Origin of the sequence: Pigmentiphaga sp. (genome assembly GCF_033795525.1) — a bacterium.
GTDB lineage: Bacteria > Pseudomonadota > Gammaproteobacteria > Burkholderiales > Burkholderiaceae_B > Pigmentiphaga.
In genome coordinates this window covers 283,320-511,100 of sequence record NZ_JARYGM010000002.1, presented here as the reverse complement: position 1 = coordinate 511,100, position 227,781 = coordinate 283,320, and the positions used below count along the sequence as shown (strand labels likewise).

Sequence of the window (227,781 nt, the reverse complement as noted above, 5' to 3'; positions counted from 1 at the left end):
ACGCGGGGACCGTCAATGTGGCGATGGATTCGGTCAGACAAGGCTTTGTCGGCGTGCAGACCGATACCGGCCACCCCGCATCCGTGGGCGGCGCTTTCGGCATGCTGTCCCCGGGCGTGCCCAACACGCAGCTGCAGGAGGATTTCGCCCATCGCAGCGAACATCTCATGGCCGTGGTGGGCAAACAGCTGGTCAAGGCCTACTATGGGCAGGACCCGGTCCGGTCCTATTGGTACGGGTGTTCGACCGGCGGCCGGCAAGGCCTGATGATGGCGCAGCGTTATCCGGACGATTACGACGCGATCCTGGCCGGTGCGCCGGCCATCCACTGGGATCGCTTCCAGGCCTACCAGATCTGGCCGCAAGTGGTCATGCAGAACGACCTGGGCGCGCCCATTCCCATGGCCAAACTCGACTTGGCGACCTCGCGGGCGGTGCAGATGTGCGACGCCGACGACGGCGTGACCGACGGCGTCATCGACGACCCCCGCCGTTGCGGGTATGACCCCGCACTGGACAATGCCATTACCCATGCCGCGTGCACCGCCGAGTCGTGCCTGACGCCGCTCGAGGCCGTCGCTATCAAGAAGATCTGGGACGGCGCACGCAACATTGAAGGCGAGCTGCTATGGCCGGGCCTTGAACGGGGCACGCAGCTCGGGTCGCTGGCCGGCGCAACGCCATTCTCCATCGCCGTGCAGCAGCCGCGCTTCTGGGTCTATCTGGATCCTGACTGGGATTGGAAAACACTTACCTACGCCAACTATGGCCAGTTCTTCACCGACACCGTGAATACGGTGGGCCCGGTCATCGCCACCGATAACCCGGACCTGACCGCATTCAAGAATCGAGGCGGCAAGCTGATCATGTACCACGGCTGGTCGGATCCGCTAATCATGCCGCAGGGCACGATCCGCTATTACGAGAACGTCCGCAAGACCATGGGCACAGCAGCGGACGACTTCGCTGTCTTGTACATGGCGCCGGGGATGGGACATTGCCGTGGCGGGGCAGGACCCAACCACTTCGGCCAATCGTCCAGCGGGGTGGTGCCCAAGGATGCTACCCATGACGCCTTCCGGGCATTGATGGACTGGTCGGAGAAGGGGCAGCGGCCTACGTCGCTCATCGCGACCAAGTTCGTCGACGACACGCCTGCCCAGGGGGTGGCGCGTACGCGACCCTTGTGCCCGTATCCTCAGGTGGCCCGGTATACGGGAACCGGCAGCACGGATGATGCGGCCAACTTCGCTTGCGTATCGGAGGACTGAGGACCGCCGGGCGGGGGGCGGGGTTTAAGATAGAGCCCGTTCCCCGCTTCCCGAGGTGAGATCGCCGTATGGTGGACCCGCGTAACAAGCCTGCCTATGATTTCCGCACGCTTCTGACTCATCGAATCCTGGTCCTGTCCAACACCTTCGGCAAGGGGGCGATGCGCCTTTACGCCCAGCAGTACGGCATCCAATTGGCAGAATGGCGCTTGCTCGCCGCGCTGATGACCGAATCGGCGCCTGACAGCGTCAACGATCTGGCAACGGCCCTCGGCACGGACAAGGGCTGGATCAGCCGGACAGCGGCCGCGCTGGTGAAAAAAGGGTTGGCCGCAACGGTGCCTGAACGATCAGATGGCCGCCGCTTCCGCATCGTCGTGACGCCGGCGGGCCGGCGGATCTACGATCGCATCCTTCCGGCGGCGATAGAGCGCCAGCGCCGGCTGGTGTCGGTGCTGACCGAAGACGAGCTCGCATCGCTGAACGTCATGATCGACAAACTGCAACGGCAAGCCGACGCGCTCATCGCCGACACACGCACCGACGAAGCGACCCGCGGGCCGGCGCCTGCCGGCAAGCGTAGGGCAAGCGCCAAGGCCGCGGGCCGGCGGTAGCGAACCACGGCGGGGTGGCCGCGTCTTCTTCAGATCTCGACCATCTCGAATTCGCCTTTGCCCACGCCGCAGTCGGGACATAGCCAGTCGCCGGGGACTTCGTCCCAGCGGGTGCCAGGAGCCAGCCCATGTTCGGGGTCACCGGCCGCTTCGTCGTAGATCCAGCCGCATACCAGGCACATCCAGGTACGGAAGGGCGCCTGCGCCAGGCCAGCGATAGGGTCGGACACGGAGTGGGAGGTCATCGTCGGTTCAATCCAGCTTGAGGTCGAGCTGCCGAATGAGCTTGCCCCATTTGGCGTAGTTGGCGGTTATGGTGGCCGCCAGCCGGGCTGGAGTCCCACCTACCGGCGTCAGCCCGGCTGCCTGCAGCTGCGAGGCGATCGCAGGTTCGCGCAGGATGCGGTTGACCTCGTCATTGAGCTTGCGCACGATGTCCGGCGGCGTGCCCGCGGGAGCCACGATGTTCCACGCCGTCGTACCGTCGAATCCGGGATAGGTCTCCGCAAATGGAGCGATGTCCGGGTCGGAAGGATTGCGCCTGGGGCCTCCCAGTGCGATGGGGACCAGTTTTTTGCCGCGCAGGAAGGGCTGGGTCTGGGCCAGGCCGGTATATCCGATGGGGACCTGTCCGGCAACCAGGTCGGTCAGTATCTGGCCGCTGCCCTTGTAAGGCACGTGAACCATCTCGACATCGGCCAGGCGCTTGAACCACTCCATGGACAGGTGATGGACCGACCCGACTCCGGCCGAGGCATAGCTGTACTTATTCGGGTTGCGCTTGAGCAGGTCGACCAGTTCGGGCAGGGTCCGGGCGGGAACCGCGGGATTGACCGACAGGACGAACTCGATCTGCGCGATGGAAACCACGGGGGTGAAGTCGCGGCGGATGTCAAAGGGCAGTTCTTTCTGCAGCTGCGGCGTAATGGTCAGGACGGAGTCGTCCGCAAGCAGCAGGGAATAGCCATCCGCGGCGGAGCGCGCGACGTTACTCGCACCAATGACGCCGGCGGCTCCAGGCTTATTGTCGATGATCACTTGCTGGCCCCAGGCGGCGGTCAGCTGTTCGCCTATAAGGCGCCCCACCACGTCGCCGGACCCGCCTGACACGAACGGCACCACCAGCCGGATCGGCTTGCTCGGATAGGGCTGGCCGTGGGCGACGAAACAGGCCAGGGCCGTGACCGCTCCAGCCGCGAAAGCAGATACCTTCATGATGTCTCCTCGCCGCCTCCTGGCAGCTCGATTCGCGTCTGGCGCGCGATAGCGGGTGCACTTCAGAAATAAACGAACATCGGATCGTGCGTGGCGTCGCAATTGGCAACCATCACCTTCTTCCAGGCGATCTTGAAACCATCCCCGGCGCGCCGCAGGCAGTGCGTTACGTGCCCGGCGAAGACTCTTTCGATCGGCTGCGGAAGCGTAGGGCGGTGCTCGAACATGAAGAAGGTCGAGTGGGCCGTGACCGTGTCGTCGCCGCCGTCGCCGTCGATTACGGTATTCGAGACCTGGCGCACCGCCCGCGACGGCGGCAGCTGCGCATAGATCTTGGGATGGCGAAGGCGCGCGATGCGGTCGGCCATGATTTCGCGGTCGTCGAAAAACAGCGACACTTCGTGCCACGGATCCTGCTGGCCCGGCCTGGCCGGAGCCCAGTAGTAGCCATCCTCGGCGAACAGGTCCATCCATTCTTCAAACCGGCGCTCGTCCAGCATGCGGGCTTCGCGGGTCAGGAAGTCCTCCACGTCGCGGCAAAGCTCGGCGTCCAGGGCCATCATGTTCATTCCCCTCCCATGTAGCGCAGATAACCCGACCGGTACTGGTTGCGCATGATTACTTCGCTGGTGCCCCCGCCGCGCAAGCTCTCGTCATCCTGCATGTGGCGGTTGAACCAGACCCATTCCTGCCCTTCGCTGGCCAGGCCGGCCTGCACGCGTCTGAACATCTCCACGTCGTCGGACTGGATCAGCGATGCCGCCGAGTGCGTGATGTTCAGGTAGCGGATCAGTTGGCGATTGATTTCGTCCGGCGCGCCCTTGAGCTTAATCGGGTAGACGCGGATCTCGGTCCGGTCGGGCGCGATGGGCCTGATGGTGCGGACGTGGCTCGAGGCCAGCTGCATGACGACGCTGGGATAGATGATGACGTTATGGAAGAAGTCCGTCATGATGCGGTCGACCTCTTCCTCGCTATGCCGTGCCCGCAAGGCCGCCCGGTGGGCCTCGTACAGGGGGCCGCCGCGGTTCTCGTGGTTGAAAGGCAGGGGACCGCAATACGACAGCCCCCAGTCCAGCCCCTGCGCGAGCACCGAATCCCATTTCGAGTTCTGTTCGCTGGTATCCAGGTGGACCCCGGTATCGTCGCCGTAGCGCCGGCGGAACTGCCGTTGCGAGTCGTTGGTGGTGCAGGCGTGGGAGAAGGGCGGGTGGTAGTTGTCGTTGAGGTTCTCGACCTGGGCCTTCCAGTTGCCGCGTACCAGGTATTTGTGCACGCCGCCCGACACGTCGACTTCACCGGCAGGTGCCCGGTCGACGACGTGGTCTATGCAGTGCGTAGCTTGTCCCAGAAAGGGCACCAGGTCCGGCAGGGGATCGTCCAGCGGCGCCAGGCTGGCGAAGATGAATCCCCGGTACGAGCCTACCCGCGGCACGCGCGCCAGGCCGAAGGCCGCGTGGTCCTGCATGTCGTACCGGCCGGCGTAGGCATCGCGCATGGGCGCTAGCAGCAGTTCGCCGTTGGTGCGGAACGTCCATCCGTGATAGCCGCAACGCAGGGTGTTGCCGGTATTGCCGCGCTCGTCGGTAATGACCATCACGCCGCGGTGAGGGCAGCGATTGTGCAGGACGTGGATGCCGCCTTTGTGGCGGATCACGATGACCGGTTGTGTGCCCATCCAGGCCGTGACGTAGTCGCCATCGTTCGGCACCTGGCTCTCGTGGGCCAGGTAGAGCCATGCGCGACCGAAGATACGTTGCATTTCCGCATCGAAAATGGCTTGATCGGTGTAGAGCCGCCGGCTGACCCGATCGCGCTGGACTAGCGTGGATAGATCGGGGGCGGCGGTCGAGTCAGCGGTACTGTGCATGGCGGTCCCCTGAGAGGAGAGAGTTTGTTGCGATAGCAACTCTGTCATCGCCAATTTAGTTGTGATAGCAACTCAAGTCAAGAGCGGCGTCGGCACCGCATTGGCTCGGTGCCGCTACCCGCCACTGGAAAAGGTCTCGCCCAGACGGCGCTGGGCAAGCTGAAAGTGCAGAATCCCGAAGTGCTGGTCGACAAGCTGGGGCAGCGCCTGGCTTACGAGCGCAGCGGCGTGCGCCTATATCAGGCGTTCATCGACAAGGTGGCAGTCGCCGGGCATCCGAACTAGACGCAACTATTGGCGGACCTGCAGCACATCTGCAACGAGGAGCTGGCGCATTTCGGCCTGCTCGTCGAGATGGCGAAATCGACAGGCGCAGAACGACAACATGGCGAGCCGGTTCCAACAGGCGCTGGAAAACGAGAAACAGCACGAGGCAATGATTCGCCGATGGCTCCGCGAGACAGTGCTGGCGGAAGCGACCTGGTCGAAGCCATCGGACCTGCGTCAGTCGAGCGTGACCCCCGCGTCGGCAATGACTTTTTTCCAGCGGACCCGTTCCGATTCGATGAAGGCATTGGTCTCGGCCGGCGTGGCCGCTACCGCTTCAGCCCCCTGCGCCAGGAATTTCTGCTTGATGTCTTCCTTCTTCAGCATCGCCGTCAAGGCGTCGTTGATTTTCTGCACGATGGGCGCGGGCGTTCCCGGAGGCGCCATGAGGGCGAACCATGCGCTGCTATCGAAACCCGGGAAGCCGGCTTCCTTGGAGCTGGGGACATCGGGCGCGATCGCGCTTCGCTGTGAGCTCGCCACGGCGAGGATGCGTAGTTTGCCGGTCTCGCGCAGCCGCAGGGCCGCGGAGATGTTGCCGAAGAACACGTCGATGCGCCCGGCCATCAGGTCGGTAAGGGCCGGGCCCTCGCCCTTGTAGGGCACGTGGACCAAAGAGGTGCCCGATAGCGTCGCGAACAATTGGCCCGTCAGGTGCGACGTAGAGCCGTTGCCTTGCGAACCGTACGACAACTTTCCGGGATTGGCCTTGGCATGGGAGATCAGTTCCTGCACCGACTTGGCCGGTACGCGCGTGCTGACCGTGATGGCATTGGGACTAGTCGCCAACATGCCCACGGCGGTGAATTCAGCGGGCCGGAACGCGATGTCCTTGTACAGGTATTCATTGATCGACAAGGGGCCAGGCGGCGTGGCCAGCAGCGTATAGCCGTCGGCCTCGGCAGTGAACACCTCGTGGGCACCGATGTTGCCGCCCGCGCCCGGGCGGTTTTCGACCACCACGGGTTGATTCCACGTATCGCTCAATTGCTGGCCGACGATGCGGGCCAGCGTATCGATCGTGCCGCCGGCGGGGAAATCGACGACGATGCGGACCGGTCGGGACGGATAGGTGTCGGCCGCGCCGGCAGCGGCCGCAGGGACCGAATATGCAAGAACACATGCGGCGATCAGCGAATATTGCAAGGTCTTCATGAATGTCTCCTCTAGTGGCCGTTCTGTGACAGCTGCGGGGAAGGCCGGTCGGCCTGGTCAAAATGGATATAGGGGGGGCGTCTCTTGAATGGTGACCCACTGCCATTGCGTGAACTCGTCCCAGTTGGCCGGGCCGCCGATGCGGCTGCCGTTGCCCGAGGTGCCCACTCCCCCGAACGGCACGCGCGGATCGCCCGCCACCGTCTGGTCGTTGATGTGCAGCAGGCCCGTGCGCAGCCGCCGGCCGAGCGCCATGGCGCGGTCTACCGCACTCGACACGATGGCGGCCGACAGCCCATATTCCGTCTGGTTGGCCAGCGCGACGGCTTCATCGTCGGTCGCAAACGATGTCACCAGCGCGACGGGGCCGAATACTTCCTCGTCGAACGCGGGCATGCCGGGCCGGACACCGTCCAGTACGGTGGCGGGGTAGTAGGGCGGGCGCGCATCGCCGCCGGCATGCAGCCGGGCGCCGGCAGCCACTGTGTCGCGCACCAGTTGGTCGACCCGCTGCAGCTGGCGGTCGTTGATCATGGGGCCGAGCTGGACGTCCGGCTCGGTAGGGTTGCCCATGCGCACATTCCTGGCCTTGTCCGCCAACAGCGCTACCAGATGGTCGGCGATGCGCTCGTGCGCCAGGATCCGGCCCGTAGCCATGCAAATCTGGCCCTGGTGCATCCAGGCACCAAAGGCCGCGCAGCCGGCGGCCCGCTCCAGGTCGGCATCGTCCAGCACGATGAGGGAGTTTTTACCGCCAAGCTCAAGCGACACCTTCTTCAGATGGGCGCCACATAGCGCGCCGACCCGCTTGCCGGCCCCGGTGGAACCGGTAAAGGCCACCATGGCCACCGCCGGATGGGTGCACAGGGCCTCGCCCACGTCCGCGCCCCCGGGCAGGACGTGCAACAAACCGGCCGGCAGGCCGGCTTCTTCGAACAAGCGGGCGATGTATAGGCCGCCGCTGACCGCCGTCTGGGGGTCAGGTTTCAAAACGACGGCGTTGCCCACGGCCAGCGCCGGCGCTACTGCCCGCATGGCCAGCGTGAGCGGGAAATTGAACGGGGAAATGACGCCCACGATGCCATGCGGCATGCGGCGCCCATAGCTGAGCTTGCCCGGGACCGACGGGAAAACCAGGCCTTGCGGTTCCCCCAGCATTGCGGCGGCCTGCAGCAAGGTCAGCCGCGCCGACCGCAGTTCCATGTTGGCCTTCGCCCGTATGGCGCCGGTCTCGCGCATGATCCAATCCGCGGCCTCGTCGTGGTGCTGCTCGACCAGCGCGGCGGCGCGGTGGAATACGCCCGCGCGTTCTTCAGGCGGCAACGCCGTCCACGCCTGTTGCGCCTCGATCGCCTTCGGCGCCGAGAACGACAGCGATGCCGGCGTGGCGAGGGTCAGCGTCGTCAGCGCTTGGCCGCCGGCTTTGTCCAGGACGGTATAAGCCGGCCCGTCATGAGGCGTCCATTCGCCCTGGAACAGCCGTCCTTCCCAAAAGCGCTGTGCAAGGAAAGCCTCCGCTTTGCCGTTCATGCCAGCACCTGTTCGGAGATAGGGTCGAGCACGACCTCTACGACGGCACTGCGTCCATGGCGGACGGTCTCCAAGGCGTCGCGCAGCGTCGACTGCAGGTGTTCAGCGTCGTCGATGCGGAATGCCGCGGCGCCGCTCGCGGCCTCGGCAATATCCGCGAGCCGGGCACCCGCCGCGACCGTGATCCAGTAGCGGTCATTGCGCTGGGCGGTGGATTGCGCGTGGACCAGGTTGGTGGACACCTTGGGCGAATTCCAACCGCGGTTGTTGTAGATGATGGTCAGGACGGGGGCGCCATAGGTCTGCGCCACCCAGTACGTGCTGCTCGGAACGCCAAAGAGATAGCTGCCGTCACCGGTAAGCGCAATGACCTCGGCTTGCGGATCCGCCAGCTTGACGCCCACCGCCGCGTTGATGCCCCAGCCCAGGCCGCTGCCGCCATTGACGTAGAAGCTGCCGGGCCGGCTCATGCGCAGTGTAGAAAGAATGGTTTCGGTGCCCGAGGGTTCTTCGCAGACAACGACGGTGCGTTCGTTGACCAGTTCGCGCACAGCCAGCGTCAGCTGCTTGACGGTAATTCCCCCTTGCTTGACCGATAGCGGTGGCAGCGGGGCGGCCGCGACCCGCTCCCTGGCGGCCAGGATCCATTGTTGACGATCGGCAGGGACCGGTTGCTTCCGTTGCCGGCCAGCATCCAGCAACTGCTGCAGGACATAGTCGCTGTCCGCCCGGTAGCTGCGCTCGGCGGGGAAGTGCCAGAAGCCCATGTCTTCCTTGACCGGGTCGGCATCGATATGAAACAGCCGCGCGCCGGTGGACGGCCCGGTCCGCGATACGATCCAAGGCACGTCCACGTCCAGCATCAGGATCAGGTCGGCTTCCGCCACCAGCGCATTGCGGCGGTAGCCGGCATGGTGGGGATGGTCGCCCGGGAAGTTGACGTATTGCGGTGCGATTTCCGCCACCGGTAATCCCAGCAGCTCGGACAGCTCGACCAGCCGGCCGACCGCGGCCGTATTGCGGCCAAGATACGTGGTCAGCACCAGCGGCCGCTTGGCCTGGGCCAGGGCATCGTAAAGCTCCGCGACTTCCTCATGGCGCAGGCCGCCGAGCCGGGCAGGGGACCACTGCGCCGGCACCACCTCGGCATGGCCGCCTGCCGGCCCTTCCCACACTTCGCGCGCGCCGGTCAGATAGACCGGCCCCTCGGGCACCGAGCTGGACAACTGCAGCGCGCGCATCAGCACCGCATCGACCATCTCCGGCGCGCGCAGCTCGTAGGTCCACTTCATGTATTGCGCCGCGATCTCGTGCTGGCGCGGCGCGTCCTGGGTGTAGTGGATGAATTCCGTGCGGGCGCCGGGGCGGTCGCCGTTGACCGTCACGGGCGACAGGCCCGCCACGATGATGGCCGGCACCCGTCCGCGTGAGGCATTGTGCAAGCTGCATCCCAGGTTCTGCGTACCGACATCGACATGGACCAGCACCATCTGCGGCCGGCGCGTCACCATTGCGTAACCGTGCGCCGCGGTGAGGGCGGTCATTTCGTGCGGACAGATGATGATCCTCGGCATGGTGCTGCCGCTGTCATCGATGGCGGCGAACGCCTCGATGAACGCAGTGTGGTCGCTGCCCAGATTAGTGAAGATGTAGTGCACGCCCATGCGGCCGGCTAGCTCGAGCAAGCGGCGGGCGGCAGTGAGAGTGACTGCCTGGGAAGTCATTGTGACGTTGTCTCCGAATCATATGGCGGCGGCGCATTGGACCGCTCGATGCGGAATCCATAGTAGGCTTACGTCGGCCATTTTTTAAATTTATTTGTTGTATTCATTGAATTTTCCCTATGAATACCTATCGATCCGACCTGAACCTGTTCTCGGTTTTCCAGGCGATTCTAGAAACACGAAGCGTGACGCTGGCAGCCGACCGATTCGGGATTACCCAGCCCGCCATGAGCAATGCCTTGACCCGGTTGCGCCAACTGCTGGGCGACCCATTGTTCGTCAACAGCACCAGCGGCATGCAGCCTACGCCGTATGCGCTGGAAATCGCCGAAACCGTCGTAAACTCGCTGGCCGGGCTGCAGCAGGCGCTCGATCACCGCAAGAGCTTCGACCCGGCGCTGACCGAGCAGACCTTCCGGTTCCACATTCCGGATATGGGGCAGGTCAACATCCTGCCCATGCTGCTGGAGCGTGTACAGCGAGTGGCGCCCCGGGTGCGCATCCAGACCGAGACCCTGCCGCAGGAAGACGTCCGTACCGCACTGGAAAACGGGCGTATTCATTTCGCGGCCGGTCACTTGCCACGGCTCCACGGACGCCGCCTGCGCACCCAGCATCTGTTCGATGAACGCTACGTGGTCCTGATGCGCGCCGGCCATCCGCTGGCCGTGGGGACGCTCACCCAGAAAGCGTTGCTGCAAGCCTCCCATGCGGTGGTGACCTCAGTTGGAGGCGGGCACCAGATCATCGAGGAAGTGCTGCAAAAGCGGCGGGCGCGCATTGTGACTCACTTGCCCAACATCATGGCGCTGGCCATGGCAGTGGCCCGCACGGACCTGGTGGCTATCGTCCCGCGGCGCGTGGCGACCGAGTTGGCCAAGGGCGGGACGCTACACGTGGCGCGGCTGCCCATCGCCATGCCTTGCTTCGACGTGGCGATCTACTGGCACGAGCGCTCGCATACCAGCCCGGCCTGCATCTGGATGCGGGAACAGTTGATGGAGTTGTTCATGGGGCGGGCCGAGTGAGGGTCGGGGGTGCATTGAACCTGGACCGGGAAAGCGCGTGTCGCGCCAGGTGTCTATGTGACTTTACATAATATACATTATGCGTATATTCCAGCCAGCAGCGCCGTAGCGTCGCCTCCCGTTCTTGCCGCCGTTAATTCGGCCCCGGCGTCACCATGCGCCGGCCACCGGCCTATTTGCCGTCTGTATCGGCCGTTCTGTCGCGTGCGCCGGGGTCCGGCGATGCTTTGAGCCCCAGGTAGACCGCCAGCAGGATCGCCAGCCCGCCCCATAGATGCGCCCAGGATAAGGCTTCGTCCAGCAGCACGGCTCCCCAGAGCACGCCGAACGGCGGCATGATGAAAGTCACCGTCAGCACGCGCTGCGGGCCGATGCGGGCCAGGAGCCGGAAATACAGCAGATAGGCCAGGCCCGTGCACAACAGGCCCAACGCCAGGATGGGCACCGCCAGGCTGCCGACCGCCAGTCCGCTGGCCGGCTGCGCCAGGCCGGTGCCGGCCGCGAGCGGCACCAGCAGCACCACGGCGCCGGCTTGGCTGGCCAGGGCCAGCAGCAGGTTGTCCAGCTCGCCCCGCTGGTAGATCCAGCGCCGCGTAAGAAACGCCGCAAGGCCATAGCATGCCGCCGCAACCAGGCAGGCGGCGCAGCCCAGCAGCACCTGCAGGTTCACCGCCACTGGCCCGGCACCGGTGAGGATGGCCACCCCGGCGATGCCGCATACCGCACCGGCAATCTTGTAGACGGTTAGCCGCTCATGGAAGAAGGCCGCGCCGAGGATGACGCCCATGAGCGGCGTGGTGGCGTTCAGGATGACGGAATATCCGGCGGGCAAGTACTGTGCGGCAAAACTGTACATGGCGAACGGGATGCCGGAATTGACGACGCCGATGCCGAGCGCCGCGGCCAGCTTGCCTTCGAACCGCCACGGCAGGCGCCGCGCCAGGATGACGCAGGCCAGGAAGCCCCCGGCCAGTACGACGCGTGCCGCGGCCGTGGGCATGGGGCCGATGGCCGGAGCCAGTTCGCGCGTGAACACGAACCCCAGGCTCCATAGCCCGGCCAGGACCAGCAGTATGAAGAGGTCGGACGCGCGCAAGTAAGCGGACTCCGCTGAACAAGATGCATGGGTAGGCCGGAAACAGCCCCCCTGCTTCCGGCGGCGCATTGTCGCACAAGCGGCCCCGCGCCGGCCGGGGCGCTTACGCGGGCGCTCATATCCGCAGGCCGCTGATACGGCGCACTCTGCGCGTGATAGCTTCCTCGAGAATGCCGGGCTGAGCCTCGATCAGCGTAAACCAGGTGCGCGCGCGCGTGACGCCGGTGTAGACGAGCTCCCGCGTCAGCAAGGGACTGGCCTTGGCCGGTAATGCCAGTGCCGTATGGGCGAACTCCGAGCCCTGTGATTTGTGCACCGTCATGGCATATACGGTCTCGACAGCGCTGAGCCGGCTGGGTAACGCAAAGCGCACACCCGGCGCGCCGTCGCTGCGCAGGAAGGCTACGCGTAGCGCGGTGCCCGACGGCATGCCGCCGCCGGCCTGGGGTACGCGCAGCGCGATACCTATGTCGCCATTCATCAGTCCCAGCCCGTAATCGTTGCGGGTGACCAGCACCGGCCGCCCTTCGTACCAGCCGTGGTCCTGCTCGATGAGGCCGCGCGAGCACAGCGCGCGGGCAATCCGTGCGTTGAGCGCCTCCACGCCCTGCTCTCCCTTGCGCACCGCGCACAGCAGGCGGAACTGGTCGAAAGCGGCGAGGACCTCGGCGGCCCAGGATTCCCAGACCGGATCGTCGGCCGGCGTGCCGGCGGGCGGACGCTGCTGGTGCATGCGCTCCAGGTAGTAGGCGTAGCCGCGAGGCCGGCCCCGGTCGCTTTCTGCGTGCCCGTCCAATAGCAGGCGGTCCAGGGCATCGGGCTTCAGGCCACAGACGTCATAGACACCTGGATCGCGCGATGCGGCTTCGTCGGCAATGACTTGCCGGACCTCGCGGGGATCGCCGCTGTTGACGGCACGCGCGAGCTTGCCTATGCCGCTGCCCGCGCCGAAGCGCCGCGAATGACGCAGCATGACAGTCTGCTGCGCCATGGCGTGCGAGGCGGCGTCGCCCGGCAACAGCCCTGCCCCGGCCAGGCTTTCGCCGCTCGCCTCCTCGAGCCATCGCAGCGTTTCCCGGGTATACCGCCCTGCTTCCGCGTCCCGGCAGAGATCTCCCAATACGGCGCCTGCTTCGACCGAGGCGAGCTGGTCTTTGTCGCCCAGCAGGACCAGTCGCGCATGGGCCGGCAGTGCCGCCATCAGATGGGCCATCATCTCGACATCCACCATGGAGGCTTCGTCCACGACCAGCATGTCGACCGGCAACGGATTGCCCGCGTGATGCCGGAAATGCCGGCTGTCCTGCCTGCTGCCAAGCAGGCGGTGCAAGGTCGAGACGTCGGTCGGGATAGTCGCGCGTACCGGTTCGGGTACGGGCAATCGGCCGACCTGTTCGGCAATCGACGCCGACAGGCGGGCTGCGGCCTTGCCGGTAGACGCGGCCAGCAGGACGCGCAGCGGCCGTCCTTGCTCGTGCGCCGCCATTTGCAGCAAGGCCAGTAGCCGCACGACCGTCGTCGTCTTGCCTGTGCCCGGCCCGCCGGTGATGATGCTGATATTGCCGCGCGCAGCCAGGGCGCACGCCAGTTTCTGCCAGTCCGGCCTTGGCGCGTCGGGCTGCGGTGGGCCGAACAGGCGCGCCAGCGCGTCGGACAGCGCCGGCGGGCTGACGGGAGGCTGAGCCAGGCGCTGCCGCAAGGCCTGGGCGATGCGTTGCTCGAAGTCCCAATAACGGCGGAGGTATAAACGGCCGCCGTCGAGCACCAGCGGCTGGCCGTTGTCCGATCCCGCGGCATCGGCCGGGCTGGCGACCAATGGGCTTTCCGCCAGGGCGCTGCGCCAATGCGCCACATCCAGGCCGGAGAGCAAGTCCGAAGGCAGGACCATGGCAGGTGAGGCGTCACCTTCGGGCGGCAATGACAGCGCTTCGTCGGACCGCTCCAGGGTCAGGGCAAGATCCAGGCACACATGTCCATGGCCCAACTGATGGCTGGCCAGCGCCGCCGCCAGCACGACCAGCGGAGCAGCCTCCGGATCACACTCGCAAAGAAAGCCCACGAAAGCCCTGTCCAGGCGGCGCAGCCAGCCCCGTTCCACCCAATTGTCCAGCACGCCCAGCAGCGCTCGCGTGTCGTGCAGGTGGCCAGGCGGTTGCGCCGGTGCGTCGAACGGCAATTCATAGTTGAGCGGACCTTGGCTCACGGCACGACCTCCGCGCCCTCGCTTGCGCCGGCGAACAACCGGTCTAGTCCTTCGATCAGCACCCGCGGCGGACTATCGAAATAGACGCCGTGCGACGGCGCACGGGTGGCGCGCAGGAAAAGGTAGAGTGCACCGCCCATGTGGCGATCATAGTCATAGTCGGCCATCCGCGCGGCCAATTGCCTATGTAGCGCGAGCAGGTACAGGACGTATTGCAGGTCATAGCGCTTGGCCAGGATTTCGGCTTGCATGGCCTCGGCGGTGTAGGCGCCGTCCGCCGGCCCCAGCCAGTTGGATTTGTAGTCGGCGACGTAATAGCGGCCTTCGTGCTCGAAGGCCAGGTCCATGAAACCCTTGAACATGCCATTGAGCATGGCGGGCTCGAGTGCCGGCCGGGGCATGCCGGGAAGCACGTGGCGCCGCACGAGCGCGTCGATGCGGCCGACGTCGACGTGACGGCTTTCGAACCAGAACTCCATCTCCACCTGGTAGGCCCGCAGGCCGGCGAGCGTGACGGCACTGCGTCCGCCATGCAAGGGCAGACGCTGACCAAGCAGATTCGAGAGCCACCGGGTCAAGGGGGTGATCCAGGTTTCCCAGCCACGCCGGTTGCAGCGGCGCGCCACGGCGTCGGCGATGCGGTCGGGCTCGGCGGCCACCGCGCCGAAACCCTCGGCACCGGCCCATTCGCACAGCCCGTGCAGGAAGGTTCCCGGCCCAGGGCCGCGCGGAAACCGGTGCAGGCCCGCCCCGCCGGCCGGCAAAGCTGCATGCGCGGCGTCGAGGTCGGCGACATCGTCGTCGAACAGTTTTTGCGCCTCTGGCGTTTCGGGGCTCAAGTCGCCGTGCAAGGCGGGACTGCCTGCTTCATCGTCGAAGGCGGCCTGGCTGGCGATGCGCAGCGCACTATAGGATGCGATCCACCATGGCTCTCCTGCCCTGCGCGTGGGAATGCGGTAGACCGGCTGCTCCCTGGCAGGCGCGACGAGCGCCAGGGCACGGTCGCTCGCCGCAGGCGCCGCACTGACGCGCAGGCGGCCCATGCCGGGATCGAGCGACTGGACCAGTCCGGCCAGCTCGGCGGTGCCCGGCAGCGGCTGCCCGCCTCCAATCAGGTAACCCAGCGCGCTGCGATGCCAGCACGACTCGCTGGTGCGCCCTCGCCGAAGGTCGGCGATGCCCAGCCAGCAAGCGTGCCGGGCGCGAGTCAAGGCGACATACAGCAGGCGCAGATCCTCGGCCAGGCGCTCGCGGTCGGCAAGTTCCTCTTCCTCGGCGCCGGGCGCGATACTGACGACCAACCTGCCTTGCGCATCGTGATAACGCAGCGGCGGGCGATCCTTGTCGGCCGGGCGGAACGAGCAGGCGAATGGCAGGAATACCAGGGGATATTCGAGCCCTTTGGATTTGTGGACCGTCACCACCTTGAGCAATTGGGCATCGCTTTCCAGGCGTAGGACCTGGGCGTCGGTGGCCTGTCCATCCTGGTCGAGGTGCTCGGCCAAATGACGGATCAGCGCTTGTTCGCCGTCCAATTCGGCAGAGGCCTGTTGAAGCAGCTCGGCCAGGTGCAGCAGGTTGGTCAGGACCCGTTCGCCGTCGGCACGCCCAGCCAGCGCAGCAGGCAGGCCGAAGTCGTCCATGAAGCGCCGCAGCATGGGCAGCACGCCTTGCCGCCGCCAGATGTCGCGGTAGGCCCGGAACTTCAAGACCCATGCTTCCCAAAGGCGCTCGTCGCGATTGAGCTGGTCGAGCTCGTCCAGCGGCCGGGCCAAGGTTGCGCTGGCCAGCGCCGCACGCAGCTTGCGATCGTCATCCGGCTCGGCGCAGGCCTTGAGCCACCGCAGCAGGTCGCCCGCCTCCGCCGCATCGAAGACGGAGTCCTTGTCCGAGAGATAGACGCTGCGCACGCCGCGCTGCGCCAGTGCGGCCCGTATGGCCTGGGCTTCGCCCATGTCGCGGACCAGCACGGCGATATCGGCCGCAACCAGCCCTCGCAGTGTGCCCTCGTGAAGAAAGCCCGCGCGCCCCTGCGCTCCGGCCTCGAGCAAGCGCACGATTTCCGACGCGCAGGCCGCCGACAAGGCCGAACGGTACGCGCCCGCGCTGATGGGATCGCTCTGGGGCGCCAGCCACAATGTCAGCGGCGCGGCCGCTACACCGTCCACCACGAGTGCTTCGGGGCGGCCATGGGCCCGAACCGGCACGAACGGAAGCGGGTTCTCGCTGCCACGGCGGAACAGGAACGCGCCCGCCCCACCCTCCCGGTTCTCGGCGGCCTCGAACAAGGTATTGACCGCGGTAACGACGCCTTCGGTAGACCGGTAGTTGGTCCCCAGGCTGTAGTGCCGCCCGGCGGTAGCGGCGCGGGCGCGCAAATAGGTATGGATGTCGGCGCCGCGAAAGGCGTAGATGGCCTGCTTGGGATCGCCGATCATCAGCAGTGCGCAATCGTCCCGGTTCTCGGCGATGCGGTAGACACGATCGAAAATGCGGTACTGGACCGGGTCGGTATCCTGGAATTCATCGATCAGTGCCACGGGAAACTGGCTGCGGATGACCTGCGCCAGCCGCTCGCCGTTTTCTCCCTGCAGCGCGGCGTCCAGCCGGACCAGCATGTCGTCGAATCCCATTTCGGCGCGGCGGTGCTTTTCTTCGTCGAAGCGCGCCCGTACCCAGCGCGCTGCGTGGGCCAGCATGCGGGACTCGGCCGACGGCAATTGCGCCAGTTGCGCCGGCAGTTCGGCCATGGCGTGCAACGCGGGGTGGTCGATGGTGTGGCCGCCTGTGCAGATCTCGGCCATGCCTGCGGGCGTAAGGCGCAGGAAGCCGGACCCGAGATCCAGGGGTTCCAGCGCGGGATCGTTCGCCCAGGCGGACAGCTTGTCGAACCACGGCTGGTACCACCGTGCCTGGAACTTGCGTCCGTTGACCCGCTTGGCGGCACAAGCCGCGTCGCACAAGGTCCGCAGCTCACCCGCCCACACGGCCCATGGCGCCTTCAGACCAGCCAGCGCCTCGCGCCTTTGGGCCAGCACGGACTCCAGGATTTCCTGCAGGGACTCGCCGGCGTCGTCGTGATTGGCATGTGCCAGCAACGGCGTGATCCGGCGGCGCAAGTGGTCGGGCGTCACCCAGTGTTCCAGCACCCAGCCCAAGGCCGGCTCGCGCAAGGCATAGCAGTGCTGGCGCCAGTAATCGCGCACGACCTCGGCCAGCAGGTCGGTGTGGTCGGTTTCCAGGGTCTGGGTAAACAGGCTGCCGCTGTCGAATGCGTGTTCGCGCAGCATGCGCTGGCACCAGCCGTGTATGGTGGAGACCGCCGCTTCGTCCATCCACTGGGCCGCCACGTCCAGCTTGCTGGCGCAGGCAGGCCAGGTGTCGGGAGCGTAGCCCGAGCGCAGCGTCTCGATCAGTGCGTCGGGCGCCGCGATTTCTTCCCGGAAGAAGCGTGCTGCCTGGGCCAGGCGCGTACGGATGCGGTCCCGTAGTTCCTGGGTCGCGGCGTCGGTGAAGGTCACCACGAGGATTTCGGGGGGCAGCAATTCCCTCGAAAATCCGGCCGCTTCGCCGCCATGCCCGAGCACCAGCCTGACGAACAGGGCCGAGATGGTAAAGGTCTTGCCGGTTCCGGCACTGGCCTCGATCAGCCGGCTGCCGTGCAAAGGCAGCGTCAGGGCGAGGTCCTGCCCATCTCGCGCGCTCATCGGACACCTCCCCTGGCCGGTGTCGCGGGCGCGGCCGCGGCCCGCACGGCTTCCAGCAGCGGCCGATACAGGGTCTCGGCCCATGCGCCGAAGGCCCCCTCGGACCATAGCGTTTCGAAATCGGGATACTGGCGGGCAAGATACGGGCTGCGGCTGCCCTCGCCTGGCGCGACGGCGCTGTCCTCGTAGGTCTTGCGCGCTTGTTGGCGGGCGGCATCTTCGTCCGGCAGCGCGGCCAGCCAGGCGAACGCAGTACGTACCGCCACCGGCGCCGGCATGCGCATGCCGGCGTCCCAGGCCTCGATCAGCTCGACCAGCCTGTCCCGCGCCAGGTCGGCGGGCACGGGCGGCAGGTCAAGGTTGCCGTCGGCCGCGACCAGGACGGTGCGCAGCTCCCAACCCATCGCGTTGCCCGCCAGATGTGCGATCCAGGGGCGGACGAGCCGCTGCCACCTGGGCGTGCGGCTGGCGGCGCCGAGTTCGTTGGGCACCGCCTCCAGCAACAAGTGGCCTGCGCCGCCACGCCGCAGCCCCGACAGCCACCCCTGCAACCGGATGTCTCCATGGCGCAGATCTATTTCCATAGGCACGGTCACCGCTTCCGGCCAGTCGGCGCGCAGCGCGCGATGGCGCGCCAGCAGCTCCGGCAATGGCGCAAGCAAGGTATCGCGCAGCCGTTCGCCGAACCCCGCCAGCGGCAGGTGCCCGCCGCGGACCAGCGCCTGTGCGGCCTCGTCCAGGCGGGCCTGCGCCTGATGTTCGTCTTCGGCATCCAGGGCCGCAAGCAGCAGCTGTTCGCTCAATTGGTAATGCGTCAATCCGTCCAGGGCAAACGGCTCTTCGTCGCCCGCCGCCGGTTCGGATTCATCGAAATACACCTTGAGCCGCTGGTTGAAGAACGCCCGCAGCGGGTCGCGGACAAAACTCTGCAGCTGGGCGAGATCGAGCGTGGATGCGGGCGCCGGCAGCGGCGGCAGCATCGCGTCATGGGCCGGCGCCCTATCGTCCGGCCGATGCATGACCGCCCATTCCCTGGCATAAGTGAAGTAGGCGCCATCGCGGGATGCGAAGTAGCGCGCGCTGAAGGGCTGCAAGGGGTGGACGGTCGTGAGCGCATCCAGCAGCGATCTCGTGCCGTACTCGGTACCCTCCAGGCGCCAGCCGGCGGCGATGTGGTCGCGCAATTGCGCGACCAGGACCGAAGGCGGACGTTCGCCGTTGTCGCGCACGCTGCGCCCTACCCAGCTCACGTATAAGGTATCGCGCGCCGACAGCAGCGCTTCGAGCAAGAGATAGCGGTCGTCCTCGCGGCGCGAGCGGTCGCCGGGCCGGTAGTCCGTCCGCATCAAGTCAAAATCGGGCGGAGGCTGGATGCGGGGGTAGTCGCCGTCGTTCATGCCGAGCAGGCACACCACCTTGAAGGGAATGGCCCGCATGGGCATGAGCGTGCAGAAATTGACCGAGCCAGCCAGGAAGCGCTGGTTGAGCCGGCTGCGGTCCAGGCCCGCGAGCCATGCCTCGCGCACCACGACCAGCGGCAAGGCCTCCTGGAGACCCGCGGCCTCGCAGATGTCCAGCCAATCGTCCAGCAGTTGCGAGAGACTGCCGAGCGCGGCTTCTTCCCGTTCGCTGGCCGGTTCGAAGAAGGCCGCCATGAGGCGGCGCAGGCGTTCGCCCCAGACCCGCGGCGCCGCAGGCACGGCCAGATCGTTGCGCGTCTGCTCGAGCGCCTGCACCAGTGCATCGAGCGACCCGACGAGGGCCGCCTCCAGCCCGCCGACCTCGCCGTAGGGTTCGATCTCACCGTAGGGCGCGCCGGCCCCGACGGCATAGCCGAGCAACATGCGGCGCAGGCCGAAACGCCAGGTGTTCTGTTCCATGCCCGCGGGCAATCCGAGGCTGGCGCGCTGGCGCCCGTCCACGCCCCAGCGCACGCCCGCGCCTTCTATCCAGCGATGCAGTTGAGGCAGGTCGGCCTCGCGCAAGCCAAAGCGCTGGCGCACGGCCGGCACATCGAGCAGGTCGAGGATCTCGCTTACCGCAAAGCGGCTTTCCGGCAGCCGCAGCAGGTGTTCAACGGCAATCAGCAGCGGTTCGCGGCCGCGCTGGCCTTGGTCCGCCAGCGTAAAGGGGATATGCCGTGTGTCCTGCGTGTCGAGCTGGCCGAAGACGGCCCGGATGTGCGGCGCATAGGTATCGATGTCGGGCACCATGACGATGACATCGCGCGGGCGCAGCGCGGGATCGGCGTCGAACAGGGCCAGCAGCTGGTCGTGCAGGATCTCGACTTCGCGCTGTGGACTGTGGGCGACGTGGAAACATACGGACCGGTCCTGCGCCGGATCGACGGGATGCCAACGCGCCCGGGTTTCAGCAAGCGAGCGAAGGTTCAGGATGTCGTCCTGGATCTGCGCCAGCAGATGTTCGGCGGGCGGCTCGCTGAACAGGTCGATGCGCCGGTCGCTGATGGACGCGAAGTGCTCCTGGTAGCGCTCGGGGATGTCGTAGGTATCGAGCAGGTTGATGTAGTCGCGCCCTTGCTTGCCCCAGGCGGCCAGCAGCGGATTGCCGAATTCGTGCTGCAACCCCGGGGCCTGGGCCGCGGGCATGCCCTGCTTGCGCGGGTGGCGCCGGTATTGGTGACGCAGCAGGTCCTGGTCGGCGACGATATCGGCCCAGTGATGCTGGCACGGATTATGGACGCACAGCAGTACCTGGCAGAACTTGGACAGCGCGGCCAGCGCCTCGAGAGCTTGCGCGGGCATGGACGAAATGCCGAACACGATGACCCGGCGCGGCAGGCCGGCTGGTGCCTGCTGCGCCTGTGCCAACCGGGAGAGGAATCGCCGATGCACCCGGGCGCGGCTCTGGATGCCTGCGTCGTCGCCCACGTCCGCCAGCACTGCGCGCCATAGGGCGGCCTGCCAGCGGTCGTCCGGGCCCAGTGGAACCACACCGCGGCGGGAGGTTCGCAGGACGTCCCGTCCGTGTTCCCAGTCGTCGAGCCAATCCGCGCGGTAGACCTGGTATTGGTCGAACAGGTCGGCCAGCCTTTCGGCCAATTGGTGGCGCTTGCGCATGCTGCGATCGTCTGCCAGGAAGCGTCGCAACGGTAGAAAGACTTCGTCATCCAGCACGGCAGGCAGCAACCGCAGCAGCCGCCAGGTCAGCCCGTCCCGGTCGAGCGTAGCAGTCTCGGGCAGCTGGTCCCGGCCCAGCACGCTACGATAGGCGCGCCAGAGGAAGCGGGCCGGCAGCTGCACATCGACTGCGGCGGCAATGCCGCAGCCTGGCGCCGCCTCGGGATCGCCGCGCGGGTCTTCGGCCAGCGCAAACTTCAGCCACTGCGCGATGCCGTTGCTCTGCACCAGGATGGTCTCGCTTTCGAGCGGCGCGAGCGGATAGCGCTTCATCCACGATACGGCAAGGCCGCGCAGGTCTTCCAGGCGATTGCCGTGGACGACCATGAAACCGGGCGACAACGGGGAGGACGGAGGCATCTGCGGCGCGCGGAAAAACTCGCAAGGACGATGCCGCCATTCTACAAGGGCAGGCCAGCGTCCCGGGCTGGCTCCCAGGACACAGGCAGCCTGGTTACCGGTAGCCCACCCGGTCCAGGATTTTCTGAGCGGTGACCTGGTTGCGGCCGATCGCGCCTATGGAGACCTTTTCCGCCTTGAACCGGCCGAGGGACTCCAGCGCGGCATTGCCGGTCTTGACCGAAGGAACCGCGGGCCATTCATTGTTGCCGGCCGCGAAGTAGGTTTGGGCCTGGTCGCCGGCCAGGTATTCCAGGAACTTGATCGCGGCTTCCTTGTTCGGGGCATGGCGGGCGACTGCGCCGCCGGCCACGTTCATGTGCACGCCCTCCCCCGCCTGATTGGGCCACAGGAAGCCGACCTTGGCGATGGCGTCCTTGTCTTCCGGCTTGTCGGAGCGGGCCATGCGCACATAGTAATAGTTGTTGGTCAGCGCAACGCCGCATTCGCCGGACGCGACTCCTTTGATCTGGTCGGTATCGCCTCCCTGCGGGTTGCGCGCCATGTTGGCCACCATGCCTTTGGCCCATTGCTCGGCGGCGGCCTCGCCGTTGCGCTCAATCAGCGATCCCAGCAGCGAAAGCATGTACGGATGCGAGCCGGAGCGCGTGCATACCTTGCCCTTGTTCTTCGGTTCGGCGAGTTCCTCGTAGGTGTCGACATCGGCCGGATTGACGCTCGCCTTGTTGTAGACGATGACCCGGGCACGCGTGGAAAAGCCGAACCACTGCGGATCTTGCCCCGGTTCGCCACCTTGCAGGTTGGCCGGAATCCGCTCGGCCAGTATCTTCGACTTCACCGGCTGGAACAGCCCGTCCGCTTCCGCCCGCCATAGCCGCGCGGCATCGACCATCAGGATCACGTCGGCCGGGCTCTTGGCGCCCTCGCTCTTGAGGCGCTCAACCAGGGCCGCATCGCCCGCCTCGATACGGTTGATTTTGATGCCGGTCTGTTCGGTAAAGCCTTTATAGAGAACTTCGTCGGTCTGGTAGTGGCGTGCCGAATAGATGTTCAATTCCTGCGCATGAACACTGGCCGCGGTGGCCAGTAGCGCGGCGGTCAGCAAGGAAGACTTGAGCATGGACGAATGCCTCGATAAAAGACGTGAAGGAGCGGGAGCTGGGAATTATTATCATTCCCACTTCGGACGTCAAATCGTTCAGCTACTTGTAAGAACTGCCTTTTCGAGAAATCGCCCGAGCCAGCACGATCACCGGCAGCAGGCCCGCCAGGACAATGGTCAAAGCCGGCAAGGCCGCCTCGCCCAAGCGCTCGTCTGCGGCCAACTGGTCGGTAATGACCGCCAGCGTGTCGAAGTTGAATGGCCGCAGTACCAGGGTGGCCGGCAATTCTTTCATTACGTCCACGAAGACCAGCAATGCCGCGGTCAGCAGGCTGCGCCGCAACAAGGGCTGATGCACCCGGACCAGCAATTCGCACGTCCCCGCGCCCAGGCTCCGCGCGCTGGCGTCCAGGGCCGGGGGAATCTTGGCCAGCCCCGCCTCGGCAGCCTGGAACGCGACCGCCAGGAAACGAACCAGGTAAGCGTAGACGAGCAGCGCCAAGGTGTCGGTCAGCATCATTCCGCCGGACCAGCCCAGCCCCGTCAGCCCGCGGTCGAGCGCGCCCACGACAATCAGGAGGCCCACTGCCAACACGGCGCCGGGAACCGCGTATCCCATGCCGGCCACGCTATTGGCGGCATGCACCAGTCTGCCGGGGCTCAACCGGGCCGCATAGGCCAGGCCCAGGGCTAGCGCCACCGCCAGCACGGAGGTGGTGGCGGCGAGCTGCAGCGTGTTACCCAGCCATGCGGCGTAGCGTGCCCAGTCGATGATGTGGAGATCTTGCGCCGCCAGGCGCAGCATGATTGCCACGGGGAGCAGGAAGCCGAGCGTGATGGGCACGAGACAGACGACATGTGCCCAGGCCGCGCCCTGCCCGGCCAGGCGTCTCGGCGCCTGCACATGGCGTGCGGCCGTCGAATAGAAGCGCATGCGGGCGCGGCTGCGTCGCTCCAGCCAGACCAGCACGAAGACGAAAGCCAGCAGGGCCGAGGCCAGTTGCGCCGCGGCGATACGGTCGCCCATCGATAACCACGCACGATAGATGCCGGTCGTGAAGGTCTGCACGCCGAAGTACGAGACCGCCCCATAGTCCGCCAGCGTCTCCATCAAGACCAGCGTGATGCCGGCAGCCGCAGCGGGCCGCGCCAAGGGCAGCACCACGGTGAAAAAGACCCGGGCCGGCCCGCAACCCAAAGTGCGTGCGGCCTCGGACAAGCGCGGACTGCGCTCCAGGAAGGCGGTACGGGTCAGCAGGTAGACGTAGGGATAGAACGCGAAAATGAACACCCAGGCCGCCCCATACCAGGAACGGATGGCAGGGAACCACGGCAGCCGGGGCTGTCCGGTCAGTTCGCGCAGCCAGGTCTGCACGGGCCCCGAGAACTGGAAGAAATCGGTGTAAGCGTAGGCCATGACGTAGGTCGGCATGGCCAGGGGCAGGATGAGCGCCCATTCATACACGCGGCGGCCGGGGAAATCGTAGGCCGCGACTACCCAGGCCGTCGCGATGCCGACGACGGCGGCACCCGCCCCGACCGCGGCCATGAGTAAGAGCGAGGTCAGCGCATAGCCCGGCAATACGGTGGCCAGCAAGTGGGCGAGAATATCCCGCGCGCCCGCATCGGCCGCGAGGACGGATAACAACAAGCCCAGGACGGGAATTGCGATGAACGCCGCTATGGCGGTGGCCGGCCAGGACAGGGCGGTGCGTCGATGCATCGGGTACCAGGGAGAAAGACGGACGACGCAGGCGCGAAAGTCCGCTCGCGTTGGCGGCAAGCAAGAATACGAATTATATTCATCCGTTCTTCTGGTTAGCTCATGCCATGCCGCATCCTCATCTCCAGCTCGATCATGTCCGTCTAGGCTACCGCACGCCGGCTGGCACCCATGTGGTCGTCGACGACTTGTCGCTGGCGCTGCACGAGGGCCGCATCGGCTGCCTGCTGGGACCGTCGGGCTGCGGGAAAAGCACCGTATTGCGCGCCATCAGCGGGTTCGAACCTTTGCTGGGGGGCAGCATTTCCCTGCACGGCCAGGTCGTCGCCACATCCCGCCGGAGCCTGGCGCCCGAGAAGCGGCGCGTGGGGGTGATGTTCCAGGATTACGCCCTGTTTCCGCATTTATCGGTCGCCGACAATATAGGATTCGGCCTGCGGCGGGAGCCTGCGGATGCGCGCAAGAAACGGGTGGCGGACCTGCTTTCGCTGGTGGGGCTGTCCGCGCTTGGGCGCAAGTACCCGCACGAGCTGTCTGGCGGCCAGCAACAGCGTGTCGCGCTGGCCCGGGCGCTCGCCCCGCGCCCGGAACTGCTGCTGCTCGACGAGCCCTTCTCCAGCCTGGACGTGGACTTGCGCGAACGCCTGGCTGGCGAAGTCCGAGGCATTCTGAAGGCGGCCGGCGCGACCGCCATCCTGGTCACTCACGACCAAGCCGAAGCTTTCGCCATGGCGGACGAAATCGGCGTCATGGAGCACGGCCGGATCATCCAGTGGGACAGTGCCTACAATCTTTACCACTACCCCGCCACGGAGTTCGTCGCCCGCTTTATCGGTGCCGGCGTGCTGGTGCCGGGCCGGCGCGTCCCCGGCAATGGCAGCCGCATCCATCTCGAGTTCGGTGAGGCCGAGATCGCAGGCGCGATGCCGCCCGAGGGCAAGGATACGAGTCTCAAGGTCCTGCTGCGGCCGGAAGACCTCTATCCGGACGCCGAGAGTCCCATCAAGGCACGCCTCGTACACAAGGCCTTTCGCGGGCCCGATTATCTCTACACCTTGCGCCTGCCGTCGGGCAGCGAAGTGCTGGCCCATATGCCGCGCGAGGACGGGCACCGGGTGGGCGACCCGATCGGGATACGCCTGCGCAGCCCCAAGCTGGTGGCCTTCCCCGCTTCCCGGCCGGAAGGCGCCGCCCCGCCGGCCTGACCCCTCAGCGGCCGAGGCGCCGCTGGCGGTCGTGGTTCAGCCGTTCGACCAGGTCGTCGGCCAACTGCGTATTGCCGGCCTCCCGTCCGACGTCGGCGGCGTTCTTGCCCTCGGCGTTGCGGACATAGCCATCGGCCCCTTCATCGAGCAGCAGCTTGACGGTCGAGGCGTGGTTATAGCGCACGGCCATCATAAGGGGCGTCATCTTGCCGGGCGACTCGGCATCGATATAGGCATGGTGCTCCAGCAGCAAGCGCACCGCCTCGTCGTGTCCCCGCGATGCTGCGTAATGCAGCGCCGTCCATCCCGGCTGGTTCACCTCTGCCCCGCGTGCGATCAGGGCCTCCATGCGTTCGGTCTGGCCCAATATGGCCAGATACATGAGCGGCGACTCCTGGAGCCGGTTCTTGCGGTTGATGTCGGTCCGCTTGTCCGCCAGCAGCGCGTCATAGACGCCCCAGGACTCTTCCTTGATGGCCTCGAGCAGCGGCGTATTGCTGAGCTCGTTGGTCATGTTTGGCTCCATGTCCCGCGCCAGCATCGACTTGACCGCGGAGGCCCGGTCATTGCGGATGGCGATCCAGAAGTCCTCGGTTGCCCCGGCGTGAGCCGTCGATACCGCCAGCGCGCACCACCACAGCGCCAGCAGCTGCCATCCCGACCGAACCAACGTACGCATGAGAAATTACCTTAAGTTATTTATTTAACTGATTGATTTATGTGAAAAAATAGATCTTAAAACAAATAAATTAAAGCTATTTCTAGGTTTAACTTACTGCTTTACGTCTTTGAAAAGACGGAAGAAATTTGAGGTCGAAGCCTGCGAGACTTCATCTACCGGAATTCCGCGCAGTTCGGCGATCTTCTCGGCCACGTGCACGACCTTGGATGGGTCGTTCAGCTTGCCGCGGTGAGGAACCGGCGCCAGATACGGGGAATCGGTCTCGATCAATACCCTGTCCAGCGGAATGGTCCGTGCCACCTCCTGGAGATCCCGGGCATTCTTGAAAGTCACGATCCCGGAAAACGAAATGTAGAAGTTCATTGCGATGGCCGCGTCGGCGACTTCCTGCGATTCCGTAAAGCAGTGCATGACGCCACCGGTTTCTGCCGCCCTTTCTTCTTCCATGATGCGCAAGGTGTCTGCCGCCGCCGCGCGGGTATGGATGATCAGCGGCTTGCCGGTTTCCCTGGCGGCACGGATATGGCGGCGAAAGCGCTCGCGCTGCCATTCCAGGTCACCGGTAAGCCGGTAGTAGTCCAGCCCGGTCTCGCCTATGGCCACGACCTTGGGGTCGGCGGCCAGCCCGACCAATTGCTCGACCGAAGGATCGGGAGTGTCTTCGTAGTCAGGATGGACGCCAACGGACGCCCACAGATGTTCGTGACCGCGTACGAGCTCCATCAACCGGGGCCAGTCGGGCAGGTTCACGCTGACGCAGAGGGCGTGCGTCACATGGTTGGCGCGCATCCGCTCGAGCACCTCGGGCAGTTGCGAAGCGAGTTCCGGAAAATCGAGATGGCAGTGCGAATCGACGAACATGGAAGACTAGGGATAACGAGCAGAATCTATAGTACCAGCCGGGTGCCGGCGCCCCCGGCCCCAAAGCGAGCCGGCGCGCCCGCCTAGGCGGCGGCTCGCCTACTGCGGCCGAGGCAGGCGGCGCACGCCTGCGCGAGGACGTCCTGGGCGAACAGGCGGGCGTTCAGCGGATGATCCGCGATCATGCGCTGGCGGCTGAGCCAGCGCGACAGTTCCGCTACGCGTGCGGGTTCTGCGCGCTCGCCGATCTTGGTGCTGTGCGCCGCCAGTTCGGGGTAATAACGCGCTGCCAGCCCCACCTGGGCCAGCGCCACGTCGGTCACGAGGCGCTGCAAGGCGTCGATCCATTCGGCGGCGGGAATCTTGTCGAGCGCATCGACGATCTGCCCCACGTCGGCCGGCTTGCCCTGCGCCAGCGCTGCAGCCCAGGTGTCGAGCCATGGCGAACGCGGCGGCAAGCCCGCCTCGGCTCGTCGCCAGGCGGCCACGGGCGCGCCGCCGGCCGCAGCTAGATGCGCGGCAGCATTCTCCATGCCCTGAGCCTCGAGCCAGGCAAGCGCCTGGTCCGGGTCGGGGGCGCCCAGCGGCAGGCGCCGGCAACGGGATACCAGCGTGGGCAGGAGCCGGTCCGGCGCATCGGCCACCAATAAAAACACCGTATGCGGTGGCGGCTCTTCCAGGATTTTCAGTAAGCCATTCGCCGAGATCGTATTGAGCGATTCGGCGGGATACAGCACGACCACGCGTAGCCCGCCGCGGTGCGTGCCGGTATTCGCCCAGGACTCCACCGCGCGTATCTGTTCGATGCGGATCTCCCGCGATGGAGCGCGTTTGCCGGCCTTCTTGCCCTCGGCCTCGCCGCCGTCTTCTTCAGTCTCGGCATCCTCCGCCTGCCCTTCCGCCACGGCGACCGCCTCGGGCCGGATGCGTCGAAAGTCGGGATGATTGCCCGAGGCGTACCAGGTGCACGCCGGGCAGGCACCGCAGGCCATGCCGTCTTGCGGTGCTTCGCACAGCAAACTCGCCGCGGCGGCCCGGGCAAACTCCACTTTGCCTATACCGGCCACTCCATGGATGAGCCAGGCATGGGCGAACCGGCGTCGCTGGGCTTCGCCCAGCCACGTGCGCGCCAGCGCTTCCTGCCAGGGAAAAAAGCGGGGCAGGCTCATGAATGCCTGGCCGCGATAACGCAAGCCTGCAGTTCGGCCAGCAGTTCTGCGCGCACGACGTCGATCGGCCGGGTCGAGTCGACGATGCGAAAGCGTGCGGCATCCGCCGCAGCGCGGGCGTGATAAGCGGCGCGCGTGCGCTCGAAGAACGCGTCGTCTTCGCGTTCGAACCGGTCCAGCGTGCGGCCGCGGCCCAGGCGCTCCCGGGAAACGGCTAGCGGAACGTCGAACAACCAGGTCATGTCCGGTTGCAAATCGCCGTGCACCCATTGTTCGAGCACCGCGATGCGCTCGGCGGGCAGGCCCCGTCCGCCGCCCTGGTAGGCATAGGTGGCATCGGTGAACCGGTCGCAGACGACCCATTTGCCTTGGGCAAGCGCCGGCTCGATCACGGTGTGGACATGTTCGCATCGCCCGGCGAACATCAGCAGCGTTTCGGTGTCCAGCCGCATCGATTCGTTCAGCACCAGATCGCGCAGCTTTTCGGCAAGCGGCGTGCCGCCGGGCTCCCGCGTTTGCACCACTTCCAGTCCGAAACTGCGCAATTGCGAGACGAACCAGTCCAGGTGCGTGCTCTTGCCGGCGCCGTCCACGCCCTCGAGCGTGATGAACCTACCGCGGCGGGATGACGACATGCTCATGGCTGTACTGCTTCGGCTTGGGTGGAGGATTCGGCTTGGGGGGAAGGTTGGGCCGGAGACGGCGGATTAGCCTTTCCCCGTCCAAGCTGATAGCGCGCCACGTAGCGATTGTGGCGCTCCAGCGTTTCCGAAAACGCACTGGTACCATCGCCGCGCGAAACGAAATACAGGTATTTGTGTTTTTCTGGCTGGACTGCGGCCAACAACGATGCACGGCCGGGATTGGCAATAGGCGTGGGCGGCAGGCCGCGGCGCGTGTAAGTGTTCCATGGCGTATCGGCACGCAGGTCGCGGCGCCGCAGATTGCCGTCGAACACTTCGCCCAGTCCGTAAATCACGGCAGGGTCCGTCTGCAGCGGCATGCCCACCCTAAGCCGGTTCACGAACACGCCGGCGATGCGGCGGCGATCGGCTTCCATGCCGGTTTCCTTTTCGACGATGGAGGCGAGGATTAGTGCCTCGTAGGGGGATCCCAATGGCAGCTCGGCATCGCGCTGCTCCCAGATTTCGGCCAGCTCCCGCTGCTGCGCGCGGTAAGCGCGCCGCAGGATGTCGATATCGCTGGACCCCACGGCAAACAGGTAAGTATCGGGAAAGAACAGCCCTTCAGGGTGGCTGGTGGAGGCGCCGATCATCGCCGCTACGGTCGCGTCGTCGACCCCTTCCAGGGTTTGCCGGACGTCCGGGTGGCGGCGCAGCGCCGCGCGTATCTGCCGGAAGTTCCAGCCTTCGATGATGGTGATCTCGCGCTGCGTCACGTCGCCGCGAGACAGGCGCTTCAACAAGGTCCACAGCGACTCGCCGCGTGCGACTTCATAGCCGCCGGCCTTGATGCGCCGGTCGACGCCGGTCAGGCGGGCATATGCCACCAGCGCGTCCGGCGGCACCGCGATACCTGCTTCGCGCATCTGATGCGCGATGCCTCTCATGGTCGTGCCTTCGTCGATGACGAAGTCCACTTTGTCGGCTGGCAGAGAAAGCGGCATGCGCAGCCACGCCACGCCTGCGCCGACGGCGGCCAGCGACAATAGCAGCAGCGTCATGACCAGGAAGATCAGCGCGCGTTTGAGGGAAAAATGTGGTTTGGGCATGGGCTGCCTATAATACTTCGATCGACCTCATCGACCATTTCAAGATGTCAATCCAAGAGATTGTATCCCCCGGCATCGCGTCCGGCACCGCGTCCGCGCGCCTTGTGCGGCTCGATCATTTGACCGTGATCGAAATCCGGGGAGCCGACGCGATCGAGTTCCTGCATGGCCAACTGACCCAGGACGTCAAGCAGTTGGGCGACGCTGATGCCAAGCCTGCCGGCTACTGCACGGCCAAGGGGCGGCTGCTTGCCAGCGCCATCATCTGGCGTGGCGAACCCGATCCCGCCGACCCGGCTCCGCGCGTGCTGGCCATGATCGACGCAAGCATCGCCGAAACGCTGCAGAAACGTCTCTCCATGTTCGTGCTGCGCGCCAAGGTCAAGGTTTCCCGCACGGCATTGCAAGTGGCGGGTATATGGAGCGGCACCGATTCGGCGGCGCTCCAGGCCGCGGCGGGCGGCTTGCTGCCGGCGGCGCCCTGGACGCGGGCCGAGCTGCCCAGTGGCACGTGGATCGCCGCCCCCACTGCCGGAGCCGGGCAGGCCCGGTGGTGGTGGGTGGGCCCGGCCGATAGCCTGCAACGGCTTTGCGTGTCCATCGAAGCGGACGCCGGCATCGAGCAGGCGTGGCGTGCCGCCGACATCGCCGCCGGGCTGCCGTGGATCGTCGCCGTGACGCAAGACATGTTCGTGCCTCAGATGGTCAACTTCGAGCTGATCGGCGGGGTCAGTTTTACCAAGGGCTGCTATCCCGGCCAGGAAGTGGTGGCGCGTAGCCACTACTTGGGCAAGCTCAAGCGCCGCATGTTCGGCGGACGCATCGCAACCGCCGAAGATCCCCTCGCGCTTACCGGCGCGGACGTATTCCAGGACGGCGATGAACAGCCGTGCGGACGCATCGTCAATGCCGCCCGCGATGGCGACGCCGTTGCCATTCTTTACGAAAGCACGCTCACCGCCGCCGGCGGCCCCGCGGCATTGCGCGCGGGCTCGGCGGCCGGACCGGTCATTACCGGGCAGGCGCTCCCCTACTCCGTGCCCGACGACGCGAAGTCGGCATGAACTCGTCCATTTGCCGGGACTCAGATGACCAACCTCTACGTGTACTACAAGCTGTCCGACGCTGATCGGAAACACGCGCTGGCGCCGGCGCACCACGTCGTAGCAGCCGGCCGTGCCTGGAGCAAGCGGACCGCCCTGCTGGCCCGGCCGTCTTCAGACGGCGGCGTAGCGACCTGGATGGAGGTGTACGAGGACGTGGCCGACACGCAGCAACTGGAGGCTGCCCTGGCGGCCGCCGTGGACGAAAGCGGTCTCGCCCGTTTCCTGACCGGGAAGCGGCGAAGCGAACTGTTCGTCGAACTGCCCATGGACGCAGCACGACTGGACGACTGAAGCCATGTGCTTGATCGCCTTTGCCTGGGACCCGCGCGGACCCACGACGCTGTTGATCGTTGCCAATCGCGACGAGTTCTACGCGCGGCCAACCGCCCCGGCGGACTGGTGGCACGATCATCCGGATATATGGGCCGGCCGCGATCTCACTGCCGGCGGCACCTGGATGGGCATTAGCCGCCAGGGTCGCTTCGCGGCAATCACGAACTACCGCGAAGCCGGTCGGCACGATCCGACCGCTCCTTCTCGCGGCCGCCTCGTATCCGATTTCCTCGCCGGCGACAGCTCACCGGCGAGCTACCTGCGCAACCTGGCGCGGCACGCCGAATCCTTCAACGGTTTCAATCTGATCGTGGGCGAGCTTTTCGGGCGCGCGCCGTCGCTCTGGTACCTGGCGCACCGGCGCGGCTGCCCGCCCGTCTCTCCGGAAGCCTTGGCTGCCGGCGTCTATGGCCTGTCGAACGCAGTGCTCGACACTCCCTGGCCCAAGGTCGTGCGTACCACCGCTGCGCTGGCCACCCTCAAGGCCGCCGAAGCGCGCACGCCGGCCTACCTGCAGATGCTCAGCGACACCACGACGGCGGAAGACGCGCAATTGCCCAGTACCGGCATCGCCCTGGAGCGCGAACGCGCGCTGTCCGCCGCCTTCATCATTACGCCGGACTACGGCACCCGGGCGCAGACCGTGTTGCATGTCACTCGCGATGGCCGGGTCGAAGCGGCAGAGCGCAGCTTCGACAACGCCGAGCAGGCGCGCCGGCTGGTGCCGGCTGCCTTGCGTCAGGTCGCCTTCGAAGTCCCGAATACCGAGCGCAGGTAATCCACCGTATCGCGATGGGCCTGCCGTGCCACGCGCAAGGCGCCGCCCATGTTGTAGAAACTGTGGATGGCGCCCTCGTACACCTTTAGATCCACGCGAACCCGGGCATCCTCCAGTTTGCGTCCGTAGGCCAGTCCCTCGTCCACCAACGGGTCGCATTCGGCCAGTTGAAGGAAGACTGGCGCCAGCCCCGCGAACTCCGGCGCGTCCAGCGGCGCAAAACGCCAGTCCATGCGATCGGCGTCGTCCCGCAAATAATGGTTGAAGAACCACTGGATGGTCTTGGCATCGAGCAAATAGCCTTCGGCGTACGCCCGATGCGACTGGGTATCCTGCCAAGCGCTGGTTCCCGGGTAGAGCAGCACTTGCGCCGCCAGGGGTAGGCGGTCGTCCCGGGCGCGCAATGCGGCTTGGGCCGTCAGCGTGCCGCCGGCGCTATCGCCCATGCCGGCCACGCGCTGCGGGTCGATGCCGATCGTGGTGTGTTCGTCGAACGCCCAGCGCCAGGCAGCATAGACGTCCTCGGCTGCGGTGGGAAAGCGGTATTCCGGCGCCAGGCGATAGTCCAGCGACAGGACCTTGCAGCAGGCACCGTTGGCCAGCATGCGGCAAATGGCGTCGTAGCTTTCCACGCTGCCTATCGTGAATCCGCCGCCGTGCGCGAAGATTACCAGCGGAGCGGGCTCGCGGGCCTGCATGCCGGTGTAGAGCCGGGCCCCGATGTGCGCATCGCCGACCGGGATGGACAGGTCGCGCACCTGCGCGACCGGAGCCGGCGCGATTTCGAGGACCTTGCTCGCTTTTTCGTGGAACGCTCGCGCGTCCTGCGGCGTGTACTGCCAGTACGGCGGGCGATTGGCGCGCTTGACCCGTGCAACCAGGTCCGCGACCTGGGGATCCAACGGGCGGGGATGCTGCAGATCAGCCATCGCCGCCCTGGTCGCCGCGCTTCCTGATGTACTTGAACGTGCCGCTGGCGCGGGCGACCAGGCCACCGCCCGGGTCGCGTACCTCGGCCTCGCAGAAGGCCATGGTGCTGGACCGGTGGTAGCACTTGCCATAGGCGATCAAGCGGCCTGCCTCCCCTGGACGCACGAAGCTGGTGGTCATGTCGACCGTGGCACCGCCCCGCATTTCAGGGTGCAGCGACCGCGCGGCCGTAGCCATCGCGGCGTCCAGCATGGTCATCAAGACGCCGCCATGGCACACCTGCCAGCTGTTGCAATGCTCGGGCAGCACATCCAGGCTCACCTCGGAACGGCCCCCCTCGGCCTTGACCAGCGTGGCGCCGAGCCAGGCCAGGAACGGGATGGGTACATCGGTCACCCGTTGCGGATTTTCCACCGGCATCTCGCTCTACCTCGCCGCGGGCAGCTCGTAATCGAAGCACACGCGCTCGGTACGCACCGCTGCCATGAAGGGCTTGGCCGCGACATGGCGCGGGTGGGCCTGGTAGGCATCCAGCGCCTCGCGGCTGGCAAACAGGGAGTTCAGCACCACGTCATGGGTGGCCTCCTGCCCTTCGGCCGCAAGGCCGATCTCGAACTCCAGGATGCCCGGGACGCAATCTCGGCAGTCCTCGAGCATCTGTCTGACCTTCTCCATATTGGTCTTTCGGTCGGCGCCTTCAGCTTCGTCCTTGAGTTTCCACATCACGATATGGCGGATCATGGCAGATTCTTTCCTCTTCCTTGGAATGGGATGCGCATTAGCGGCGGGCCAGGCGATGGCCGAGGATGGCCGCCACGATCAAGCCGCCGATGACGGTGACGTGCTCGAACACCACCAGCATTTCGTGCTTGGCGGTCTCGCCCTGAAGCTGCCAGAAGGGATGGGCAATGGGTATGGTCAGCACGGTGAACACGGCCAGCGCGCCGGCCCCCAGCCAGGCAGCGCGGTTGAAAATGATCAGCAGCGAGCCACCGATCTGGACCACGATGGTCAGCACATTGAACAGCCACGCCGGTTCGAGCCCGAAATGGCTCATCTCCGCCATCCCGCCCTGGAAATCGATCAGCTTGGACAGGCCGCTGCCCCAGAACACGAAAGTCAGGACGATACGTGCCAACAGCAGCAGCGCGCGGGAATCAAGCAAGGATTGTATCGGTGCGGGTGTCATGGTGGCCGTCCATCACGAAGGGGGAATGTGCCGGCACAGGCACGCTACGCGGCCCGGCCGGCGCCAGGGTTCCCGGCAACGGGCCCCTTGGCGCGCCATCATACTTGAAACATTCCGGCGCCAGGCAGCCCCCATGCCTGGAAGACCCACTTAAAAGGCGTACTTTCCCACCCACCAGGCGCCCGCGGCTACCAAAGCCGAGGCGGGGATGGTCAGGATCCACGCCCAGACGATGTTGCCGGCCAAGCCCCACCGCACGGCGTTGAATTTGCGGCTCGAGCCGACGCCGACGATGGCGCCCGTAATCGTATGGGTGGTCGAGACCGGAATGCCGAGCGTGGTGGCCAGGAACAGAGTCAGTGCCCCGCCCGTCTCGGCGCAGAAGCCGCCGACCGGCTTGAGCTTGGTAATGCGCTGCCCCATCGTCTTGACGATGCGCCAGCCGCCGAACATGGTGCCCAGCGCGATCGCTGCATAGCAGCTGATGATGACCCAGGTCGGAACGTGGTCCTTGGCGCCGGGAACGTTGGCCGCGATAAGCAGCAGCCAGATGATCCCGATGGTTTTCTGCGCGTCGTTGCCGCCGTGTCCCAGGCTGTACAGGCCGGCCGACACCAATTGCAGCCGTCGGAACCAGCTATCCACCTTGAGCGGGCGCGTGCGACGCATCAGCCATGACACAAGAAGCATCAACAGCCCGCCCAGCAAGAATCCCAGCATGGGCGACACCACGATGAAAGCAACGATATACAAGATTTCGCTGGCCATCAGGGCCGCGGGTCCGGCACTGGCCAAGGCGGCACCCACGATGCCCCCGATGAGGGCATGCGAGGAAGAAGAAGGAATGCCGAAATACCAGGTGATGACATTCCAGGCGATCGCCCCGATCAGCGCGCCGAAGATCACGTAATGATCGACCACGGCCGGATCGACGATGCCCTTGCCGACGGTAGCCGCCACCTTGAGGTGGAAGACAAAGATCGCGATGAAATTAAAAAACGCGGCAAAGGCGACCGCGTGGTGAGGCTTGAGCACGCCCGTGGAAACCACGGTGGCAATGGAATTGGCCGCATCGTGGAACCCATTCATGAAGTCGAAGATGAGCGCCAGAACGACCAGGAAGGCAAGCGTGGCAAAACTGATTTGAAGCGTATCCATGTAGCGGTCCGACTATGCGTTTTCCAGGACGATGCCTTCGATCAGATTGGCGACGTCTTCGCACTTGTCGGTGATTTCTTCCAGCAGCTCGTAGATTGCTTTCATCTTGATCAGCTGCCGCGTATCGGCCTCGTCGCGGAACAGGCGCCCCATCCCGCGGCGCATGACACGGTCGGCATCCGACTCGAGGCGATCGATTTCCTCGCAGATTTTCATGATGCTCGCCGTATCGCCCAGGTCGTGGAGCAGGCTCACCACCATGTGGAGCCGGTCGCAGCACTGGACCGTGATGTCCGCCAGCGCCCGGGTATCGGGCGTGACCGAACGGATGTCGTACAAGTTGATGCACTGGGCGGCGTCCTCCATCAGGTCGAGGATGTCGTCCATGGTTGTGATCAGCTGGTGGATCTGGTCGCGGTCCAGCGGCGTGATGAAGGTCTTGTGCAGCAGGTCGACCGTATCATGGGTGATCTTGTCGGCCTTCTTTTCCAGCGTCTCGATGTTCTTGACCCGTTCCTCGGCCTGGCTCAGGTCGGCCATCAAGGCCGCCAGCTCTCGGCTGCCCTGGCGCGACAGATCCGCGTGGGCCGTAAACATATCGAAAAAGCGGCCCTCTTTGGGCATTAAGCGTCCAAACATCACGTCCCCTCGATACGCCACATGACAAATATATGACGCGTTAAAAACCGCGCGAAGTGTAGCAGAGTATAGACCCCCCCTACGCGCTGACGCGCGCCCCCCAGGGGGCGACACTGGCGGACCGGCAAAGCCGGATCCGCGGTGCCCTGGGTCTCGTAGCACCATCTTGGTTTGTCGCACGGGTGCTGCCGCGCGCTGCCAGCGGCAGCAACGGTGCTCCAAACCAAGAAAGTTGAATTAGACCCAGGATGCGGTGGATCCGGCTTTGCCGGTCCACCCGCATCGCCCCCTGGGGGGCGCGCGTCAGCGCGTAGGGGGGGGCTCAATACTCCGAATCGACGAAGGCGTTGCCCGAGAAGTTCTGGAACTTGGTATAGGCGCCCTGCCAGGTCAGCCTCACGGTACCAATCGGACCATTACGCTGCTTGCCGATGATGATTTCCGCGGTGCCTTTGTCGGGCGTATCCGGGTTGTAGACCTCGTCCCGGTAGATGAACAGGATGACGTCGGCATCTTGTTCGATGGCCCCCGATTCACGCAGATCGCTCATCACGGGACGCTTGTTGGGGCGCTGCTCGAGGCCACGGTTGAGCTGCGACAGCGCAATCAAGGGGCAATTGAGCTCCTTGGCCAGGCCCTTCATGGAGCGGCTGATCTCGGACAATTCGGTGGCCCGGTTTTCGTTGCCGCCGCCGTTGCCCGACATCAGCTGCAAGTAGTCGATGATGATGAGGCCGAGCTGGCCACACTGCCGGGCCAGCCGGCGCGCACGCGAACGCAGCTCCATGGGGCTGAGCGCGGGTGTCTCGTCGATGTAGAGCTGCGTATCCTGCATTTTCTGGATCGCATGGGTCAGCTTGGGCCAGTCCTCGTCCAGCAGCTTGCCGGTACGCAGCCGCTGCTGATCCAGGCGCCCGACCGAGCCGAGGACACGCATGGCGAGCTGGGCGGCGCCCATTTCCATGGAGAACACGGCCACGGGCAGTCCTTCTTCCACCGCCACATGCTCGCCGATATTGACCGAGAACGCGGTCTTACCCATGGAGGGGCGGCCAGCCACCACGATCAAGTCGCCAGGCTGCATGCCCGACGTCATTTTGTCCAGGTCTGTGAAGCCGGTCGGAACGCCCGTGATGTCCGAACTGGAGTCGCGGTGGTAGAGCTCATCGATCCGCTCGACTACTTGCGTCAGCAGCGGTTGGAGCTCCTGGAAGCCCGCCGTGCCGCGCGCGCCCTCCTCGGCGATCTGGAAAATCTTGGCCTCGGCCTCGTCCAGCAGTTGGCGCGTATCCTTGCCCTGGGGATTGAAGGCGGCGGCCGAGATCTCGTCGGACACGGTAACCAGCCTTCGTAGTACGGCCCGGTCGCGCACGATCTCGGCATAGCGCCGGATGTTGGCCGCGGAGGGAGTGTTCTGCGCGAGCGAGTTGAGATAGGCGAGTCCGCCGACCTCTTCGGCCTTGCCCGATAACTGCAGGGCCTCGTAAGTGGTGACGACGTCCGCCGGGCGGGCAAGACCGATCAGCTTGGCCATGTGCTGCCAGATCACCCGGTGGTCGTAGCGGTAGAAATCGTCTTCCTTGAGGATATCGGCGATGCGATCCCAGGCGGCGTTATCCAGCAGCAAGCCGCCCAGTACCGACTGCTCGGCTTCGACCGAGTGAGGCGGGACGCGCAGCGACTCGAGTTGGGGATCGACGGGCGAATTCATAAAACGGAAAACCTGGTTGAAGCGCCATCGGCGACAGTACCGACGGACGACAGTTTAGCCCCTTTGGCCGCGCGCCAGTTTCCGCGAGGCGAGCCCGGACCGGACCGCTGCCCGGCGGCAGCCCCTGGCCCAGAAAAGCAAAACCCCTCATTCGGGAAAAATGAGGGGTTCTGTTCGCGGCAACCGCGCCCGGGGAAGGACTGGCCTTCCGGGCGGGATGCGCACCGGCCCGACGGGCCGGGCGCAACGGTCCCTGCCGTGTTGCTTCAGGCCGTTTCGCCGACCACGACGACCGTGATATTGGCGACGACGTCGGTATGCAGTGCGACTTCCAGCGGGAACTCGCCTATGGTCTTGAGCGGACCGTTGGGCAGGCGGACCATGGCCTTTTCGACGGAGTCGAAACCGGCCGCCTTGAGCGCGGTGGCGATGTCGAAGTTCGTGACCGAGCCGAACAGGCGGCCGTCCACACCCGCTTTCTGGGTGATGGACACCGAATAGCCTTCCAGGCGCTGGGCCACGGCTTGCGCGGCGGCCAGCTTCTCGGCCTGGATCTTCTCGAGTTCGGCGCGGCGGGCCTCGAACTCTTGCAGCGCGGCCTGGGTGGCACGCTTGGCCATTTTCTGCGGAATCAGGAAGTTACGGGCATAGCCGTTCTTCACGCGGACGACGTCGCCCAGGTTGCCGAGATTGACGACTTTTTCGAGCAGGATGATTTGCATGATGGACTCCCGGCAATCAGTTGTGGTTGTCGGTATAGGCCAAGAGCGCCAGGAAACGGGCGCGCTTGATCGCCGTATCGAGCTGGCGCTGGTAATGCGCCTTGGTGCCGGTCAGGCGGGCAGGAATGATCTTGCCGTTTTCCTGGATGAAGTCACGGAGGACCTCGATGTCTTTGTAGTCGATCTGCTCAACGCCAGCTGCCGTGAAGCGGCAGAACTTGCGCCGCTTGAACAGCGGATTCTGTTGACCGAACTTTTTCTTTTCCTTGCGTTTGCCGAATGCGGCCATGATGTACCTCTTGGGTATTCAATCCGTTTCACACCTGAGTGCTGCCCTGCCCGCTTTCACCATCCCCCTCGCGGGTCAGGACGGCGGCTTGCTGCACATGCAGCCTCAGTCTGCTTGAACCTTTCCGGGTCGGTGCCAGGAAGCCCTCGATCCGCATCGACCGGCCCAGCGCACTGCGCTCGAGCCTGCCAGCCAGATCACCTACGACCACCGCATTGACGAGCATTTCCACCCGGCGGGGCCTGCCGCCTTCGATGGGCTCCGATTCATGGGCAAGCGTCAGTTCCAGGACCGGAATCCCGGCCGGGGTATACCTGAGCGGCTTGCACTCGACCACCTGAGCGGTCAACTGAACCTTGTTCAACGCCGTATCGTCCTGGGCATCGCGCGAAACCCGTATATGCGGGCGGCGGCGATGCGGGCGGTCGGCAACGACCTGTCCACCAACTCGGTCGGGGCTTACGCCTCGGCCGTCGTGGTTTCGGTGGACACCTTGCGGGCCTCCTCGCGCTCGACGATCTTCATCATCGGCGACGAGGCGGTCTCGGCCTTCTTCATCTTGACGACGAGATGGCGCAGCACGGCGTCGTTATAGCGGAAAGCATGCTCGAGTTCGTCCAGCGTGGCTTGGCCGCACTCGATGTTCATGCATACGTAGTGAGCCTTGACGAGCTTCTGGATCGGGTACGCCAGCTGGCGGCGACCCCAGTCTTCGAGGCGGTGGATGGTGCCGCCCTGGCTGGTGATCAGCGACTTGTAACGGTCGACCATGGCCGGAACCTGCTCGCTCTGGTCCGGGTGAACGATGAAAACGATTTCGTAATGACGCATCGATGCTCCTTATGGATGGTCCCCGGCCCAGCAAGGGGCTGGGCCGATGGCGCAAGTCCGCTCAAGCGTCTAGAGTCGGACAAGGGATTAATTGGCAGAACGCCAAGGACAGACAGGCAACCGGAGTCGGGTGGCCCCACGGCATATTTCACACCGGCGGCAAAGCCCATCCGAACTACCTTCCACGAACTGCCTTCCACGCCTGCCAAAAATCAAGCCAACTATTATCGCCTGCCACAGCACAAAAAGCAACCGTCAGCCGCACACCTCAGTGGGTATCGAACACGGACTGCAACAGCTGCGGCTCGCCGCAGCCGGCTCCGAGCGCCAGCATGGTCAGCACCCTGGCCTTCCATGGCGAAAGCGTGCCGGCACCCACCATGCCCTGCCCCGCCGGGATGCATCCGCTGCCGGTGCGGGTGGTCCGCACGACGGCCAGGCCTGCCGCGCGCAGGCGATCCAGCGCCGCCAGGGCTTCCTTGCTGGCCGAGCCATTGCCGGTTCCGGCCCATATAAGACCCCGCGCACCGCAGGCGCCGACGGCATCGATCAATGCCGCCGAAGCGCCAGCATAGCCCACGAGCACTTCTACCGGCGGCAGGGGGGTGTCGCAACTGAAGCGGGTGGCATGGGTATGCATGCGATCGGGCCGGGCGAGCCAGCTCACGCAGCCGTCCTGCACCAGCCCCAGCGGCCCTCCGTTGGGCGCGGCAAAGGCATCGGGGCGGTTGGCGTTGACCTTGGTTGCGTCCCGCGCGCCGAAGATTCCGTGATTGAAGGCAATCAGCACGCCGCGGTCGGCCGCTTCCGCCGCGGCTGCGACCGTGACGGCGTTGAACAGGTTAAGGGGCCCGTCGGGCGACAGGGCGGTGGCCGGACGCATGGCGCCGACCAGGACCACCGGCTTGCGGGTCTTGAGCACTAGGTGCAGGTAGTACGCCGTCTCCTCCAGGGTGTCCGTGCCATGGGTCACCACCAAGCCGTCGACCGCTTCGCTGTCGAGCAGTTCCTGCAGACGGACTGCCAACGCGCGCCAGAACGCGGGCGTGGCGTTCTTGCTGTCGAGCGCGGCGAATTGCTCGGTTTCGACCTGGGCAAGCTCGTTCAGCCCGGGAACGGCCGCGCACAGGTCCTTCACGTCTAGCGCGCCCGAGGCATAGACCTGCGTGGACTGCGGCCGCGAACCTGCGCCGGCGATGGTTCCTCCGGTAGCGACGATGCGGATGCGCGGCATGGACATGACGAGGACTTCGGTGCTAGGCGACACGCGGATGATACCTGCGCGCCGGGCTTGGCGTGCGCGCGACAGTCCTGCGCATTTTCTTGCCTTTCCCATGGATACTGTATAAAAATACAGTTACTGGATAAAACCACAGACGTCCCGGACTCTCCTTCTGCGAGCTGGGCCGGTGGCACATACGGAGCCCAGACATGTCCAAGCTGACCGCGCGCCAACAACAAATACTCGACCTCATCCGCGAGGCCATCGTCCGGACCGGTTTCCCGCCGACCCGGGCCGAAATCGCCCAGGAGCTCGGGTTCCGCTCTCCCAACGCCGCCGAAGAGCACCTGAAGGCGCTTGCACGCAAGGGCGTACTGGAACTGTCCGCCGGCACCTCTCGCGGCATCCGCCTCAAGGAACCCGCCGCCGAGGCGCCGGCCCCGTTACAGCTTACTCACCCGGCGCTGGCCCAGCTGGTCTTGCCGCTGGTCGGCCGCGTCGCCGCCGGCAGCCCCATTCTTGCCACCGAACACATCGATAAGGAAATAGGCGTCGACCAGGCACTGTTCTCACAACGGCCGGACTATCTCCTCACGGTCCGCGGCAACAGCATGCGTGACGCCGGCATCCTGGACGGCGACCTGCTCGCGGTCAAGAAAGCCGCCCAGGCGCGGGACGGCCAAATCGTCGTGGCCCGCCTGGGCGACGACGTCACGGTCAAGCGCCTGCGCTATACCGACACAGGCCTGAGCCTGCTGCCCGCCAATCCCGATTTCGAACCGATCGACGTCGGCCGCGAACGCGACGACTTTGCGCTCGAAGGCATCGCGGTCGGCCTGATACGGGCTGGCCTGCTTCACTGAGGAACACCCGGTGCCGCACCGGCCGGTGATCCGGTCCGATGCCCTCCCGCCCCTATCCTGCCCCGCGGCTTCCTGTGAAGACCCGGGGGACTCTGACGGACGAACATCATGAAACCTTGCACACCCAGCCTCTCCAGCGGGTTTCCCGCTCTCGACGCCGAATTGCCCCAGGCCGGATGGCCCGTCGGGGCGCTGACGGAAATCCTGGTTCCACGAGTCGGACACGGCGAGCTCAATGTGCTGGGACCGCTATTGCAGCGCCTGACGCGTGCCGGCCGTACCGTCGTGCTGCTAGTGCCGCCGTACCTGTCCTATGCGCCGGCCCTGATCCAGCACGGCGTGGCCCTTGAATGCGTCAAGGTCGTCCGTACGTCGCGCCCCCTGGACGATGGCTTGGGGCAGATCGAACCCGCACTGCAGGAGGGCCGGTTCGGCGCGCTGGTCGCCCTGCTGCCGCCCGACCGGGACGCTCAATCGGAAAACATGGCCCGCCGGTTGCAAATGGCTGCGCGGCTTGCGGGATGTCCCGCTTTCCTTTTCCATACCTGCAGCACGCCGGATACGACGTCGGCGTCGCAGTTGCGCCTGCTTGCAGACATGACGCAGCCCGGCCGCATCCGGCTCCAGCGGATCGCCCCGCCGGCCGAATCCGGGCGCGGCACCGTGGTCATCGATACGGGTCCGAAGGAAACCGTCCGCAGCGCCTTCCGACGCGTACCCGCACCGTCGCGCGCAAGTGCGCCGGCCGACGCGTCCGCCACATCCGGTCCCGGGTGCGGCCATCCGGGCCACGGCGGCGGCCAACCGGAAGAGCGTCCCGGCCATTCCCGTTCCGACCCGCAAACGCCCCGCTCCAAGCCTGTTCCAGGCAAACGCAGTGCCTGGCCGTTCAAGCAACGGCGTACCGGTGGCGAGCACGGCGGGTACTCGGCCGCCCTGGCGATGCTGTTTTCGCGCGGCTGGAACGCCTAGCAAGCCAAATTGTGCGGGGGCCGCTGACCGCCTTGCTCGTCAGCTTCGCTGCCTGACCGTTTCGTACAGGCAGATGGCGGAAGCCACGCTGACGTTCAGGCTTTCCACGGAACCGTGCATGGGAATGCGCACCAGCTGATCGCAGGTTTCGCGTGTCAGGCGCCGCATACCTTCGCCTTCGGCCCCCATGACCCAGGCGATGGGCTGGCGCGCATCCACCTGGTGTATGGTTTCGGTGGCTTCGTCGTCCGTGCCCACCACCCAAACGCCACGCTCCTTGAGTCCGCGAAGCGTACGCGCCAGATTGGTCACGGTCAGGTAGGGAACGGTGTCGGCCGCCCCGCATGCTACGCGTTGCACGGTGGTATTCAACCCCACGGCCCGGTCCCGCGGCGCGATGACGGCCTGGACGCCGGCTCCATCCGCAGTCCGCAAACACGCGCCCAGATTGTGGGGATCGGTTACGCCATCCAGAACGAGCAGGAAGGCGGGCGCCTTGGCATCGTCCAGCACTTCGTCGACGTCCATGGCCAGCTCCAGGGCCGCCGCGAGGGCTACGACGCCCTGGTGGCGTTGCCCTTTCGCCAAGCCGTCGAGCCGCTGCTGGGCGACCGGGTGCACTTTGCAGCCGGCTGCCTGGGCTTGTTCCACCAAGGTCAGCATCCGCCGATCACGGCGGGCTTCCTCCACGTAAACGTCCTTGATCGAACCGGGCGCATGGCGCAGCCGCGCCGCAACCGCATGAAACCCCACCAATACCTGGCTCGCTGCCATTTGCCTACCCTGAAAAAAGACGGCGCTGCCCAAGCAGCGCCGCATGCATCAATTAGAACAGAGATCGCCAAGCCGACGCAAAGCGCAAGCTCGTCGCGCCGCCGCAGCCCCTGCCGATATCCCGGCAGGATGCCCAAGAATGGCCGCGCCCGACGCTTCCGTGCTCAGCGGCGTTTACGTCCGTGCTTGGAGGCCGCCCGCTTGCCGGTGCGGGGGCTGGCGGTTTTTTCCGCCGCTGCATGCTTTTTCGATGCCGTGCCCTTGGGAAGTTTGGACATATCCGTCAGCAGCACGCCTTTGGCCTTCTGGGGCTTGCGCTCGGGCGCCGGCTCGCTATCACGCTTGAGTGCCTTGCGCAGGCCTTCGTAGCTGACCCCCTTGACCAGCTTGAACTCGATGCGCCGCGCCTCGAGGTCGACGCGGGCCACCTGGACCTGGACCTTGTCGGTCAGGCGATAGCGCATACCGGTGCGCTCCCCGCGCAGCTCGTGCAGGCCGTCGTTGAACTGGAAATACTCCGCACCCAGCTCCGAAACGTGCACCAGCCCTTCCACATAGAGCTCGTCCAGCGTGACGAACACGCCGAAGGGCGCGACCCCGGTCACCGTGCCGCTGAAGACGTCCCCTACCCGCTCGCGCATGTACCAGCACTTGAGCCAGGCCTCCACGTCGCGCGAGGCATCGTCGGCGCGGCGCTCGTTGGAGGAGCAGTAGAGCCCCAGCTTTTCCCACAGTGAATGTTCCTGCTCCTTGGCATTGCCCGGTACGATGGGCATGCCCTCCAGCGCATTGGGCACATAGCGCTTGCTTTGCAGCAAGGCCTTGATCACGCGGTGCGTCAGCAGGTCCGGATAGCGCCGGATGGGCGACGTGAAATGGGTGTAGGCGGGATAGGCCAGTCCGAAATGGCCGACGTTGTCGGGGCTGTACATGGCTTGCTGCATGGAGCGCAGGGTCATGGTCTGCAGCAGCGGTGCGTCGGTCCGGTTCTTCGCGCTCTCGAGCAAGGCGGAGTAGTCCGCCGCAGTGGGTTTGTCGCCACCGCCTAGGGAGAGCCCCAGGGTTTTCAGGAAATCGCGCAGCGCCTGAAGCTTCTCGGGCGTCGGTCCCTCGTGGATGCGATAAAGGCCGGGATGCTTGCTGCGCTCCATGAAGTCGGCAGCGCACGTGTTGGCGGCCAGCATGCACTCCTCGATCAGCTTGTGGGCATCGTTGCGCACGTAGGGCACGATGCTTTCGATCCGTCCCAGTTCATTGCAGACGATCTTGGTCTCGATCGTGTCGAAATCGATGGCCCCCCGCTTCTGCCGCGCCTGCGCCAGCAGCTTGTACAACTCGTAGAGGTCCTGGATCTGCGGCAAGACGTGTGCGTGCTTGCGCGCCGCCGGTCCGGCCGGCTGTTGCAGGGCCGCCCAGACTTCCGTGTAGGTCGTGCGCGCGTGCGAGTGCATGACCGCGTTGTAGAACTGGTAGGCCTGGACCGTTCCCGCCTTGGCGCCCGAGGCCGGGATCACCATGTCGCATACCAGGACCAGCCGGTCCACGTTGGGATTCAGCGAGCACAGGCCATTGGATAGCTTCTCCGGCAGCATGGGGATGACCTTGCGCGGGAAGTAGACGCTGGTGCTGCGCTCCAGCGCGTCGGCGTCCAGCGCGTCGCCGGGCGTCACATAATGCGCCACGTCGGCAATGCCCACGATAAGACGCCATCCCGGGCGCTTGCGGGTGCCCGTGCCCAGCTCGACCCGCTCGCAGTAGACGGCATCGTCGAAATCGCGCGCGTCCTCGCCGTCTATGGTGATCAACGGCACGTCCCGAAGATCGAAGCGTCCGCGCAAGTCGTTCTTGACGACTTCCCCGGGCAGCCGTTCGGCCTGGGCCAACGCCTTGGGCGAGAACTCGTGAGGCACGTCGAACTTGCGGACGGCGATCTCGATTTCCATGCCAGGATCGTCGATCTCTCCCAGTATCTCGACGACCCGGCCCAGCGGCTGGGTGTGCCGCGTGGGCTGCTCGATGATCTCGACCGTGACAACCTGCCCGTGTTGTGCCTGGGCTGTTTCCCCCGGCGGCACCAGGATGTCGTGCTTGATCCGCTGATCCTCCGGGACCACCAGGAACAGGCCGCGCTCGTTCAGGAAGCGGCCCACCAGCTTGTTGGTGCGCCGCTCGAGCACCTCGACGATGGCGCCCTCCTGCTTGCCGCGGTAATCGGCGCCGGACAGGCGCACCAGGACACGGTCGCCATGGAGAACCTTGAGCATTTCCTTGGGCGGCAGGAAGATATCCGTCTGCCCATCGTCACGGATGAGGAAGCCAAAGCCGTCGCGATGCCCCTGCACGCGGCCGGCGATGAAATCGAGCTTGGTCGACAGCAGCAACGCGCCCTTGCGGTTCTGCATGAGCTGGCCGTCGCGCTCCATGGCCGCCAGGCGCCGCTCGAAACCCACACTGTCCGGATCCACGCCCAAGCGCCGCGCCAGCTCGGCAGGAGCGATAGGCGCATTGGCTTCCCGCAACACGCCGAGGATCTGCTCGCGGCTGGGTACGTCCGGATCGAAATCCGTGGGCGGGGAAGATTGATTGTTATGGGATCGAGTTGTCAAAGCTAAAGGTTCTCTTTATAATGCGCAGCTTCAGTTGCCACTGCCTGATTTTACCGGTGTGGTTGATGCAAGCGAGCGGTTAATGCCGGAAGCTTGAGTTTACCGCAGCATGTGTTAGGCAATTGCAACTAGTATGCCCAGATGGCGGAATTGGTAGACGCACTAGTTTCAGGTACTAGCGCTTAACGGCGTGGAGGTTCGAGTCCTCTTCTGGGCACCATCCGATGTAGCAAAGCAGCGCTGGTCAGGATGGGCAGCCCGTTCATCGGGGTTTTACGCAGCAGTGCCCAGGTGGCGGAATTGGTAGACGCACTAGTTTCAGGTACTAGCGCTTAACGGCGTGGAGGTTCGAGTCCTCTCCTGGGCACCAAGGTTTTCATGGCTTCTCTCGGAAGCCTGCTGATGAGCTCGCAGAAATGCGGGCTTTTTTCGTTTTTGCCCCCTTTCCCCTCCCTCCCACACCGCGGCCCCGGCACGGCCAACGCCGGCAGCAGAGCCATACGCGTGACGCTGGCCGCATAATACGCGCCCCCTCCCCGTACGCGCCCCCTCCCCGCGACGCCCTTCAGCGCGGACGAAGATTGTCCAACACGACTTCGGTAATGTGAGCCAGCCATGCGTCCCGACGCTCGCTTTCCATCAAGTCGACCCCCAGCCAGCGCGAGCAGGTGTGGTGATTCGAAACATAAAAAAAGCCCAAGGCCATGACCGTCATCAGCACTGTCTCCGCATCGATGTCCTTGCGGAAAACCTGCGCCCGCTGCCCAGTCGCGAGCAAGTGGCTGATGGTTTCTATCAGCGGCATGGACACGCGCTTGATCTTGGCGGATTTCTTGACGTACTTGGCCCGAAGCAGGTTCTCGGTCATCAGCAGGCGCACTAGGTCCGGGTTCTTGTTGTAGTGGTGCCAGGAATGGGCAATGAGCTGCTTCATGCCTTCCACAGGATCGCTTTCGGTCTGCACGAAACTGCGCTGCTCTTCCACCATCTCGGCGTACAAATGCTCGAGCACAGCCTGGTAGAGACGTTCCTTGCTGCCGAAATAGTAATAGAGCATCCGGTCCACGGTCTTGGCGCGCTTGCTGATTTTGTCGATACGCGCGCCGGAATAGCTATGCTCGGCGAACTCCGCGATCGCAGCGGCCAGGATGCGGGCTTGCAGCTCTTCCGGACTGCGCCGGCCTTTCGCCGGACGGGTCGGGGCCCCGTTCGCGGCCGTCCTGGCCGGGGCTTTTTTTCTGGCGGGGCGGGCGGGCGCGTCCTGCTCGATCTGCTGCTCCACTGCGGTGCTCTCTTTCATTCGTCGGACCTTGAGATTCTAGTGTACGAACCATGGAGCGCTGCGGCAGGCGGCTTGCCGCGGGGCGGCCATACCTGCTGGTTTCCCGCTGGCAGTGCAGCGACGCACCACGGGCGTCGGGCGGCCGGCCTGCGCGCGCACTGGATTCGTGCATCGGTATTTTCCCCCTCCCAGTTTAATGTAGAAAATCCTCCATAAGTGGAGTATCTTCTTTTCGATCGCGCATATGGTCCGGAATTTGCCTGTCGACGACAGGATGGCTCCGGCCCCACGCCGGACGTTCTTCCATTCGGGCTTGCCCGGCCCGACCAAGCGAACAGGAGTGAAGAAGTGGCTCGATATGCACGCAACACCTGGTACCCCATCGCATGGTCGCGCGACATCGGTCGCGCACTGACGCGCCGCACGGTCATCGAAGAAGACGTCGTTCTATACCGGACGGAAGCCGGCGATGTGGCCGCGCTGGAAGATGCCTGTCCCCACAAGCTTGCCCCACTGTCCATCGGCCGCATCGTTGGCGACCAAGTGGAGTGCGGCTATCACGGGCTGCAGTTCGACTGCGCCGGCCAGTGCACCAAGGTGCCGGGCATGGCGCAGCCTCCGGGCAACATCCGGGTACGCAGCTTTCCGACGGCCGAAAGCATGGGCATGGTCTGGATATGGATGGGGCCGCCGGAGCTGGCCGATAGCTCCAAGGTGTTCGACCTGCCCGAATACCACGACCCGGCGTTCAGCCTGGTCGAAGGCGACGCCCTGCTGGTCAAGGCCAACTATCTCAGCCTGGCCGACAACCTTTGCGACCCGTCTCATGTGGGTTACGTGCACCGCTCGACCCTGGCGAACGAGCATCACGAATCGGTTCCCGTCATGAACGAACGCCAGCGCGACAAGGTCGTGACCTGGCGCTGGGTGCTGGACTCTCCCCTGATTCCTATCTTCCAGGGGCTCAAGGACTTCGGCGGCAACGTGGACCGATGGCATTACTACCACTACTACGCCCCCAGCATCGCCGTCATCGATTTCGGATCGGCCAGGACCGGTACCGGCGCGCCCGAAGGCAACCGCAGCGATTGCATCCAGATGTATGCCTGCCATTTCATTACGCCGGTGGACGAACGTACTTGCGTGCAACATTGGCTGTGCTTGAAAAACATCCCCTCCGATCCGGAAATCGACGCCCGATTGCTGGCTGGCCTGCGCACGGCCTTCGACGAGGACAAGGCCGTGCTGGAAGCCATCCAGCGCAACGAGGATCGCCAGCGCGACTGGCGACCGGTCAAGCTTGCCATCGACGTTTCCTCCGTCAAGATGCGCAAGATGGTCGATGAAATGATTGCCGCGGAAAACGCCGCGTAGGACCGCCACGGCCTGCGGGCCATCCTCAACCTCGATGCACTCAGGAGCCTTACATATGAATCGGATTTTCGGGATAGGCGCGCTTGCGGCCATCGTTCTGGCTGCGGCCGGCGGCACCGCGCATGCCGCGGACGACGTCATTCGTATCGGCGAAATCAACAGCTACAAGCTGCTGCCGGCCAACATGGTTCCCTACAAGAAAGGCTGGGAGCTGGCGCAGGAAGAAATCAACGCAGCCGGCGGCCTGCTCGGCAAGAAGGTGGAAACCGTATTCCGCGACGACAACGGCAACACCGGCGATGCCGTGCGCATGGCAGAAGAGCTGCTCTCGCGCGAGAAAGTCGACATCCTGTCCGGCGTGACCTTGTCGCACGTCGGGCTGGCGATCGCCGACTTCGCCAAGCAGAAGAAAGTGTTCTTCCTCGCTTCGGGCCCGTTCACCGACCGCGTGGTGTGGGAGAGCGGCAATCGCTACACCTACCGCCTGCGCTACGGCACCTATTCGATGACTACCGCGCTGGTCAACGAAGCCGCGAAAATGAACAAGAAGCGCTGGGCCCTCGTCTATCCCAACTACGAGTACGGCCAGTACGCGGCCAAGACCTTCAAGGAAATCCTCAAGAAGGCGCAGCCCGACGTGGAGTTCGTAGCTGAACAGGCCCCGCCCTTCGGCAAGATCGACGCGGGCTCGGTGGTACAGGCGCTCGAGCAATCGAAACCCGATGCCATCTTCAACGTCCTGTTCGGTCCGGATCTGACCAAGTTCGCCCGCGAAGGACAAACCCGCGGCCTGTTCAAGAACCGCGAGGTAGTCAGCCTGCTGACCGGCGAACCGGAATACCTCGATCCGCTCAAGAGCGATGCGCCGGACAACTGGCTGGTGACCGGCTATCCCTATGAGCTGATCAAGACCCCGGAACACCAGAAATTCATCGACGCCTACCGCAAGAAATACAACGACTATCCGCGCATGAATTCGGTCATCGCCTACGCGACGATGAAGGCCATCGCGGCGGGCGTCACCAAGGCGGGCTCCACGGATACCGAAAAGCTGATCGAGGCGTTCAAGGGACTGGAATTCGACACGCCCCAGGGCCGCTCGGTATTCCGTCCGCTGGATAACCAGTCCACCTTCGGCGTCTATGTCGGCCGCACCGGGGTCAAGAACGGCAAGGGCTATATGAAAACCGGCGACTATGTCGACGGCGCCTCGGTCATGCCCGCCGACGACGTGGTGCGCAAACTGCGTCCCGCAACCGATAACTGATCTTCCCTGCTACAGGGCTGCCGGCGAGCTCCCGGCAGCTCCCTTCTCCGGCCCCTTCATTGCGGCGTTCGTCCGGTCCTGCCGGAAGGACATGGCCGTCGGCGCCTGAGGCAAAACCGCCGGCCACGCGGCGCGCTACATGCTGAGGTAGGCGCGCCGCACTTCTTCGTTGCCCGCCAGCTCTTCCATCGACCCGACGAAGCGGATTTCTCCGCGTTCCAGCACATAGGCCCGGTCCGACACCAGTTCGGCAAAGTGCATGTTCTGCTCCGACAGCAGGATGCTGACTCCGTGCTCTTTCAGCTCCTGGATCATGTTCACCATTTGCTCGACGATGACAGGCGCAACGCCCTCGGAGGGTTCGTCCAGCAGCACGACATACGGATTGCCCATGAGCGTGCGGGCCACCGCCAGCATCTGCTGCTCGCCGCCGCTCATCCTGCCACCTGGCCGGTCCGGCATCTCGCCCAGGTTGGGAAAGAGCTGGAACAGGCGTTCCGGCGTCCACGCCGGCGCCGCGGCGCCACCTGGCCAGGTACGAGGCGCCTGCCGTCCGACCTCCAGATTCTCCATGACGGTCAGCTCGGTGAAGATACGCCGCTCTTCGGGGACATAGCCCAGCCCCAGCGATGCTGCCTCGTGCGGAGCCGTTCTCGAGAGGTCCTGGCCCATGAACGACACCTGCCCCCGGCGCTTGGCGATCAATCCCATGATGGCCTTGAGCGTGGTGGACTTGCCTGCGCCGTTGCGTCCCATCAGTGCCACGACCTCGCCCCGGCGCACCTCCAGGCTTACGTTGAACAGGATCTGCGCGGCGCCATACCAGGCAGCCAGTCCGTTGACTTCCAGCAGCGAATCGCTCGTCGTGTCGACCATGGATGGGGGGACCTGTAGGGAGGAAGGATTGGGAACGGCGTACAAAGCCATCAGGCGGCCTCCTTCTTGGCGGCTTTTTCGAACGTCTTGCCCGTGCCGAAGTACACCTCCTGGACCTTGGGGTCATCCCGGATCTGCGCCGGTGCGCCCTCGGCGATCAAGCGTCCGCGCGCGAGGACGATGACCCGGTCCGAATGCGCGAAGACGACGTCCATGCTGTGCTCCGTAAACAGGACCGCCATGCCCCGCTCGACGACCAGGCGCTTGGTCAGCGCCATCAACTCGTTGCGCTCCCCTGGTGCCATGCCCGCGGTGGGTTCGTCCATCAGCAGCAGCTTGGGGCGATTGGCCATCGCAATGGCCAGTTCCACCCGCTTGACATCGCCATAGGCAAGGACGCTGCAAGGACGGTCGGCCTGCGCTGCCATGCCGACCTGATCCAGCAGCGCGAGCGCGTCATCGCGCCGATAGGCGCCGGCGCGACGCCACATCGAGAACAGCTTCCGATCTGCCGACAGAAGCGCCATCTGCACGTTCTCGACGACGGTGAGCGAGGAGAAGGTCTCCGCGATCTGGAAGGTGCGCCCTACGCCCAGGCGCCAGATTTCCCGGGGCTTCAAGCCGATCAACTCATGGCCGTCGAACTTGATCGATCCGGTATTGGCGCGCAGTTGGCCGTTGACCATATTGAAGGTGGTCGATTTGCCCGCGCCGTTGGGCCCGATGAGCGCGAGCAGTTCCCCGGGGGCGATCTCGAAATCGATGCCGTCCACCGCTTTGACGCCGCCGAAGGATTTGCCCAACCCGCTTACTTTCAACAAGCTCATTTCGCCACCTCTTCCCCTCGGCGCTGCATGATCTGCTTGGCGAAACCCGCGATCCCCTGCGGAAACAGCAGTACCAGCAGCAAGATGATGAAGCCCAGCATCGCCCGCCAATAGTCGGTATTGCGGGCGACTGTGTCATGCAGCCAGGTGAAGGTCACCGCCCCCACGATCGGCCCGGTGAGCGTCTGCAGGCCGCCCAGCAATACCATGACGAGACCGTCGATGGACTTCACCACGTTCAGCGTTTCCGGGGAAATGCTCCCCTTGGAGAATGCGAACAAGGCGCCCGCCACACCCGCGAACAGGCCCGCAACCACGAATGCCGCCCACTGCATGCGCTTGACATCGATGCCAATGGCGTCTGCGCGGAGGGGCGAATCCCGCCCGGCGCGCAAGGCATAGCCGAAAGGCGCAAACAAGGTACGCCTCAGCAGCAGGATGCCCGCCGCCACCAGCGCGAGGGTCAGGTAGTAATAGGCCCGCTTGTCCTGCAGCCATTCGGCCGGCCAAATGCCGGTCAACCCGTTACTGCCGCCCGTCAGTTCGTCCGACTGGTAGCAGACCGCCCAGACGATCTGCGCGAACGCCAGCGTCAGCATGGCGAGGTAGACGCCGGACAGGCGTACGCTGAACCAGCCGAATACGAATGCTCCCGCCACCGCCGCCAGCGGCCCGAGTATCAGCGCCACTTCCATGGGAGCATCCAATGTGCGCACCAGCAGCGCGGCGCCGTAGGCCCCCAGGCCGAAATAAGCCGCATGGCCGAACGAATGCATGCCACCCGGCCCCATGATGAAGTGCAGGCTGACGGCAAACAAGGCCGCCACCAGCAGATCGATCAACAGCACCGTCGTATACGAGTTGGCATCGAGCAGCAGCGGCAATACGCACAGCGCAGCCAGGAACGCCCACCCTGCCCCCTGGCCCCAGGGGCCTGCCAGCCGCAGCGGCGGCTCGACCGCTGCCGAGTTCCGGCTGGCTGCCTGCGGACGGCCGAACAGGCCCCAAGGCCTCAGAACGAGCACCACCGCCATGACCAGGAATTCGACGACCAGCGTCAGCTTCGAGAAGTTCAGGTCCATGCCGAACAGGTGAACACTCCCTATCCAGATGCACAGCGCCTTGATTTCCGCGATCAATAGCGCGGCGGCATAGGCCCCGGGGATGGATCCCATGCCGCCCACCACGACCACGACGAAAGCCGCGCCTATGGTCTGCATGTCCATTTCCAGATTGGCCGGCTCCCGCGGCAACTGCAATGCTCCGCCCAATCCTGCCAGCAAGGCGCCCAGTGCGAACACGGCGGTGAACAGCCAAGCCTGGTTGACGCCGAGCGCGCCCACCATTTCGCGGTCCTGGGTGGCTGCGCGCACCAAGGTGCCCCAGCGGGTCCGGTTCAGCAGCAGCCACATGGCGAGCAAGACAAACGGCCCGACGACGATCAGGAACAGGTCGTAGGTCGGGAACTGGCTGCCCAGGATCTCGACCGCACCTTCCAGGCCCGGTGCCCTGGGGCCCAGCAATTCCTCGGGCCCCCAGTACCACAGGACGACATCGCGTATCACCAGCACCAGTGCGAACGTCGCCAGCAGCTGGAACAGCTCCGGGGCGCGGTACACGCGGCGCAGCAGCAGTATTTCGACCAGCGCGCCCAGCACGCCTATCAGCAGTGCGGCCAGGATGAGGGCAGGCCAGAACCCCAGCCCGGTCCCGAAATGATCGACCAGGGAATAGGCCACATAGATGCCCACCATGTAGAACGAGCCGTGGGCAAAGTTGACGATGCGCGTTACGCCGAAGATCAGCGACAGCCCGGCTGCCACCAGGAATAGCGATGAAGCGTTGGCCAGGCCGTTGAGCGCCTGGACCAGGAACCCGGATACATTCATGCAGCGCCCCTTCTTGACTGAAGGCGGGGTTGAACGAAAAGGCGGCCCCCGCCACGGCAGGACCGCCTCCTGGACGGACGCTTAACGCAGGCCGTCCTTGCCTTGGATTTCCGAGACCTTCAGCCCGCCCACGCGCGGCAGCGGACGGCCGCTGTCGGTCACGGCCACCGCAACCACGATCTCGCCGGCGCGCGGGGCATCCGGCACGCGCGCTTCGATGGCGTCGAAATGACTGCGCACATAGGCGGCATCCTTGTGGCCCAGCGGCACGTCTATTGCCGCACCCAACCCGCCCAGCTTCTTGGCGGACGGCACCAGCGCGGCACCCTGCCCCACCGCTTCACGCAGCGGAGCCCCCAGTTTGGGATGCAGGATGGCGGCGGCGTGCTCCAGCTCGCCAGCCGACCCCACGATGGCAGCCTTGCCATAGCTCTGCGCCTGGCCAGGCTCGATACCCAGCGCCTGCACGCACCTGCGGCCCAAAAGGCCGCCCAGTTCTTCGCCGATGGCCACCAGTTCGTCCAGATTCTCGGCATAACGGCCGGCATAGGGGTTCTCGATCACAGCCATCGCGACCGCCTTGCGCGCCGGAGTGGACAGGCCTTGTCCCATCTCGATACGGGTTTCGTCCACCTGCACGATCAATTTCCTGATCTTGGCCGACATATGGGTTGCTCCTTGCCTTTGATTGTCGATGATGGCGGGATCAGCGCTGGCCGTCCCATTTCGATATGCCGGCGGCCGTCAGCCCACCGACGCGCGCATGCACCCGAGGTCCGGTGCTCATCGCCAGGATCACTACCAGTTCGTCGGCACGCGGTGCGCCGGGCACGCGTACTTCCATCGCGTCGAAATGGCTGCGCACATAGGCGGCATTGATATGGATCAGCGGTACATCCAGCGCGGTTCCCGGCGCGCCGACTTTCTTGGCGGACGGCACGATGGCCAGCGCGTTGCCGTGCTGTCCCGTCTGCGTGTCGGCCCGGCGATCGCCTTTCCAACCCAGCAGCTCCCGCATCGCATAGCCGCCTGGCACGTGCCAGAGCGCTCCGTGCTCGAGTTCGCCGGCCTCCCCGACTACCGCCCCCTTGCCATACCCCTGGATATGCTCGGCCCCAACCTCCATGGCTGCCAAGAGCTTGTGCGCCATGTCCACGCCTACCGGCTCGAGCGCTTCCATGGCGGGCAGGATGTCTGGTTCGTAGCGCCCCGCGTACGGGTTGGTCAGCACGGCCCCTATGGCTCCCCGCCGAAGAGGTTGGTCCGGCGCCGGCCCGAATTCGTGAAAGATGTCTTCGACCTGCGTAAAGACTCGTCGGATTTCTATCATGCCTGCCTCTGGTGAATAAAGCGCCCCCGGTTCGTGCGGTATCTCTCCTCACTGCCGGAGCATGCCTTTCCGCGGTGCCAGCAAGGCCCCCGGTACGAATTAAGCAAATACTGAACCACCCTCCAGCGATTGCGGCCGTGCCGGCCCCAGCCGGCTTCCGGCCACCCTGGCCTGCCCCTGGCACACCAGCGCGGCGCCGAATATCAGGCCTTGCCGCTCGAGCTCGCCGGCCCGGGCCACGCCTGCTTCCAAGGCCTCCGCAACGACGGCATGGGGCAACGGCGGCACGTCGACCGTGACCAGCCTGTCCCCCAGGTCGGTATCGTCCTTGAGGGCATTGGCCGGCCTGCGAACGATAGCGCGATTCCCGGTATCCACGGCATTGGCGATTACCGTCGCCGCCGCGTCCGCCGCCGCGGCATCGCGGGCAAGGACCGTCACGCTATCGGCTATCCCCAGCGAGAAGCTGCGCCCACGCCAGCCGCTGGTAGCCACGCCTCTCACCGGCGCATCGTCGCCGATCCGGACACCGCCGTCCAGTATCGCCGGTGCCGCGCCCGGCAGGCGCCGCGGGTCGCTGCACAAGCCGATGCGGGTGGAGGATCCGGGAGTCAGATGGAGGGCAATGTCCCCCCCGTTGTTGACCCATGCCCGGACGATGCCGGGGCGCTGGTAGCAGCAGATGATTTCGTCGGAGACGGCTCCCGCCACGGCGGCCATGGCGGTGAGCCCATACGCGGACAGCGGCGCGCACGCCCGCCACATGCGCCGGGCCACCGGGCCTTGGACGGCGGTGCCCGCGCCCACCAGCTTGCGCAGCTCGGGCAGCTCGCTGACCAGCTCGGGCAACACGCTGCCGAACCGCTCCCAAGCCTGCGTGTGCGCTTGTGCAACCGCGTCGGGCTGCCCCTCTGCTAGCAGGATCAGGTCGATAGGGCCGTGCGAGAAATGCCACCGGCCTCCTGGCAGCCGAGCACGCTGGGCTTGCATGCGCGGCCTCAGCCGAGCATGGGGGGCCGGCCGAGCGGCCAGGGATTGCCCTCGCCTCCCCGCGCCCAGCGCCGCCCCGTAGGCGCGCCATCGCGGTGCCACGCCCCCGAACGCAAGACCTCCTCCAGCGATCGCACGTAATCCATGTGCCCGCCCAGCGCCTGGTAGTCGTCCAGCCGCATGCTGAACTCGATGGGCGCGACGATGGCGGGCGTGGGAACTGTGCCGAAGCTATGGTCCGGCATCCGCAACACGTCGGCCATGACCGTGATGCCGCCACCAGGCCATACATAGGCAGGCGCGCCTCCCATCGTGACGTTCACCAGCATGTTCTTGATGGAGCGGGTCAACAGCACGGGATTCTCCGTCACGCCGGCGCGCAGGCTGCCGCCGGCTCCGGCCAGGAACATGACCGAGGTGATGGAGGGTTCGCAGTTCTCGCCAATGCGAGCCACCACCGCCGCGACCTCGGGCGGCATGGGCGCCTCGCGCGGCACCAGCGCCTCGTCCAGCACGTACCACGCCGCGTGCTCGCCCGTGGTGGAGGTCATGAGCAGGCGCAGGCCGGGCCAGGCCACCTTGTCGTCCCAGCCTTCTATGATGGACAGCGGGTCGCTGATATCGGTGCCGCCCCAGCCGGTACCCGGGTTGGCCACTTGGAAATACCGCCCCGGCGTGGACTTGCGTCCTTTGATCCGGATGCCGGAATCGCGTGTCGCCAGACACCGGCCGGCCTGGTGCTCGGTCAGCACGCCGGTGATGTGGTCGTCCACGACCACCACTTCATCGACCTTGCCGTACAGCTGCTTGGCGAAGATGCCGATGGCCGCCGACCCGCAGCCCACCCGCATGCGGTGTTCTTCCACGCCGTTCACCACGGGAGGCCGGCCCGCCTGGACGACAATGCGGGCGCCGCCGTCGATCTCGAGCTCGACCGCCTGCTTGTTGCCGAGCGTCTGCATGACGTCCAGCGTGACACGGCCCTCTTTCTTGCTCCCGCCCGTCAAGTGATGGACGCCGCCCAGCGACAACATTTGCGAGCCGTACTCGATGGTCGTGACGTGCCCGACCACCTCGCCCTTGCACCGTACGCTGGCCTGCTCGGGCCCCAGATAGCGATCCGTGTCTATCTTCACCTTCAGGCTGCAGTAGCTGAAGATGCCCTCGGTCACCACCGTCACCATGTCCACGCCCTCGACTTGCGAGGAAACGATGAATGGCGCGGGCTTGTAATCCGGATAGGTGGTGGACGAGCCGATGCCGGTGACGAAGACCTCGTCTGCACGGACCAGGTCGCCATCCCAGTCGAGCGGCGCCGGCGCGCCGCCGTCGTCTCCGTTGGGCGCAAACGGCACCAGCGCGGCGTCGTCGCTATCAAGTTTGCGGCGCAGCAACACCACGGGGTCCACGCGCACGAGGACTCCGTCCACATTCGCATAGCGGTCACAGGCGCCGGACCGTCCCTCGGTGATCTGGCACAGCACCGGACAGGCATTGCACTCGATCTTGCTTGCGCTCATGCGTTCGTTGCGCGGCTTGGCCCGCTCGAGAAACGTCGCTTCGGAGCTGCCTTGAGGGGGGCTTGCGGTTTCGATCGGCTCGGACATTTTGCTCAAACCCTTCAGATGCGACACAGGCCTTGCCGTGCCAAAGATTTTTTATGTAGCATTCACTACATTAAATGTTGTAAACACTACATTGAGCACAATCTAGCGCAATTGGTTGGGCTTCGCAATGTGTTTTTCCCAGCCCCCATCCGGGGCGAAAAGGAGATTTGGATGACGCATGTCGTGAGCGATGCCTGCATCCGGTGCAAGTACACCGACTGTGTCGATGTCTGCCCGGTGGACTGTTTCAGGGAAGGCGCCAATTTCCTGGTCATCGATCCGGACGAGTGCATCGACTGCGCCGTCTGTATCCCGGAGTGCCCGGCGGGCGCGATCTATGCGGAAGAGGACCTGCCCGAGGACCAGAAGATATTCGTCCAGATTAACGCCGACCTCGCGCGTGAATGGAAGAGCATTACCCGGCGCTCCGGCCCGCTGCCCGACGCCGATTCCTGGAAAGACAAGACCGGCAAACTGGCCTATCTCGAACGCTAACCTCCCCGGAGCCGAACATGGCCGCATTTCATGAAGAAACCGTTTTGAGCGTCCACCATTGGACCGACCGCCTGTTTACGTTCAAGACCACGCGCGATCAGTCGCTGCGCTTCAGCAATGGACATTTCACGATGATAGGGCTCAAGGTAGACGGCAAGCCGCTGCTGCGTGCCTACAGCATCGTCAGCGCCAACTACGAGGAACACCTGGAGTTCCTGAGCATCAAGGTGCCCGACGGCCCGCTCACTTCCCGGCTGCAGCATATCCAGGTCGGCGACTCCATTCTCGTCGGCCGCAAGCCTACCGGCACTCTGCTCACCGACTACCTGCTGCCCGGGCGCCGGCTCTACCTGCTGGCCACGGGCACGGGCCTGGCCCCGTTCATGAGCATCGTGCGCGATCCGGAGTCCTACGAGAAATTCGAACAAATCGTTCTGGTGCACGGCGTCAGGCAGGTCGACGAGCTCGCCTACCACGACCTGCTCGTCGAGCACCTTCCCAACCACGAATTCCTGGGCGAGCTGGTCACCAGCAAACTGCGCTACTACCCCACTGTCACGCGGGAGTCGTATCGCAACATGGGCCGCATTACCGAACTGATCGCCACGGGCAAGCTGTTCACCGACCTCGGCACGCCGCCGCTCGATCCCGCACAGGATCGCGTTATGCTGTGCGGCAGCCCCTCCATGCTGCGCGACCTCAAGACCATGCTGGAGGCGCGCGGCTTCAACGAAGGCAACACTTCTACGCCGGGCGACTTCGTCATCGAACGAGCCTTCGCCGAGCAATAGCACTCTCCCCCATCCCTACACAGACAGAGGCAGCGACATGGCAGAAGCGGCATCCACCTCCTCATCCGGCAAGGTCGTCATCAAGAACATCGGCCTTCTTCTTTCCGGCGACATCGATCATCCCATCCTCGACGCCGACACCATCGTCGTGCGCGACGGCATCATCGAAGCCGTCGGCAAGGAGGCCGACTGCGACACCGCGGAGCCCGACTTGTTGATCGACGCCCGGCGCACCTGCGTCGCGCCCGGCTTGATCGACAGCCACGTCCACCCGGTTTTCGGCGACTGGACGCCGCGCCAGGGCCAGCTCGGCTGGATCGATTCGAACATGCATGGCGGCGTGACCACGATGGTGTCGGCAGGAGAAGTCCACCTGCCCGGCCGGCCCAAGGACATCGTCGGGCTCAAGGCGCTGGCCATCACCGCCCAGCGCGCCTTCGACAATTTCCGGCCGGGCGGTGTCAAGGTGCTTGCGGGCGCCCCGGTCATCGAGCAAGGCATGGTCGAGCAGGATTTCAAGGACCTGGCCGATGCCGGCGTCAAGCTGCTGGGCGAAATCGGCCTGGGTTCGGTCAAGGCCGGCGCCGAAGCCGGCCAGATGGTTGCATGGGCTCGCAAGTACGGCATACAGAGCACGATCCATACGGGCGGCCCTTCGATTCCCGGCTCGGGCCTCATCGATAAAGACGTCGTACTTGAGGCCGACGCCGACGTCATCGGCCACATCAACGGCGGCCACACCTCGCTGCCCGAGAGCCACGTCTGTGAATTGTGCGAACGCTCCTCACGAGCCATCGAAATCGTCCACAATGGCAACGAGAAAGTCGCGATCGCCGCCGCCCAGGCCGCGTTGCAGCTCAAATGCCCCCACCGGGTGATCCTCGGCACAGACAGTCCCGCGGGGTCGGGCGTCCAGCCCCTGGGCATGCTGCGTCTGATCGCACTCCTCTCCAGTCTGGGCAACCTGCCCGCTGAACTGGTGTTCTGTTTTGCCACCGGCAACACGGCCCGCATCCGCAACCTGAACTGTGGCCTGGTCGAGCCGGGCCGCGCGGCGGACTTCGTCTTCATGGACAAAGCGCAGCACACTGCGGGCCGCACCTTGCTCGAAAGCGTGCAGGCCGGCGACATTCCGGGCGTAGGCATGGTAATGATCGACGGCATCGTTCGCTGTGGCCGCAGCCGCAACACGCCCCCCGCCACCGAAGTACCAGTGGTCATTTCGCACTGAAGCCCCGGGCGCGCGCCCACGCCAACAAAAAGCCCGGCCGGGATGCTATCCCGGCCGGGCTCTTGCTTGAAACCTCGGCGGCACTTAGTCGCTCTTGCCCTTCCTCACCCATGCCTCGAGCTGATACGGCCGGATGCTGTCGTAATCCTCGAACGGCTGGTGTATCCACGGATTGGTAGGCAGCTTCTGCACGTAGTAGTCCGGCACCACCTTCGAATGTCCCTTGAACCACAGCACCGCCGTCCGCATTTCGGTGATGGTCGCGAACTGGTTCAGCAGGTGCTGGTGCACCCTATCGAACGTCACGCCGGTATCGACCATGTCGTCCACCAGCAGCACGTTGCCTTCCAGCGTTCCGCGCGTGATCGTGATGAACTGGGCGATATCCAGGCGCCCCTGCTCGGTACCGGCGGCCTCGCGGTAGCTGCTGGTGGCCAGGATGCCCAGCGGCACGTCGAAGATGCGCGAAAGCACGTCGCCCACGCGCATGCCGCCCCGGGCCAGGCATACGATCTGGTCGAACTTCCAGCCCGACTGATAGACCTGAAGGGCCAGTTGCTCGATGAGTTGATGGTAGCGTTCCCAGCTGATCCAGAGGTCTTTGTCGGTGTCTTGCTGCATGATGATCGGGCGATTGCAAAAAGCCCCGGGTCTACCGGGGCGCCAAGTTGGTCAGGCCTTGAAGGGATGCCTCAGCACGATGGTTTCGGTGCGGTCGGGACCGGTGGAGACCAGGTCGATAGGCACGCCGCAGACCTCGGCCATCCGCTCCAGGTACCGGCGGGCGTTGACCGGGAGTTTATCGTATTCGGTGACGCCCACGGTGGATTCGCTCCAGCCCGGCATTTCTTCCAGCACCGGCTCGCTGTTCGCGACCGCCGCCGCCCCGTAGGGCAGCACGTCGCGGAATTCGCCGTTGACCCGGTAGCCGACCCCCAGCTTGATGGTTTCCAGGCCGTCGAGCACGTCCAGCTTGGTGATGCAGAGCCCGGAGATGCCGTTCAGGCGGATCGACCGCTTCAGGGCCGCTCCATCGAACCAACCACAGCGGCGCGGCCGCCCGGTGACCGAGCCGAACTCCTTGCCGACCGAGGCCAGGCGCGCGCCGATGTCGTCGGCGAGCTCGGTCGGGAACGGACCGGAGCCGACGCGGGTCGCGTAGGCCTTGGTGATGCCCAGTACATATTCGAGCTTCTGCGGCCCCACGCCCGAACCCGCCGAGGCGGCGCCCGCCACGCAGTTGCTGCTCGTGACGTACGGATAGGTGCCGTGGTCGACATCGAGCAGCGCGCCCTGCGCGCCTTCGAACAGCAGTTTCTGGCCCGCGGCGGAAGCCTCGAACAGCGCGTTGGCGACATCCGCCACCATGGGCTTGAGCACCGGGGCCAGGGTCATGGCCTGGTCACGCACCTCGGCGGCGTCGATGGCCTGCGCGCCCAGGTAATTGGTCAGCACGAAGTTGTGGTAGTCGAGCGCTTCTTCCAGCTTGGCGTCGAACGCAGCCGGATCGTAGAGGTCCTGCACCCGGATCGCACGCCGCGCCACTTTGTCTTCGTAGGCAGGCCCGATGCCGCGCCCGGTGGTGCCGATTTTGCCGGCCCCCTTGCGCGCCTCGCGCGCCTGGTCCACGGCCACGTGGTACGGGAGGATCAGCGGGCAGGCCTCGGACACCCGCAGGCGGGCCCGCACCTCGACGCCGGCGGCTTCGAGTTCTTCGATTTCGCGCAGCAGCGCCTCGGGCGAGAGCACCACGCCGTTGCCGATGTAGCAGGTCATGCCGGCGTGCATGATGCCTGAAGGGATCAGGCGCAGGATGGTCTTCTTGCCAGCGATCCAGAGCGTGTGGCCGGCATTGTGCCCGCCCTGGAAACGCACTACGCCCTGGGCTGACTCCGCCAGCCAGTCGACGATCTTGCCTTTGCCTTCGTCACCCCATTGGGTGCCGATAACCACGACGTTGTTAGCCATGTTGCTTCTGCTTCTCTAAATTCCGCCCGCGACGGGCGTCAGATTGCTGTGGATGAGGATGGCCGGGCGGCCGCAGCGGCCCCGGCCAGCGGTTCGACCTGCCAGACGCCGTTGCGCAGCACCAGCTCGCGATCGCAGATGAATTCCTGTTGATCGTGCTCGTGCCCCGGCAGGATCTGGACCACGATCTGGCCCGCGGCGCGCAGCGCGCGCACCGCTTCCACCAGGTCCGGCTCGAGCCCCCAGGGAGCGCGCACCGCGGAGCTTGCCTTGGCGGGTTCGAGCAGCCCCGCCAGTTCGCGCAGGTCGAGGCTGAAGCCCGTGGCGGGGCGGGCCCGTCCGAAAACCCGGCCGATGTCGTCGTAGCGGCCGCCGCGCACGACCGCGTTGGGCCAGCCGTCGCAATAGACCGCAAACACCACGCCGGTGTGGTAATGGAAGCTGCGGACGTCGGCCAGGTCGACGCCGATATCGACGTCGGGCAGCGTATTGGCGAGTGACGCCAGCATGTCCAGCGCCTGCCGGATGGCCGGCAGCGCAGGCAGCACCTGGCGCGCCTGCTCGAGTACGTCGAGTTCTCCGTACAGGGTGGGCAGGACCTGCAGCGCCTCGGCGGTGGCGGGTGCCAGCGCCGGCGCGAGCGCGGCCAGGCCCGGCACGTCCTTGTCGCGCAACAAGCCGAAGATTTCGCCGGCCCGCGCGGCAGCCGCCGGGTCCGTCTCCAGCAGCGCCCGCACGACGCCCAGGTGACTGAGGTCGATACGGCAATCGGCCACCCCGGCGCGCCGTACGCTTTCCAGCGCCAGCTGCAGCACTTCGAGGTCGGCTTCGGGTCCGGCATGGCCGTACAGCTCGGCGCCGATCTGCAGCGGCTCGCGGGTGGCCCACAGGCCGCGCGGCAGGGTATGCAGCACGCTGCCGCAATAGCAGAGCCGGGTCGTGCCGGCCCGGTTGAGCAGGTGGGCGTCGATGCGCGTGACTTGCGGCGTCATGTCGGCACGGATACCCAGCGATCGACCGGACATCTGGTCGACCAGCTTGAAGGTATGCAGGTCCAGGTCCCCGCCGCTGGCCGAAAGCAGCGAATCGAGGTACTCGACCAACGGCGGCATGACCAGTTCATAGCCGTAGGTACGGTACAGGTCCAGCAACAAGCGGCGCAATTCTTCTATGCGCCGGGCCTCGGCCGGCAGGATGTCTGCCAGGCTTTCGGGCAACAGCCATTTGCCCATGCAGGGTTCTCGCAATGATTCAATGAAAACGACGGACGAAAAAAAAGCGGCTGCGGGTGCACACGGTGCAAGCCCTTCAACCGCTTCTTCCAAGCTTGGGTAGCCCGCCAAAGCACCAATTTGGTGCACAAGCAATATTGGACGTACCTCTTGGCTTACACGTTATTGTCTACTCGAATCCCCTCAAAAGCAAGTTGGCGTCGTGCCCGCCCCACGCATTGATCACGATCCTCTATGAACTGATCCAAATGTTTTGCTTACGCGCTCCCGGACGGTGCATTTAAATCTCGCGGCAACAAGGGAATGACGGACCTCTGCTGCCCGCTGCGGCATGACGGGGGCCGCCGCCCTTTTCCCATTAAAACAACACCGACCGGAGACTGCCATGGCCCCGCCCTCACCCCCCCTGCCCGACCTGGACGCCTTTCGCCTCAGGCGCTTTCTGGAATCCCTGGACGAACAGACGCTGCTGCACCAGCCGGAAGCGCCGCTGCGGGACATCGCCGCCCTGCTCGAAGGCAGCTCCCGGGCGGTATGGATCGACCGTCCGGGCGGTGGCGATACCTCATTGTGCGGCAATGTTGCCGGCAGCCGCGAGCGGTTGGCGCTGGCCTTCGCCACCTCGACGGCCGAGCTGCCTTCCGAAGTGACCCGACGGCTGCGCAACAAGCCCGAATTCGTCGAGGTGCCTCGCGGCGAAGCGCCGGTGCAGCAGGTCGTCCAGCAAGGAGACGACTGCGACCTGACGCAGCTGCCTGTCCACCTGCAGCACGGCCTGGACGGTGCGCCCTACATTTCCGCGTCCATCGACTTCGTGCGGGATCCCGATACGGGCTGGACCAACGTAGGGGTGCGCCGCCTCATGCTCCGGGGTCGCCGGACGGCCGGCATCGACCTGGTCGCGCCGTCGGACTTGCGAGCCATCTATCTCAAGCAGTCCAGCCGCGGCGAGCGCGTGCCCATCGCCTTCGCCGTGGGTTCGCATCCGGCCGACCACGTGGCCGCGACGATGCGCATTCCCGGCGACGAGCTCGGCCTGCTGTCCAGCCTGCGCGGTGCGCCGCTGCCGGTCGTCAAATGCCTGACGAACGACCTGCTGGTGCCGGCGGACGCCGAGTTCATCATCGAGGGCTACCTGGATGCGGCCGGCCACGTCGAGCCGGAAGGTCCCTATGGCGAGTTCCTGGGCTACTACGGGGTCGTGAAGAAGAACCCGCTGTTCCACGTCACCGCCATTACCCGCCGCCGCGACGCGGTGTTCCAGACCGCCACGATCAGCGGTCCCAACATGGCCTGGACCGATACGGCGCAACTGAACGCCCTGCGCACCGAAGTCATGGTGTGGCGCGCGCTGGAAACCGCGGTGCGCGAGGTCAAGGGGGTCTTTGCCGCGCCCGCCAATGGCGGCATGTTCAACATACGCATCGCCCTGCAACAACGCGTGCCCGGCGAGGCGCGCAATGCCATCGCGGCAGTATTCGGCTCGCTATCCAACGTCAAGCACGTATTCGTGGTCGATCCCGATATCGACATCTTTTCGGACAGCCAGATGGATTGGGCGCTCGGAACACGCTTCCAGGCCGACCGCGACCTGGTGGTGCAGACCGGCATGCGCGCCATGCCGCTGGACCCCTCGCTGCAAGGCAGCCGCCAGGGCGCCAAGGCCGGTTTCGACCTCACCCTGCCCCTGCTTGCCCCCGGCGAGGTCCGGCCGCTGGAATACCGCGTCCCGCGTGCGCCCCGCTTCGAGGGACGGCGTTTCGCCACGCTCGAGGCGGCGCTGGAAGACGGCCCCAAGTACTTCGAAGAGCTGATGGCCGCGACAGACAGCGGCGACGGCCGCGAAATCGTCCGCTGGCTGGAAGATATCGCGGCGGTCCGCCCCGTGGCGCGCGACGACGAGGGCCGCTACCACTTCCGTTGATCCACCCTGCCCCTCCATGAACGACCACAAAGAGATGGCGGCGCGACCGTCCATCCACAGAGGAGACATGCCATGGAAAAAAGATTGTCCAGGAATACCGCTGCGCTGAACGTCCGACGTCGCGCCGCGTTGGGCGCGGCCCTGGCCGCTGCGTCGCTGCCGGTATGGCAAGCGGCCGCCGCACAGGAGTCGGCCGCCAGCTACCCCAGCAAGCCGATCAAGATCATTTCCCCGCACGCTGCCGGCGGACTTGGCGACACCTTCGCCCGCTATCTGGGCCAGCAGCTGTCCAGTGCCTTCGGACAACCGGTGATCGTCGAGAACCGCCCCGGAGCAAGCCAAACGATCGCCGCCGACGCGGTGGCCAAGGCCCCGCCGGACGGCTACACGCTGCTGATCGCCACGCAAAGCGCAATGGTGTTCAACCCGGTGCTGCGCAAGAGCCTGCCCTACGACTCCCTGAAAGACTTCACGCCGATCTCGATGCTGTTCGATACGCCCACCTACCTGGTGGTGAACAAGGCGCTACCCATGCGCACAGTGTCCGACCTGATCGCGGCCGCCAAGGCCTCGCCGGGCAAATATACCTACGCTTCGCTGGGACCCGGCAGCTCGCACCACTTGCTGGCCGAGATGTTCAAGAAGCAGGCCGGCGTGGACATCCTGCACGTTCCCTACAAAGGCAGCTCGAACGCCAGCACGGACCTGATCGCCGGCCAGGTGGACATGATGTTCGAAGGCGGAGCGTCGTCGTTGCCGCACGTCCGCGCCGGCAAACTGACCGCGCTGGCCTCCACGGGCGAGAAGCGCACCGAAATCATGCCGGACCTGCCCACCGTCAGCGAAACCCTTCCCGGTTTCAGCGCCAACGTCTGGTTCGCGCTCTCGGGCCCGGCGGGCATGCCGGCTCCCATCGTAGAAAAACTCAACCGCGAAGTCGTACGCATCCTCAAAGAGCGTGCCACCCACGACAAGTTCGTCGATATCGGCGTCGAGTTGCTGCCCAGCACCCCGCAGGAAATGGCCGAACGGATACGTACTGAAATTCCGCAATGGCGCTCGGTGGTCATGGCCGCCGGCATACAGGCCGAATAACCTCGGCGGGAATGAAAAAAGCGGCCTCGGGCCGCTTTTCACAGGCAGGGCCGGTATTTCCACCGGCCCTGCCCTTTTGTACGAGGTCAGCGCGCAGGCGCTGCCGTACCTTCCGCCGACTTCATGAAGCGGAAGAACTCCGAGCTGGGATCGACCACCAGCACATCCGCCTTGGAGCCGAAGGTGGCGCGATAGGCTTCGAGGCTCTTGTAGAAGCGATAGAACTCGCGGTCCTGTCCGAAGGCCTGGGCATAGATGGCCGACGCCTTGGCGTCGCCTTCGCCCTTGATCTGCTCGGCCTTGCGATAGGCCTCGGCCAGGATGATCTCGCGCTGGCGGTCTGCATCGGCACGAATCTTCTCGCCCTCGGCGGCACCGATGGACCGCTGCTCGTTGGCCACGCGCTTGCGCTCGGCTTCCATGCGCCGGTAGACCGACTCCGAAATCTCGGGTACGAAATCGACCCGCTTGAGCCGCACGTCGACAATCTCCACACCCAGCAGCTTGGCCGCGGCTTCGGTATTGGCCCGGATCTCCTGCATGATCTTGTCGCGCTCTTTCGAGGTCACGTCGTTGACGGTACGGCGGTTGATCGAGGCATTCAGCGCGTCCCGGATCAAGGCCAGCAGCCGTTCCTGCGCCGCGCGCTCGTTGCCCCCGAAGGTGACGTAATAGATGCGCGGATTGGAAATGCGCCACTTGACGAAGGAGTCGATCAGCAGATTCTTTTTCTCGGACGTCTGCACGCGCTCGCTGTCGGCCGAGTCGATGGTCAGGATCCGCTTGTCGAACTGCTGGACGTTCTGGAAGGGCGGCGGCAGCTTGAAATAGAGACCGGGTTCGTCGATGACTTCCTTGATTTCGCCCAGGGCGAACACGACGGCGTAATTGCGCTCGTTGACGACGAAAACGCATGAAGACAGCACGGCCAGCCCCACGAGCAGACCGATCACGGCGGGAATCAAACGATCCATGATGGCGTTCCTTGGTTAGCGGGCGTTGCGGTCGCGCGAGCGCAGGGCATCGCGTCCGGATTCAGGCAGCACGCTTCCGGTCAAAGGCTGCGGCAAGCTGCTGGACGTGCCGCCGGACGACGAATTGTTGGCGGAAGCACGGGCGTTGGCAGCGGCCTCCTGCGATACCTGCTGCATCAGCTTGTCCAGCGGCAGGTACAGCAAGTTGCTGCCGTTGCGGGTATCGACAAGCACCTTGGACGTATTGGCGAATACCTCCTGCATGGTATCGAGGTAGAGGCGGTCGCGGGTCACCTGGGGCGCCTTGCGATATTCGGCCAGGATTTGCGAGAAACGCGCCGCGTTGCCCTCGGCGTTCTCGACGATGCGCTGGCGATAGCCCTCGGCCTCTTGCAGCAGACGCGAGGCCGCGCCGGCCGCGCGCGGCACCACATCGTTCGCATAGGCCTGGCCTTCGTTGATCTGCCGCTCTCGATCCTGTCCTGCCTTGACTGCGTCGTCGAAGGCGGCCTGGACCTGCTCGGGAGGCTGGGCGTTCTGGATGGCCACGGTGCTGATCAAGACGCCGGTACCGTACAAATCCATGATCTGCTGCATCAGCTTGGCAACTTCGGTGGCCACTTCCGTGCGTCCCTCGTACAGCACGAAGTCCATCTTCTTCTTGCCGACGATTTCGCGCATGGCGGTCTCGGCAGCCTGCTTGACCGCTTCATCGGGACCACGGTTGTTGAAGAGGTAGTCGCGCGCGCCGGTTTCCTTCAGGCGGTACTGGACGACGAACTGCATGTCGACGATGTTCTCGTCATCGGTCAACATGAGGGATTCCTGCAGCACCTTGCTGCGGGAGGTATTGCGGAACCCCACTTCGATGGTGCGCAGTTGCGAGAGATTGACGATCTCGTGGCTCTGGATGGGGTACGGAAGCCGCCATTGGAAGCCCGCGCGGGTCGTTTCCTTGTACTTGCCGAACTGGGTAACGACCGCGACCTGCCCTTCCTGGACGATGAAAAACCCGGACGCAAGCCATAGCAGCGCCACCACCACGACCACCACCACGAGCCCGATTCCGGTACCCCGGGAGGAAGGCGAAAAGCGGCCGCCGCCGTTGCCGTTTCCGCTCGGGGGGCCGGAGGGCCTGCGTCCGAACAGCCCCCCCAGCTTGCGATTGAAATCGCGCCATAGCTCGTCGAGATCGGGCGGACCGCCGCTGTTGTTGTCGCGCCCATCATTGGGCCGCCGGGGAGGCTCGTTACCGGAGCCGCCGCCGCTTCCGCGGCCCCAGTTGGAGTCGTTCAGATTGAATATTCGAGTTATCGAAGGCAGACGCATCGTTGTAGTAAGCGAAGCGGACGGGGCTTGCCCGGCCGCCTAGGATCGGGCGTCAGCCGCAGGGCTGACGGACGAAGACAGCGTACGAAAGCGCGGGTCGCTACTATTATTACCTAGGACCACCGAATCTGCTTGGCTGGCCTCGACAATCGCACCCCGCAATGCGTCCAGGCCAGAGCGTTCGATCGCGCTTACGAACACCCGCGAGATCGTACCATGCTCGTCGCGCTCGACTCCCGCCTCGTGGCTGCTCTGATCGATCTTGTTATAGACCAGGATGCGCGGAATATCGGCAGCCCCGATTTCCTCGAGCACCTTGTCCACCTGCTCAATCTGCTCGTCGCGCTGCGGGCTGGCCGCGTCGACCACGTGCAGGAGCAAATCGGCATGGACCGTTTCTTCCAGCGTGGCGCGGAACGCCGCAATCAGGGTGTGCGGCAGTTCGCGGATGAAACCCACCGTGTCGGAGACCACGACCGACCCCGCGCCGTCGATCCAGATGCGTCGGGTCGTGGTATCGAGCGTCGCGAAGAGCTGGTCGGCGGCATAGACGTCCGCCCGCGTCAGGGCGTTGAAAAGGGTCGACTTGCCTGCGTTGGTATAGCCCACCAGCGAAACCGAGAAGGCGCCGCCGCGGGCGCGCGAGCGCCGCTGGGTCTGCCGCTGGCGTTCGAGCTTGTCCAGCCGCTCGCGCAGGGTGCGGACTTTCCCGCCTATCATACGGCGGTCCATTTCCAACTGCGATTCGCCCGGGCCCCGCATGCCGATGCCGCCACGCTGCCGTTCCAAGTGGGTCCACATGCGGGTCAGGCGGGTCGCCAGGTGCTGCAGCTGCGCGAGCTCGACCTGCAGCTTGCCCTCGTGGCTCTGGGCGCGAAGCGCGAAGATATCGAGGATCAGTGCGACCCGGTCCACCACCCGTATTTTCAGCGCGCGTTCGAGGTTGCGCTGCTGGGCAGGGCTGAGGTTGTGGTTGAAAAGGATGATTTCGGCCTGGCCCGATGCAGCGGCCAAGGCGATTTCTTCCACCTTGCCCGAGCCCACGAAGAGCGCGGCGTCGGGCCGCGCTCGCCGGGCAACGATGGTGTCGACGATCTCCGCGCCGGCCCCTCGGGCCAGCATGATGAATTCGTCGGTCTGTGCCTGGAACTCCGCCTCGCCGAAATCGACGCTGACAACCAGCGCGCGCATCAGCGGCCCGGCGTTCCCGCTGGGGATCGGTGGATTAGTCTGCAGGGGCTTCAACCTGGAAGTTGACCGGGCGCGATGGCACGACGGTCGAGATAGCGTGTTTGTAGACCATTTGCGTCACGGTATTGCGCAGCAGGACGACGTATTGATCGAAGGATTCGATCTGGCCTTGCAGCTTGATGCCGTTGACGAGATAAATGGAAACGGGAACGTGTTCTTTACGTAGCACGTTAAGAAACGGGTCTTGTAGCAATTGCCCTTTATTGCTCATTAGTGGGCTCCTGGATGTGTTTTTCTTGGCGGATGCCAACTCTGTTACTGTACCGGGTTTTCCCCAGGGAAACTAGCGATTCTCAAAACTGAGAAACGCCCTCCCCTCGCATATGGGGACGCTGCCGCATTCCCACAAGAGCACTTTCCGGAAGATACTCGGTTACCCCGCCTTGTCGAGATAAGGATTTCTCGAGTTTCGGAACTCGATTCTCAATGGAGTTCCCTGCAGCGAGAAAGTTTCCCGGAACCGCGTTTCGAGGAATCTGCGATACGAATCCGGGATTTCGTCCAGCGCACTGCCGTGAATCACGATGAGTGGAGGATTCTGGCCCCCCTGGTGAGCATAGCGCAGCTTCGGCCGGAAAATGCCCTTGCGCGGCGGCTGCTGTTGCTCGACGGCCGCCTGCAGCGCCCGGGTCAGCTTGGGCGTGGACAGCTTGGCGAACGCGGCGGCATGCGCCGCCTCGATGGATTGGAGCAGCGGACCGATGCCCGCGTTGCGCAGGGCCGAAACCGTGTGCATCTTGGCAAAGGACAGGAACCGCAGTTTGCGGTCGAACTCGCGCTTGATTTCATCCCGCCGGTCGCCGTCGGCACTATCCCATTTGTTGATGGCCACCACCAGCGCCCGCCCGGTTTCCAGCACGAAACCCGCGATATGGGCGTCCTGCTCCGATATTTCGGCGCTGGCGTCCAGCATCAGCAGTACCACGTTGCTGGCCTCGATGGCCTGCAGCGTCTTGATGACCGAGAATTTCTCGATGGCCTCGAAGACCTTCCCTCGCTTGCGCAGCCCGGCCGTATCGATCAAGGTGTAGCGGCGGCCGCCACGTTCGAATTCGATTTCGATGGCGTCGCGGGTGGTGCCCGGCTGGTCGAAGGCGATGACGCGGTCCTCGCCCAGCAGGGTATTGACCAGCGTCGACTTGCCCACGTTCGGGCGGCCGACGATGGCAAGCTTGATCCGGTGGTCGACCGGTTCGGCGGTAGACGGTTCTGTGCCCTCCGCCTCCATGCCCTCCTCGCCGTCCGGCTCGGGCGCTTCCTCGACCAACCCTTTCAGGGCCGTCTCGATCAGGTCCACCACGCCGTCGCCATGGGCGGCGGAGATCGCGTGCGGCTCGCCGAGCCCCAATTCGTAGAACTCGGCCGCCGCCGTTGCGCGCGACATCCCCTCGACCTTGTTGACGGCCAGCAGCACCTTGCGGCCCGAGCGGCGCAGGCGCTCCGCGATCTCGCGGTCGTGCCCCGTCAGCCCGACCCGGCCATCGGTCAGGAAGACCACCGCATCGGCCTCGTCTACCGCCTGAACGGTCTGCTTGGCCATTTCGGCCATGATGCCGTTCTTGGCAACCGGCTCGAATCCCCCGGTATCGACGACGATGAAGGGATGATCGCCCACCCTGCCCTCGCCGTAATGGCGATCGCGCGTGAGCCCGGGGAAATCGGCCACGAGCGCGTCGCGCGAGCGGGTCAGCCGGTTGAACAACGTGGACTTGCCCACGTTGGGTCGTCCCACCAGGACGACCACCGGTTTGAAAACTGCGGGTTTCATCGTCGAAAAAACCTTATTGGCCTACATGGATCAGGGCGAGATTGCCCTTGGACGTCTGCACTACTACGCCGCGGTCCGTCGGCACCGGCGGCGCCACGATGGCGCTACCGTCGGTGGCGATGCGGGCCAGCAGGCTGCCGTCCTCGCGCTGCAGGAAGTGGACATAGCCTTCGAAGTCGCCGACGGCGATGGCGCGCCCCACCGACGACGGGGCGGTCACGCCGCGGTTCTGCAAGGCATCCTGCTTCCAGACATTGGCGCCGCCATCGAGCGCGAAGCCATAAATGACGCTACGGTCGCTGGCCGCATAGGCGAAGCGCACGTCCGCTGCAAGACCGGTCACGCTGGAGAACTCGCGCGACCAGGTCGAGTTGCCCGACCCCACATCGAAGCAGTTGATGCGCCCTTGGTATGTCACCGCACACAGCTGGCGCCCGGATATGACGGGCGTTCCGACGACGTCGGCCACACGCTCGAGCTCGCTGGTACCGCTCGGATTGGCGACGGTGCCTTCCCAGCGCACCGCCCCATTATTGGCGGCGATGGCAATCAGCTTACCGCCTGGCAACCCCGTGAAGACAAAGCCGCCGGACAGCAGCATTTCGCCCGGGGCGCGCAGCGCCAGGGCCGGCCCCGGACGCTGGACGCTCCAGCGCCTGCGGCCGGTGTCGGCGTCGTAGGCCTGGATGCGGTAGTCGCCGCTGCGCACGACCACGAGACCGTCACCCACCAGAGGCGGAATGGTGATTTCGCTGGTAGCCTGCGCGCGCCACTTGACCGCCCCCGTATCGTCGAAGGCGATCACTTCCCCGCGCGGGGTGGCCACCGCCGTGATCCGGCCGTCGCTGCCGACACCGGCAGACAGATCGGTCTTGGCCGAGGTACGCCATACCTCGGCGCCGGTATCCAGCGAATACTTGCCGACCGAGCCGTTGCTGGTGGCGGCGTAAATGGCATCGCCCACGACCACGGGAATGAATCCCACTTCCGACTTGTTGCCCACCGAGACGCGCCAGGCGCTGCTCACGGGGAGCGTGGGCGTGAAGTTGGCGAGCGGGGCCGGCGGATAGCGCGGCTTTTCGCTCGAGAACAGCGAGCATCCCCCCAGCGCGAGAGCGACTGCGACCGCCGCGGCACGGCGCAGGCGCCGCCAGCCGAGGCTCGCACCGGAATGGCGGTTATACAGCTCCATCAGGCTCCTCCGAGTGCATCGAGTTTCAGTTGGATCGACGAGCGCAAGTCGGTGGCGGGATCGAGCTTGGCGAGCGCCTCTTCGTAGGACTTGCGCGCCTCGTCGCGCTTGCCTTGGCCGGCCAGCACATCGCCGCGGCGGTCGGCGTACAACGCGGCAAAAGCCGCGGGGGGCTGGGAGGCAAGAACGCCCAGCGCCTCGTCGTAGTTCTTTTCGTCCAGCAGCAGCCCGGCCAGGCGCAGCCGCGCCACGGCCGCGAGGGCCTCGTCGCCCCCACGGTCCACGACCCACTGCAGCTGGGCCCGTGCAGACTTGGCATCGCCGGCCTTCCGATAAGCCTGCGCAGCCAGCAGCGCCGCGCGCGGGGCATAGCCGCTACGCGCGTACTTCTCGAGGATCGTGCCCGACGCGTCCTTGACGCGCGACATGTCCCCTTCCTGGACGGCCTTTTCCAAGGCCTCGAAGTGCACCATGGCGTTGGCCGCCTGGTTGCGCTGATACCACTGCCAGCCGTTCCAGGCCGCTGCGGCGAGGAGAACGATGGCGGCAACCCCCAAGATGACATTGCCATACTTGGCCCACCATGCCTTGAGGGATTCCAGTTGTTCCTGTTCGTCGATGTCGTAGGCCATGCACGCCCCGGTTGATTATGGTGATAGCAAGAATGCGCCGCGGGCCCGCGGCGGCCCACGCAGGGATTCAAGAGCGCAAGATTAACGGATTCGGCGCCGCCGCGTATTCCGTCCGCCCGCCGGCCGCCTAGTCGGACCCGCCGTCGGTCAGTTCGTTCAGGATGAAGGCCGGCAGCTCGGCCATGGCCACCCGCTGCTGGCCCGCCCCTTCGGTCCGCAGCGCCTTGACGCTGGCCGCCCCGTCGGCGAGCTCATCCTCGCCTATGATGACCGCGAACTCGGCCCCGCTGCCGTCGGCCCGCTTCATCTGCGACTTGAAGCCGCCGCTGCCGCAATGCAGGATCACGTCCAGTCCCGCGTCACGCAGGTTTTCCGCCAGGCGCATCGCGGCGCGGGCGGCCGGTTCGCCCTGGTGCAGCACGTATACGTCGCACTCGGCTTGCGGTTGCGGCGGCTCGACCTGGGACCACAGGTCCAGTAGCCGCTCCACCCCGATGGCAAAGCCCACCGCGGGCGCCGGCTTGCCGCCCAGCAGCGAGATCAGGCCGTCGTAACGGCCGCCGCCGCAGACCGTCCCCTGCGCGCCGAGACGATCGGTAACCCATTCGAAAACGGTCAGGTTGTAGTAGTCCAGCCCTCGCACCAGGCGCGGGTTCACGCGGTAGGCGATGCCGGCATCGTCGAGGCGGCTGCGCACGCCGTTGAAGTGAGCCAGCGAAGCCTCGCCCAGGTAGTCCAGCAGCCGGGGCGCACGATCGGCCATTTCCTGCAGCGCCGGATTCTTGGTATCGAGCACGCGCAGCGGATTGCTGTAGAGCCGGCGCCGGCCGTCTTCGTCGAGCTGGTCCTTGAACCCCTCGAGATAGCTGATCAGTGCCTGCCGATGGGCCAGGCGCTCTTCGGCGGAGCCGAGCGAATTGATCTCGAGCCGGATGTCCGAGAGGCCCAGGATCTTCCAGAGCCGGGCCAGCATGAGTATGAGTTCGACGTCGATATCGGGACCCGGGAACCCCAGCGCTTCGACGTCGATCTGGTGGAACTGCCGATAGCGCCCCCGCTGGGGCCGTTCGTGGCGGAACACCGGCCCGATCGCGAACACCCGCTGGGGGCGATCGTAGATCAGATTGTGCTCGATGGTCGCGCGTACCATGCCGGCGGTGAACTCCGGCCGCATGGTCAGGGAATCGCCGTTCAGCGAATCCGTGAAGCTGTACATTTCTTTCTCGACGATGTCCGTTACTTCGCCGATGCCCCGCGTAAACAGCCGGGTGTGCTCGAGCACCGGCGTGCGCAGGTTCCGGTAGCCGTAGCTGCGCAGCCACTCGCGCACCAGCGACTCCAGCCGCTCCCATTGTCCCGAATCGGCAGGCAGGATGTCGTTCATGCCGCGGATCGCGGACACCTTCTGGAAATTCTCACTCATCTCGTCGTCAATCAAAGGAAGCCGGAGCAGACCCGGGGCGTTCCGGTCCTCCCGCATCGCCGCCGGACGGACGCGCCTGCCCACCCGCGGCGGCGCCGAACCGCTTTTCCACGTAGTCTTCCACCAGCGCCTGGAACTCCGCGGCGATACGTTCGCCCTTGAGCGTCACGGAGCGCTGGCCGTCAATGAACACCGGAGCGACCGGCTGCTCGCCGGTGCCGGGCAGGCTGATGCCGATGTCAGCGAACTTGCTTTCCCCGGGCCCGTTGACCACACAGCCCATGACGGCCACGTGCAGGTTCTCGGCGCCGGGATACTTGAGGCGCCAGACCGGCATCTGCGCACGCAAATAACTCTGGATGTCGGCCGCCAGCTCCTGGAACACCGTACTGCTGGTGCGGCCGCAGCCCGGGCATGCCACCACCATGGGCGCGAAGGCGCGCAGCCCGAGGCTTTGCAGGATTTCCTGAGCGACCACGACTTCCTTGGTACGGTCGCCGTTGGGTTCGGGCGTCAGCGATACGCGGATGGTGTCGCCGATGCCCTCTTGCAGCAGAATGCTCATTGCTGCAGTGGACGCCACGATTCCCTTGCTGCCCATGCCCGCCTCGGTCAGGCCCAGGTGCAGCGGGTAGTCGCAGCGGCGGGCGAGGTCGCGATACACCGCGATCAGGTCCTGCGCATTGCTGACCTTGCAGGAAAGAATGATGTGGTCGCCGGGCAGCCCGAGTTCCTCGGCACGGCGAGCGTTGTCCACCGCCGAGACCACCAGGGCATCGCGCATGACGGCTTGCGCATCCCACGGCCGCTCGCGGCGGCCGTTCTCGTCCATCATGCGCGCAAGGAGGTCCTGGTCCAGGCTGCCCCAGTTCACGCCTATGCGCACCGGTTTGTCGTAGCGGCAGGCAACCTCGATCATTTGCGCGAAATTGTCGTCCCGCTTCTTGCCCGCCCCCATGTTGCCCGGATTGATCCGGTACTTGGACAGCGCCTGCGCGCACTCGGGATACTGGGTCAGAAGCTTGTGGCCGTTGTAGTGGAAATCGCCCACCAACGGGACATCCACCCCCATGCGGTCGAGCTGCTCGCGGATCGCGGGCACTTCGCGTGCCGCCTCCGCGGTGTTCACGGTGATCCGCACGACCTCGGACCCGGCAAGGGCGAGGTCCCTGACCTGGATCGCCGTCGCGATGGCGTCGGCGGTATCGGTATTGGTCATGGACTGGACCAGCACCGGGGCATCGCCCCCCACGGCAACCGACTTGCCGGCCCAGCCGATGCGGACCTGACGCGAGGGCCGCCGTGGAGCGGGCCCGGCGGGGAACGGGGCGCCTGTGCGGGCGGAGTCGGGGTCGGACTGCGTAGGATTCATGGTACGGTGAGCTTATTGCAGGGTGAGCCGGGCGACGTTGTCCCGGCGATACGGCGCCAGATCGACCGCAGCGCCGCGCCAGCTCAAGTCTACGCCGTTGACGTTACCGATCACGACGCGGTATGGGGCTCCGGAGGCATCCAGCTCGTAGGGCTCGTTGGCCGGGATGATGCGCGACACCGCCACGCTGCCGTCGGCACGGCGGATCTCGACCCAGCTCGGCTCGCGCAAGGCCAGGGTAAGGCCGGGCTGCGGTGCGGGGGCCTCCGCGGCGGCGGGCTCGGAGGCCGGCCGGGCCGGCGCGGGTTCCGGCACCGCGGGCGCGGCTGGCGGCGCGACGGGCTCCGGAGGTATCGCCGCTTCGGGTCCGGTCGGCGGCGCCAGCGGGGTCTGCACCTGGATTGCAGTCCTGGCGCCAGCGGCATCCACTTCCACGGCCGCTTGCTCGCCGAACGACAGCTTGCCTTGCTGGTCGAGCGCATATCCGAGCAGGGCCAGCGCCAGCACAGCCATGATGCCCCCGATCAACCAGGGCGCCAGGCGCTTGCGCCCGCTCGAGGCAGGCCAGCCCCGCGCCGAGGACTGCGCCAGCGGCATGGACAGCGACGAGGCCTGGTCCAGGGATACCGGATCGGCCATCTGCACCTGCGGCGAAAGCGCCTGCAGCAACGGCGCCGGATCGGCCTCGAGCAGGCGCGCATAGTTGCGCACGAACCCGCGCAGCGGCATGCCCTGCGGCAATTCGTTCCAGCGCTCGCTCTCGAGCGCGCGGATCTGGCGCACTGCATACTTCAAGCGGTCCGAGACATACTCCTGAGACCAGCCTCGCTCTTCGCGCAGCCGCGCCAGCTCGCGTCCCACCGACGACGAAGACGGCGAGCCGGACGCGGGCGCGCTGCCTTCCCGCCGTCCGGACGAGCCGGTTTCGTTGTATTCAGACATCGACGACTCCTTATCCGGCCCTGCCGCCCCAGCGGCCGGCCCGGTACCGCAATTGCATCATTCGCGCACCTGGACGATGCGTCCGAACCGGGTTTCGTCCGCGAGGCGCTGCTTGAGCCGGGTACGATCCTTGACCTCGCCCGCCAGCTGTCCGCAGGCCGCGTCGATATCGTCCCCGCGCGTCTTGCGTACGGTGGTGACAATGCCCGCGTCCATTAGCCGCTGCGCAAACAACCTCACCCTGGCGGCGGGCGAACGCTTGAGCCCGGACTGCGGGAAGGGGTTGAACGGAATCAGGTTGAACTTGCACGAGACCTGACGCGCAATGTCCATGAGCTGTTTTGCATGCTCGTCGCCGTCGTTGATGCCGTCGAGCATGACGTATTCGAACGTGATGAAGTCGCGCGGCGCAAACTCCAGGTAGCGTTGGCACGCCGCGATGAGCTCGCGCAGCGGGTATTTGCGGTTCAGCGGCACCAGGTCGTCGCGCAGCGCATCGTTGGGCGCGTGCAGAGAGACGGCCAGCGCCACCGGGCAGTCGCGCGCGAGCCGGTCCATCATCGGCACCACCCCGGAAGTCGAGACCGTGACCCGCCGGCGCGACAAGCCGTAGGCGTTGTCGTCCAGCATGAGGCGCAGCGCGCTAACCGTATGGTCGTAGTTGAGCAAAGGTTCCCCCATGCCCATCATGACGACGTTGCTGATGACTCGGTCGTCGCCGGCACCGAGCGCCACCGGGGCGCCATTGGCGATGCGCGCGCCCTGACGGTCGGCCTCTACCGTGCGCCGGGCCAGCCACAACTGCCCGATGATCTCGTCCACCGTCAGGTTGCGGTTGAAACCTTGGTGGCCGGTGGAGCAGAACCGGCACGCCACGGTGCAGCCCGCCTGGGTCGAGATGCACAGCGTCCCGCGATCGTCCTCGGGAATGAAGACCGTTTCGATGGCATTGCCGTTGCCGACATCGAGCAGCCATTTGCGGGTCCCGTCTGCCGACCGGTGCGCGGCCACCACGTCGGGAACCCGGACCTCGCAATACCGCGCGAGCTTCTCGCGGAAGGACTTCGCGAGGTCGGTCATCTGCTCGAAGTCGTCCACGCCACGCTGGTGCAGCCAGCGCTGCAACTGCTTGGCGCGGAACGGCTTGTCCCCCCATTTTTCCACCAGCGAGGCGAGCTGCGCCCCATCCAGCCCCAGCACGTTGATGCGGGCGGACGCGGAATCCGGCGCGGCGGCCGGGTGGGCATCTGCGATCGGCGAGACGTGGTTCATCTCGACCTCCTGGGAAAAACGGACATCCCGCCTCAGCGGCTGTGGATGTTCAATTCGGGGAAGAAGAAGGCGATCTCCACCTTCGCGGTATCCGGGCCGTCCGAGCCATGCACCGCATTGGCATCGATGCTGTCGGCGAAATCGGCGCGGATGGTGCCTTTCTCGGCCTTCTTGGGGTCGGTGGCGCCCATCAGGTCGCGGTTCTTCTGGATGGCGCCCTCGCCTTCCAGGACCTGCACGAACACCGGGCCGGAAACCATGAAGTCGACCAAGTCCTTGAAGAACGGGCGCTCGGCGTGCACGGCGTAGAAGCGCTCCGCGTCGCTGCGCGACAGCTGCAGCATGCGCGCGGCGATGACCTTCAGGCCGGCGGCCTCGAACCGCGACACGATCTGGCCTATGACGTTCTTGGAAACCGCATCCGGTTTGATGATCGAAAGGGTGCGCTCGGTTGCCATCGAAAACTCCAATAAAAACAAATACTTTGAGGGGAACTTAAACGTTAAATTGTATCACGCCTGCGTGATTCCACGGGTGCCGCAAAGGCCTCTGAAACTCACCATGAGCCCCTACTGGAAGGCGGTGGAACCCTGGGGCATACTGACGGTCTGATTCACCGGCCCGCTCGCGGGGCTGACCGAGCAAAAGACCATAAAGGAGTCGCTCAACCATGAACGATCTACGCACCGCTCCCTTCAACCGAACCGGGACTGCGCCCGGAGAGGTCGTGCGCAATCGCGTATTGCGCAACACATACTGGCTGCTGGCCTTGTCCCTAATCCCGACCGTGCTGGGCGCAGCCATAGGCGTGAACACCGGTCTGGCCGAGCTTATGGGCCGCAGCCCCGGAATCACGACCGTCGTCTTCCTGGCCGGCGCTTTCGGCCTGATGTTCGCCGTGGAGAAAAACAAGCACAGCAGCGTGGGCGTCGCCCTGCTTCTGGCCTTCACCTTCTTCATGGGCCTGATGCTCTCGCGCATGATCGGCTTCGTGCTGGGCATGGGCAATGGGGCTACGCTGATCATGACGGCGTTCGGCGGCACCGCGGCGGTGTTCGGTACCATGGCTGTGCTGTCCACCACCATCAAGCGCGACTTGTCCGCCATGGCCAAATGGCTGTTCGTCGGTGCGGTGGTGATCCTGGTGGCTGCCGTGGCAAACATCTTCCTGCAGGTGCCGGCCCTGATGCTCACCATCTCGGTGCTGGCCATCGCCATTTTCTCGGCGTTCATGCTGGTCGACCTGCAGCGAGTCGTCAACGGCGGCGAGACCAACTACGTCTCGGCAACGCTGGCGATCTACCTTGACATCTACAACGTGTTCGCCAACCTGCTGATGCTGCTCGGCATCTTCGGCGGCGACCGCGAGTAGGTCCTTCCCGGGCGCTTCGCGCGCCCAGCGCCGGGGGCTCCAGCCGACTACGCGGCGATCCCCCGGGTTCTGGCCCGCCTCGAGCGGGCCTTTCAGTCGCCGGGCCCCTGCTTGGCCGGCACCGGTGCACCCGGTTCGAACACGGCGATGGATTCCACGTGGGCGGTGTGCGGGAACATGTTGACGACGCCCGCGCTGCGCAACACGAACCCGCCTTCATGGACCAGGATGGCAGCATCCCGGGCCAGCGTGGACGGATTGCAAGACACGTAGACGATGCGCTTGGGACGGTCCGCACCCGGCGCGGACAGCGCCTTGGCCACCGCCAACGCGCCTTCTCGCGGCGGATCGATCAGCATGCGGTCGAAATGCCCAAGGCTGCGCAACCAGCCTTCGTCGATCTCGAACAGATTCAGGGTAGAGAACGCGGTATGCGCCGCCAGGCCGTGCCGACGAGCCGCTTCCAGCGCGCGGTCGGTCAGCGCCTGGCTGCCTTCCACTCCCACCACTTCCCGGCAGCGGGTGGCCAACGCGAGCGTGAAATTGCCCAGGCCGCAGAACAGGTCGGCGATACGGTCGCCAGGCCGGGGATCAAGCAGCGTAATCGCCCGTGATACCAGCACCCGGTTGATGGCGTGGTTGACCTGCGTGAAATCGGTCGGCTTGAACGGCATGCGCAGGCCGAACTCCGGCAAGCGGTAAGCCAGCCCATCGGCATCGACCGCCTCCAGGGGGTGGACGCTATCCGGCCCCTTGGGCTGCAGCCACCAGTGGATATCGTGCCGCGCTGCGAATTGCCGCAGGACGGACAGGTCTTCCTCGGTCAGCGGGATCAGGTGGCGCAGTACGAGCACCACGTGATCGTCCCCGACGGCCACCTCGATCTGCGGGATCCGGTCGCGCGCCGGCATGGCGGCCACCATCTCGCGGAGCGGAACCAGCAGCGCAGCCACATGCGGATGCAGCACATGGCACTCGCGCATGTCGGCCACATAGCTGCTTTTGCGCTCGCGAAAACCCACCAGCACCCCGCCCTTTTTGACGACCACCCGCACCGACAGGCGCGCGCGATAGCGATAGCCCCAGGAAGGCCCATAGATCGGCGGCAAAACCCGCTGCGGGACCAACTTGCCGATATGCCACAAGGTATCTTCCAGCACGCGCTGCTTGATCGCGACCTGGGCGGCCGGATCGACGTGCTGCATGGCGCATCCGCCGCATACGCCGAAATGCGCGCAACGGGGCGCGACCCGCTGCGGCGAAGCCAAGATGACCTCCTGTGTTTCGGCCAGCTCGTACGAAGGCTTGCGCTTGATGACCTTGAGCTTGACCCGTTCGCCGGGCAGTGCGCCTTCGACGAAAACCACTTTGCCGTCGCGGCGTGCAATGCCGCGGCCTTCCAGGTCCACCGACTCGATGGCTACGGAACCATCCGCGAATTCGCCGGCCGGGGGCGCCTGCTGCGGCTGATCCCGCAGCGTAAGATCTGCTTCTTGCGTCATGTTTGGAATGTCACTTCAGTATTCGTCGCCAATCGCCCGGTGCAGCCGCGGAGAGCGGCACGAAGCGGGTACCGGGGGCGGCTTGGACAGGACGGGTCGGTGGGCGTGAGACGTGGCGCTCGTGCGAGACCCGGGTCGTGCAGGCGGCCCGGGAGGCGGGACTACTTCCAGGCAGCCAGGTATTCCTTCCAGTGCGGCTGGTCCAGCGACGCCAGCGTGGTCCGCACCAGGTCGACCTCGGCATCGTACTGGCTGCGCGACAGCATGCCTCGCATCAAGCGGAAACGGCAATAAACCAGCCAGGTATTGACCACATCGGTCTCGCAATAGGCGCGGACCTCTTCCTGCCTGCCGGAACTCCAGGCGTTCCAGACCTGGCTGCCGTCCATCCCCAGCTTGCCGGGGAAGCCGCACAGCTTGGCCAACTCGTCCAGCGGCGCGTTGGCACGGCCATTATATTTGGCCAGCAGATCCATCAGATCACAGTGCCGGTTGTGGTATCGGCTGATGTAGTTGCTGTACCGGAAATCGCGATCGTCTTCGCCCATGTCCCAATAGCGCGCCGCCTGGATGCCATGGATCAGCCCGCGATAGTGCAGCACCGGCAGGTCGAACCCCGAACCGTTCCAGCTGATCAATTGGGGTGTATAGCGGTCGATGGTCTTGAAGAAACCGCTGATCAGCGTGGATTCGGGATCATCGGCCTTGCCTATGCATTTGACCCGGAAACCTTCGTCGTCGCGGAACACGCAGCCCACGACCGCCACTTTCTGCAGGTGCAGCGGCAGGAAATCGTGGCCCACCGCTTCGCGCCGCGCGGCGGTCGCCCGCTCCACCACCTCGGTATCGGGCACCTCGTCGCCCCAGCCGTTGAGGGCCCGCAGACCCTCGACGTCGGGAATGGTTTCGAGATCGAAAACGAGCATCGGGGTCATGGCAGGACTCAGCGTGGCGGCAGGTACTGGCCCGGGTCGACGGGACGCCCCTGGCGCCGGATCTCGAAGTGCAGCCGGGGCGACTCGGCATCGGTATTCCCGAGCTCGGCGATCTTCTGCCCGCGGCGCACGGCCTGCCCTTCCTTGACCAGCATGGCGCGGTTGTGCGCATAGGCCGACAAGAAGGTGTTGTTGTGCTTGATGATGATCAACTGCCCGTAGCCACGCAAGCCGCTGCCGCTATAGACCACCTTGCCGTCCGCTGCAGCCAGCACCGGGTCGCCCAGGTTCCCGGCGATGTCCAGACCCTTGTTGCGCGTCTCGTGGAAGTTCTCGATGATTTTACCGCTGGCAGGCCACCCCCACTCGACCCGCTCGCCGGCGGGCTCGGTGCGCGAAGGAGCCGGCGCAGGAGTGGCGGGCGGTGTGCCGGGCGCTGGCGTGGCAGGTACCGGGGGAGGAGTAGTCGGTGCCGGGCTGTCCAGCGGACGCGTGGGCGCCTGCGAAGGAGCCGGCACGGGCGTGACCTGCGCCACACCGGGATCGGGCTGTTTGACCGTGGAGCCTGGCCGGACCACGCGCAGCACCTGCCCCGGGCGCAACTGGTTGGGGTCGTCCAGATTGTTCCACTGCGCGATGTCGCGCCAATCCTGCCCATGATCGAGGGCGATGCGAACCAGCGTGTCACCGCGCTTGACGACATAGGTATCGGCGTCGACCAGGCGCGAAGATTCGCGGCCCGCCGTATCGGCGGGTCCGCCCGAGGACTTGGCGGGGGTCGTGCGATCGACCACGGGCACAGTCCGGGGCGCGGATCCGCAGGCCGCCAGCAGCAACGCGCAGCCCGTCCAGGCCCACACGTGCTTCGCGGCCCGCCCAAGCGGCTCCGGCGCCGGGCGCCGGGGTCGATTGGATTCGTCTCGGCTCGGCTTGCGCCAATTCAGCATCCCAGATCTCCTATTCATTACAACAACACTCCGGACTGCAACGGCACGAATCGCACCGGTTCCAGTTCGGTCCGCACCCAGCTCTGAGCGCCGGTGCGTTCTATCATGACCAGTCGTTGCCTGGCGCCCCCTTCGGGCGCCACCAACCTGCCTCCGACCGCCAGTTGCTGCAGCAACGCGTCGGGAATTTTCAAGCCCGCCGCCGCCACCACGATGGCGTCGAACGGGGCGGCACTCGGCACGCCTTGCATGCCGTCGCCGAAAACGAGCCGGACATTGGCCAGCTTGAATGGCCGCAGGCGATTGCGGGCCAGTTCGTGCAGCGCCTTGATCCTCTCGATGGAATACACCTCTCGGGCCACGCCTGCAAGGACCGCCGCCTGGTAGCCGCAGCCGGTCCCGACTTCCAGCGCCTTGCCCAATTCGCGCCCATTGCGGGCCGCGGCAATCATGCGGGCCACGATCCAGGGCTGCGAGATGGTTTGGCCGTGGCCGATGGGCAAGGCCGCATCCTCGTAAGCACGGCTGGCCAGCGCCTCGTCGACGAACCGGTGCCGGGGGATCGCTTGCACGGCGGCCAGCACGCGTTCATCGGCAATTCCCTGGGTCCGAAGGCGCGCCACCAGGGCACTGCGCATGCGCTCGGAATTGAGCCCGTGGTTCGGTTCGGGCGCGGCCGGCCGCGCCGGGCCCGCGACGGGCACCCGTACCCGGGCCGGTGCAATCCGCGTATTGCTGTTCGTCGGCTTGGCCTCGCCGGGCCGCACGGGCAGGCTGGACGCCGTCTTGGCCACGGGGAGCCGACCAGTACTGACGCGAGTATTGCTGTTGGCCGGCGTGACCGTGTGGGCCGCCGCGGGCGTCAGGGGTTTGCGCCTGTCCATTCCGATGGGATCCATTCGCGCATGGGCTCGATCTGCGCCGTATGGGTCAAATCGAACCGCAGTGGAGTAACCGAGACCGCGCCGTCGGCGCAGGCATGAAAATCCGTTCCGGGCGCCGCATCCGCCGCCTTGCCGGCCGGGCCGATCCAATAGACCGTCTCGCCGTAGGGCGTGGACGAACGTACCACCGGTTCGGAAGGATGCCGGCGGCCCAGGCGGGTGACGCGGGGCGCCTTCAGCTCCGATAGCGGCAAGTTCGGGATGTTGACGTTCAGCAGCGCGGGCCCCGGCAACGGGCGGGCGATGAAGCGCTCGACGAAGCTGCGCGCAGCCACCGCCGCCGCGTCCAGGTGCTCCCACCCCTTCGATACCTGCGAAAAGGCAATCGACGGAATACCGAACAGATAACCTTCCGTGGCCGCCGCCACCGTGCCGGAATAGAGGGTGTCCTCGCCCATGTTCTGGCCATCGTTGATGCCGGACACCACGAGGTCCGGCCGCCGGTCCAGCAAGCCGGTGAGCGCGACGTGCACACAGTCGGACGGGGTGCCGTTGACGTACAGGAAACCGTTGGGCGCTTTGCGCACGGACAAGGGCCGGTCCAGCGTCAGCGAATTGGACGAACCGCTGCGATTGGTCTCGGGCGCCACGACGATCAGCTCGGCCAGCGGCCGCAAGGCCTCGACCAGGGCTGCCAGGCCGGGGGCGAAATAGCCGTCGTCATTGGAAATCAGAATCAACATCTAGCGCCCCGACCTCTCTTGCAATGCCTTCTCCAGTTAGCGACCCAACGCCCATGTTTCCAACGCACGCCGCGCCATAACGAAAAAAAGCCCGCGCGGCGACCCTGCGGGCTTGTGTCGTCCGGAACGAGCCGGGCAGCCTCCTGGTTGCTGGCGGCTCCGGACGCGCGTCCATTTCCGGCCCACCGAATGCAGAGCGATTGTACATGAGCCCCCTTCCCCGCCGTAGAGGAAGCTTACGATTTCATCATGGCACGCGCAGCCGTCGTCATCCCGGCGCCGGCGCCTGTTTGTGATAAGCGGCGACCAAGGCGTCGAGAAACTGCCGTACTGCGGGGACCAGTCCCCGCCGCGACGGGAATACTGCCTGGACGATCCCTTCGGGCGGCGAGTATTGCGGCAATGTGACGCGAAGCTGCCCGCCTTCGACGTCGGCAGCCACCAAATACCACGGCAGGCACGCCAAGCCCAGCCCCTGCAGCGTGGCCGCCCGCAATGTGGTGAGATCATCGACGGACAAACGGGGCACGTGCCCGACCGACACTTCCCGGCCGTCCGGTCCGGCAAAGCGCCAGATGTGCTTTTCGGCTGCCTGCACCATGCTGAGCGTAGGCAGGCGCGCCAGGTCGCCCACATCTTGAGGTTCGCCGTACTTGCGGAAGAAATCGGGCGTGGCCACGAGCACCATGCGCGCGGTGGCCAGCGGCCGCACCACCAGTTCCGAGTCCTCGAAAGGCGGCTGGCGTACCCGCAGTGCCAGGTCGAATCCCTCTTCCACCACGTCCACCCTGTGGGAGGTCGCGTCGATCTGCACGCGCACCAGCGGGTATTGGTCAAGATAGTCGGCGACGATGGCCGCGATGTCACTGTGGAGCAATCCCACGGGGCAACTGAAGCGAATCAGCCCCTGCGGCTGCGACGTGGTCCTGTCCACGGCCTCGCGCGCCGCCGCGGCCTCCGCCACCAGCGCGGCGCAGTGCTGGTAGTAGGTCTGACCGATCTCGGTCACGGAGATCTTCCGGGTCGTGCGGTTCAGGAGCCGCACTCCCAGCCCCTCTTCCAGCATGGCGATACGGCGGCTGATGCGCGACACGGGTATCCCCAGGGCCTGGGATGCCGCGGTGTAGCCGCCATGCTCCACCACTTTGGCGAACAAGTACATGTCGTTGAGGTCTTGCATGAGAGCGTGGCCTTTATTGCAAAAATAGGAAAGTAATTCCTGAAAAAGCCAGTTTAAAAAGGATTATTGACGATATATCTTGTCGTTGTGACGGAAAGCATCCGCATTAACCCTTGAATCTTCCAACCCTAGGAACGCCATGAAAGTCCTGCAGATCGATTCCAGCTCCACCGGGGCGGCCTCCGTTTCCCGCGAACTGACGGCTGCCGTCGTGAACGCCCTGCGCCAGGTCGACCCGGCGCTGGAAGTCCGCTATCGCGATCTCGTCGCCCAGCCGCCCGCGCACCTGGACGGCGCGCTGCTGCAGTCGCTGCGTCCTCAACCGGGCGCCGAGCTGTCCGGCGATGCAGAATTCGTCAAGCAAGCGGCCTATACCGATGAGTTATTGAACGAATTCCTGGCCGCGGACGTCATCGTGGTCGGCGCGCCGATGTACAACTTTTCCGTCCCCTCGCAGCTGAAGGCCTGGATCGATCGCGTGGCGCAGGCAGGCAAGACTTTCCGCTACACCGCCAATGGACCCGAGGGCCTGGCCGGGGGCAAGAAGGTCGTGATCGTATCGTCCCGCGGCGGCAAGTACGCCGGCACCTCGATCGAAACCCTCCTGGATCACCAGGAATCGTATCTGCGTGCCCTGTTCGGCTTCTTCGGAATTACCGATATCAGCGTGCTGCGCGCCGAAGGCGTGGCCTTGGGCGCCGAGGCGCGGGCCGAGGCCGTTGCCGAGGCGCTTGCGCAGACCGGCCTGCTGGTCGAGGAACTCGCTGCCGCGTGAAGCGCTCGCCGGTTCACAGGCCGGCGCCAGCCCGATGGGCCGCGCCGGCCTTTGCTTTTCAGTTGCCGCCCGTGGCATAGAGCAACAGCAGCAGCCCCAGGACGACCAGGCCCATGCCCCACCGCTCGCGCGCGGTGGCGCGTTGCGCGAACAAGCGCCTGGAGGCGAGCTGGGCGAACAATACTTCGACCAACCCCAGGGTCCGCACATTCGCCGCCGATGTCAATGCGAAACCGATGTACCAGCACTGCGACGCAAACGCGCCCATGAAGCCTGCCGGCAGCGACGAGCGCCACGCCGCCAGCACGCCGCGCAGGACATCGCGCCGGAACAAGGCCTGCCATGCGACCAGGGCCGCCGTCTGCATCGCCAGGCCCGTCGTGAGCGCCATGCCTGCGCGCAACGCGAACGACCCGCTGTCCAGCGACAGTATCGCGCCCCGGAACAGTACTGCCGACAAGGCAAAGAACGCGCCCGAGGCAATGCCGAGCAAAGCCGGCCGCCAGGCGCCTCCCGCTGCGGCATCGGGCTTCGACGACATCGCTACGACCCCTGCCGTGGCCACGACCACGGCACAACCCGCCAGGACGCCCAGCGGTTCTCCCAGGACCAGCACGGCGAAGATCGCAACCTGTACCGGCTCCGTCTTGACGTAGACCGTACTGAGCGCGAAGTTGCGCAACTGCATGGTGGCGAGCATCAATACCGTGGCAAGGATCTGGGCCGCGGCGGCAGCGGCACATAGCAGCAAGAAGTGGGGATCGGGAGCCGGCAAGGTCTCTGCGCCGACCCACAGGATCAGCAACAGGAAGGCCAACGCAAACGGCAGGCCGTACAAGAAGCGCACCTGGGCGGCGCCCAAGGTTCCGAGGCTGCCGGTCAGCCTGTGCTGCATGGCATTGCGTGCGGTCTGCGCCGCCGCTGCAATCAAGGTAGCGGGAATCCAAAGGAGCGAGATATCCACGGGCACGGCCTGTCGTCGATCAGCCCGGGATCATACCGTGCCCCTACCCTGGCGCCTCGCTCGCGCGATCCCGCCGGCTGCGTGCAAGACTTGGCCAAAACGCCTACAGTCCAGGCAACGTAATTCAGGATCTCCCATGGTTTCGGTTCCCGCCAAGACGCTCGCTCCACGCTCTGCCTGGCTCATTGCAGGCATCCTGCTGATCGCCGCCAATTTGCGGGCGCCGGTGACCGGCGTCGCACCGGTGCTGGACATGATACGCGCGGAGCTGGACCTGACAGCCGCCGCAGCCGGCCTCCTGACCACGCTGCCGCTGCTGGCGTTCGCCGCTGGCTCTCCCATTGCAGCCATGGTCGCCCAGCGCCATGGATTGGAACGTACGCTCATGGCCGCCCTGCTTACGCTGACGGCGGGACTGTGCCTGCGATCGACTGGGGTGGTCTGGGCGCTGTTTGCCGGCACGCTGCTGATAGGCGGCGCGATCGCCTTCGGCAACGTCCTGTTGCCGAGCCTGCTCAAACGGGATTTCCCGCACCGCATCGCCAGCCTGACCTCGGCGTATGCGCTGACCATGGGCGTTGCGTCCGGCGCGGCCTCTGCGGTGGCAGTTCCTCTGAGCCAATGGCAGGCCGGCCCCGGATGGCCGCTGGCCTTGATCGCGCCCATGGTGGTCGCGGCCCCGAGTGTGCTGGTATGGCTCGTGCCATTGCATACAGGCGCCTCGGCCGCGCCATCTCCCGCGTCCCCCGGCGCCCTCGCCAAACCGGTATGGAAGTCGGCGGTTTCATGGCAAATCACGCTATTCCTGGGTTTCAATTCGCTCGTCTACTACATCGTGTCGAGCTGGCTGCCTTCCATGCTGAACGATGCCGGGTACTCGCGTGCTGCCACCGGGTCCCTCCACGGCCTGCTGCAAGTGGCCTCGGCCTGCGTGGGCCTGTTATTGATGCCGCTCTTGCGCCGCGTGCATGACCAGCGGTGGCTGGCTTTCGGCGTGTCGGCATTGTCGGTTGCGGGGCTTTCCGGTTTGCTGCTGGCGCCGGCATGGGCCACAGTCTGGACGGTGCTGTATGGCTTCGGCGGCGGCGCCTCCATCATCCTGGGCCTGGCGTTCGTCAGCCTTCGCGTGGTCACGCCTTACCAAGCCGCCGCACTGTCCGGCATGGCACAGGCCATCGGCTACCTGTTGGCGGCGGCCGGGCCGACGCTTATCGGCGCCATCCACGACTGGACGGGGGGCTGGACCATCGCACTGCTCATCTGCATAGTCTGCGCTTGCGCGCAGGCGGTGTTCGGGCTGTACGCCGGCCGCGACCGGCAAGTGGCGTAGCAAGCCGCCTCAACGCCAGCGCGCCGGCCGACGCGCCTTCATGCGCCTTCAGGCGCGGCACGCAGCGTCACGCCCGTCGTTGCGGAGGCACCAGGCGGCAGGTGCAGCAGGTCGTCCCATACCCTGGCGGTTTCAATGCAGAGCATGTCCCGCCACGCGTCGGGCCGAAACTGGGAGAGGCGAAGCGACTTCTCGACCCACGGATTCCACACGACGGCCGACCGGGAATCGAAAGCCTGCACATGAATCGTGCGGCGCCAGCCCGGATCACGGATGGAAACCGGCGTGTCGATGCCGGTATAGATGCGGTCGGTCTCGCCCTGTATCGCCAGCGTACCCGGCTGGCGATGGGCGGACCAGTCGCGCAGGGTATCGATGTAGGACGTACCTTCGAGGCCGTCTATAACGACCTTGCGCACGTCGCTGACCGCAAAGTAGGTATGGAGCGCCTGGCTCACTACGATAGGGTCCGCGCCGAGGTTGGACGTCGAGAGCGTCACGGTCAACGCCTCGTCCAGCCGGACCTCCAGCATCACGGAGGCCGGATGTGGCCAGCCTGCCCAGCCTGTCGGCAGTTCCAGGCGCAATTGCAAGGAGGCCTGAACGCCTGCGGCTTGGGCCTCTACCAACTGCCAGTCATGCGTGCGGGCAAAGCCGTGGGCAGGCGCCTCGGCTCCCGCGGCAAGCATGGCACGTACCTCGGCCGGGTTGCGGTCGAACTGTCCGAACCAGGGCCAGCAAACGGGCATCCCGCCACGCAACGGCTGGCCCGCCCGGAACTCGGCAGCGTCGCTCAGCCAGACCACCGGCGGCTGGCCGCTGGGCGTATAACGGAGCAGTTGCGCCCCCTGCCGCGCGACCAACGCTTCGCCGTGGGGCGAACGCAGCAGCCAGCAAGGCAGCTCGCCTATGGTCGTCGCTTCGACAGCGGCAGGCACCTGGTCGCCCATGATCTTCAGTCCTCGTGCTTTTCGTGCGTGGCGGCGGCGCCGAGCTTCCAGTACCCGGCCGCCTTGATCCATTCCTTGGGCTGTTGCCAGTTCTCGACCATCACTTGGCGTACTTGCTTGGCCACGGTCGATTCGGCCGCGACCCAAGCATACCAGTCGCCTGCGGGCTTGCCCAAGGCAGCCACCGCGCCCGCCAGCAACCGGGGGTCGCCGGGTTTGCCGCCGTTGCGGTGCACCCACTGAACCTGGATATCGGCGCCGGTCGAGAAGCTTTGCTGTTCCCCTACGTCCGCCACTTCCGCCACCACGATGGCGCGCTCGCCCGCCGGCAATTCCTCCAGGCGCCGCGCGATGGCGGGCAACGCGGTCTCGTCGCCGACCAGCAGATAACCGTCGAAGCGTCCTTCGACAACGAACGACCCTCGAGGGCCACCCACGCCCAGGTATTGTCCGGGCGCAGCCTGCTGGGCCCATTCCGCGGCAGGCCCGTCGCCGTGCAGGGCAAACTCGATGTCGAGTTCGCCCGCGCCGGCATCGTATCGGCGCGGGGTATAGTCGCGCGCCACCGGCCGCGGCAGGCCTTCCGGAAACACCATGCCGTTGGGCCCGGGCATGGGAACGGACGGCCGCTCCTGCCCAGGCGCGGGAAAGAAGAGCTTGACGTGATCGTCGTGGGCCGCGCTGACGAACCCAGCGAGCTCGTCCCCGCCGAGCGTCACCCGCAGCAGGTGTGGCGTGACGTGCCGGACGGCACGTACCTGCAGCAGGCGGAATTTGAGTTCGTGACGGATGCGGCGAACCGCGCGTTGGTTTTGTTCCATGAGAGTATTTCCAGAATCGTTTGCAGGGACCCGCTACTTGCCGAGGATTTCGGCTGTCGCGCGGCGCAGGATCGCGGCGATGCGCACAGCTTCGTCCGCATCACAGGCGCCGACCTGGTGCAGGGCCTGCTTGAGCGCATAGCGAGCCAGCATGAGGTCCTCGGGGGTACCGGGCGCGATGCTGCCGAGCCCTTCCTCGTCTTCGAACACACGCCGCACCTGGGCCATGCGCGCCCCGACGCGCGCCAGGTCGGCCAAGATACGGCGAGCCTCCTCGCGATGGCGTTCCAGGTGTACCCTGCCCTCATCCGTCAGGCTGTAGCGCTTTTTCGTCCCTTCGACGGCAACGTCGGCATGGCCGACGTCCTCCAGATAGGCGAGCGCGGGATAGACCATCCCGGAACTCGGGTTGTAGAACCCGGACGAACGTTCCGACAACTGCTTGATCAGTTCGTAGCCATGCCGCGGTTGCTCTTCGAGCAACGCGAGCAGGATGAGTTGCAAGTCTTCGGCGGCGAGTTTGCGCGCCATGCGCATACCCATGCCGCGCCCGCCGAGCGGGTCGTGCCGGTGCATAACTACCTTTGGCCATAAGCCGGTTAGTATCGTAAAACATATTTTAAGTCATATCTTACGATATGTCAGCCCAGACGCGCCTACACCGTCCGCGGCTGCGGCGCGCCGATACCTGCGGGGGAACAGCCGGCGCCTACGCTCGAGTTATCCACCGGAGCTGTGGATAAGGCTGGGGATAGACGGGGGATACATTCAGCAAAGGGCCGACACATCTGGCCCGCAGGTGCATCGGTCAAAAAGCCGGCAGCGTCTAGGCCGTCGGTAGGAGCAGGAGGGGGATGATGGGAGCGTGACGGGCGCAGCGCCGCCCGCCACGGCACGGCTAGTGCAGCTGTTCGTACTGCACGCGCTGGACGTCGGGGTGCTTGCCCAGGCCTTGCGCGATGGCGTTGAGGGCAGACCCCAAATGGGCCGGGCATTGCAGTGTGATCGACATGCGATGAACGGCGTCGTGGGTGGGCGCGGTGGCTACGCGCATTTGGGAAATGCGCAGGTCCCGGGCCGATAGTTCGGCGTGCAGGTGCTGGCGCAACCGGTCCAGCCGCGGGTTCGCGCTGAATATGGTCAGGCGATAGGACCGCAGTTGCTTGCGCGAGGCGCGGGCGGCCTTGCCACCCCAGGCGCCCAGGATATTGGGAAAACGCATGATGTGACCTCCTGGCAGACAGGAAGACGACCATGCCCGTTCGACGTACGCCGAAACCCTACGCGTGGCAGAGCGAAAAAGAAGGGGGAATCCCGAAGGAAACCGTGTCCTGGCTTGCTTGCAGGACGCGGCAGACAAATCTGCGGACCTGCTAAGCGGCGTTTGCCGAACCGGCGTTACTACTGCCGTCGTTATCCACGACTTGCCTCTAAATGGTTGGGATCTGATAAGTGTAGCCCGCAGGCGTGCTCCGGGCAACCTCCGGTTCCACGCGGGCGGGTACGCCCCGGGCATCGAGCACCATCACCCCACCCTGCAGCGCCTGCTGTCGCGACAAACCAACATTCATTCAAAATCGACAGCGCGGCGGACGGCCGCCGCCTAGACTATGCGAACCTCGGCGCTGCCTGCGGACGGTCGCCGATGGTGTATCCGGCCCAGCGGTCGGCGGCGTTGTAGAACCTGCGGGAATTCCGACCTTGAAATCTCTTGTTTTCGCCCGCTTGGCCGGCCTCGTCGGCCTGTGCGCGACGTTTTCCGTCTCGGCCACGTCCTCGCCTCCGCCCATCATCGTCCTCAATTCGCTCGATGCTTCCGTCAGCATCCTCGACCCTGTCAACTATGGGGAAATACGCCGCATTCCGACGGGCAAGGAACCGCACCATCTCTACCTGACCCCTGATGAAAAATCGCTGCTGGTAGCCAATGCCGCGAGCGATTCCCTGACCTTCCTGGACCCGGCCACCGGCGAGGTACAACGCACCCTCACCGGCATCGTCGACCCCTACCACCTCCGCTTCTCGCCCGACATGAAATGGTTCGTCACGGCGGCGAACCGGCTGGACCACATCGACATCTACCAATGGGACGGCCTTGCCGGCACGACCGAGCCCAAGCCGGTCCGGCGCATTCCAGCGGGCCGCACTCCCAGCCATCTGGCCATAGACAGCAAAAGCCGCAACCTTTACGTATCGCTGCAGGACAGCGATCAGTTGATCGCCATCGACCTGCCGACCCAGACGCCGGTGTGGACCATTCCCGTGGGCAAAACACCCGCCGACGTCTACCTTACCCGCGACGACCGGTACCTCCTGGTTGCGCTGACCGGCGATGCCTACGTCGAGGTCTACGACCTCGGCACATCCCCCGCCCAGTTGGTCAAGCGCCTGGCCACCGGGGCAGGCGCACACGCCTTCCGGGCCCAAGGCGATGGGCGCCATGTATTCGTCAGCAACCGCGTGGCCAATACCATCAGCCGCATCGACCTGCAGGCCATGACCGTGGTCGACACCTATCCCGCCCCGGGCGGCCCGGACTGCATGGAACTGCTGGCCGACGGCACAACCATTCTGGTCACGTCTCGCTGGTCGAAAAAACTGACGGTCATCGACACCACCAGAAAAGCCGTGATCAAGCAGGCCAAGGTCGGCCGGTCGCCGCACGGCGTCTGGACACTCGCCCATGCGCCGCGGCAGTAGGCTCGCCGGCGCGCTGCCGGCACTCCTCGTGCTGGGGATACTGGCCCGGGGGGCCGGGGCCGCCGATTGCCCACGCCCGGTGTATCTCACCTTCGATACGGGCCACATGGGCGTCGCACCACTCGTGGCCGAAGTGCTGGAACGCGAGCAAGTCAGGGCGAGCTTCTTCCTGGCCAACGAAAAGACACTGGACGGGGGCTCCAGCCTGGACCAGCAGTGGGCCCCATGGTGGCGCGACATGGCTGCGCGCGGCCATGTGTTCGGTTCGCACACTTATGATCACGTCTACTGGCAGCGCGACCTCCCCGGCGAGCGCTTTCGCGTCAAACCGTCGTTCGGTCCACGGGCCGGACAAACGTTCGGGATGAAGGCGGATGAATATTGCCGGGAACTGGACCGCAGCGCCGCACGATTTAAGGAAATGACCGGCCGCGACATGCTGCCGCTGTTCCGTGCGCCTGGGGGACGAACCTCGCCGGCACTGCTGAAGGTAGCGGAACAGCGCTGTGGATACCGCCATGTAGGCTGGGCAAGCGCCGGGTTCCTCGGGGACGAGTTGCCCAGCGACAAATATCCGAACCGCCGCTTGCTGGAACGTGCCTTGCGCGACATCCGGCCGGGCGATATCTTGATGGCCCATCTCGGTATCTGGTCGCGCCAGGACCCGTGGGCGCCGGCTGTGCTGGCGCCGCTCATTGCCGGCCTGAAGCAGCGAGGCTTTTGCTTTGCCACCCTGGCGGAACACCCGGGCTACCAGGCGTGGCTGGATAGGCAGCATCATCATGGAAATCGTTAGCGACGTCTTCGCCGGTGCCCAGCAATGGCTGTTCGAGACGCTGGTGCAACCCGTGCTCTTTCATCTCGGACTGGGCAACATCCTGGAGGACGCCTACGACGCTACCATGTGGCTGCTGCTGGGCTTGGCGCAACTGGGCATCATGCTGGCGGTGTTCGCACCTTTGCAGCGCTGGCGTCCGGTCGAGACTATCGTGGATAAGGCGGCCGTACGGCTCGACATGTTCTATACCGCCCTCCACGCGCTGGGCGTGTTCCGCCTGCTCCTGTTTTTCACGACCCAGCCGCTGGTCGACTACCTGTTCGGGCAGCTGCACGTCCTGGGTTTTGCGCCCTACCACGTAGACGAGATATGGCCAGGAGTGACCGATCGTCCCTGGATCAGCCTGCTTCTCTACCTGCTGATCTTCGATTTCGTCGATTATGCGTTCCACCGCGCCGAACACCGCTTCCATTGGCTGTGGGCCCTGCACGCGGTCCATCACAGCCAGCGGCAGATGACGATGTGGTCGGACAACCGCAACCATCTATTGAGCGACCTGCTGCGGGATTTGACCGTCGTGCTCGTCTCGCACCTCATTGGCGTGCCGCCCGCCCAGTTCGTCACGGTGGTGGTGATTACCCGGCTGGTGGAAAGCCTGTCTCATGCCAACATCAGGGCAGGCTTCGGGCGCATGGGTCAATACCTGGTGGTGGGACCGCGCTTCCATCGCCATCATCATGCCATAGCGCCATCGCGGATTCCCCGCGCGCCAGAGGCCAACTACAACTTCGGCGTCCTGTTTCCTATCTGGGATATCGTATTCCGGACCGCCCGGTTCGATGGCGACTACGGCCCCACCGGCATCAGCGACCAGTTGCCCGAGCGCGGCGGGCGCGACTACGGAAAGAGCTTTCTCGCCCAGCAGTGGCTGGGCCTGAAGCGCCTCGTCGGGCGCGGCTGAACGCCGGCCCTTCTTGGGAACCAGCGGTCAGAACGAGTCGGTCGAGGTGAACAGGCCTACCCGCAAGCCCTCCGCGGTGTAGATCTGACGACCGTCCACGCTCATGGCGCCGTCGGCTATGCCCAGCACCAGCGTACGGTTGATGGTGCGCTTGATGTCGATCTGGTAGGTGACTTTCTTGGCCGTCGGCAGTACCTGCCCCACGAACTTGACCTCGCCGGCGCCCAGCGCCCTTCCTCGGCCGGGATTGCCCTGCCAGCCCAGGAAAAAGCCCACCAGTTGCCACATGGCGTCCAGGCCCAGGCAACCGGGCATTACCGGATCGCCTTCGAAGTGGCAGTCGAAAAACCAGAGGTCGGGCCGGATGTCGAGTTCCGCAATGATCTGGCCCTTGCCGTATTTGCCGCCCTGTTCCGAAATATGCGTGATGCGGTCGAGCATCAGCATGTTGGGAGCAGGCAGCTGCGCATTACCCTTCCCGAACAATTCGCCGCGCGCGCAGCGCAGCAGGTCTTCGCGGGAGAAGGCATTCTTTTCAAGCATGTATGATCCTCGGTGAAGCCAAGGATTATAGCCGACCCCCTACCCGCGGCGCGGCGCATGCTCGCGCCGCCTCATCAGGGCGCGCGCTCGCGGAAGGTCTTGACATTGCCTTGCGCATCCACCTCTTCCAACCTGACCTTGAACCCCCACAACCGGGCCAAGTGCTTCATGACCTGGTCGGCATCCTCGGATTGCAGGGGCCGCCCGCGCGTCGTCACGTGCCGCAGTACCAGCGAACGGTCGGAATCGCGGTTATAGCGCACCACCTGGATATCGGGGACCTGCATATCGCGGTTGTGCTGGTCGGCCAGCAGGCGCCGCACGCGGCGGTAGCCGTCGTCGTCGTGGATGGCCTCGACCTCGAGCTTGGGATTCGCTTCGTGATCGGCAATGGCGAAAAGACGGAACTCGCGTATCAAGCGCGGCGACAGGAACTGCGCGATGAAGGACTCGTCCTTGAAGTTGCGCATCGCGAAGTCCAGCGTCTTCAGCCAATCGCCGCCGGCGATGTCCGGGAACCAGGCACGGTCCTCCGGAGTGGGGTTCTCGCATATCCGCCGGATGTCTTGCATCATGGCGAACCCCAGGGCGTAAGGGTTGATGCCGCTGTAGCCCCGCTGATCGAAGCCCCGCTGCGCCACCACGTTGGTGTGGCTCTGCAGGAACTCGATCATGAAGCCGTCTGTGACCAGCCCTTTTTCATGCAGACGATTCAATAAGGTGTAGTGCCAGAACGTGGCCCACCCCTCGTTCATGACCTTGGTCTGCATCTGGGGATAGAAGTATTGGGCCAGCTTGCGGACGATGCGCACCAGTTCCTTCTGCCACGGCTCCAAGGTGGGCGAGTATTTCTCTATGAAATAGAGGATGTTCTCTTCCGGCTCGGGCGGAAACACGTTGGGCTTGTCTCCGCGCGCCGTCTGCTCGCGCGCCGGCAACGTGCGCCAGAGATCGTTGTACTGCTGGCGCGCATATTCCTCACGCTCTATCTGGCGCTGCACTTCTTCCTTGTAGGAAATCGGATGGGGACGCCGATAGCGGTCCACGCCGTGCAGCATCAGCGCATGGCACGAATCGAGGGTGGCCTCGACGGGGCCGATGCCGTATTTCTCCTCGCACGACATGACGTAATTGCGCGCGAACACCAGATAGTCCAGCACGCCATCCGCCTCGGTCCACTGCCTAAACAGGTAGTTGCCCTTGAAGAAGGAATTATGGCCGTAGCAGGCGTGGGCGATCACCAAGGCCTGCATGGCCATGGAATTTTCTTCCATCAGGTAGGCAATGCAGGGGTTGGAGTTGATGACGATTTCGTAGGCCAGCCCCTGCACCCCTCGGCGGTAGGCCTGCTCGTTGCGGATGAACTCCTTGCCGTACGACCAGTGGTGATAGCCTATCGGCAGTCCGACCGAGGCATAGGCATCCAGCATCTGCTCGGAGGTGATGATCTCGATCTGGCTGGGATAAGTCTCGAGCCCGAACTCGCGCGCGACTTCGCCGATGGCTTCGTCATAACGCTGGATCAGCTCGAACGTCCATTCCGACGTCGTGGAGATGGGCTGCACGCCCGCGGGCGACGCTTGGCGCTCGCGATCGAGGACAACAGTCATGCGGCCTCCTTCTTGAACAAATCGTGCAACACGGCAAAAATCTCGCGACGCTCGCGTATGCGGCGCATCGCGAAGTGCGGTGCCGTCTCGCGCTCGTACTCCGCCCAGAGACTGCTCTTGCGCATTTCGTCCACGTCGGGAATCTCGATGTAGGCGAAGTAGCGCGTCAGGGGCAGCAAGTGCTCGGACAGGAAGCGGGCACTCTTGGCGGCATCGGCGCCGAAGGAGTCCCCGTCCGTGGCTTGGGCGGCGTAGACGTTCCACGTCGAGGGGGAGTAGCGCTCGGTCACGATCTCGTACATCAGTTCCAGGGCCGACAGCACGACCGTGCCGCCGCTCTTGGGATCATGGAAGAACGTATGCTCGTCCACTTCCTCGGCATTGTCGGTATGGCGGACGAATACCAGGTCCACGCGCTCGTACTTGCGGGACAGGAACAGGTACAGCAACGTGAAAAAGCGCTTGGCGAGGTCCTTCTTGTTCTCGTCCATGGATCCCGAGACGTCCATCAGGCAGAACATCACCGCCCTTGCCACGGGAGACGGCTCGACGATACGGTGGCGATAACGCAAGTCCACCGTATCGAGGAAGGGTACCCGCGCAATCCTGGCGCGATGGCCCTCGATTTCCTCGCGCAACGCCTCCAGCTCTTTCTCGGACGCGCCGGCCCGCTCCGACGCTTCGAGCCGTTGCAAGGCCTCCTCGAGCTCCGCCCGCGCGCCCCCGCTCAGGGCAATCCGCCGTGACAGCGACGTCTTGAGCGTGCGGCCTACGCTCAAGGTGCTGGGCGACCCTGTCGTCGTGTACCCGGCGCGCCGCCATTTCTGCTGGCTGATCTCCCCGAGTTGCGTGCGGACCAGATGCGGCAGTTCCATGTCCTCGAAAAAGAGGTTCAGGAACTCGTCCCGGGATAGGCTGAACGTGAACTGGTCCACCGAATCGCCCTCGCCCGGCTCCGAGGGGTCGCCTTCGTCGGCGCCCCGCGGCCGGTCGATCTTATCGCCCTTGGCGAACTCCCGGTTTCCCGGATGGACGATCTCCCGATCGCCGCCCCTCCCGTAACGGAAAGTCGGCTCGGAGATGTCCTTGGCGGGAAGGTTGATCTCTCCGCCCTGGTCCATCTCTTCGATGGATCGTTCCTGGACCAGTTCGCGCACCGCTTTGCGGATCTGGTCCTTGTACCGCCGGATGAAGCGCTCCCGGTTGACAGCGCTCTTGTTACGGCCGTTGAGCCGCCGATCGATGAGTGAATTCATGTTCACCTAGCTCACGAAGACTTCCTTACTCGCAAGTACCACTCGCAGAGCAGACGGACTTGCTTTTCGGTATAGCCTTTTTCGACCATTCGTTCGACAAAGCTCTCGTGCTTGCGCTTGTCCTCGGCCGACGCCTTGGCGTTGAACGAAATGACCGGGAGCAGATCCTCGGTATTGGAGAACATCTTCTTCTCGATCACCTCGCGCAGCTTCTCGTAGCTGGTCCATGCGGGGTTGCGTCCATTGTTGTTGGCGCGCGCACGCAGCACGAAGTTCACGATCTCGTTGCGGAAATCCTTGGGATTGGCAATGCCGGCAGGCTTTTCGATCTTTTCCAGCTCGGCATTGAGGGCTGCCCGGTCGAAGCTCTCTCCTGTCTCAGGGTCGCGGAATTCCTCGTCCTGTATCCAGCAGTCGGCAAACGTGACGTAGCGGTCGAAGATGTTCTGGCCGTATTCGGAATACGACTCCAGGTAGGCCGTCTGGATCTCCTTGCCGATGAACTCTGCATAACGCGGCGCCAGGTAACCCTTTATGTGCTCGAGATAGCGGCGGCGGATCTCGTCCGGGTAATCTTCCCGGGCGATGCGCTGTTCAAGCACGTACATCAGGTGCACGGGGTTGGCCGCCACTTCCGTCTGGTCATAGTTGAAGACGCTGGACAGGATCTTGTAGGCGAAGCGCGTCGACACTCCGGTCATGCCTTCATCGGTGCCGGCGTAGTCCTTGTACTCCTGAAGGACCTTCGCCTTGGGATCGACATCCTTGAGGCTCTCGCCGTCATATACGCGCAACTTGGAGTAGATGCTCGAGTTCTCCGGCTCCTTCAACCGCGTCAACACCGAGAACTGCGCCATCATCTCCAGCGTCCCGGGTGCGCAAGGCGCGTGCGACAGCGAGCTGTTCTGCAATAGCTTGCGGTAGATCTTGACCTCTTCCGAAACCTGCAGGCAGTAAGGCACCTTGACGATGTAGATACGGTCGAGGAACGCCTCGTTGTGCTTGTTGTTGCGGAAAGTCTGCCATTCGGACTCGTTGGAATGCGCAAGGATGATCCCGTTGAAGGGGATCGCCGAAAACCCTTCGGTACCCTTGAAGTTGCCTTCCTGGGTCGCCGTCAGCAAGGGGTGCAGCATCTTGATGGGCGCCTTGAACATTTCAACGAATTCGAGCAAGCCCTGGTTGGCCAGGCACAGTCCGCCCGAGTAGCTGTACGCATCGGGGTCATCCTGCGAGTACCGATCGAGCTTGCGGATATCGACTTTGCCCACCAGCGACGAAATGTCCTGGTTGTTTTCGTCTCCGGGCTCGGTCTTGGCGATCGCCAGCTGCCGCAGCACGGATGGCTGCAGGCGGACGACGCGGAACTGCGAGATATCGCCATCGAACTCCTTCAGGCGCTTGATGGCCCATGGCGACATGATCCCCGTCAGGTAGCGGCGCGGGATGCCGTATTCCTTTTCAAGCTGATTGCCGAAGCGGTCCGGATGGAACAGGCCCAACGGCGACTCGTTGATCGGCGAGCCTTTCAGGGCATAGATGGGATGGGTTTCCATCAGCGCCTTCAAGCGTTCGGCGATGGAGGACTTCCCGCCCCCGACCGGGCCGAGCAGATACAGGATCTGCTTGCGCTCTTCGAGGCCCTGCGCGGCATGCTTGAAGAATGCGACGATCTGGTCGATCACGTCCTCCATGCCGAAGAATTCCCTGAAGGCAGGGTAACGGCGGATGAGACGGTTGGAAAACAGCCGGGACAACCGGGGATCGTTGCGCGTATCCACCAGTTCCGGCTCGCCGATGGCCGCGAGCATCCGCTCAGCGGCAGTGGCGTAGGTCATGGGCTCCCGACGGGCGAGGTCCAGGTACTCCTCTAGAGAAAGCTCGGTTTCCTGCGTCTTAGCGTATTGAGACTTGAACCCTTCAACAATATTCAGCACGGACAACCTCCAACAGCGAGTGAATGACAACTACACGACTCTGTTGTTGTAGCGCCGGATCGAGCCCGGCCTCCGGTTCTTCCTGCCGGATGGATTTCCCACTGCCCAGACGGACCAGGATCAGCAACTACCGATCCCGCCGCATCACGCTCTGCCTGCTCCAGGCCTCCTTGGGTAACCTCATTTCAAACATCATACGGCGCATCGGCAGCTCCAGCCCGTTTTCTGTTGCGCTCGCACGATAATTTTTTCGGTGCCTATTCCCGGGTATACACTCGTATGGCTCGGGACCGGCATACGGAGTTCCGCAAAATTCGGGACCGCGGGTAACACACCCTTGCGGGGCCACGCTGTCGCGTCCGCACGCAAAATAAACCGCCCCGCGCTTTCCAGCCCTACAAAAAATTTGCTATACTTTTCGTCTTTCGGGGCGTAGCGCAGCCTGGTAGCGCACTTGCATGGGGTGCAAGGGGTCGCGAGTTCGAATCCCGCCGCCCCGACCATACATAAGTTCTTGATTTGTATAGTCGGAACCGAAAAAAGCCCGGTGGCCACAAGCCGCCGGGCTTTTTGTTTTTCGGGGCTCGCACCACGGTGTAAACCCCAGCTGGGAAAGTCCCTTATACGACGTTCAATGGCAGCGCGGTTTTATAGCGGACCTGCTTCAGCGCAAAACTTGAACGTATTTTCTCCACATGCGAGATGGGCGACAGGTGCTCGAGAATGAAGCTTTCCAGTGCCTGCATATCGGGAACGGCCACCCGTATCAGATAATCCGCGTCGCCTGTCATCAGGTAGCATTCCATCACCTCTTCCCGGGCGCAGATGGCATCCTCGAACTCCTGCAGGGCCTGCCGGTTCTGCTGTTTCAGGCTGATGGAGATAAAGACGTTCAGATGCAGCCCCAGTTGCTGGGGATCCAGCAGCGCAACGTACTGCCGGATCAAGCCTGCACCCTCCAACGCCTTGACCCGTGCCAGACAGGGTGATGGCGAAAGATGAACCCGGCGCGCCAGTTCCACGTTGGAAATGCCGGCATCGGCTTGCAGCTCCGCGAGAATGCGGCGGTCTATGTCATCCAGGCGCATTATTTCTTCCCTCATCCATATTTCAGCATTTTATTCCGTATATAACCGCTATCACCGAATCAATCGGCCACAACTGCCGGAAACGGAAGCGTAGAATTTTTCGCACTGGAGAACAGCGGACGCGAGGCCGACATGGACGACATATCGCGGCACCTGGTGCTGGAAGACCCGGCATTGCACGATCCCGACCCCGAGGAAACGGCAGAGTGGCGTGAGGCCCTGCTCTCGCTGCAGGCAGCTGCAGGCCCCCACCGGGCCCGGCAAATCCTGGACATGCTCGCCCGCACCGCGCGCGAAGCACGTCTCGAATGGCGCCCCCCGTTGGACACGCCTTACATCAACACCGTGCCGACCGACGCCCAGCCTGCGTATCCGGGCGACCTGCCCATGGAAGAACGGCTGGCATCGCTGATGCGCTGGAACGCCCTGGCAATGGTGCTGCGCGCCAACCAGGCCCACGGCGAACTGGGCGGGCACATCGCCAGCTATGCCAGCGCCGCCGACTTGTTCGAGGTGGGGTTCAACCACTTTTTTCGCGGCGGACCGGCCGCCGAAGCGGACCTGGTTTTCTACCAGCCCCATTCGGCGCCAGGCATCTACGCACGCGCCTTCCTCGAGGGGCGGCTGAACGAAGCCGGTCTCTGCCACTACCGCAGGGAGATCACCGCTCGCCGGCGCGGGCTTCAAGGATTGTCCAGCTACCCTCATCCCTGGCTGATGCCGGACTTCTGGCAATTCCCCACGGGGTCGATGGGCATTGGCCCGATCAGCTCCATCTACCAGGCTCGTTTCATGCGCTACCTGGAGCACCGCGGATTGCAGGGCACCGGCGCGCGGCGCGTATGGGGCATCTTCGGCGACGGGGAGATGGACGAGCCCGAAAGCATGTCGGCCCTGACACTGGCCGCCCGCGAGAAGCTCGACAATCTGACCTGGATCGTCAATTGCAATCTGCAGCGGCTGGACGGGCCCGTACGCGGCAATGGCCGCATTGTCGACGAGCTGGAAGCCCTGTTCGCCGGCGCTGGCTGGAACGTCATCAAGGTGCTATGGGGATCGGACTGGGACGGACTGTTCGCCCGCGACACGCATTCGGCACTGGAGCGGGCGTTCGCGCATACGGTGGATGGCCAGCTCCAGACCTTCGCCGCCAAGGATGGCCGCTTCAACCGAGAACACTTCTTCGGGCAGAATCCTCAGCTTGCCGCGCTGGCGAAAGACCTGACCGACGAGCAGATCGACGGGCTCAAGCGGGGCGGCCACGACTTGGTCAAGATCCACGCTGCCTACCACGCGGCCGTGCGGCACACCGGCCAGCCCACCGTGATTCTGGCCCAGACCAAGAAAGGCTACGGCATGGGCGAAGCGGGACAGGGCAAGATGACCACGCACCAGCAGAAAAAGCTGGACCGCGATGCCCTCCTCGCCTTCCGCGATCGATTCCACCTCCCGCTCACCGATACGCAGGCCGAATCGTTGGCGTTCTACCATCCGGGGGAAGGCAGTGCCGAAATCCGCTATCTGCGGGCAAGGCGCCAGGCACTGGGAGGCTACGTCCCCGCACGTTCGTCGCGGTCCGGCTCGATCGCCGTTCCGCCGCTGGAGAGCTACGCCGGGTTCGCCATGCAGGCCGACGGCAAGGAAATGTCGACGACCCTGGCCTTCGTGCGGCTGCTGGGCAATCTGCTCAAACGGGATCAACTGGGGCCTCGCATCGTGCCCATCGTCGCGGATGAGGCCCGCACCTTCGGCATGGCTAACCTGTTCAGGCAGGTAGGCATCTATTCGAGCGTCGGGCAGCGTTACGAACCTGAAGATATCGGGTCGGTACTGAGCTACCGGGAGGCCCGCGACGGACAGATCCTGGAGGAAGGCATCAGCGAAGCAGGGGCCATCAGTTCCTGGGTGGCCGCGGCCACCAGCTACACGGTGCATGGCACCGCCATGCTGCCCTTCTACATCTACTATTCGATGTTTGGCTTCCAACGCATCGGCGACCTTATCTGGGCGGCAGCCGATCAGCGTGCGCGCGGTTTTTTGCTCGGCGCCACCGCCGGGCGGACGACGCTGGGGGGCGAAGGGCTGCAGCACCAAGACGGCAGCAGCCTGGTCAGCGCAGCCACCATTCCCAACTGCCGCGCCTATGACCCCGCCTTCGCCGCCGAAGCCGCCGTGCTGATCGATGACGGCATGCGCGCCATGCTCGAACGCGAGGAAGACGTCTTCTACTACCTTACGCTCGCCAACGAGAGCTATGCCCAGCCGACGCTGCCCGCCGACGCGCACCAAGGCATCGTCAAGGGCCTGTATCGCTACGGCGTACGGGGGAACAACGAACCCGCCGTCCGGCTGCTGGGATCGGGAGCCATCCTGCGCGAGGTAATCGCCGCCGCGGAATCCCTGGCCGGCGATTGGAACATAGGCAGCGAAATCTGGAGCGCCACCAGCTATAGCGAGCTGTCACGGGAAGCGCAAGAGACCGAGCGCTGGAACCGTCTGCATCCGCAACACCCGCCACGCCGCAGCTATGTCGAAAGCTGCCTGGCGGGGACCGCGCCCGTCGTGGCCGCGAGCGATTACGTGCGCGCCTGGCCGGCCCTCATTGCGCCGTATTGTGGGGCCCGTTTCGCGGCGCTGGGCACAGACGGCTTCGGCCGTAGCGATACCCGTGCGGCGTTGCGCGACTTCTTCGAAGTAGACCGCCGGCACCTCGTGCTGGCCGCTCTCGATGCGCTGGCGCGGGAAGGACGCATCGATCCCGGCATATGCGCACAGGCTATCGCCCGCTACGACATACGGGCAGATGCCGACGCGCCGTGGCGTTCATAAGACCACGCCGAGGCTCGGACAGGATCAGCCCAGGCGCGCCAGGCTCGACTCGTGGGCCGCCTTCAGCATGCCTGCGATCTCGGCCAGCTCGGCGCGGATCGCTTGCAGCTCGGGCTCCTCGATGGAAACCGTGGGGATCTGAGGCGTTTCCTCGACCTGGCCTCGGGACTCGTCCAGGCGGTTGCGTGCGCCGCTGATGGTGAAGCCTTGCTCGTACAGCAATTCGCGTATGCGGCGAATCAGCAGCACCTCGTGGTGCTGGTAATAGCGGCGATTGCCCCGTCGCTTGATGGGCTTGAGCTGCGTGAACTCCTGTTCCCAGTAGCGCAGCACGTGCGGTTTGACGCCACAGAGTTCGCTGACTTCGCCTATCGTGAAGTAGCGCTTGGCGGGAATGGGGGGAAGAACGACCGGGGGCTCGATGCGCGCCATAAAACCTCTCAAGACGGATTCTGTTCGCGCAGCGCGACCTGTTCGACCATGCTCTTGAGCTTCTGGCTCGCATGGAAAGTGACGACGCGGCGGGCGGCGATGGGGATTTCCTCGCCCGTCTTGGGATTGCGTCCGGGGCGCTGCGGCTTGTTGCGCACCTGGAAGTTGCCGAAGCCCGAGAGCTTGACCATGTCGCCGCGCTCCAGCGCGTCGCGGATCTCTTCGAAAAAGGTCTCCACCATGTCCTTCGCCTCGCGCTTGTTGAGGCCGACCCGCTCGAAAAGCAGGTCTGCCAACTCGGCTTTGGTCAGGGTACGGGGGTCGAGCCCGCCCTGGTGCGACGCCTCGGGGTCGTCCTCGAGGTGGGCGTAGCTGTCGGAAACGAGAGAATGCATAGACACGGGGCGAAACTCGGTGTTAGACCCTCAGCCTGGCGCCGTGCCGGGCTTCCAGCTCGACACGGATGCGAGACAGGCATGACTCGACTCGGGCGTCGTCCAGGGTTACCGAAGTATCCTGTAGCCAGAACCGGAAGGCAAGGCTTTTTTCCTTTTCTAACAAGGACTTATCCCGCCAAACGTCGAAAATGCGTACATCTTTGACGACCGCCAGCTCGGGCTCGTCAGCCACCAGGTGGTTGATCGTATCAAGCAGTTGCTGAGCCAACGCCGCCTCAGGAACCAGCAAGGCCAGGTCGCGGACGACCACCGGCTGGCGCGAGATTTCGCGCAACAGGGGCAGCGGACGCACCGCGGCGCGCCCTGCGTCGAGCTCGAACACCACCGGCGCATGCGGCAACTCGGCGCGTTGCACCCAACGCGGATGCAGCTCCCCTATCCAGCCGACCGGCTCGCCATCGATCACGATGCGGGCGCTGCGGCCGGGATGAAGCGCCGGATGTTGCTCGGGCACGAAGCGCGGCGCTTGCTGCGACGTCCCTGCCAGCAGCGCTTCCAGGTCGGCCTTCACGTCATAAAAATCGACCTGGCGGGTTGGCGTCCCCCATTGCTCTTCCACCGCGGGGCCGTAGGCCAGCGCCGCCAGCCGCATGGGTTGGCTCACCCCACCCACGGTCAAAGGGCCGTCCTTGACGGACGGATCGCGGCGGAACACCCTGCCCAGCTCGAACACGCGCACCCGCGTGGTCTTGCGGTTGACGTTGTACTGCGTATTGGCCACCAGGCCGCCGATCAGGGTACTGCGCATGACCGAAAGCTGGCTTGCTATGGGATTGAGCAGACGGATGGGATCGTCGTTACCGGCGTAATCGCGCTCCCAGTCGGCTTCGACAAAGCTGAAGTTGATGACCTCCTGGTAGTCGAGATCGGCCATCAGGTGACGCAGCACGTGGAAAGGCCGACGCTCTTCGGGCGTGGTGCGCACGACCGCACGCGCCATGGGCGGCACGTCGGGCAAGCGCTCGAAGCCATGGATACGCGCGACTTCCTCGATCAGGTCCTCTTCGATTTCGAGGTCGAAGCGAAACGACGGCGGCGTCACCACGAATACGCCCGGCTCCCGCGTATGAGGCAGCCCCAGGCGAGTGAAGATGTCAGCGATCTCGTTTTCAGGCACTTGCACGCCGAGCACCTTGTGGCAACGCGCCACGCGCATGCGCACCGGCGCGCGCTCGGGCAGTTGCACGACCTGGTCGTCCACCGGGCCGGCCTGCCCGCCGCATACCTGGACGATCAAGCTCGTAAGGTATTCGAGATCGGCGGGAATGTTGGCGTAATCGACGCCGCGCTCGAAACGGTAGCTGGCGTCCGTGCTGAAGTTGTAGCGGCGTGCACGACCGGCGATGCTCCCGGGCCACCAGAAGGCCGCCTCGACGTAGACGTCCCGGGTTTCGGTGGACACGGAGGTGGACTCTCCGCCCATGATTCCGGCCAGGCACTCCGGGCCATGATCATCCGCGATGACCCCGACCTCGCCGTCGACGTCCACGGTCTGGCCGTTCAGCAACAGGATTTTCTCGCCGGGCTCGCCCCATCTGACGTGCAAGCCACCCTGCACCTTCGCCAGGTCGAACACATGGCTGGGCCGGCCCAGTTCCAGCATGACGTAGTTGGAGATGTCGACCAGCGCGGAAATCGGGCGCTGGCCTGCGCGCTCGAGCCGGCGCCGGATCCAGTCGGGTGTCGGGGCGGCCGCATTCACGCCGCGTATCACCCGGCCCACGTAGCGCCCGCAGAGATCAGGCGCATGTAAGGTGACCGGCACGCGATCGTCGATGGAAACCGGCACCGGCTCCAAGCTGGGCCGGGTCAGCGGCGCGCCGGTCAGGGCCGATACTTCTCGGGCGACCCCCAGGACCGACAAGCAATCGGCCTTGTTCGGCGTCAACTTCAGAGTGAAGACGGTATCGTCCAGCTGCAGCCAGTCGCGCGCGGTCATACCGACCGTGGCGTCCGGGCCCAGGTCGAGCAGGCCGGCATGGTCCTGCGACAGTCCCAGCTCCCGCGCCGAACACAGCATGCCGGCGGACTCGACACCGCGCATCTTGGCCACGCCGATCTTGATGTCCCCCGGCAGCCGCGCGCCCACGGTGGCCAGCGGCACCTTCATGCCAGCCGCGACATTGGGCGCACCGCATACGATTTGCAGCGGCTCTCCCTGCCCCGCATCGACCCGGCACACGCGCAGCTTGTCCGCGTTCGGATGGGGTTCGACGGATAACACCTGCGCTACGACGACGCCGCTGAAGGCAGGCGCCACCGGCGCCGTTTCCTCGACCTCTAGGCCAGCCATGGTCAGCTGATGCGCCAGTTCTTCGGTCGAGATGGCGGGATTGGTCAACGACCGCAACCAGGATTCAGGAAATTGCATGACTAGCCCATCAATTGAATTGCTTCAGGAAGCGCAGGTCGCCTTCGAAGAACAGGCGCAGGTCGTTGACGCCGTAGCGCAGCATGGTCAGGCGCTCGAGGCCCGAACCGAAGGCAAAGCCGATGTAGCGCTCGGGGTCGAGCCCGAAGTTGCGTACGACCGTGGGGTGCACCTGGCCGGAGCCCGAGATTTCCAGCCAGCGGCCCTTGTTGGGTCCGGAGGTGAACATCATGTCGATTTCGGCGGACGGCTCGGTGAACGGGAAGAACGACGGCCGGAAGCGCAGTACCAGATCGTCGGTTTCGAAAAAGGCCCGCAGGAAATCGGTATAGACGCCCTTGAGGTCGGCAAACGAGATGTTCTCGTCTATCCAGAGCCCCTCGACCTGGTGGAACATAGGCGAATGCGTGGCATCGCTGTCCACCCGATACGTCCGGCCCGGCGCGATGACCTTGATGGGCGGTTGGTGGCTGCGCGCATAGCGCACCTGCATCGGGCTGGTATGCGTGCGCAATAGCAGCGGCAAACCTTGATCGTCCTTCATGTCCACGTAGAACGTATCCTGCATGGAGCGGGCCGGATGGTTCTCGGGATTGTTCAACGCCGTGAAATTGGTCCAGTCGTTCTCGATCTCGGGGCCATCGGCGACGTCGAAACCGATGGACCGGAAGATCTGCTCGATGCGTTCCCAGGTGCGGATGACGGGGTGGATGCCTCCCTTGCCCCGCCCGCGTCCGGGCAGCGTCACGTCTATGGTTTCCTCGGCCAGCCGCGCCGCCAGCTTGGCGTCTGCCAGCGCCTGGCGCCGTTCGTTGAGCAGCGACTCGATCTGGCCCTTGGCCTCGTTGATGCGCGCGCCCTCGCTACGCTTCTGCTCCGGCGTCAGGCTGGCAAGGCCCTTGAGCAGCGCGGTCAGCGCGCCCTGCTTACCCAGGAACCGGGCTTTTTCATTCTCCAGCGCATTGGGGTCGGCCGCGGCCGCAAAGGCCTCCCCGGCTTGGCGTATCAGGTCGTCCAGATTCTGGGACATGGCGGATTCGTATCGGTGTAAGGAAAAAGACGGCGCCACAAACACGAACGGGGCTTCGAAAGAAGCCCCGTTCGGGTGTTGCACTCATGGCGTACGCCAGCGCAGGAACGCAGCCGGCATGCCGGCATGCGCGTTCCACGCGCGGCACCGCGAGTTCAGGCGGCCAGGGCGTTCTTGACTTGCTGCACGATCGCGGCAAAACCTGCCTTATCGCGCACAGCCAGGTCGGCCAGCACCTTGCGGTCGAGATCGATCGCTGCCTTCTTCAGGCCGGCGAGGAACACGCTGTACGAAACGCCATGCTCGCGTACGGCGGCATTGATACGCGTGATCCACAGCGCGCGGAAAGTACGCTTCTTGGCACGGCGATCGCGATAGGCGTATTGGCCGGCACGCATGACCGCCTGCTTGGCGACGCGGAAAACATTGCCGCGGCGGCCACGGTAGCCCTTGGCGGCGCTAATGACTTTCTTGTGACGGGCCCGGGCGGTAACCCCACGTTTGACTCTAGGCATTCGAAAACTCCAATATCAGCGGTTGGGTTCAGGCAAACGGCATCATTGCCCGCACGGATTTCACATCGGCCTCGTGGACCGCGGTGGAACCGCGCAACTGACGCTTGTTCTTGGTGGTTTTCTTCGTGAGGATGTGGCGCTTGAACGCCTGGCCCCGCTTGATGGAACCGCTACCGCGGACCTTAAAGCGCTTGGCGGCGCTTTTCTTGGTCTTCATCTTAGGCATGACTGCTTCCTGTTACGTTTACATGCTCACGGGTGCCGGCGGCACTTGCCGGACTTGCAGACCCGCATTCACTTGTTTTACCTGCCCCGCCCATTCTGAAACGCACCACCGGACTACGGTGGATTTGCAAGCGCCCTCTGGAACGGGTTACCCGGCGCCAGGAATTTTTGCGCCAGGATTCACCCAAGGCCGCGCGCCGTCATGGCCCGCGGCCTTGGAAAACCAACGATTATACCGCGTTATTCGCCTGCGCCCTTGCCCGGCGGAGGAGCCTTCTTCTTGGGGGCCAGTACCATGACCATCTGCCGGCCTTCGAGCTTGGGCATGGCCTCGACGGCGCTGATCTCGACCAAGTCGTCGCGCACACGTTCCAGCACTCGCATGCCGAGCTCCTGGTGAGCCATTTCGCGGCCCCGGAAGCGCAACGTCACCTTGGCCTTGTCGCCCTCTTCCAGGAACCGGCGCAGGTTGCGCAGCTTGACCTGGTAATCGCCCTCGTCAGTACCCGGCCGGAACTTGACTTCCTTGACCTGGATGATTTTCTGCTTGAGCTTGGCTTCGTGCTGCCGCTTTTGTTCCTGGTACTTGAACTTGCCGTAATCCATCAGGCGGCAGACCGGAGGCTGCGCGTTGGGGGCAATTTCTACCAGGTCAACATCATTCTGTTCGGAAAGCCTAACTGCTTCGGCCAGCTTGACGATGCCAAGCTGTTCGCCGTCGACCCCAATCAGGCGCACCTCAGGCGCGGAAATTTCACCATTGATGCGATTCGGCTTGTCTGTAGCGATGTCTGAAACTCCTGAATATTAATTAAACGGCCGCGCACGGCGGGCTGCCCCGCCGCCAGCACGGACCGTGCCCGGGACCGGAGAGGCCGGCCATGCGTCTATGAATTGGCAGCAGCTTCCGGATTGCGGCGTTCGGCCACGTCAGCGGCGAGCCGCGACGAGTATGCATCGAGCGGGAGTACCCCCAGATCGACGCCGCCGCGGGCGCGTACGGCCACCGATGCAGCTTGCCGTTCTTTCTCACCTACGACGAGGATATAGGGAACTTTTTGCAAGCTGTGCTCACGGATTTTATAGGTGATCTTTTCACCGCGCAAATCCGCATCGACTCTAAATCCTTGTTTTTTCAGGGTTTGCGCGACACTTTCGGCATATTCCGCGGTTGCCTCCGATATATTGCACACGACGGCCTGCACCGGCGCCAGCCACGGCGGCATCGCGCCGCCGAAATGCTCGATCAGCATCCCGATGAACCGCTCCATGGAGCCCAGAATGGCCCGGTGCAGCATGACCGGTGTCACCCGCTGGTCGTTCTGGTCCACGTATTCAGCCCCCAGGCGGCCGGGCATAGAAAAGTCGACCTGGATCGTCCCGCACTGCCAATGGCGGCCGATTGCGTCCTTGAGCGTGTATTCGATCTTGGGGCCGTAGAACGCCCCGTCCCCCGGGCTGATCTCGAATTCGCAGCCGGAACGGCGCAGGCTTTCGATCAACGCATGTTCGGCCTTGTCCCAGACCTCGTCCGAGCCGATCCGGCTTTCGGGCCGCGTGGCGATCTTGTAGAGGATCTCGGTAAAGCCGAAATCCCGATAGACGCGCTGCAGTTGTGACGTAAAGGCCACGCACTCGTCCAGGATCTGGTCTTCGGTACAAAAAATGTGGCCGTCATCCTGCGTAAAGCCGCGCACCCGCATCATGCCGTGCAGCGAGCCGGAGGGCTCGTTGCGATGGCACTGCCCGAATTCGCCGTAACGCAGCGGCAGGTCGCGGTACGAATGCAGGTTGGCCTTGAAGATCTGGACGTGGCCCGGGCAATTCATGGGCTTGAGCGCGTAGTAGCGGTTTTCCGACTCCGTCGTGAACATGTTGTCACGGTAATTGTCCCAGTGGCCCGTTTTTTCCCAGAGCGAGCGGTCGAGGATCTGCGGCGCCTTGACCTCCTGGTAGCCGCTGTCGCGGTAGACGCTCCGCACGTACTGCTCCACCTGCTGCCAGATGGTCCAGCCCTTGGGATGCCAGAACACCAGGCCCGGCGCCTCGTCCTGGAAGTGGAACAGGTCGAGGTCGCGCCCCAGCCGGCGGTGATCGCGCTTTTCGGCCTCTTCCAGCATCTTCAGGTAGGCGTCCTGGTCTTCCTTCTTTGCCCACGCGGTGCCATAGATGCGCTGGAGCATTTCGTTCTTGCTGTCGCCGCGCCAGTAGGCGCCGGCCACCTTCATCAGCTTGAATACCTTGAGCTTGCCCGTGGAAGGCACGTGCGGGCCGCGGCACAGGTCGACGAAATCGCCCTCGCGGTACAGCGTGATCTTCTGGTCGGCGGGAATCGAGGCGATGATCTCGGCCTTGTACTTCTCGCCTATCGAGTTGAAGAAATCCACGGCGTCGTCGCGCTTCCACTCTTCGCGGGTGACGATTTCGTCCTTCTTGGACAGCTCCATCATCTTGTTCTCGATGGCGGCCAGGTCTTCGGGCGTGAAGGGACGCGAATACGAGAAATCGTAGTAGAAGCCGTTCTCGATGACCGGGCCGATGGTGACCTGCGCTTCCGGATACAGCGACTTGACGGCATAGGCCAGCAGGTGGGCCGTCGAATGGCGGATCAGGTCCAGGCCTTCCGGATCTTTGCCGGTGACGATGGACAGTTGGGCATCGCGCTCTATGGCGTAGCTGGTGTCGACCAGGGTGGGTTCGCTGCCTTCATAAGTGACGCGGCCGGCCAGGGCGGCCTTGGCCAGCCCGGCGCCTATCGACGCGGCGACATCGGCCACCGTGACGGGGCCCGGGAATTCACGCTGGGAACCATCGGGCAGCGTTACCTTGATCATTGAAGCGACCTCGAATATTGCGTCAAAAAAAAAGCGGCTTTGCGCCGCGTCGTTTACTTCTGCAGGACCGGGCGCCATGCCCGGCGGGAGGGGACGATACACGCCCCGGGAAAGTCAACGCGGCTGACCGGCGATGTTTCCCGAGGTAGTTCGTTCGAGCATGGAAAAAACGCTCATGCTGCCCTTGCCCCGTGTCCTGCGCAAAATGTGTCCTGCGTAAATATGTACGGTTGGTGTACCAACGTTGCTTAGGATTTTAGCACAGCGCCCCCCTGCGGCCCAGCTTGGAACAAGCCGCGCGGCCGCAGGAAGAACCCGTTCAAGCGCTGCTCCAGCGCGTGTGCGATCCAACCGGCCGTACGCCCCATGCCCCAGACCGCGCTTGCGCTGCCCGGCGGCAGGTCCCACGCAGCGCAAACGGCGACCAAGCCGAACTCTATCCGGGGGGGCATGCCCACCCGCGCCTGGATTTCGTCGAGAAAACGCAGCAGCAACTCCGAACGCCGCGTCTGCCGTGGACGCTCGCGAGCCATCCGTATCAATTGGGCCGCACGCGGGTCCCCCTGGGGATAGGATTCGATGCCGAACGGCAGGGACCGTGCACGGTCGCTCACCACGCGGGACACCCATGCGTCGAGCTGGGCGGAGGAACGAATGCCGGCAAGCGTATCGTCGATGCGGTCGCATCCGCCCGCCAGCCCGGTGCCCGATAGCGCCGCCAGCGCCGCGCCCACGCAAGCATGCAGTTCGGCGCCGACCGAAGCGGCAATCCGCGCACTGAAAGTGGGCGGCGAGAGTTCGTGGTCGGCGCTCAGGATCAGCATCGCATCGAGGGCTTGCAACAACTCCGCGGAGACCTCCTGTCCCAAGGCCTCGGCGATGTGATGGGCCACAGGTTTGGCGCCGGCGGGCGGTCGATACTTGCGCTGCGGCGACAGGAAACCGCAGCAACCGGCAAAGGCCAGCACGAGCTGGCGGGCGTCCGGGATCTGGGTGCCGCTGCGGACCTCCTCGTCCACCGACCCCCCGCCCAGCGCCAGCGCGGCAGCTTGGAACGTCCGGATCATGCGAGGCGATGCACCCGGCTCAGGGGCCATGCCGCGCAAGGCCAGCCTCAGGCGCGCCGGCGTGACCCCTGCGTGCCAGACACTCGCCCCATGCGGCAGCACCCCGGTCCACAGCAGTTCGGCGACGTTCTCGAAAATGCCTGGGTAATCGACCAGTTCGCTGGCCAGGTGGCCACGGTAGCGCGGGCCTGCCGGCGTGATTTCCGTAATGCCGGTATCGATTACCGGCTGCCCCCACCTCAGCGCCGTCGCCGCGACGGCGCCGTGCCCGAGCCGCGCCTGGCTGCGGGTGCGCAGCCCCTCGACCTCATCCCTGAGGTAGAGCCGAGTCTTGCGCCCTGGCTGAGCCACCGGATGCAACAGCCCGCGGCTGACATAGGTGTAAAGGGTGGCGGCCTTGACCTGCAGGATGCGACAGGCCTCCCGGGAATCGATGAAGCCGCCGGCTGACCAGGCGTCGACCACGGCAGAGCGAGCATTCATAGAGAGGCCCGAGCCCCGGCATGGGAAAAATGGCAATACATCGATTATGCGATCGAGATTGATTCGATGTAAATCGATCCATAAACTTTTACCCACATACAAGCGGAACCGGAAGCGTCCGGCCGCTTCGATACATGGAGACAAGCACATGACTCAGCACACAGCCGGCATACGCCGCGCCATGGCCGCGCTCGCCCTGACCGGGGCTGCCACGCTCGCGCCGCCCGCCATGGCGCAGGCCGGCGCCTACCCTTCCCGACCCGTCACCATCGTCGTGCCCTTCCAAGCCGGGGGCGGCGCCGACACCGTCGCCCGCATGCTCGCCACCAACATCGGCCGGCACTTGAACGGGCAGACGGTGATCGTCGACAACCGCGCCGGCGCATCCGGCAACATCGGCGCGAACTACGTTTCGCGCGCCCCGGCCGACGGCTACACCTTGCTGCTGACCAACAGCACCATGACCATCAACGCCGCCTTGAATTTCACTCAGGGCTACGACGTCAAGAAAGACCTGCAACCGCTCGCATTGCTGGTGTCCTCGCCGGTGGCGGTGGGCGTGAACAGCGGCTTGCCTGCCAAGAGCATCGCCGAACTCGTCGCCTATACGCGTACCCACTCGGGCAAGACCAACTATTCGTCCTGCGGCAATGGCTCGCCCCAGCACTTTGCCGGCGAGGCCTTCAACCAGTCCGCCAAGGTCGACATGGTGCACGTGCCCTATAACGGCTGCGCCCCCGCCATCAGCGACGCGCTGGGCAACCAGGTACCCATCCTGTTCAGCACCGTTCCCAATATGGCGCCGCACGCCAAGACAGGGAAGTTGCGCATGCTGGCCGTCGCCTCGTCCAAGCGCCTCTCGTTCATGCCGGACGTGCCGGCAATGGCCGAAACGCCCGAGTTCAAGGATATCGACATCACCGTCTGGTTTGGCCTGTTCGCGCCGGCCGCCACGCCCCCTCAAGTGCGCCAGCGCATCGAACAGGCGGTGCTCGCGACCCTGGAGGATCCGAAGCTGAGGCAGGACTTCCAGGCGCGCTACTACGAAGTGGATGCGCTGGGTGCCGACGGCATGGCTCAGCAGGTACAGAAAGACCTCGGCATGTACGCGCAGCTGGCCAAGCAGGCAGGCATCAAGCTCGAGTAAGGCCGGCCCCCGCTACCCGCCTTCCCTTCCCTCTTTCAGGAACAAAGCATGTCTACTACGACCTCATCCGGCGCCCATGTGCTGGACACGTTGATCGACGACCTGGTCGTCGCCAATCGGGTGCTGGCGAAGTACAACGTCCTCGACGGTTTCGGCCACGTCAGCGTCCGCCACCCCGATCGGCCGGAGCACTTTCTGCTGTCCCGCTCGCTGGCTCCCGAACTGGTCACCGCGGCGGACATCATGGAGTTCGACGCCGACTCCAATCCCGTCGGCGGCGATACCCGCACGCCCTACCTCGAACGCTACATCCACGGCGAGATCTATCGTGCCCGGCCCGACGTGCAGGCCGTGGTCCATAGCCATTCGCCATCCGTGATCCCGTTCGCCAGTTCATCGGTCCGGCTGCGGCCCATCTATCACATGGCGGGTTTCCTGTCGGGTGGCGCACCGGTGTTCGACATCCGGTGCTGCTTCGGGGCGACGGACCTGCTGGTACGTTGCCGCGAGCACGGCGTCGAGCTGGCCAGGACATTGGGGCAGCAGAACGTCTCGCTGATGCGTGGGCACGGCTTCGTGACCGTCGGAAGCGACATCCGGATCGCGGTCTACCGCGCGATGTACACGGAAACCAACGCCGCGCTGCAGCAGAAGGCCATAGGCCTGGGAGGCGAGGTGACCTACCTGGACGAGGCTGAAGCGGAAATGGCCGACACCATGATGGCGGGAGTCATGTTCCGGCCTTGGGAACTGTGGAAAAAGAAGGCCATGGAACCATAATCGACCGGGGCACTGCCCGGGCGGCGGCCCGCATGCCGCGAGGACGCCGCCCGGCCCGGTGATTCCGCCCCGCTATACCGTTTGCGGGAACGGCAGCGTGCGGATCCGCTTGCCCGTGAGGCGGGCCACCGCATTGGCTACGGCCGGCGCCACCGGAGGCAGGCCGACTTCGCCCATGCCGCCGGGCGGGTTGTCGGTGGGCAGCACCTTGACCTGCACGACGGGCGCCTGGTTCGCGCGCAACAACGGATAGGTATCCAGGTTGTGCTGCTGTACCTGGCCGGCCTTGTACACCAGCCGCTCGCCCAGCGCGGCCGACAGGCCGAACAGCGCCGCCCCCTCGACCTGGACTTTGATGTTGGCCGGACTGATGGCATGGCCGCAATCGACGGCGGCCCAGACCCGGTGAACCACCGGACGGCCCTCGCGCATGGATACGTCGACCACCATGGCGATGAACGTGTTCCAGGCATCCGAGAAGGCCAGGCCGTACGCATGTCCCGGCTCACGCTGGCCTTCCCAACCGGCCATGGCCGCTGCCTCGCGCAGCACGGCTTGGGCGCGGGGCGCATCGGCGGTCAGGTCGAGCCGATACTGCAGCGGATCCTTGCCCGTCGCGGCCGCGATCTCGTCAATGAGGGTCTCGATGGAGAACTTGGTATAGCCGGCCCCTACCGCGCGCCAGAAGCTTACGTCCACGCCCCGCTGTTCCAGGCCGTGCTCCACCAGCTGATCGGGTATCCGGTAGACGCCGTCGGCGCCCTCCATGACGGGCGCATCCCGGCCGCCGGACTTGCGGTAGGCCTCGGGCGAAATCCTGGCGTAGATGCCTTCGGAAACCAAGCGGTGGCGCCAGCCGACGATACGGCCTTGCTCATCGAGTCCGGCCACCAGGTGCTGCGCCGTCATGGGCCGAGGCCTCGCGCGCTGGAAATCGTCCTCGCGTGTCCAGATGACCTGGATCGGCACCCCGGGCATGGCCTTGGCGATAAGCGCGGCGTCGAGACTGTAGTCGGCCTCGGCGCGCCGGCCGTACCCACCTCCCAGCAGCGTGATGTGGACCTTGATGTTCTCGGGCTTGTATCCCGCCCCCGCTGCCACGGTGCCTATCACTCCGGACGGCGTTTGCGACGGCACCCAGATCTCGATCGAATCGCCCTCGGCGCGAGCCGTGCAATTCATCGGCTCCATGGTGACGTGGGCAACGTGATCGGTCGTGTAGGTGGCACGGAAAACCCGCGCCGCGCCGGCCAGCTTTTGCGCCGCATCGCCGTGCTTGTGCCAGACGGCCCCGGCCTCTTCCAGCCGCTCGGCCCGCGCAACGAACTCCTTCAGGGCGGCCTCGCTATCGTAGGACCGCGCCTTGGCCTGCTCGGTCCACTTCACCTCGAGCAAATCCCGGGCCTTGCGGGCGGTCGCGAAGGAGTCGGCGACCACCGCGACCGCAGACGGCAGGCGCAAGACCTTCTTGACCCCCGGGACGGCCAAAGCCGCGCCGTCCTTGACTTCCTGCGGCTTCTCGTCTTGCACCGGCGGATGGAGGACCGATGCCCACAACATGCCCGGCAGCCGTACGTCCAGGCCGAAAGTCGCCGTTCCCTCGGATTTGCCCGGCACCTCGACCCGCGGAAGGTCCTTGCCGATGATGGTGAAGGACGACATAGGCTTGAGCATGCTCTTGTCGACCTTGGGCAGTTCGGCCGGCACCTTCGCGCCTTCGGCGAGCTCGCCGTAGGTCATGCGCCGTCCGCTGGGTCCATGGACCAGCGTGCTGCGCTCGGCACGGATCTCGGCGGCCGGCACGCCCCATTTCTGCGCGGCCGCCTGCACCAGCACCAGCTTGGCCTGCAGGCCGGACAGGCGCAGCATCTCGTAATAACCTTTGACCGTGCGCGACGAACCGGTCACCATCGCGCCGCCGAACCCCGGGTTGCCGAATCGCTTCGGATCGGCCGGCGCCTGTTCGACACGGACACGGTCCCAATCCAATTCCATTTCCTCGGCCACGATCATGGGAATGGCGGTCATGGTGCCCTGCCCCATTTCCGCCGCGGGCGAATAAATGACGGCGGTGTTGTCCGGCAAGAGGCTGACCCATGCCACGGGACTGAACCCGGTGGCGGGCACGGCCGCGGCCGCCTCCGGCAGCAAGCCATTGAGGCCCCGCTGCACCGGGCCCCAGCCGCCCAGCATGACACCTACGGCCGCCGCTCCGGTCCCTGCCATGAAAGCGCGCCGCGAAAGCTTGTTCGTTTCCATGCGTGGTCTCCTAGGTCGCGGATTTCTGGACACTGACCACCGCTTCGGCGATCTGGTTGTACGTCCCGCACCGGCACAAGTTGCCTGCCATGCCGTCGAGCACCTGTTCGCGGGACAACGGACCGTCCGCTTCCTTCAAAATGCCGGCGGCCGTCATCAACTGGCCGGACTGGCAATAGCCGCATTGCGGCACTTGGTGCGCGATCCAGGCCTTGCGCAGGGCTTTGCCGGCGTCCGTCTCCATCAGGCCTTCCACGGTCGTGACGGCGGCTCCTTTGACCGCCTCGGCCGGCAGCACACAGGAGCGCGTCGGCTGCCCGTTCAAGTGGACGGTACACGCCCCGCACTGCGCCATGCCGCATCCGAACTTCGTGCCGGTGAGCTGGAAATTTTCGCGCAGGACCCACAACAGGGGCTTGTCGCCGGCAACGTCGGCCGACACCTGCTTGCCATTGAGCGTGAATTCGATCACGGGCTTCTCCTTGAACTTGGAATCGCGGCCATCCTGTGGCCTTGGCTGGCGACGGCCGAACGGTCCGGCCGTGCTGCCTGCGCCATGCTAGCGGATAGGTGGCGCAAATGCCACGGGTTTTGAACACGTTCATCCATTTGCAGGCAACCGCGGATGAACCCGCACCCTGCCGTCTACGCTCGTGCGGTGCTTGAGGTCGGCCGCCGCACTCTCGATCTGGCGCACCAGCGCCGCCGCTTCCGGGGCGAGCGGCCGCACCGCCGAGTAATACACCTCGGTCCACAGCACGATCCGCGGCCGGAAAGGACGCAGGACGATGTCCGGGAAAATGCCCTTGGCCAGCAGCAAGGGATTGATCAGGGCGATACCCACCGCTTCCCGCACCAGCGCGCACGCCGCCAGCGAATTCCTCGCCAGCACCGGTGCGCGTACGGGCACGCCGGCTTCATTGAGCGTCGCCTCTACGAGAATCGTGGTCGGAGAGTCGTCCGGCAAGGCGATCAGCGTTTCCCCGTGCAGGTCGTCCGGCCGGACCACCGAGCGCCCCGCAAGCCGGTGGCCGGGGGGAAGCGCCGCCACCAGCAAATCTTCCGAGACGGTGCGGCGCTCGCATAGATCCAGGTTGCTGGCCGACTGCGGCAGCGGCTGGTTGGTCACGCCCAGGTCTACCTCCTGGTGCGCGACCAATTCGAGCGTATCGTGCGGCGTCTCGACCCGCAGATCCACTTCCACGTCCGGAAAGTCCTGGCGCAGCCGCTTGATGGCTTGCGGCACGATGGCGATCAGCGGCGGCGCATGCGCAGCGATGGTGACCCGGCTGCGCTTGCCTCTTCCCAGCTCATACGCCATGCCGAGCGCGAAATCCAGCTGCTGGGCGGCACGCTGGGCGTGCGGAAGCCATTGCCTGGCGGCTGCGGTGGGCCGGAGCCGACCTGCCGAGCGGTCGAACAGCGCCACCCCGGTTTCCTGCTCCAGCAGGCGCAGAAGCTTGCTGACCGCCGCCTCCGACACCCCTAGCTTGAGCGCGGCTTCGGCCAGGCTGCGGCTTTTCATGACGGCTGCGAAAACCCGCAAGTGGCGGCTGGTCAGGACCCGAGGCATAGGATGGCCTTAACTGGAAGTTAAGTGAATTTAGGCAAAGCGCGCCGCCTGCGCAACCTACACTGGCCACTCGCCGTCATCCCGCCCGTCATTGTCCAGGAGCCTCCATGCTATCCAGAATGCTCGGGGCAGTCGCCCTGTCCGTCCCCTTCCTCGCTGGCGCCCAATCGCCGTCGTTTCCCCAGCAGCCGGTAAGCATTGTCGTCACCACCGCCCCTGGCGGCTCGGTGGACGCCATTGCCCGGGCCATCGCGGCAGACCTCGGCAAGGCCTTCGGCAAACCGGTGGTGGTGGAAAACCGGCCGGGCGCCAACGGCAACATCGCTGCCATGCATGTCAAGAACGCGGCTCCCGATGGCCATACGCTGCTGATGCTGAGTTCCAGTACCTTTACGCTCAACCCGTTCGTTCTGGACCGCGTACCGTTCGACCCGCAAAAAGACTTCGCTCCCGTCGCCATGACTGCCGGACTCAACATGGTGCTGGTGGCCGGCCCCACCGTGAAAGCGGCCAGCCTCGACGAACTGCTGTCCACCATGAAAGCTCGCCCCGGACAACTGAACTATGGCTCGTCGGGCAACGGTTCGCTGCCCCAGGTGGCGGCGGAACTGCTGGCGAAGCGCACCGGCACCCGCGCCACCCATGTTCCCTACAAGGGAATCGCGCCGGCGTTGAACGATCTTCTGGCTGGCCAGATCGACTTCATGTTCGACTCCGGCACCGCCATGCCCCACATCAACGCCGGCAAGCTGCGCGCCCTGGCCGTGATCGGTCCTAATCGCCTGTCCATATTTCCCGACGTCCCCACGTTCAAGGAAGCCGGCGTGGAGGGCATGGAAGTGGCGGCCGGCTGGCACGGCATCTTCGCCCCGGCCGGCACCGATCCGGCCATCGTCGAACGGCTCAATGCCGAGATCAACCGCAGCCTGGCGTCCGCCGCAATGCGGGACCGCATGGCCAGCATGGGCTTTGAAAGCGTGGCGCTGCCGGCCGCGGCCCTGGGCCGTGCCCTGCGCGAGGACCTGCAACGCCTGGGGCCCGTCGTCAAGCAGGCCGGCATCACCGCGTACTGAACGGGTCCGGCCACGGCATGATGGGTACATCCGACCGCGTTCCGCTGGTGCTCATTCCAGGCCTGCTCTGCAATGAAAGGCTTTGGGAGCCGCAGCAGGCGGCGCTGCACGACCGGGCACACATCTGGATCCCCGACATCTCCGGCCTGCGATCGCTTTCCGAGGCGGTTGACCGGATACTGGCCGAGGCGCCCTTTGAACGATTCTCGCTGGCGGGCCTGTCCATGGGCGGCTACATGGCCGCGCTGGCCACCTTGCGCGCCCCTGTCCGCGTCCAGCGGCTGGCGCTGCTGAATACGCGGGCCCAGGCTGTCGAGACCGAAGCCGGGCGCCGGCGCCGCGCCGCGCAGATCGAGTTGGCGCGGCGTGACTTCCCGGCGGTGATCGAACAACTGCTATGCGCCCTGCTTCGGCCTGCCGCCATGGCCGACGCGAGCCTGGTGAGCGCAGTCAGGGACATGTCGCTTGCCATGGGCGCCGACGTGTTCATACGACAGCAGGCAGCCAACATGACCCGTCCGGCGATCGCCGGGATGCTGGGTCGCATCGCCTGCCCGACCTGGATCATCGCCGGCGACCAGGACGCCATCGCCCCGCTGGACAGCCAGCACGCGCTGGCCGCTGCCATCCCGTCTGCCCGGCTGCGCGTGCTCCCGGACTGTGGACACTTGTCCACCCTCGAACACCCCGCAGCCGTCAACCAATTGTTAAGCCAGTGGCTGAGCGGCTGAGCGGCTGAGCCGCGGCGCCATACGCACAGACAACACGAAGGAGGAAACATGACATTGCAACCTACCGCCCCCGCTCCCGCATCCGCCGGCGAGTCCATCGAACAGATAGGACGGCGCCATGTGGCACGTTTTCGAGACCGCCGGCCCGACTGGGAAGCCTTCGAGGATGCCAAACTGGAGGGGTTCCGGCGAGCCCAGCACCGCTTCATCGGCGCGGGCGGCTCCAGCAAGCATGGCGACCCGACCGTCATCCCACCGTTGGGCTTCACGCTCAGCGTCATGTTCGTGCCGCCCGGCCAGGGCAATGCCGCCCACACGCACGAAGTGGAAGAAGTCTTTTTCGTGCTCCAAGGCTTCCTGGACGTGTTCCTAGAGGATGCGGCCGGCAACCGCTTCGAAACGCGCCTGGGTCCTTGGGAATGTATCTCGTGCCCGCCCGGCGTCATGCATGGCTACTTGAACGCCAGCCTGGAACCGGTCTATTTCCAGGTCATGCTGGGCAAGTCCCGGCCCGCCGCCCTGCACTACCAGGACGAAGCCTTGCGGGCAGCGGTAGCCGCCCGGCCCGCTTAAGGCTTCTGGCCGGGTGCCCATGATCGGGTATCCGGCATCGCATGCCGGGCGCCGCATGCAAAAAGGCCCGGCACGAAAACTCGTACCGGGCCTCTGGAATCTGGTAGGCGCGATTGGATTCGAACCAACGACCCCCACCATGTCAAGGTGGTGCTCTAACCAACTGAGCTACGCGCCTGCTGTCTTGCAGCAAAGAAGCAAAATTCTAACGGGAATTTCGTTAGTGTGTCAAATGGCCGGCACGCCACCAGTTGGCGCTCCGCACGGTCAATCTCCGGCATACAAGTCCTCGACCAGGAAGGTGTCGGGCTTTCTGGCCAGCAGCGCGACGACGGTAGCTGCGATACCCTCCTTGCGCCCCAGGAATCCCAGTGCTTCGTTGGTCTTGGCCTTGATGTTGACGCATGCGGGCGGCACGCCCGTATCGGCGGCGATATTGGCCACCATGGCAGCGGCGTGCGGGCCGATCTTGGGCGCCTGCGCATGGACCGTGGCATCGATGTTGACCAGCATCCAGCCTGCCTCGTCCACCCGCTGCCTGGCCGTACGCAGCAACAGGCGGCTGTCGGCCCCCGCATAGGCAGGATCGGTGTCGGGAAAATGGCGGCCGATATCGCCCAGCCCCGCTGCGCCCAGCATGGCATCGGTGACGGCGTGCAGCAGCACATCGGCGTCGGAATGGCCAAGCAGGCCATGGGTATGCTCGATCCTGACCCCGCCGATAATAAGAGGCCGGCCTTCGGCCAGCGCGTGAACGTCATAGCCTTGCCCGATGCGATAGGGATAGGCGGCCGGGTCGATGTGCTTGTCTTGGTTCATGCGTCGTCCAATAATTTTTCCATCAGTGCGAAGTCCTGGGGCCAGGTTACTTTGAAGTTCGACAGCGTGCCTGCCACCAGCCGCGGCGCCAGGCCCAGGGCCTCCACCGCGCTGGCTTCGTCGGTAATCGGCAGGCCCCGCACCTGTGCATGCGCCAGCGCCTTGCGCAACAAGCCCGCCCGGAACATCTGCGGAGTCTGTGCCTGCCAAAGCCCCTCCCGCGATACCGTCCGCTCAACCCTTGGCGGCGCGTCTTCCAGCTGGGCCTTGATCGTATCGGCAACGGGTACCGCGACCAGTCCCCCTACTTCGTCGCCCAGGCAAGCATCGACGAGGGCACGCAGGACGGTCTCGGACAGTCCGGGGCGTGCGGCGTCGTGCACCAGGATCCAATCCTCGGACTGCGCCTCGCAGCGCGCCAGTGCGTTGGTCACCGTCTCGGCGCGCGTGGCGCCTCCGCACGGCACGCAAACGACCCGTGGCAGCCCATCGAGCGCCGCCCCGGCCCATGCATCGCCGGCACTGACCGCCACGACCACGCGGGTGATGCGCTCATCGCGCAGCAGCGCGCGCACGGCGTGCCGCAGCATAGGCTGGCCGGACAGCAGGCGATATTGCTTGGGCAGCGCTCCATCTTCCGGGGCAGCGGCGCGGGTTCCCGTGCCCGCGGCGGGCACGATGGCGATCAAGGAGGTACTCGGTCTCATGGCTTCTATAATACGGAATTGCCGTCACGCCCGGGCCGGCCCGCAGGCGACGATCTTCCCGCGAAACCGATGTCCCTCCCAGCCAGTACAGAGTCCACGTCCTCCTCCCCTGCCCGTACGCCATCCGCCTGTGTCCCGTCGGCGCTGACGCAATCCGTGCTGGCCGCTCTCAAACCCGGCGAACGCTACGCGCAGCCGCGGCCACCCGGTGCCGGCGATGCGTGGCTGCTCGCAGACCTGGCCCGGCAGGCAGGCAAGCCGCTGGTCGTGCTGGCCGCCGATCCCGTCGATGCCTTGCGGCTGGCCGAGGAAATCCGTCTGTTCGCGCCGCAACTGCGCGTGCATCAGTTTCCCGACTGGGAAACCTTGCCCTACGACGCCTTCTCGCCCCACGAAGATCTGATTTCCGAGCGGCTAAAGGCCTTGCACGCCTTGTTGCAGCAGAGCGTGGACGTCCTGACCGTGCCGGTCACCACCGCCCTCTACCGCCTGGCCCCGCCATCGTTCCTGGCGGCCTATACGTTCTCTTTCAAGCAAGGCGACAGGCTGGACGAGGCCGCATTGCGGTCCCAGTTGACCCTGGCCAATTACGCGCACGTCACGCAAGTCACCGCGCCCGGCGAGTTCTGCATACGCGGCAGCCTCATCGACCTGTTTCCTATGGGCTCGGCTCTGCCTTACCGGCTGGACCTGTTCGACGACACCATCGAGTCCATACGCAGCTTCGATATCGATACCCAGCGCAGCCTGTATCCAGTCAAGGAAATACAGCTGCTGCCGGGCCGCGAGTTTCCCATGGACGAGGCCGCCCGCAACGAATTCCGCGCGCGCTTCCGGGAGGTATTCGAAGGCGACCCTTCACGGGCCATGCCCTACAAGGACATCGGCAATGGCATCGCGTTTCCCGGCGTCGAGTACTACCTGCCGCTGTTCTTCGACGAGACTGCCACGCTGTTCGACTACCTGGGCGACCAGACCATCGCGGTCACGCTGGGTGACGCGGACGACGCGATCCGCCGCTTCCTGCAGGACACGGCCAGCCGCTACGAGTTTCTCAAGAGCGACCGGGAACGTCCCATCCTGCCGCCGGCCCGCATTTTCCTCGATGCCGACGGGTTGTTCGGCCACCTCAAGCGCTTCGCGCGCCTGGCGCTGACGGGTGGCCAAGCGCACCCGGCGTTCACCTCGCCGCCCGACGTGGCGGTCCAGCGCAAGGCCGATGACCCCGTGGCGCGGCTGCGCGCCGTGGCCGGACGCCGGGACCTGCGGGTGCTGCTGTGCGCGGAATCGGCCGGACGCCGGGAAACCATCGCCCAGATGCTGGCGGAGTTCGGGCTCAACCCCGATCCGGTCGACGCCATCCAGGACTTCCTCGCGGCTCCGCATTCCTTCGCCATCGGCATTGCGCCGCTTTCTTCGGGCTTCGGCCTCGTCGATGCGCAGCTGCTGTTCCTGACCGAAAGCGACCTGTTCGCGGGCCATGCGGTGCGCCGCGGCAAGCGCGGCCAGGAACGCGCCAGCAACGTCGAGTCCATGGTGCGGGACCTTTCCGAGTTGCGGGTGGGCGATCCTGTCGTCCACGTCCAGCACGGTATCGGGCGCTACCAGGGCCTGGTCAGCATGGACATCGGCGAAGGCGAGATGGAATTCCTGCACCTGGAATATGCCGGCGGCAGCACCCTCTACGTGCCGGTTTCGCAGCTGCACGTCATTTCCCGCTACAGCGGGGCCGATCCCGAAACCGCTCCGCTGCACCAGCTCGGGTCCGGGCAATGGGAGAAGGCCCGCCGCAAGGCGGCCGCGCAGGCACGCGACGCCGCTGCCGAGCTGCTGAACCTCTACGCGCGCCGGGCGATGCGGCAAGGGCATTCGTTCAAGCTGCCCATGTCCGACTACGAAGCCTTCGCGGAGTCCTTCGGGTTCGAGGAAACGCCGGACCAGGCAGCGGCCATCCAGGCCGTGATCCAGGACATGACCTCCGGCAAGCCGATGGACCGGCTGGTGTGCGGCGACGTGGGCTTCGGCAAGACCGAGGTCGCCTTGCGCGCCGCCTTCATTGCAGTGGCCAACGGCAAGCAGGTCGCACTGCTCTGTCCCACCACGCTGTTGGCCGAACAGCATGCGCAGAACTTTGCCGACCGCTTCGCCGACTGGCCCGTCAAGGTGGTCGAACTGTCGCGCTTCAAATCGACCAAGGACGTCAACGCCTCGATCGAGCAGATCAACGACGGCCGCGTCGACATCGTCATCGGCACGCACAAGCTGCTGTCCGACAAGGTCCGGTTCAAGAACCTGGGCCTGGTCATCATCGACGAGGAGCACCGCTTCGGCGTACGGCAGAAAGAAGCCCTGAAGGCCCTGCGGGCGGAAGTCGACGTCCTGACGCTGACCGCGACGCCCATCCCGCGCACGCTGGGCATGTCGCTCGAAGGCATACGGGATTTCTCCGTCATCGCGACCGCGCCGCAAAAACGGCTTGCGATCAAGACTTTCGTGCGGCGCGAAGACGGCAGCACGATACGCGAGGCGCTGCTGCGCGAGCTCAAGCGCGGCGGCCAGGTGTACTTCCTGCACAACGAGGTCGAGACCATCCACAACCGCCGCGCCAAGCTCGAAGAACTGGTGCCCGAGGCCCGCATCGCGGTGGCCCACGGCCAGATGCCCGAGCGCGAGCTGGAACAGGTGATGAAGGGCTTCTACCAGCAGAAGTACAACGTCCTCTTGTGCACCACCATCATCGAAACCGGCATCGACGTGCCCACCGCCAACACCATCGTGCTGCATCGCGCGGACCGCTTCGGCCTGGCCCAGCTGCACCAGTTGCGCGGCCGTGTCGGCCGCTCCCACCACCAGGCCTATGCCTACCTGCTGACGCCGGGGGAAGACGCCATTACCAGCAACGCCAAGAAGCGGCTGGAAGCGATCCAGGCCATGGAAGAGCTGGGCTCGGGTTTCTACCTCGCGATGCACGACCTGGAAATCCGGGGCGTGGGCGAAGTCCTGGGAGAATCCCAATCGGGCAACATCCAGGAAGTCGGCTTCCAGATGTACACCGACATGCTGAACGAGGCCGTCAAGGCTTTGAAGAACGGGCGTGAACCGGACTTGACCGCCCCGCTCTCGGCCACCACGGAGATCAACCTGCATGTGCCTGCCCTGCTGCCCCAGGATTACTGCGGCGACGTCCACGCGCGGCTGGCCATCTACAAGCGGCTCGCCAACTGCGAAGATGCGGCGGACATCGACACGATCCAGGAAGAGCTGATCGACCGTTTCGGCAAGCTGCCCGAAGCCGCGCGCGCGCTGATCGAGATCCATCGCCTGCGGCTGGCCGCCAAGGCCGTGGGGGTCATCAAGATCGACGCCAGCGAAAGCGCCGCCGTCCTGCAGTTCGAACCCAATCCGCCCATCGACCCGATGCGCGTCATCAGCCTGGTCCAGAAGAACCGCCACATGCGGCTTTCCGGACAGGACAAGCTGCGCATCGAGATCAAGGGCACCGACCTGAAAGCCCGCGTCGATGCCGTACGCACGGTGCTGCGCTCGCTCGTCTGACCCCCTTCCTCCATCTCCTGCTCATGACCCATCTCGTTATCCAGGCTCCCGACCTTGCCCACGATGCCGTCGAACACCTTGCCCGCCTGGTGCATGCCGACAAGACGGTCGAACTGGTTCCCGGCGCCGTGCGTCTGATCAATGCGGACCATGCGGCCCCCGTGCGGACCCAGGTCGCGGCCTACTGCCAGGAAGCGCGGCTGGACTGGGCCTATGTAACGCCCGGGGCGCGCCTGGCGGACTGGAAGGTCCTGGCGATGGACATGGACTCCACCCTGATCAACATCGAGTGCATCGACGAAATCGCCGACATGGCCGGACTCAAGCCCCAGGTGGCGGCGATTACCGAAGCAGCGATGCGCGGCGAGATCGCCGATTTCAGCGAGAGCCTCGTGCGCCGGGTCGCATTGCTCAAGGGACTGCCCCTGGATGCCCTGGAGCAGGTGTACGTGGAACGGCTAGGGCTCAACCCCGGCGCCGAGCGGCTCGTGGCCACCGCGCATGAGCTGGGCCTCAAGACCCTGCTCGTGTCTGGCGGTTTCACCTGGTTCACCAGCCGGCTGCAGCAGCGCCTGCAATTGACGGAGGCCCATGCCAACACGCTGGAAGTGGAAAACGGGCGGCTCACGGGCAAGGTCGTCGGCACGATTCTGGACGCCGACGGCAAGGCCAACCACTTGCGGGCGTTCGCACAGCGCCACGGCGCCCCGCTGGCCCGCGCAATCGCCATGGGCGACGGCGCGAACGACCTGAAGATGCTGGGCCTGGCCGGCCTGAGCGTGGCCTACCACGCCAAGCCTGTCGTGCGCGAGCAGACCACCTACGCGCTCAATGTCTGTGGGCTGGATGGCGTGCTGAACTGGTTCGAGGATACCCTGGGCTGATCCGCGCGCGCTTCTGTTGTAGTGTTACGCACAGCCCACTATGAGGACACCTTCGCCATGCCAGCACGTCCCGCCAAGGTATCCGCGGAAGCGCCCCGCATCCGCGACGCCGAGCGCACGCGCCAGATCATCCTCGAGGCCGCGACCGACGAGTTCGCGGCACTGGGCCTGGGCGGCGCCCGCATGGATCGCATCGCCGAGCGCGCCCGGGTCGACAAGCGGCTGATCTACTACTACTTCAACAACAAGGACGACCTCTTCCTGGCCGTTCTCGAACGGGCCTATGCCGCGATCCGCCAAGCCGAGCAGGAACTGCATCTGGAAGCGCTGAGTCCCCCGGATGCCGTGCGCAAGCTGGTCGAGTTCACCTGGCACTACTACCTGGAAAACCCGGAGTTCCTGTGTCTGCTCAATAGCGAGAACCTGCACCAGGCCGCCCACCTGAAACGCTCCTCCCAGGTGCGCGAAATGCACTCCCCATTCGTGCAATGGCTGGCCGATATCCTGCGGCGCGGGCAGCAGCAAGGTCTGTTCCGCGATGGCGTCGATCCGGTCCAGCTGTATATCTCGATTGCCAGCGTGGCCTATTTCTATCTTTCGAACAAGTTCACGCTGTCGGAGATCTTCGGCCGGAACCTGATGGCGGCCCAGGCACTGGAAGAACGCCTGGAGCACATGGTCGACGTCATCCTGGGTTATCTGCGCCCCTGAGTGCCCTAGCGCTTGATCAGCGGCGTTCCGGTGGCCGTGTAGACCTGCGCGCTGACGTCCTCGGCGCCCTCGGTCAGTCCCCGTCCCGGCCGGGCAAGGAATGCGTCCACGTCGGGCCCGGCCGCCTGTTCCGCGCTGGCGAAGTCCAGGATCTCCAGATAACGGGCCGGATCGCGGGTCTGCTGGAACAAGCGATACTGGGTGCACCCGTCCAGGGCTGCGGCGGCGGCCCCTGCTTCCTGGGCGGCCGTTCCGCCCAGCGGCCGGGCGGAACGGAAAGCCCGCAACAGAACCGCGCCCGGGGCCTCCATATCGCGATGCACCACTGCCGCGATCCGGGCGAAATTCTGCCGTATGCGATCCTTGCCGAAGAACGTCCAGATCCGCCCCGACCAGGGGGTGGGATGCGTCACGACGTGCTGGAATCCGGGACTGTCCTCCACTCGCTCGTCTCGCGTCTCGTATAGGGCCAGAAACTTGGGGAAGGCAGTATCTGAGCAATAACGGCGGCCGCTGACGAACCCCTCCAGCCCCACGACCTGGGGAATATGCTCCAGCTCGTACCAGGCATGGAACTCCTCCTCGCGGTGCGGCGGCACGTGCAGCCAGACCGCGATCAATCCTGTTGCTTGCATGCTTACTCCACTTTGATATGGGCGTTGGCGATGACGCGCTGCCAGCGGTCCAGCTCGACATCGATCAGGCGGGCGAAGGCCTCGGGCCCGTCATCGGATGGATCCGCCCCGGCGGCAGCCAGCTGCGCTTGGACTTCCGGCTGCGCCAGGGCCTTGCGCAACTCGCCGTTCAAGCGGTCTATGACGGGGCGTGGCGTGCCGGCGGGTGCAATCAGCCCATACCAGGCCACGACCTCGGCACCCGCCAGGCCCGCCTGCGCAACGGTGGGGACACCGGGCAGCGCCGCCGATGGCTGCGGTCCTGCGATGGCAAGGGCTCGCAGTTGCCCGGACTTGATGAACGAAAGAACGGGCGGCACGCCGCTGAAGAGGATCTGCACGCGCTGCGCCAGCAGATCGGTCAATGCATCCTGGTTACCCTTGTAAGGTACGTGCACCACCTGGATGTTCGCCAGCGATTTGAACAGCTCGCCCGCAAGATGATTGGTGCTGCCTATGCCGGACGAGGCGAAATTGAGCTTGCCGGGATGCGCCCGTGCATACTCGACCAGCTCCTGCAGGCTGCGCGCGGGAACCGAGGGATGCACCAGCAGGACGTTGGGGCTGCTGGCGATTACCCCCACCGGAGCCAGGTCCCGCTTCGTGTCGAACGGCATCCTGGCCCCGTACAGCGCTGGATTGACCGTCATCGGCCCCGTCGTGCCTATGCCTATCGTGTAGCCGTCCTTGGGGGCCTTGGCGACCATGTCGACGCCGATGTTGCCGCCCGCCCCGCCCTTGTTTTCCACCACCACGGGCTGGCCCAGCTGTTTCGAGAGCGGCACGGCCAACGCGCGGGCGAGGATGTCGACCGTGCTGCCGGCGGCAAACGGCGCGATCAGCCGTATCGGACGCGACGGATAGTCCTCGGCGTGCGCAGGACCGAACGCGCACGCCAGCAAGCATGCAAGCGCGATGGGTTTCATGGTGTCTCCTCGTTGTTGGAAGAATAGTGGTCTCGCGAGACTGGTCAGCCGTCGGCGTCGCCATACAGAGGCAAACCCGGCACCGGCAGCGTTGCCGCCAATACGGCGCCTTGCTCGGCCTCGGTGATGAAGAGAACGCTGCGTCCGGGCCCGCCGTAGGCGACATTGGTGGTACGGCGGCCGGCGCAGGAGCGGATCCTGAATAGCGGTTCGCCGTACGGGCTGAACAGCCAGACCGTGCCTAGCCCTGCATGGACCACGGCGAGGTTGCCCGCCTGGTCCACCGCCAAGCCATCGGGTCCGGTGGGGCTGCCGGACAACTGGATGAAGCGGCCGACCTTGCCGGCGCGTCCTTCGGCATCCAGCGGTACGCTATAGATGGCGTTATCCCGCGTAATGGCCACGTACAGCAACCGTTCTCCCGGCGCGAAAGCGAGACCGTTCGGTCCGGCCAATCCGTCCACCAGCGTCTCCACCGATGCGCCGCCACGCCGCAGCCGGCAAAGGCGGCCTGTCGGGCGGTTCAAGGCGCTATCGCCCTGGTCGGTGAAGTAGAGATCGCCATTGGCAGCGAACAGCAAGTCGTTGATGCCTTGCAACATCCGGCGCTCGCTGGGTTCGAGCAAGGCTTCCGGCGCCCCGCCCGAAGCCGGCGCCACCATGATGCCGTGCCGCCGGTCGGCAATGAACAACCTGCCGTCGCGGTGAACCTTCAAGCCGTTGGGCTCCCCCTCGTAGCGGCAGGCCGGGACGAAGCGTCCCGCAGGATCGACCCGGAAAATCCGGCCATGGGCCAGGTCGGTGCAGAACAGGCTGCCATCCTGGCCAAAGGCAGGGCCCTCGAGGAACGAATGCAGCGGCCCCGCCCCTCGCGCGGCGATCCAGGGCGACGATTCGCCGGCAAGATGCAAGGCTGCGGGGAGCCTCGCGAAAATGCGAGTGGAGATCTCGGGAGGAGCGCCGTACATGGAGTGCCCGTACAAAAAGAACAGCTACCTATAATGACAGCCGACCTCCACGCCCGGGTAACGCTTTTTTGAGATGAGGCCATCTGGGTTCGCGATACCCGAGCCCCCACCAGCCATGGACTTGCGACGCCTGCGCTACTTCGTGACGATTCTGGAAACCGGCAGCTTTTCCCAGGCAGCCGAGAAACTGCACGTCGTGCAAAGCGCGCTGAGCGCGCAGATACAGAAACTCGAGGAATCGCTGGGAACCCGGCTGTTCGTGCGCGACGCGCATGGCGTGCGCCCGACGGCATCCGGACGCAAACTCCACGGCCACGCCCGCCGCATCCTCGACATGGTCGCGGCCGCCGAACGCGACATCAAGCAGGATGCCGCGCATGGCGGGGCGATCGTCCGCATCGGCATACCGAGCAGCATCAGCCGCATGATGGCGGTTCCGCTGCTTCAAGCCGTCGAAACCGTCCATGCGGACATCACGCTGCAGGTCGTCGAAGCGATGACAGACGAGCTGGAGGTCCTGTTGAGCCAGCGCAAGCTGGAGATGGCCATCCTGTTCGCCGTGGGCGACACCGCCAGCGACTACGCTACCGACTTCCTGCGCGACGAACCGCTATACCTGGTTTCGCCCCCCGGCCAGCGGCATGCCGCGCCCCGGCCGGTCCCCTTTGCCGATCTGGCCGGCTTCGATCTCGTCCTGCCGACCTTGCGGCATCGGGTGCGGCAAATGCTGTCGCGCGAAGCCGCCCGGCGCGGCCTGTCGCTCAGGATCAAGCACGAACTGGACTCCATGGCGCAGACCGTACAGTTGATCGCGTCCGGTAACGGCCATTCGGTCATGATCGTCTCATCCTTCATAGACGAGTGGATGGCCGGCCGCGTGCACGCCGCTCCGCTGTCCGACCTGTACACGACAGCCCGGGTCGTCCTGGCAACGGCCCACGGTGCCGCCTCTGCGCCGGTAGACGCGATCCGCGAGTTGATCGTTGCCACCGTGGCGCGGCTCGCGCGGCACGGCACGTGGCCCGACCGGCCCGCGGCCTTGCTGCCGTCGACCGCGCGCCTGGTCAGCGGCCAGTGACCCTGGCCAGTACTTGCCCCGCATCCCGGCCGTCCCCGCCGCGCCAAGCCACGATGTGGTCGGGCCGGATCAGGGCAAGGCGCGCCTCGTACAAGTCGCGCAAGCGATCTTCGTCGTGGCGGACGACGCCCAGGCTCACGCCGCATGCACGCGCCGCCTGGACGAAGGACTGGACCGCATCGTCCGGCGCCCCCAGGTCCAGCAGGGTCCACTCCGGGTGAAAGCTGTCGTACAGCGATCGCCCGTCCGCCAGCCACACATGGGGCGGGCGTCCTCCCGGGCAGGCCGTCGGCTGGTAGGCGTTCGGCATGTCGGCCGGCGGCAGGCTGCCATCGCCCACGATCACCGGAGAGGCGTCGTACCGCCCGCCGAACGTGACGCCCGGGATATTGAATTCCAGGCGCACATGACGATCCAGCTCCACCGCCGCCTCCCGGCGTGCCGCATCTCCGGCAGGGCCATCCTCGTCCAGCTGCGGACGGGCGACGAACAGGCCTATCGAATCGGCGAACTGCCTGGCGTAGCCGGTATTGCGCCGGGCCAGCGGCTGGCGCTCGGCCTCGTAACTGTCGAGCAAGGCCTCCGGTGCCTGGCCTCCTACCACGGCGGCCAGCTTCCATCCCAGATTCACCGCGTCTTCGACGGCGGTGTTATAGCCCAGGCCGCCCGTAGGCGTGAAAAGATGCGCGGCGTCTCCACCCAGGAATACCCGGCCGCGCTGCAGCCGCTCGGCCACCAGGGCATGGCCCGCGGTCCAGAGGCCGACCGACAATACCTCGATGGGAATGTCCTTGCCCAGGGCTTGGGCAAAAATGCGGCGCGCGTCGCTTTCGGTCCAACGCTCGGCATCCTCGTCGTCATGCACCGCAGCGTGGAAGGCGAACTCGCCCTTGCCATCCACCGACGCCATGAACGCCCGGCGGCGGGCGTTGACCGAGACGTACATCCATGCGCGGTCGTGCGGAACGGCCTCGTAGAATCCGGGGGCCCGCAGATAGACGGCGAACATACGCCCGCCCATGAAGTCCCGCCGCACGCCCGTCTGCCCCTCGTAGCCTATGTGCAACCGGGTGCGGACGAGGCTGCGCGGGCCGTCGGCGCCGACCAGGTAACGGGCACGCACCTGCAAGGCCTCGCCGCCCGACACCGGCGCCACCCGCGCGTCTACATGGGTACCCTGGTCCTCGAACTCCAGCAGTTTCCAGCCAAAGCGCACGTCGTTCGTTGGCCATGCCTCGGCATGGCGGCGCAAGCAGGCCTCGACATACTTCTGCGACACGCGGTGCGGCAGTTCGGCAGCACTCCACGAACCGCTCATGCCGCGTATGTCTTCCACCGCCCGCGCAGCGCCGGGCAAGCGCAGGCGCGCCAGCTCGTAGCCGGTGTAGCGGGTGAAGTAGGCGATATCGGTCGGGTAGTCGGCCGGCAGGCCCAGGGCGCGGATTTCCTTGGCGAACCCCAGGCGACGGAAGTGCTCCATCGTGCGCGCCTGGGTCGCATTGGCTTGGGGATTGAATGCCGTGCCCGGCTTCATGTCGACCAGCACACAGCGTACGCGTCGCGGTCCGAGCTCATTGGCCAGCATCAGCCCGCACGGGCCCCCGCCGACGATCAATACGTCGGTATCAAGAATCGGCACGGTATGGTCTCCTCCCCCGCACATGGCATACTGGCAATAATTCAGCAGCCTTATATTCAGGTTACCTAAATAAATGTCGCGAAACAAGCCGCGCGGCCGCAGCGGACGAATGCCCGATTACAGCTGGCGGCAAGCCAACGCCGGCCGCATACTGAGCAACGCGCTGCGGCGCTTCGAGGACCGGGTGCTGGAACTGCTTGCCCAGGCCGGCTACCCGGAAACCCGGCTCACGCACGTCAACCTGACCCGCCACCTCGATCTGGAGGGAACCCGCATGAGCGAGCTGGCCCGGCGTGCGTCGATGACCAACGCCGCCATGACGGAGCTGATCGACCAGTGCGTGCAACTGGGCCTGGTCCAGCGGCAAGCCGATCCGGCCGACCGGCGCGCCCGAGTCGTGTCGTTCACCGACCATGGCCGCGCGTGGCTGGACGCCTTCGGCGTGGCAGTCAGGCAGGCCGAGGAGGAGCTGGTCGCCATCCTCGGGCCCACGCACGCCACGCCGCTGTTGGAAGGACTGGGACGCTACGGCGCGCCGGTCGAGTCCATCGCGGCCTGACGCCGTCCTCGCCCGGTCCGGGCCTCGTTTTGCGCAATTTTTGCGCGCTACCGCAATTTACTCACTCCCCCGCTCTGCCGCAGCGCTATGTTCGGCTCCAGCACACAACGCACCTGGAGGTCCGATGCCCTCATCCATCCCGCTCGAAAAAGATAAGGCCGTCCTGCTGGTCATCGACATGCAGAACGACTTCGTCCGCGAAAACGCACCCATGGAAGTTCCTTCCGCCCGGCAGCGGATCCCCGCCATGGCGGCCCTGGTCGCGCAGGCCCGCAAGGCCCGCGTGCCCGTGATCTACACGCGGCACGTACTGTACGACGAATTCGACGTCTCGCCGCTGGAAACCAAGCAGATCCCGCGCTTGCGGACAGCCGGCATGCGCGCGGGTACGCCGGGGGTCGACATCATCGACGAACTGGCGCCCTTGCCCGGAGAAATCGTCATTTCCAAACATCGCTACGACGCCTTCTACAACACCCGGCTCGATACCGTGATTCGCACCATACGCGGCCCCCATGTGGCCGACAGCGTGATCATTACCGGCACGGTCACCAGCGTCTGTTGCGAGTCCACCGCGCGCAGCGCTTTCATGCGCGATTTGCGGGTCTTCTTCGTCGACGATGCGACAGGCGGATTCGACGACGCTTCGCACCAAGCCACGCTGGCTACCATCGACCGGGTATTCGGCAAGGTCGTGTCGACTCGCCAGGTGCTCGATGTATTGGGAGGAGCCTGAACATGGACAAGGCCGTGGCTCACGACACCTCGTACGAATGGAAGGCCGTCACAATTCTTGCGCTGGGTTTCGGGCTGATGGGGCTCGACCGCTGGCTGCTTGCGCCGATGTTTCCCTTCATGATGAAAGACCTGGACCTGTCCTACCAGGACCTCGGCTTGCTCATCGGCACGCTCGGACTTGCCTGGGGCGTGTTTTCTATCGCCATGGGGCGCGTGTCGGACGGCATAGGCCGGCGCAAGGTACTGATTCCCGCCGCCATCGCGTTCTCTTGCCTGTCAGGACTGTCCGGCCTGGCCACAGGATTGATCAGCTTGCTCATCATCCGCGCCGTCATGGGCGTCGCCGAGGGGTCGTTCTGCCCCACCAGCGTGGCCGCGGCCGGCGAAGCCTCTCATCCCAAGCGTCGCGGCTTGAACCAGGGCTTGCAGCAGAGCGCGTTTCCGCTATTCGGCCTGGGCCTCGCGCCCATCATCGCGACCCAGCTCATGGACGTCCTGCCGTCATGGCATTACGTCTTCTTCCTCTCGGCCGTTCCGGGCTTGATCCTGGCCTGGTTCATGTACAAGGTCATCCGCGAACCGCGTGCCGGCGCGCTGGCCGGGTTGCCCGCCGCGCCAGCGGCATCCTTGTCGTGGCGGGAGCTGCTGCGCCGGCGCAATCTCTTGCTGGCGGTCGGCTCCATGCTGTGCGCCATGACTGGCATCTTCGTCGTTGGCGCCATGGTGCCCAACTACCTCACCGACTATCTGAAGCTCACCCCACAGCAGATGGGGCTGGTGGTGTCCGCGATCGGCGTCGGCGGCTTCTTTGGCGAGTTCGGCGTGCCCGGCATCTCCGATTTCATCGGCAGGAAGGCCGCCGCGTTCATCTCGTTCATCGGCGCGGCGCTCGCACTCTACGGCTTTGCCCAAGTCGGGGCGAGCCCCTGGGCGTTGTTCGGCGTACTGCTGGTGGTGTCCTTTTTCTGCTTCGGCCTGCTTGCGCTGATGACCGGGCCGGTCGCTACCGAAGCAGCCCCTGCCGGCATGGTGGCTTCCGCCATCGGAATGGTCAGCGGACTGGGAGAGATCTTCGGCGGCGGCGTCGCGCCCGTCGTGGCCGGCTACATCGCCCAGCACTATGGCATCCAGTACACCCTCTACCTGGCCTTGGGCGGCGTGGCGGTCGGCGTCGTTATTTCTTTCTTCCTGAAGGAGACCGCGCCCCGCAAGGTGGGCTACCGCCCCCATGCTCAGCCGTCGTAGCGGCCCAGCCGCGCGCGATAGGCGGACGCCGAGCTGCCCAGCGCCTTCTTCAGGGCGCGGCCCATCGCGCCTCCCGACGCGAAACCACAGGCGCTGGCGATGTACGACACCGAATGGTCCGTCGTCGCCAGCAGGTGCCGGGCGCGCTCGACGCGCATGGCCGTCAGGTAGCGGTACGGCGAGACGCCAAGCGCGGACTTGAAACAGCGCAGGAAGTGATAGCGGCTCAAGCCGCACAAGGCTGCCAGTTCCGCCAGCGAGATATCCTCAGCCAGCCGCTCGTCCATATAACGTGTGACGTTCCGGAGCGCCCGCGCACTCAGCTTCGACGCGGACGGCGGCGCCGCGTCGATGCGCCATTTCTTGCTCAGTTCGTTTAGCACCAGCGCGCCGAACGTGTCGGACAGCAGCCGGGACGCGTGCCCCGCGCCCAGATCCTGCGCGAAGGACCCGAGTGCCGCGTAGATCAAGGGACTGACGAAGCCCCGTTGCGCCAAGGACCACAAGCCATCGACCGGATGCGCAACCTCCAGTTCGTCGAACACCTCCACCGCCGCCCGCTGATCGAACGTGACCAGGGACACCCGGGCCGGACCGTCCTTGACCCAGCGAAACGCGGTTCCAGGGGGAATCAGATGCAGCGGGTTGACGAAATTGACGAAGTGGTCGCGATAGCCCCAACCGAGGTCGAACAGCGCGGACTTGAGGTGGTATTCGTGCGAGACGAGCAGCACGATCTGCGGCAGCGGCGGGCAGTGCAGTTCATGTGCCTCGAAGCTGCAATGGATGAGGCCTCCATCCAGCCGTCCACCGAAGTCGAACGATTGGTGCAAGGTATACGCACCGGTATCTACCAACACTTGGCGCAGTTCCTGGGACGCGGGCTGGCGTTGCTTGAGGTCCACGGCACCTCCTGGCGGGAAAAGCAGGATAGCCTCATATACTACCGTCCAGCCGCCGATTTATCCCCAGCTGCTGTGAACAACCCTGGGGAAAGCCTGCGGACAAATACGGCAGCACCAGCAACCACGCGGCTTTCCTGGCGGTGGCGCAAAAATGGGCACCGCCAGGAAACGTCAAGCGTTGGACAGTGTGGCCATCAGGTTGCGCTTGACGATCTTGCCGGCCGAGTTGCGTTCGAAATCGCTCACGAAATGGAAGTACTTGGGCACTTTGTATGGAGCCAGCCGCTCCTTGCACCAGGCAGTGAGCGCCGCCGCATCGCCCGGCTTCCGGCTCAGCACGAAAGCCGCGACCTCCTCGTCGAATTCCTTGGACGGCACGCCCACCACGGCCGCCTCCAGCACATCGGGATGGGTCATGAGTATGGACTCGATCTCGAGCGGATAAATGTTCACCCCTCCGCGGATGATCATGTCCTTGGCCCGGCCGCAGAGAAACAGATATCCCTCCTCATTCACGTAGCCGAGGTCGCCGGGATAGAAGAAGCCGGCGCGAAACGCTTCCTTGCTCGCTTCGTCGTCGCGGTAGAAACCTTCGGCGACGGTAGCCCCGTGATAACGGATGCGGCCCACTTCTCCCGGCGGCAACGGCCTGTCTTGCTCGTCCACGATCTGCAGATCCACGCCGAACACCGGCCGCCCCACCGAGGCCGGATAGGCGGCCTGCTCTTGCGCCGACAGGACCGTCACGCCCCCGCCTTCGGTGGAGCTGTAGTATTCGATGAAGTTAGGACAGACCTCGGACCGGATCCGGCCCCGTTCTTCGGCCGTCAACGGCGATCCCGACGCGATCAGGGTGCGAAGCCGGCGAAATGGCGCCATGCCGGCAGGCTCGGCTTGCAATATCCGGCGCAGCAGCGTCGGCACCAGGAAGGTAATGGTCGCACCGGTACGGGTGATCTCGCTTGCCAGCTCTTCGACCTTGTACGGCGGCGCGCACAGCACGACGGTGGCGCCAACGTACAGGGACGACACCGAAAACGCCCGCCCTCCTCCGAAATACAGGGGCGTGGCATTGATGTAGACCTCGCGGCTGCCGAACCCCAGATCAGCATAGTGCGTGAAAAACCGGTGCATGAACTGCGCATGCGACAACAGCGGGCCCTTGGGCCGTCCCGTCGTGCCGGATGACAGCGACAGGCAGAAGCCCCGGTCCCCCCGCGGGAACTCCTCCCGTACCGCTACCGTGCGGGCCTGCTCCAGCCAGGCGGCATCGGCGGCGACGCAAAGCGCGCCGGCGAATACATCGCCAGGTTCGACGATGATTCGCCGGGCGCCGAAATGCGCCGCCACGCGCTGCTTCTCTTCAGCCTGCCAGCGGCAATCGACCGGCAACACCACCGCGCCGGCCCGTGCCACCGCATACAGCATGAGCAGGTGTTCCGGGGTGTCCTTGAGCGCCACGCCGACGACCTCGCCCGGCTGCACGCCCAGGTCCATCAGCAGAGAGGCCCGTTGCCGCACCAGCAGGTCGAGTTGCCGGTAGGTAATGACGGTATCGCGATGGATGATTGCCGGTTTGGTCGGCCGCTGCCGGGCATGCAGCGCCAGTTGATCGGCAATGTTGGGGCCGTGCCTCGCCATGTTATCGCCTCCGCTCATTGGGCCAGCCCGTAGACTCGCAGCACGTTGCCGCGCAGCAACTTCTCCTTGGCGCCGGGACGCAGCCCCAGCGCCTCGATTTCGTCGCGCGCACGCTGGAAGTCCAGGATGGGGAAGTCGGTACCGAAAATGACCTTGTCCTGCCCATAGCTGTTGATGTATTTGACGAAGGATTCCGGCCAGTACTTGGGGCTGTGGGCATCGGTACCGATATAGACGTTGGGATGCTTCCACGCCATAGCGATCATTTCATCGGTCCAGGGAATGCCGACGTGGATGCCGATGACTTTCAGCTCGGGAAAATCGCAGGCCACCGCATCCAGGCAGATCGGCCGCCCTACGCTGCGCAGCCGATGCGAAGGATCGTAGATCATCGATTGGCCGACCTGCAGTTGCACGGGCACATCGAGCTCGACGCACTTGGCGTAGAACGGATACCACTTGGCATGGTCCGGAGCCAGCTCGAACCAGTGCGGATAAAAATGCGCGCCGATGAAACCGTATTCGCGCACGGCTTTCTCCAGCGCCCGGACCCCGTTCATTCCTTCGGTGGGATCCAGTCCGGCCAGACCGTAGAACCGGTCGGGATAGCGGTTGACCGCCTCGGCTACGGCCTCATAGGGCACGTGATAGCTGGCGCGATGCTGGTAGGGTCCCACCTTGGCGGCGATCAGGAAGGCTTTCTGCACGCCGGCTGCGTCCATGCGGCGCAGCATTTCCTCGTGCGACAGCCCTTGCATGATGCCGGTATCGACGTTCATCTTGCCACTGTAGAACGCGTCGCGCGGCGGGCGCTGCGCCAGCAGCTCGGGCGTCCATATGTTGACCACGGCGTCGATGGCCGGGATATCGTAGCGTTTGTCGTTCATCGCTCTCTCGATAAAAACGCGCGCTCCGCCGCATTGGCGACGCGCATGCTAGGGCGTGAGATGGGCGTTGGCCACTGCCCGTTTCCAGGCCGCGAGGTCCTGCTCGACCTTCTTGCCGAACTCCTCAGGTCCCGTGGCATGGGGGTCGAGGCCGCTGGCAAGCAGGCGGTCCTTGATGTCGGGCAGCGCCATGGTTTCCTTCAACGCGGCGGACAAGGTCTCTACGATCTCTTTGGGCGTGCCGGCCGGAGCCATCAATCCATACCAGACGTTGAAGTCGAAACCAGGCACGGTTTCAGCGACCGCGGGCACATCGGGCAAGACCGATGAACGGGACTCCGTGCTCACCGCGATGGCCTTGAGCTTGCCGGCGCGGATCAGCTCCAGGGCGCCGCCCAGATTGACGAAGGCCGACTGGATCTGGCCCGACATGATGTCGACCTGGATCTGCGACGATCCACGGTAAGGCGCGTGGACCATCTCGATATTGGCCATCTTGGCCAGCGTGGCACCCGCCACGTGCGTGCTGCTGCCGATGCCCACCGAGCCGTAAGTGATCTTGCCGGGATTCTTCTTGGCGTAATCGATGAACTGCTGCATGGTATTGGCCGGGAATGACGGCGCCACGACCAGGACCGTCGAACCTGAGACGATCTGCCCGATGGGCTGGAAGTCCTTGATGGAGTCGTAGTTCGGCTTGTCGGGCAGCCACGGGCTGATGGCGATAGGGCCGACGTTGGCGAACAGCAGCGTATAGCCGTCGTTACGGGCTCGCGCCACATAGCTGGTTCCTATGCTGCCATTGGCGCCGCTGCGATTCTCCAGCACGAACGGCTGCCCGAAGCGCTGGGAGAATTTCTCGAGCAGCGGCCGGATGATGGCATCGGACGGACCGCCCGGCGCCCAGGTATTGACCACCATCACCGGGCGCGACGGATAGTCTGCCGCGCGGGCAGGTCCCGCGCATGCCGCCAGGGCGGCACACAACATTGGCAGTACTCCACGAACTTTGATGCCGGATTTCATTTCGGGTACCTCATCGTCAACAGGCCGTGATAATGACAATCCACGCGGGCGGCCCCGGCCCCGCATCAGTCTGGTCGCAGGATCAGATTGCCGTATTCATCGGTGGCGGCGGTGAACCCCGGCTCGAGCCATACGGTCGTGTCCGGCTGTTCGAACACTGCCGGCCCACGGATGGTCGAGCCGACCGGCAGCTCCAGCCGCGCATAGCGAGGCACATCCATCCAGCGTCCGTCGACATATACGGCCTGGACGCCGACGGGGACCGCAGCCCCGCCGGCGGACGGCGCCAGCAGCCTGAGGTCGAACTTGGGACGCACGCCCACCAGGGCATAGCGCAAGTTCATGATCCGGATGGGAATGCCGGGCAGGAGCCGCCCGAACTCTGCACGGTAAGCGGTCTCGAAGGCCGCCTTCACGGCATCGGCATCGAGGCGTGCGCGCGCAACCGGGACCATGACGGTATGCGTCTGTCCCTGGTAGAGCATGTCGAGGAACAGCTCCTCGCGTATCGAGGCGATGGCCACGCCCGAAGAAGCCAGATGCGCTTCGCAACGACGGTGAAAATCCTCCGCGATGTCCTGCAGGCGGCCGAAATCCGCTTCCTGCAGCGGCTGGTTGACGGTACGGACGGCATCATGCCGCAAGTCGGCCATGACGCAGCCCAACGCCGAGGTAACGCCGGGATAGCGGGGCACGATGCCGGTCGCGACACCGGTCTCGCGCATCATGGCGCACACGTGCAGGCCGCCGCCCCCGCCGAAAGGCATATAGGCAAAGGCACGCGGGTCGTGTCCCTTCTCGATGGAGACCAGGCGCAGGGCCCCGGCCATCTTGGCGTTGGCCACGGTCAGGATGGCTTCCGCCGCTGCCAGGACGTCCAGTCCCAACGGCTCAGCGACATGGGTGCGGATCGCTGTCCGCGCCAGGGCCACGTCGAGGCTGCCCAGCAACCCTCCCCCCAGCGGCCGCTGCGCCGCGATGCGCCCCAGCAGCACGTTGGCATCGGTCACGGTGGGATAGGAGTTGCCGCGGCCATAGCAAGCCGGTCCCGGACGGCTGCCCGCCGACTCGGGGCCGACTTGCAGCATCCCGCTGGCGTCCACCGACGCAATCGAGCCGCCGCCGGCGCCTATGGTCTCGATCTGTATCATCGGCGCGCGCACGACCATACCGAAGGCAATGCTGGTCTGTTCCGCAAGCGCAACCCGGCCGCCCGCCACCAGCGATACGTCGAACGAGGTCCCGCCTATGTCGCCGGTGATCACGTCGGAGTAGCCGGCGGCCTGGGCAATTGCGGCGCAGGCGATCACGCCGGCGGCGGGCCCCGACAACGCGGTGCGCACAGGCAGCTCGCAAGCTGTCTGGCGCGACATCACGCCGCCATTGCTCTGCACGATCATCAACTGGCCGTCGAAGCCGCGTTCCCGCAAGTCCCCTTCCAGCCGGTGCAAGTAGCCGCCTACGACAGGCTGCAGCGCCGCGTTGAGACTGGCCGTGGAAACACGCTCGAACTCGCGTATCTCGGGCAGGACTTCGACCGATGCCGTCACGCAGGCGTTGGGCCAGGCTTGCCGGACCCGCGCCACCGCGGCGGCTTCGTTGGCGGGATTGGCATAGCTGTTGATGAAAAAGACGCACACGGCCTCGCACCCTTCGTCCAGCAGCGCCCGGACACACGCGTCGACCTGATCGAGCGCCACTTCCGTATGCAGCGTGCCGTCCGCCAGGACGCGTTCGTCGACTTCCTTGCGCAAATTGCGCGGGATGGGCGGCAGGTACTCGCCGCGCAGCCCCCAGGTTTGCGGCCGGTCTCGGCGCCGCATCTCGAGCACGTCCGCGAAGCCGCGCGTGGTGATCAGCCCCGTCCTGGCGGCCTTGCGTTCGAGCAGCGCATTGGTGCCCACGGTGGTGCCATGGATGATGGTGCCGATGCGATCAGCGCTGCCGGCCTCCCCGCTCCCGGCGCGGCCGATGCCGTTCATGAAACCGACCGCCTCTTCGCCCCGGGTGGAAGGCACCTTGACGATGGACACGGCGTGATCCGCCTCGTCCAGGATGAACAAGTCGGTGAACGTGCCGCCCACGTCCACGCCGACAACCCGCTTGCCTGCGCTCACCGTCCCTCCTCCGTGACATACCCCATGGCCAGGTCGTGGGCGCGCGCTTCGGCGCGCCGCCGGGACGGATCGCCGTAGCCGCCGCCCCCGGGGGTTTCCAACCGGACTTTGTCGCCGCGCGAGAGCGTAATGCCCAGCATCTTCGAGACCATGGGCGGCGTATGCCAACGGCCGTCCACGCAATAGCTGAAACGGTTCAAGGCGCCTTCGCCGCCGCCGGCAATACCCTTGGGCGGCGACTTGCCTCGTTCGCCGAAGATGAAAGCTTGCGCGTTCTGCTCGAGCAGTTCGATTTCGTAGACGGCACCCAGGCCGCCGCGATGGGTGCCGGGTCCGCCCGAATCCGGCCGCAACGCCCATTGCGTGAAGCGGACCGGATAGGCCGCCTCGAGGATTTCCAGCGGCGGGATGGTGGCCGTGGAAATCGGCGCGTTGCCGTGGCTCAACCCGTCGCCGCCGGCATGGCCGCCGTGACCGCCGCCGAAGAAGCTGAACATGACCCAGCGCTGTCCGCGGCGCCGGTCGTCGCTGCGCAGCCCTGCGATAGAGAGCGCATTGATGGTGCCGTAGGCCTGGGCCACCGCACGCGAAGGATCGGCCAGCGCGGTCGCACTGAACACGACGTCGATCATCCGCAGGATGGTCTCGGTATAACCGCCAACGGGGCGCGGCCGCTGCGCAGTGATGAGCAGTCCATCCGGCATCACGAACTCCACCGCATCGAGCACGCCGGCGTTGGCCGGCACATCGGGGAACAAGTGCTTGAGCGCGACATAGCAGGCAGCCACCGCCGTCGCGCGCGATATGTTGACCGCCCCGGCGCACTGGCCCGAGGTACGCGAAAAATCCAGTACCAGCCGCTCCCCGTCCACCGTCATGTCAAGCGCTATGCGCAGCATCTCGTCGCGGATGCCATCGTTGTCCAGGAAGTCCTCGAACGAATACCGGCCATCGGGCAGCGACGCGATATGCGCCCGCATCAGCTTACGGGCCCGTTCGCGCAACGCTTGCATGGCGCCCAGGACGCGCTCTTCGCCGTATGCGTCGAACAGCTCGTGCAAGCGGCGCTCGCCCAGTTCCAGCGCGGCCAGCTGGCCGTTCAGGTCGCCCCACAAGCTATCGGGCATACGGGTATTGGCACGCAGAATGGCCAGCACGTCGGCATTCAGCTCCCCCTCACGCACCATGCGGACCGGCGGTATCTGCACGGCCTCCTGCCAGCACTCGGTCGCGGCCGGGTTGTAGTTGCCGGGCACGTTGCCGCCCACGTCGTGCCAGTGCGCCGCCGAAGCGAGGAAGCACACTGGACGGCCATCACGGAAGAACGGCTTGACGAGCTTGAAATCGTTGGCGTGCGTACCGCCTTCATAAGGATCGTTGAAGAGCCATACGTCGCCCTCCTGCATGCCACCCAGTGGCTGAGCCGCAGCCATCGCAGCCCGCACGGCGAAGGCCATTGCGCCGACGAACACCGGCAGTCCCGATTTTCCCTGCACGAGAGTGTCGCCGGTCACGCCGTCGTAGAGCCCATGGCAGGCATCGTGGGCTTCGGCGATGATAGGATTGAACGCGCTGCGGTAAAGCGTGGCGTCCATCTCATCGGCGATCTGTTCCAAGCGTCCTTTCAAAACGGCCAGGGTGACTGGATCGAGCTTGGCTTCAGACATGCGCTGCCTCATGCATTCAGGATTCCCCACAAACTGTATGGATGATCTATTGTTCTGTCAATAGAACAATTAGATGGGCTGGTCATCGAGCTCGCCATGCATCGGCATGCAGCCTAGTTGCTCAGTCCCGGTACCGCTCGTACTTCACGCCATAGCGCTTCGGCCTCGGCGGCTTCCAGCGCAGCTTGCGCCAGGCCGAGGAATTTGCGTTTGACCCCTTCCCTGCCCAAGGGAGGCACATTGGTTCCCAATGGCGAGTAAGGTCCATGTTCCGATGGCGTGCCATACTCCATCATGCACAAGCCGGTGCGGCGTTGCCCGCCGGACAGCGTAAGCTCGACCCTGGCGGGGAGGAAACGGGGGTACAGCGCGCTATAGCCCTCATCGACATGAAGATGGATCTTGTCGTAGAGCGCGCAAACCGCCGGGTCGATGGCCGGGGCGCGGACATTGGACAAGTCGTAGCGTCCGTGGCGAAGCGCGCTGGCCACGGCCCAGACCACGCTCATCAGCCGGTCGTACAGCTCATGCCGCGCGTTGGGCGCCTTGCCGAAGCGCAACGCCACCGGATAGGTATGAAGGTCGACGCGGACGATATCCTCGGCGGCCAACGGTCCCTCGCGCCAAATGGCTTCGATGGCGTCGATGGCCGGCTGGGCGTGGCGGCATGCCGGTATGGCCTTGAAGTAGACGCCGTCGAGCATCTCCCCTCGCCAAGTCTCGGGTGCGCAATCGAAACCGCGGCTATGCAGCACTGCCAGCACTCCGGGATCGTCGCCATCGTCGAAAATGCGGTCGCCGGCGCACAGCCCCGCCTGCGCCATGCGCACGGCTTCGAGCGCACAGCGGGCGGCCAAGCCTCCATGCAAGGGCACGGCCGAACCGTGTCCGGTCAGCCCGCGCAAGGCGGCCGCGGGAAACGAGAACGCCGCGTTGCTCAACGCCCGGACCAGCGTCGCTTCGTCCAACTCGAGCAAGCGGCCCAGCGCCGCCGCGGCGCCGATGGCGCCGGTGCAGGAAGTCGGTGCCAGCCCGGCCAGGGTCAAGGCAGGGTGCGCGCTGGCTGCCAGCCGATTGGCCACTTCATAGCCGACGGCGATCGCCGTGTGGACGGCTTCCATCGACTGTCCTTCGCGCATGCACCAGACCGCGGGAATGATGCTGTTGCTGGGATGGTTGCCGCCGTTGCCGAAACCATCGTGCAGCTGCAGCAGCGAGCCCAGTGCGCCCATCGCAATGGCCGCCGATTCCGCGCTCAGTCCGGCCGGGGCTCCCGGGATCCTTACCGGGCCGGGCTGAGCCAGCACGAAGGCCGTCGAGGCCTCGGGCAGCACCGACCCTGCCAGCACGCAGCCTAGAAAGTCGGCCAGGATCAGCGACACTTTTTCCTGCCTGGCTGGCGAGAGATCGTCCCGCCGCAAGCCTAGGGCGAAGGACGCAAGACGCCTCGCAATGGAAGGATGGGATCCGTGGTCTGCCGGCATCGCGCTTTCCTTACTTCAAAAGCGCCCGCGCAATCAGCATGCGCTGGATTTCGGAAGCGCCCTCGCCTATGCGATAGTGGCGCACATCGCGATAAAAGCGTTCGACCGGCACGCCGCGGATCAACCCCGAACCGCCAAGAATCTGCACCGCACGATCGGCGACCCGACCGACCATTTCGGAACAGAAAAGCTTGACCATGCTCGGGGCCGTACCGGCGTCTTCGCCGGCGTCGATACGCCGCATGGTGTCGTAGGCCAGGGACCTGGCCAATGCCAGCTCGGTGGCCGAATCGGCCAGCATCCATTGGATAGCCTGGCGCTGCGCCAGCGGCTGGCCGAACGTCACGCGCGTCTTCGCGTATTCGATGGCCTCCTCCAGCAGGCGGTCGGCAGTCCCTATGCATGCTGCCGAGACCCCCATGCGGCCGCTGGCCAGCGACTCCATCGCGATCCCGAACCCGCCGCCGACCTGTCCCAGCACGGCCTCGTCGGGAACCCGGCAACCCTCGAACCGGATCTCGGCCAATTCAATGGGATCCGAGCCGATGGTTTTGTCGATGCGGTCGATATGCATGCCGGGCGTTCCGCGGTCGACCAGGAAGGCCGTGATGCCGCCGCGCGCGCGCTTGGACGGGTCGGTCACGGCGAGCACCATGAGGACCTGTGCGCGATGGGCCGCGCTGATGAACTGCTTCACGCCCTGGATCATCCAGCCGCCCGCCACCTTCTGCGCCGTGGTTCGCAGGGCGGCCGCATCGGATCCGGCGTCCGGCTCGGTCAGCGCGAAGCTGGCCAGCCATTCGCCCTTGGCCAGCTTGGCCACGTATTTTTCCCGCTGCGCCGGAGTGCCATGCCGGGCGATGGCAATCGGGGTCAGGCCGCTGGTGCAATCCAGCATGACGGTGAAGATCCGGTGCGAGCGCGCCACCTCTTCCATGACCAGGCAATACGTCGACAGGTCGAAGCCTCCGCCGCCCTGTTCGGCCGGCAGCCGCATGCCCAGGTAGCCCTGCCCCCGCATCTGGTCCAACGCGGCTGGCGGTACGACGCCTTCGCGATCGATCTGGCGGGCGAGCGGCTCCAGGCGTTCCGTGACAAAGCGGCGGATGGCCGGCCGCATTTCGGCCAATTCGGGCGTGCAGTCTTGCTTCATGGGCTTTATCAATTCATTATATGAATATACAATTCGTTTTATGAATTTATTCTGCGCGTCGCCCGCGCGCGGTGTCAAGGGCGTTCCATGAAAGAAGAAGATCCACTGTTCGTCACGGCCTTGGCGCGCGGCCTGCAAGTGCTGCGCTGCTTTACCCCTGGCCGTCCGGAACTGGGCACGACCGAGATCGCCAAGCTCACCGGCCTGCCGCAGCCGACGGCCTGGCGGCTGTGCAAGACACTGGTTAGGCTCGGCTACCTGGTTCCCACCGCCAACGACAAGCTGCGTATCGGCGCCGCGGCCTTGTTGCTCGGCTATTCCGTCGTGGCGCAAACCGACATCAACCAGTACGCGGCGCCGCTGATGAAAGCAGTAGCGGATGAACTGGGAACCACGGTGCTGCTGGGCGAACGCCACGAGTCGAAAATGGTGGTCATCCAACGCAGCGAACCCGCGACCGCGCGGCGGGTGATGCTGCATATCGGGTCCACCGTTGGCCTGACCGATTCCTCGCTTGGCCTGGCCTACCTGGCGGCCCTCGACGCCGGGGAGCGCCAACAGGTCATCGGCACGCTGCAAACCCGCGGCGAATGGGACCCGGCACGCGACCCGGGCCGGCTGGAAGCCGCCCTGGCCGACTATGCGAGCCACGGCGCGGTCTTCATGCGCTATCCGCAAGAAAACTTCAACGCCATCGGGGTACCGGTGCAGCCGGCCGATCGCAACCGCACGCTGGTACTGACCTGCGGGGCCTCCAGCGCGCTGTTCACCGACGACTACCTGGTATCCACCGTCGCTCCGGCGCTGAACCGGCTGGCGGCCGATATCGCGCCCCTGCTGATGGCCCGCAAGTAGCGCGGCCGCCCCTCCCCGTCCATCCGCCGGTTTCCGGATTCGGACATCCGGCCGACCTGCTTTGCCGAATTCGGATTGTCCCGGCTCCGGCGCGCCCTCCACAATGTCACCAAGTGTCACCAACCGGCCCGGGACACCTGGTCCTGGCGCGCCATCTCCAATCCATACAGGGAGCCACTATGCGCAAATCACCGCTCGCCCTTTCCATTGCCGCGCTCGCTTTCGGCTTTGCCGGCATGGCGCATGCCGCCGACCCGATCAAGGTCGGCATCGCTCTCGACCTGTCGGGGCCCTTCGCAACAGCCGGGGCGGAAGCGCGCGATGGTTTCGATCTTGCCATCGAAAAGCTGGGCGGCAAACTGGGCGGGCAGCCGGCCCAGTTCCTCAAGAACGACTTCGCCGGCAGCCCGGACCAGGTCATCCAGCTGGTCAAGCGCTACGTCGACCGCGACAAGATCGACTTTTTCACCGGCCCCATCGCCTCCAACTCCGCCCTGGCGGCCGGCCCTGTGCTGTTCGCCGCCAAGGTGCCCTTCCTGTCCAGCAACCCCGGGCCGAGCCAATATGCCGGCAAGCAATGCAATCCGTACTTCTTCGGCCTGTACCAGAACGACACCTACGATGAGACGGCCGGCATCCTGGCAAACACCAAGGGCTACAAGAAAGTCGTGATCATTGCGCCCAACTATCCTGCGGGCAAAGACCACCTGGGCGGCTTCAAGCGCTTCTACAAAGGCGAGATCCAGAACGAGGTCTACACCAAGGTCGGGCAGATCGACTATGCCGCCGAAATCGCCCAGATCCGGTCCTCCAATCCCGACGCGGTCTACATCTTCCTTCCCGGCGGCATGGGGATCAATTTCATCAAGCAGTATGTGGCGGGCGGGCTGAAAGACACGCCGCTGCTGATCTCGGGCTCAGGCGCCGATGAAGACGTGATTCGCGCCGTAGGCGAAAGCATGCTTGGTACGACCAACACCGCCCATTGGGCCCATGACCTGAAAGTGCCGGCCAACGTCGAGTTCGTTGCCGCGTACAAGAAGAAATATGGGCACTTCCCGTCGGTCTATGCGGCCCAGGCCTATGACACCATCATGGCCATGGACGCCGCCGTGCGCGACGTCGGCGGCAACCTCAAGGACAAGGCGGCGCTGCTCAAGGCGCTCAAGGCCGCCAACTTCGAGACGCTGCGTGGACGCGTCAACTACGGTCCCAACAACTTCCCGGTGCAGGCGTTCTACCAGCGCACCATCGTCAAGCTGCCGGACGGAACCATCACCAACAAGCTCGACGGCATGGTGGTGGAAAAGCACCAGGATGCCCACGTGCAGGACTGCAAGATGGCGTCCTGATAGCGAACGGGCCAGGCAGCCCCGCCGCCCGGCCCACCGACTCAGCTATGGCCCGCAGCGCCGGTACGCCGCTGCGGCCGAACGGCTCAGTCCAGCCGTTCTATGACTTCCGCCGATTCGTAGACATCGCCAAAGTTCTGGATGAAGGTCTCCAGTGCGGCCCGGTGCTCTTCATCGGACAGCGCGGCGAGGCAATCCGGCACCATGACCGGAAAGAAGTCGAGCATCATGGCGTCGCGGCCGGTCGACTCGCAGCAGATATTGGTCTTGGTCCCGGCAATCAGCAGCGTCGTGATACCGGCGCTCCGCAGCACCCGCTCCAGCCCGGAAGACCCATGCGCCAGCGCACTGTACCGGTTCTTGCTCACGTGCACGTCGCCCTCCTCGACCTGCAGCTCGTGCCAGAGCGACTCGCGCGGCGGACGCGGCGCGTTCGCATCGATCGTGCGGGCGCGCACATCGGCCGCGACGAAATGGTCGTAGAACGATGACCAGTCCGACCCGTCGCCCACCTTCTGGTTGGCATGCGTGACCCAGATGACCAGGCCTCCCTTGGCGCGCACGGCGGCCGCCAGCCGATTGATGTTGCCGACGATGGAACGGGACTCCGGCACCTCGGCAGGGCTGCCCGGCGCCACGAAGGTGGGCTGCATGTCGATGACCACGAAGGCGGTCTTGCGGGCCGGCAGCCGGTCGTGCAGATGATAGCGGCCGCGGCGGGCGACGACCCGGTCGACGATGTGCTGCCGGATGGAAAAGGGATGCATGTTTCAAACTCCGAGGTAACGGGCCCACAGGCCGCGGTCGCCGTCGAGCTCCGCGGACGAGCCCTGCCAGACGACCTGGCCGCGTTCGAGAATAAAGTGATGGTCGGCCAATTCAATCAGCTTTTCGACGTACTTGTCCACGACCAGAATGGTCTGGCCAGCCGCCTTGAGCAGGTTCAGGCACCGCCAGATCTCGTCGCGGATCACCGGCGCCAGGCCCTCGGTCGCTTCGTCCAGGATGAGCAGGCGGGGGTTGGTCGATAGCGCCCGCCCGATCGCAAGCATTTGCTGCTCGCCGCCGGACAGTTGGTTGCCCATGTTCTGCGCACGCTCGGCCAGGCGTGGAAAGAGTTCGTAGATCCGGTTCAGCGTCCAAGCATCGGACTGGCCGTTGCGATTGTCGGCAAAGGCGACCAGGTGCTCGCGCACGGTCAGATTGGGAAAACACTGGCGGCCTTCGGGCACGATGGCCATGCCCATCCGGGCAATGGCGTCGGCGCGCAGCTTGGCCGTGGATTGGCCGGCAAAGCGGATGTCGCCGTTGCGCAGGCCCAGTGCCCCGATCAGCGTCTTGATCGTGGTGCTCTTGCCCATGCCGTTGCGGCCCATCAGGGTGACGATCTGGCCGGGTTCGATGTCGAGGTCTATGCCGAACAGGACCTGGCTGGCGCCGTAGCCGGCCTGCAGGCCGCGCGCGGAAAGCAGCGGTTCGCGCTTCATGCGTGCACCTCCGTACCGAGATAAACGCTTTGCACCTCGGCATTGCCCTTGATGTCGGCGGCGGTGCCGGACGTGAGCACCCGGCCATAGACCAGCACGGAAATGCGATCGGCAAGTTGGAAAACAGCGTTCATGTCGTGTTCGATAAGCAGGATGGCCATGTCCGTGCGCAGCAGCTGGATGAGCTCGACCATGCGGGCCGAATCTTCTGGCCCCATGCCGGCCATGGGTTCGTCCAGCAGCAGCAGCTTGGGATCGGCCGCCAGGGCCAGTGCCACGTCGAGCTTGCGCTGGGCACCGTGCGGCAGTGCGCCGGCGATGCGGTCGTATTCCTTATCCAGCCCCACTCTTACGGCCAGCTCATGGGCGCGGTCCTGCAGCGCCGCTTCGGCATTGCGCGGCGCCATGAAGCGGAAACTGGAACCGCTATGGGCCTGCGCGGCCAGCAGCAGATTGTCGCGCACGGTGGCGCCGGGGAAAATGCTGGTGACCTGGAAGCAGCGCGACAAGCCCTTGCGTACGCGCTGATAGGACGGCAGCGGCGTCAAGTCCACGCCGTCCAGCTCCACGGTCCCCTCGTCAGGCGGAAGCAGTCCCGAAATCAGGTTCACCAGTGTCGACTTGCCGGCGCCGTTGGGACCGATCAAGGCATGCACCTCCCCGGCCTCCACTTCGATGCTGACGTGGTCGGTAGCGGTCAGGCCGCCAAAACGCTTGACCAGGCGGCGGGCGGCGAACAGGCTCATGCCTCCTCCTTGCGACGGCCATCGAAAATCGTAGCCAGGCCGCGCGGCTTCCAGAACACGGCCAGGATCAGCAACAGGCCCAGCGGCCAGTGCCAGAAATCGGTGTAGTTGCGCAGGGTTTCTTCCAGGATCAGCCATACGGCCGTGCCTACGACCGCTCCCCAGCGATGGCCGACACCGCCCAGCACCAGGATGACCATGACGGTCGCCGATTGCGTCCAGTGGATCATCGAGGGGCTCACGAAACTGTTGTGGGTGGCCAGGAGCGCGCCCGAGAGGCCCGCCACCGCGCCCGCGATGACGAAGGCAGCCAGGCGGATCCTGTAGACCGGATAGCCCATGGCCAGCATGCGGGTTTCATTGTCCCGGCACCCGATCAGCGCCTTGCCGAAGCGGGAATGGGAGATGCGTGCCAGTACCGCCAGCACCGCCACGGTCAATGCCAGCACCACCCAGTACAAGGTCGCTTCATCGTTGCTGTCCAGGCCCAGCCCCAGCTCCGGACGCATGGGAATCGAGTAGCCGTCATCGCCGCCATAGGCGCTGAGCGACACCGTGACGTAGTAGATCATTTGCGCAAATGCCAGCGTGATCATGATGAAGTACGTCCCGCGCGTGCGCAGCGAAATTGCGCCGACGATCAGCGAGGCAATCGCCGCGCCCAGCGTTGCAACTCCCCACAGGACCCAGGCCGACTCGACCCCGGCGTCGGTCAGCACCACCAGCGTGTAGGCACCCACGCCGACGAAACCGGCCTGCCCCAATGCGACCAGGCCGCCATATCCCAGTACGAAGTTGAGCGACGCGACCGACAGGACGATGATGAAGAGACGGCGCATGAAGCTGACGTAGTACTCCGAGCCAAGCACCGGGCTCAGGAAGGGAAAGGCGGCGAGCGCCGCCAGCAGCACCCATGGCGCCCACCGTCCCAGCGGGCTGCCGGCGCTCGCGGCACCGGGTAGCGCCGCGGGTTTCACGATAGCTTGCAGATTCATGGATTCAGCCTCGGGCCGGGAACAGCCCGGCCGGTTTGAATACCAGCACCGATGCCATCAAGGCATAGATGGCAATGCTGGTCAGGGTCGCGCCCAGGTCCGTGGCCACGGCCGCGGGCAGCATCGCCTTGAGCGCGGTCGGAAGGTAGGCCTTGCCGTAGGTTTCCACCATGCCGACCATCAGGCTGGCAATGAAGACCCCACGGATGGAACCGACGCCGCCGATAACGATGACGACCATGGCCGGGATCATGATGCTCTCGCCCATGCCGACCTCCACGGCGGCGATGGGCCCCATCAACGCCCCTGCCAGCGCCGCCAATGCGGCGCCAAGCAGGAAAATCCACGTGAAGACCCGGCTGACATTGATGCCCATGAATTCGGCCATGCGCCGGTTGGAGGCACCGGCCCGCACCAGCATCCCGACGCGGGTGTGATTGACCAGCACATAAAGGCCCGCCGCCACCGCAAGGCCGGCCAGCAGCAGCACCAGGCGATAGGACGGGTACGGGAGACCGTCGATCAGCTCGATCGGCGCCGCCAGGGCCGCCGGCGTCGGCGCCATGAGCGGCGCCACGCCCCAGATCGCGCGCACCGCGTCGTCGGCGATCAGGATGACACCGAACGTGGCAATGACGTGCGTCAGATGGTCCTTGCCGTACAGTTTCTTGAACAGCACGATTTCCAGCAGGCAGGCGAACAACAGCGTAGCGACGATCCCTGCCAGCACGGCGGCGAGAAACGAGCCGCTGTGCGTATGGACGGTGGCGGCGACGTAGCCGCCCACCATGTACATGGACCCGTGCGCAAGGTTCAGGGTATCCATGATGCCGAAGACCAACGTCAGCCCGGCTGCGATCAGGAACAGCATGAGACCGTAGCCCATGCCGTTCATGGTTTGTTCAATGAAATAAATCATGGGAAGGAACTCCATCGCCGGGAGGCATGCCCCCGGACGCCATCAGATGGCCTTGCATTGACCATGGAACGAGTCCTGGTACTTTTCGAGCAGGACGCCCTCCGTCTTGTTCGTGAGCTTGCCGCTCTCGTCGCGAACGACCTGCCGGGTATAGAAGTTCATGATGGGGTGGTTGTTGCCGTTGTACGAGAAGTCGCCCCGTACCGACTCGAACTTGGCCGTGCGCAAGGCCTTGGCCACCGCCGCACGGTCGCCCAGCTTGCCGTTCAAGGCCCGCACCGCAGCGTCGATGTTCATCACCACATCGTAGGCATGAGCCGCGTACAGCGTGGGACTGCGGCCGTAGGCCTTGCGAAACTCTTGCACGAATTTCTTATTGGCCGGATTGTCCAGGTCATAAGCGTACGGGGCGGAGTTGTAGAGCCCCAGCATGGGTTCGCCCACCGCGGCAATCATGTCTTCGTCGGCCGATACGCCAGCCGTGACCATCTTGATGTCGCCGGCCAGGCCCGCAGCGACGAACTGCTTGATGAAGTTGATCCCCATCGCTCCCGGAAGCAGGAAATACACACCTTGGGGCTTGGCCGCGCGCAATTGCGCAATTTCGGCCGAATAGTCGATCTGCCCGACCTTGGTGTAGATTTCGGCCACGATCTCGCCCTCGTAGCGGCGCTTGAAACCCGTCAAGGCATCCTTGCCGGCCGGGTAGTTCGGCGCGATCGCCACGACTTTCTTGAAACCCCGCTGGTTGGCCAGCACGCCGCCGGGTTCGTGCATCATCTGGTTCTCGTACGAGGTGCCGAGATAGAACGGCGAGCACTTCTCCCCTGCCAGCAGGCTGGGGCCGGCATTATTCGACAGGTAAGGCACCTTGGCGGCGATCAGCGTCGGCGCGACGGCCAGTGCCACATTCGAACCGATGGGGCCGGTGAAGAAGTCGATCTTGTCGCGTTGTATCCACCGATTGGCGAGCTGGCGCGCCTGGTCAGGGTTGCCGGCCATGTCGGTCTGCCGGAACTCGGCAGGAAAACCGCCCAACTTGTTGCCCAGCATCTTGATAGCCAGGTTGAACGCGTCCCTGGCCTCGGCTCCGTTGGCGGCGAACGGGCCCGACATATCGAGGGCCATGCCGACCTTGATGGGGTCGGCCGCATGCGCACCTCCCCACAGGCTCAAACATAGGGCGGCACAAGGCGCAACGGTAAAAGACCGGAATGACACAGCATTACTCCATAGTGAATCTTTGATCAAACCTTGCTGTCCGCCTTGGACAGGAAAGCGTCGGCGTAGTAGTTATCCGCCGGCAGCCGGCACGCCTGCACGAAATCGGCGCGCGCTGCCTCGACCATCTGGGGCGCGCCGCATGCGTAGACCTCGTGGCCCGACAGATCGGGAAAGTCTTCCATCACCGCGCGGTGCACGAATCCCGTGCGCCCCGGCCAGCCGTCCTCTGGCGCCAGGTCGGACAACACCGGCACGTAGGTCAGCCACGGATATTGCTCGGCCCAGCGGCGACACAGCGTATCCATGTACAGGTCGGACCGCCGCCGTCCGCCCCAGTAGAGATGCATCGCACGCGGCCGGGACAGGGCCGCATTGGCGGCCACCATGGCCTTGATAGGTGCAAAACCCGTGCCACTGGCCAGCAGGATGGCCGGCATGCCGGATTCGCTCAGGGTGAAGCTGCCCGCCGGCCCTTCTATGCGCAGCGTGTCGCCGCTGGCCAGCCCGCCGAAAACGCGATCCGTGAACAGCCCGCCGGGCATATGGCGGATATGCAGTTCCAGCCCTGCCTCCCCGGGCAGCGATGCCATCGAATAGCTGCGCCGTTCGCCGTTTTCCAGCAGCACGTCCAGGTATTGGCCGGGGCGGTAGTCCAGCAACGGCTCGGTGGCCAGCGAAATCACCGCCACATCGGCCGCCGGCCGCCCGATGGCGGTGATGCGGGCCGACGCCTGCGTGACCGCCGGCCGCTCCTCGGCCCGCGCGCCGCCGGTGGACACCTGCACCCTTCCGGCCACCACGCGCACCGGAAACGTGCGCACCGGTTCGGTCAACGGCGCGCAGCGCACCGCGCCGCTGCGGATATCGAACAGGCCTTGATGAAGAGGACACTCCACGCAGCCGTCCTCGACATAACCGTCGGACAGCAGCGCGTTGCCATGCGTGCACAAATCGCGCAGGGCGAATAACTCGTCCCCCAAGCGGAACATCGCGATGGCGACGCCGCCTGCCTGCACCGGCGTGCCGGCATCTTCGGGAAACTGGTCGGGCGCGCCGACGTCGTGCCAATCGCTCATGGTCATCGGCACTCAGATAGGCGTCGCCAGCAGCGTCTGTACCCGCAAGGTGTCGTACACCACCTTCTTGCTGCGATAGCGCCACTGGCCTTCGTGCTTGACCACCTCGTCGATGTACATGCCGGCCTGGTAGACCACCGTATCCCCTGCCGTGCCGGTGGATACGACCACGTAGCTCGAATGCGTCGTCACGACATCGTCTTCGATGCCCTTGATCACCAGCCCGGAGGTGGCGTGCCGGTAGGTGTGCGCCTCGTAGATGTTGGCATTGCGCAGCGACACCACGCGGTCCCGCATCATGCGCGCATTGCGGCAATAGATGACCGGCACCGGCAGGCCCTGGTCGTAGTTTTCCTTGGGAATGATCTCGTAGTGCCCTTCTTCGAGGAAGAAGGCGGGCCACGTCTCGAGCTCGTTGGCGTCGAGGGCGGCGACATACCGGTGCTGGAGCTCCAGCAATTCCATCCAAAGTTGCAGGTTGTTTTCCATGATCAGTAGCCCATGAGCTTTTGATAGCCGGTCCAGAAACGCCGGATCAGGTTTTCGGTAATGACGGTGTCGGTCTGGTCGGGCGCCGACCGGGCCATCGCGATGTATGAGTGCTTGTCGCCATCGCGTACCGTTCCCTGCTGCACCAGCTCGGTGGCCTCGGTGTCCTCCATCGAGATGTAGCCCGCCGGTCCCACCAGGTTGGCCTGCAGGATGCGCAGCGCATGCAGCTCGGGGGTATCGTCCTCGTAGCCGAAGAAATGGAAGATCAGTTCGAAATGGTCCGGCCCCTTGGGCAGCAGCTGCCGTGCCACCAGGGTGTTATGGATCTGCTGGATGACCAGTTGGGGGAAGATCGGCTGGATCTGGTTGGTCGTCATCTCGTCGTATTCCTGGATCTGGCCGAGCAGTTCCGGATCCTCGAGGGCGAAGCCGCCGTCCATGGATCGGATGTTCTGGGCCGCATACGCCGCCGCCGTGTCCGATCCGTCTTCAGGCTTGGTGACGGTGATGATGCTGTGCAGGCCGTGCTTGCTGTCCGGGATCGAGCGAGCCTTCATTCCCACCCGGAAAATGTTGAAGGTGGTATGGAACAAGTGCAGCAGGCTGGCGTGGTAGGGATCCTTGACGTTCTCCAGATACAGCTTCCAGTTCGAGTTCGAGTACTGGCGGGTACATCCCAGGAACACGATGGGCTTGTGGAAGATGCGGTCGATCCACGGGCGCATTTCATCGCCCAGGTATTCCGGCAGCGGCGGCGTCTCGTCGCTGAAAGTCGCGAACATCAGGCCCCGGTAGCTGTCGACTCGCAGCTTGCGCAGCCCATGTTCGGCGGGCTTGAAGTCGGGCGGCATGCCCACCATGCCCTTCTGGCCGCGGCGGAACGGCACGCCCAGCAGGTCGCCGTTGGCCGCGAAACTCCATTGGTGATAGACACAGGCATGCGAGTCGGCATTGCCTTTCTTTTCGCGCACGACCATCGCGCCGCGGTGGGCGCACTGGTTCACCCAACAGGCCAGCCCCTCGGCCGTGCGCGTCACCACCACCGGTGTATCACCGACAAAGGTGCTCTTGAAGTCGTTGACGTTGGGAATCTCGCATTCGAGCCCCAGGAAATTCCACGTGGGGCCGCGGTAGATACGCTCCTGCTCGCGTTCGTAGACTTCCTGCGAGCTGAAGACACTATAGGGGACCTGCGAACCGTCGGCTTGGGGAAAGACGACGCGGCGCTCGGCCTTCGCTTCGGAATAATGGGCAAGTGTGGTCATGATGGTCTCTCTGACTCGATCCTGAAATCAAGTCTATAGAGACCGGAAAAGCGTGGCTATCCGCTATGTGCAAGACCGGTTCGCAACCTTATCCGATTCCCGCAATCGTGCCGGCGGACGGCCGCTGCACCGCCGCGGAGACCGACGCAGCGGTCTGATTGGGCAGCTCTCCGAAGCGCTCGCGATAGTAGGCGGCGAAGCGGCCGAGATGCCCAAAGCCGTGCTCCAGGGCCGCGCTCGTCACGTTCACGCCCGGCTTGCTGAGCAACTGGGCGCGGACCGCATCGAGGCGCCGGTTGCGCAGCAGTTCCATCGGCGTACAACCCCGGTAGCGGCGGCACAGCAGATTGAGGGTGCGCACGCTGACGCCGATCGCGTGGGCCAGGTCGAATGTCGAGACGGGAGCGCACAGCTTGGTGTGGATATAGGCATCGAGTGCCTCCATCCGCCTGACCGATTCCGACGACGACAACGTCTCCGGTTCGGGATGCCGCGTCTGCGACGGCGCGCCCCCCTGCGGACAGGACAACAGGAACAGCGCGACGTTGCGCTCGAAATGCTGCAGCCAGGCCTGCTCGACCTCGTTGCCCGGCGCGCGGTCGGCGCTGGTCAGCAGCGACTGCACCAGCAGGTCCCATTGGGCCACGGCAGCCTCCGGCAACAGGAAGACCGGATCCAGGCCGGCCGCGCCGCCCTGTCCATGCCGCACTTCCTCCAGCAAGGCCTTGGGCACCTTGATGATCAACTGCTCGGCGCCCTTCTGCCACCGCATGCGTATGCTCTTCCTTGGTGCGATCAAGGCGCTGCGTCCCGGCCCGACGCACACTTTCCGCCCATCGGCCTCGACTTCCATCACGCCGCGCAAGGACATATGGACCAAGGAAAAGTCCTGGAACACGGCGGGCATAACCTCCACTTCGGCGCCGTAGCGCAAGGCCATGATTTGCAGGTCGTTGACGCCAGCCTTGAACAAGGCCGTATCGGCCGGCCCCCGGCTCCAGCGCAGGTCGTGGTCGGACAGCGCGCTGGCGACCTGGTGATGCGACTCTACCTGCGTATCCGAGCGGAAAACGCAGCGGCGATACAGGCTGGAAAGGTCCAAAGGACGGCTAGACGTCGAAGCGTTCATGGCAATCTCGCGCCGGCCCGCGAGTGCCGGCACCACGGAAAACATCACCGTGAAATGCAAGAAACGTACCAGACGCCAGGTGCCGTCCGCCGGAGATCAGGCCACGGAGCCCCACAAGTCGTGGGCGTCGGACTGTGCGATACGAACGGAGATGATGTCGCCCACCTTGTACCGTTTCCAGGGTTTGTCGACCGGAGCGACGAACACCTTGCCGTCGATGTCGGGCGCATCGGCCATGGAGCGTGCCACGCCGCCTTCCGGCGTCACCTCGTCCACCAGGCACTTGAGCACCTTGCCCACGCGACGGGCCAGGCGCTTGCGGGATATCTCCTCCTGGACTTGCATGAACCGCGCCTGGCGTTCCTGCCGGACTTCATCGGGGACGGCATCGGGCAACGCGTTGGCCGCGGCTCCCTCGACCGGCGAATACGCAAAACATCCCACGCGATCGAGCTGGGCTTCACGCAGGAAATCCAGCAGTTCGTCGAACTCGGCCTCGGTCTCGCCGGGGAAACCGGCAATGAAGGTGCTGCGTATGGTGAGGTCGGGACAGATGGCGCGCCAGGCCCGGATCCGGTCGAGATTCCGCTCGGACGATGCGGGCCGCTTCATGAGTTTGAGGATGCGCGGGCTGGCGTGCTGGAACGGCACGTCGAGGTACGGCAGTACGCGGCCGCCGTTCTCGTGCACCTCGTTCATCAACGGCAACACTTCGTCCACGTGCGGATAGGGGTAGACGTAGTGCAGCCTGACCCAGGCCCCCAGCTTGGCAAGTTCGCCCACCAGTTCCTTCATGCGCGTACGCACGGCCCGCCCGTCGACAAACCCGGTCCGGTATTTCACGTCCACGCCGTACGCGCTGGTGTCCTGGGAGATGACGAGGATCTCTTTGACGCCGGCCTTGACCAGGTTTTCCGCTTCCCGCATGACCTCGTGGATGGGGCGCGAGACCAGGTCGCCGCGCATCGACGGGATGATGCAGAAGCTGCAGCGGTGGTTGCAACCTTCGGAAATCTTCAGGTAGGCGTAGTGCTTGGGCGTGAGCCGCACGCCCTGGGGCGGCACGAGATCGCTGAAGGGGTCGTGCGGCTTGGGCAGGTGCTGGTGCACGGCCTGCATGACTTCTTGCGTGGCGTGCGGACCCGTTACCGCCAGCACCTTGGGATGGATCTTCTCGACCACGCCGGCACCGTCGGCTTCTTTCTTGGCGCCCAGGCAGCCGGTGACGATCACCTTGCCGTTGGCCTGCAAGGCCTCGCCTATGGTGTCGAGGCTTTCCTTGACCGCATCGTCGATGAAGCCGCAGGTATTGACGATGACCAGGTCCGCGTCCTCGTAGGTCTTGGAAGTCTCGTAGCCTTCTGCCCGCAGCTGGGTCAGGATTTGCTCGGAGTCGGACGCGGCCTTGGGACATCCCAGGCTCGCAAAGGCGATACGCGGTACGGCGCTCATGGATGGCCTCCGGCACGCGCGCGGGACGGACGACAGGAAGGTCTGGCGCGCGCCGGGAGCGGCGCGGCGATCGGAAAACGGGGCAGCTTGGAAGACATCGGACGCTTCGCGGGGAAACCCGCAGCCGGAATTAGCAGAATCCGCAGATTTTACCGGGTTACGGAGCCGCCGCCGCGGCGCCCTCCCCGGGCTGCTTCATTTGCGTTCGTCGTCCTTGGCGGTGGGGGCGAACGGGAAGGACGTGAACATCGATCGGGCCTGGTTCTGCATCTGGTCTTGCATCTGCACGAACAGATTCTTGCTCTGCTCGATGTAGTTGCTCATCATGCTCTGGATCATGGGCGTCTGCACGTTCATGAACTGCGCCCACACCTCGGGGCCGAACTGTCCGCCGTAGAGGCTCTTGGACTGCTCGCCGAGCTTGTTCTGGATCTCCATGAAGGCCTGGATGTTCTTTTCCAGGTACGACCCCATGATGCCCTGCATGGCATGGCCATAGAACCGGATGATCTGCGCCAGCATATTGGAGGTGAACATGGGAGCGCCGGCCGTTTCTTCTTCGAGGATGATTTGCAGCAGGATGCTGCGCGTCAGGTCCTCGCCGGATTTCGCATCCACCACCTCGAACGCCTCGTTGTCCAGCACCAGCTGCTTGACGTCGGCCAAGGTAATGTAGGTGCTGGTCTGCGTGTCATATAGGCGGCGGTTGGGATATTTTTTTATCAACCGCAACCCATTGCCGGCTCCAGCTTGCTGCGCCATGCTTGCCCCCAACTTTGTGTTGTATGAAACGGGCGCGGTCCGGCGACCGCACCCCGCCACCAAGTGTAGATCAACCCGGCGCGAAACGCTTCGAGCCGGGTCGGGGCTTACCCCATGTGGAGGCCGCCGTTGAGGGAGAAGTCCGCGCCGGTCGCAAAACCGGCGTCATCCGAGGCGATCCAGGTGATGATGGAACCGATCTCGTCAGGGGTTCCCAGCCGCTTGACCGGGATGCTGTCGACGATGGACTGGAGCACGTCGGGACGGATCGCGCGGACCATGTCGGTGCCGATGTAGCCCGGCGAGACCGTATTGACCGTCACGCCCTTGGAAGCCACTTCCTGGGCAAGCGCCATCGTAAAGCCATGGATGCCGGCCTTGGCCGTGGAATAGTTGGTCTGCCCGAACTGCCCTTTCTGGCCGTTGACCGAGCTGATGTTGATGATGCGCCCCCATTTGCGCTCGATCATGTCGCCTATTACCTGCTTGGTCACGTTGAACAGGCTGTTCAGATTGGTGTCGATGACCGCGCGCCAATCTTCGAGACTCATTTTTCTGAACAGGCCGTCGCGGGTGATGCCCGCGTTGTTGACCAGCACATCTACCGGACCGATCTCTTGGCGTACCTTGGCGAATGCAGCGGTGGTGGAGTCCCAGTCCGCCACGTTGCCGACCGAGGCATGGAACGTATAGCCGAGCGCCGCCTGCTCCTGGAGCCATTGGCCATAGTCGCGGTTAGGGCCGCAGCCCGCCACGACGGTGAACCCTGCTTTCGCCAGCCTCTGGCAAATGACGGTGCCGATGCCGCCCATGCCGCCCGTCACGTAGGCTATTTTTCCATTCATAATGCCTCCTTGAGTCCCGGCGGAGCACTCCGCCGGCCATTGCCCAGATTACGCCCGAATTCTTTCAAGTTGCCCGCACTCGCACGTATCTGCCCGGGGCGGGCTCGATCACCGGGAACGCGGCGCTGCCCAGCGCCGTCCGGGCCTTGACCTGCCGTCCGCCATAGGTCTGGATCCATTGCGCCCAATCGTTCCACCAGCTGCCGGGACATTCGCGCGCCGTGTCCAGCCAGTCGGCAGCACTGGCCGGCAGCCGGTCGTCGTCGTCCCGCGCCCAATAGCTGCGCCGGTTGCGGGCAGCGGGATTGATCACGCCCGCGATGTGTCCCGAAGCCCCCAACACGAAACGCATCGGCCCCCGCAACAGCGTGGTCGAGGCGTAGGCCGAGGACCATGGCACGATGTGATCCTCGCGCGAGCCGTACACATAGGCGGGCATGTCGAGACGGCCGAAATCGAGCGGCACGCCGCAGACGCGCAGCTTGCCCGGCGCACGAAGATTGTTTTCCAGGTAGGTATGCCGCAGGTACCAGGCGTAGAACGGGCCCGGCAGATTGGTGCCGTCGGCGTTCCAATAAAGCAGGTCGAATGCCGGTGGCGATTGCCCTTTCAGGTAATTGTTGACGACGTAGTTCCACACCAGGTCATTGGGCCGCAGGAACGCGAAGGTCGCGGCCAGTTCGCGCGCCGCCAGCACCCCGCCTCCTGCGAACTGCTGTTCGCGCAGCATGACCTGCGCTTCGTCGACAAATACGTCGAGCACGCCCGTGTCGGTGAAATCGAGCAAGGTCGTCAGCAAGGTCAGCGAGGCCACCGGGTCCTGCCCGCGCCCCTTCGCCACCGCCAACGCCGAAGCCAGCAGCGTGCCCCCCACGCAGAATCCCAGCGCGTTGATGCGATCCTGGCGGGAGATGGCAGAAACGGCCTTGATCGCTTCGAGCACGCCCTCTTCCAGGTAGTCGTCCCAATCAGCGTGCTGGACGCCGTCCTGGTCGGCCGGTAGCGGGTTTCGCCACGAAACCATGAAGACCTGCAAGCCCTGCTCGAGCGCGAAGCGAACGAACGAGTTCTGCGGCTGCAGGTCCAGGATGTAGTACTTGTTGATGCACGGCGGAACCATCAGCAACGGCCGCGCATACGTCCGCGTCGCCAAGGGTTTGTACTGAATCAGCTGGAACAGCCGGTTCTCGAACACTACCGCGCCTTCGGTGGTCGCGAGATTGCGGCCCACTTCGAAGGAGGACTCGTCGGTCTGCGAAATACGTCCTTTCTGCAGGTCGGCCAGCAGATTGGCCAGCCCCTGTTGCAGGCTCTCGCCGCCCGACTCGAGCAGGCGCCGCTGCGCCTCGGGGTTAAAGGCCAGGAAGTTCGACGGCGCCATGGCGTCCAGCCACTGCATGGTGGCAAAGCGGAGCCGGTTGAGCACGGGCTCCGGTGCCTCGATACTATCGGCCATCTTCAACAATGTACGGGCCGACAACAGATAGGCATGGGCCAGGAACGCATGCACCGGACTCGTGCGCCAGTCGTCGCCGGAGAAACGCTGGTCGGCCGGGGACGCCAGTTCGCCGCGCGCGGCCGCCTGCCAAAGCTCGGTCCATTCGCGGGTGAATTCTCGCTGGATTTCCAGCAACTTTTCAGGCGCCTGCCCGCTGGAGAGGATGGGGTTCGGAAGCTCTGGCATCCTCGGCGTGACCGCCGCCGGGTCCAGCATTTGCTGCCATGCTTCCAGCCACGCCAAGGGGTTCGTAGAATCTTGCCTGGACTGACTCACTAAGAACACCTTGATAATTCGATTGCGCGAGATGTGATAGTGCATAGGGCGCCCGCGCCTGTCAATTCTCGCACCACCGCACTTAACCGGCGCCGGCGACTTCGGCCGCGCATTCTTTTCTTTCACCTCATGCATTTTTCCGCCATCGTCGCCATCGGCTGGCTATACGTGACGATACTGATGTCCCTGTCGCAGCCGACGGTGCTGGCAGGCATCGGCACGCTCGTGTTCTATGGTTTGCTGCCCGTCGGCATTCTCTTGTATGTCCTGACTGCCGGCGCACGCCGCCGGCGGCGCGAACGCGAAGCCGGACGACAGGCGGCAGCGTCCGACACCGCATCGAAGGATTGAACCGGGACTGCGCGCGGTATGGGGATTCAGGGCTCGAGCCAGGCCAGTGTGGCGAAACGGCCGGTCGCCCCTTCCTTCCGGTACGAATAGAAACGGTGATTGTCCGCCACCGTGCACAGGCCGCTATGCACGACGACCTCTACGCCCGCGGTGCGTAGCCGCTGTTCGGCCAGGGCCGGCAGGTCGGCCCGCCATTTGGGCAAGCCCGCGGCGTCGCATGTGCCGGCCGGCAAGAAGGCACCCGTGGGGGGAGGACACGTGGAGGCGAACGCCGCCCGCACCTCGTCCCCGACCTCGAAGGCCTCCTTGCCGATAGCAGGCCCGACCCAGGCCCGCAACACTGCGCCGGGCGGGAGCGCCATGGCAGCTACGGTATTCTCCAGCACGCCCGCCGCCAAGCCGCGCCAGCCCGCATGCGCAACCGCCAGCACGCCCGCCGCCGGCGCCGCAATCACCACGGGCAGGCAATCCGCCGTCATGACGGCCAGCACCCTCCCCGGCGTGCGCGTCACGGCGGCATCGGCCGGCTGGTGAGCGGCCGGTTGGTCGGCATCGGCCACATGGGTGCCATGGACCTGCTCCAGCCAGAAGGGGGACGACGGCAGCAAGGCCTGCAGGCGGGCACGATTTTCCGCCACGGCCTCGGGCGCGTCCCCCACATGGGTGCCGAGGTTGAGGGATGCGTACCGGCCGCTGCTGACCCCGCCGGCTCGCGTGGTGGAAAACATTCGAACGCCGGGCCATCGAGGCCCCTCCTGCACCGGCAAGATCGGCCTGGCGGCCATCACTGGTCCACCTCCGGAGCAAGCGCGCCCTCTTCCCAGTCCACCGCCTCGGCCACGGCGCGCATATCCGCCGGGAGCGGCGCATGGAAGACTTTCTGCCCACCGTCCGCCGGATCCTCGAACTGCAAGCGCGCGGCGTGCAGCATCTGGCGCGAGGCCGGCTCCACCAGTTTGCCCCCGTACAGCGTGTCGGCCAGCAGAGGATGGCCGATGCTGGAAAGATGGACCCGGATCTGGTGGGTGCGGCCGGTTTCCAGCCGGCATTCGACTTCGGTCACCGGCATACCGGTCGGCGCGTTGCCCCAGCGCAGCGGCGTGAAATGGGTGATGGCGGTTTTGGCCGCGATGGGCCGCTCGACGCTCATCCGCACCGGCACGCGTGCGTCCCGGCCTATGGGCCGGTCTATCGTGCCGCCGCGGCGCAGATGACCGGAAACGAGGGCGACGTAGCGCCGTCCGACGGTGCGGGCCTGAAGCTGCCGCACCAGCGAAGTCTGGGCGACCACATTGCGGGCCACCACCATCAGGCCCGATGTGTCTTTGTCCAGCCGATGCACAATGCCCGCCCGCGGGACTTGCCCCAGTTCCGGATATCGATGCAGCAGGCCGTTCAACAGCGTCCCCTGCCAATTGCCCGCGCCGGGATGCACCACCAGGCCGACCGGCTTGTCGACCACGATCCAATCGCCGCTTTGGGCCACCACGGGAAAGTCGATGGGCTGCGGCACAAAGGCCATGGCCTCGGGCGCGGGCTCTTCCCATACGGTCAGTTGGTCCCCGGGCCCGACGATCTGGCGGACCGAGGCGGTCTTGCCGTTGACCAGCACTCCACCCCGCTCGATCCAGCCCTGGAGCCGGCTGCGGGAATGTTGGGGCAAAAGCTGCGCCAGTACCTTGTCCAGACGGTCGGCGCGGGTGCCTGGCGGCAAATCCAGCAAGCGCGGTTCGGCTTCCTGGGCTTCAAGATCGTTGATCGGCGGGGAAGATGGCATGTATAGGAGAAGCGGGCCGCCAAGCCCGAATATAATCAGGGATAGTCTATTGGTGAGGGACACCACCATGCAGTTGAATACCCTGGCAATGCAAGCAACGGCTTCCGGCAACGGGCATTCCGGCCCGGACCGGCGGCGCGGTCTTGCGCAGCGGCTGGGCTACGCCCTGGCATGCCTGCTGGCCATCATCGCTCTGGCCGGCTGCGCCTCCGCCACCAAGGAAGTCGACCCCACCGTGGGTTGGACTGCCGAGAGATTGTACAAGGAGGCCAAGGACGAGATGGACACCGGCAACTGGCCCCAGGCCTCCAAGTTGCTGGAGAAGCTCGAAGCGCGCTACCCCTTCGGCGTCTACGCCCAGCAGGCACAGATCGACATTGCCTACGTCTACTGGAAAGACGGTTCCAACGCCCAGGCGCTGGCCGCCATCGACCGCTTCGAGCGCCTGCATCCGAACCATCCGAACCTGGATTACATGCTGTACCTGAAGGGCCTGATCAGCTTCTACCAGGAAAGCGCCCTGCTGGCCAGCCTGACCAAGCAGGATCCCAGCGAGCGCGATCCCAAGGGCGCGCGCGAATCGTTCGACGCCTTCAAGGCGCTGGTCACGCGCTTTCCAGACAGCAAGTACGCCCCCGATGCCCGGCTGCGTCTGAACTACCTGGTCAACTCGATTGCCATGAACGAGGTCCACGTGGCCCGCATGTACCTGGAACGCGGCGCCTACGTGGCGGCCGTCAATCGCGCGCAGACCGCCGTGCGCGACTTCCAGGGCGCGCCGGCGGTGGAAGAAGCGCTCTACATCATGGTCCAGGCCTACGACCGGATGGGTATGACCGACCTGCGGGACGACACCGCACGCGTGCTGAACGCGAACTACCCCGACAGCCAGTTCGTCAAGCACGGCTTTGTCAAAGACAAAGGTCCGTGGTGGAAGATCTGGTAGCGCCTGTCCCGCCGCGCTTGATGCCCTAGCCCGCCTCGGCCTCCGCCGCGGCGGCGCGTGCGGCGTAGAACGCCTCGACATCCTCGGCGTTGCGCGTCCGCGTGAAGGGCGGCAGCCCGCGCCAGAGCAACTTGCCGTAGGGTTTCTCGACCAGGCGGCGATCTCCTACCATCAGCACGCCCCAGTCGCTCTCGGTCCGGATGAGACGGCCCGCCCCCTGCTTGAGCGCGATCGCCGCCTCGGGCAGCTGATATTCGAAGAAGGGATTCCCCCCTCGTTCCCGGCATGCGCGTATGCGGGCATCCAGGACCGGATCGTCGGGCGGTGCGAACGGAAGCTTGTCGATGGCCACGAGAGTCAGCGCGTCGCCGGGCACGTCTATGCCTTCCCAGAAGCTGGCGCTGCCCACCAGCACCGCATGTTGGCTGCTGCGGAAGCGCTCCAGCAACTCCCGCCGCGAGCGGTCCCCCTGCTTGAACAACGGCCACGCCCAGCCGCGTTCGCGGAAGGCCGCGTCCAGCAATTCGGCAACCCGGTCCACGGCCCGCAAGGTAGTGCACAAGACCAGTGCCGAGCCCTGGCTGGCGGCCAGCACCGGCAGCAACGCCTCGACGAAACCTTCGGTAAACCGGGGGTCCTGCGGCGCCGGGATGCCATGCGGCACGAACAAGCGCCCATTCGTGGTGTAGTCGAACGGCGACTCCCAGCGGCCCGTGGTGGCCTCGTAGAGGCCCAGCTGACGGGTGAAGTGCGAGAAATCGTCGCGCACCGCCAAGGTTGCGGACGTGAGGATCCAGGCCTGCCCCGCCGGCCGGTATTGCGAGAACGCCTGCGCCACCGACAGGGGCGCGGTATGCAAGCGTACGTGGCTGGTCGCGGTTTCCACCCAGCGCACCCAGCCGTCGTCCGCCCGCGCCGGCGGGGTTTCGTCCCAGGCCGTCTGCCCCGTGCCTGAACCATCAGGCCTTTCCTGCGCCGGCGGCAGTCCATGGGCCTCGGTCCATCGCGCCAGGCGCGCGATGAGTTCCGGGCCACGCTTGGCGACCAGGTCCAGGTCCGGATGCCGCTCGCCTATCGCCATGAGGATGCGGCCCAGCGTATGGACCGTATCGATGACCTTCTTCACGGCCAGGTCGAAGGCCTCGGGGTTGGGCAGCGTATCGAAGGTGCTGCGCTGGCCCGGCATTTTTTCCACTGCCGCACAGGACAGGCGCAGTTCGCGCGTGGCCTGCTCCACGGCCTGCCCGAGTGCCGTCCAGTCGGCGCTCTCGCGCGCATGCGACAAACCTGCCACGGTGGCGTCGCGGGCGAACTCGAGCAATTGGTGCGAGGATACCGATTCGCCGAGGAAGCGCGTAGCCGCGCCGGGCAGCTGGTGCGCCTCATCGAACACCACCGTATCGGCGGCGGGAAGCAGGTCGGTAATGCCTTCGTCCTTGAGCGCGAGATCGGCCAGGAACAGCGCGTGGTTCACCACCACGATGTCGGCCTCGACTGCGCGCTTGCGTGCCTGCATGACAAAGCACTCGCGAAACGCCGGGCAATCCGAGCCGAGGCAGTTGTCGCGGGTGGAGGTCACTTTGTGCCAGATTTCCGCGTTCTCGGGCACCTCGGCCAGTTCCGCCTTGTCGCCGCTGCGGGTGTGCCTGGCGAAGACCTCGATCTTGCGCAGCTGCGCGACCTCGGCGCGAGAGGCCAGGCGGCCGTCGCCCACGGTACGTTCGAGGTGGTAGTGGCACAGGTAGTTCGACCGTCCCTTGAGCAGCGCGACGGTGACGGGTAGCCCGAGCGCATCGCGCACAGCCGGCAGGTCGCGCGCGAAGAGCTGGTCTTGCAGCGTCTTGGTTCCAGTCGAGACCAATACCTTGCCGCCGTGCATCAGCACGGGTACCAGATAGGCAAAGGTCTTGCCGGTACCTGTTCCCGCTTCGGCTACCAGCGTTCCGCGATCCCGGATGGTCCGGGCAATGGCTTGCGCCAGCTGGATTTGCTGGAGGCGCGGCCGGTAGCCCTTCAAACGTCGTGCCAGCGGACCGTCGGCCGCAAAAGCCTCCCCCACGCCCGCATCCGTGTCCTCAGGCAATGCGGTCATGCTGGAATATCCGGGACCAGTTGCATCTGCAGCGCAACGATCTGGTCCTTGATCTGAAGCTTGCGCTTTTTCATCCTGCGCAGGCGCAACTCGTCCACCACGGGGTCGGCGGCCAGCCGCTCGATGGCCGCATCCAGGTCACGGTGCTCCAGTTGCAAATCGACGATGCGCTTGGCCAGCGCACTTTTCGTTTCGTCCATCATCGTTGGCTGGCGGACAGGCCCGAGCGGACCTCCTGCTCGCGCGCCCGCAGGCGGGCCGCCTCCTCTTCGCGCTGGGCGCGGCGCCGCGCGCGCTTGCCCTCGGCTTCCTCGCGCTGCTTGGCCTGTTTCTCGGCATATTCGCGCGCCTCGGCCTGCTTGCGCTCGAAATTGGCGCGGTTCTGTGCCCTGACCTGCGGATCGTCCACGTCGCGGGCCGGGCGCGGCGGCGGCGTGACCACGGCCGAGGCTCCCGAGTCGACGTGTGCAGGCGGGGCTTCAGGCGTGGAGGGTTGACGGCTTGCGGCGTCGTCGGCCTTGCGGGCGGTACGTTCCGCCGCCCGCGCATCGCGCTCTGCGTTTTCCTGGTCCCGCTTCTGATGACGCTGCCGGGCCTGCTCACGGCGGATGTAGAGCTCGGCTTCACGGCGCGCGGCATCGGCGCGGGTGACGCCCTCGTTGCGCTCGACCCGCGCCTTCTCGACGCAGCTGTTGGCGAAGAACTTGTGCATGCACTCGGCCGCGTCCATTTCGTACTGGCGCTTGATCCGATCGGACTCCTCGCGGGCCGCCGCGGCCGCCCGCGTAGCCTCGTCTATCGAAGAAAACGCCTTCGGCTGGGCGGGCTGGGCATCGCTGTCGGCGGCCCGGGCAGGCAGCACGCAGACCATGGCCAGGACTAGCAGAAGCAAGCGGCGCAGCGCGAGGGCGGACGGAAACCGGCCGGCCGCGGCTGGCCGCAATCCGGCGACACATTGGGTAACGGCATGGCGAGAGGCGATTCGGGACATGTTCTCAGACTATGGCAAAATCCGCGGCTTCATTTCCAAGGTAGGACGACTCGATGGCTATGGTCACCGACCGAGGCGAGGCGCTCGACGCGCAAGCCCAATCTCGCATTATCGCCCAGCTTGCGGAAGAGCTGGGCGCGCGCCAGGCACAAATTGCCGCAGCGGTGGAGTTGTTGGATGACGGCGCAACGGTGCCGTTCATTGCCCGCTACCGGAAGGAAGTGACGGGCGGGCTGGACGATACCGTGCTGCGCAACCTCGAACTGCGGCTGGAATATCTGCGCGATATGGAAGCCCGGCGCGCGGCCATCCTGGCATCGATCGAGCAACAGGGCAAGCTGACCCCCGAGCTGAAGGAGGCGCTGACCACTGCCGACACCAAGCAGCGCCTGGAAGACCTGTATGCGCCGTACAAGCCCAAGCGCCGTACCCGTGCCCAGATTGCGCGCGAGGCGGGACTGGAACCGCTCGCTGACGCTATTTTCGCCGATCCGGCCATCGATCCGCAAACGGCCGCCGCCGACTACGTCAATGCCGAAGCCGGCGTGGCGGATGTCAAGGCCGCCCTGGACGGCGCCCGCGACATCCTGGCCGAGCGCTTCGCCGAAAACGCCGCGGTGCTCGAGAATCTCCGCGACTACCTGTGGAATACCGGGCTGGTCTATTCCAAGGTCGTAGAGGGCAAGGAAACCGAGGGCGCCAACTTCCGCGACTGGTTCGATTTCAACGAGCCCTTGCGCACCCTGCCCTCGCACCGCGTCCTCGCCATGCTGCGGGGGCGCCAGCAAGGCGTGCTGGAATTGCGTCTGGGACTCGAGCCGGAATTGGAGGAACAACTTCCGCACCCATGCGTGACGCGCATCGCCCGGCTGGTAGGCCTGGAAGGCGTATTCGGCGCGGCGCCGGATGCCCGCCAGAAATGGCTGGGCGAGGTGTGCCGATGGGCTTGGCGCGTCAAGCTGCTGCCGTCATTCGAAACCGAGAACCTGGCCCGCCTGCGGGAACACGCCGAGACCGAGGCCATCCGTGTCTTCGCACTGAACCTGAAAGACCTGCTGCTGGCCGCGCCGGCCGGGCCGCGGGCGGTCATCGGCCTGGACCCCGGCATTCGCACCGGGGTCAAAGTCGCCGCCATCGACGCCACCGGCAAGCTGCTCGAAACCGCGACCGTTTATCCGCACGAACCGCGCCGCGATTGGGACGGTTCCATCGAGGCGCTGGCGCGCATCGCGCGCCGCCACCAGATCGGGCTGATCGCCATCGGCAACGGCACCGCTTCGCGCGAAACGGAAAAGCTGGCGGCTGATCTAATGAAACGCTATCCGGAGCTGAACCTGACGCGCATCGTCGTGTCGGAAGCCGGCGCATCGGTCTATTCCGCCTCGGAGCTGGCAGCCACCGAATTCCCTGACCTGGACGTCAGCCTGCGCGGGGCAGTCTCGATCGCCCGGCGCCTGCAGGATCCGCTGGCCGAATTGGTGAAGATCGATCCCAAGTCCATCGGCGTCGGCCAATACCAGCACGATGTGAACCAGCGCGAACTGGCGCGCATGCTCGACAGCGTGGTCGAGGATTGCGTGAACGCCGTCGGCGTCGACGTCAATACAGCCTCGGTGCCGCTGCTCACGCGCGTCTCCGGCTTGAATACCGCACTCGCCAAGAACATCGTTTCCTGGCGCGACCAGCACGGCGCCTTCCCGTCGCGCACCAAGCTGATGGAAGTGCCCCGGTTTGGCGAAAAAGCCTTCGAACAGGCCGCCGGCTTCCTGCGCATTGCCAATGGCGAGAATCCGCTCGACTGCTCGGCGGTGCACCCTGAAGCGTATCCGGTGGTCGAACGCATTCTCGCGAAACTTCAGACCGACATCCGCGACGTGATCGGCAAGCGCGATGCGCTCAAGGGCGTCTCGCCCACAGAATTTACCGACGAACGCTTCGGCCTGCCCACGGTCAAGGACATCTTCAGCGAACTGGAAAAACCCGGCCGCGATCCGCGTCCCGAGTTCAAGACCGCCACCTTCCAGGAAGGCGTGGAGACGCTGAACGACCTGCGCCCAGGCATGATTCTTGAGGGCGTGGTGACCAACGTCGCCAATTTCGGCGCCTTCGTCGACATCGGCGTGCACCAGGACGGCCTGGTACATATCTCGGCGCTGTCGGAGAAGTTCGTCAAAGACCCGCGCGACGTGGTGCGCGTCGGGCAGACGGTCAAGGTCAAGGTGCAGGAGGTCGACCTGCAGCGCCAGCGCATCGCGCTGACGATGCGGTTGAACGACGATTCGGTGCCCGCGCGCAGAAGCGGCGACGGCGGCGGCCGTCCCGGCGGACGGGGACGCGAGCGGACCGGCAGCGCGCCGCCGGCGGTGGAAAGCGCCATGGCGGCGGCTTTTGCCAAGCTGAAGCGCTAGCCACTGGAATCTCAGGCGGCGAACTTCTTCGCCCCTGCGACACATGCCACCGCGCCCAGCGTCACGACCAGCATCGTCGAGTCGACCGCCTCGTGCAGCAACAGCGCCGCCAAGCCGAAGCCAAGGAAAGGCTGGAGCAACTGCAGCTGGCCCACTGCGGCGATGCCCCCCTGTGCCAGGCCGCGGTACCAGAAGACAAAACCGAGCAGCATGCTGAACAAGGACACGTAGGCCAGTCCCAACCATGCCGGCACGCCGACATGACGCAGCGATACGGGCATGGTCGCCCCGGACAGAGGAAGCATGACCGGCAGGGACAGCGCCAGCGCCCAGCTGATTACCTGCCAACCGCCGAGCGTGCGGGCAAGGCGCCCTCCCTCCGCATAGCCCAGGCCGCATACGACGATTGCCGCGACCATCAAGCCATCGCCCAGCGGCGACGCCCCCGCCCTCGCCTGGAGAGCGTAGCCCGCGACCAAGACGCCGCCTGCCACGGCAAACGACCAGAAGGCGGCACCGGGACGTTCGCCGGCTCGCAGAGCGCCAAACACCGCCGTGCATAGCGGCAGCAGTCCCACGAAAACCATCGCGTGAGCGGACGAGACCTGCTGCACCGCGAGCGCGGTCAACAGCGGAAACCCAACCACGACGCCCAGGGCAACCAGCGCAAGCGATGGCAATTCCGCGGGCGTCGGCCGGCGCTGCCGGCCTGTTGCCAAGAGCACGCTGCCCAGCAAGGCCGCGATGGTGGCGCGGGCACAGGTCAGGAACACCGGGTCGAAGTCACTCACCGCGACACGCGTCGCCGGCAGCGAGCCGGCAAAAACCACTACGCCGATAAATCCGTTCAACCACCCGCTTGTCGCCTTGTCCATTGCGCCCTCTTCCACGAGCGCGCACTACACCATGTCCCGGCAGTTTCTCCCAGGCACAATCCAGTACAGTATCAAGGAACTGTTATGCTTGCTTGACGAGTACGGTTCCCGGCTTTGACTTGTTGCAAGGATAAGAAAGTGACGCGCCCCGCCACCCGGATCGATACGGTCATGGAAGCGATTCGCACCAAGATCGCCTCGCGCTCCTACCTGCCCGGAACGCGGCTGCCGTCCGTGCGTGCGCAGGCGCAAGCCATGCGGCTCTCGGTGTCGACGGTGGTCGAAGCGTACGAGCGCCTTGCCGCCGAAGGCCTGATTGGCTCGCGCCCGGGGTCGGGTTTCTACGTCGCGGGACCGGTCGCGCCGCTTGCGCTCGCCGAAATGGGCCCCCGGCTCGATCGCGAGGTCGACCCGCTTTGGATATCGCGCCAATCGCTCGAAACCAGCGCAACGGCGCTCAAGCCCGGATGCGGCTGGCTGCCTGCTTCGTGGATGTACGACACCGGCATGCGGCGCGCACTGCGTGCCGCAGCCCGCGCCGACGCTTCCGTCCTGACCGACTACGCCGCGCCGCTAGGCCTTGCGCCGCTGCGCGAGGTATTGGCCCGGCGCATGGCCGCGTTCGGGCTCGATGTGTCCGCCGGGCAAATCATGCTGACCGACTCGGGAACCCAGGCTATCGACCTCATCTGCCGCTTCCTGCTGGAACCCGGCGACACCGTGCTGGTCGACGATCCTTGTTATTTCAATTTCCACGCCCTGCTCAAGGCGCACCGGGCCAAGGCCGTCGGCATTCCCTACACGCCCGATGGCCCGGACATCGCGGCATTCGACGCGGCGATGAAAACGCACTCCCCGCGGCTCTATATCACCAACTCCGGCATCCACAATCCCACCGGCGCGTCGCTTTCTCCCGCGGTGGCGCATCGGCTGCTGAAACTCGCGGACGACACAGGCCTCGCCATCGTCGAGGACGACATCTTCGCCGACTTCGAGATGCATCCCGCACCAAGACTTGCCGCCTTCGATGGCCTGTCCCGCGTGATCCAGATCGGCAGTTTCTCCAAGACGATATCGGCGTCACTGCGATGCGGCTACATCGCTGCCCGCGCCGATTGGATCGACAGTCTTGCCGACCTCAAGCTCGCCACCAGCTTCGGCGGCGGACAGCTCGCGGCCCACGTATTGCTGGCCGCGCTGACCGACAGCGGCTACCGCAAACACATGGAATCGATACGAAGCCGGCTGGCCGCAGCAAGGGAGACCACACTCGCCCGCCTGGACGCGCTGGGCATTACACCGTGGCTCGTTCCTCAATCGGGCATGTTCGTCTGGTGCCGGCTGCCCGAGGGTGCCGATGCCGCACGCATGGCGCGTGATTGCCTGGGTGACGGCGTGGTACTGGCGCCAGGCAATGCCTTCAGCCTGTCACTGCGCGCGGGCGACTTCCTGCGCTTTAATGTCGCCCAATGTACCGATGACCGGATTTTCGAGGTCCTGGAGCGAGCCTTGTCGCGGCAAGCATCGTGATCGCGCCGCGCATCACTGAACCGCCCCGGCGTGCGGGGCTTCAGAGCGAGACGGTTGCGCGCCGCTCCTCGTCCAGGTATTCGCGCGATTGCATCTCCAGCAGCCGCGACACCGTGCGGTGGAACTCGTTGGCGAGCGCTCCCTGGGTGTAGAGCGCTTCCGGCTCGCAGGCTGCCGAGATCACCAGTTTGACCTTGTGGTCGTAGAACACGTCCACCAGCCACGTGAAGCGGCGCGCCTCGGAAGCCTGCCTGGGCCCCATGGCCGGGACGTCAGACAGGATCACCGCATGAAAGCGGCTGGCCAGCTCCAGGTAGTCGTTCTGCGAACGAGGTCCGCCGCACAGGGTCGCGAAATCGAACCAGACCACCGTGCCCGCCAGCCTGCGGGCGTGGATCTGCCGATTCTCGATCGACAACACCGGTGGTTCGATGGGCGGCGTGTCGGCCAGCATGGCAAAGGCCTTTTCCAGCGCCGCGTCGGCCTGGGGACCGAGCGGGCTATGGTAGATCTCGACCTGCTCCAAGGCCCGGCGCCGGTAGTCCACGCCCGAGTCCACATTGAGCACGTCCATTTTTTCCTTGATCAGCGCGATGGCCGGCATGATGCGGTCCCGGTGCAGCCCCTCGGGATACAAGGTCGACGGTTCGTAGTTGGAGGTCATCACGAACGACGTGCCGTTGTTGAACAAGCCCAACAGCAGCCGGTACAGGATCATGGCGTCGGCAACGTCCGAGACGTGGAACTCGTCGAAGCAGATCAAGCGGTAGCGCCGGGAGATACGCCGCGCCACTTCGTCGAGGGGATCGGCCATGCCCTTGACCTCGTCCAGCTCGCGGTGGACCCCACGCATGAATTCGTGGAAATGCAGCCGGGTCTTGCGGCGCACCGGCACCGTGGCGTAGAAAGCGTCCATCAGGAAGCTCTTGCCGCGCCCGACGCCGCCCCACATGTAGACGCCGCGCGGCACGCCCGGCCGGTTCAGCAGGCGCTTGAGCGCGTTGGAACGCAGCGACTTGAACTCGACCCAGTCATCGTAGTAGCGCTGCAAGCGCTCGATGGCGGCGCGCTGGGCCGCATCCGGGGTGAACCCGCGCTCGGCCAGGGCGTGTTCGTAGTATTCGCGGACGTTCATTGCGGTCGGGCAAAAGACAAAAGTATACGTCTTGCGCCCGACCGTACCCGTTCACGCCGCGGCAACGAATGCCGGGGCTCAGGCCCGCCGCTCGTTGTAGACCTCGTCCTCGCCATGCTGGCGCAGCAGCTCCAGCATCATCCTGCGCATCAGCAGTCCCGGCTTGTCCGACTCCATGTGCTGCTCGGCACGCCGGGCGGTATCGATGCAGGCATCGAAATCGGTCGCCTCCAGGATCTCGCGGTCTTCTTCGACAATAGGCGCATCCCAGGCAATCAGCTCCTCGGTGGAACAGTCGCTCTCGTCATCGTTCCGGTACAGCCACTGCGCCAGCGCGATGGTGGAATCGTCGATCGGCGTGGCGCAGTTATAGATGATGTGATGCTTGCCGGTATCGGCGTAGATGCAGCCGAAACGGCGCACGGAAGGCATGTACCACCGGTTGTACAAGTGCCGTTCGATAAAGGGCTGCGTGCTGCCGCTGACCCGGTGCCCGGCCGGAGGATTCTTCACCGGGACCACGGTATGCGCCTCGAAGCCCCAGGCGTCTTCCTTGATCTCGTAGATGCTGGGCCGGGGCTGCTCATAGATGCCGAAGTTGGCCCTATGCACGTAGCTGAAGTGGGCCGAATCGAATGCGTTCTCCATGAACCTTAGCGGACTCGTTTTCCAGGTCTGGTAGAACTGGAAGATACGCCGGTAGCCGGGAGCGCCGTCCTCAGGGAAGTCAGGAATGGGTTGCAGCGGATCGTCCAACGCCACCCATACGTACCCGTATTTTTCCTGGCAGGCGTACGCCCGCACCCGGCAGGCCTTGGGAACAGGCTTGTCCGGCGCCTGCGGGATGCGTACGCAGGCGCCCGAGGCGTCGAAGGTCCAGCCGTGGTAGGCGCACACGATGCGCCCATCCTCGATCGAACCCTTGGACAGCTTTGCGGTGCGATGGCAACAGCGGTCTTCCAGCGCCACCGGCTGCCCGTCGGCTCCCTTCCACAGCACCAGCGGCTCGCCCAGCAAGGTAAACGGCCGCGGACCGTCCTCGAGGACGGACATCGGCATCAACGCGTACCAGAAACGGCGCAGGATCTTTTGCTTGGTCACTAGCATGGGAACGCTCCATGGAGGCAGAGAAAGGCCGGATGCGGCCGGGAGCGCAGTCTGTGCGGAGGAGCGTCGCCGTGGGACCGCTCTGTTGCACATGGCCGTCGCCATCCACAACCGCCCCGGAGGGCAAGCGGCCAGCGGCCGCCAGAGCAATGTCCCGCCTGCGGGCCGCCAGCGGCGCCGCAAGCTAACTGCTTCTACTCCAATCCCCGCCGAAGCAATCGTCATGCCATGACAAACCGCCGTGCCGCCGCTCTCCCCGGACACGGGCATGCCCCAAAACGTGACATTTCGCACCTCGAGCGTGCCTTGCGCCCAAGGCGCCGGCATGCCGGATAACAGTCTGCTACCAGTTCGCGGGCAGCGTGCGCATCCGGCGCGGCCGCCTCGGATATGCTGGAACGTGACGATTCGGCTACAGAAAAGGCACCGCCATGGCTACCACGGCACGCACCCTCTGGAAAGGCGCAATCAGCTTCGGCCTGGTCCACATCCCGGTGGCCCTCTATACGGCTACCCAGGAAACCGAGCTGGATTTCGATTGGCTCGACAAGCGCACCATGGACCGGGTGGGCTACAAGCGCGTCAACAAGCGCACCGGACGCGAGATCACGCGGGAAAACATCGTCAAGGGTATCGCCTACGAGGACGGCCGCTACGTGGTCCTGAGCGAAGACGAAATCCGCGCCGCCTATCCCGAGTCCACGCAGACGATAGAAATCGAAACCTTCGTGGCGGCCAACGAGATCCCATTCATCTACCTCGAACGTCCCTATTACCTCGCGCCGCTGGGCAAGGGCGCCAAGGTCTATGCGCTGCTGCGTGAAGCCCTGCTCAAGACCGGCCGGGTCGGCATCGCGCGAGTGGTGATCCAGACCAAGCAACACCTCGCGGCGCTGATACCGGCGGGCCCCGGCCTGGTCCTGAACCTGCTGCGCTGGGCCGACGAGATCCGTTCGTGGGAAAACCTCGACCTGCCCGAGGAAGGCAGCCATGCGGAAGGCATCTCCGCGCGCGAGATGAAGATGGCCGTCCAGCTGATCGACGACATGGCGGGGGAGTGGGATCCGGCGCAGTACCGCGACGAATTCAAAGAGAAGATCCTGCAACTCGTGCAGACCAAGATCGAAGCCGACGAAACCGAGTCCGTGACGCAGCTCGAAGCCATGGAGGAAACCCGGCCGACAGCCGACATCGTAGACCTGACCGAACTGCTCAAGCGCAGCCTCGAAAAGAACAAGGGCGAAAGCAAGGGAGACGGCGGCAGCCGCGGAAGCCATGCGCGCGGCGGCAAGACCCGGCGCCGGGCGTGACGCGACAGGGAGCGGACCATGGCCAGGAACGACTCTCTCAGTACCTATCGCGCCAAGCGGGACTTCTCCCGCAGCCCCGAACCGAGCGCAGGCGGCAAACGGGGCCAGGGTGCCTTGTCGTTCGTCGTCCAGCGGCATGCCGCGCGCCGCCTGCACTATGACTTCCGGCTGGAACTGGACGGCACGCTCAAGAGCTGGGCCGTTCCCAAGGGCCCTAGCCTGGACCCCGGTGTCAAACGGATGGCGGTACAGGTGGAAGACCACCCGCTTTCTTACGGCAGCTTCGAAGGCCGCATTCCCGAGGGCCATTATGGTGCCGGCGAGGTCGCCATCTGGGATGCCGGCACCTGGGTCCCGCTGGAGGATCCGCGCAAGGGCTACCGCGCCGGCAAGCTCAAGTTCGAATTGCGCGGCACCAAGCTGCATGGTCAATGGGCGCTGGTTCGGATGCGCAAGGCCGAGAAGCAACCGGCCTGGCTGCTGATCAAGGAGAAAGACGAATACGCCGTCAGCGGACCGCAGGCCGATGCCGAAGAAGCCTCGCCCCCTGCCCCGGCCTACGACAAGCTGCCGCCCCGGCTGGAGCCCGAGCTTGCCACGCTGGTCAATGCGGCGCCGCCGGACCACGAACACTGGCAATACGAGCTGAAGTTCGACGGCTACCGCATCCTGGCGCGGATCGAAGACGGCCACGTACGCCTGCTCACCCGCACCGGCAAGGACTGGACGCACAAGCTCAAGGATCTGCACGAGGCGCTGTCGACCATGCAACTGGCCGACGCCTGGCTCGATGGCGAGATCATCGTGCCAGACGAACAAGGAATACCGGACTTCCAGGCACTGCAGAACGCGTTCGAAACCGGCTCGGCCCGCGGGGTGGTCTATTACCTGTTCGACATCCCCTTCTATGCAGGCCGCGATTTGCGGGGACTGCCGTTGACCGACCGCCGGGCCACCCTGCGCAGCTTGCTCGACGACGCCGACCCTGCCCACGTGCGGTTCAGCGACGCCTTCGACGCCATGCCCCGGGACTTGGTCGCCTCGGCATGCAAGCTCGGGTTCGAGGGCGTGATCGGCAAGCGTAAGGACAGCGGCTACCGTTCCGGGCGATCCGCCGATTGGATCAAGCTCAAATGCCAGAACCGGCAGGAGTTCGTCATCGGCGGCTACACGGACCCGAAAGGCTCGCGTACCGGCCTGGGCTCGCTGCTGCTAGGCGTGTACGACGAACACGGCCGGCTGCGCTATGCTGGCAACGTCGGTTCAGGGTTCAGCCAGCGCACGCTGGAATCGCTCAAGAAGCGGCTGGATGAACTGGCGACACCGCACTCCCCGTTCGAGCAAAACGTGGCCGGCGCCGGCAAGGCGCATTGGGTGCGACCCGAGCTGCTGGCCGAAGTGTCCTTTGCCGAATGGACCGGCGGCGGACATGTCCGCCAAGGTGTATTCCGCGGGCTGCGCGCCGACAAACCGGCCGATGCCGTGACGCGTGAAGAACCCGCCGCGCCCCCCAAGGAATCCGAAACCATGCAGAGCAATGGCCTGCCTTCGTCCTTCCACGTCACCCATCCCGGCCGCGTCATCGACAAGCAGAGCGGGATTACCAAGCTTCAACTCATCCAATGCTATGCGGCGATGGCGCCGTTGCTGCTTCCCCACCTGAAAGACCGGCCGGTGGCGCTGGTGCGCGCGCCCGAAGGCATCGGCGGCGAGCTGTTCTTTCAGAAGCATGCCGACCGGGCCGCCCTGCCCGGCATCGTGCGGCTGCCCCAGAAACTGGACCCCGGCCATCCACCATTAATGAAAATCGATGATTTGCAGGGCCTGCTGTCCGTGGCGCAGATGAACACCATCGAGCTGCACACGTGGAACGGCGTGGACCATGCCATCGGCACGCCCGACCGCATGACCTTCGACCTCGATCCCGGCGAAGGTGTGGGCTGGCCGCAAATCCAGGAAGGGACCAAACTGTTGCACGTATTCCTGCAGGAACTAGGCCTGCCGGCATTTCCGAAAACCAGTGGCGGCAAAGGCATGCACGTCATCGTCCCGCTGCAGCCGGAGTACGACTGGGACACGGTCAAGGCATTCTCCCGTGCCATCGTCCGCCATCTTGCCACCACGCTGCCGCGCCACTTCGTCTCCAAGAGCGGCCCGCGCAACCGGGTCGGCAAGATATTCATCGACTACCTGCGCAACGGCTTTGGCGCCACCACGGTCTGCGCATGGTCGGTACGGGCGCGCCCGGGCCTGGGCGTGTCCGTGCCCGTTGCCTGGGACGAGCTGGACTCGTTGACGAGCTCGGCACACTGGACGCTATACGTGTTGGGCGATCGGCTGGCTACGGGCAATGCGCCGTGGGCCGACTATGAACGCTCGCGTATATCGCTGAGCGATGCCATGCGGCGGATGGACTTCGACCCCAAGACCGATGTTTAAGACCCTCCGGCCGACTTGACGCGGTGCGCATAGCTGGTCGCATGCCGCGCGTGGTTCAGGCATCCGCCGCGCGGCTGCTCGGCGGCCCGAGGCGCTGACCAGCGGTCATTGGGACGCGAGGAAAACCCACTGCCGCTGGCGCAGCATCCATGAGAAAAAGCCCGCCGGGCTTGCGCGCGGCGGGCTTTCCTGGGGTTACGACAGGGATCGCTTAGAAATTCAGCGCCCGCTTGTCCACCGCCAGCGCAGCTTCCTTCACCGCCTCGGAGAGCGAGGGGTGGGCATGGCAGATCCGCGCGATGTCTTCCGACGCAGCGCGGAACTCCATGGCCACCACGCATTCCGAGATCAACTCGGAAGCCTGCGGGCCGATGATGTGCACGCCCAGGATCTCGTCCGTCTTGGCATCGGCAATGACCTTGACCATGCCCGTGGTGTCGCCCAGCGCGCGGGCGCGGCCGTTGGCCAGGAACGGGAACGTTCCGGCCTTGTAGGCACGACCTTCGTTCTTGAGCGCCTGTTCGGTCTTGCCCACCCAGGAGATCTCGGGCGAGGTATAGATGACCGACGGGATGGTGTTGAAGTTGACGTGACCATGCTGGCCAGCGATGCGCTCGGCCACGGCCACGCCCTCTTCCTCCGCCTTGTGCGCCAGCATCGGGCCGCGCACGACGTCGCCGATGGCCCAGACATTGGGCAGGCCGGTGCGGCAGTCGTCGTCGACCGCAATGAAACCGCGCTCGTCCAGCTTCAGGCCGACCCCTTCCGCGTTGAGGCCCTGGGTGTTGGGTACGCGGCCGATAGAGACGATCAGCTTGTCGACCACCAACGACTGTTCGGCACCGGCGGCATCGGTGTACTTGATGGTGACATTCTTGGCGGCCGGCTTGACCTCGCCGATCTTCACGCCCAGGTTGATCTTCAGGCCCTGCTTGGTAAGAACCTTCAGCGCTTCCTTGGCGATCTGCTCGTCGGCGGCCGGCAGGAACGTCGGCAGCGCCTCGAGGACGGTCACTTCGGAACCCAGGCGGCGCCAGACGCTGCCCAGCTCCAGGCCGATCACGCCGGCGCCGATGACACCCAGTCGCTTGGGCACCGCACCTATGGCGAGCGCACCGTCATTCGACAGGACCTGCTTCTCGTCGAAGGGCAGGTCCGGCAGCGCACGCGGGCTCGAGCCGGTGGCGACGATCACGTGCTTGGCGACGAGGTCTTCCTCGCTGGGGCCGGAGACCTTGATCGACCAGCCTCCGTCGACCTGGCCGGAGAACGAGCCGGTGCCGTGCAAGAAGGTGACCTTGTTCTTCTTGAACAGGAACAGGATGCCGTCGTTGTTCTGCTTGACGACCGTATCCTTGCGCGCCAGCAGCTTGCCGAGATCCAGGCCCAGGCCTTTGACCTCGATGCCATGGTCGGCGAAATGGTGTCCGGCATGCTCGTAGTACTCGGACGACTGCAACAGCGCCTTCGAGGGAATGCAGCCCACGTTGGTGCAGGTGCCACCCGGGGCGGGTGCGCCCTTGGCATTGCTCCAGGCGTCGATGCAGGCGACCGACATGCCCAGCTGGGCGGCACGGATCGCCGCGATATATCCGCCGGGACCGGCACCGATGACGACAACGTCGAATTGCTTGCTCATTTCATTCTTTCCAGTTGAATCATAGAAGGACCCGATTGACCCAAGGCGCCGCGAACCGACCCACCGGCCCGCGCCGAGCCTCGGAGTCCCAGGGCGCCGCGGATCCGGCTCCGCCGGTCCGCCGGCGCCGCCCCCTGGGGGGCGTGCGTCGGCGCGCAGGGGGGGTCAAACATCCAGCAACAGGCGCTGCGGATCTTCCAGGGCTTCCTTCATGGCGACCAGCCCCAGTACGGCCTCGCGGCCGTCGATGATGCGGTGGTCGTAGGACATGGCGAGGTAGTTGATGGGCCGGATCACGATCTGGCCGTTCTCCACCACGGGACGCTCCTTGGTGGCGTGCACGCCCAGGATGGCCGATTGCGGCGGGTTGATGATGGGGGTCGACAGCATGGAGCCGAAGACGCCGCCGTTGGAAATCGAGAACGTACCGCCGGTGAGCTCTTCGATGCTGAGCTTGCCGTCCTTGGCCTTCTGGCCGAACTCGGCGATCTTCTTCTCGATGTCGGCCAGGCTGAGCTGGTCGGCGTTGCGCAGGATAGGCACCACCAGGCCGCGCGGGCTGCCCACTGCGATGCCGATGTCGAAGTAGCCGTGATAGACGATGTCCTTGCCGTCCACCGAAGCGTTCAGGACGGGATAGCGCTTGAGCGCCGCCACGGCGGCCTTGACGAAGAAGGACATGAAGCCCAGCTTGACGCCGTGTTCCTTCTCGAACTTGTCCTTGTACTTGGCGCGCAGGTCCATCACGGCCTGCATGTTGACCTCGTTGAACGTGGTCAGGATGGCGTTCTCGGACTGCGACTGCAGCAGGCGCTCGGCCACGCGGGCGCGCAGGCGGCTCATCGGCACGCGCTGCTCGGGGCGGCCGTTGACCAGCGTAGCAGCGTCATTGAGGACCGGAGCCGGCTTGGCGGCGGGACGGTTCTCGGAGGCAGCCAGCGCATCGCCCTTGGTGATGCGGCCACCGCGGCCGCTGCCGGCCACCGATTCGGGAGCAATGCCCTGCTCGGCCAGCAGCTTGGCGGCGGCGGGCGAAGGAATCGACGTGGCGGGCGCGGCCGGGGCAGCAGCGGCAGCAGCAGGTGCCGGCGCGGCGGCAGCGGCGGGCGCAGCCGCTTCGGGGGCCGGGGCAGCGGCGGCAGGGGCGGCGGCCGCCTTGCCTTCCGTATCGATCTTGGCGATGACTTCCTCGGAAGCCACGGTGCTGCCGTCGCCCTTGACGATCTCGGCGAGCACGCCGTCCGCCGGCGCGGGCACTTCCAGCACGACCTTGTCGGTCTCGATCTCGATCACGATTTCGTCGCGCGAGACGGCTTCGCCCGGCTTCTTCTTCCAGGAGAGCAGCGTGCCTTCCGACACCGATTCAGAAAATTGAGGGACTTTTACGTCGACTATTGCCATGTCAGTTTTTCCGCAAGAATGGGGAGTTCGTTCGTTGTCCGGCGCCTGCGGCCGAACGCCAGGGCCGCGCATCGCGCGGCCCTGGGAATGAGGTTCACTTGGTCAGTACAAAGCCCTTGAGGCGGCCAAAGGCCTGATCCAGCAACGCTTTCTGCTGTTCCAGGTGCTTCGAGTAGTAGCCGACCGCGGGCGAGGCCGAGGCGGGACGACCGGCGTAGGCGAGTTTCTGGCCTTCGGACATGTTCTCGTACAGGTGATGTTGGACGTAGAACCAGGGGCCCTGGTTCTGGGGTTCGTCCTGGACCCAGATCACTTCCGTGGCGTTGGGATACTTCTTGAACTCGGCCGCGAGGACCTTGTGCGGGAACGGATAGAGCTGCTCGACGCGCGCAATGGCAACGTCGGTGGCGCCCCTGTCCTTGCGCGCGTTGACGAGGTCGTAATAGACCTTGCCGGAGCACAGCAGCACGCGCTTGACCTTCTCGGCGTCTATGGTGTCGTCGACTTCGCCGATCAGCGTCTGGAACGAACCCTTGCTGAAATCCGACAGCGGCGACCCCGCCTCCTTGTTGCGGAGCAGCGACTTGGGCGTGAAGATCACCAGCGGCTTGCGGAACTGGCGGATCATCTGGCGGCGCAGCAGATGGAAGATCTGCGCGGCGTTGGTCGGCTGGACCACCTGCATGTTGTTGTCGGCGCTCAGCTGGAGGAAGCGCTCGATGCGGCCCGAGGAGTGCTCGGGGCCCTGGCCTTCGTAACCGTGCGGCAGCATCAGCACCAGGCCGGACTGGCGGCCCCACTTGGCCTCGCCCGAACTGATGAACTGATCGATGACGACCTGCGCGCCGTTGGCGAAGTCGCCGAACTGCCCTTCCCAGATGACCAGCGTATTGGGTTCCGCGGTCGAATAGCCGTACTCGAAGCCCATGACGGCTTCTTCGGACAGGATGGAGTCGATCACCCGGAACGGCGCCTGCGCCTCGGACACGTTCTGCAGCGGGACGTAGACGCCCGAATCCCAGCGCTCGCGGTTCTGGTCGTGCAGCACCGCGTGGCGGTGCGTGAAGGTGCCGCGGCCGGAATCCTGGCCGGTCAACCGGACCGGATAGCCGACGGCCACCAGGCTGGCGAAGGCCAGGTGCTCGCCCATGCCCCAGTCCAGATTCATTTCGCCGCGCGCCATCGCCCGGCGGTCGGCCAGCACCTTTTCGACGATGGGATGCAGCTTGAAATTGTCCGGCACGGTGGTGATGCGCTCGCCCAGCCGCTTGAGCTCGGCCAGCGGCACCGACGTGTCGGCCGAATCCGTCCACTTGCGGCCCAGGAACGGCGACCAATCGACCGCGTACTTGTTCTTGTAGTCGGTCAGGACCGGGTCCACCGTATGGCGGCCTTCGTCCATCGCTGCACGGAAGCGCTTGACGTATTCATCGGCTTCCTCGGCGGTGATCACGCCCTGCACGACCAGCTTGTCGGCGTACAGCTTGCGGGTGCCCGGATGCTTGCCGATACGCTTGTACATCAGCGGCTGGGTCAGCGCCGGCGTGTCCTGCTCGTTGTGGCCGAGCTTGCGGAAGCAGACGATGTCGACCACGATGTCCTTCTGGAACTCGGCACGGAAGTCCATCGCCAGGCGCGTCGCGAACACCACGGCCTCGGGATCGTCGCCGTTCACATGCAGCACCGGCGCTTCGATCATCTTGACGACGTCGGTGCAGTACAGCGTCGAACGGGTATCGCGCGGGTCGGACGTGGTGAAACCGATCTGGTTATTGATAACCAGGTGCACGGTGCCGCCCGTGCCGTAGCCGCGGGTCTGGGCCAGGTTGAGCGTTTCCATGACGACGCCCTGCCCGATGAAGGCGGCGTCGCCGTGCACCAGCACCGGCAGCACTTGCTTGCCGCCCTCGAGGCCACGGCGTTCCTGCCGCGCGCGGGCGCTGCCCTCGACCACCGGATTGACGATCTCGAGGTGCGAGGGGTTGAAGGCCAGCGATACGTGAACCGGACCGCCGCGGGTCGAGATATCGCTCGAGAAGCCTTTATGGTATTTGACGTCGCCCGCCGCGAGGCCGCCGTCGTCGTACTTGCCTTCGAACTCGGCGAACAAGTCCTTGGGCATCTTGCCCAAGGTGTTGACCAGCACGTTCAGGCGCCCGCGGTGGGCCATGCCCAGCACCACTTCCTGGATGCCGCACTCGCCGGCATGCTGGATCAGCTCGTCGATCGCCGGGATGAAGCTGTCGCCGCCTTCCAGCGAGAAGCGCTTCTGGCCGACATACTTGGTATGCAGGTAGCGCTCCAGGCCCTCGGCCGCGGTCAGGCGCTCGAGAATGTGCTTCTTCTGATCGTTGGTGAAGTTCGGCGTGGCCTGGGTGCTTTCCAGGCGCTGCTGGATCCAGCGCTTGATCACCGGATCGGTGATGTGCATGAATTCGACGCCGATGGTCCGGCAGTAGGTATCGCGCAAGGCCTTCACGATCTCGCGCAGCGTCATGTGCTCGGCGGTCGTGAAGTAGGTGTTGGTGGCCGAATAGACCTTGTCCATGTCGGCCTCGGTGAGGCCGTAGAAACCGGGTTCCAGCTCGGGAATCGAGGGCCGCTCCTGGCGTTGCAGCGGATCCAGGTCGGCCCAGCGGGCGCCCAGGAAGCGATAGGCGGCAATGATGGACTGGACGTGGACCTGCTTGCTGGCTACCGACAGATCGCTTTCGGCCGTGCGCGGCAGGAACGCGTTGGCGCGTGCCCGCTGGGCGAAGGATTCGATGACGGGAGCATGGGCCTGGTCGCGGGTGGATTCCTGGCCGTCAACCGCCGGCGTGTGCTGCAACTGGTCGAAATAATTGCGCCAGTTGTCGGGAACGGAACCCGGGTTGTCGAGGTAGGCCTCGTAGAGTTCTTCCACGTACGGCGCATTCCCCCCGAACAAATACGAGGTGCTGGATTCTTGGATGCTGGACATGATTTGCGCTTCACCTTGCCGGGTGTTTCACCCGTTCGATGCAGGACGTACCTTCCGCGACACGGCTTTGCCGATTAGCGGATAGCGAGTGCAGAAGGCGGTTGATGGAAACCTTTCGGTTGACAGGGCCAAAAAATCAATAAACTTGTAAAGGATAGCACTTAGGGACATCCCTTGCTGGGAAATTCCACCCCGGTGTGGCGGTTTACCCGACGCTTGCGCGTCCCGCCCTTACCTCTGTGCAAGACAGCTGCGGCCAGCACTTGGTTCCAGTGCGGCATGCAAGAAAGGGTTGCCGAAGCAACCCTTTCCGACCGCTTTGCGCGGCGCAACAACGCCCGCTGCGGAACCTTTGTTCATCCTGCTTGCTGCCGTTCTCCATGACCGTCGCACTGGGCCGCTTCGGTCGATCGGACCAGCGCTGCGGTCCCGCCCCGCTCGGCCGCCGCGACCTCTTTTTGCTGCAACGCGACGAAGGCCGTCATCTGCCCGCGGGCGTAGCCATAGGCCAGGTCGAACAGCGAATCGTGGCCTGAAAGGCAGAAAAAAACCCGCCTGCTAACAGGCGGGTCGGCGTGCCAGTTGCAACGGCCGGTGTATGACGCCGGCCATCCCGTGGCTCAACGCTGGTCCAGGTCCTTGACCTCGCGGGCAGCCGAACCGGTGTACAGCTGGCGCGGACGGCCGATCTTGTAGTCCGGGTCGGAGATCATTTCGTCCCACTGGGCGATCCAGCCAACCGTACGGGCCAGCGCGAAGATGGCCGTGAACAGCTGAGTCGGGATGCCGATCGCGCGCTGGACGATGCCCGAGTAGAAGTCGACGTTCGGGTACAGCTTGCGCTGGACGAAGTAATCGTCCTCCAAGGCGATCTTCTCGAGCGCCATGGCCAGCTTGAACAGCGGATCGTCCTGCAGGCCCAGCTCTTCCAGCACTTCGCGGCAGGTCTGCTGCATCAGCTTGGCGCGGGGGTCGTAGTTCTTGTAGACGCGGTGGCCAAAGCCCATCAGGCGCACGCCCGAGTTCTTGTCCTTGACCTTGGCCACGAACTCGCCCAGCTTGTCCACGCCGCCGGCCGCCAGCAGATCTTCCAGCATCTGCAGCGCCGCTTCGTTGGCGCCGCCGTGGGCCGGGCCCCAGAGGCACGCCACGCCGGCCGCGATGGCGGCAAACGGGTTGGTACCCGAGGAGCCGCACAGGCGCACGGTCGAGGTCGACGCATTCTGTTCATGGTCGGCGTGCAGGATGAAGATGCGGTCGAGCGCGCGCTCGATGACCGGATTCACCTGGTATTCCTCGCACGGCGTGCCGAACATCATGCGCAGGAAGTTGCCGGTGTAGGACAGGTCGTTCTTCGGATAGACGTAGGGCTGGCCGACCGAATACTTATAGGCCATGGCCACCAGCGTAGGCATCTTGGCAATCAGGCGTATGGCCGAGATTTCGCGGTGCTTGGGCTGGGTAATGTCGATGGAGTCGTGATAGAAAGCCGACAGCGCGCCGACCAGGCCCGTCAGCACGGCCATGGGGTGGGCGTCCCGGCGGAAGCCGCGCAGGAAGAACTGCAGCTGCTCGTTGACCATGGTGTGGTGCGTCACCAGGTGGTCGAAGTCGGCCTTCTGCTGGGCGTTCGGCAACTCGCCGTTCAGGATCAGGTAGCAGGTTTCCAGGAAATCGCACTTGACCGCCAATTGTTCGATCGGATAGCCGCGGTAGAGCAACTCGCCCTTGTCGCCGTCGATGTAGGTGATGCTGGACGAGCAAGCGGCGGTCGACATGAAGCCCGGGTCGAGGGTGAACATCCCGGTTTGCGCGTACAGCTTGCGGATATCGACGACCGACGGGCCGATCGTGCCTTCATAAACCGGAAACTCTGCGCTCTGGCTCCCATCGGAGAAGGTCAGGGTCGCTTTCTTGTCGGACAGTTTCATCGGATGTTCCTCTTCCATCAAAATCAATCATTCGGACTCGGGCCGCTTCACACCGAACGCAGCCTTTTCAGCAAGTCCTGCATCGCGGGCGTCGCCAGGTCTCCCTCCGGCTCCTTGCGGGCCAGCAGATAGTCCAGCAGTTCGTTGTCGGTCAGCTCGAGCAACCGGGTCAGCTCCGCCACGTCCGCATCGGTGAGCTGCGATTCGTACGCATCCAGAAAACGCGTGAGAATCAGGTCGTTCTCGAGCAGGCCGCGCCGGGCGCGCCAGCGCAGGCGCGTCCGGTCTTGCAGGGAAAATTCCGGCACCACGATCAGATCGCGCGCCGGGCCATCATTTCCTTGATCTTGCCTATCGCCCGGGTGGGGTTGAGTCCCTTCGGACAGACATCGACGCAGTTCATGATGGTGTGGCAACGGAACAAACGATATGGATCCTCGAGGTTATCCAAACGTTCCCCGGTTGCTTCGTCGCGGCTGTCCGCGAGGAAGCGATAGGCTTGCAGCAGTCCGGCGGGACCGACGAACTTGTCGGGATTCCACCAGAACGAAGGGCACGACGTGGAGCAGCAAGCACAAAGAATACACTCATACAGGCCATCCAGTTCTTCGCGCGCCTCGGGCGACTGCAGGCGCTCCTTTTCGGGCGGCGGCGCGTTATTGATCAGGAACGGCTTGACGGAGTGGTACTGGTTGAAGAAGTGCGTCATGTCGACGATAAGGTCGCGGATGACGGGCAGGCCCGGCAGCGGCTTGAGCACGATAGGCTCTTTCAGGTCGCGCAGGTTGGTCGTGCACGACAGGCCGTTCTTGCCGTTGATGTTCATGGCGTCGGAACCGCACACCCCTTCGCGGCACGAGCGGCGGAAGGACAGGCTGTCGTCGACGTCGTTCTTGATGCGCACCAGCGCGTCAAGAAGCATCTTGTCGTTCGGACCCAGCTCCACTTCCAGCTTCTGCATGTAGGGACGCTCGTCCTTGTCCGGGTCGTAGCGGTAGATCTCGAACTTCACAATGCGCTTGGCACTCATGAAATACTCCAAAAAGGGTTGGTCCCCTCCTGCGCGCTTCGCGCGCCCCCCAGGGGCGGCGCCGGCGGACCGGCGAAACCGGATCCACGGCGCCCTGGGGGGGGGACGGCATGTCAGTTAGAAAGTTCGGGCCTTCGGCGGGAAGCTCTCGACCGTCAGCGGCTTCATCGTTACGGGCTTGTACTCGAGGCGGTTGCCCTCGGCATACCACAGCGTGTGGCGCAGCCAGTTCTGGTCGTCGCGCTCGGGGTGATCGCTGTGCGCATGGGCGCCACGGCTTTCCGTGCGGGCGGCGGCCGATACGATGGTGGCCTTGGCCACTTCGATCAGGTTGTCCAGCTCCAGCGCCTCGACGCGGGCCATGTTGAAGACCTTGGAGTGATCCTGGATCGCAACGCTCTTGGCGCGCTCGGCAAGCTGATTGATCTGCTCCACCCCCTCGTCCAGCAGCGTCTGGGTACGGAATACACCGCAATGGCGTTGCATGGAGTTGCGGATGTCGTTGGCCACGTGCTGCACGCGCTCGCCCTGCTTGCGGCTTTCCATGGCGTCGACCCGGCCCATGGTGAAGTCGGCGGCGTCGGCCGGCAGCGCCTTGTGCGAGCGCTGCTTGAGGTTGGCGGCGATGATATGGTTGCCGGCGGCACGGCCGAACACCACGAGGTCGAGCAACGAATTGGTGCCCAGGCGGTTGGCGCCGTGCACCGACACGCAGGAGCATTCGCCGATGGCATACAGGCCGTTCACCACGGTATTGGGATTGCCATCCTTGGGTACGACGACCTGGCCATAGTAGTTGGTCGGGATGCCGCCCATCTGGTAATGGATGGTGGGCACGACCGGGATCGGTTCCTTGATGGGATCGACGTTGGCGAACTTGATCGCGATCTCGCGAATCGACGGCAGGCGCTTGTTGATGGTCTCGGCGCCGAGGTGGTCCAGCTTCAGGAGCACGTAATCCCCATTGGGACCGGCTCCGCGCCCTTCCTTGATCTCCTGGTCCATCGAGCGCGAAACGAAGTCGCGCGGCGCCAGGTCCTTCAGCGTCGGCGCATAGCGCTCCATGAAGCGCTCGCCGTCCTTGTTCAGCAGAATGCCGCCTTCACCGCGCACGCCCTCGGTGATCAGGACGCCCGCGCCGGCCACGCCGGTCGGGTGGAACTGCCAGAACTCCATGTCTTCGAGCGGCAGGCCCGCACGCGCGGCCATGCCCAGGCCGTCGCCGGTGTTGATGAAGGCATTGGTGGAAGCGGCCCAGATGCGGCCGGCGCCGCCGGTGGCCAGCACCGTGGTTTTGGCTTCGAAGATGTAGATCTCGCCGGTTTCCATCTCGAGCGCCGTCACGCCGACGACGTCGCCTTCGGAATCGCGGATCAGGTCGAGCGTCATCCATTCGACGAAGAACTGGGTACGCGCGGCGACGTTGCGCTGGTAGAGCGTATGCAGCAGCGCGTGGCCGGTACGGTCGGCCGCGGCACAGGCACGCTGCACCGGTTTTTCGCCGAAGTTGGCGGTGTGGCCGCCGAAGGGACGCTGGTAGATGGTGCCGTTGGGGTTGCGATCGAACGGCATGCCGAAGTGCTCGAGCTCGTAGACCGCATTGGGGGCTTCACGGCACATGAACTCGATGGCGTCCTGGTCGCCCAGCCAGTCCGAGCCCTTGACGGTGTCGTACATGTGCCAGAACCAATTGTCTTCGCTCATGTTGCCCAGCGAAGCACCGATCCCGCCCTGGGCGGCGACGGTGTGCGAGCGCGTCGGGAAGACCTTGGAGAAGACGGCGACGCTCAGGCCGGCTTGCGCAAGCTGCAGCGAGCAACGCATGCCGGATCCACCGGCGCCGACTACCACCACATCGAACTGGCGGCGCGGAAGAGAAGATTTAACGGCGGCCACGACTTAGATTCTCCAAAGAATTTGAGCGGCATAGACGACAGAACCGACCAGCCACAGAACGGTCAGGACTTGCAGGGCCAAGCGCAGGCCGGCCGGCTTGACGTAGTCCATCCAGATGTCACGCACGCCGATCCAGGCGTGATAGGCCAGCGACAGGAAAGCCAGCATGGCCAGCAGCTTGCCCAGCGGGAAGCTGAACACCTCGAAATTGAAGAGGCGGACCCAGTTTTCGTAGGTGAATTCGGGCGTGAGCAGCGCGCCGATGCCGAGCACCAGCGTATAGATGACCAGCACGACGGCGGTGATGCGCTGGATGATCCAGTCCTTGACGCCGTAGTGCGCGCCGACGACCAGGCGCTTGGGACCGATATTTTGCGGGGCCGACATCAGAATACTCCGAACAGTTTCAAACCGAAGATGACGGTCAGCGCGAGGCTGACGACCAGCACGACGCCCGCGGAACGCTGCGCCTTGTACTTTTCCAGTCCCATGTGCAGATCCAGCGCCAGGAACCGGATGCCCGCACAGAAGTGATGCAGGTAGGCCCAGATGAGTCCCAGCAGGATGAGCTTGACCAAGGGATGCGTGACGAAATCGTGGAACTGCGCAAAGCCGATTTCCGAGATGAGGCTGCGTTCCCACAGCGGCAGCAGGATCACGGGCAGCGCGAGGAACAGCGCGAAACCGGAAATTCGATGCAGAATCGACACTTTGCCGGCCAGCGGGAGGCGGTAGCGCGCGATCTGGGAGATCTGGATATTTCTGAACTGTGGACGGGGTTTTGCGGCAGAGTCGGACATCACGACCTCGGGTAAAGTAAGCAAACCATGAAAAAAACCATTGCTGCGGAAGTGCGCATCAGGGAATTCGTCTAGGGAAACCGGCGCCACCGGCCGGGTTTCCGTCGGGGTCCGAAGGCCGGCGGACAAGCGCCGCGCCCAGGCCGCCGGTTAAGGCAAACATGCTATTTTCGCCCATTCATCGCCACCGTATCAAATCGTGTCCCAAAACGGCGTCAATTGAGGCTGTTCCAGTAGTGGTAGCGCGAGGTCAGGTACAGCCCCCGGCGCATCTCGACCGGCCGGTCTCCGTAGGTAAAGGAAATACGCTCCACCTGTAGCAACGGGGTGCCCGCCGGGATCTCCAATAGCGCGGCCTCGGGCTCGCCGGCCGCGACCGCGCGGATCTTCTCGTCGGCACGGATCATCCGCACGCCGAACTCGCTTTCGAACAAACCGTACATCGGTCCCTTGTATTCGGCCAGGCGCTCTGCCGTCAGGCCCTTGAACAGGGAGCCGGGCAACCAGATCTCGTCGATGACGGTGGGCACGTCGCCGAACGACAGCACCCGCCTGACCAGGACGACACTGTCGCCGGCACGCAGCTCCAACGCCTTGGCCACCTCGGCCGGCGCGCGCAGGCGCCGGCACTCGAGGAAGCGGCTGCGTGAACCGGCGTGCTGGCCATCGTCAGGCGCCAGCCGCAAAAAACGGAAACGGACGCGGTCTTCGTGATGCGTTGCAACGAAGGTTCCCTTGCCCTGGCGACGCAGCAGGATATGGTCGGCGGCGAGCTCGTCGATGGCCTTGCGCACGGTGCCCTGGCTGACCTTGAAGCGCGCCGCCAGGTCCAGCTCGCTGGGAATGGCCTCGCCCGGCTTCCACTCGCCGCGGTCCAGGCTTTGCAGGATCAAGGCCTTGATTTGCCTGTATAAAGGACTGAACGCCGCACCCGGCGCCCCTGGTTCGTCGGCCGCAGCCCCGCCCGACGTGGCAGGCGCGTCGGACGAGGCGGACATCCAGGGAGCATGGGGCTTGATCGGCATGGCTCGGATTGTGTCACAGCGTAAGCGGCGGTGTCCAACCAAAACGGCGAAAAATCTTATGTCTTATATAAAACATAAGATATGTTTATTGACGCCCAGTGGCGATTTTTCTACACTCGGCGGATCATGTCCATCCACGCTTGCCGCGCCGTCCGCCTTCCGTACGCGCATCGCCGTTCCCTGCCCGCCGTGGATGCCGGCTTTCCTCCCTCTCTTCCCCATCGTGCATTGCGCCGTGCCCTTCCCTTGCGGAGTTACACTGCGCGTCGCGTCATTCCAACTCACCTTCCTCTTCGGAGACTCACATGACCAAGCCCGCAATGCGCGTCGCCGTCACCGGCGCCGCAGGCCAGATCGGCTACGCACTGTTGTTTCGTATCGCCTCCGGCGAAATGCTAGGCAAGGACCAGCCGGTCATTCTGCAACTGCTGGAAATCCCCGACGAGAAAGCACAGAAGGCCCTGAAGGGCGTCATCATGGAGCTCGAGGACTGCGCCTTCCCGCTGCTGCAGGAAGTCACGGCCCATAGCGATCCCATGACCGCCTTCAAGGACGCCGACGTGGCCCTGCTGGTGGGCGCCCGCCCCCGCGGCCCCGGCATGGAGCGCAAGGACCTGCTGACGGTCAACGCCCAGATCTTCACGGCCCAGGGCAAGGCGCTGAACGCCGTCGCCAGCCGCAACGTCAAGGTGCTGGTCGTGGGCAACCCCGCCAACACCAATGCCTACATCGCCATGAAGTCGGCCCCCGACCTGCCGGCCCGCAACTTCACCGCCATGCTGCGCCTGGACCACAACCGCGCCCTGTCGCAACTGGCCGCCAAGGCCGGCTGCGCCGTCGGCGACATCGAGAAACTCATCGTCTGGGGCAACCATTCGCCCACCATGTACCCCGACTTCCGCTTCGCCACCCTGGCCGGCAAGCCTGCCCTGTCGGTGGTCAATGACGACGAGTGGAACCGCAACGTCTTCATCCCCACCGTCGGCAAGCGCGGTGCCGCCATCATCGACGCCCGCGGCCTCTCCTCCGCTGCCTCCGCCGCCAACGCCGCCATCGACCACGTGCGCGACTGGGTCCTGGGCAGCAACGGCAAGTGGGTCACGATGGGCGTTCCCTCGGACGGTTCCTACGGCATCCCCGAAGGCATCATCTACGGCGTACCGGTCATCACCAAGAACGGCGAATACGCCGTCGTCAAGGACCTCGAGATCGATGCCTTCTCGCGCGAGCGCATGGACCTGACGCTCAAGGAGCTGATGGAAGAGCGCGACGGCGTCAAGCATCTGCTGTAAAAGGGAAGCCCGCCTTGGGGCGGCCCGGCACAGAAGCACGCGAGTACGATATCGTCTCGCGTGCTTTTTTTTGCCCCTCACACGGCCGTCTCAAGAACCCGGACAGAACAACGCGCCCATGAAACACCCCTCCGAAGTCCTCCACGAATCCGGCCGGCAACCCGCCGTCCTCCCCGTCTGCGACCACTACGCCGGCTCCGAAAAACTCATGCTGAAAAGCCTCGAGCGCCAGGCGCAAGCAGGCCCGGTATTCGACGTCACCCTCGATTGCGAAGACGGCGCCGCCGTCGGCAAAGAAGCCGAACATGCCGAAATGGCCGCCAGGATCGCCGCCGGCGACGCCAACCGACACGGGCGCGTAGGCGTGCGGGTCCATGACGTCAACCACCCGGCCTTCATCGGCGACCTCGAAATCCTCCTGGGCATCGCCGGCCACAAGCTGGCCTACATTACCGTTCCCAAGATCAACTCCGCCAACGACGCCCTCAACGCCGCAGAATCCATCGAGCGCATCGGTGCCGAACTCGGACTGGCCCGCCGCATTCCCGTCCACGTACTGATCGAAACGCACGGTGCCTTGCGGGAAGTCTTCCGCATCGCCGCCCACCCGGCGATCGAGTGCCTGTCCTTTGGATTGATGGATTTCGTCTCTTCCCACCACGGCGCCATTCCTGCCCATGCATTGACGGCCGAAGGCCAGTTCGACCATCCCCTGGTGGCCCGTGCCAAGCTGGAGATCGCGGCGGCCTGCCACGCCTATGGCAAAGTGCCGTCACACAACGTCGTGACCGAACTGAACGCGCCGCAGGTCATCTCCCGGGCTGCCCAACGGGCTGGACGTGAATTCGGCTACACGCGGATGTGGAGCATCCACCCGTCGCAGATCGATCCCATCGTGCAAGCGCTCTCGCCCACGGCGGCCGACGTCGAGGATGCCGAGCGCATTCTGCTGGCCGCTGCGCACGCCGGCTGGGGCCCCATACGCGATGGCGACCCCCAGGCCGGACGCCTGCACGACCGGGCCAGCTACCGCTACTACTGGGACGTGCTGCGGCGAGCCCACGCGGCCGGCATGAGCGTGTCGGCCAAGGTCGAGCAATTGTTTTTCGGCGCGCCCTGAGCCGCGCCTGCCGCCTATTTGTCGTTCAGGCTGGCCTTGGCCGCCTCTTCCGGCGTCAGTCCGTCATAGAACTGGTCCGTAAACCACTCGGCCTCCTGCTCGATATAGGCCTGCGCCTCTTCGCGGCTGGCGCCGGCGGCCACCAGAAAGCCTTCGACCTCCACGCACCATTGGATGAGGGCCTGGAAATCGGGATCGTTGTCTTTGTCTGTAGCCATGAGGCTTTCCATTGAACGTTGCGCCAAACGGCATCCGGTTAGGATAGCCTAAGCGGCGGGAGAGACGCCGCTGGCTGCCAGGGCTAAGCATGGCGGACCAGCCCGCGCCGATGGGCTGCGAGCAAGGCCCGCGTGTCGATCATCGCACCGCGTGCAACATTGACGATGTTCAGCGGCCGCTCGGCACGCAACGCCTCCAGGGTGTCCCAACCGAACAGGCCCCGCGTGGACGGTGACAGCGGGCAAGCGAAGAATACCCAGTCCACCTCCGCCACCCATTGCTGGAAACGGTCATACCGCCCCGTCGGCCAACCCTGCTCCACCGGGTCGCCACTCTGGCGTAGCACGCGGCAGGCGACGCCAGCCCGACCAGGCGCAGGCGCCCGGGCCATCGCTCCAGGATGCCCGCCTGGATCAGCTCGCGGGCGCCCCGCTCCGAACTAAGAAGATTCAGCACGTCACTTCTGCAAGGATGCCAGGAACTGCCTGCGATCCGCGACCTCCTTTTCGACGAACCGCTGCAAGTCCGGCTGGGACAGGGGCAGATCGTCCTGCAGATTCTCGCGCATGAAGGCCTGCCAGGAAGAGCGCTTTTCCACGGCTTCCAGCGCCTGCACCAGGCGGCGGGTCGCCTCCGGTGGCGTACCCTTGACCACCATCACGCCCCGCCAGAGCGTTTCCACCACGTCGTAGCCCTGTTCCCGGAAGGTGGGCACCTCCGGAAAGAAAGCGCTGCGTTTCTCGCTGCTGATGCCGAGCAGCCGGACGTCGCCGCTGCGGATCTGAGCCATGGCAGTACTCGGCGTAATCACGGCGGCATCCAGATGTCCGCCCATCAAGGCCAGCAGCGCCTGGTTGCCGCCCTGGTAAGGCACCCACGTGGCCTTGAACCCCGCTTTCTGCTCCAGCCGGTACAGCACGTATTGGTGAAAGCCCGCCGTCGCAAACCCCCCGATGTTGACCTTTTGGGGATTCGCCTTCAGAGCCTCGACCAGGTCCTTCAAGGTGCGGTACGGACTGTCCTTGCGTACGGCCACGCTCGACGGCTCCGTCTGCAATGCCCGCAGGAAAACGAAGTCGGACGGCTGGAAACGGCTGTCCTTCTCGGCCATCAGGAAAGAAGTGGAACCGGTGGCCGACACGACCGTATAGCCGTCGGCCGGCGCGTTCAAGGCCATGTTCATGCCCACGGCGCCGGTTCCGCCCGGGCGGTTCTCCACGACTACGGTCTGGCCCAGTATTTCACCGAGCTCCTTGCCCAGCGCACGCATCATGCTGTCGAGCGGCGAGCCCGCCGCGGAGGTCGTGATGAAATGCAAGGCGCGCATGGGCCACTCGGCCGCCGCCGCGGGCCACGCCGCCGCAACCAGCCCGCCCGCCAATACGCCGGCTCCAAGCCATCGGCAAAGGGATTTCATGGTCTGTCTCCTTTCTTGTCATCGTTGGTCGTCGTGGACCCATGGGCCTCAGAACGTCGCCGCCAGGTCGTCCTCGCTGTGCCGGAGGCTGCGGGTGGGGTAAGGCTGCGCAGGCATGGACCGCAGTGCCTGTTCGTCGATATCCAGCCCCAGGCCGGGCAACTCGGGAACCGTGATGTATCCGTCCACCGGCGTGAGCGCCTGGTGCGATACGCGTTGGGAAAAATCCTCGAAAGGCACGAAATACTCGGTGATGGTGAAGTTCGGCATGCAGGCCGAGGCATGGACGGTGGCCGACAGCGACAACAGTGTGGAGTTGTAGTTGTGCGGAGACACGGCGATCATTTCGGTTTCCGCCTGGGCGGCGATGAACAACAACTCCAGGATCCCGCCGCAGTTCGAGACGTCCGGATTGATGATGTCGGCGACGCGCCGGCGGAACACATCACGGAAATCCGCCCGGCCATAAAGCGCTTCGCCGGTGACGACGGGTATGGTGGTGGCCTGCCGCACCTCGAGGATGGCATCCAGGTTTTCTTTCTGGCAAGGCTCTTCTATCCAGTAGGGATGCAGCGGCTCCAGCTGCTTGGCAAGTTCGATGGCATGGACCGGAGCCAGCCGTCGATGGAGGTCGAGCAATAGCTCGATGTCGGGCCCCACGGCGTCCCGCACGGCACGGACGACCGCCACCGCATGCCGGATGTGCTCGCGCGGGATGTGCGTGCGCCAGGGGCGCGGCAGCGGGTCGAACTTGAGGGCGGTGTGCCCACCTGCGACGACCTCTTCCGCGGCGCGTGCGTAGTCGTCCGGCGTCTTGAGCTTGTAACCCCAGCCGTTGGCATAGACGCGGACCCGGTCCCGGCACCGCCCCCCCACCAGCCGATGGACCGGCTGCCCCAGCAGCTTGCCCACGGCGTCCCACATGGCCATTTCTATGCCGGACAAGGCGCTCCAGAACTCCAGCGACGAGCGTCGCTGTGCATAGTCATCGAATGCCACCTGGCAGAAATAGCGGATATTGAAGACATCGCGGCCCACCAGGTAGCGCAGCAGCTCGCGCGCCTGGGCCGCGACGGCTTCATCCCGGTCGTACTGGCTGTAGCTTTCGCCCCAGCCTATCGTGCCGTCCTCCAGCTCGATCCGGATGAAGATCAGGTTTTTGCGCCAGCCCGGGTGGACAGACAGGCATTCGGCGGTTCGTACTTTCACGGCTTGTCCCCTCGCATCGCTTGGAATGATCCCCAGCGTACGCAAGCCGGAATAATTTGAAAATGATATGGATATGAGATCTACTAATATCAGATCCGCATCCCCTCTTCTCACCGTCGATCGTGAGCAAACTTCTCGAACTGCGCCACTTGCGGGCGGTGCTGGCCACGGCCGAAACCGGCTCCCTGCACCAGGCCGCTGCCCTGCTGGGCACGTCCCAGCCAGCGTTGTCCCGGCTACTGCGCGAGGCCGAGGAACGCATAGGCATATGCCTTTTCGAACGCACGCCCCATGGCAGCCGCGCCACGGCCGCCGGCATGCTGGCCGAGCAGGTCGCCCGCCGGATCGAGGCCGACGTGCAGCGGCTGCACGATATGGCGCGCGACGGCCGCTGGCACTTGCGGGTGGGCTGCATTCCCCGCGCGCTCGACCTGGTGGTGCCGGACCTGCTCCACCACCTGCCGGAACCTCTGGCCGACCGTGTCCAGATCGATCTGCGGGAGGACGACAGCCTGACCTTGATGGCCTCGCTCAATCGCGGCGACCTGGACCTGGCCATCCTCTCGCTGATCGGGGAAACGCCTGGCGGGCTGCTGTCGCGCAAGCTATACCTGGATCGCAACGTATTCGTATGCGGCCTTCCCGGACCGGAGATCCCGGACCAGCCGCTCTCGCCACAGTTCCTCGCACGCCACCTATTCGCGGCGCCGGCGCCCGGCACACCCTCGCGGCTGGAATTCGACCGCTACTGGCACGAGCACGGCGTCGCCGTTCCCCCGTGCCGGGTGGCGGCCCGCACCTACGATGCCATCGCCAGCGTGCTGCCCGGCACGTCTCTCCTTGCGGTCATGCCCGCGCAGGTGGCCTACCGCCATGCCGGCAATGGAACCTTGAGGGTGCTGGATGTTGCGCATCCTCTGCCGATGCGGCCTATCCACGTCGTCTGGCCGCGGCATGGGCTGCAGCCGCTGACCGATCAAATCATCGAGTTGATCCGGCCAGCTTCCGCCGTCCCGGCAGCCGCCGGCCGGAACGCCCGGCCGCGCCGTCGCCGCCGCTAGCGCCGGGCCGGTATCAAGGCCAAGGAACCTGGTAGTTCAGGACGGCCGATACCGACCGGCCGGCACCAGGCGTGCAAGCGTCGGTGTAGCAATACGAGGCATACGCATAGTCGAACATGTTGTTCGCGCTGGCGCGCAGCCGCAACCCCTTGAGGCTGGGGCTCAGATGGGCAAAGTCGTAATTGATGCCGGCATCCAGCAAGGTGTAGGACACCGACATTCCCGATTCGGCCGCGCTGCCGTAGACCGCGCCGGTACGCCCCACCCGTCCATCCAGGCTCAGCCCGGCAAAGCTTCCGCGCGTGAAGGCGTACTGCGCGCCCAGCGAGATACGTTGCTCCGACACCTCGGGATAGCGGTTGCCCAGCATGGTCCCGTAGGCATCGTCGCTGGCCGCGAGCACGATCGAATTGGTCAACGCATAGGAAGCGACCAGGTTCAGCCCCTGCAGCGGTTGCATCCGGCTCTCGACGGTTGCGCCGCTGATACGCAGATCGGCCCAAGCACGGCAACCCGCCAGCACGCACCCTTCCTGGACATTGCTTGTCTGCGTATTGTTCTGCACTTGGTTGAAGGCAGTAATGGTCATCAGCGGGCCCAAGGCCGGCGGCTGATAACGCACGCCGGTTTCGTACTGCCGGCTCGTGGCGGACGTCGCATCGCCCGCCACCGGCGCGTAGCTCTGCGAATAATTGAGGTAGGGCGCCAGGCCGCTGTCGAACTGGTAGCGCAGCCCCACGCGCGCGCTATAGACGTCGTCCTGCTGGATGCCCTCGCCGCTATCCGTAGTATTCAGGTCTATGGTGCGATGGGTGTTCTGGTCGCGGCGCCCCACCATGGACAGCGTCCATTTCTGGTACTGGACCTGGTCCTGCATGAAAAAACCCAGCTTGCTTTGCTCGGAGAACGAACGAGCGACAATGCGCGGCTGGCCGATCGTGGTGCCATAGGCAGCATCGAAAATGTCCAATGAAGGCGAAGGGGCGATCCGGCTCTCGTAAAGGTCGCGTGATTTCAGGTAGTCGAAGCCGAACTTGAAACTGTGCTGCAGCCCCAGCGTCGTGAACTTGGCCTGCGCCTGCGTGCCGACGTTGAACGTACCCAGCCCGGGCGCCAAGGGGTCCTGTCCGGACGCCGTCGCCCCCGTCACCCAGTCTGTTTCCGGCTGGTTTTCTGGCCGGCCGTAGCGCACGCTCTGCCGGACCACCCAGGTGTCGTCGAGCTTCTGCTCGAATTCGTAGTTGGATTGCCGCTTGGGGCCTGGCATCCCGTAGGCCTGGGCCCCGGTGCGTCCGTCCACCGGCAGGTCGGCGGATGGGTTCCAGCCCGGCGTGGCAGGCGCGGCGACCGCACCGGCGTCCCGGACGGGATAGGTAATTGCTACAGAGGTATAGGGCAGTTCCGGTTCCGGAGCCCGGACCTGCGCGGCAGGCGGTCCGGGCGGGACTGTCGAGGCCGAGGGAGGCTCGTGCAGCGACACCGTAGGCGCGCAACCGCCCGCCGCGAGCAGCGCGGCAAGCAACGCAGCCCGCCGACCTACCCGCTGGCGCCCAGACTCCGATAAGTGATGCAGAAACTCCAAAACCATGCTCGTCCGTCGTTATCGATGCCACGGCCAGCAACAGGACGGCCAGCCCGCTACGCGCCCGCGCAGCGGCCGACGAGCGTCACCTCACGCAACAGCACAACGGCGTCGCGGACAGGCGCTAGGCCTCCTCGATCCATGCCATCTGAATGGCTTCCAGAATTTTCTCCCCGGAACGTTTCGGATCGTCATTGAAGCCGGGAAGTTCCAACACCCAGTTGTGTAGATCCGTAAACCGCACTTGCGCCGGATCCACATCCGGATGGGCCTCGGCCAGCGCCGCGGCAATCTCGTAGATGTCCGTCCACTTCATCCGATTTCTCCGCATCAGTGCCGCGCCGCAAAGGCCACCCCTGACTACGCCCGAGCAGCCGGCTTCCGCCGTCCCAGTGTACCCGGGCCGGGCCGCCGCCGGTTCGGCGGAGAGGCTTACCGCCTTAATGGTTTTCGCTGGCGTGGTTGATGGTGTACTTGGGGATTTCGATGGTCAGGTCAGCATCCTCGATGACCGCCTGGCAGGACAAGCGCGAAGTGGAGGTCAGGCCCCAGGCCTTGTCCAGCAAATCCTCTTCGTTGTCGCTGGCCGACTCCAGCGAGGAGAACCCTTCCCTGACGATGACGTGACAGGTCGTGCAAGCGCAGGACAGTTCGCAGGCGTGCTCGATCTCGATGTCGTGGTCCAGCAGTACGCGGCAGATGGAGACACCTGTGGGCGCGTCCTCGATGACTGCGCCTTGCGGACAAAGTTCGGCGTGCGGCAGCACGGTGAGTTTAGGCATGATGGCAACCTGATTGTGAAGCTAGGCGGAAGCGCCCGCAGGGCGCGCCGTCCTTACGCGATTTCGTCGACGCGGCGACCCGCCAAGGCGCGGCGTATGCTGCGGTCCATGCGGCGGGCGGCGAATTCCTCGGTGGTTCCGGCCAGGGCTTCGACCTCGACCCGTATTGCGTCGCTATCGTTGCCCTCCGCCGCGCTCGCCGTGCGCGCCAGCTGCGTGCGTATGGCGGCCAGCTCTCCCTCGCCCAGAAGATCGGCGTCGGCCTGCAGCGCCGCTTCGACGGACTCGACCAGGCGCCGCGCTTCGACCTGCTGCTCCCGCAACGCGCGCATCTGCATGTCGGCATCGGCACTCTTCATGCCGTCGGCCAGCATGTCGGCGACCTCCTCGTCGGAAAGCCCATACGACGGCTTGACCGAAATCGAGGCCTCCACGCCCGAACTCTGCTCCCGCGCGGTGACGCTCAGCAATCCATCGGCATCCACCTGGAAAGTCACGCGTATGCGTGCAGCGCCGGCGACCATGGGAGGAATGCCGCGCAACTCGAACCGCGCCAGCGATCGGCAATCGGACACCAGCTCACGCTCGCCCTGGACCACATGAATGGCCATGGCCGTCTGGCCGTCCTTGAAAGTCGTGAAATCCTGGGCGCGGGCAACCGGGATGGTGCTGTTGCGCGCGATCACCCGCTCGACTAGCCCGCCCATCGTTTCCAGGCCCAACGACAGGGGGATGACGTCGAGCAACAGCCATTCGTCGTCGGCCGTCCGGTTCCCCGCAAGCAGATTGGCCTGCATCGCCGCACCCAGCGCCACGACCTGATCCGGATCCAGGTTGATCAAGGGTTCGGTACCGAAAAGATCCGCGACCATGCGCCGGACGATGGGCATGCGGGTCGCTCCGCCTACCATGACTACGCCCTTGACTTCGTCTGCAGCCAGATCTGCATCGCGCAGAGCCCGGCGAGCGCTCGACAAAGTCCGGGTCACCAACGGCCGCGCCAGCGTCTCGAAATGATCGCGTGTCAGCCGCAATTTCACTTCGCGGCCGCTGGACAAGGTCAGCGCGAACTCGGTTTCGGCCGCCTCGGTCAGTGCCTCGCGCGCGCGCCGCGCAGCCACCAGCAGTCCTCGCCGGTCTTCCGGCCCCAACTCGGACAGGCCCTGGTCATGCATGACCCACGCTACGATGGCGGCGTCGAAATCGTCTCCGCCCAACGCCGTATCGCCGCCGGTGGCAATGACCTCGAACACGCCTTTGGACAGCCGCAGAATGGAGATGTCGAAGGTTCCGCCGCCCAGGTCGTAGACCGCATAGATGCCCTCGGCCGCGTTATCGAGCCCATAGGCAATCGCCGCCGCCGTCGGCTCGTTGAGCAGGCGCAGGACGTTCAGGCCCGCCAGCTTGGCGGCATCCTTGGTCGCCTGCCGCTGGGCGTCGTCGAAATAAGCGGGCACGGTAATGACGGCGCCGACCAGATCGTCGGCCAGCACGTCCTCGGCCAATTGCCGCAGCTTGGCCAGGATCTGCGCCGAGACTTCCACCGGGCTCTTGTCCCCCTGCACGGTCCGTACGCGCACCATGCCCGGCGCATCGACGAACTCGTAGGGCAGGCGCAGCTTTTGTACGTCGGCCAGGCCGCGGCCCATGAACCGCTTGACCGACACGAGCGTATTGTGGGGGTCCTGCGCTTGCGCCTCGAGCGCCTTGCGGCCGATCTGGACCTCTCCGCCCGGAAGGTAGCGTACCGCCGACGGCAGCAAGGCATGGCCGTCGGCATCGCGCAGGACTTCCGCCGCTCCGCTGCGGACCGACGCCACGAGCGAGTTGGTGGTGCCCAGATCGATACCCACTGCCAGCCGACGCTGGTGAGGGGCTTCGGACATGCCTGGTTCGGCTATCTGCAAAAGCGCCATGCGTTCCTATCGTTTTCAGTCTTGTTCCGCCAGAGCATCGACGGCTGCGTCGACCTCCTCGGAGAATTTCTCAATGAACATCCACTCGCGCACCCTTGAGGCCGCGGTGGCGTAATCGTGCTTCTGGTCCAGCAGCTCACCCACTTCGGCCGTCATACGGCGGCGGGCGGACTGCAGCTCGGCGGCGAGCGCCTCGAGGGCGGCGGCGTCGCGCGCCGACCTCGCCTCGTCCAGCGCTTCACGCCATTCCATCTGCTGCATCAGGAAAGCGGGCGTCATCGCCGTATTGGTCTCGACCTGCAGGTCGACTCCCGCCCGCTCGCACAGATAGCGGGCGCGGGCCAGCGGCGAACGCAACACCCGGTAGGCTTCATTGGCCCGCGACGCCCACTGCATGGCCACACGCCGCTCCTGCGCCGACCCGGCCGCGTGACGGTCGGGATGCACCTTGGCCTGGACTTCGCGCCACGCCCGGTCCAGCGCATCGCGGTCGATGGCGAACCCCGCCGGCAGGCCCAACAATTCGAAGTGATCGGGATCGTGTTGCATCAGACGGTGAAAGACTCACCGCAACCGCAGGACGCCTTTTCGTTGGGGTTGTTGAACCTGAAGCCTTCGTTGAGTCCTTCGCGCGCATAGTCGAGCTCCGTGCCCGCCAGGTAGGGCAGGCTCTTGGGGTCGACATACACCTTGACGCCCTGGCTTTCGAACACCTGGTCTTCAGGCAGGGCTTCGTCCACATACTCGAGCTTGTAGGCCAGGCCCGAGCAGCCGGTGGTACGCACGCCCAGGCGCAGGCCCAGGCCCTTGCCCCGTTTTTCCAGGTAGCGGTTCACATGGCGCGCAGCGCGTTCGGTCAACGTTACCGACATGGCTCCCTCTTAACTGTTGCCGTGCTTGGCACGATAGTCGTTCACAGCCGCCTTGATGGCGTCCTCGGCCAGGATCGAGCAGTGGATCTTGACCGGCGGCAGCGCCAGCTCCTGGGCGATCTGCGTGTTGCGTATATCCAGGGCCTGGTCGAGCGTCTTGCCCTTGACCCATTCGGTCACCAGCGAGCTCGAGGCGATGGCCGAGCCGCAGCCATAGGTCTTGAAGCGCGCATCTTCGATGACGCCCTGCTCGTTGACCTTGATCTGAAGCTTCATGACGTCGCCACAGGCGGGCGCACCCACCATGCCGGTCCCCACCGATTCGTCGCCCTTGTCGAAGGACCCGACATTGCGGGGGTTTTCGTAGTGATCGATGACTTTTTCGCTATAGGCCATGTTTTTTCTCCTGGTTCAGTGTGCAGCCCACTGCACCGTGTTGATGTCGATACCGTCCTTGACCATTTCCCACAGCGGGGACATTTCGCGCAGCTTGTCGACCTTGCTGCGGATCAGCTTGACGGTGAAGTCGATTTCCTCTTCCGTGGTGAAACGGCCGAGGGTAAAGCGTATGGAGCTGTGTGCCAGCTCGTCGCTGCGGCCCAGGGCGCGCAGCACATAGGAGGGCTCGAGGCTGGCCGACGTGCAGGCCGATCCGCTGGAGACGGCCAACTCCTTTACCGCCATGATGAGCGACTCGCCCTCCACGTAATTGAAGCTCACGTTCAGGTTGTGCGGGATACGGCGCTCCATGTCGCCGTTCAGGTAGACCTCTTCGATGGTCGAAAGGCCGGCCCACAGGCGGTCGCGCAGCATGCGCACGCGTTCGCTCTCGGTGGCCATTTCTTCCTTGGCGATACGGAAGGTCTCGCCCATGCCCACGATCTGGTGGGTGGGCAAGGTGCCCGAACGCATGCCCCGCTCATGGCCGCCGCCATGCATCTGCGCCTCGATGCGCACCCGCGGCTTGCGGCGCACGTACAGGGCGCCTATGCCTTTGGGGCCGCACATCTTGTGCGCGCAGAACGACATCAGGTCAACCTTCAGCGTGGCGAGGTCGATGACGACCTTGCCTGTGGCTTGCGCCGCGTCGACGTGGAAAATCACGCCCCGTTCGCGGCAGATTTCGCCCAGCGCCTCGACGTCCTGGATCACACCGATCTCGTTGTTGACGTACATGACCGAAGCCAGGATCGTGTCGGGCCGGATCGCCGCCTTGAAAGCCTCAAGGTCGAGCAAGCCGTTTTCCTGGACGTCGAGGTAGGTCACCTCGAAGCCTTCGCGTTCGAGTTCGCGGCAGGTATCCAGCACTGCCTTGTGCTCGGTCTTGACGGTGATGATGTGCTTGCCGCGCTCGGCGTAGAAATGCGCCGCGCCCTTGATCGCGAGGTTGTCCGACTCGGTAGCCCCGGACGTCCAGACGATTTCGCGCGGGTCGGCATTGACCAGCGCCGCGACATGTTCGCGCGCCGTTTCGACGGCCTGCTCCGCATCCCAGCCATACGAGTGGCTGCGGGAGGCCGGGTTGCCGAAACGCTCGTACAGCCACGGCACCATGGCATCGACCACGCGCGGGTCCACCGGCGTGGTCGCCGAATAATCGAGATAGACCGGCGTTTTGATCATGACATCCAACCTTTTTCCGTTATCGGCAGCATCAGGCCGCCGCGGTCGACGACTCGGCTGCGCCCGAGCGACGATCCACCATCACCGACTTGGCGGCGTTGGCTTCCTGCAGTTCGCGCATACGTTGCTGATCGACCAGATCCTGCAAGGAGACTGAATCGAGGTACTCGACCATCTTGCGGTTGAGCGTGGCCCACAACTCGTGCGTCATGCACTTGCCCGCCTTGCCGTCGTTGCCGCGCGTGCAATCCTGCTTCCCGCCGCAATCGGTGGCGTCCAGCGGTTCGTCGACCGCGAAGATGATGTCGGCCACGGTCACGTGCCGGGCCAGCTTGGCCAGGGAATAGCCGCCACCCGGGCCGCGCATGCTGTCCACGAGCTCATGCCGGCGCAGTTTGCCGAACAATTGCTCGAGATAGGACAGCGAAATGTTCTGGCGCTGGCTGATGGCGGACAAAGTGACCGGACCGCTGTGCTGGCGCAGCGCCAGATCGATCATGGCCGTGACGGCAAAACGCCCTTTGGTAGTAAGTCGCATTCGAGACCCCTAGAGGTAAGGCCTGCCCACGCGCCACCTGCCTCCGTTCCCTGCTGCTTGGCTGACATGGCCGGCCGAAGCGCCCCGGGATAGGATGCAGGATGTGCACCACGGGCGGCACACGCTGGGCCACTGATTCTGACCCTTCTCTAAAGCGTCGGGGACTACCCTGGAAAGCGCGCCGGCCAGTAACCGGTCGAAGAGCAAATCCCTAACGATTTGCTCAAGTATAGCCAATTCCCGAATATTTTTCTAGGGATTGTTTGGGAAACTACGCAGATGGGGGATCGCCAGCGGCCGATCGGTGCTGCCCGGGCTTGCCGCGGCCTGGATGTTGCGCGGACAAGACAAGGCCCGGCATGAACCGGGCCCGGAGAAAATGAATGATGACGACAGGGCGATACCGTGCCCGGGAGCGTTAAGCCGCCTGGTATTGCGTCGCGCGTTTGCGCACGACTTCCAGCAGCCCCTGGCAGGCGTCCTCGATGTAATCGAGGACCTTGGCGAATCCCTCAGGGCCGCCATAGTAAGGATCGGGAACCGTCGCTTCCTCGTACTCGTTGGCGAAGCGCATCAGCAGCATCAGCTTGTGCTGGTATTGCTTGGGCGCCTGTTGCTGCAGCAGCGACAGGTTGTCCCAATCCATCGCCAGAATCATGTCGAACTCACGAAAATCGTCGACGCGGATCTGGCGCGCGCGGATTTCGCCTATGTCATAGCCCCGCTTGCGGGCGGCAGCCTGCATACGGGCATCGGGAGGCTCGCCAATGTGAAAGGCGTGCGTCCCAGCCGATTCTATACGGACAACGTCGGAAAGACCGGCTTCTTTCACCAGACGGCGAAATACGCCCTCTGCGCTCGGCGAGCGGCAGATGTTGCCCATGCACACAAACAGTACCTTGGTCATCATGTCCGAAAGTGTGCGGGAAAACCCCGGATAGTTCAAGCTTTTTTTATTAACCAACTAAAATGTGGTGCATAAAAAACTTCTTTAGAATCAGCCGCTTACGCATGAGTCCCTAGGGGCTTGGCACCACAGAGACACATCGCGCACATCTGTGGCACGGACCACAAAGCACTGCCCGACCGGCCCGCCGCACCAATTTTGTGCGAAATTATTTCGCGACGCACAAGACCCGGCCGGGGATTGGAACCGCGCGACACCCCCGCTCAGCTTCGCGCCGCATTCAGGGCATCCTCGTCGGCCTGCTGGCCTCCTGCGCCGAACACCTTTTGCTTGAGCGCCAGCAACTGATCGCGGGCGCGCGCCGCCTTCTCGAATTCCAGGTTGCGCGCATACTCGAGCATGGCTTTCTCGAGCTTCTTGATTTCCTTGGCGATCTGCTTTTCGCCCATGGCCTCGTAGCGGGCCGCCTCCGCGCTATCCGACGGCCCTTCGGACGGGACATACACGCCGTCGATCAAGTCGCGCACTTCTTTCCTCACGCCCTGCGGCACGATGCCCTGCGCTAGGTTGAACTGCAGCTGCTTCTCGCGGCGGCGATTGGTTTCCTCCAAGGCGCGCCGCATCGAATCCGTCATGGTATCGGCATAGAGAATGGCCTTGCCATTCAGGTTGCGGGCCGCGCGGCCGATGGTCTGGATCAGGCTGCGCTCGGAGCGCAGGAAGCCTTCTTTGTCGGCATCCAGGATCGCCACCAGCGACACCTCGGGAATGTCCAGGCCCTCGCGCAGCAAGTTGATACCGACCAGCACATCGAAAGTGCCCAGGCGCAGATCGCGCAGGATCTCGACGCGCTCGACCGTATCGATGTCCGAGTGAAGATAGCGGACCTTGATGCCGTGATCGGTCAGGTAGTCCGTCAGGTCCTCCGCCATGCGCTTGGTCAGCGTCGTGATCAGCACGCGGTCGTTCCGGGCCACGCGCTCGTTGATCTCGCTCAGCACATCGTCCACCTGGTTCAGGGCCGGCCTGACCTCCACCACCGGATCGACCAGCCCCGTGGGGCGTACCACCTGCTCGACCACGGCATCGGCGTGCCGCTTTTCGTAGTCGGCCGGGGTCGCCGAGACAAAGATGGTCTGCCGCATCTTGGCCTCGAATTCCTCGAATTTCAATGGCCGGTTGTCCATGGCGGACGGCAGGCGAAAGCCGTAGGTGACCAGGGTTTCCTTGCGCGAACGGTCGCCCTTGTACATCGCCCCCACCTGTCCGATGGTGACGTGGCTTTCGTCGATGATCATCAGCGCATCGTGCGGAAGGTAGTCCACCAGGGTCGGAGGCGGCTCGCCGGGCTTGGCGCCGGAGAGGTGACGCGAGTAGTTCTCGATGCCCTTGCAGAACCCCAGCTCTTGCAGCATTTCCAGGTCGAAACGGGTGCGCTGCTCGATACGCTGCGCCTCTACCAGCTGCCCGTTGTCGACGAAGAACTTGGTGCGCTCACGCAGCTCTTGCTTGATGGTCTCGATGGCGCGCAGCACCGTTGCCCGAGGCGTCACATAGTGCGACCCGGGATAGACCGCAAACCGCAGGACCTTCTGCCTCACCTTGCCGGTGAGCGGATCGAACAACTCCAGCGTCTCGACCTCGTCGTCGAACAAGGTGATGCGCAATGCCAACTCGGCGTGTTCGGCCGGGAAAACATCGATCAGCTCGCCGCGGACGCGGAAAGTGCCCCGTGTGAAATCCGTATCGTTGCGCGTGTATTGCATGGCGACCAGACGCGAAATGATGTCGCGCTGGCCCATGCGGTCGCCCGTCCGCAACATCATCACCATGTTGTGGTAGTCGTCCGGGTTGCCGATGCCGTAAATGCAGGAAACGCTGGCCACGATGATCGTATCGCGCCGCTCGAGCAGGCTTTTGGTGGCGGACAGGCGCATCTGCTCGATGTGTTCGTTGATGGACGAGTCCTTCTCTATGAACAGGTCCCGCGTGGGCACATACGCTTCGGGCTGGTAGTAATCGTAGTAGGAGACGAAGTACTCCACGGCGTTGCGCGGAAAAAACTCGCGCATTTCGGCGTACAGCTGGGCGGCCAGCGTCTTGTTGGGCGCCAGCACCAAGGCCGGGCGCCCCATCCGGGCGATCACGTTGGCCATCGTGTAGGTCTTGCCCGAGCCGGTCACGCCCAATAGCGTCTGGTACATCAGGCCGTCTTCGATTCCCTCGCACAGCTGGCCGATCGCGGCGGGCTGGTCGCCCGCCGGCGGATAAGGCTGGTAGAGCTGGAAGGGGCTTCCCTCGAATGTCACGAAGCCCGGCTTGAAGTCCTGCGCGCGGGCCGTCGCCGCGATGAGCTCGGCGTGTTCGGCGGCACCACGCAGTCCTTGGGACACGGGGCCTTCGGCAGGCGTAGTGTGCATGCTAGACTCTTGTTTCATCAGGAAAACTTCGGCAGCGAAAAGGGCCAGGAGTTCCGCGCGACTGCGGCCAGGCATGGGCGGCGAAGCAAGTCGGCGGCACCCCTTCGGCCGACACGCGTCTCGGCGGCCAAGGTACCCACCGGAAAGTGCCAACCGGAGCTTACGACCAGATTCCGCCGACCAAAGTCTGCAGACCAGATTTCGCCGACCAGATTTCGCAATGTAAAAAACAATCAAGCATTATCCCCCGCACAGTACCTTCCTTCAACCCTGCCCGCTTAACGGACGCTTTACATGACTTCGCTCTTCGCAGCCGTAGAACTGGCTCCCCGCGACCCCATCCTGGGCCTGACCGAACAATTCAACGCCGATACCCGCAGCAATAAAGTCAACCTGGGCGTCGGCGTGTACTACAACGACGAAGGCAGGATTCCGCTCCTCAAGGCCGTTCGCAAAGCCGAGCAGGCGCGTATCGACGCAGCCGCCGCACGGGGCTATCTGCCCATCGAGGGCCTGCCTGGCTACAACCGCGCGGTACAGGAGCTGCTGCTGGGGGCGGACTCCCCGCTGATCACCGCCGGGCGGGTACTGACCGCCCAGAGCCTGGGAGGCACGGGCGCGCTGAAGATCGGCGCCGACTTCCTCAAGCGCCTGGTGCCGGACGCCAGGATCGCGATCAGCAACCCCAGCTGGGAGAATCATCGCGCCCTGTTCGAGTACGCGGGCTTCGACGTCATCCAATACCCCTATTACGACCCGGCTACTCACGGTGTCGATTTCGCCGGCATGATCGCGGCGCTGGAGAGCTATCCGGCCAATACCGTGGTCGTGCTTCACGCCTGCTGCCACAACCCGACGGGCGTGGACCTCTCGGCCGAGCAGTGGGCCAAGGTCGTGGAAGTGGTCCGGGCCCGCCAACTGATTCCCTTCCTGGATATCGCCTACCAGGGCTTTGGCGACGGGATCGACGAAGACGCCACCGCAGTACGTCAGTTCGCCGCGGCAGACCTGACCTTCCTGATCAGCTCGTCGTTCTCCAAATCGTTCTCGCTTTATGGCGAGCGCGTCGGCGCCCTGACCCTGGTAGCCGCCGACAAGGAAGAAAGCACGCGCGTCCTGAGCCAGCTCAAGCGCGTGATCCGCACCAACTACTCCAATCCTCCTACCCACGGCGGCACGGTCGTGGCCCAGGTCCTGACTTCGCCCGAGCTGCGCGCGGAATGGGAGGCCGAACTGGGCGAAATGCGCGACCGCATCCGCACCATGCGCGCCGCGCTGGTCGCCAAGCTCAAGGAACGCGGCGTAGCGCGCGACTTCAGCTTCGTGCTGCAGCAGCGCGGCATGTTCTCCTACTCGGGGCTCACCGCCGAGCAAGTGGATCGCCTGCGCGAGGAACATGGTATTTATGCAGTGTCCACTGGCCGCATCTGCGTCGCGGCGCTCAACACGCGGAATATCGATGCCGTGGCGGACGGCATCGCGGCCGTCCTGGCCTCGTAGCCCCTCCAGAGCTCCCGCGGGCGGGCCGGTGAGGCCCGCGCCTCTTTGGAGCGGGCAGAAATTCATGCTATAGTTTTTGGCTCTGTTCCCCGATAGCTCAGTCGGTAGAGCGACGGACTGTTAATCCGCAGGTCGCTGGTTCGAGCCCAGCTCGGGGAGCCAGAAAGATGCAAATGGAAAAACGGACGCTTCGGCGTCCGTTTTTCGTTACGCCCTCTCGCTGTACTTGTCGTCCCTTCCTTGGTCGTCCCTTCTTCGGCCTTGCCCGCGCCGCCTGGACCACCGCACCTGCTCAAGGTTTATTCAACATTCAATCTTGATCAATGCAGGGCCGTCCGGTAATTTGCCGCAGCACAATGGCCCGGCCGGAGCCCCTCCCCCAGCAGGCAGGCACGCCCCGCACCAGGCCGCAGATGCCACGGCCGCGAAGCCTCGCGCCGCAAAAAAACCGGAGGAGACCCATGAAAAAACGCGCATTCCTGTCTATCGCGCTAATGGCCCTGGCCAGCGCCATTTCCCCGTCCGCCCAGGCCGATACCTTTCCATCCCGCGCCATCCGTTTCGTCGTGCCATTCGGCCCCGGCGGCGGTACGGATATCGTGGCACGACTGATCGCACCCTACCTGTCGGCGCAACTCGGGCAACAGGTGGTCGTCGAGAACCGCCCCGGCGCGGGCGGGGTCATCGGTTCCAATATGGTGGCCAAGGGGCCTGCCGACGGCTACACGATCCTGTTCGCCGACAGCGCGCGCTCGATCGCGCCGTCAATGCAAAAGGACCTGCCGTTCGACATCACCAAGGATCTCGATCCCATCGGCCTGATCGCCGGTACGCCGCTCTTGTTGCTCGCCCACCCCCAGGCGCCGGTAAAGACGCTGGACGAACTGATCCGCTACGCCAAGGCCAACCCCGGCAAGCTCACCTACGGCAGCTCCGGAAACGGCACGCCGCAGCACTTCGCGGTTGAACTGCTGAAATCCGCATCGGGCATCGATCTGGTGCATGTGCCCTATAAAGGTGCCGCGGCCGTCGTGGCCGATGCCGTAGGCGGCCAGATCAACCTGGCCGCGGCTACTTATGCGCCCTCGGTCGAATATATAAAGAGCAAGCGGTTGATCCCGCTCACGGTCATGGAACCCAAGCGCTTGCCGGCATTGCCCGAGGTGCCGGCCGCGGCCGAACACTATCCCGAAGTCGTCATGAGCATCTGGTTCGGGATCATGCTGCCGGTCGGCGTCGATCCCGCTGTCCGGACGAAATTGGTAGATGCCGTCAAGGCCGTCGTCGCCAATCCCGAATACGCCGAAAAACTGCGGGCCGCCGGGTTCGAGCCGATGCGGGAATCGGCCGAAGAGATGAAGACCCGTATCGCGCGCGAAGTGAAATTGTTCGGCGAAGTGGCCAGGAAGGCCGGCATCACGCCAGAGTGACCGATAGGCGCGCCGCTGCGAAACACCTCGTGGGCAAGGCTGCGGTATGATCGGTCCGTTCCTGTGCTGACCGCCTGCTACGCATCCGCCGGCCTGTGTGCCGGCGGTAATGCCCTCCATGAGATACGCCATGCAGTTCCGCGCCATAGCCCTGCCCTTCCTGTTCTCCTTCTTTGCCACCGGACTCGCCCACGCCCAGGATTATTCAGTCGGCAATCTGCATATCAGCCAGCCCTGGGCCCGCGCCACCGTCGCCGGCCAGCCCAGCGGCGGCGGCTTTTTGAAGCTGACCAACGACGGAGGGGACGACAAGCTGGTCGCCATCCGCAGCGAGGTTTCCGCCACGGCTGAACTGCATACCATGCAGATGGACGGCGACATCATGCGCATGCGTCCAGTAGACGGCATCGCGCTTCCCGCCGGCCAGACCGTCGAGCTCAAGCCGGGCGGCTATCACATCATGTTCATGCAGCTCAAAGCCCCCCTGAAAGAAGGTTCCCGCTTCCCCGCCACGCTGGTTTTCCAGAAGGCCGGCGAAATCCGGGTGGACTTCAAGGTTGAGCCGCCGGGTGCCGGGCCCCGTGGCCATGGGCACCATCATTGAGCGACGAAGCCGGCACGGCTCTTGCAATCAAGCACGAATAGATGAATTCTTCTGCCTCGGACACCTGGATTGCAATCCGTGATCATGATTTCCCCGTCTCCCGGCCAGACCGGAATAGCAGCATGACTGCGCTGTATAACGGAATGTCGCGGGAAGAGCTGGACGCCTCCTACAACAGTTCCGCAGCCGTCCTCAACAGCGCGGTGCTCATGGCGGAATTCGACGAACGCAGCGCCAAGCTGCGCGCGGCCCATCCCCAGTACCTGGACTTGCGCTACGGACCGGCGCCTCGCCAACGCCTCGATTACTTCCCCGCCGCCCGCTCCGGGCCGCTGATGGTTTTCATCCACGGGGGCTACTGGAACGCCCGCCCCAAGGAAAGCTTCAGCTTCCTCGCCGCGGGCCCCCTCGCCCATGGGCTCCATGTCGCGCTGGTCGGCTATACCCCGGCCCCCGAGCAATCCCTGGACGGCATCATCGGGGAAATCCGAACGGCCATCAGGTGGCTATCCGAACATGCCATGCAATGGGGCACCGACCCGGAGCGGCTCATCGTCGCCGGCTGGTCCTCCGGCGCCCACCTGGCCGCCATGATGCTCGACGAACCGGGCATATGCGGGGGGCTCGCGGTCAGCGGCATCTATGACCTCGAACCCATACGCCTGAGTTCGCTGAACGACCGCCTATGCCTGTGCCCGCCGGACGTGCCGCGCCTGAGCCCGCTGCGGCGCCCGCTCAGCCCGCGCGAACTGGTTCTGGCCTATGGCGCGGCCGAGCTTCCCGAACTCCGCCGGCAGTCCGAGACCTTCGCCGCCGCGCGCGCCGGCTTGCCTGGCGAACTCCTGCGGCTCCCGGACCACAACCACTTCACGATCCTGAACGACCTGGCTTCGCCCGAGGGTGTCCTCACGCAACGCGCCTGCAGGCTCGCAGGCCTCTAGCGCCTACTTCCCTCGCTGCCCGTCACGGGGCATCCCGGACCGCGAGCACCGACCGGCCCCGGCTCAGATCGGCCAGCACCTGACGCAGTTGCTCGATGCCAGGCCGCGGCACTCGCAATACCAGGCGCGCCCCCTGCTCATCGAAACTTTCCCGGACCACCTCGGCGCCGTAGTCGCGCGCACGCGCCTTGAACAGCGGCAGCTCGGCAAACGTACAGGCGACCTCGCCTTCGGCCAGATCGAGTAAAGGCACACGGCGCCCTTGCCGCAGGCAATTGGCGGTGCAGCCGCCATAGGCGCGGATCAATCCACCGGCGCCCAGTAGCGTCCCGCCGAACCAGCGCACGACCAGCACGGCCACCCGGTCGCAGGACTGGCCATCGATGGCTTGGAGAATGGGCCGTCCGGCAGTTCCGCCGGGCTCGCCGTCATCGTTGAAACGATAGACGGTACCGATGCGATAAGCCCAGCAATTATGGGTAGCCGTCGGGTCGGCATACTGGTCGAAGAACGCCAGGGCGGCTTCGGCGCTGGAAACAGGCGCCGCATGGGCGATGAAGCGGCTCTTGCGGATCTCCTCGCGCCAGCTGCAGGGCGCTTCGAGCGTGAAGAGGGAACTCATGGAACGAGTGTACCGCGCGCCTGGCTTTCTTTTGACGAAGGTCATTTTTCTGCTATAGTTACGGGCTCGATCCCCGATAGCTCAGTCGGTAGAGCGACGGACTGTTAATCCGCAGGTCACTGGTTCGAACCCAGTTCGGGGAGCCAAGATGCAATGAAAAACGGACGCCCCTGCGTCCGTTTTTCATTTTTTCTTTCGTTTCGTTGGGCGTTCTGGATAACTGCCGTGCCCGCCACCGCCCCCCTCACCCACCGGCGTGTCCTCACGATGGCCCTGCCCATCGTTCTCGCCAATCTCACCCAGCCACTGATGTCCGCCGTGGACACCGCCGTCGCCGGCCATCTGCCCGGGCCGGAATATCTGGCGGGCGTCGCCCTGGGCAGCCTGTTGTTCAGCTTTTTATTCTGGGGGTTCGGCTTTCTTCGGATGGGAACGACCGGGCTCGTCGCGCAGGCCTGGGGCAGAGGCGACGAACAAGCGCTGGCCGCCAGCGTCGTGCGAGCCCTTTTTCTGGCAGCGGCCATCGGTATCCTGCTGCTGGTACTGCAAGGCCCGTTGATTTCCCTCGTACTCGGGCTGCTGGGCGGCAGCGCCAGCGCCACCCAGCAGGCAATGGAATACTGCGCGGGCAGGATCTGGGCGGCGCCGCTTGCGCTGGCCAACTACGTCGTGCTGGGCTGGCTGCTGGGATGCCAGCGGGTCCGTCTGGCGCTCGCGCTGCAGATATTCATCAACCTGGTCAACCTCGCCGCCGTGCTGTTGTTCGTCCATGTCTTCGATCTCGGCGTGACGGGCATCGGCGCCGCGACCGCGGTGGCCGACGGCGCCGGGGCGCTCGCCGGCGGCTTCCTGCTGTGGCGCTCCCATCGCGCCGCCTGGCCGAAATTGCGCATGGCGGTACTGCGCGATGCCGCGGCCATGCGCCGCCTGGTCGGGATCAACTTCCACATTTTCGTGCGCACGGCCTGCCTGCTGGGCAGCATGGGCTGGTTCGCCCACCTGGGCGCCACCCAGGGCGACATGGTGCTGGCCGCCAATGCCTTGCTGCTGAACTTCCTGACTTTCATGGCATTCGGGCTCGACGGCTTCGCCCACGCAGCCGAAGCGCTCGTAGGTTCGGCCGTGGGCGCCAACGACGATTCCGGCTTGCGCCGCGCCGTACGCCTTTGCATGGGCTGGGCCTTCGGCGGCGCGCTCGCCTACGCGCTGGTGTATCTCGCGGCCGGTCCGCTGATCGTAAACACCCTCACCGACCAACCGGCCCTGCGCGCCACTGCGCGCCATTTCCTGCCCTGGCTGGCACTCGCGCCCATAGCCTCGGTCGCAGCCTACCTTTACGACGGCATTTTCATCGGCGCCACGCAGACACGCGCGTTGATGCAGTCCATGCTCCTTTGCGGGGCAGCCTTCCTGGCCTTGTCCCTCGGCCTCCTGCCGCTGCTCGGCAATCACGGACTGTGGCTGTCGTTCCTCGCGTTCAACGCCTTGCGGGGCCTCACGCTCCACCTTGCCGCACCGCGCACGGTTTATCGTAGTCATCGGGCCGAACTTGCCGGTGGCTAGGCAACGAGGTTATCCCCGCCTCCTGTGGACAAGGTTGGGGACAGCGGCAGGACAACCGGAGAGGACCCGCATCACTGCGTACTTTGAGGTTCTTCGCTCACAAAATAGGCACGCATCGACGGGGAACGAGCACCGTCGTCTTGCCTTGACAATGGCTCGTCCCGCCCATTATGGTCACGCCCCTTGCATCGAGATGGTGATTCCATGGTTGTCTGGCTGAAAGTGCCGTTTGCCGAGAAAGACGAAGCCAAGGCGCTCGGGGCCAGATGGTCTCCGGCGCAGAAGAAGTGGTACGTCAAGGATGCGGCGGATCTTTCGCCGTTCCAGCGGTGGCTGGGTGCCGGGTCCGCCGTTCAGGCCAGCAAGCCGGCGGCCCCTGAACCCGCCGAGGACGAAGCCGTGCCCGAGGGCGGAGCGATCGTCTATTGCGATGGCGCATGCCGCGGCAATCCCGGCGGCCCCGGGGGATGGGGAGCACTGATCCGCACCGCGTCGTCCACCGTGGAAATCTTCGGCGGTTCGCCCGACACGACCAACAATCGCATGGAGCTGACCGCCGCTACCGAGGCCCTGCGCTGGCTACCGCAAGCGTGCGAGGTCGTCGTCTACACCGACTCCCAGTACGTCGTGAACGGCATGACGCAATGGCGCCATGGATGGGTGCGCAAGAACTGGAAAGACGTCAAGAACGTCGAACTCTGGAAAGCGCTGATCGCAGAGGCGGATCGGCACCGCGCCACGTTCAAGTGGGTGCGCGGGCACAACGGCCATCGCGGCAACGAGCGGGCCGACGCACTGGCCAACGAAGGCCTGGACTACGCCAAGCGAACCGGCCGCGGCGAAGTCGTGGTGCGCATCGTGGCCGGGCACAGCGCCACGGGCTAGGCGCCGGCGTCTCTATCCGGTCTGCCAGCCGCGGCATGTCGTCGCGGTGAGCCGCACGCTGGCCAGGAACTGCCGAACAGGCCGCCGGCGCGCATACAATGCCGCCCCATGAGTTTCCGTATCCTTGCATTGACCCTGCTCCTCGTTCTTCCCGCGCATGCGGCAGACCTGGTCACGCGCCCCGGCGCGGTCGGCCACCGCGACTTCAAGCGCGCCAAACAGGTACTGCCCCGCGTCTATGCCGGTCTGGAACAGACTCTTTATTGCGGGTGCCGATACGAAGGAAAACGCATCGATTTTTCTTCTTGCGACTATCGCGTCCGCAAGGATGAGCGCCGCGGATCGCGCCAGGAATGGGAACACGTCGTTCCCGCCTGGAACATTGGCCACCAACGGCAATGCTGGAAGCAAGGGGGGCGCAAGCATTGCACGGCCACCGACCCCGTATTCCGCAAGGCCGAAGGGGACCTGGTGAATCTCGTCCCCGAGATCGGCGAAATCAACGCCGACCGCTCCAATTTCCGCTATGGGGTCTGGGTGGACGATCCCGTTCCCATGTACGGCCAATGCAAGACCGTGGTGGACTTCAGGCAACGGCGCATCCAGCCGCGCCAGGCCGTGCGGGGCCGCATCGCCCGCATCCAGATGTACATGGCGGCCACCTATGGCCTGCGCCTCAGCCCGCTGGAGCGGCGGATTTTCTGTACCTGGGCGCGTGCCTATCCGGTCGATGCCTGGGAACGGGAGCGGGAACGCCGCATCGTACGCATCCAGGGAACCGGCAACCGCTTCGTGACAGATCCAGGATTGAGGGAGAAATTCTGCGCTCCTGCATAAGATGCGCAGCGGTGGCATGACCTATGCTGGCTGCCTCGACTCCACGCGACAAGCCATGAAAATAGCGCCGCCCGCCCCCAATGAGGAAGAGCGCCTGGCCCTGCTCCATGCCCTCGACCTGCTCGATACGCCGCCCGAGCCCGTCTTCGACTTGATCACCAGAATGACGGCCGAGGCGATCGGCGTCCCCATGGTGCTGGTTTCGCTCATCGACCAGCACCGGCAGTGGTTCAAGTCGCGGGTGGGATGGGAGATATCCGAGACGCCGCGCGAACATGCCTTCTGCGCCCACTGCATCCTGGGCGGGGAGATCCTGCAGGTTCCCGACGCGCTGCAGGACGAGCGCTTCTTCGACAGCCCGCTGGTCACCGGCGCGCCCGGCGTGCGCTTCTATGCGGGGGCCCCGCTGCGCAGCACCCAGGGGTTCGCCCTGGGCAGCCTTTGCGTGCTGGACTCCGTCCCGCGCGAGTTGAGCGCGCGCCAGCTGGCGCTGCTGCAACATGCGGCACAACTGGTCAACCACGAGATCGCCCGGCGCGAAGCCACGGTCCTGGTGCGCGAGACGAGCGAGTTTTCCCTGGAGGCAGGCCGCGACAGCGAAGCGCGCTTTCGCGCGGTATTCGAAGGGGCCGCCATGGGAATTGCGCTGGTCGCGCCCGACGGCCGGCTGGTCGAAGCCAATCAGGCCCTGGCGCGCATCGTCGGCCATTCGACCGACGCGCTGGCCGGCATGTATCTCCAGGACTTGAGCACGCCGGCCGACCGGCCCGCCGAACTCGCCTTGCGCCACGAACTCGCGGCCGGCCTGCGTTCCCTGTATTCGCTCGAGACGCGCTACCTCGCCCAGCACGGCGCCACGGCCTGGGTCAACCTGACCGTCGCGGCACGCCATGGCAACGACGGGAAAGTGCGCTATTTCATCGCCATCGTCGAAAATATCGACGAACGCAAGCAGGCCCAGGCCGCCCTGCAGGCATTGCAACAGACGCTGGAACAACAGGTCGAACAGCGCACCCACGAGTTGCGCCGCGCACACGAGCAGCTCCAGACCATTACCGACCAGCTGCCGGCCATGATCGGCTACTTCGACGAAGGCCTGCGCTATCGATTCGCCAACGATGCCTATCGGGCGGCGCTGGGCAAGGCGCCACGTGAAGTGATCGGCCTGACCCTGGCCGAGACATTCGGACCGGATAAGGCCGCCGACATCGCGCGGCACGCCGAGCGTGCCGGCCGCGAGCGCAAGCGCGTATCGTTCGAAATCCCCCTCACCTATCCCGACGGCTCGCTGCACTATGGCGAGGTCACCCTGATCCCCGATATCACGGAAAACCGGCTGGCGGGGTTCCACAGCATCGTGCATGACATCACGGAACGGCGCCTGCGCGAACAAGCATCCGAACTCGAGGCCAGGCGCGACCCGCTGACCGACCTTCCCAACCGCCGCGCGGTCCGGGAACGGCTGCCCGAGGCCATGGCGCTGACCGACCGGCACGGCGGCGTGCTGGACGTATTTTTCCTGGACCTGGACGGCTTCAAGGAAGTCAACGATACGCTGGGGCACGAATGCGGCGATCTGCTGCTCCAGGAAGTCGCGCGGCGCCTGGCCGCCCTGCTGCCCCAGGCCGACCTGATCGCCCGGCTGTCCGGGGACGAGTTCGTCGCCATCGTTCACGACGACGCGGCCCACGCACAGGCGGAAATCATCGCGCAGCGTATCCTTGCCGGCATTGCCGAACCCATCCCATTGCGCGGACAGGCGGTGCGCGTCAGGGCCAGCGTCGGTGTTTCGCTGTATCGCGCAGGCACCGGGACAAGCGCGACCAATGTGCTGCGCATGGCCGACATGATGATGTACGAAGCCAAGCGGGCCGGGAAGAATCAATACCGGGTGCATTCGGAGGACAGCTGAGCGGCGGGCGGGCCGCTTGACGCCAATACTGTATATTTATACAGTATTGGCTCATTGTCGTTCGCCCGTCATGCCTGCCCAGGAAACCCTCTCGTCTTCGGCCCCTGCCCCCATCCACCCGCTCCTGTGGCGGGGGTCGCAGCTGGCGCATGCCAGCCGTCCATGCCTGGACACCGGCTACCCCGAGCTGTCCCGCAGCCTGCCCGGCGGGGGATGGCCGCTGGGCAGCCTGACCGAACTGCTACTCCCGCAGCCCGGCATAGGCGAAGTACGGTTGCTATTGCCGGCGCTGCGGCAAGTCCCCGCCGGTCGCAGCATCGTTCTGCTGCATCCGCCGCATGTCCCCTGTGCACAGGCCTGGATGGCCTACCGTATTCCCATCGGACAGCTGCTGTGGATCGCCCCTGGGCGCGAAGGCGATGCCCTGTGGGCGGCGGAACAAATCCTCAAGCACGGCAGTTGCGGCGCCCTGCTGTGTTGGTCATCGCACCCGCACGCGGCAGCCTTGCGCCGGCTGCACCTGGCCGCCCAATCCGGCGACACCGCTTTCTTCATGTTCCGCCCCATCCAGGCAGCGCGCGCTTCCTCGCCTGCTCCGCTGCGCTTGCAACTGGAAGCCGCCGGCGGCCACCTGCGGATCGAGGTCCTCAAGCGCCGGGGCCCCCGGCCCGATGCGCCGCTGCTACTGCCGCTGGCGGCCTTTTCTCCGGCCGGGAAAACCGGCCGCGTCCCCCTGTCCTCCGAGCCTCGCCATGCGTTTGTGGATCGGCATCTATCTGACCCAGCCCAGCCTCGACGCCCTGAACCCGCTCTGGCTGGATGAGGCGGCCGCCCCCCTGGCGGTGCTGGATCACGACACGGTCGTGGCCGTCACGCCGGCCGCCAGCCGGCTGGGCGTGCGGCCCGGCATGCGCAAGAAAGGCGCCGGCGCACTGGCACCCGCCACGGCATTCGTCCAGCGCGACGCGCTGCGCGAACGGCAGTTGCTCGATGCGGCCGCGCTCGCCATGCTGCAGTACACCCCCGAAGTCGCCTTCGGCCCGGACGCCAGCCTGCTGCTCGAAGTCGGCGCCAGCCTGCGCGCCTTCGGCGGCCCTGTTGCCTTGTGCCGACGCCTGCGCGGCACGCTGCGGCAACTCGGGTGCCATGCCCATCTCGGCATGGCACCCACGGCCCATGGCGCCTGGCTACTCGCTGCCCGTCCGGCGCCGGGGCCCCGGCGCGTCCTGCGCCTGGCCCCGATGATGCGCCGGGTATCGAAGCTCCCGTGTGCCTTGCTGCCTGCTGCCCGTCCTTACCAGGACTGGCTCGACGGCATCGGATGCCGCACCTTGGCCGCCCTGCTGGGCCTGCCTCGCCCCGGCCTGCAACGCCGCTGCGGCCCGGCCTTGATCCAGGCACTCGACCAGGTACGCGGGCAGGCGCCCGAGCTTTTCGACTGGGTCCAAGCACCGCTGGAATTCTCGGCCCGTATCGAATTGCTCGCCCGCATCGAGCACTCCCACGCCATACTGGCAGTGGCCCGGCGCCTCGTCCAGCAACTGGCAGGCTGGCTGGGTGCTGCCCAGGCCGCTGTGAGCAGCATCGTTCTGGTCCTAGAACACGAACGCGGCCGCCACGCCCGCCCCCCTACCCGCCTGGCCATCGCCCTGGCGGATCCGGGTTGGCAACCCGAACACCTGCTACGCCTGCTCAAGGAACATCTGGACCGGCTGGTGCTGGAAGCCCCCGCCATTGCCGTCGGCCTGCAAGCCGGCGCCATCGTATCGCGCGCCACGCCCTCCGCAACCCTCTTCACGGAGCCGGGCGGCACGCCGCAGGATCATGCCCGCCTCCTGGAACTGCTGGTGGCGCGGCTGGGACCCGATCGCGTCCTGGCCCCCTGCCCGCATCCCGACCATCGCCCGGAAGCCGCCAATCGCTGGTTGCCCATCCTGGACCGCGGCCAGCGGGCTGAAAGCGCCGGCGACTTCGCCGCCGAACGCCCGCTCTGGCTGCTGCAACAGCCCATTGCGCTCGTCATGCGCCACCACCGGCCCTACTACGGCACGCCCCTGCGCCTTCTGCACGGCCCCGAGCGCATCGAAAACGGCTGGTGGGACGGCATCCCCGTCTTGCGCGACTATTTCGTCGCGGAAAGCGAGGACAAGATCCGCTATTGGATTTATCTCGACCACGCCCTGGACGAACCGCGCTGGTATCTTCACGGCCTGTATGCCTGACCGCCATGGATACGCCTTCTTCCCTCGACGTCCGGCTTCCTGGCTATGCCGAACTGCAATGCCTGACCAACTTCACTTTCCTGCGCGGCGCCTCCTGGCCCGAGGAAATGGTCGAACGCGCCGCATCCCTGGGCTATGCCGCTCTTGCCATCACCGACGAATGCTCGCTGGCCGGCGTGGTCCGGGCCCACGTGCAGGCCAAGAAACAGGGACTGCCCCTGATCCTGGGCAGCCAGTTCCGGCTCGAAGACGACGCCGGCAACCCTTGCCTGGAACTGGTGCTGCTGGCCATGAACAAGGAAGGCTACGGCAAGCTTTCAGAGCTGATCACGCTCGCCCGCTCGCGCGCACCCAAAGGCAGTTATCGGCTGCGGCCCGATGATCTCGCCCGCCCACGGGCGGAATACGAACATTTGCGCGGCATGCCGGAATGCCTGGCCTTGCTCGTCCCGGCCCATGGCATCGAGGCTGGCCACCTGGGCGAACAGGCTGACTGGCTGGCCGCGACCTTCCCTGGCCGGTGCTGGCTGGCACTGAGCCTGCTCAATCGCGCGGGGGACGGCCGCCACCGCGACACGGTGGAAAGCGTGGCGCGGGAACGAGGCCTGCCGGTGGTTGCCACGGGCCAGGTGGAAATGCATGTGCGTTCGCGCAAGCCGCTGCACGATACCTTGTGCGGCATCCGGCTGCGCCGGCCGGTGGCCGAGTGCGGCTACGCACTGGCCATCAACGCCGAACAGCATTTGCGGGCACGCGTGCATCTGGCCAAGGTCTATCCTCAGGCGGCCCTGGACGAAAGCCTGCGCATCGCCCGGCTGTGCACCTTCAGCCTCGACGAGCTGAAATACGAGTACCCCGAAGAACTGGTGCCCCCGGGACAAACGCCCGCCGCCTACCTGCGCAGCGAAACCTATGCAGGCGCGCGCAGGCGGTTTCCCCAAGGCATTCCCCCGGCGGTCGAGGAAAAGCTCGAAAGGGAACTCGCGCTCATTGCCGAGCTCGAGTACGAAGCCTATTTCCTGACCGTCTACGATCTCGTCAAATTCGCCGACACCCGCGGCATTCTTTGCCAGGGCCGCGGATCGGCGGCCAACTCCGCCGTCTGCTATTGCCTGGGCATCACGGCCATTCCTCCCCACGAAAACACCTTGTTCGGACGCTTCATCAGCAAGGAGCGCAACGAACCTCCCGATATCGACGTCGACTTCGAGCACCAGCGCCGCGAAGAAGTCATCCAGTACATCTACGGGAAGTACGGCCGCCAGCGCGCCGCGCTGACCGGCGTGGTCATCACTTACCGTTCGCGCAGTGCGCTACGCGACGTCGGGCGCGCCTTGGGCATCGATCTCGCCCTGGTCGACCGGGTCGCCAAGGCCCATCAATGGTGGGACGGCAAGCAGAACATCCTGAAGCGCTTCCAGGAATGCGGACTGGCGGCCGATTCGCCAGCGGCACAGCTTTGGGCCGGCCTGACCGAACAGCTGCTGGGCTTTCCCCGCCATCTGTCCCAGCATCCCGGCGGCTTCGTCATGTCGCGCGGCCCGTTGTCGCGCCTCGTACCCATCGAGAACGCCGCCATGCCCAACCGCAGTGTCGTGCAATGGGACAAGGACGATCTGGACGCGGTCGGCCTGCTCAAGGTCGACGTACTGGCACTGGGCATGCTGACGGCGCTGAGGCGGGCGTTGGAGTTCGCCAACCAGCGCCGGCAATCCGACCTGAAGCTCTATTCCATACCCCAAGGGGACGAGGCGACCTACAAGATGATCTGCGAAGCAGACACCATAGGCGTCTTCCAGATCGAATCGCGCGCGCAGATGAGCATGCTGCCGCGGCTGCGCCCCCAGACCCTGTACGACCTCACCATCCAGGTCGCCATCGTCCGGCCCGGTCCCATCCAGGGCGGCATGGTCCATCCCTACCTGGCGCGGCGCCATCATCCGGAAAAAATTACCTACCCCAGCCCCAAGATCAAGCAGGCCCTGGCGCGCACGTGCGGGGTCCCGATCTTCCAGGAACAAGTAATGCAGATCGCCATGCTCGCGGCCGGCTACAGCGAAGGCGATGCCGATGGCCTGCGCCGATCCATGGCAGCCTGGAAACGCAAGGGCGACCTGGAGCGGCACTACGAGCGCATCATCGACGGCATGCTCATGAACGGCTACGAGCGTGAGTTCGCCGAAGCCATCTGCCGCCAGATCCAGGGCTTCGGCGAATACGGCTTTCCCGAATCGCATGCTGCCAGCTTCGCGCTGCTCGCCTACGCCAGTTCCTGGCTCAAGCGTCATGAGCCGGAGTCTTTCCTCGCCGCCTTGCTCAACAGCCAGCCCATGGGGTTTTACTCGTCCTATCAATTGATCCAGGACGCCCAGCGCCATGGCGTAGAAGTGCGTGCCGTCGACGTCCTCCTCAGCGATTGGGAAGCCAGGCTCGAACCGGCCGGCGAACGGCCGGCGGTGCGGCTGGGCCTCAACCAGGTGCAAGGCCTGCCCGAAAACGCAGGCCGGCGCATCCAGGCCGCGCGCGAGCAGGTGCCTTTCCGGGACGTTCCCGATCTTGCCCGGCGTGCCGATCTCGACCGCCGCGCCCTGCAGGCGCTCGCCGCCGCCGATGCGCTGCGCGCCCTCTCGGGCCACCGGCGCGCAGCCCTCTGGGAAGCCACCGACAGCTCGCCCCAGCGCGACCTGCTGCGCGATGCGATGGTCCACGAACCGGCCCCTCCGCTCGAGGCCCCCAACGAGGCCGACGACATCCGCGCCGACTACGAGACCCTGAAAATGACCCTGCGGCGCCATCCGCTGGCCTTGCTGCGGGATCGCCTGACCCGGCGCGGCTTCATGCCGGCCGAAGTGTTGAAGCGCTACCCCGACCGCCGCCTCGCGCGCGCCTGCGGCATCGTCACCGTGCGCCAGCGCCCCGGCACCGCCAAGGGCGCCATCTTCGTCACGCTGGAAGACGAAACCGGGCAAGTCAACGTCATCGTCTGGCCTGGCCTGGCAGAACGCCAGCGCCGCGAACTCGTCGGCGCGCCGCTGCTGGGCGTATACGGCACCTGGCAATCCCACGAGGGCGTACACCACCTGCTAGCCAAGCGCCTGGTCGACCTGACCCCTCTCCTGGGCAAGCTGGCGGTCTCCAGCCGGAACTTCTGCTGAGCTGTTGCTGTTGTTGTTGTCCCCCCCCCTACGCGCTGAAGGAAGGCCCACCCCAAGTGACCTTCGGTCACTCCCCTCAAGGGGCGGCACTGGCGGACCGGAAGGAAAGCCCACCCCAAGTGACCTTCGGTCACTCCCCTCAAGGGCGGCACTGGCGGACCGGCAAAGCCGGATCCGCGGTGCCCTGGGTCTAGTGAGAATTTCTTGAATTGCCACACCGTTGCTACCGCTGGCAGCCCGCGACAGCAACGGTGCTCCAACCCAAGAAAGCGGGATTAGATCGAGGGCACCGCGGATCCGGCTTTGCCGGTCCGCCAGTGCCGCCCCCTGGGGGGCGCGCGTCAGCGCGTAGGGGGGGGCGTCTTACGATCATGCGTGAACTTGCGTATCAACGCCAGGATCACCAAGGCAAACAATGTACTCAGGATGGCGGTCATTTCCCTGCCCATGCCGGCGGCGATGCCGATGGCCGCCGTGAGCCAGATGCTGGCGGCGGTGGTCAAGCCGTGGATCTCGCGGTTGTTATCTTTGAGGATGGCGCCTGCACCGAGAAAGCCTATGCCTGCGATCACGCCTTGCAGCACCCGGCTCATGTCCGCCACTTGCATGCCTCCCTGCAAGGGTACGAGTACGAACAAGGCCGCGCCCAATGCCACCAGCATATGGGTGCGCAGCCCCGCCGACGTGCCGCGGCTTTCGCGCTCCAGTCCCAGCAATCCCCCCAGTACGATGGCGACCACCAGGCGCACGAATACGCGGGTAAATTCGCCCGCGTCCGGAAGGTCCGAGAACTCCTGCGAGGCCGCGCTCCATACCTGTTCCCATAGTCCGCTTTCCATCGGTCCACCCCGGCATGTTTGCCAGAGGCCAGACTACGGCAGCTCGACCGCGGATGCGGTCACAAACCGCGCACGGCCGTAACAAGGTATGAACCGGCCCGTCAGACCACGGTGCGATGCCGCTCGACGCAGGTACGCAGGATGTCATCGGTATCGCGCGACCACCAGCGGGAAGAGAAGATCTCCACCTCGCTGTAGCCGGAGAAACCCTGGGACTCCACCCATGCCCGCACCTTCGGAATCTCGATCACGCCATCCCCCATCATGCCCCGGTCGTTCAGCAAATCCGTCGTCGGCGTCAGCCAGTCGCAGACGTGGAACGCCAGCAAGCGGCGCTTTCCGGCCCGCTCGATTTGCGCCTGCAGTTTCGGGTCCCACCATACGTGATACAGGTCCACCGCCACCCCGATATCGCCGGTGCCTGCCGGATCGAGCAGATCGCATACGTCCAGCGCCTGCTCCAAGGTATTGATGCAAGCGCGATCGGCCGCATACATCGGGTGCAGGGGCTCGATGGCAATCGGCATCTTGCGTTCTCGCGCGTATTCGAGCAACTGCCCGATGCCTTCCGTCACTTGCCCGCGGGCGTGCGCGAGGTCGTGATAACCGGCCTTGCCCTCCAGGGCGCCCGGCAGCCCTCCTACCACCAGCACCAGGCAGGCCGCGTTCAGCTCGCAGGCCTCGTCCACCGCGCGGCGGTTGTCGTCCCGCGCGCGCGCCAGACCCTCGTCATCCACGGCCGTGAACATGCCGCCTCGGCAGTAACCCGACAAGGCCAGGCCGTGGCTGCGCACCGCGCGCGATACCGCTTGCAGCCCCGCGGCGGCCACCTGGTCCCGCCACGGGGAAATGGCACGTATCTGGTGGCGGGCACAGGCATCGAGAATGTCCAGCAGCGGCACTTCCTTGCCCTGTGCCTTGCGCACGGTGGCCGTGTTGATGGACATCCATGAGTGATCGTTGGAGAAATCTCGCATGATTCGTCCTACAGGCCGTGCAGGGCCAGCAAGGTCCGCATGCGGTGCACGGCCAGCTCCGGTTTCTCGAGCAGTCCGGCCGCATCGGCCAGGCGGAACAGTTCGGCGA

Annotated in this window: 206 protein-coding genes, 6 tRNA genes and 2 pseudogenes (2 of these 214 running past the window's edge); 65 read left to right on the top strand and 149 right to left on the bottom strand. The window is 65.1% G+C overall.

What is annotated here, in order from left to right; genetic code table 11:
* Positions 1-1,271, top strand: the 3' portion of a protein-coding gene (locus QHC78_RS07145) for a tannase/feruloyl esterase family alpha/beta hydrolase (RefSeq protein ID WP_319743185.1). The gene continues 406 nt to the left of window position 1, outside the view; 1,271 of the gene's 1,677 nt are visible here — the last part of the coding sequence; its start codon lies beyond the left edge, outside the window; it ends in the stop codon at positions 1,269-1,271.
* Between the two features lie 68 nt (positions 1,272-1,339).
* On the top strand, positions 1,340-1,885 hold the full coding sequence (locus tag QHC78_RS07140) for a MarR family winged helix-turn-helix transcriptional regulator (protein ID WP_319743184.1): 546 nt from the start codon (positions 1,340-1,342) through the stop codon (positions 1,883-1,885).
* A gap of 29 nt (positions 1,886-1,914) precedes the next feature.
* Here QHC78_RS07140 and QHC78_RS07135 read toward each other — a convergent pair whose 3' ends face one another.
* The 4 genes from QHC78_RS07135 to QHC78_RS07120 all read right to left on the bottom strand — a co-directional run bounded on the left by QHC78_RS07135 (position 1,915) and on the right by QHC78_RS07120 (position 4,970).
* Positions 1,915-2,130 (bottom strand): rubredoxin, encoded by a 216-nt coding sequence (locus tag QHC78_RS07135; protein ID WP_319743183.1) that lies wholly within the window; start codon positions 2,128-2,130, stop codon positions 1,915-1,917.
* A 7-nt stretch (positions 2,131-2,137) separates the two neighbouring features.
* Positions 2,138-3,100, bottom strand: coding sequence for a Bug family tripartite tricarboxylate transporter substrate binding protein (locus tag QHC78_RS07130; protein WP_319743182.1), 963 nt, complete (start codon positions 3,098-3,100; stop codon positions 2,138-2,140).
* Between the two features lie 62 nt (positions 3,101-3,162).
* Positions 3,163-3,663: an aromatic-ring-hydroxylating dioxygenase subunit beta gene (locus QHC78_RS07125; RefSeq protein ID WP_319743181.1), complete on the bottom strand. Its 501-nt coding sequence runs from the start codon at positions 3,661-3,663 to the stop codon at positions 3,163-3,165.
* 2 nt (positions 3,664-3,665) lie between these two features.
* Positions 3,666-4,970: an aromatic ring-hydroxylating oxygenase subunit alpha gene (locus QHC78_RS07120; RefSeq protein WP_319743180.1), complete on the bottom strand. Its 1,305-nt coding sequence runs from the start codon at positions 4,968-4,970 to the stop codon at positions 3,666-3,668.
* A 108-nt stretch (positions 4,971-5,078) separates the two neighbouring features.
* Here QHC78_RS07120 and QHC78_RS07115 point away from each other — a divergent pair, with 108 nt between their 5' ends.
* Positions 5,079-5,255, top strand: a complete 177-nt coding sequence (locus tag QHC78_RS07115; protein ID WP_319743179.1) for a hypothetical protein — start codon at positions 5,079-5,081, stop codon at positions 5,253-5,255.
* A gap of 219 nt (positions 5,256-5,474) precedes the next feature.
* Here QHC78_RS07115 and QHC78_RS07110 read toward each other — a convergent pair whose 3' ends face one another.
* The 3 genes from QHC78_RS07110 to QHC78_RS07100 are packed head-to-tail and all read right to left on the bottom strand — an operon-like array spanning position 5,475 to position 9,706.
* Positions 5,475-6,452, bottom strand: coding sequence for a Bug family tripartite tricarboxylate transporter substrate binding protein (locus tag QHC78_RS07110; protein ID WP_319743178.1), 978 nt, complete (start codon positions 6,450-6,452; stop codon positions 5,475-5,477).
* Between the two features lie 57 nt (positions 6,453-6,509).
* Entirely contained in the window at positions 6,510-7,982 is a 1,473-nt protein-coding gene (locus QHC78_RS07105; RefSeq protein WP_319743177.1) for a benzaldehyde dehydrogenase, read from the bottom strand.
* A complete protein-coding gene (locus tag QHC78_RS07100) occupies positions 7,979-9,706 on the bottom strand; it encodes a thiamine pyrophosphate-requiring protein (RefSeq protein ID WP_319743176.1) in 1,728 nt (575 codons plus the stop codon). The genes QHC78_RS07105 and QHC78_RS07100 overlap by 4 nt, the downstream gene beginning before the upstream one ends.
* Positions 9,707-9,825: 119 nt before the next feature.
* Between QHC78_RS07100 and QHC78_RS07095 the strand changes: the two genes are divergently transcribed.
* Entirely contained in the window at positions 9,826-10,734 is a 909-nt protein-coding gene (locus QHC78_RS07095; protein ID WP_319743175.1) for a LysR family transcriptional regulator, read from the top strand.
* A gap of 172 nt (positions 10,735-10,906) precedes the next feature.
* Here the strand turns inward: QHC78_RS07095 and QHC78_RS07090 are convergent, their stop codons facing one another.
* The 6 genes from QHC78_RS07090 to QHC78_RS07065 form a co-directional block, all read right to left on the bottom strand.
* Complete coding sequence (locus tag QHC78_RS07090) at positions 10,907-11,830, bottom strand: DMT family transporter (protein ID WP_319743174.1); 924 nt, start codon at positions 11,828-11,830, stop codon at positions 10,907-10,909.
* A 115-nt stretch (positions 11,831-11,945) separates the two neighbouring features.
* A complete protein-coding gene (recD, locus tag QHC78_RS07085; RefSeq protein ID WP_319743173.1) occupies positions 11,946-14,033 on the bottom strand; it encodes an exodeoxyribonuclease V subunit alpha in 2,088 nt (695 codons plus the stop codon).
* A complete protein-coding gene (gene recB, locus QHC78_RS07080; RefSeq protein WP_319743172.1) occupies positions 14,030-17,740 on the bottom strand; it encodes an exodeoxyribonuclease V subunit beta in 3,711 nt (1,236 codons plus the stop codon). Before recB ends, recD begins: the two co-directional genes overlap by 4 nt.
* Positions 17,737-21,240 carry an exodeoxyribonuclease V subunit gamma gene (recC, locus tag QHC78_RS07075; protein WP_319743171.1) on the bottom strand — a complete coding sequence of 1,168 codons (3,504 nt, stop codon included), beginning with the start codon at positions 21,238-21,240 and terminating at the stop codon, positions 17,737-17,739. The genes recB and recC overlap by 4 nt, the downstream gene beginning before the upstream one ends.
* Positions 21,241-21,334: 94 nt before the next feature.
* Positions 21,335-22,360: an extracellular solute-binding protein gene (locus QHC78_RS07070; protein ID WP_319743170.1), complete on the bottom strand. Its 1,026-nt coding sequence runs from the start codon at positions 22,358-22,360 to the stop codon at positions 21,335-21,337.
* 82 nt (positions 22,361-22,442) lie between these two features.
* Positions 22,443-24,065 (bottom strand): ABC transporter permease, encoded by a 1,623-nt coding sequence (locus QHC78_RS07065; RefSeq protein ID WP_319743169.1) that lies wholly within the window; start codon positions 24,063-24,065, stop codon positions 22,443-22,445.
* Between the two features lie 107 nt (positions 24,066-24,172).
* Between QHC78_RS07065 and QHC78_RS07060 the strand changes: the two genes are divergently transcribed.
* The gene (locus QHC78_RS07060) at positions 24,173-25,270 is read left to right on the top strand and encodes an ABC transporter ATP-binding protein (protein WP_319743168.1); all 1,098 of its coding nucleotides are present in this window, start codon (positions 24,173-24,175) and stop codon (positions 25,268-25,270) included.
* 4 nt (positions 25,271-25,274) lie between these two features.
* Here the strand turns inward: QHC78_RS07060 and QHC78_RS07055 are convergent, their stop codons facing one another.
* From QHC78_RS07055 to mltG, 5 genes are all read right to left on the bottom strand, one after another.
* Complete coding sequence (locus QHC78_RS07055) at positions 25,275-25,949, bottom strand: ankyrin repeat domain-containing protein (protein WP_319743167.1); 675 nt, start codon at positions 25,947-25,949, stop codon at positions 25,275-25,277.
* A gap of 93 nt (positions 25,950-26,042) precedes the next feature.
* Positions 26,043-26,813, bottom strand: a complete 771-nt coding sequence (locus QHC78_RS07050; RefSeq protein WP_319743166.1) for a TatD family hydrolase — start codon at positions 26,811-26,813, stop codon at positions 26,043-26,045.
* 83 nt (positions 26,814-26,896) lie between these two features.
* Positions 26,897-27,982, bottom strand: a complete 1,086-nt coding sequence (gene holB / locus QHC78_RS07045) for a DNA polymerase III subunit delta' (protein ID WP_319743165.1) — start codon at positions 27,980-27,982, stop codon at positions 26,897-26,899.
* Entirely contained in the window at positions 27,979-28,623 is a 645-nt protein-coding gene (gene tmk, locus QHC78_RS07040) for a dTMP kinase (protein ID WP_319743164.1), read from the bottom strand. Before tmk ends, holB begins: the two co-directional genes overlap by 4 nt.
* The gene (gene mltG, locus QHC78_RS07035; RefSeq protein WP_319743163.1) at positions 28,620-29,714 is read right to left on the bottom strand and encodes an endolytic transglycosylase MltG; all 1,095 of its coding nucleotides are present in this window, start codon (positions 29,712-29,714) and stop codon (positions 28,620-28,622) included. Before mltG ends, tmk begins: the two co-directional genes overlap by 4 nt.
* A gap of 44 nt (positions 29,715-29,758) precedes the next feature.
* Between mltG and ygfZ the strand changes: the two genes are divergently transcribed.
* Genes ygfZ through QHC78_RS07020 form a run of 3 tightly spaced genes read left to right on the top strand, consistent with a single transcriptional unit; the run spans position 29,759 to position 31,931 of the window.
* Positions 29,759-30,778 (top strand): CAF17-like 4Fe-4S cluster assembly/insertion protein YgfZ, encoded by a 1,020-nt coding sequence (gene ygfZ / locus QHC78_RS07030; RefSeq protein ID WP_319743162.1) that lies wholly within the window; start codon positions 29,759-29,761, stop codon positions 30,776-30,778.
* 24 nt (positions 30,779-30,802) lie between these two features.
* Positions 30,803-31,111 (top strand): DUF4936 family protein, encoded by a 309-nt coding sequence (locus QHC78_RS07025; RefSeq protein WP_319743161.1) that lies wholly within the window; start codon positions 30,803-30,805, stop codon positions 31,109-31,111.
* A gap of 4 nt (positions 31,112-31,115) precedes the next feature.
* Positions 31,116-31,931, top strand: coding sequence for an NRDE family protein (locus QHC78_RS07020; protein ID WP_319743160.1), 816 nt, complete (start codon positions 31,116-31,118; stop codon positions 31,929-31,931).
* Here the strand turns inward: QHC78_RS07020 and QHC78_RS07015 are convergent.
* The 12 genes from QHC78_RS07015 to QHC78_RS06960 form a co-directional block, all read right to left on the bottom strand.
* Positions 31,892-32,860, bottom strand: a complete 969-nt coding sequence (locus QHC78_RS07015; RefSeq protein WP_319743159.1) for an alpha/beta hydrolase — start codon at positions 32,858-32,860, stop codon at positions 31,892-31,894. The genes QHC78_RS07020 and QHC78_RS07015 overlap by 40 nt on opposite strands.
* Complete coding sequence (locus tag QHC78_RS07010) at positions 32,853-33,281, bottom strand: PaaI family thioesterase (protein WP_413816425.1); 429 nt, start codon at positions 33,279-33,281, stop codon at positions 32,853-32,855. Before QHC78_RS07010 ends, QHC78_RS07015 begins: the two co-directional genes overlap by 8 nt.
* A gap of 6 nt (positions 33,282-33,287) precedes the next feature.
* The gene (locus QHC78_RS07005; RefSeq protein ID WP_319743157.1) at positions 33,288-33,602 is read right to left on the bottom strand and encodes a Dabb family protein; all 315 of its coding nucleotides are present in this window, start codon (positions 33,600-33,602) and stop codon (positions 33,288-33,290) included.
* Positions 33,603-33,639: 37 nt separating this feature from the next.
* Positions 33,640-34,026, bottom strand: a complete 387-nt coding sequence (locus QHC78_RS07000) for a DoxX family protein (protein ID WP_319743156.1) — start codon at positions 34,024-34,026, stop codon at positions 33,640-33,642.
* Between the two features lie 174 nt (positions 34,027-34,200).
* Complete coding sequence (locus QHC78_RS06995; protein ID WP_319743155.1) at positions 34,201-35,208, bottom strand: inorganic phosphate transporter; 1,008 nt, start codon at positions 35,206-35,208, stop codon at positions 34,201-34,203.
* Between the two features lie 12 nt (positions 35,209-35,220).
* Complete coding sequence (locus QHC78_RS06990; protein WP_319743154.1) at positions 35,221-35,847, bottom strand: DUF47 domain-containing protein; 627 nt, start codon at positions 35,845-35,847, stop codon at positions 35,221-35,223.
* Between the two features lie 322 nt (positions 35,848-36,169).
* Positions 36,170-37,558: a replicative DNA helicase gene (locus tag QHC78_RS06985; RefSeq protein WP_319743153.1), complete on the bottom strand. Its 1,389-nt coding sequence runs from the start codon at positions 37,556-37,558 to the stop codon at positions 36,170-36,172.
* A 266-nt stretch (positions 37,559-37,824) separates the two neighbouring features.
* Positions 37,825-38,280, bottom strand: coding sequence for a 50S ribosomal protein L9 (rplI, locus tag QHC78_RS06980; RefSeq protein ID WP_319743152.1), 456 nt, complete (start codon positions 38,278-38,280; stop codon positions 37,825-37,827).
* Positions 38,281-38,296: 16 nt separating this feature from the next.
* Positions 38,297-38,569, bottom strand: a complete 273-nt coding sequence (rpsR, locus tag QHC78_RS06975; protein WP_319743151.1) for a 30S ribosomal protein S18 — start codon at positions 38,567-38,569, stop codon at positions 38,297-38,299.
* Between the two features lie 28 nt (positions 38,570-38,597).
* Positions 38,598-38,933: a primosomal replication protein N gene (gene priB / locus QHC78_RS06970; RefSeq protein ID WP_319743150.1), complete on the bottom strand. Its 336-nt coding sequence runs from the start codon at positions 38,931-38,933 to the stop codon at positions 38,598-38,600.
* A 95-nt stretch (positions 38,934-39,028) separates the two neighbouring features.
* Positions 39,029-39,400, bottom strand: coding sequence for a 30S ribosomal protein S6 (rpsF, locus tag QHC78_RS06965; RefSeq protein WP_319743149.1), 372 nt, complete (start codon positions 39,398-39,400; stop codon positions 39,029-39,031).
* A gap of 268 nt (positions 39,401-39,668) precedes the next feature.
* Positions 39,669-40,640 carry an asparaginase gene (locus QHC78_RS06960; protein ID WP_319743476.1) on the bottom strand — a complete coding sequence of 324 codons (972 nt, stop codon included), beginning with the start codon at positions 40,638-40,640 and terminating at the stop codon, positions 39,669-39,671.
* Positions 40,641-40,831: 191 nt separating this feature from the next.
* Here QHC78_RS06960 and lexA point away from each other — a divergent pair, with 191 nt between their 5' ends.
* Complete coding sequence (gene lexA / locus QHC78_RS06955) at positions 40,832-41,485, top strand: transcriptional repressor LexA (RefSeq protein ID WP_319743148.1); 654 nt, start codon at positions 40,832-40,834, stop codon at positions 41,483-41,485.
* 108 nt (positions 41,486-41,593) lie between these two features.
* Complete coding sequence (locus QHC78_RS06950) at positions 41,594-42,457, top strand: hypothetical protein (protein WP_319743147.1); 864 nt, start codon at positions 41,594-41,596, stop codon at positions 42,455-42,457.
* A 39-nt stretch (positions 42,458-42,496) separates the two neighbouring features.
* On the opposite strand, the gene rlmB is transcribed toward QHC78_RS06950, so the two are convergent.
* Positions 42,497-43,231, bottom strand: a complete 735-nt coding sequence (gene rlmB, locus QHC78_RS06945; protein WP_319743146.1) for a 23S rRNA (guanosine(2251)-2'-O)-methyltransferase RlmB — start codon at positions 43,229-43,231, stop codon at positions 42,497-42,499.
* 164 nt (positions 43,232-43,395) lie between these two features.
* Entirely contained in the window at positions 43,396-45,837 is a 2,442-nt protein-coding gene (rnr, locus tag QHC78_RS06940) for a ribonuclease R (RefSeq protein ID WP_319743145.1), read from the bottom strand.
* Between the two features lie 135 nt (positions 45,838-45,972).
* Between rnr and QHC78_RS06935 the strand changes: the two genes are divergently transcribed.
* Both QHC78_RS06935 and QHC78_RS06930 read left to right on the top strand, forming a co-directional pair.
* Positions 45,973-46,057 (top strand) — tRNA-Leu (locus QHC78_RS06935).
* A 65-nt stretch (positions 46,058-46,122) separates the two neighbouring features.
* Positions 46,123-46,207 (top strand) — tRNA-Leu (locus QHC78_RS06930).
* Between the two features lie 195 nt (positions 46,208-46,402).
* Here QHC78_RS06930 and QHC78_RS06925 read toward each other — a convergent pair.
* Positions 46,403-47,137, bottom strand: a complete 735-nt coding sequence (locus QHC78_RS06925; RefSeq protein ID WP_319743144.1) for a TetR/AcrR family transcriptional regulator — start codon at positions 47,135-47,137, stop codon at positions 46,403-46,405.
* Between the two features lie 330 nt (positions 47,138-47,467).
* Between QHC78_RS06925 and QHC78_RS06920 the strand changes: the two genes are divergently transcribed.
* Together QHC78_RS06920 and QHC78_RS06915 are read left to right on the top strand one after the other, a co-directional pair.
* Positions 47,468-48,493: an aromatic ring-hydroxylating dioxygenase subunit alpha gene (locus QHC78_RS06920; RefSeq protein ID WP_319743143.1), complete on the top strand. Its 1,026-nt coding sequence runs from the start codon at positions 47,468-47,470 to the stop codon at positions 48,491-48,493.
* A gap of 55 nt (positions 48,494-48,548) precedes the next feature.
* Complete coding sequence (locus tag QHC78_RS06915) at positions 48,549-49,760, top strand: ABC transporter substrate-binding protein (RefSeq protein WP_319743142.1); 1,212 nt, start codon at positions 48,549-48,551, stop codon at positions 49,758-49,760.
* Between the two features lie 135 nt (positions 49,761-49,895).
* Here QHC78_RS06915 and QHC78_RS06910 read toward each other — a convergent pair whose 3' ends face one another.
* The 7 genes from QHC78_RS06910 to QHC78_RS06880 form a co-directional block, all read right to left on the bottom strand.
* Positions 49,896-50,636, bottom strand: a complete 741-nt coding sequence (locus QHC78_RS06910; RefSeq protein WP_319743475.1) for an ABC transporter ATP-binding protein — start codon at positions 50,634-50,636, stop codon at positions 49,896-49,898.
* A gap of 50 nt (positions 50,637-50,686) precedes the next feature.
* Positions 50,687-51,463, bottom strand: a complete 777-nt coding sequence (locus QHC78_RS06905) for an ABC transporter ATP-binding protein (protein WP_319743141.1) — start codon at positions 51,461-51,463, stop codon at positions 50,687-50,689.
* Positions 51,460-53,352 (bottom strand): ABC transporter permease, encoded by a 1,893-nt coding sequence (locus QHC78_RS06900; RefSeq protein ID WP_319743140.1) that lies wholly within the window; start codon positions 53,350-53,352, stop codon positions 51,460-51,462. Before QHC78_RS06900 ends, QHC78_RS06905 begins: the two co-directional genes overlap by 4 nt.
* Before the next feature lie 81 nt (positions 53,353-53,433).
* The gene (locus QHC78_RS06895; RefSeq protein ID WP_319743139.1) at positions 53,434-54,018 is read right to left on the bottom strand and encodes an amino acid synthesis family protein; all 585 of its coding nucleotides are present in this window, start codon (positions 54,016-54,018) and stop codon (positions 53,434-53,436) included.
* Positions 54,019-54,058: 40 nt separating this feature from the next.
* Positions 54,059-54,682, bottom strand: coding sequence for an amino acid synthesis family protein (locus tag QHC78_RS06890; protein ID WP_319743138.1), 624 nt, complete (start codon positions 54,680-54,682; stop codon positions 54,059-54,061).
* Positions 54,683-54,781: 99 nt separating this feature from the next.
* Positions 54,782-55,672, bottom strand: a complete 891-nt coding sequence (locus tag QHC78_RS06885; RefSeq protein WP_319743137.1) for a UPF0280 family protein — start codon at positions 55,670-55,672, stop codon at positions 54,782-54,784.
* An 8-nt stretch (positions 55,673-55,680) separates the two neighbouring features.
* Positions 55,681-57,279 (bottom strand): 6-hydroxynicotinate reductase, encoded by a 1,599-nt coding sequence (locus QHC78_RS06880; RefSeq protein WP_413816424.1) that lies wholly within the window; start codon positions 57,277-57,279, stop codon positions 55,681-55,683.
* Between the two features lie 171 nt (positions 57,280-57,450).
* Here QHC78_RS06880 and fdxA point away from each other — a divergent pair, with 171 nt between their 5' ends.
* Genes fdxA through QHC78_RS06865 form a run of 3 tightly spaced genes read left to right on the top strand, consistent with a single transcriptional unit; the run spans position 57,451 to position 59,796 of the window.
* A complete protein-coding gene (gene fdxA, locus QHC78_RS06875) occupies positions 57,451-57,774 on the top strand; it encodes a ferredoxin FdxA (protein WP_319743136.1) in 324 nt (107 codons plus the stop codon).
* 17 nt (positions 57,775-57,791) lie between these two features.
* Positions 57,792-58,565, top strand: coding sequence for a ferredoxin--NADP reductase (locus QHC78_RS06870; RefSeq protein WP_319743135.1), 774 nt, complete (start codon positions 57,792-57,794; stop codon positions 58,563-58,565).
* Between the two features lie 37 nt (positions 58,566-58,602).
* On the top strand, positions 58,603-59,796 hold the full coding sequence (locus QHC78_RS06865; RefSeq protein ID WP_319743134.1) for an amidohydrolase family protein: 1,194 nt from the start codon (positions 58,603-58,605) through the stop codon (positions 59,794-59,796).
* A gap of 84 nt (positions 59,797-59,880) precedes the next feature.
* Here the strand turns inward: QHC78_RS06865 and QHC78_RS06860 are convergent, their stop codons facing one another.
* The 3 genes from QHC78_RS06860 to QHC78_RS06850 are packed head-to-tail and all read right to left on the bottom strand — an operon-like array spanning position 59,881 to position 62,996.
* Positions 59,881-60,417 carry a phosphoribosyltransferase gene (locus tag QHC78_RS06860; RefSeq protein WP_319743133.1) on the bottom strand — a complete coding sequence of 179 codons (537 nt, stop codon included), beginning with the start codon at positions 60,415-60,417 and terminating at the stop codon, positions 59,881-59,883.
* A gap of 51 nt (positions 60,418-60,468) precedes the next feature.
* On the bottom strand, positions 60,469-61,764 hold the full coding sequence (locus QHC78_RS06855) for an adenylosuccinate synthase (protein ID WP_319743132.1): 1,296 nt from the start codon (positions 61,762-61,764) through the stop codon (positions 60,469-60,471).
* A 38-nt stretch (positions 61,765-61,802) separates the two neighbouring features.
* Positions 61,803-62,996 (bottom strand): ATP phosphoribosyltransferase regulatory subunit, encoded by a 1,194-nt coding sequence (locus QHC78_RS06850; RefSeq protein WP_319743131.1) that lies wholly within the window; start codon positions 62,994-62,996, stop codon positions 61,803-61,805.
* Between the two features lie 385 nt (positions 62,997-63,381).
* Here QHC78_RS06850 and QHC78_RS06845 point away from each other — a divergent pair, with 385 nt between their 5' ends.
* Complete coding sequence (locus QHC78_RS06845; RefSeq protein WP_319743130.1) at positions 63,382-64,920, top strand: UbiD family decarboxylase; 1,539 nt, start codon at positions 63,382-63,384, stop codon at positions 64,918-64,920.
* Between the two features lie 72 nt (positions 64,921-64,992).
* Positions 64,993-66,015 carry a Bug family tripartite tricarboxylate transporter substrate binding protein gene (locus tag QHC78_RS06840; protein ID WP_319743129.1) on the top strand — a complete coding sequence of 341 codons (1,023 nt, stop codon included), beginning with the start codon at positions 64,993-64,995 and terminating at the stop codon, positions 66,013-66,015.
* Positions 66,016-66,101: 86 nt separating this feature from the next.
* Here the strand turns inward: QHC78_RS06840 and hflC are convergent, their stop codons facing one another.
* The 12 genes and pseudogenes from hflC to ndk form a co-directional block, all read right to left on the bottom strand.
* Positions 66,102-66,989 (bottom strand): protease modulator HflC, encoded by an 888-nt coding sequence (gene hflC / locus QHC78_RS06835; protein WP_319743128.1) that lies wholly within the window; start codon positions 66,987-66,989, stop codon positions 66,102-66,104.
* Between the two features lie 15 nt (positions 66,990-67,004).
* Positions 67,005-68,318: an FtsH protease activity modulator HflK gene (hflK, locus tag QHC78_RS06830; protein ID WP_413816423.1), complete on the bottom strand. Its 1,314-nt coding sequence runs from the start codon at positions 68,316-68,318 to the stop codon at positions 67,005-67,007.
* Positions 68,319-68,357: 39 nt separating this feature from the next.
* Positions 68,358-69,509, bottom strand: coding sequence for a GTPase HflX (hflX, locus tag QHC78_RS06825; protein ID WP_319743127.1), 1,152 nt, complete (start codon positions 69,507-69,509; stop codon positions 68,358-68,360).
* Positions 69,510-69,543: 34 nt separating this feature from the next.
* Positions 69,544-69,780, bottom strand: a complete 237-nt coding sequence (gene hfq / locus QHC78_RS06820; RefSeq protein WP_319743126.1) for an RNA chaperone Hfq — start codon at positions 69,778-69,780, stop codon at positions 69,544-69,546.
* Between the two features lie 162 nt (positions 69,781-69,942).
* The gene (gene der / locus QHC78_RS06815; protein ID WP_319743125.1) at positions 69,943-71,337 is read right to left on the bottom strand and encodes a ribosome biogenesis GTPase Der; all 1,395 of its coding nucleotides are present in this window, start codon (positions 71,335-71,337) and stop codon (positions 69,943-69,945) included.
* Positions 71,338-71,350: 13 nt separating this feature from the next.
* Positions 71,351-72,529 (bottom strand): outer membrane protein assembly factor BamB, encoded by a 1,179-nt coding sequence (gene bamB, locus QHC78_RS06810; protein WP_319743124.1) that lies wholly within the window; start codon positions 72,527-72,529, stop codon positions 71,351-71,353.
* Entirely contained in the window at positions 72,529-73,161 is a 633-nt protein-coding gene (locus QHC78_RS06805) for a YfgM family protein (RefSeq protein ID WP_319743123.1), read from the bottom strand. Before QHC78_RS06805 ends, bamB begins: the two co-directional genes overlap by 1 nt.
* A 127-nt stretch (positions 73,162-73,288) precedes the next feature.
* Positions 73,289-74,584 (bottom strand): histidine--tRNA ligase, encoded by a 1,296-nt coding sequence (hisS, locus tag QHC78_RS06800; RefSeq protein WP_319743122.1) that lies wholly within the window; start codon positions 74,582-74,584, stop codon positions 73,289-73,291.
* Positions 74,585-74,675: 91 nt separating this feature from the next.
* A pseudogene (gene ispG / locus QHC78_RS06795) lies at positions 74,676-75,956 on the bottom strand (flavodoxin-dependent (E)-4-hydroxy-3-methylbut-2-enyl-diphosphate synthase); the annotation flags it as partial.
* Positions 75,957-75,968: 12 nt separating this feature from the next.
* Complete coding sequence (locus tag QHC78_RS06790; protein ID WP_319743121.1) at positions 75,969-76,898, bottom strand: helix-turn-helix domain-containing protein; 930 nt, start codon at positions 76,896-76,898, stop codon at positions 75,969-75,971.
* Between the two features lie 57 nt (positions 76,899-76,955).
* The gene (gene rlmN / locus QHC78_RS06785) at positions 76,956-78,170 is read right to left on the bottom strand and encodes a dual-specificity RNA methyltransferase RlmN (protein ID WP_319743120.1); all 1,215 of its coding nucleotides are present in this window, start codon (positions 78,168-78,170) and stop codon (positions 76,956-76,958) included.
* A gap of 32 nt (positions 78,171-78,202) precedes the next feature.
* Entirely contained in the window at positions 78,203-78,628 is a 426-nt protein-coding gene (gene ndk / locus QHC78_RS06780) for a nucleoside-diphosphate kinase (protein ID WP_319743119.1), read from the bottom strand.
* A 212-nt stretch (positions 78,629-78,840) separates the two neighbouring features.
* Between ndk and QHC78_RS06775 the strand changes: the two genes are divergently transcribed.
* Entirely contained in the window at positions 78,841-79,542 is a 702-nt protein-coding gene (locus tag QHC78_RS06775; RefSeq protein ID WP_319743118.1) for a Bax inhibitor-1/YccA family protein, read from the top strand.
* 92 nt (positions 79,543-79,634) lie between these two features.
* Here the strand turns inward: QHC78_RS06775 and rlmD are convergent, their stop codons facing one another.
* The 6 genes from rlmD to QHC78_RS06745 form a co-directional block, all read right to left on the bottom strand.
* On the bottom strand, positions 79,635-81,044 hold the full coding sequence (gene rlmD / locus QHC78_RS06770; RefSeq protein ID WP_319743117.1) for a 23S rRNA (uracil(1939)-C(5))-methyltransferase RlmD: 1,410 nt from the start codon (positions 81,042-81,044) through the stop codon (positions 79,635-79,637).
* 161 nt (positions 81,045-81,205) lie between these two features.
* The gene (locus tag QHC78_RS06765) at positions 81,206-81,979 is read right to left on the bottom strand and encodes a 3'-5' exonuclease (RefSeq protein ID WP_319743116.1); all 774 of its coding nucleotides are present in this window, start codon (positions 81,977-81,979) and stop codon (positions 81,206-81,208) included.
* 8 nt (positions 81,980-81,987) lie between these two features.
* Positions 81,988-82,773, bottom strand: coding sequence for a peptidoglycan DD-metalloendopeptidase family protein (locus QHC78_RS06760; protein WP_319743115.1), 786 nt, complete (start codon positions 82,771-82,773; stop codon positions 81,988-81,990).
* 170 nt (positions 82,774-82,943) lie between these two features.
* Positions 82,944-83,810: a protein-L-isoaspartate(D-aspartate) O-methyltransferase gene (locus tag QHC78_RS06755; RefSeq protein ID WP_319743114.1), complete on the bottom strand. Its 867-nt coding sequence runs from the start codon at positions 83,808-83,810 to the stop codon at positions 82,944-82,946.
* Positions 83,789-84,553, bottom strand: a complete 765-nt coding sequence (surE, locus tag QHC78_RS06750; RefSeq protein ID WP_319743113.1) for a 5'/3'-nucleotidase SurE — start codon at positions 84,551-84,553, stop codon at positions 83,789-83,791. The genes QHC78_RS06755 and surE overlap by 22 nt, the downstream gene beginning before the upstream one ends.
* 268 nt (positions 84,554-84,821) lie before the next feature.
* Positions 84,822-85,733 (bottom strand): LysR substrate-binding domain-containing protein, encoded by a 912-nt coding sequence (locus QHC78_RS06745; RefSeq protein WP_319743112.1) that lies wholly within the window; start codon positions 85,731-85,733, stop codon positions 84,822-84,824.
* 139 nt (positions 85,734-85,872) lie between these two features.
* Here QHC78_RS06745 and QHC78_RS06740 point away from each other — a divergent pair, with 139 nt between their 5' ends.
* Entirely contained in the window at positions 85,873-86,508 is a 636-nt protein-coding gene (locus QHC78_RS06740) for an FMN-dependent NADH-azoreductase (protein WP_319743111.1), read from the top strand.
* Positions 86,509-86,566: 58 nt separating this feature from the next.
* Here the strand turns inward: QHC78_RS06740 and QHC78_RS06735 are convergent, their stop codons facing one another.
* On the bottom strand, positions 86,567-87,472 hold the full coding sequence (locus tag QHC78_RS06735) for an EamA family transporter (RefSeq protein ID WP_319743110.1): 906 nt from the start codon (positions 87,470-87,472) through the stop codon (positions 86,567-86,569).
* 136 nt (positions 87,473-87,608) lie between these two features.
* On the opposite strand from QHC78_RS06735, the gene QHC78_RS06730 reads away from it, so the two are divergent.
* Positions 87,609-88,802 (top strand): MFS transporter, encoded by a 1,194-nt coding sequence (locus tag QHC78_RS06730; RefSeq protein ID WP_319743109.1) that lies wholly within the window; start codon positions 87,609-87,611, stop codon positions 88,800-88,802.
* Positions 88,803-88,840: 38 nt separating this feature from the next.
* Here QHC78_RS06730 and QHC78_RS06725 read toward each other — a convergent pair whose 3' ends face one another.
* The 4 genes from QHC78_RS06725 to QHC78_RS06710 all read right to left on the bottom strand — a co-directional run bounded on the left by QHC78_RS06725 (position 88,841) and on the right by QHC78_RS06710 (position 91,795).
* The gene (locus QHC78_RS06725; RefSeq protein WP_319743108.1) at positions 88,841-89,752 is read right to left on the bottom strand and encodes a D-hexose-6-phosphate mutarotase; all 912 of its coding nucleotides are present in this window, start codon (positions 89,750-89,752) and stop codon (positions 88,841-88,843) included.
* Between the two features lie 5 nt (positions 89,753-89,757).
* Positions 89,758-90,573 (bottom strand): siderophore-interacting protein, encoded by an 816-nt coding sequence (locus QHC78_RS06720; RefSeq protein WP_319743107.1) that lies wholly within the window; start codon positions 90,571-90,573, stop codon positions 89,758-89,760.
* A gap of 33 nt (positions 90,574-90,606) precedes the next feature.
* Positions 90,607-91,104 (bottom strand): PadR family transcriptional regulator, encoded by a 498-nt coding sequence (locus QHC78_RS06715; RefSeq protein ID WP_319743106.1) that lies wholly within the window; start codon positions 91,102-91,104, stop codon positions 90,607-90,609.
* A 367-nt stretch (positions 91,105-91,471) separates the two neighbouring features.
* Positions 91,472-91,795: a hypothetical protein gene (locus QHC78_RS06710; protein WP_319743105.1), complete on the bottom strand. Its 324-nt coding sequence runs from the start codon at positions 91,793-91,795 to the stop codon at positions 91,472-91,474.
* A gap of 479 nt (positions 91,796-92,274) precedes the next feature.
* Between QHC78_RS06710 and QHC78_RS06705 the strand changes: the two genes are divergently transcribed.
* The 3 genes from QHC78_RS06705 to QHC78_RS06695 are packed head-to-tail and all read left to right on the top strand — an operon-like array spanning position 92,275 to position 95,012.
* Complete coding sequence (locus tag QHC78_RS06705; protein WP_413816422.1) at positions 92,275-93,273, top strand: YncE family protein; 999 nt, start codon at positions 92,275-92,277, stop codon at positions 93,271-93,273.
* Positions 93,257-94,069, top strand: a complete 813-nt coding sequence (locus QHC78_RS06700; protein WP_319743104.1) for a polysaccharide deacetylase family protein — start codon at positions 93,257-93,259, stop codon at positions 94,067-94,069. The genes QHC78_RS06705 and QHC78_RS06700 overlap by 17 nt, the downstream gene beginning before the upstream one ends.
* Positions 94,056-95,012: a sterol desaturase family protein gene (locus QHC78_RS06695; RefSeq protein ID WP_319743103.1), complete on the top strand. Its 957-nt coding sequence runs from the start codon at positions 94,056-94,058 to the stop codon at positions 95,010-95,012. Before QHC78_RS06700 ends, QHC78_RS06695 begins: the two co-directional genes overlap by 14 nt.
* Before the next feature lie 27 nt (positions 95,013-95,039).
* Here QHC78_RS06695 and fabA read toward each other — a convergent pair whose 3' ends face one another.
* From fabA to QHC78_RS06675, 4 genes are all read right to left on the bottom strand, one after another.
* Positions 95,040-95,555 (bottom strand): 3-hydroxyacyl-[acyl-carrier-protein] dehydratase FabA, encoded by a 516-nt coding sequence (fabA, locus tag QHC78_RS06690; RefSeq protein WP_319743102.1) that lies wholly within the window; start codon positions 95,553-95,555, stop codon positions 95,040-95,042.
* Positions 95,556-95,629: 74 nt separating this feature from the next.
* Complete coding sequence (locus QHC78_RS06685) at positions 95,630-97,165, bottom strand: SpoVR family protein (RefSeq protein WP_319743101.1); 1,536 nt, start codon at positions 97,163-97,165, stop codon at positions 95,630-95,632.
* Positions 97,162-98,421, bottom strand: coding sequence for a YeaH/YhbH family protein (locus tag QHC78_RS06680; RefSeq protein ID WP_319743100.1), 1,260 nt, complete (start codon positions 98,419-98,421; stop codon positions 97,162-97,164). The genes QHC78_RS06685 and QHC78_RS06680 overlap by 4 nt, the downstream gene beginning before the upstream one ends.
* Positions 98,422-98,432: 11 nt before the next feature.
* Positions 98,433-100,358: a PrkA family serine protein kinase gene (locus tag QHC78_RS06675; RefSeq protein ID WP_413816421.1), complete on the bottom strand. Its 1,926-nt coding sequence runs from the start codon at positions 100,356-100,358 to the stop codon at positions 98,433-98,435.
* 426 nt (positions 100,359-100,784) lie between these two features.
* Here QHC78_RS06675 and QHC78_RS06670 point away from each other — a divergent pair.
* Positions 100,785-100,861: transfer RNA gene (locus QHC78_RS06670), tRNA-Pro, on the top strand.
* A 117-nt stretch (positions 100,862-100,978) separates the two neighbouring features.
* Here the strand turns inward: QHC78_RS06670 and QHC78_RS06665 are convergent.
* Complete coding sequence (locus QHC78_RS06665; RefSeq protein WP_319743470.1) at positions 100,979-101,446, bottom strand: Lrp/AsnC family transcriptional regulator; 468 nt, start codon at positions 101,444-101,446, stop codon at positions 100,979-100,981.
* A 132-nt stretch (positions 101,447-101,578) separates the two neighbouring features.
* Between QHC78_RS06665 and mdeB the strand changes: the two genes are divergently transcribed.
* On the top strand, positions 101,579-104,275 hold the full coding sequence (mdeB, locus tag QHC78_RS06660; protein ID WP_319743099.1) for an alpha-ketoglutarate dehydrogenase: 2,697 nt from the start codon (positions 101,579-101,581) through the stop codon (positions 104,273-104,275).
* A gap of 24 nt (positions 104,276-104,299) precedes the next feature.
* Here mdeB and QHC78_RS06655 read toward each other — a convergent pair whose 3' ends face one another.
* The 9 genes from QHC78_RS06655 to QHC78_RS06615 form a co-directional block, all read right to left on the bottom strand.
* Entirely contained in the window at positions 104,300-104,707 is a 408-nt protein-coding gene (locus QHC78_RS06655) for a MerR family transcriptional regulator (protein ID WP_319743098.1), read from the bottom strand.
* 8 nt (positions 104,708-104,715) lie between these two features.
* Positions 104,716-105,102, bottom strand: coding sequence for an integration host factor subunit alpha (locus QHC78_RS06650; protein ID WP_413816434.1), 387 nt, complete (start codon positions 105,100-105,102; stop codon positions 104,716-104,718).
* Positions 105,103-105,124: 22 nt separating this feature from the next.
* Positions 105,125-107,536 (bottom strand): phenylalanine--tRNA ligase subunit beta, encoded by a 2,412-nt coding sequence (gene pheT, locus QHC78_RS06645; RefSeq protein ID WP_319743096.1) that lies wholly within the window; start codon positions 107,534-107,536, stop codon positions 105,125-105,127.
* 10 nt (positions 107,537-107,546) lie between these two features.
* Entirely contained in the window at positions 107,547-108,566 is a 1,020-nt protein-coding gene (gene pheS / locus QHC78_RS06640) for a phenylalanine--tRNA ligase subunit alpha (protein ID WP_319743095.1), read from the bottom strand.
* Positions 108,567-108,721: 155 nt separating this feature from the next.
* Positions 108,722-109,081, bottom strand: a complete 360-nt coding sequence (gene rplT, locus QHC78_RS06635) for a 50S ribosomal protein L20 (RefSeq protein WP_319743094.1) — start codon at positions 109,079-109,081, stop codon at positions 108,722-108,724.
* A 28-nt stretch (positions 109,082-109,109) separates the two neighbouring features.
* The gene (rpmI, locus tag QHC78_RS06630; RefSeq protein WP_087840245.1) at positions 109,110-109,307 is read right to left on the bottom strand and encodes a 50S ribosomal protein L35; all 198 of its coding nucleotides are present in this window, start codon (positions 109,305-109,307) and stop codon (positions 109,110-109,112) included.
* 239 nt (positions 109,308-109,546) lie between these two features.
* Positions 109,547-110,095 (bottom strand): translation initiation factor IF-3, encoded by a 549-nt coding sequence (gene infC, locus QHC78_RS06625; RefSeq protein WP_319743469.1) that lies wholly within the window; start codon positions 110,093-110,095, stop codon positions 109,547-109,549.
* 98 nt (positions 110,096-110,193) lie between these two features.
* Positions 110,194-112,140, bottom strand: a complete 1,947-nt coding sequence (thrS, locus tag QHC78_RS06620; RefSeq protein WP_319743093.1) for a threonine--tRNA ligase — start codon at positions 112,138-112,140, stop codon at positions 110,194-110,196.
* 248 nt (positions 112,141-112,388) lie between these two features.
* Positions 112,389-113,690 carry a citrate synthase gene (locus tag QHC78_RS06615; RefSeq protein WP_319743092.1) on the bottom strand — a complete coding sequence of 434 codons (1,302 nt, stop codon included), beginning with the start codon at positions 113,688-113,690 and terminating at the stop codon, positions 112,389-112,391.
* Positions 113,691-113,838: 148 nt separating this feature from the next.
* Between QHC78_RS06615 and QHC78_RS06610 the strand changes: the two genes are divergently transcribed.
* Positions 113,839-114,837: a tripartite tricarboxylate transporter substrate binding protein gene (locus QHC78_RS06610; protein WP_319743091.1), complete on the top strand. Its 999-nt coding sequence runs from the start codon at positions 113,839-113,841 to the stop codon at positions 114,835-114,837.
* A 48-nt stretch (positions 114,838-114,885) separates the two neighbouring features.
* The gene (locus QHC78_RS06605) at positions 114,886-115,617 is read left to right on the top strand and encodes a class II aldolase/adducin family protein (protein WP_319743090.1); all 732 of its coding nucleotides are present in this window, start codon (positions 114,886-114,888) and stop codon (positions 115,615-115,617) included.
* Positions 115,618-115,689: 72 nt separating this feature from the next.
* Here QHC78_RS06605 and QHC78_RS06600 read toward each other — a convergent pair whose 3' ends face one another.
* The 3 genes from QHC78_RS06600 to QHC78_RS06590 form a co-directional block, all read right to left on the bottom strand.
* Positions 115,690-117,876, bottom strand: coding sequence for a xanthine dehydrogenase family protein molybdopterin-binding subunit (locus QHC78_RS06600; protein ID WP_319743089.1), 2,187 nt, complete (start codon positions 117,874-117,876; stop codon positions 115,690-115,692).
* Positions 117,877-117,886: 10 nt separating this feature from the next.
* A complete protein-coding gene (locus tag QHC78_RS06595) occupies positions 117,887-118,348 on the bottom strand; it encodes a (2Fe-2S)-binding protein (protein ID WP_319743088.1) in 462 nt (153 codons plus the stop codon).
* A 129-nt stretch (positions 118,349-118,477) separates the two neighbouring features.
* Positions 118,478-119,449, bottom strand: a complete 972-nt coding sequence (locus tag QHC78_RS06590) for a LysR family transcriptional regulator (protein WP_319743087.1) — start codon at positions 119,447-119,449, stop codon at positions 118,478-118,480.
* A gap of 107 nt (positions 119,450-119,556) precedes the next feature.
* On the opposite strand from QHC78_RS06590, the gene QHC78_RS06585 reads away from it, so the two are divergent.
* From QHC78_RS06585 to QHC78_RS06575, 3 genes are read left to right on the top strand one after another with little or no spacing between them, the layout of a single operon-like run.
* Complete coding sequence (locus QHC78_RS06585; protein ID WP_319743086.1) at positions 119,557-120,522, top strand: Bug family tripartite tricarboxylate transporter substrate binding protein; 966 nt, start codon at positions 119,557-119,559, stop codon at positions 120,520-120,522.
* 17 nt (positions 120,523-120,539) lie between these two features.
* Complete coding sequence (locus QHC78_RS06580) at positions 120,540-121,253, top strand: alpha/beta fold hydrolase (RefSeq protein ID WP_319743085.1); 714 nt, start codon at positions 120,540-120,542, stop codon at positions 121,251-121,253.
* A gap of 48 nt (positions 121,254-121,301) precedes the next feature.
* Positions 121,302-121,826: a cupin domain-containing protein gene (locus tag QHC78_RS06575; protein ID WP_319743084.1), complete on the top strand. Its 525-nt coding sequence runs from the start codon at positions 121,302-121,304 to the stop codon at positions 121,824-121,826.
* Positions 121,827-121,927: 101 nt separating this feature from the next.
* On the opposite strand, the gene QHC78_RS06570 is transcribed toward QHC78_RS06575, so the two are convergent.
* The 3 genes from QHC78_RS06570 to ispD all read right to left on the bottom strand — a co-directional run bounded on the left by QHC78_RS06570 (position 121,928) and on the right by ispD (position 123,352).
* Positions 121,928-122,004: transfer RNA gene (locus QHC78_RS06570), tRNA-Val, on the bottom strand.
* Positions 122,005-122,093: 89 nt separating this feature from the next.
* Positions 122,094-122,645 (bottom strand): 2-C-methyl-D-erythritol 2,4-cyclodiphosphate synthase, encoded by a 552-nt coding sequence (ispF, locus tag QHC78_RS06565; protein ID WP_319743083.1) that lies wholly within the window; start codon positions 122,643-122,645, stop codon positions 122,094-122,096.
* Positions 122,642-123,352, bottom strand: a complete 711-nt coding sequence (ispD, locus tag QHC78_RS06560) for a 2-C-methyl-D-erythritol 4-phosphate cytidylyltransferase (protein ID WP_319743082.1) — start codon at positions 123,350-123,352, stop codon at positions 122,642-122,644. The genes ispF and ispD overlap by 4 nt, the downstream gene beginning before the upstream one ends.
* A 69-nt stretch (positions 123,353-123,421) precedes the next feature.
* Here ispD and mfd point away from each other — a divergent pair, with 69 nt between their 5' ends.
* From mfd to QHC78_RS06545, 3 genes are read left to right on the top strand one after another with little or no spacing between them, the layout of a single operon-like run.
* Complete coding sequence (gene mfd / locus QHC78_RS06555; protein WP_319743081.1) at positions 123,422-126,907, top strand: transcription-repair coupling factor; 3,486 nt, start codon at positions 123,422-123,424, stop codon at positions 126,905-126,907.
* Positions 126,908-126,924: 17 nt separating this feature from the next.
* Positions 126,925-127,791, top strand: a complete 867-nt coding sequence (gene serB / locus QHC78_RS06550) for a phosphoserine phosphatase SerB (protein WP_319743468.1) — start codon at positions 126,925-126,927, stop codon at positions 127,789-127,791.
* Positions 127,792-127,848: 57 nt separating this feature from the next.
* Positions 127,849-128,502 (top strand): TetR/AcrR family transcriptional regulator, encoded by a 654-nt coding sequence (locus QHC78_RS06545; RefSeq protein ID WP_319743080.1) that lies wholly within the window; start codon positions 127,849-127,851, stop codon positions 128,500-128,502.
* Between the two features lie 5 nt (positions 128,503-128,507).
* On the opposite strand, the gene QHC78_RS06540 is transcribed toward QHC78_RS06545, so the two are convergent.
* Genes QHC78_RS06540 through QHC78_RS06530 form a run of 3 tightly spaced genes read right to left on the bottom strand, consistent with a single transcriptional unit; the run spans position 128,508 to position 131,070 of the window.
* Complete coding sequence (locus QHC78_RS06540; protein WP_319743079.1) at positions 128,508-129,137, bottom strand: DUF4286 family protein; 630 nt, start codon at positions 129,135-129,137, stop codon at positions 128,508-128,510.
* Positions 129,138-129,139: 2 nt separating this feature from the next.
* Positions 129,140-130,102, bottom strand: a complete 963-nt coding sequence (locus QHC78_RS06535; protein WP_319743078.1) for a Bug family tripartite tricarboxylate transporter substrate binding protein — start codon at positions 130,100-130,102, stop codon at positions 129,140-129,142.
* Positions 130,103-130,146: 44 nt separating this feature from the next.
* Positions 130,147-131,070 (bottom strand): SMP-30/gluconolactonase/LRE family protein, encoded by a 924-nt coding sequence (locus QHC78_RS06530; protein WP_319743077.1) that lies wholly within the window; start codon positions 131,068-131,070, stop codon positions 130,147-130,149.
* Between the two features lie 115 nt (positions 131,071-131,185).
* Between QHC78_RS06530 and QHC78_RS06525 the strand changes: the two genes are divergently transcribed.
* On the top strand, positions 131,186-132,148 hold the full coding sequence (locus QHC78_RS06525; protein ID WP_319743076.1) for a LysR family transcriptional regulator: 963 nt from the start codon (positions 131,186-131,188) through the stop codon (positions 132,146-132,148).
* Here the strand turns inward: QHC78_RS06525 and QHC78_RS06520 are convergent.
* Positions 132,135-133,787 (bottom strand): FAD-dependent oxidoreductase, encoded by a 1,653-nt coding sequence (locus QHC78_RS06520; protein ID WP_319743075.1) that lies wholly within the window; start codon positions 133,785-133,787, stop codon positions 132,135-132,137. The genes QHC78_RS06525 and QHC78_RS06520 overlap by 14 nt on opposite strands.
* Before the next feature lie 109 nt (positions 133,788-133,896).
* Between QHC78_RS06520 and QHC78_RS06515 the strand changes: the two genes are divergently transcribed.
* The 3 genes from QHC78_RS06515 to QHC78_RS06505 all read left to right on the top strand — a co-directional run bounded on the left by QHC78_RS06515 (position 133,897) and on the right by QHC78_RS06505 (position 136,329).
* Positions 133,897-134,346: a MarR family winged helix-turn-helix transcriptional regulator gene (locus tag QHC78_RS06515; RefSeq protein ID WP_319743074.1), complete on the top strand. Its 450-nt coding sequence runs from the start codon at positions 133,897-133,899 to the stop codon at positions 134,344-134,346.
* A 124-nt stretch (positions 134,347-134,470) separates the two neighbouring features.
* A complete protein-coding gene (locus tag QHC78_RS06510) occupies positions 134,471-135,082 on the top strand; it encodes an isochorismatase family cysteine hydrolase (RefSeq protein ID WP_319743073.1) in 612 nt (203 codons plus the stop codon).
* Positions 135,083-135,084: 2 nt separating this feature from the next.
* Positions 135,085-136,329, top strand: coding sequence for an MFS transporter (locus QHC78_RS06505; RefSeq protein WP_319743072.1), 1,245 nt, complete (start codon positions 135,085-135,087; stop codon positions 136,327-136,329).
* Here QHC78_RS06505 and QHC78_RS06500 read toward each other — a convergent pair.
* The 8 genes from QHC78_RS06500 to QHC78_RS06465 form a co-directional block, all read right to left on the bottom strand.
* A complete protein-coding gene (locus QHC78_RS06500; protein ID WP_319743071.1) occupies positions 136,317-137,234 on the bottom strand; it encodes an AraC family transcriptional regulator in 918 nt (305 codons plus the stop codon). The genes QHC78_RS06505 and QHC78_RS06500 overlap by 13 nt on opposite strands.
* Positions 137,235-137,405: 171 nt before the next feature.
* A complete protein-coding gene (locus QHC78_RS06495) occupies positions 137,406-138,875 on the bottom strand; it encodes a class I adenylate-forming enzyme family protein (protein ID WP_319743070.1) in 1,470 nt (489 codons plus the stop codon).
* Positions 138,876-138,889: 14 nt separating this feature from the next.
* A complete protein-coding gene (locus tag QHC78_RS06490; protein WP_319743069.1) occupies positions 138,890-139,762 on the bottom strand; it encodes an amidohydrolase family protein in 873 nt (290 codons plus the stop codon).
* A 48-nt stretch (positions 139,763-139,810) separates the two neighbouring features.
* Positions 139,811-140,752: a Bug family tripartite tricarboxylate transporter substrate binding protein gene (locus QHC78_RS06485; RefSeq protein WP_319743068.1), complete on the bottom strand. Its 942-nt coding sequence runs from the start codon at positions 140,750-140,752 to the stop codon at positions 139,811-139,813.
* Positions 140,753-140,853: 101 nt separating this feature from the next.
* Complete coding sequence (locus QHC78_RS06480) at positions 140,854-142,905, bottom strand: hydantoinase/oxoprolinase family protein (protein ID WP_319743067.1); 2,052 nt, start codon at positions 142,903-142,905, stop codon at positions 140,854-140,856.
* Positions 142,902-144,572, bottom strand: coding sequence for a hydantoinase B/oxoprolinase family protein (locus QHC78_RS06475; protein WP_319743066.1), 1,671 nt, complete (start codon positions 144,570-144,572; stop codon positions 142,902-142,904). Before QHC78_RS06475 ends, QHC78_RS06480 begins: the two co-directional genes overlap by 4 nt.
* 113 nt (positions 144,573-144,685) lie before the next feature.
* On the bottom strand, positions 144,686-146,056 hold the full coding sequence (locus tag QHC78_RS06470) for an MmgE/PrpD family protein (protein ID WP_319743065.1): 1,371 nt from the start codon (positions 146,054-146,056) through the stop codon (positions 144,686-144,688).
* 10 nt (positions 146,057-146,066) lie between these two features.
* Positions 146,067-147,209, bottom strand: a complete 1,143-nt coding sequence (locus QHC78_RS06465) for an acyl-CoA dehydrogenase family protein (RefSeq protein WP_319743064.1) — start codon at positions 147,207-147,209, stop codon at positions 146,067-146,069.
* Positions 147,210-147,296: 87 nt separating this feature from the next.
* On the opposite strand from QHC78_RS06465, the gene QHC78_RS06460 reads away from it, so the two are divergent.
* Both QHC78_RS06460 and QHC78_RS06455 read left to right on the top strand, forming a co-directional pair.
* Entirely contained in the window at positions 147,297-148,064 is a 768-nt protein-coding gene (locus tag QHC78_RS06460; RefSeq protein ID WP_319743063.1) for an IclR family transcriptional regulator, read from the top strand.
* A gap of 179 nt (positions 148,065-148,243) precedes the next feature.
* Positions 148,244-149,416, top strand: coding sequence for an ABC transporter substrate-binding protein (locus QHC78_RS06455; protein ID WP_319743062.1), 1,173 nt, complete (start codon positions 148,244-148,246; stop codon positions 149,414-149,416).
* Positions 149,417-149,502: 86 nt separating this feature from the next.
* Here QHC78_RS06455 and QHC78_RS06450 read toward each other — a convergent pair whose 3' ends face one another.
* From QHC78_RS06450 to phaC, 14 genes are all read right to left on the bottom strand, one after another.
* A complete protein-coding gene (locus QHC78_RS06450; protein ID WP_319743061.1) occupies positions 149,503-150,183 on the bottom strand; it encodes an isochorismatase family cysteine hydrolase in 681 nt (226 codons plus the stop codon).
* A 3-nt stretch (positions 150,184-150,186) separates the two neighbouring features.
* Positions 150,187-150,903, bottom strand: coding sequence for an ABC transporter ATP-binding protein (locus QHC78_RS06445; protein WP_413816420.1), 717 nt, complete (start codon positions 150,901-150,903; stop codon positions 150,187-150,189).
* Complete coding sequence (locus QHC78_RS06440) at positions 150,900-151,649, bottom strand: ABC transporter ATP-binding protein (RefSeq protein WP_319743060.1); 750 nt, start codon at positions 151,647-151,649, stop codon at positions 150,900-150,902. The genes QHC78_RS06445 and QHC78_RS06440 overlap by 4 nt, the downstream gene beginning before the upstream one ends.
* Positions 151,646-152,644, bottom strand: coding sequence for a branched-chain amino acid ABC transporter permease (locus QHC78_RS06435; protein WP_319743059.1), 999 nt, complete (start codon positions 152,642-152,644; stop codon positions 151,646-151,648). Before QHC78_RS06435 ends, QHC78_RS06440 begins: the two co-directional genes overlap by 4 nt.
* A 4-nt stretch (positions 152,645-152,648) precedes the next feature.
* On the bottom strand, positions 152,649-153,563 hold the full coding sequence (locus QHC78_RS06430) for a branched-chain amino acid ABC transporter permease (RefSeq protein ID WP_319743058.1): 915 nt from the start codon (positions 153,561-153,563) through the stop codon (positions 152,649-152,651).
* Between the two features lie 42 nt (positions 153,564-153,605).
* Entirely contained in the window at positions 153,606-154,784 is a 1,179-nt protein-coding gene (locus QHC78_RS06425; RefSeq protein ID WP_413816419.1) for an ABC transporter substrate-binding protein, read from the bottom strand.
* Between the two features lie 26 nt (positions 154,785-154,810).
* Entirely contained in the window at positions 154,811-155,863 is a 1,053-nt protein-coding gene (gene andAb, locus QHC78_RS06420) for an anthranilate 1,2-dioxygenase ferredoxin subunit AndAb (RefSeq protein ID WP_319743057.1), read from the bottom strand.
* Positions 155,864-155,875: 12 nt separating this feature from the next.
* Positions 155,876-156,352: an anthranilate 1,2-dioxygenase small subunit AndAd gene (gene andAd / locus QHC78_RS06415; RefSeq protein ID WP_319743056.1), complete on the bottom strand. Its 477-nt coding sequence runs from the start codon at positions 156,350-156,352 to the stop codon at positions 155,876-155,878.
* A 2-nt stretch (positions 156,353-156,354) separates the two neighbouring features.
* A complete protein-coding gene (andAc, locus tag QHC78_RS06410) occupies positions 156,355-157,620 on the bottom strand; it encodes an anthranilate 1,2-dioxygenase large subunit AndAc (RefSeq protein WP_319743055.1) in 1,266 nt (421 codons plus the stop codon).
* 88 nt (positions 157,621-157,708) lie between these two features.
* Positions 157,709-158,749: an AraC family transcriptional regulator gene (locus tag QHC78_RS06405; RefSeq protein WP_319743054.1), complete on the bottom strand. Its 1,041-nt coding sequence runs from the start codon at positions 158,747-158,749 to the stop codon at positions 157,709-157,711.
* Positions 158,750-158,845: 96 nt separating this feature from the next.
* Positions 158,846-160,201 carry a 30S ribosomal protein S12 methylthiotransferase RimO gene (gene rimO / locus QHC78_RS06400; RefSeq protein WP_319743053.1) on the bottom strand — a complete coding sequence of 452 codons (1,356 nt, stop codon included), beginning with the start codon at positions 160,199-160,201 and terminating at the stop codon, positions 158,846-158,848.
* Between the two features lie 195 nt (positions 160,202-160,396).
* Positions 160,397-160,963, bottom strand: coding sequence for a polyhydroxyalkanoate synthesis repressor PhaR (gene phaR / locus QHC78_RS06395; RefSeq protein ID WP_319743052.1), 567 nt, complete (start codon positions 160,961-160,963; stop codon positions 160,397-160,399).
* A gap of 107 nt (positions 160,964-161,070) precedes the next feature.
* Positions 161,071-161,808: an acetoacetyl-CoA reductase gene (phbB, locus tag QHC78_RS06390; protein WP_319743051.1), complete on the bottom strand. Its 738-nt coding sequence runs from the start codon at positions 161,806-161,808 to the stop codon at positions 161,071-161,073.
* 64 nt (positions 161,809-161,872) lie between these two features.
* Positions 161,873-163,492 carry a class I poly(R)-hydroxyalkanoic acid synthase gene (phaC, locus tag QHC78_RS06385; protein WP_319743465.1) on the bottom strand — a complete coding sequence of 540 codons (1,620 nt, stop codon included), beginning with the start codon at positions 163,490-163,492 and terminating at the stop codon, positions 161,873-161,875.
* Between the two features lie 219 nt (positions 163,493-163,711).
* Between phaC and QHC78_RS06380 the strand changes: the two genes are divergently transcribed.
* A complete protein-coding gene (locus QHC78_RS06380) occupies positions 163,712-163,933 on the top strand; it encodes a hypothetical protein (RefSeq protein ID WP_319743050.1) in 222 nt (73 codons plus the stop codon).
* A 26-nt stretch (positions 163,934-163,959) separates the two neighbouring features.
* Here QHC78_RS06380 and pgeF read toward each other — a convergent pair whose 3' ends face one another.
* Together pgeF and QHC78_RS06370 are read right to left on the bottom strand one after the other, a co-directional pair.
* Positions 163,960-164,661, bottom strand: coding sequence for a peptidoglycan editing factor PgeF (gene pgeF, locus QHC78_RS06375; RefSeq protein ID WP_319743049.1), 702 nt, complete (start codon positions 164,659-164,661; stop codon positions 163,960-163,962).
* A 56-nt stretch (positions 164,662-164,717) separates the two neighbouring features.
* A complete protein-coding gene (locus QHC78_RS06370; protein ID WP_319743048.1) occupies positions 164,718-165,710 on the bottom strand; it encodes an RluA family pseudouridine synthase in 993 nt (330 codons plus the stop codon).
* Between the two features lie 67 nt (positions 165,711-165,777).
* Between QHC78_RS06370 and QHC78_RS06365 the strand changes: the two genes are divergently transcribed.
* A complete protein-coding gene (locus QHC78_RS06365) occupies positions 165,778-166,656 on the top strand; it encodes an outer membrane protein assembly factor BamD (protein ID WP_319743047.1) in 879 nt (292 codons plus the stop codon).
* A 25-nt stretch (positions 166,657-166,681) separates the two neighbouring features.
* Here the strand turns inward: QHC78_RS06365 and yoaA are convergent, their stop codons facing one another.
* From yoaA to QHC78_RS06350, 3 genes are read right to left on the bottom strand one after another with little or no spacing between them, the layout of a single operon-like run.
* Positions 166,682-168,748: a DNA repair helicase YoaA gene (gene yoaA, locus QHC78_RS06360; protein WP_319743046.1), complete on the bottom strand. Its 2,067-nt coding sequence runs from the start codon at positions 168,746-168,748 to the stop codon at positions 166,682-166,684.
* The gene (locus QHC78_RS06355) at positions 168,745-168,948 is read right to left on the bottom strand and encodes a YdcH family protein (protein ID WP_319743464.1); all 204 of its coding nucleotides are present in this window, start codon (positions 168,946-168,948) and stop codon (positions 168,745-168,747) included. Before QHC78_RS06355 ends, yoaA begins: the two co-directional genes overlap by 4 nt.
* Positions 168,948-169,739 carry a hypothetical protein gene (locus QHC78_RS06350; protein WP_319743045.1) on the bottom strand — a complete coding sequence of 264 codons (792 nt, stop codon included), beginning with the start codon at positions 169,737-169,739 and terminating at the stop codon, positions 168,948-168,950. The genes QHC78_RS06355 and QHC78_RS06350 overlap by 1 nt, the downstream gene beginning before the upstream one ends.
* A 53-nt stretch (positions 169,740-169,792) precedes the next feature.
* Between QHC78_RS06350 and QHC78_RS06345 the strand changes: the two genes are divergently transcribed.
* The gene (locus tag QHC78_RS06345) at positions 169,793-172,147 is read left to right on the top strand and encodes a Tex family protein (RefSeq protein ID WP_319743044.1); all 2,355 of its coding nucleotides are present in this window, start codon (positions 169,793-169,795) and stop codon (positions 172,145-172,147) included.
* 11 nt (positions 172,148-172,158) lie between these two features.
* On the opposite strand, the gene QHC78_RS06340 is transcribed toward QHC78_RS06345, so the two are convergent.
* Entirely contained in the window at positions 172,159-173,022 is an 864-nt protein-coding gene (locus tag QHC78_RS06340; protein ID WP_319743043.1) for a DMT family transporter, read from the bottom strand.
* A 171-nt stretch (positions 173,023-173,193) separates the two neighbouring features.
* On the opposite strand from QHC78_RS06340, the gene QHC78_RS06335 reads away from it, so the two are divergent.
* Positions 173,194-174,552 carry an aminotransferase-like domain-containing protein gene (locus QHC78_RS06335; RefSeq protein WP_319743463.1) on the top strand — a complete coding sequence of 453 codons (1,359 nt, stop codon included), beginning with the start codon at positions 173,194-173,196 and terminating at the stop codon, positions 174,550-174,552.
* A 40-nt stretch (positions 174,553-174,592) separates the two neighbouring features.
* Here QHC78_RS06335 and zapE read toward each other — a convergent pair whose 3' ends face one another.
* Both zapE and QHC78_RS06325 read right to left on the bottom strand, forming a co-directional pair.
* Complete coding sequence (zapE, locus tag QHC78_RS06330; protein ID WP_319743042.1) at positions 174,593-175,687, bottom strand: cell division protein ZapE; 1,095 nt, start codon at positions 175,685-175,687, stop codon at positions 174,593-174,595.
* Positions 175,688-175,765: 78 nt separating this feature from the next.
* Positions 175,766-176,794, bottom strand: coding sequence for an aromatic ring-hydroxylating dioxygenase subunit alpha (locus tag QHC78_RS06325; protein WP_319743041.1), 1,029 nt, complete (start codon positions 176,792-176,794; stop codon positions 175,766-175,768).
* 431 nt (positions 176,795-177,225) lie between these two features.
* On the opposite strand from QHC78_RS06325, the gene ku reads away from it, so the two are divergent.
* Both ku and ligD read left to right on the top strand, forming a co-directional pair.
* Complete coding sequence (ku, locus tag QHC78_RS06320; RefSeq protein WP_319743040.1) at positions 177,226-178,104, top strand: non-homologous end joining protein Ku; 879 nt, start codon at positions 177,226-177,228, stop codon at positions 178,102-178,104.
* A gap of 18 nt (positions 178,105-178,122) precedes the next feature.
* The gene (gene ligD, locus QHC78_RS06315; RefSeq protein ID WP_319743039.1) at positions 178,123-180,543 is read left to right on the top strand and encodes a DNA ligase D; all 2,421 of its coding nucleotides are present in this window, start codon (positions 178,123-178,125) and stop codon (positions 180,541-180,543) included.
* 211 nt (positions 180,544-180,754) lie between these two features.
* Here ligD and lpdA read toward each other — a convergent pair whose 3' ends face one another.
* The 3 genes from lpdA to QHC78_RS06300 all read right to left on the bottom strand — a co-directional run bounded on the left by lpdA (position 180,755) and on the right by QHC78_RS06300 (position 186,545).
* Positions 180,755-182,182, bottom strand: coding sequence for a dihydrolipoyl dehydrogenase (gene lpdA / locus QHC78_RS06310; RefSeq protein WP_319743038.1), 1,428 nt, complete (start codon positions 182,180-182,182; stop codon positions 180,755-180,757).
* Between the two features lie 165 nt (positions 182,183-182,347).
* A complete protein-coding gene (odhB, locus tag QHC78_RS06305) occupies positions 182,348-183,583 on the bottom strand; it encodes a 2-oxoglutarate dehydrogenase complex dihydrolipoyllysine-residue succinyltransferase (RefSeq protein WP_319743037.1) in 1,236 nt (411 codons plus the stop codon).
* Positions 183,584-183,677: 94 nt separating this feature from the next.
* Positions 183,678-186,545, bottom strand: a complete 2,868-nt coding sequence (locus QHC78_RS06300; RefSeq protein ID WP_319743036.1) for a 2-oxoglutarate dehydrogenase E1 component — start codon at positions 186,543-186,545, stop codon at positions 183,678-183,680.
* A gap of 380 nt (positions 186,546-186,925) precedes the next feature.
* Between QHC78_RS06300 and QHC78_RS06295 the strand changes: the two genes are divergently transcribed.
* A complete protein-coding gene (locus tag QHC78_RS06295; protein WP_319743035.1) occupies positions 186,926-187,081 on the top strand; it encodes a hypothetical protein in 156 nt (51 codons plus the stop codon).
* 84 nt (positions 187,082-187,165) lie between these two features.
* Here the strand turns inward: QHC78_RS06295 and gltA are convergent, their stop codons facing one another.
* The 7 genes from gltA to QHC78_RS06260 all read right to left on the bottom strand — a co-directional run bounded on the left by gltA (position 187,166) and on the right by QHC78_RS06260 (position 193,200).
* Positions 187,166-188,476 carry a citrate synthase gene (gltA, locus tag QHC78_RS06290; RefSeq protein WP_319743034.1) on the bottom strand — a complete coding sequence of 437 codons (1,311 nt, stop codon included), beginning with the start codon at positions 188,474-188,476 and terminating at the stop codon, positions 187,166-187,168.
* A gap of 47 nt (positions 188,477-188,523) precedes the next feature.
* Positions 188,524-188,784, bottom strand: coding sequence for an FAD assembly factor SdhE (locus QHC78_RS06285; protein ID WP_319743033.1), 261 nt, complete (start codon positions 188,782-188,784; stop codon positions 188,524-188,526).
* 5 nt (positions 188,785-188,789) lie between these two features.
* Positions 188,790-189,506, bottom strand: a complete 717-nt coding sequence (locus QHC78_RS06280) for a succinate dehydrogenase iron-sulfur subunit (protein WP_319743032.1) — start codon at positions 189,504-189,506, stop codon at positions 188,790-188,792.
* A gap of 117 nt (positions 189,507-189,623) precedes the next feature.
* Positions 189,624-191,402, bottom strand: coding sequence for a succinate dehydrogenase flavoprotein subunit (gene sdhA / locus QHC78_RS06275; RefSeq protein WP_319743031.1), 1,779 nt, complete (start codon positions 191,400-191,402; stop codon positions 189,624-189,626).
* 3 nt (positions 191,403-191,405) lie between these two features.
* Positions 191,406-191,789, bottom strand: a complete 384-nt coding sequence (gene sdhD / locus QHC78_RS06270) for a succinate dehydrogenase, hydrophobic membrane anchor protein (protein ID WP_319743030.1) — start codon at positions 191,787-191,789, stop codon at positions 191,406-191,408.
* Positions 191,789-192,202, bottom strand: a complete 414-nt coding sequence (sdhC, locus tag QHC78_RS06265; protein ID WP_319743029.1) for a succinate dehydrogenase, cytochrome b556 subunit — start codon at positions 192,200-192,202, stop codon at positions 191,789-191,791. Before sdhC ends, sdhD begins: the two co-directional genes overlap by 1 nt.
* A 215-nt stretch (positions 192,203-192,417) precedes the next feature.
* Positions 192,418-193,200 carry a GntR family transcriptional regulator gene (locus QHC78_RS06260; RefSeq protein ID WP_413816433.1) on the bottom strand — a complete coding sequence of 261 codons (783 nt, stop codon included), beginning with the start codon at positions 193,198-193,200 and terminating at the stop codon, positions 192,418-192,420.
* Between the two features lie 332 nt (positions 193,201-193,532).
* Between QHC78_RS06260 and QHC78_RS06255 the strand changes: the two genes are divergently transcribed.
* Positions 193,533-194,519: a malate dehydrogenase gene (locus QHC78_RS06255; protein WP_319743027.1), complete on the top strand. Its 987-nt coding sequence runs from the start codon at positions 193,533-193,535 to the stop codon at positions 194,517-194,519.
* A gap of 118 nt (positions 194,520-194,637) precedes the next feature.
* Positions 194,638-195,639 (top strand): HpcH/HpaI aldolase/citrate lyase family protein, encoded by a 1,002-nt coding sequence (locus QHC78_RS06250; protein WP_319743026.1) that lies wholly within the window; start codon positions 194,638-194,640, stop codon positions 195,637-195,639.
* Between the two features lie 14 nt (positions 195,640-195,653).
* Here the strand turns inward: QHC78_RS06250 and QHC78_RS06245 are convergent, their stop codons facing one another.
* The 4 genes from QHC78_RS06245 to QHC78_RS06230 form a co-directional block, all read right to left on the bottom strand.
* Entirely contained in the window at positions 195,654-195,857 is a 204-nt protein-coding gene (locus QHC78_RS06245; RefSeq protein WP_319743025.1) for a hypothetical protein, read from the bottom strand.
* 83 nt (positions 195,858-195,940) lie between these two features.
* A complete protein-coding gene (locus QHC78_RS06240) occupies positions 195,941-196,204 on the bottom strand; it encodes an NAD(P)-dependent oxidoreductase (RefSeq protein ID WP_319743024.1) in 264 nt (87 codons plus the stop codon).
* Positions 196,205-196,315: 111 nt separating this feature from the next.
* Entirely contained in the window at positions 196,316-197,275 is a 960-nt protein-coding gene (locus tag QHC78_RS06235; protein ID WP_319743023.1) for a tripartite tricarboxylate transporter substrate binding protein, read from the bottom strand.
* Between the two features lie 48 nt (positions 197,276-197,323).
* Entirely contained in the window at positions 197,324-198,484 is a 1,161-nt protein-coding gene (locus tag QHC78_RS06230) for a mandelate racemase/muconate lactonizing enzyme family protein (protein WP_319743022.1), read from the bottom strand.
* A 122-nt stretch (positions 198,485-198,606) separates the two neighbouring features.
* On the opposite strand from QHC78_RS06230, the gene QHC78_RS06225 reads away from it, so the two are divergent.
* Positions 198,607-199,545 (top strand): LysR family transcriptional regulator, encoded by a 939-nt coding sequence (locus tag QHC78_RS06225; RefSeq protein ID WP_319743021.1) that lies wholly within the window; start codon positions 198,607-198,609, stop codon positions 199,543-199,545.
* Positions 199,546-199,558: 13 nt separating this feature from the next.
* On the opposite strand, the gene QHC78_RS06220 is transcribed toward QHC78_RS06225, so the two are convergent.
* The 11 genes from QHC78_RS06220 to uvrB all read right to left on the bottom strand — a co-directional run bounded on the left by QHC78_RS06220 (position 199,559) and on the right by uvrB (position 210,185).
* Complete coding sequence (locus tag QHC78_RS06220) at positions 199,559-201,133, bottom strand: TonB-dependent receptor domain-containing protein (protein ID WP_319743020.1); 1,575 nt, start codon at positions 201,131-201,133, stop codon at positions 199,559-199,561.
* A 118-nt stretch (positions 201,134-201,251) separates the two neighbouring features.
* Positions 201,252-201,443: a Fe-S cluster assembly protein IscX gene (gene iscX, locus QHC78_RS06215; RefSeq protein WP_319743019.1), complete on the bottom strand. Its 192-nt coding sequence runs from the start codon at positions 201,441-201,443 to the stop codon at positions 201,252-201,254.
* Positions 201,444-201,567: 124 nt separating this feature from the next.
* Entirely contained in the window at positions 201,568-201,909 is a 342-nt protein-coding gene (gene fdx / locus QHC78_RS06210) for an ISC system 2Fe-2S type ferredoxin (protein ID WP_319743018.1), read from the bottom strand.
* Between the two features lie 53 nt (positions 201,910-201,962).
* Positions 201,963-203,825 (bottom strand): Fe-S protein assembly chaperone HscA, encoded by a 1,863-nt coding sequence (gene hscA, locus QHC78_RS06205; protein WP_319743017.1) that lies wholly within the window; start codon positions 203,823-203,825, stop codon positions 201,963-201,965.
* Positions 203,826-203,840: 15 nt separating this feature from the next.
* Positions 203,841-204,374 carry a Fe-S protein assembly co-chaperone HscB gene (gene hscB / locus QHC78_RS06200; RefSeq protein WP_319743016.1) on the bottom strand — a complete coding sequence of 178 codons (534 nt, stop codon included), beginning with the start codon at positions 204,372-204,374 and terminating at the stop codon, positions 203,841-203,843.
* A complete protein-coding gene (gene iscA / locus QHC78_RS06195; RefSeq protein ID WP_319743015.1) occupies positions 204,374-204,697 on the bottom strand; it encodes an iron-sulfur cluster assembly protein IscA in 324 nt (107 codons plus the stop codon). Before iscA ends, hscB begins: the two co-directional genes overlap by 1 nt.
* Before the next feature lie 9 nt (positions 204,698-204,706).
* Positions 204,707-205,093 (bottom strand): Fe-S cluster assembly scaffold IscU, encoded by a 387-nt coding sequence (gene iscU / locus QHC78_RS06190; protein WP_319743014.1) that lies wholly within the window; start codon positions 205,091-205,093, stop codon positions 204,707-204,709.
* Between the two features lie 15 nt (positions 205,094-205,108).
* A complete protein-coding gene (locus QHC78_RS06185; RefSeq protein WP_319743013.1) occupies positions 205,109-206,320 on the bottom strand; it encodes an IscS subfamily cysteine desulfurase in 1,212 nt (403 codons plus the stop codon).
* Positions 206,321-206,351: 31 nt separating this feature from the next.
* Positions 206,352-206,858 carry an Rrf2 family transcriptional regulator gene (locus QHC78_RS06180; RefSeq protein WP_319743012.1) on the bottom strand — a complete coding sequence of 169 codons (507 nt, stop codon included), beginning with the start codon at positions 206,856-206,858 and terminating at the stop codon, positions 206,352-206,354.
* A 418-nt stretch (positions 206,859-207,276) separates the two neighbouring features.
* The gene (locus QHC78_RS06175) at positions 207,277-207,768 is read right to left on the bottom strand and encodes a low molecular weight protein-tyrosine-phosphatase (RefSeq protein WP_319743462.1); all 492 of its coding nucleotides are present in this window, start codon (positions 207,766-207,768) and stop codon (positions 207,277-207,279) included.
* Positions 207,769-208,028: 260 nt separating this feature from the next.
* Positions 208,029-210,185, bottom strand: coding sequence for an excinuclease ABC subunit UvrB (gene uvrB / locus QHC78_RS06170; RefSeq protein WP_319743011.1), 2,157 nt, complete (start codon positions 210,183-210,185; stop codon positions 208,029-208,031).
* 294 nt (positions 210,186-210,479) lie between these two features.
* Between uvrB and QHC78_RS06165 the strand changes: the two genes are divergently transcribed.
* From QHC78_RS06165 to QHC78_RS06145, 5 genes are all read left to right on the top strand, one after another.
* Complete coding sequence (locus QHC78_RS06165; RefSeq protein ID WP_319743010.1) at positions 210,480-211,685, top strand: amino acid aminotransferase; 1,206 nt, start codon at positions 210,480-210,482, stop codon at positions 211,683-211,685.
* Between the two features lie 86 nt (positions 211,686-211,771).
* Positions 211,772-211,847 (top strand) — tRNA-Asn (locus tag QHC78_RS06160).
* 299 nt (positions 211,848-212,146) lie between these two features.
* Complete coding sequence (locus QHC78_RS06155; RefSeq protein ID WP_319743009.1) at positions 212,147-213,115, top strand: Bug family tripartite tricarboxylate transporter substrate binding protein; 969 nt, start codon at positions 212,147-212,149, stop codon at positions 213,113-213,115.
* 130 nt (positions 213,116-213,245) lie between these two features.
* A complete protein-coding gene (locus QHC78_RS06150) occupies positions 213,246-213,719 on the top strand; it encodes a copper chaperone PCu(A)C (RefSeq protein WP_319743008.1) in 474 nt (157 codons plus the stop codon).
* Between the two features lie 122 nt (positions 213,720-213,841).
* Positions 213,842-214,660 (top strand): alpha/beta hydrolase, encoded by an 819-nt coding sequence (locus QHC78_RS06145; protein ID WP_319743007.1) that lies wholly within the window; start codon positions 213,842-213,844, stop codon positions 214,658-214,660.
* A 22-nt stretch (positions 214,661-214,682) separates the two neighbouring features.
* Here QHC78_RS06145 and QHC78_RS06140 read toward each other — a convergent pair whose 3' ends face one another.
* A complete protein-coding gene (locus QHC78_RS06140; RefSeq protein ID WP_319743006.1) occupies positions 214,683-215,282 on the bottom strand; it encodes an IMPACT family protein in 600 nt (199 codons plus the stop codon).
* 70 nt (positions 215,283-215,352) lie between these two features.
* Between QHC78_RS06140 and QHC78_RS06135 the strand changes: the two genes are divergently transcribed.
* The 9 genes and pseudogenes from QHC78_RS06135 (at position 215,353) to QHC78_RS06100 (ending at position 225,856) form a co-directional block, all read left to right on the top strand.
* A tRNA-Asn gene (locus tag QHC78_RS06135) sits at positions 215,353-215,428 on the top strand.
* Between the two features lie 121 nt (positions 215,429-215,549).
* Entirely contained in the window at positions 215,550-216,845 is a 1,296-nt protein-coding gene (locus tag QHC78_RS06130) for an MATE family efflux transporter (protein ID WP_319743461.1), read from the top strand.
* 204 nt (positions 216,846-217,049) lie between these two features.
* Positions 217,050-217,169: pseudogene (locus QHC78_RS21120) on the top strand (DUF5710 domain-containing protein); the annotation flags it as partial.
* Between the two features lie 75 nt (positions 217,170-217,244).
* A complete protein-coding gene (rnhA, locus tag QHC78_RS06125; RefSeq protein WP_413816432.1) occupies positions 217,245-217,730 on the top strand; it encodes a ribonuclease HI in 486 nt (161 codons plus the stop codon).
* Between the two features lie 108 nt (positions 217,731-217,838).
* A complete protein-coding gene (locus QHC78_RS06120; RefSeq protein WP_319743004.1) occupies positions 217,839-218,567 on the top strand; it encodes an endonuclease in 729 nt (242 codons plus the stop codon).
* A 55-nt stretch (positions 218,568-218,622) separates the two neighbouring features.
* Positions 218,623-220,479 carry a sensor domain-containing diguanylate cyclase gene (locus tag QHC78_RS06115; RefSeq protein ID WP_319743003.1) on the top strand — a complete coding sequence of 619 codons (1,857 nt, stop codon included), beginning with the start codon at positions 218,623-218,625 and terminating at the stop codon, positions 220,477-220,479.
* A gap of 70 nt (positions 220,480-220,549) precedes the next feature.
* The gene (gene imuA / locus QHC78_RS06110) at positions 220,550-221,302 is read left to right on the top strand and encodes a translesion DNA synthesis-associated protein ImuA (protein WP_319743002.1); all 753 of its coding nucleotides are present in this window, start codon (positions 220,550-220,552) and stop codon (positions 221,300-221,302) included.
* Positions 221,232-222,701, top strand: a complete 1,470-nt coding sequence (locus QHC78_RS06105; RefSeq protein WP_319743001.1) for a Y-family DNA polymerase — start codon at positions 221,232-221,234, stop codon at positions 222,699-222,701. The genes imuA and QHC78_RS06105 overlap by 71 nt, the downstream gene beginning before the upstream one ends.
* Before the next feature lie 5 nt (positions 222,702-222,706).
* Positions 222,707-225,856 (top strand): error-prone DNA polymerase, encoded by a 3,150-nt coding sequence (locus tag QHC78_RS06100; protein ID WP_319743000.1) that lies wholly within the window; start codon positions 222,707-222,709, stop codon positions 225,854-225,856.
* A 341-nt stretch (positions 225,857-226,197) separates the two neighbouring features.
* On the opposite strand, the gene QHC78_RS06095 is transcribed toward QHC78_RS06100, so the two are convergent.
* From QHC78_RS06095 to QHC78_RS06085, 3 genes are all read right to left on the bottom strand, one after another.
* Positions 226,198-226,695 carry an MgtC/SapB family protein gene (locus tag QHC78_RS06095; RefSeq protein ID WP_319742999.1) on the bottom strand — a complete coding sequence of 166 codons (498 nt, stop codon included), beginning with the start codon at positions 226,693-226,695 and terminating at the stop codon, positions 226,198-226,200.
* Between the two features lie 101 nt (positions 226,696-226,796).
* Positions 226,797-227,672 carry a sugar phosphate isomerase/epimerase family protein gene (locus tag QHC78_RS06090; protein WP_319742998.1) on the bottom strand — a complete coding sequence of 292 codons (876 nt, stop codon included), beginning with the start codon at positions 227,670-227,672 and terminating at the stop codon, positions 226,797-226,799.
* An 8-nt stretch (positions 227,673-227,680) separates the two neighbouring features.
* Positions 227,681-227,781 carry the end of a dihydrodipicolinate synthase family protein gene (locus QHC78_RS06085; RefSeq protein WP_319742997.1) on the bottom strand. 1,078 nt of this gene lie beyond the right edge of the window, so only the last 101 of its 1,179 coding nucleotides appear in the window; its start codon lies off the right edge, out of view; the stop codon is at positions 227,681-227,683.

Excerpts from the sequence above, each read along its gene's own strand:
- QHC78_RS07140 (WP_319743184.1), top strand. The coding sequence starts at position 1,340 with ATGGTGGACCCGCGTAACAAGCCTGCCTATGATTTCCGCACGCTTCTG.
- QHC78_RS07135 (WP_319743183.1), bottom strand. The coding sequence starts at position 2,130 with ATGACCTCCCACTCCGTGTCCGACCCTATCGCTGGCCTGGCGCAGGCG.
- QHC78_RS07130 (WP_319743182.1), bottom strand. The coding sequence starts at position 3,100 with ATGAAGGTATCTGCTTTCGCGGCTGGAGCGGTCACGGCCCTGGCCTGT.
- QHC78_RS07125 (WP_319743181.1), bottom strand. The coding sequence starts at position 3,663 with ATGATGGCCCTGGACGCCGAGCTTTGCCGCGACGTGGAGGACTTCCTG.
- QHC78_RS07120 (WP_319743180.1), bottom strand. The coding sequence starts at position 4,970 with ATGCACAGTACCGCTGACTCGACCGCCGCCCCCGATCTATCCACGCTA.
- QHC78_RS07110 (WP_319743178.1), bottom strand. The coding sequence starts at position 6,452 with ATGAAGACCTTGCAATATTCGCTGATCGCCGCATGTGTTCTTGCATAT.
- QHC78_RS07105 (WP_319743177.1), bottom strand. The coding sequence starts at position 7,982 with ATGAACGGCAAAGCGGAGGCTTTCCTTGCACAGCGCTTTTGGGAAGGA.
- QHC78_RS07100 (WP_319743176.1), bottom strand. The coding sequence starts at position 9,706 with ATGACTTCCCAGGCAGTCACTCTCACTGCCGCCCGCCGCTTGCTCGAG.
- QHC78_RS07095 (WP_319743175.1), top strand. The coding sequence starts at position 9,826 with ATGAATACCTATCGATCCGACCTGAACCTGTTCTCGGTTTTCCAGGCG.
- recB (WP_319743172.1), bottom strand. The coding sequence starts at position 17,740 with ATGAGCGCGCGAGATGGGCAGGACCTCGCCCTGACGCTGCCTTTGCAC.
- recC (WP_319743171.1), bottom strand. The coding sequence starts at position 21,240 with ATGCCTCCGTCCTCCCCGTTGTCGCCCGGTTTCATGGTCGTCCACGGC.
- QHC78_RS07070 (WP_319743170.1), bottom strand. The coding sequence starts at position 22,360 with ATGCTCAAGTCTTCCTTGCTGACCGCCGCGCTACTGGCCACCGCGGCC.
- QHC78_RS07065 (WP_319743169.1), bottom strand. The coding sequence starts at position 24,065 with ATGCATCGACGCACCGCCCTGTCCTGGCCGGCCACCGCCATAGCGGCG.
- QHC78_RS07060 (WP_319743168.1), top strand. The coding sequence starts at position 24,173 with ATGCCGCATCCTCATCTCCAGCTCGATCATGTCCGTCTAGGCTACCGC.
- QHC78_RS07055 (WP_319743167.1), bottom strand. The coding sequence starts at position 25,949 with ATGCGTACGTTGGTTCGGTCGGGATGGCAGCTGCTGGCGCTGTGGTGG.
- QHC78_RS07050 (WP_319743166.1), bottom strand. The coding sequence starts at position 26,813 with ATGTTCGTCGATTCGCACTGCCATCTCGATTTTCCGGAACTCGCTTCG.
- holB (WP_319743165.1), bottom strand. The coding sequence starts at position 27,982 with ATGAGCCTGCCCCGCTTTTTTCCCTGGCAGGAAGCGCTGGCGCGCACG.
- tmk (WP_319743164.1), bottom strand. The coding sequence starts at position 28,623 with ATGAGCATGTCGTCATCCCGCCGCGGTAGGTTCATCACGCTCGAGGGC.
- mltG (WP_319743163.1), bottom strand. The coding sequence starts at position 29,714 with ATGCCCAAACCACATTTTTCCCTCAAACGCGCGCTGATCTTCCTGGTC.
- ygfZ (WP_319743162.1), top strand. The coding sequence starts at position 29,759 with ATGTCAATCCAAGAGATTGTATCCCCCGGCATCGCGTCCGGCACCGCG.
- QHC78_RS07025 (WP_319743161.1), top strand. The coding sequence starts at position 30,803 with ATGACCAACCTCTACGTGTACTACAAGCTGTCCGACGCTGATCGGAAA.
- QHC78_RS07020 (WP_319743160.1), top strand. The coding sequence starts at position 31,116 with ATGTGCTTGATCGCCTTTGCCTGGGACCCGCGCGGACCCACGACGCTG.
- QHC78_RS07015 (WP_319743159.1), bottom strand. The coding sequence starts at position 32,860 with ATGGCTGATCTGCAGCATCCCCGCCCGTTGGATCCCCAGGTCGCGGAC.
- QHC78_RS07010 (WP_413816425.1), bottom strand. The coding sequence starts at position 33,281 with ATGCCGGTGGAAAATCCGCAACGGGTGACCGATGTACCCATCCCGTTC.
- QHC78_RS07005 (WP_319743157.1), bottom strand. The coding sequence starts at position 33,602 with ATGATCCGCCATATCGTGATGTGGAAACTCAAGGACGAAGCTGAAGGC.
- QHC78_RS06995 (WP_319743155.1), bottom strand. The coding sequence starts at position 35,208 with ATGGATACGCTTCAAATCAGTTTTGCCACGCTTGCCTTCCTGGTCGTT.
- QHC78_RS06990 (WP_319743154.1), bottom strand. The coding sequence starts at position 35,847 with ATGTTTGGACGCTTAATGCCCAAAGAGGGCCGCTTTTTCGATATGTTT.
- QHC78_RS06985 (WP_319743153.1), bottom strand. The coding sequence starts at position 37,558 with ATGAATTCGCCCGTCGATCCCCAACTCGAGTCGCTGCGCGTCCCGCCT.
- rplI (WP_319743152.1), bottom strand. The coding sequence starts at position 38,280 with ATGCAAATCATCCTGCTCGAAAAAGTCGTCAATCTCGGCAACCTGGGC.
- rpsR (WP_319743151.1), bottom strand. The coding sequence starts at position 38,569 with ATGGCCGCATTCGGCAAACGCAAGGAAAAGAAAAAGTTCGGTCAACAG.
- rpsF (WP_319743149.1), bottom strand. The coding sequence starts at position 39,400 with ATGCGTCATTACGAAATCGTTTTCATCGTTCACCCGGACCAGAGCGAG.
- QHC78_RS06960 (WP_319743476.1), bottom strand. The coding sequence starts at position 40,640 with ATGTCCATGCCGCGCATCCGCATCGTCGCTACCGGAGGAACCATCGCC.
- lexA (WP_319743148.1), top strand. The coding sequence starts at position 40,832 with ATGTCCAAGCTGACCGCGCGCCAACAACAAATACTCGACCTCATCCGC.
- QHC78_RS06950 (WP_319743147.1), top strand. The coding sequence starts at position 41,594 with ATGAAACCTTGCACACCCAGCCTCTCCAGCGGGTTTCCCGCTCTCGAC.
- rlmB (WP_319743146.1), bottom strand. The coding sequence starts at position 43,231 with ATGGCAGCGAGCCAGGTATTGGTGGGGTTTCATGCGGTTGCGGCGCGG.
- QHC78_RS06925 (WP_319743144.1), bottom strand. The coding sequence starts at position 47,137 with ATGAAAGAGAGCACCGCAGTGGAGCAGCAGATCGAGCAGGACGCGCCC.
- QHC78_RS06915 (WP_319743142.1), top strand. The coding sequence starts at position 48,549 with ATGAATCGGATTTTCGGGATAGGCGCGCTTGCGGCCATCGTTCTGGCT.
- QHC78_RS06910 (WP_319743475.1), bottom strand. The coding sequence starts at position 50,636 with ATGGTCGACACGACGAGCGATTCGCTGCTGGAAGTCAACGGACTGGCT.
- QHC78_RS06905 (WP_319743141.1), bottom strand. The coding sequence starts at position 51,463 with ATGAGCTTGTTGAAAGTAAGCGGGTTGGGCAAATCCTTCGGCGGCGTC.
- QHC78_RS06900 (WP_319743140.1), bottom strand. The coding sequence starts at position 53,352 with ATGAATGTATCCGGGTTCCTGGTCCAGGCGCTCAACGGCCTGGCCAAC.
- QHC78_RS06895 (WP_319743139.1), bottom strand. The coding sequence starts at position 54,018 with ATGTCGGCCAAGATCAGGAAATTGATCGTGCAGGTGGACGAAACCCGT.
- QHC78_RS06890 (WP_319743138.1), bottom strand. The coding sequence starts at position 54,682 with ATGATAGAAATCCGACGAGTCTTTACGCAGGTCGAAGACATCTTTCAC.
- QHC78_RS06885 (WP_319743137.1), bottom strand. The coding sequence starts at position 55,672 with ATGCAAGCCCAGCGTGCTCGGCTGCCAGGAGGCCGGTGGCATTTCTCG.
- QHC78_RS06880 (WP_413816424.1), bottom strand. The coding sequence starts at position 57,279 with ATGTCCGAGCCGATCGAAACCGCAAGCCCCCCTCAAGGCAGCTCCGAA.
- fdxA (WP_319743136.1), top strand. The coding sequence starts at position 57,451 with ATGACGCATGTCGTGAGCGATGCCTGCATCCGGTGCAAGTACACCGAC.
- QHC78_RS06870 (WP_319743135.1), top strand. The coding sequence starts at position 57,792 with ATGGCCGCATTTCATGAAGAAACCGTTTTGAGCGTCCACCATTGGACC.
- QHC78_RS06865 (WP_319743134.1), top strand. The coding sequence starts at position 58,603 with ATGGCAGAAGCGGCATCCACCTCCTCATCCGGCAAGGTCGTCATCAAG.
- QHC78_RS06860 (WP_319743133.1), bottom strand. The coding sequence starts at position 60,417 with ATGCAGCAAGACACCGACAAAGACCTCTGGATCAGCTGGGAACGCTAC.
- QHC78_RS06855 (WP_319743132.1), bottom strand. The coding sequence starts at position 61,764 with ATGGCTAACAACGTCGTGGTTATCGGCACCCAATGGGGTGACGAAGGC.
- QHC78_RS06850 (WP_319743131.1), bottom strand. The coding sequence starts at position 62,996 with ATGGGCAAATGGCTGTTGCCCGAAAGCCTGGCAGACATCCTGCCGGCC.
- QHC78_RS06845 (WP_319743130.1), top strand. The coding sequence starts at position 63,382 with ATGGCCCCGCCCTCACCCCCCCTGCCCGACCTGGACGCCTTTCGCCTC.
- QHC78_RS06840 (WP_319743129.1), top strand. The coding sequence starts at position 64,993 with ATGGAAAAAAGATTGTCCAGGAATACCGCTGCGCTGAACGTCCGACGT.
- hflC (WP_319743128.1), bottom strand. The coding sequence starts at position 66,989 with ATGGATCGTTTGATTCCCGCCGTGATCGGTCTGCTCGTGGGGCTGGCC.
- hflK (WP_413816423.1), bottom strand. The coding sequence starts at position 68,318 with ATGCGTCTGCCTTCGATAACTCGAATATTCAATCTGAACGACTCCAAC.
- hflX (WP_319743127.1), bottom strand. The coding sequence starts at position 69,509 with ATGCGCGCGCTGGTTGTCAGCGTCGATTTCGGCGAGGCGGAGTTCCAG.
- hfq (WP_319743126.1), bottom strand. The coding sequence starts at position 69,780 with ATGAGCAATAAAGGGCAATTGCTACAAGACCCGTTTCTTAACGTGCTA.
- der (WP_319743125.1), bottom strand. The coding sequence starts at position 71,337 with ATGAAACCCGCAGTTTTCAAACCGGTGGTCGTCCTGGTGGGACGACCC.
- bamB (WP_319743124.1), bottom strand. The coding sequence starts at position 72,529 with ATGGAGCTGTATAACCGCCATTCCGGTGCGAGCCTCGGCTGGCGGCGC.
- QHC78_RS06805 (WP_319743123.1), bottom strand. The coding sequence starts at position 73,161 with ATGGCCTACGACATCGACGAACAGGAACAACTGGAATCCCTCAAGGCA.
- hisS (WP_319743122.1), bottom strand. The coding sequence starts at position 74,584 with ATGAGTGAGAATTTCCAGAAGGTGTCCGCGATCCGCGGCATGAACGAC.
- QHC78_RS06790 (WP_319743121.1), bottom strand. The coding sequence starts at position 76,898 with ATGTCTGAATACAACGAAACCGGCTCGTCCGGACGGCGGGAAGGCAGC.
- rlmN (WP_319743120.1), bottom strand. The coding sequence starts at position 78,170 with ATGAACCACGTCTCGCCGATCGCAGATGCCCACCCGGCCGCCGCGCCG.
- ndk (WP_319743119.1), bottom strand. The coding sequence starts at position 78,628 with ATGGCAACCGAGCGCACCCTTTCGATCATCAAACCGGATGCGGTTTCC.
- QHC78_RS06775 (WP_319743118.1), top strand. The coding sequence starts at position 78,841 with ATGAACGATCTACGCACCGCTCCCTTCAACCGAACCGGGACTGCGCCC.
- rlmD (WP_319743117.1), bottom strand. The coding sequence starts at position 81,044 with ATGACGCAAGAAGCAGATCTTACGCTGCGGGATCAGCCGCAGCAGGCG.
- QHC78_RS06765 (WP_319743116.1), bottom strand. The coding sequence starts at position 81,979 with ATGACCCCGATGCTCGTTTTCGATCTCGAAACCATTCCCGACGTCGAG.
- QHC78_RS06755 (WP_319743114.1), bottom strand. The coding sequence starts at position 83,810 with ATGGACAGGCGCAAACCCCTGACGCCCGCGGCGGCCCACACGGTCACG.
- surE (WP_319743113.1), bottom strand. The coding sequence starts at position 84,553 with ATGTTGATTCTGATTTCCAATGACGACGGCTATTTCGCCCCCGGCCTG.
- QHC78_RS06745 (WP_319743112.1), bottom strand. The coding sequence starts at position 85,733 with ATGCAAGACCTCAACGACATGTACTTGTTCGCCAAAGTGGTGGAGCAT.
- QHC78_RS06740 (WP_319743111.1), top strand. The coding sequence starts at position 85,873 with ATGAAAGTCCTGCAGATCGATTCCAGCTCCACCGGGGCGGCCTCCGTT.
- QHC78_RS06730 (WP_319743109.1), top strand. The coding sequence starts at position 87,609 with ATGGTTTCGGTTCCCGCCAAGACGCTCGCTCCACGCTCTGCCTGGCTC.
- QHC78_RS06725 (WP_319743108.1), bottom strand. The coding sequence starts at position 89,752 with ATGGGCGACCAGGTGCCTGCCGCTGTCGAAGCGACGACCATAGGCGAG.
- QHC78_RS06720 (WP_319743107.1), bottom strand. The coding sequence starts at position 90,573 with ATGGAACAAAACCAACGCGCGGTTCGCCGCATCCGTCACGAACTCAAA.
- QHC78_RS06715 (WP_319743106.1), bottom strand. The coding sequence starts at position 91,104 with ATGGCGCGCAAACTCGCCGCCGAAGACTTGCAACTCATCCTGCTCGCG.
- QHC78_RS06710 (WP_319743105.1), bottom strand. The coding sequence starts at position 91,795 with ATGCGTTTTCCCAATATCCTGGGCGCCTGGGGTGGCAAGGCCGCCCGC.
- QHC78_RS06700 (WP_319743104.1), top strand. The coding sequence starts at position 93,257 with ATGCGCCGCGGCAGTAGGCTCGCCGGCGCGCTGCCGGCACTCCTCGTG.
- QHC78_RS06695 (WP_319743103.1), top strand. The coding sequence starts at position 94,056 with ATGGAAATCGTTAGCGACGTCTTCGCCGGTGCCCAGCAATGGCTGTTC.
- fabA (WP_319743102.1), bottom strand. The coding sequence starts at position 95,555 with ATGCTTGAAAAGAATGCCTTCTCCCGCGAAGACCTGCTGCGCTGCGCG.
- QHC78_RS06685 (WP_319743101.1), bottom strand. The coding sequence starts at position 97,165 with ATGACTGTTGTCCTCGATCGCGAGCGCCAAGCGTCGCCCGCGGGCGTG.
- QHC78_RS06680 (WP_319743100.1), bottom strand. The coding sequence starts at position 98,421 with ATGAATTCACTCATCGATCGGCGGCTCAACGGCCGTAACAAGAGCGCT.
- QHC78_RS06665 (WP_319743470.1), bottom strand. The coding sequence starts at position 101,446 with ATGCGCCTGGATGACATAGACCGCCGCATTCTCGCGGAGCTGCAAGCC.
- mdeB (WP_319743099.1), top strand. The coding sequence starts at position 101,579 with ATGGACGACATATCGCGGCACCTGGTGCTGGAAGACCCGGCATTGCAC.
- QHC78_RS06655 (WP_319743098.1), bottom strand. The coding sequence starts at position 104,707 with ATGGCGCGCATCGAGCCCCCGGTCGTTCTTCCCCCCATTCCCGCCAAG.
- QHC78_RS06650 (WP_413816434.1), bottom strand. The coding sequence starts at position 105,102 with ATGCATTCTCTCGTTTCCGACAGCTACGCCCACCTCGAGGACGACCCC.
- pheT (WP_319743096.1), bottom strand. The coding sequence starts at position 107,536 with ATGCAATTTCCTGAATCCTGGTTGCGGTCGTTGACCAATCCCGCCATC.
- pheS (WP_319743095.1), bottom strand. The coding sequence starts at position 108,566 with ATGTCCCAGAATCTGGACGACCTGATACGCCAAGCCGGGGAGGCCTTT.
- rplT (WP_319743094.1), bottom strand. The coding sequence starts at position 109,081 with ATGCCTAGAGTCAAACGTGGGGTTACCGCCCGGGCCCGTCACAAGAAA.
- rpmI (WP_087840245.1), bottom strand. The coding sequence starts at position 109,307 with ATGCCTAAGATGAAGACCAAGAAAAGCGCCGCCAAGCGCTTTAAGGTC.
- thrS (WP_319743093.1), bottom strand. The coding sequence starts at position 112,140 with ATGATCAAGGTAACGCTGCCCGATGGTTCCCAGCGTGAATTCCCGGGC.
- QHC78_RS06615 (WP_319743092.1), bottom strand. The coding sequence starts at position 113,690 with ATGAATGCTCGCTCTGCCGTGGTCGACGCCTGGTCAGCCGGCGGCTTC.
- QHC78_RS06610 (WP_319743091.1), top strand. The coding sequence starts at position 113,839 with ATGACTCAGCACACAGCCGGCATACGCCGCGCCATGGCCGCGCTCGCC.
- QHC78_RS06605 (WP_319743090.1), top strand. The coding sequence starts at position 114,886 with ATGTCTACTACGACCTCATCCGGCGCCCATGTGCTGGACACGTTGATC.
- QHC78_RS06600 (WP_319743089.1), bottom strand. The coding sequence starts at position 117,876 with ATGGAAACGAACAAGCTTTCGCGGCGCGCTTTCATGGCAGGGACCGGA.
- QHC78_RS06590 (WP_319743087.1), bottom strand. The coding sequence starts at position 119,449 with ATGCCTCGGGTCCTGACCAGCCGCCACTTGCGGGTTTTCGCAGCCGTC.
- QHC78_RS06585 (WP_319743086.1), top strand. The coding sequence starts at position 119,557 with ATGCTATCCAGAATGCTCGGGGCAGTCGCCCTGTCCGTCCCCTTCCTC.
- QHC78_RS06580 (WP_319743085.1), top strand. The coding sequence starts at position 120,540 with ATGATGGGTACATCCGACCGCGTTCCGCTGGTGCTCATTCCAGGCCTG.
- QHC78_RS06575 (WP_319743084.1), top strand. The coding sequence starts at position 121,302 with ATGACATTGCAACCTACCGCCCCCGCTCCCGCATCCGCCGGCGAGTCC.
- ispF (WP_319743083.1), bottom strand. The coding sequence starts at position 122,645 with ATGAACCAAGACAAGCACATCGACCCGGCCGCCTATCCCTATCGCATC.
- ispD (WP_319743082.1), bottom strand. The coding sequence starts at position 123,352 with ATGAGACCGAGTACCTCCTTGATCGCCATCGTGCCCGCCGCGGGCACG.
- mfd (WP_319743081.1), top strand. The coding sequence starts at position 123,422 with ATGTCCCTCCCAGCCAGTACAGAGTCCACGTCCTCCTCCCCTGCCCGT.
- QHC78_RS06545 (WP_319743080.1), top strand. The coding sequence starts at position 127,849 with ATGCCAGCACGTCCCGCCAAGGTATCCGCGGAAGCGCCCCGCATCCGC.
- QHC78_RS06540 (WP_319743079.1), bottom strand. The coding sequence starts at position 129,137 with ATGCAAGCAACAGGATTGATCGCGGTCTGGCTGCACGTGCCGCCGCAC.
- QHC78_RS06535 (WP_319743078.1), bottom strand. The coding sequence starts at position 130,102 with ATGAAACCCATCGCGCTTGCATGCTTGCTGGCGTGCGCGTTCGGTCCT.
- QHC78_RS06530 (WP_319743077.1), bottom strand. The coding sequence starts at position 131,070 with ATGTACGGCGCTCCTCCCGAGATCTCCACTCGCATTTTCGCGAGGCTC.
- QHC78_RS06525 (WP_319743076.1), top strand. The coding sequence starts at position 131,186 with ATGGACTTGCGACGCCTGCGCTACTTCGTGACGATTCTGGAAACCGGC.
- QHC78_RS06515 (WP_319743074.1), top strand. The coding sequence starts at position 133,897 with ATGCCCGATTACAGCTGGCGGCAAGCCAACGCCGGCCGCATACTGAGC.
- QHC78_RS06510 (WP_319743073.1), top strand. The coding sequence starts at position 134,471 with ATGCCCTCATCCATCCCGCTCGAAAAAGATAAGGCCGTCCTGCTGGTC.
- QHC78_RS06505 (WP_319743072.1), top strand. The coding sequence starts at position 135,085 with ATGGACAAGGCCGTGGCTCACGACACCTCGTACGAATGGAAGGCCGTC.
- QHC78_RS06495 (WP_319743070.1), bottom strand. The coding sequence starts at position 138,875 with ATGGCGAGGCACGGCCCCAACATTGCCGATCAACTGGCGCTGCATGCC.
- QHC78_RS06490 (WP_319743069.1), bottom strand. The coding sequence starts at position 139,762 with ATGAACGACAAACGCTACGATATCCCGGCCATCGACGCCGTGGTCAAC.
- QHC78_RS06485 (WP_319743068.1), bottom strand. The coding sequence starts at position 140,752 with ATGTTGTGTGCCGCCCTGGCGGCATGCGCGGGACCTGCCCGCGCGGCA.
- QHC78_RS06475 (WP_319743066.1), bottom strand. The coding sequence starts at position 144,572 with ATGTCTGAAGCCAAGCTCGATCCAGTCACCCTGGCCGTTTTGAAAGGA.
- QHC78_RS06470 (WP_319743065.1), bottom strand. The coding sequence starts at position 146,056 with ATGCCGGCAGACCACGGATCCCATCCTTCCATTGCGAGGCGTCTTGCG.
- QHC78_RS06465 (WP_319743064.1), bottom strand. The coding sequence starts at position 147,209 with ATGAAGCAAGACTGCACGCCCGAATTGGCCGAAATGCGGCCGGCCATC.
- QHC78_RS06460 (WP_319743063.1), top strand. The coding sequence starts at position 147,297 with ATGAAAGAAGAAGATCCACTGTTCGTCACGGCCTTGGCGCGCGGCCTG.
- QHC78_RS06455 (WP_319743062.1), top strand. The coding sequence starts at position 148,244 with ATGCGCAAATCACCGCTCGCCCTTTCCATTGCCGCGCTCGCTTTCGGC.
- QHC78_RS06450 (WP_319743061.1), bottom strand. The coding sequence starts at position 150,183 with ATGCATCCCTTTTCCATCCGGCAGCACATCGTCGACCGGGTCGTCGCC.
- QHC78_RS06445 (WP_413816420.1), bottom strand. The coding sequence starts at position 150,903 with ATGAAGCGCGAACCGCTGCTTTCCGCGCGCGGCCTGCAGGCCGGCTAC.
- QHC78_RS06440 (WP_319743060.1), bottom strand. The coding sequence starts at position 151,649 with ATGAGCCTGTTCGCCGCCCGCCGCCTGGTCAAGCGTTTTGGCGGCCTG.
- QHC78_RS06435 (WP_319743059.1), bottom strand. The coding sequence starts at position 152,644 with ATGAATCTGCAAGCTATCGTGAAACCCGCGGCGCTACCCGGTGCCGCG.
- QHC78_RS06430 (WP_319743058.1), bottom strand. The coding sequence starts at position 153,563 with ATGATTTATTTCATTGAACAAACCATGAACGGCATGGGCTACGGTCTC.
- andAb (WP_319743057.1), bottom strand. The coding sequence starts at position 155,863 with ATGAGCGATTGGCACGACGTCGGCGCGCCCGACCAGTTTCCCGAAGAT.
- andAd (WP_319743056.1), bottom strand. The coding sequence starts at position 156,352 with ATGGAAAACAACCTGCAACTTTGGATGGAATTGCTGGAGCTCCAGCAC.
- andAc (WP_319743055.1), bottom strand. The coding sequence starts at position 157,620 with ATGACCACACTTGCCCATTATTCCGAAGCGAAGGCCGAGCGCCGCGTC.
- QHC78_RS06405 (WP_319743054.1), bottom strand. The coding sequence starts at position 158,749 with ATGAACGCTTCGACGTCTAGCCGTCCTTTGGACCTTTCCAGCCTGTAT.
- rimO (WP_319743053.1), bottom strand. The coding sequence starts at position 160,201 with ATGAGCGCCGTACCGCGTATCGCCTTTGCGAGCCTGGGATGTCCCAAG.
- phaR (WP_319743052.1), bottom strand. The coding sequence starts at position 160,963 with ATGGCGCAGCAAGCTGGAGCCGGCAATGGGTTGCGGTTGATAAAAAAA.
- phbB (WP_319743051.1), bottom strand. The coding sequence starts at position 161,808 with ATGAATGGAAAAATAGCCTACGTGACGGGCGGCATGGGCGGCATCGGC.
- phaC (WP_319743465.1), bottom strand. The coding sequence starts at position 163,492 with ATGCCAGAGCTTCCGAACCCCATCCTCTCCAGCGGGCAGGCGCCTGAA.
- QHC78_RS06380 (WP_319743050.1), top strand. The coding sequence starts at position 163,712 with ATGCATTTTTCCGCCATCGTCGCCATCGGCTGGCTATACGTGACGATA.
- pgeF (WP_319743049.1), bottom strand. The coding sequence starts at position 164,661 with ATGTTTTCCACCACGCGAGCCGGCGGGGTCAGCAGCGGCCGGTACGCA.
- QHC78_RS06370 (WP_319743048.1), bottom strand. The coding sequence starts at position 165,710 with ATGCCATCTTCCCCGCCGATCAACGATCTTGAAGCCCAGGAAGCCGAA.
- QHC78_RS06365 (WP_319743047.1), top strand. The coding sequence starts at position 165,778 with ATGCAGTTGAATACCCTGGCAATGCAAGCAACGGCTTCCGGCAACGGG.
- yoaA (WP_319743046.1), bottom strand. The coding sequence starts at position 168,748 with ATGACCGCATTGCCTGAGGACACGGATGCGGGCGTGGGGGAGGCTTTT.
- QHC78_RS06355 (WP_319743464.1), bottom strand. The coding sequence starts at position 168,948 with ATGGACGAAACGAAAAGTGCGCTGGCCAAGCGCATCGTCGATTTGCAA.
- QHC78_RS06350 (WP_319743045.1), bottom strand. The coding sequence starts at position 169,739 with ATGTCCCGAATCGCCTCTCGCCATGCCGTTACCCAATGTGTCGCCGGA.
- QHC78_RS06345 (WP_319743044.1), top strand. The coding sequence starts at position 169,793 with ATGGCTATGGTCACCGACCGAGGCGAGGCGCTCGACGCGCAAGCCCAA.
- QHC78_RS06340 (WP_319743043.1), bottom strand. The coding sequence starts at position 173,022 with ATGGACAAGGCGACAAGCGGGTGGTTGAACGGATTTATCGGCGTAGTG.
- QHC78_RS06335 (WP_319743463.1), top strand. The coding sequence starts at position 173,194 with ATGGAAGCGATTCGCACCAAGATCGCCTCGCGCTCCTACCTGCCCGGA.
- zapE (WP_319743042.1), bottom strand. The coding sequence starts at position 175,687 with ATGAACGTCCGCGAATACTACGAACACGCCCTGGCCGAGCGCGGGTTC.
- QHC78_RS06325 (WP_319743041.1), bottom strand. The coding sequence starts at position 176,794 with ATGCTAGTGACCAAGCAAAAGATCCTGCGCCGTTTCTGGTACGCGTTG.
- ku (WP_319743040.1), top strand. The coding sequence starts at position 177,226 with ATGGCTACCACGGCACGCACCCTCTGGAAAGGCGCAATCAGCTTCGGC.
- ligD (WP_319743039.1), top strand. The coding sequence starts at position 178,123 with ATGGCCAGGAACGACTCTCTCAGTACCTATCGCGCCAAGCGGGACTTC.
- lpdA (WP_319743038.1), bottom strand. The coding sequence starts at position 182,182 with ATGAGCAAGCAATTCGACGTTGTCGTCATCGGTGCCGGTCCCGGCGGA.
- odhB (WP_319743037.1), bottom strand. The coding sequence starts at position 183,583 with ATGGCAATAGTCGACGTAAAAGTCCCTCAATTTTCTGAATCGGTGTCG.
- QHC78_RS06300 (WP_319743036.1), bottom strand. The coding sequence starts at position 186,545 with ATGTCCAGCATCCAAGAATCCAGCACCTCGTATTTGTTCGGGGGGAAT.
- QHC78_RS06295 (WP_319743035.1), top strand. The coding sequence starts at position 186,926 with ATGACCGTCGCACTGGGCCGCTTCGGTCGATCGGACCAGCGCTGCGGT.
- gltA (WP_319743034.1), bottom strand. The coding sequence starts at position 188,476 with ATGAAACTGTCCGACAAGAAAGCGACCCTGACCTTCTCCGATGGGAGC.
- QHC78_RS06280 (WP_319743032.1), bottom strand. The coding sequence starts at position 189,506 with ATGAGTGCCAAGCGCATTGTGAAGTTCGAGATCTACCGCTACGACCCG.
- sdhD (WP_319743030.1), bottom strand. The coding sequence starts at position 191,789 with ATGTCGGCCCCGCAAAATATCGGTCCCAAGCGCCTGGTCGTCGGCGCG.
- sdhC (WP_319743029.1), bottom strand. The coding sequence starts at position 192,202 with ATGTCCGACTCTGCCGCAAAACCCCGTCCACAGTTCAGAAATATCCAG.
- QHC78_RS06260 (WP_413816433.1), bottom strand. The coding sequence starts at position 193,200 with ATGTCCGCCTCGTCCGACGCGCCTGCCACGTCGGGCGGGGCTGCGGCC.
- QHC78_RS06255 (WP_319743027.1), top strand. The coding sequence starts at position 193,533 with ATGACCAAGCCCGCAATGCGCGTCGCCGTCACCGGCGCCGCAGGCCAG.
- QHC78_RS06250 (WP_319743026.1), top strand. The coding sequence starts at position 194,638 with ATGAAACACCCCTCCGAAGTCCTCCACGAATCCGGCCGGCAACCCGCC.
- QHC78_RS06245 (WP_319743025.1), bottom strand. The coding sequence starts at position 195,857 with ATGGCTACAGACAAAGACAACGATCCCGATTTCCAGGCCCTCATCCAA.
- QHC78_RS06235 (WP_319743023.1), bottom strand. The coding sequence starts at position 197,275 with ATGAAATCCCTTTGCCGATGGCTTGGAGCCGGCGTATTGGCGGGCGGG.
- QHC78_RS06220 (WP_319743020.1), bottom strand. The coding sequence starts at position 201,133 with ATGGTTTTGGAGTTTCTGCATCACTTATCGGAGTCTGGGCGCCAGCGG.
- iscX (WP_319743019.1), bottom strand. The coding sequence starts at position 201,443 with ATGAAGTGGACGGACATCTACGAGATTGCCGCGGCGCTGGCCGAGGCC.
- fdx (WP_319743018.1), bottom strand. The coding sequence starts at position 201,909 with ATGCCTAAACTCACCGTGCTGCCGCACGCCGAACTTTGTCCGCAAGGC.
- hscA (WP_319743017.1), bottom strand. The coding sequence starts at position 203,825 with ATGGCGCTTTTGCAGATAGCCGAACCAGGCATGTCCGAAGCCCCTCAC.
- hscB (WP_319743016.1), bottom strand. The coding sequence starts at position 204,374 with ATGCAACACGATCCCGATCACTTCGAATTGTTGGGCCTGCCGGCGGGG.
- iscA (WP_319743015.1), bottom strand. The coding sequence starts at position 204,697 with ATGTCGGTAACGTTGACCGAACGCGCTGCGCGCCATGTGAACCGCTAC.
- iscU (WP_319743014.1), bottom strand. The coding sequence starts at position 205,093 with ATGGCCTATAGCGAAAAAGTCATCGATCACTACGAAAACCCCCGCAAT.
- QHC78_RS06185 (WP_319743013.1), bottom strand. The coding sequence starts at position 206,320 with ATGATCAAAACGCCGGTCTATCTCGATTATTCGGCGACCACGCCGGTG.
- QHC78_RS06180 (WP_319743012.1), bottom strand. The coding sequence starts at position 206,858 with ATGCGACTTACTACCAAAGGGCGTTTTGCCGTCACGGCCATGATCGAT.
- QHC78_RS06175 (WP_319743462.1), bottom strand. The coding sequence starts at position 207,768 with ATGATGACCAAGGTACTGTTTGTGTGCATGGGCAACATCTGCCGCTCG.
- uvrB (WP_319743011.1), bottom strand. The coding sequence starts at position 210,185 with ATGCACACTACGCCTGCCGAAGGCCCCGTGTCCCAAGGACTGCGTGGT.
- QHC78_RS06165 (WP_319743010.1), top strand. The coding sequence starts at position 210,480 with ATGACTTCGCTCTTCGCAGCCGTAGAACTGGCTCCCCGCGACCCCATC.
- QHC78_RS06155 (WP_319743009.1), top strand. The coding sequence starts at position 212,147 with ATGAAAAAACGCGCATTCCTGTCTATCGCGCTAATGGCCCTGGCCAGC.
- QHC78_RS06150 (WP_319743008.1), top strand. The coding sequence starts at position 213,246 with ATGCAGTTCCGCGCCATAGCCCTGCCCTTCCTGTTCTCCTTCTTTGCC.
- QHC78_RS06145 (WP_319743007.1), top strand. The coding sequence starts at position 213,842 with ATGACTGCGCTGTATAACGGAATGTCGCGGGAAGAGCTGGACGCCTCC.
- QHC78_RS06140 (WP_319743006.1), bottom strand. The coding sequence starts at position 215,282 with ATGAGTTCCCTCTTCACGCTCGAAGCGCCCTGCAGCTGGCGCGAGGAG.
- QHC78_RS06130 (WP_319743461.1), top strand. The coding sequence starts at position 215,550 with ATGGCCCTGCCCATCGTTCTCGCCAATCTCACCCAGCCACTGATGTCC.
- QHC78_RS06120 (WP_319743004.1), top strand. The coding sequence starts at position 217,839 with ATGAGTTTCCGTATCCTTGCATTGACCCTGCTCCTCGTTCTTCCCGCG.
- QHC78_RS06115 (WP_319743003.1), top strand. The coding sequence starts at position 218,623 with ATGAAAATAGCGCCGCCCGCCCCCAATGAGGAAGAGCGCCTGGCCCTG.
- imuA (WP_319743002.1), top strand. The coding sequence starts at position 220,550 with ATGCCTGCCCAGGAAACCCTCTCGTCTTCGGCCCCTGCCCCCATCCAC.
- QHC78_RS06105 (WP_319743001.1), top strand. The coding sequence starts at position 221,232 with ATGCGTTTGTGGATCGGCATCTATCTGACCCAGCCCAGCCTCGACGCC.
- QHC78_RS06100 (WP_319743000.1), top strand. The coding sequence starts at position 222,707 with ATGGATACGCCTTCTTCCCTCGACGTCCGGCTTCCTGGCTATGCCGAA.
- QHC78_RS06095 (WP_319742999.1), bottom strand. The coding sequence starts at position 226,695 with ATGGAAAGCGGACTATGGGAACAGGTATGGAGCGCGGCCTCGCAGGAG.
- QHC78_RS06090 (WP_319742998.1), bottom strand. The coding sequence starts at position 227,672 with ATGCGAGATTTCTCCAACGATCACTCATGGATGTCCATCAACACGGCC.